The 226,901-nt window shown below is 56.0% G+C and carries 221 protein-coding genes, 3 tRNA genes, 10 pseudogenes and 1 riboswitch (2 of these 235 cut by a window edge); of the genes and pseudogenes, 109 read left to right on the top strand and 125 right to left on the bottom strand.

Features of this window, described 5'->3' with window-relative positions; translation table 11 throughout:
* A protein-coding gene (locus ACZ1G5_RS03700; protein WP_472731570.1) for an MJ1477/TM1410 family putative glycoside hydrolase crosses the window boundary here: on the top strand, positions 1–519 show its 3' portion. 1,941 nt of this gene lie to the left of the window's left edge; only the last 519 of its 2,460 coding nucleotides appear in the window; the start codon falls outside the window, past its left edge; the stop codon is at positions 517–519.
* Positions 520–1,206: 687 nt separating this feature from the next.
* Positions 1,207–1,530 carry an arginine transporter gene (locus ACZ1G5_RS03705; RefSeq protein ID WP_472731571.1) on the top strand — a complete coding sequence of 108 codons (324 nt, stop codon included), beginning with the start codon at positions 1,207–1,209 and terminating at the stop codon, positions 1,528–1,530.
* On the opposite strand, the gene ACZ1G5_RS03710 is transcribed toward ACZ1G5_RS03705, so the two are convergent.
* Both ACZ1G5_RS03710 and ACZ1G5_RS03715 read right to left on the bottom strand, forming a co-directional pair.
* Positions 1,490–1,918 (bottom strand): low molecular weight protein-tyrosine-phosphatase, encoded by a 429-nt coding sequence (locus ACZ1G5_RS03710; RefSeq protein ID WP_472731572.1) that lies wholly within the window; start codon positions 1,916–1,918, stop codon positions 1,490–1,492. The two genes, ACZ1G5_RS03705 and ACZ1G5_RS03710, sit on opposite strands and share 41 nt — an antisense overlap.
* Positions 1,918–2,349 carry a hypothetical protein gene (locus ACZ1G5_RS03715; protein ID WP_472731573.1) on the bottom strand — a complete coding sequence of 144 codons (432 nt, stop codon included), beginning with the start codon at positions 2,347–2,349 and terminating at the stop codon, positions 1,918–1,920. The genes ACZ1G5_RS03710 and ACZ1G5_RS03715 overlap by 1 nt, the downstream gene beginning before the upstream one ends.
* Positions 2,350–2,461: 112 nt before the next feature.
* Between ACZ1G5_RS03715 and ACZ1G5_RS03720 the strand changes: the two genes are divergently transcribed.
* The 6 genes from ACZ1G5_RS03720 to ACZ1G5_RS03745 all read left to right on the top strand — a co-directional run bounded on the left by ACZ1G5_RS03720 (position 2,462) and on the right by ACZ1G5_RS03745 (position 8,210).
* Positions 2,462–3,133, top strand: coding sequence for an NAD-dependent deacylase (locus tag ACZ1G5_RS03720; protein WP_472731574.1), 672 nt, complete (start codon positions 2,462–2,464; stop codon positions 3,131–3,133).
* Positions 3,134–3,172: 39 nt separating this feature from the next.
* Positions 3,173–4,168: a methylmalonyl Co-A mutase-associated GTPase MeaB gene (gene meaB, locus ACZ1G5_RS03725; RefSeq protein ID WP_472731575.1), complete on the top strand. Its 996-nt coding sequence runs from the start codon at positions 3,173–3,175 to the stop codon at positions 4,166–4,168.
* Positions 4,169–4,359: 191 nt separating this feature from the next.
* Positions 4,360–4,644, top strand: a complete 285-nt coding sequence (gene rpmB / locus ACZ1G5_RS03730) for a 50S ribosomal protein L28 (protein ID WP_472731576.1) — start codon at positions 4,360–4,362, stop codon at positions 4,642–4,644.
* 178 nt (positions 4,645–4,822) lie between these two features.
* A complete protein-coding gene (locus ACZ1G5_RS03735; RefSeq protein ID WP_472731577.1) occupies positions 4,823–5,218 on the top strand; it encodes a hypothetical protein in 396 nt (131 codons plus the stop codon).
* Positions 5,219–5,277: 59 nt separating this feature from the next.
* Positions 5,278–7,683: an ATP-dependent helicase HrpB gene (gene hrpB, locus ACZ1G5_RS03740; protein ID WP_472731578.1), complete on the top strand. Its 2,406-nt coding sequence runs from the start codon at positions 5,278–5,280 to the stop codon at positions 7,681–7,683.
* A gap of 68 nt (positions 7,684–7,751) precedes the next feature.
* The gene (locus ACZ1G5_RS03745) at positions 7,752–8,210 is read left to right on the top strand and encodes an NUDIX hydrolase (RefSeq protein WP_472731579.1); all 459 of its coding nucleotides are present in this window, start codon (positions 7,752–7,754) and stop codon (positions 8,208–8,210) included.
* 230 nt (positions 8,211–8,440) lie between these two features.
* Here ACZ1G5_RS03745 and argF read toward each other — a convergent pair whose 3' ends face one another.
* The 3 genes from argF to ACZ1G5_RS03760 are packed head-to-tail and all read right to left on the bottom strand — an operon-like array spanning position 8,441 to position 11,039.
* Positions 8,441–9,346: an ornithine carbamoyltransferase gene (argF, locus tag ACZ1G5_RS03750; RefSeq protein WP_472731580.1), complete on the bottom strand. Its 906-nt coding sequence runs from the start codon at positions 9,344–9,346 to the stop codon at positions 8,441–8,443.
* Between the two features lie 36 nt (positions 9,347–9,382).
* Positions 9,383–9,865 (bottom strand): GNAT family N-acetyltransferase, encoded by a 483-nt coding sequence (locus ACZ1G5_RS03755; protein ID WP_472731581.1) that lies wholly within the window; start codon positions 9,863–9,865, stop codon positions 9,383–9,385.
* Positions 9,858–11,039, bottom strand: a complete 1,182-nt coding sequence (locus tag ACZ1G5_RS03760) for an acetylornithine transaminase (protein ID WP_472731582.1) — start codon at positions 11,037–11,039, stop codon at positions 9,858–9,860. Before ACZ1G5_RS03760 ends, ACZ1G5_RS03755 begins: the two co-directional genes overlap by 8 nt.
* A 302-nt stretch (positions 11,040–11,341) precedes the next feature.
* Here ACZ1G5_RS03760 and ACZ1G5_RS03765 point away from each other — a divergent pair, with 302 nt between their 5' ends.
* Both ACZ1G5_RS03765 and ACZ1G5_RS03770 read left to right on the top strand, forming a co-directional pair.
* Positions 11,342–12,220, top strand: coding sequence for a DMT family transporter (locus ACZ1G5_RS03765; protein ID WP_472731583.1), 879 nt, complete (start codon positions 11,342–11,344; stop codon positions 12,218–12,220).
* A 71-nt stretch (positions 12,221–12,291) separates the two neighbouring features.
* Positions 12,292–12,705, top strand: a complete 414-nt coding sequence (locus ACZ1G5_RS03770) for a hypothetical protein (protein WP_472731584.1) — start codon at positions 12,292–12,294, stop codon at positions 12,703–12,705.
* Here the strand turns inward: ACZ1G5_RS03770 and ACZ1G5_RS03775 are convergent.
* Positions 12,702–13,505, bottom strand: a complete 804-nt coding sequence (locus ACZ1G5_RS03775) for an ABC transporter permease (protein WP_472731585.1) — start codon at positions 13,503–13,505, stop codon at positions 12,702–12,704. The genes ACZ1G5_RS03770 and ACZ1G5_RS03775 overlap by 4 nt on opposite strands.
* Positions 13,506–13,784: 279 nt before the next feature.
* Between ACZ1G5_RS03775 and ACZ1G5_RS03780 the strand changes: the two genes are divergently transcribed.
* Positions 13,785–14,375, top strand: coding sequence for a GcrA family cell cycle regulator (locus tag ACZ1G5_RS03780; protein WP_472731586.1), 591 nt, complete (start codon positions 13,785–13,787; stop codon positions 14,373–14,375).
* A 76-nt stretch (positions 14,376–14,451) separates the two neighbouring features.
* On the opposite strand, the gene ACZ1G5_RS03785 is transcribed toward ACZ1G5_RS03780, so the two are convergent.
* Complete coding sequence (locus ACZ1G5_RS03785; RefSeq protein ID WP_472731587.1) at positions 14,452–15,111, bottom strand: VPLPA-CTERM sorting domain-containing protein; 660 nt, start codon at positions 15,109–15,111, stop codon at positions 14,452–14,454.
* Positions 15,112–15,387: 276 nt separating this feature from the next.
* On the opposite strand from ACZ1G5_RS03785, the gene rimO reads away from it, so the two are divergent.
* On the top strand, positions 15,388–16,788 hold the full coding sequence (gene rimO, locus ACZ1G5_RS03790; protein WP_472731588.1) for a 30S ribosomal protein S12 methylthiotransferase RimO: 1,401 nt from the start codon (positions 15,388–15,390) through the stop codon (positions 16,786–16,788).
* Between the two features lie 43 nt (positions 16,789–16,831).
* On the top strand, positions 16,832–17,479 hold the full coding sequence (locus ACZ1G5_RS03795) for a hypothetical protein (protein ID WP_472731589.1): 648 nt from the start codon (positions 16,832–16,834) through the stop codon (positions 17,477–17,479).
* Between the two features lie 211 nt (positions 17,480–17,690).
* On the opposite strand, the gene ACZ1G5_RS03800 is transcribed toward ACZ1G5_RS03795, so the two are convergent.
* From ACZ1G5_RS03800 to ACZ1G5_RS03830, 7 genes are all read right to left on the bottom strand, one after another.
* On the bottom strand, positions 17,691–18,038 hold the full coding sequence (locus ACZ1G5_RS03800; protein WP_472734266.1) for a YigZ family protein: 348 nt from the start codon (positions 18,036–18,038) through the stop codon (positions 17,691–17,693).
* 15 nt (positions 18,039–18,053) lie between these two features.
* Complete coding sequence (locus ACZ1G5_RS03805) at positions 18,054–18,287, bottom strand: hypothetical protein (RefSeq protein WP_472731590.1); 234 nt, start codon at positions 18,285–18,287, stop codon at positions 18,054–18,056.
* 312 nt (positions 18,288–18,599) lie between these two features.
* Positions 18,600–18,854, bottom strand: a complete 255-nt coding sequence (locus tag ACZ1G5_RS03810) for a DUF6455 family protein (RefSeq protein WP_472731591.1) — start codon at positions 18,852–18,854, stop codon at positions 18,600–18,602.
* Between the two features lie 72 nt (positions 18,855–18,926).
* Complete coding sequence (locus tag ACZ1G5_RS03815) at positions 18,927–19,457, bottom strand: hypothetical protein (RefSeq protein ID WP_472731592.1); 531 nt, start codon at positions 19,455–19,457, stop codon at positions 18,927–18,929.
* 63 nt (positions 19,458–19,520) lie between these two features.
* A complete protein-coding gene (locus tag ACZ1G5_RS03820) occupies positions 19,521–22,826 on the bottom strand; it encodes an error-prone DNA polymerase (protein WP_472731593.1) in 3,306 nt (1,101 codons plus the stop codon).
* Positions 22,826–24,292 carry a Y-family DNA polymerase gene (locus ACZ1G5_RS03825; protein WP_472731594.1) on the bottom strand — a complete coding sequence of 489 codons (1,467 nt, stop codon included), beginning with the start codon at positions 24,290–24,292 and terminating at the stop codon, positions 22,826–22,828. The genes ACZ1G5_RS03820 and ACZ1G5_RS03825 overlap by 1 nt, the downstream gene beginning before the upstream one ends.
* Positions 24,261–24,938: an ImuA family protein gene (locus ACZ1G5_RS03830; protein ID WP_472731595.1), complete on the bottom strand. Its 678-nt coding sequence runs from the start codon at positions 24,936–24,938 to the stop codon at positions 24,261–24,263. Before ACZ1G5_RS03830 ends, ACZ1G5_RS03825 begins: the two co-directional genes overlap by 32 nt.
* 174 nt (positions 24,939–25,112) lie before the next feature.
* On the opposite strand from ACZ1G5_RS03830, the gene ACZ1G5_RS03835 reads away from it, so the two are divergent.
* The 9 genes from ACZ1G5_RS03835 to ACZ1G5_RS03875 all read left to right on the top strand — a co-directional run bounded on the left by ACZ1G5_RS03835 (position 25,113) and on the right by ACZ1G5_RS03875 (position 33,398).
* Positions 25,113–25,202 (top strand) — tRNA-Ser (locus ACZ1G5_RS03835).
* A 324-nt stretch (positions 25,203–25,526) separates the two neighbouring features.
* Entirely contained in the window at positions 25,527–26,435 is a 909-nt protein-coding gene (locus ACZ1G5_RS03840) for a LysR family transcriptional regulator (RefSeq protein ID WP_472731596.1), read from the top strand.
* A 106-nt stretch (positions 26,436–26,541) separates the two neighbouring features.
* Positions 26,542–27,705: an ABC transporter substrate-binding protein gene (locus ACZ1G5_RS03845; RefSeq protein WP_472731597.1), complete on the top strand. Its 1,164-nt coding sequence runs from the start codon at positions 26,542–26,544 to the stop codon at positions 27,703–27,705.
* Between the two features lie 53 nt (positions 27,706–27,758).
* On the top strand, positions 27,759–28,748 hold the full coding sequence (locus tag ACZ1G5_RS03850) for an ABC transporter ATP-binding protein (RefSeq protein WP_472731598.1): 990 nt from the start codon (positions 27,759–27,761) through the stop codon (positions 28,746–28,748).
* Positions 28,741–29,658 carry an ABC transporter permease gene (locus ACZ1G5_RS03855; RefSeq protein WP_472731599.1) on the top strand — a complete coding sequence of 306 codons (918 nt, stop codon included), beginning with the start codon at positions 28,741–28,743 and terminating at the stop codon, positions 29,656–29,658. Before ACZ1G5_RS03850 ends, ACZ1G5_RS03855 begins: the two co-directional genes overlap by 8 nt.
* On the top strand, positions 29,648–30,451 hold the full coding sequence (locus tag ACZ1G5_RS03860; RefSeq protein ID WP_472731600.1) for an ABC transporter permease: 804 nt from the start codon (positions 29,648–29,650) through the stop codon (positions 30,449–30,451). The genes ACZ1G5_RS03855 and ACZ1G5_RS03860 overlap by 11 nt, the downstream gene beginning before the upstream one ends.
* A gap of 15 nt (positions 30,452–30,466) precedes the next feature.
* Positions 30,467–31,891: a gamma-aminobutyraldehyde dehydrogenase gene (locus tag ACZ1G5_RS03865; RefSeq protein WP_472731601.1), complete on the top strand. Its 1,425-nt coding sequence runs from the start codon at positions 30,467–30,469 to the stop codon at positions 31,889–31,891.
* 97 nt (positions 31,892–31,988) lie between these two features.
* Positions 31,989–32,771, top strand: a complete 783-nt coding sequence (locus tag ACZ1G5_RS03870; RefSeq protein ID WP_472731602.1) for a helix-turn-helix transcriptional regulator — start codon at positions 31,989–31,991, stop codon at positions 32,769–32,771.
* 102 nt (positions 32,772–32,873) lie between these two features.
* Positions 32,874–33,398 carry a YbhB/YbcL family Raf kinase inhibitor-like protein gene (locus tag ACZ1G5_RS03875; protein WP_472731603.1) on the top strand — a complete coding sequence of 175 codons (525 nt, stop codon included), beginning with the start codon at positions 32,874–32,876 and terminating at the stop codon, positions 33,396–33,398.
* Between the two features lie 70 nt (positions 33,399–33,468).
* On the opposite strand, the gene ACZ1G5_RS03880 is transcribed toward ACZ1G5_RS03875, so the two are convergent.
* Positions 33,469–33,609: a hypothetical protein gene (locus ACZ1G5_RS03880; RefSeq protein WP_472731604.1), complete on the bottom strand. Its 141-nt coding sequence runs from the start codon at positions 33,607–33,609 to the stop codon at positions 33,469–33,471.
* Between the two features lie 336 nt (positions 33,610–33,945).
* Between ACZ1G5_RS03880 and ACZ1G5_RS03885 the strand changes: the two genes are divergently transcribed.
* A complete protein-coding gene (locus tag ACZ1G5_RS03885) occupies positions 33,946–35,322 on the top strand; it encodes a substrate-binding domain-containing protein (protein ID WP_472731605.1) in 1,377 nt (458 codons plus the stop codon).
* A gap of 88 nt (positions 35,323–35,410) precedes the next feature.
* Positions 35,411–36,910 carry a type IV pili methyl-accepting chemotaxis transducer N-terminal domain-containing protein gene (locus ACZ1G5_RS03890; RefSeq protein WP_472731606.1) on the top strand — a complete coding sequence of 500 codons (1,500 nt, stop codon included), beginning with the start codon at positions 35,411–35,413 and terminating at the stop codon, positions 36,908–36,910.
* A gap of 940 nt (positions 36,911–37,850) precedes the next feature.
* Here ACZ1G5_RS03890 and ACZ1G5_RS03895 read toward each other — a convergent pair.
* The 5 genes from ACZ1G5_RS03895 to ACZ1G5_RS03915 form a co-directional block, all read right to left on the bottom strand.
* On the bottom strand, positions 37,851–38,360 hold the full coding sequence (locus tag ACZ1G5_RS03895) for a hypothetical protein (protein ID WP_472731607.1): 510 nt from the start codon (positions 38,358–38,360) through the stop codon (positions 37,851–37,853).
* Between the two features lie 391 nt (positions 38,361–38,751).
* Positions 38,752–40,206 (bottom strand): aldehyde dehydrogenase family protein, encoded by a 1,455-nt coding sequence (locus ACZ1G5_RS03900; RefSeq protein ID WP_472731608.1) that lies wholly within the window; start codon positions 40,204–40,206, stop codon positions 38,752–38,754.
* A gap of 8 nt (positions 40,207–40,214) precedes the next feature.
* A complete protein-coding gene (locus tag ACZ1G5_RS03905; RefSeq protein ID WP_472731609.1) occupies positions 40,215–41,663 on the bottom strand; it encodes a TRAP transporter large permease in 1,449 nt (482 codons plus the stop codon).
* Positions 41,664–41,666: 3 nt separating this feature from the next.
* Positions 41,667–42,470 carry a TRAP transporter small permease subunit gene (locus ACZ1G5_RS03910; RefSeq protein ID WP_472731610.1) on the bottom strand — a complete coding sequence of 268 codons (804 nt, stop codon included), beginning with the start codon at positions 42,468–42,470 and terminating at the stop codon, positions 41,667–41,669.
* Between the two features lie 95 nt (positions 42,471–42,565).
* On the bottom strand, positions 42,566–43,615 hold the full coding sequence (locus tag ACZ1G5_RS03915; protein ID WP_472731611.1) for a TRAP transporter substrate-binding protein: 1,050 nt from the start codon (positions 43,613–43,615) through the stop codon (positions 42,566–42,568).
* A gap of 357 nt (positions 43,616–43,972) precedes the next feature.
* Here ACZ1G5_RS03915 and ACZ1G5_RS03920 point away from each other — a divergent pair, with 357 nt between their 5' ends.
* Positions 43,973–44,884, top strand: a complete 912-nt coding sequence (locus ACZ1G5_RS03920; protein ID WP_472731612.1) for a LysR family transcriptional regulator — start codon at positions 43,973–43,975, stop codon at positions 44,882–44,884.
* 54 nt (positions 44,885–44,938) lie between these two features.
* On the opposite strand, the gene ACZ1G5_RS03925 is transcribed toward ACZ1G5_RS03920, so the two are convergent.
* The 3 genes from ACZ1G5_RS03925 to ACZ1G5_RS03935 form a co-directional block, all read right to left on the bottom strand.
* Positions 44,939–45,024 (bottom strand) — tRNA-Leu (locus ACZ1G5_RS03925).
* Between the two features lie 45 nt (positions 45,025–45,069).
* Positions 45,070–45,609 (bottom strand): tetratricopeptide repeat protein, encoded by a 540-nt coding sequence (locus ACZ1G5_RS03930; protein WP_472731613.1) that lies wholly within the window; start codon positions 45,607–45,609, stop codon positions 45,070–45,072.
* Positions 45,610–45,646: 37 nt separating this feature from the next.
* The gene (locus tag ACZ1G5_RS03935) at positions 45,647–46,183 is read right to left on the bottom strand and encodes an Lrp/AsnC family transcriptional regulator (RefSeq protein ID WP_472734267.1); all 537 of its coding nucleotides are present in this window, start codon (positions 46,181–46,183) and stop codon (positions 45,647–45,649) included.
* Positions 46,184–46,244: 61 nt separating this feature from the next.
* Here ACZ1G5_RS03935 and putA point away from each other — a divergent pair, with 61 nt between their 5' ends.
* Entirely contained in the window at positions 46,245–49,697 is a 3,453-nt protein-coding gene (gene putA, locus ACZ1G5_RS03940) for a bifunctional proline dehydrogenase/L-glutamate gamma-semialdehyde dehydrogenase PutA (RefSeq protein WP_472731614.1), read from the top strand.
* 31 nt (positions 49,698–49,728) lie between these two features.
* Complete coding sequence (locus ACZ1G5_RS03945; protein ID WP_472731615.1) at positions 49,729–50,463, top strand: rhomboid family intramembrane serine protease; 735 nt, start codon at positions 49,729–49,731, stop codon at positions 50,461–50,463.
* Here the strand turns inward: ACZ1G5_RS03945 and ACZ1G5_RS03950 are convergent.
* Positions 50,460–51,249: pseudogene (locus ACZ1G5_RS03950) on the bottom strand (inositol monophosphatase family protein). The gene ACZ1G5_RS03945 and the pseudogene ACZ1G5_RS03950 overlap by 4 nt on opposite strands.
* Between ACZ1G5_RS03950 and ACZ1G5_RS03955 the strand changes: the two are divergent.
* Entirely contained in the window at positions 51,248–53,380 is a 2,133-nt protein-coding gene (locus ACZ1G5_RS03955) for a putative bifunctional diguanylate cyclase/phosphodiesterase (protein ID WP_472731616.1), read from the top strand. The pseudogene ACZ1G5_RS03950 and the gene ACZ1G5_RS03955 sit on opposite strands and share 2 nt — an antisense overlap.
* Here ACZ1G5_RS03955 and ACZ1G5_RS03960 read toward each other — a convergent pair.
* Entirely contained in the window at positions 53,340–54,266 is a 927-nt protein-coding gene (locus tag ACZ1G5_RS03960) for a LysR family transcriptional regulator (protein ID WP_472731617.1), read from the bottom strand. The two genes, ACZ1G5_RS03955 and ACZ1G5_RS03960, sit on opposite strands and share 41 nt — an antisense overlap.
* 93 nt (positions 54,267–54,359) lie before the next feature.
* On the opposite strand from ACZ1G5_RS03960, the pseudogene metF reads away from it, so the two are divergent.
* Together metF and ACZ1G5_RS03970 are read left to right on the top strand one after the other, a co-directional pair.
* Positions 54,360–55,225: pseudogene (metF, locus tag ACZ1G5_RS03965) on the top strand (methylenetetrahydrofolate reductase [NAD(P)H]).
* A gap of 38 nt (positions 55,226–55,263) precedes the next feature.
* Positions 55,264–55,749: a PaaI family thioesterase gene (locus tag ACZ1G5_RS03970; RefSeq protein ID WP_472731618.1), complete on the top strand. Its 486-nt coding sequence runs from the start codon at positions 55,264–55,266 to the stop codon at positions 55,747–55,749.
* On the opposite strand, the gene ACZ1G5_RS03975 is transcribed toward ACZ1G5_RS03970, so the two are convergent.
* Together ACZ1G5_RS03975 and ACZ1G5_RS03980 are read right to left on the bottom strand one after the other, a co-directional pair.
* Positions 55,711–56,778, bottom strand: a complete 1,068-nt coding sequence (locus tag ACZ1G5_RS03975) for a DUF2235 domain-containing protein (protein ID WP_472731619.1) — start codon at positions 56,776–56,778, stop codon at positions 55,711–55,713. The genes ACZ1G5_RS03970 and ACZ1G5_RS03975 overlap by 39 nt on opposite strands.
* Positions 56,765–59,065: a xanthine dehydrogenase family protein molybdopterin-binding subunit gene (locus ACZ1G5_RS03980; protein ID WP_472731620.1), complete on the bottom strand. Its 2,301-nt coding sequence runs from the start codon at positions 59,063–59,065 to the stop codon at positions 56,765–56,767. Before ACZ1G5_RS03980 ends, ACZ1G5_RS03975 begins: the two co-directional genes overlap by 14 nt.
* A 415-nt stretch (positions 59,066–59,480) precedes the next feature.
* Here ACZ1G5_RS03980 and ACZ1G5_RS03985 point away from each other — a divergent pair, with 415 nt between their 5' ends.
* Positions 59,481–59,858, top strand: coding sequence for a COG4315 family predicted lipoprotein (locus ACZ1G5_RS03985; protein WP_472731621.1), 378 nt, complete (start codon positions 59,481–59,483; stop codon positions 59,856–59,858).
* Positions 59,859–59,936: 78 nt separating this feature from the next.
* Here the strand turns inward: ACZ1G5_RS03985 and ACZ1G5_RS03990 are convergent, their stop codons facing one another.
* Entirely contained in the window at positions 59,937–60,734 is a 798-nt protein-coding gene (locus tag ACZ1G5_RS03990; protein WP_472731622.1) for a DUF3592 domain-containing protein, read from the bottom strand.
* A gap of 84 nt (positions 60,735–60,818) precedes the next feature.
* Between ACZ1G5_RS03990 and ACZ1G5_RS03995 the strand changes: the two genes are divergently transcribed.
* Positions 60,819–63,926: a valine--tRNA ligase gene (locus ACZ1G5_RS03995; RefSeq protein ID WP_472731623.1), complete on the top strand. Its 3,108-nt coding sequence runs from the start codon at positions 60,819–60,821 to the stop codon at positions 63,924–63,926.
* Between the two features lie 75 nt (positions 63,927–64,001).
* Here the strand turns inward: ACZ1G5_RS03995 and ACZ1G5_RS04000 are convergent, their stop codons facing one another.
* Entirely contained in the window at positions 64,002–64,163 is a 162-nt protein-coding gene (locus ACZ1G5_RS04000; protein ID WP_472731624.1) for a Tat pathway signal protein, read from the bottom strand.
* 79 nt (positions 64,164–64,242) lie between these two features.
* On the opposite strand from ACZ1G5_RS04000, the gene ACZ1G5_RS04005 reads away from it, so the two are divergent.
* Both ACZ1G5_RS04005 and ACZ1G5_RS04010 read left to right on the top strand, forming a co-directional pair.
* A complete protein-coding gene (locus ACZ1G5_RS04005; protein ID WP_472731625.1) occupies positions 64,243–65,358 on the top strand; it encodes a pyridoxal phosphate-dependent aminotransferase in 1,116 nt (371 codons plus the stop codon).
* Between the two features lie 47 nt (positions 65,359–65,405).
* Positions 65,406–65,588: a hypothetical protein gene (locus tag ACZ1G5_RS04010; protein ID WP_472731626.1), complete on the top strand. Its 183-nt coding sequence runs from the start codon at positions 65,406–65,408 to the stop codon at positions 65,586–65,588.
* Here ACZ1G5_RS04010 and ACZ1G5_RS04015 read toward each other — a convergent pair.
* Entirely contained in the window at positions 65,585–66,763 is a 1,179-nt protein-coding gene (locus ACZ1G5_RS04015; RefSeq protein ID WP_472731627.1) for a pyridoxal-phosphate-dependent aminotransferase family protein, read from the bottom strand. The genes ACZ1G5_RS04010 and ACZ1G5_RS04015 overlap by 4 nt on opposite strands.
* A 138-nt stretch (positions 66,764–66,901) precedes the next feature.
* Here ACZ1G5_RS04015 and ACZ1G5_RS04020 point away from each other — a divergent pair, with 138 nt between their 5' ends.
* Together ACZ1G5_RS04020 and ygfZ are read left to right on the top strand one after the other, a co-directional pair.
* Positions 66,902–68,695 carry an ABC transporter ATP-binding protein gene (locus ACZ1G5_RS04020; RefSeq protein ID WP_472731628.1) on the top strand — a complete coding sequence of 598 codons (1,794 nt, stop codon included), beginning with the start codon at positions 66,902–66,904 and terminating at the stop codon, positions 68,693–68,695.
* Complete coding sequence (gene ygfZ / locus ACZ1G5_RS04025) at positions 68,688–69,422, top strand: CAF17-like 4Fe-4S cluster assembly/insertion protein YgfZ (RefSeq protein ID WP_472731629.1); 735 nt, start codon at positions 68,688–68,690, stop codon at positions 69,420–69,422. The genes ACZ1G5_RS04020 and ygfZ overlap by 8 nt, the downstream gene beginning before the upstream one ends.
* Positions 69,423–69,425: 3 nt before the next feature.
* Here the strand turns inward: ygfZ and efp are convergent, their stop codons facing one another.
* On the bottom strand, positions 69,426–69,989 hold the full coding sequence (gene efp, locus ACZ1G5_RS04030) for an elongation factor P (RefSeq protein WP_472731630.1): 564 nt from the start codon (positions 69,987–69,989) through the stop codon (positions 69,426–69,428).
* Between the two features lie 224 nt (positions 69,990–70,213).
* Here efp and ACZ1G5_RS04035 point away from each other — a divergent pair, with 224 nt between their 5' ends.
* Positions 70,214–70,537, top strand: a complete 324-nt coding sequence (locus ACZ1G5_RS04035; protein WP_008230719.1) for a DUF6280 family protein — start codon at positions 70,214–70,216, stop codon at positions 70,535–70,537.
* A 57-nt stretch (positions 70,538–70,594) separates the two neighbouring features.
* Here ACZ1G5_RS04035 and ACZ1G5_RS04040 read toward each other — a convergent pair whose 3' ends face one another.
* A complete protein-coding gene (locus ACZ1G5_RS04040) occupies positions 70,595–71,173 on the bottom strand; it encodes a cobalamin biosynthesis protein CobQ (protein ID WP_472731631.1) in 579 nt (192 codons plus the stop codon).
* A gap of 52 nt (positions 71,174–71,225) precedes the next feature.
* Here ACZ1G5_RS04040 and ACZ1G5_RS04045 point away from each other — a divergent pair, with 52 nt between their 5' ends.
* Entirely contained in the window at positions 71,226–72,671 is a 1,446-nt protein-coding gene (locus ACZ1G5_RS04045; RefSeq protein WP_472731632.1) for a cobyric acid synthase, read from the top strand.
* Here the strand turns inward: ACZ1G5_RS04045 and ACZ1G5_RS04050 are convergent.
* The 6 genes from ACZ1G5_RS04050 to ACZ1G5_RS04075 all read right to left on the bottom strand — a co-directional run bounded on the left by ACZ1G5_RS04050 (position 72,668) and on the right by ACZ1G5_RS04075 (position 77,715).
* On the bottom strand, positions 72,668–73,354 hold the full coding sequence (locus ACZ1G5_RS04050) for a hypothetical protein (protein WP_472731633.1): 687 nt from the start codon (positions 73,352–73,354) through the stop codon (positions 72,668–72,670). The two genes, ACZ1G5_RS04045 and ACZ1G5_RS04050, sit on opposite strands and share 4 nt — an antisense overlap.
* Before the next feature lie 70 nt (positions 73,355–73,424).
* Complete coding sequence (locus tag ACZ1G5_RS04055) at positions 73,425–74,786, bottom strand: TolC family outer membrane protein (RefSeq protein ID WP_472731634.1); 1,362 nt, start codon at positions 74,784–74,786, stop codon at positions 73,425–73,427.
* 54 nt (positions 74,787–74,840) lie between these two features.
* On the bottom strand, positions 74,841–75,494 hold the full coding sequence (locus ACZ1G5_RS04060; RefSeq protein WP_472731635.1) for a protein-L-isoaspartate O-methyltransferase family protein: 654 nt from the start codon (positions 75,492–75,494) through the stop codon (positions 74,841–74,843).
* A gap of 241 nt (positions 75,495–75,735) precedes the next feature.
* Positions 75,736–75,987, bottom strand: coding sequence for a hypothetical protein (locus ACZ1G5_RS04065; RefSeq protein ID WP_472731636.1), 252 nt, complete (start codon positions 75,985–75,987; stop codon positions 75,736–75,738).
* A gap of 36 nt (positions 75,988–76,023) precedes the next feature.
* The gene (locus ACZ1G5_RS04070) at positions 76,024–77,451 is read right to left on the bottom strand and encodes an OmpA family protein (protein ID WP_472731637.1); all 1,428 of its coding nucleotides are present in this window, start codon (positions 77,449–77,451) and stop codon (positions 76,024–76,026) included.
* A 190-nt stretch (positions 77,452–77,641) separates the two neighbouring features.
* Positions 77,642–77,715: transfer RNA gene (locus ACZ1G5_RS04075), tRNA-Cys, on the bottom strand.
* 185 nt (positions 77,716–77,900) lie between these two features.
* Between ACZ1G5_RS04075 and neuC the strand changes: the two genes are divergently transcribed.
* The 3 genes from neuC to ACZ1G5_RS04090 are packed head-to-tail and all read left to right on the top strand — an operon-like array spanning position 77,901 to position 81,550.
* Positions 77,901–79,025, top strand: a complete 1,125-nt coding sequence (gene neuC, locus ACZ1G5_RS04080; protein ID WP_472731638.1) for a UDP-N-acetylglucosamine 2-epimerase — start codon at positions 77,901–77,903, stop codon at positions 79,023–79,025.
* The gene (locus tag ACZ1G5_RS04085; RefSeq protein ID WP_472731639.1) at positions 79,009–80,268 is read left to right on the top strand and encodes a 3-deoxy-D-manno-octulosonic acid transferase; all 1,260 of its coding nucleotides are present in this window, start codon (positions 79,009–79,011) and stop codon (positions 80,266–80,268) included. Before neuC ends, ACZ1G5_RS04085 begins: the two co-directional genes overlap by 17 nt.
* Positions 80,258–81,550, top strand: coding sequence for a 3-deoxy-D-manno-octulosonic acid transferase (locus tag ACZ1G5_RS04090; protein WP_472731640.1), 1,293 nt, complete (start codon positions 80,258–80,260; stop codon positions 81,548–81,550). The genes ACZ1G5_RS04085 and ACZ1G5_RS04090 overlap by 11 nt, the downstream gene beginning before the upstream one ends.
* Here the strand turns inward: ACZ1G5_RS04090 and modC are convergent.
* Genes modC through ACZ1G5_RS04110 form a run of 4 tightly spaced genes read right to left on the bottom strand, consistent with a single transcriptional unit; the run spans position 81,547 to position 85,239 of the window.
* Positions 81,547–82,608 carry a molybdenum ABC transporter ATP-binding protein gene (gene modC, locus ACZ1G5_RS04095; RefSeq protein WP_472731641.1) on the bottom strand — a complete coding sequence of 354 codons (1,062 nt, stop codon included), beginning with the start codon at positions 82,606–82,608 and terminating at the stop codon, positions 81,547–81,549. The two genes, ACZ1G5_RS04090 and modC, sit on opposite strands and share 4 nt — an antisense overlap.
* Positions 82,605–83,300: a molybdate ABC transporter permease subunit gene (gene modB / locus ACZ1G5_RS04100; RefSeq protein WP_472734268.1), complete on the bottom strand. Its 696-nt coding sequence runs from the start codon at positions 83,298–83,300 to the stop codon at positions 82,605–82,607. Before modB ends, modC begins: the two co-directional genes overlap by 4 nt.
* Positions 83,300–84,043: a molybdate ABC transporter substrate-binding protein gene (modA, locus tag ACZ1G5_RS04105; protein WP_472731642.1), complete on the bottom strand. Its 744-nt coding sequence runs from the start codon at positions 84,041–84,043 to the stop codon at positions 83,300–83,302. The genes modB and modA overlap by 1 nt, the downstream gene beginning before the upstream one ends.
* Positions 84,044–84,081: 38 nt before the next feature.
* Positions 84,082–85,239, bottom strand: a complete 1,158-nt coding sequence (locus ACZ1G5_RS04110; protein WP_472734269.1) for an acetoin utilization protein AcuC — start codon at positions 85,237–85,239, stop codon at positions 84,082–84,084.
* Between the two features lie 34 nt (positions 85,240–85,273).
* Here ACZ1G5_RS04110 and ACZ1G5_RS04115 point away from each other — a divergent pair, with 34 nt between their 5' ends.
* The 5 genes from ACZ1G5_RS04115 to ptsP all read left to right on the top strand — a co-directional run bounded on the left by ACZ1G5_RS04115 (position 85,274) and on the right by ptsP (position 90,464).
* Complete coding sequence (locus ACZ1G5_RS04115; RefSeq protein WP_472731643.1) at positions 85,274–85,747, top strand: NUDIX hydrolase; 474 nt, start codon at positions 85,274–85,276, stop codon at positions 85,745–85,747.
* Positions 85,748–85,809: 62 nt separating this feature from the next.
* A complete protein-coding gene (locus ACZ1G5_RS04120) occupies positions 85,810–86,214 on the top strand; it encodes a DUF1178 family protein (protein WP_472731644.1) in 405 nt (134 codons plus the stop codon).
* A gap of 12 nt (positions 86,215–86,226) precedes the next feature.
* Complete coding sequence (locus ACZ1G5_RS04125; protein ID WP_472731645.1) at positions 86,227–86,877, top strand: SDR family NAD(P)-dependent oxidoreductase; 651 nt, start codon at positions 86,227–86,229, stop codon at positions 86,875–86,877.
* 68 nt (positions 86,878–86,945) lie between these two features.
* Positions 86,946–88,184, top strand: a complete 1,239-nt coding sequence (locus tag ACZ1G5_RS04130; RefSeq protein ID WP_472731646.1) for an aspartate kinase — start codon at positions 86,946–86,948, stop codon at positions 88,182–88,184.
* A 36-nt stretch (positions 88,185–88,220) separates the two neighbouring features.
* Positions 88,221–90,464, top strand: coding sequence for a phosphoenolpyruvate--protein phosphotransferase (gene ptsP, locus ACZ1G5_RS04135; RefSeq protein WP_472731647.1), 2,244 nt, complete (start codon positions 88,221–88,223; stop codon positions 90,462–90,464).
* On the opposite strand, the gene ACZ1G5_RS04140 is transcribed toward ptsP, so the two are convergent.
* Positions 90,455–91,258, bottom strand: coding sequence for an EcsC family protein (locus tag ACZ1G5_RS04140; RefSeq protein WP_472731648.1), 804 nt, complete (start codon positions 91,256–91,258; stop codon positions 90,455–90,457). The two genes, ptsP and ACZ1G5_RS04140, sit on opposite strands and share 10 nt — an antisense overlap.
* A gap of 32 nt (positions 91,259–91,290) precedes the next feature.
* On the bottom strand, positions 91,291–91,791 hold the full coding sequence (locus tag ACZ1G5_RS04145; RefSeq protein ID WP_472731649.1) for a GNAT family N-acetyltransferase: 501 nt from the start codon (positions 91,789–91,791) through the stop codon (positions 91,291–91,293).
* 69 nt (positions 91,792–91,860) lie between these two features.
* On the opposite strand from ACZ1G5_RS04145, the gene ACZ1G5_RS04150 reads away from it, so the two are divergent.
* On the top strand, positions 91,861–92,466 hold the full coding sequence (locus ACZ1G5_RS04150; RefSeq protein ID WP_472731650.1) for a flavin reductase family protein: 606 nt from the start codon (positions 91,861–91,863) through the stop codon (positions 92,464–92,466).
* Here the strand turns inward: ACZ1G5_RS04150 and ACZ1G5_RS04155 are convergent.
* Positions 92,463–94,085, bottom strand: coding sequence for a SulP family inorganic anion transporter (locus tag ACZ1G5_RS04155; protein WP_472731651.1), 1,623 nt, complete (start codon positions 94,083–94,085; stop codon positions 92,463–92,465). The genes ACZ1G5_RS04150 and ACZ1G5_RS04155 overlap by 4 nt on opposite strands.
* Positions 94,086–94,254: 169 nt before the next feature.
* Between ACZ1G5_RS04155 and ACZ1G5_RS04160 the strand changes: the two genes are divergently transcribed.
* Together ACZ1G5_RS04160 and ACZ1G5_RS04165 are read left to right on the top strand one after the other, a co-directional pair.
* Positions 94,255–95,124 (top strand): S-methyl-5'-thioadenosine phosphorylase, encoded by an 870-nt coding sequence (locus tag ACZ1G5_RS04160; protein WP_472734270.1) that lies wholly within the window; start codon positions 94,255–94,257, stop codon positions 95,122–95,124.
* A 13-nt stretch (positions 95,125–95,137) separates the two neighbouring features.
* Positions 95,138–95,668: an adenine phosphoribosyltransferase gene (locus tag ACZ1G5_RS04165; protein ID WP_472731652.1), complete on the top strand. Its 531-nt coding sequence runs from the start codon at positions 95,138–95,140 to the stop codon at positions 95,666–95,668.
* Here ACZ1G5_RS04165 and ACZ1G5_RS04170 read toward each other — a convergent pair.
* From ACZ1G5_RS04170 to ACZ1G5_RS04230, 13 genes are all read right to left on the bottom strand, one after another.
* Positions 95,665–96,600, bottom strand: coding sequence for a hypothetical protein (locus tag ACZ1G5_RS04170; protein ID WP_472731653.1), 936 nt, complete (start codon positions 96,598–96,600; stop codon positions 95,665–95,667). The two genes, ACZ1G5_RS04165 and ACZ1G5_RS04170, sit on opposite strands and share 4 nt — an antisense overlap.
* Before the next feature lie 149 nt (positions 96,601–96,749).
* Positions 96,750–98,165 carry an FAD-binding oxidoreductase gene (locus ACZ1G5_RS04175; RefSeq protein ID WP_472731654.1) on the bottom strand — a complete coding sequence of 472 codons (1,416 nt, stop codon included), beginning with the start codon at positions 98,163–98,165 and terminating at the stop codon, positions 96,750–96,752.
* A gap of 58 nt (positions 98,166–98,223) precedes the next feature.
* A complete protein-coding gene (locus tag ACZ1G5_RS04180) occupies positions 98,224–99,348 on the bottom strand; it encodes a cobalamin-independent methionine synthase II family protein (RefSeq protein ID WP_472731655.1) in 1,125 nt (374 codons plus the stop codon).
* Between the two features lie 77 nt (positions 99,349–99,425).
* Positions 99,426–100,391: a cupin domain-containing protein gene (locus tag ACZ1G5_RS04185; protein WP_472731656.1), complete on the bottom strand. Its 966-nt coding sequence runs from the start codon at positions 100,389–100,391 to the stop codon at positions 99,426–99,428.
* Positions 100,388–100,924 (bottom strand): DUF6653 family protein, encoded by a 537-nt coding sequence (locus ACZ1G5_RS04190; protein ID WP_472731657.1) that lies wholly within the window; start codon positions 100,922–100,924, stop codon positions 100,388–100,390. The genes ACZ1G5_RS04185 and ACZ1G5_RS04190 overlap by 4 nt, the downstream gene beginning before the upstream one ends.
* 36 nt (positions 100,925–100,960) lie before the next feature.
* Positions 100,961–101,944, bottom strand: coding sequence for a nuclear transport factor 2 family protein (locus ACZ1G5_RS04195; RefSeq protein ID WP_472731658.1), 984 nt, complete (start codon positions 101,942–101,944; stop codon positions 100,961–100,963).
* Entirely contained in the window at positions 101,941–102,945 is a 1,005-nt protein-coding gene (locus ACZ1G5_RS04200; protein ID WP_472731659.1) for a LacI family DNA-binding transcriptional regulator, read from the bottom strand. Before ACZ1G5_RS04200 ends, ACZ1G5_RS04195 begins: the two co-directional genes overlap by 4 nt.
* A complete protein-coding gene (locus tag ACZ1G5_RS04205; protein WP_472731660.1) occupies positions 102,945–103,709 on the bottom strand; it encodes an SDR family NAD(P)-dependent oxidoreductase in 765 nt (254 codons plus the stop codon). The genes ACZ1G5_RS04200 and ACZ1G5_RS04205 overlap by 1 nt, the downstream gene beginning before the upstream one ends.
* Positions 103,706–104,443 (bottom strand): hypothetical protein, encoded by a 738-nt coding sequence (locus ACZ1G5_RS04210; RefSeq protein ID WP_472731661.1) that lies wholly within the window; start codon positions 104,441–104,443, stop codon positions 103,706–103,708. The genes ACZ1G5_RS04205 and ACZ1G5_RS04210 overlap by 4 nt, the downstream gene beginning before the upstream one ends.
* Positions 104,444–104,518: 75 nt before the next feature.
* Complete coding sequence (hisD, locus tag ACZ1G5_RS04215) at positions 104,519–105,829, bottom strand: histidinol dehydrogenase (protein WP_472731662.1); 1,311 nt, start codon at positions 105,827–105,829, stop codon at positions 104,519–104,521.
* Between the two features lie 3 nt (positions 105,830–105,832).
* Positions 105,833–106,324, bottom strand: coding sequence for an ester cyclase (locus tag ACZ1G5_RS04220; protein WP_472731663.1), 492 nt, complete (start codon positions 106,322–106,324; stop codon positions 105,833–105,835).
* Positions 106,321–107,823: a GMC family oxidoreductase gene (locus ACZ1G5_RS04225; RefSeq protein ID WP_472731664.1), complete on the bottom strand. Its 1,503-nt coding sequence runs from the start codon at positions 107,821–107,823 to the stop codon at positions 106,321–106,323. The genes ACZ1G5_RS04220 and ACZ1G5_RS04225 overlap by 4 nt, the downstream gene beginning before the upstream one ends.
* 3 nt (positions 107,824–107,826) lie before the next feature.
* A complete protein-coding gene (locus ACZ1G5_RS04230; protein WP_472731665.1) occupies positions 107,827–108,873 on the bottom strand; it encodes an ABC transporter ATP-binding protein in 1,047 nt (348 codons plus the stop codon).
* Positions 108,874–109,046: 173 nt separating this feature from the next.
* Here ACZ1G5_RS04230 and ACZ1G5_RS04235 point away from each other — a divergent pair, with 173 nt between their 5' ends.
* From ACZ1G5_RS04235 to ACZ1G5_RS04260, 6 genes are all read left to right on the top strand, one after another.
* Positions 109,047–110,087: a glycosyltransferase family 2 protein gene (locus ACZ1G5_RS04235; RefSeq protein ID WP_472731666.1), complete on the top strand. Its 1,041-nt coding sequence runs from the start codon at positions 109,047–109,049 to the stop codon at positions 110,085–110,087.
* Between the two features lie 180 nt (positions 110,088–110,267).
* On the top strand, positions 110,268–111,497 hold the full coding sequence (locus ACZ1G5_RS04240) for an ABC transporter substrate-binding protein (protein ID WP_472731667.1): 1,230 nt from the start codon (positions 110,268–110,270) through the stop codon (positions 111,495–111,497).
* 57 nt (positions 111,498–111,554) lie between these two features.
* Entirely contained in the window at positions 111,555–112,580 is a 1,026-nt protein-coding gene (locus ACZ1G5_RS04245) for a carbohydrate ABC transporter permease (protein WP_472731668.1), read from the top strand.
* A 4-nt stretch (positions 112,581–112,584) separates the two neighbouring features.
* Positions 112,585–113,463, top strand: coding sequence for a carbohydrate ABC transporter permease (locus tag ACZ1G5_RS04250; protein WP_472731669.1), 879 nt, complete (start codon positions 112,585–112,587; stop codon positions 113,461–113,463).
* 4 nt (positions 113,464–113,467) lie between these two features.
* Complete coding sequence (locus tag ACZ1G5_RS04255; protein ID WP_472731670.1) at positions 113,468–114,457, top strand: nuclear transport factor 2 family protein; 990 nt, start codon at positions 113,468–113,470, stop codon at positions 114,455–114,457.
* A 150-nt stretch (positions 114,458–114,607) separates the two neighbouring features.
* Positions 114,608–115,678 carry a Hint domain-containing protein gene (locus ACZ1G5_RS04260; RefSeq protein WP_472731671.1) on the top strand — a complete coding sequence of 357 codons (1,071 nt, stop codon included), beginning with the start codon at positions 114,608–114,610 and terminating at the stop codon, positions 115,676–115,678.
* An 18-nt stretch (positions 115,679–115,696) separates the two neighbouring features.
* On the opposite strand, the gene ACZ1G5_RS04265 is transcribed toward ACZ1G5_RS04260, so the two are convergent.
* The 9 genes from ACZ1G5_RS04265 to coxB form a co-directional block, all read right to left on the bottom strand.
* Positions 115,697–116,281, bottom strand: a complete 585-nt coding sequence (locus ACZ1G5_RS04265; protein WP_472731672.1) for a GNAT family N-acetyltransferase — start codon at positions 116,279–116,281, stop codon at positions 115,697–115,699.
* Positions 116,281–117,549 (bottom strand): M16 family metallopeptidase, encoded by a 1,269-nt coding sequence (locus ACZ1G5_RS04270; protein WP_472731673.1) that lies wholly within the window; start codon positions 117,547–117,549, stop codon positions 116,281–116,283. Before ACZ1G5_RS04270 ends, ACZ1G5_RS04265 begins: the two co-directional genes overlap by 1 nt.
* Positions 117,546–118,931, bottom strand: coding sequence for a threonine synthase (thrC, locus tag ACZ1G5_RS04275; RefSeq protein ID WP_472731674.1), 1,386 nt, complete (start codon positions 118,929–118,931; stop codon positions 117,546–117,548). The genes ACZ1G5_RS04270 and thrC overlap by 4 nt, the downstream gene beginning before the upstream one ends.
* The gene (locus ACZ1G5_RS04280; RefSeq protein ID WP_472731675.1) at positions 118,931–119,614 is read right to left on the bottom strand and encodes an SURF1 family protein; all 684 of its coding nucleotides are present in this window, start codon (positions 119,612–119,614) and stop codon (positions 118,931–118,933) included. Before ACZ1G5_RS04280 ends, thrC begins: the two co-directional genes overlap by 1 nt.
* Positions 119,615–119,705: 91 nt before the next feature.
* Positions 119,706–120,506 (bottom strand): cytochrome c oxidase subunit 3, encoded by an 801-nt coding sequence (locus ACZ1G5_RS04285; protein WP_472731676.1) that lies wholly within the window; start codon positions 120,504–120,506, stop codon positions 119,706–119,708.
* A 29-nt stretch (positions 120,507–120,535) separates the two neighbouring features.
* On the bottom strand, positions 120,536–121,147 hold the full coding sequence (locus tag ACZ1G5_RS04290; protein WP_472731677.1) for a cytochrome c oxidase assembly protein: 612 nt from the start codon (positions 121,145–121,147) through the stop codon (positions 120,536–120,538).
* Positions 121,144–121,347 carry a hypothetical protein gene (locus ACZ1G5_RS04295; RefSeq protein WP_472731678.1) on the bottom strand — a complete coding sequence of 68 codons (204 nt, stop codon included), beginning with the start codon at positions 121,345–121,347 and terminating at the stop codon, positions 121,144–121,146. Before ACZ1G5_RS04295 ends, ACZ1G5_RS04290 begins: the two co-directional genes overlap by 4 nt.
* Positions 121,347–122,279, bottom strand: a complete 933-nt coding sequence (gene cyoE / locus ACZ1G5_RS04300) for a heme o synthase (protein ID WP_472731679.1) — start codon at positions 122,277–122,279, stop codon at positions 121,347–121,349. The genes ACZ1G5_RS04295 and cyoE overlap by 1 nt, the downstream gene beginning before the upstream one ends.
* An 89-nt stretch (positions 122,280–122,368) precedes the next feature.
* Positions 122,369–123,193 carry a cytochrome c oxidase subunit II gene (gene coxB, locus ACZ1G5_RS04305; RefSeq protein WP_472731680.1) on the bottom strand — a complete coding sequence of 275 codons (825 nt, stop codon included), beginning with the start codon at positions 123,191–123,193 and terminating at the stop codon, positions 122,369–122,371.
* 183 nt (positions 123,194–123,376) lie between these two features.
* Between coxB and tldD the strand changes: the two genes are divergently transcribed.
* From tldD to topA, 3 genes and pseudogenes are all read left to right on the top strand, one after another.
* Positions 123,377–124,798: a metalloprotease TldD gene (gene tldD, locus ACZ1G5_RS04310; RefSeq protein WP_472731681.1), complete on the top strand. Its 1,422-nt coding sequence runs from the start codon at positions 123,377–123,379 to the stop codon at positions 124,796–124,798.
* 173 nt (positions 124,799–124,971) lie between these two features.
* Positions 124,972–126,105, top strand: a complete 1,134-nt coding sequence (gene dprA, locus ACZ1G5_RS04315) for a DNA-processing protein DprA (protein ID WP_472731682.1) — start codon at positions 124,972–124,974, stop codon at positions 126,103–126,105.
* 106 nt (positions 126,106–126,211) lie between these two features.
* Positions 126,212–128,808, top strand: a pseudogene (gene topA, locus ACZ1G5_RS04320) (type I DNA topoisomerase).
* Here the strand turns inward: topA and ACZ1G5_RS04325 are convergent.
* Entirely contained in the window at positions 128,805–129,254 is a 450-nt protein-coding gene (locus tag ACZ1G5_RS04325) for a MarR family winged helix-turn-helix transcriptional regulator (protein ID WP_472731683.1), read from the bottom strand. The pseudogene topA and the gene ACZ1G5_RS04325 sit on opposite strands and share 4 nt — an antisense overlap.
* Positions 129,255–129,337: 83 nt before the next feature.
* On the opposite strand from ACZ1G5_RS04325, the gene ACZ1G5_RS04330 reads away from it, so the two are divergent.
* From ACZ1G5_RS04330 to ACZ1G5_RS04345, 4 genes are all read left to right on the top strand, one after another.
* Positions 129,338–129,925 carry an SRPBCC family protein gene (locus ACZ1G5_RS04330; RefSeq protein WP_472731684.1) on the top strand — a complete coding sequence of 196 codons (588 nt, stop codon included), beginning with the start codon at positions 129,338–129,340 and terminating at the stop codon, positions 129,923–129,925.
* A 92-nt stretch (positions 129,926–130,017) separates the two neighbouring features.
* Entirely contained in the window at positions 130,018–130,713 is a 696-nt protein-coding gene (locus ACZ1G5_RS04335) for a CoA transferase subunit A (RefSeq protein WP_472731685.1), read from the top strand.
* Positions 130,710–131,336 (top strand): 3-oxoacid CoA-transferase subunit B, encoded by a 627-nt coding sequence (locus ACZ1G5_RS04340; RefSeq protein ID WP_472734271.1) that lies wholly within the window; start codon positions 130,710–130,712, stop codon positions 131,334–131,336. Before ACZ1G5_RS04335 ends, ACZ1G5_RS04340 begins: the two co-directional genes overlap by 4 nt.
* A complete protein-coding gene (locus ACZ1G5_RS04345) occupies positions 131,329–131,619 on the top strand; it encodes a GNAT family N-acetyltransferase (RefSeq protein ID WP_472731686.1) in 291 nt (96 codons plus the stop codon). The genes ACZ1G5_RS04340 and ACZ1G5_RS04345 overlap by 8 nt, the downstream gene beginning before the upstream one ends.
* Here the strand turns inward: ACZ1G5_RS04345 and ACZ1G5_RS04350 are convergent.
* A pseudogene (locus ACZ1G5_RS04350) lies at positions 131,616–132,451 on the bottom strand (lytic transglycosylase domain-containing protein). The gene ACZ1G5_RS04345 and the pseudogene ACZ1G5_RS04350 sit on opposite strands and share 4 nt — an antisense overlap.
* Before the next feature lie 350 nt (positions 132,452–132,801).
* On the opposite strand from ACZ1G5_RS04350, the gene ACZ1G5_RS04355 reads away from it, so the two are divergent.
* The 16 genes from ACZ1G5_RS04355 to pdeM all read left to right on the top strand — a co-directional run bounded on the left by ACZ1G5_RS04355 (position 132,802) and on the right by pdeM (position 149,106).
* Positions 132,802–132,978 (top strand): hypothetical protein, encoded by a 177-nt coding sequence (locus ACZ1G5_RS04355; protein WP_472731687.1) that lies wholly within the window; start codon positions 132,802–132,804, stop codon positions 132,976–132,978.
* Between the two features lie 180 nt (positions 132,979–133,158).
* Positions 133,159–133,335, top strand: a complete 177-nt coding sequence (locus ACZ1G5_RS04360) for a hypothetical protein (RefSeq protein ID WP_472731688.1) — start codon at positions 133,159–133,161, stop codon at positions 133,333–133,335.
* 278 nt (positions 133,336–133,613) lie between these two features.
* Entirely contained in the window at positions 133,614–134,453 is an 840-nt protein-coding gene (gene cpaB, locus ACZ1G5_RS04365) for a Flp pilus assembly protein CpaB (protein ID WP_472731689.1), read from the top strand.
* A gap of 222 nt (positions 134,454–134,675) precedes the next feature.
* Positions 134,676–136,106, top strand: a complete 1,431-nt coding sequence (locus tag ACZ1G5_RS04370; RefSeq protein WP_472731690.1) for a type II and III secretion system protein family protein — start codon at positions 134,676–134,678, stop codon at positions 136,104–136,106.
* A gap of 15 nt (positions 136,107–136,121) precedes the next feature.
* The gene (locus tag ACZ1G5_RS04375; RefSeq protein ID WP_472731691.1) at positions 136,122–136,778 is read left to right on the top strand and encodes an OmpA family protein; all 657 of its coding nucleotides are present in this window, start codon (positions 136,122–136,124) and stop codon (positions 136,776–136,778) included.
* A gap of 248 nt (positions 136,779–137,026) precedes the next feature.
* Positions 137,027–138,271 carry an AAA family ATPase gene (locus ACZ1G5_RS04380; protein ID WP_472731692.1) on the top strand — a complete coding sequence of 415 codons (1,245 nt, stop codon included), beginning with the start codon at positions 137,027–137,029 and terminating at the stop codon, positions 138,269–138,271.
* 11 nt (positions 138,272–138,282) lie between these two features.
* A complete protein-coding gene (locus ACZ1G5_RS04385; protein ID WP_472731693.1) occupies positions 138,283–139,743 on the top strand; it encodes a CpaF family protein in 1,461 nt (486 codons plus the stop codon).
* A gap of 5 nt (positions 139,744–139,748) precedes the next feature.
* Positions 139,749–140,714, top strand: a complete 966-nt coding sequence (locus ACZ1G5_RS04390; protein WP_472731694.1) for a type II secretion system F family protein — start codon at positions 139,749–139,751, stop codon at positions 140,712–140,714.
* A gap of 11 nt (positions 140,715–140,725) precedes the next feature.
* Positions 140,726–141,694 carry a type II secretion system F family protein gene (locus ACZ1G5_RS04395; RefSeq protein ID WP_472731695.1) on the top strand — a complete coding sequence of 323 codons (969 nt, stop codon included), beginning with the start codon at positions 140,726–140,728 and terminating at the stop codon, positions 141,692–141,694.
* A 5-nt stretch (positions 141,695–141,699) separates the two neighbouring features.
* Positions 141,700–142,263: a tetratricopeptide repeat protein gene (locus tag ACZ1G5_RS04400; RefSeq protein ID WP_472731696.1), complete on the top strand. Its 564-nt coding sequence runs from the start codon at positions 141,700–141,702 to the stop codon at positions 142,261–142,263.
* Positions 142,264–142,290: 27 nt separating this feature from the next.
* Positions 142,291–143,148 (top strand): tetratricopeptide repeat protein, encoded by an 858-nt coding sequence (locus ACZ1G5_RS04405; RefSeq protein WP_472731697.1) that lies wholly within the window; start codon positions 142,291–142,293, stop codon positions 143,146–143,148.
* 11 nt (positions 143,149–143,159) lie between these two features.
* Positions 143,160–143,681, top strand: a complete 522-nt coding sequence (locus tag ACZ1G5_RS04410; RefSeq protein ID WP_472731698.1) for a prepilin peptidase — start codon at positions 143,160–143,162, stop codon at positions 143,679–143,681.
* A gap of 127 nt (positions 143,682–143,808) precedes the next feature.
* The gene (locus ACZ1G5_RS04415; protein WP_472731699.1) at positions 143,809–145,119 is read left to right on the top strand and encodes an ATPase; all 1,311 of its coding nucleotides are present in this window, start codon (positions 143,809–143,811) and stop codon (positions 145,117–145,119) included.
* Positions 145,120–145,189: 70 nt separating this feature from the next.
* Positions 145,190–145,975, top strand: a complete 786-nt coding sequence (locus tag ACZ1G5_RS04420) for an NAD(P)-dependent oxidoreductase (RefSeq protein WP_472731700.1) — start codon at positions 145,190–145,192, stop codon at positions 145,973–145,975.
* A 42-nt stretch (positions 145,976–146,017) separates the two neighbouring features.
* Positions 146,018–148,423 carry a ligase-associated DNA damage response DEXH box helicase gene (locus tag ACZ1G5_RS04425; protein ID WP_472731701.1) on the top strand — a complete coding sequence of 802 codons (2,406 nt, stop codon included), beginning with the start codon at positions 146,018–146,020 and terminating at the stop codon, positions 148,421–148,423.
* A gap of 38 nt (positions 148,424–148,461) precedes the next feature.
* Positions 148,462–149,106 (top strand): ligase-associated DNA damage response endonuclease PdeM, encoded by a 645-nt coding sequence (pdeM, locus tag ACZ1G5_RS04430; protein ID WP_472731702.1) that lies wholly within the window; start codon positions 148,462–148,464, stop codon positions 149,104–149,106.
* Here the strand turns inward: pdeM and folD are convergent.
* From folD to ruvC, 16 genes and pseudogenes are all read right to left on the bottom strand, one after another.
* Positions 149,103–149,996 (bottom strand): bifunctional methylenetetrahydrofolate dehydrogenase/methenyltetrahydrofolate cyclohydrolase FolD, encoded by an 894-nt coding sequence (gene folD / locus ACZ1G5_RS04435; RefSeq protein ID WP_472731703.1) that lies wholly within the window; start codon positions 149,994–149,996, stop codon positions 149,103–149,105. The two genes, pdeM and folD, sit on opposite strands and share 4 nt — an antisense overlap.
* A gap of 95 nt (positions 149,997–150,091) precedes the next feature.
* Complete coding sequence (locus ACZ1G5_RS04440; RefSeq protein WP_472731704.1) at positions 150,092–151,768, bottom strand: formate--tetrahydrofolate ligase; 1,677 nt, start codon at positions 151,766–151,768, stop codon at positions 150,092–150,094.
* A 141-nt stretch (positions 151,769–151,909) separates the two neighbouring features.
* Positions 151,910–152,488 (bottom strand): MOSC domain-containing protein, encoded by a 579-nt coding sequence (locus ACZ1G5_RS04445; RefSeq protein ID WP_472731705.1) that lies wholly within the window; start codon positions 152,486–152,488, stop codon positions 151,910–151,912.
* 124 nt (positions 152,489–152,612) lie between these two features.
* Positions 152,613–154,532, bottom strand: coding sequence for an ATP-dependent zinc metalloprotease FtsH (ftsH, locus tag ACZ1G5_RS04450; RefSeq protein ID WP_472731706.1), 1,920 nt, complete (start codon positions 154,530–154,532; stop codon positions 152,613–152,615).
* 79 nt (positions 154,533–154,611) lie between these two features.
* Entirely contained in the window at positions 154,612–155,886 is a 1,275-nt protein-coding gene (gene tilS, locus ACZ1G5_RS04455; RefSeq protein WP_472731707.1) for a tRNA lysidine(34) synthetase TilS, read from the bottom strand.
* A pseudogene (gene ybgF, locus ACZ1G5_RS04460) lies at positions 155,877–156,691 on the bottom strand (tol-pal system protein YbgF). The gene tilS and the pseudogene ybgF overlap by 10 nt, the downstream one beginning before the upstream one ends.
* A gap of 20 nt (positions 156,692–156,711) precedes the next feature.
* Positions 156,712–157,248 carry a peptidoglycan-associated lipoprotein Pal gene (gene pal, locus ACZ1G5_RS04465; RefSeq protein WP_472731708.1) on the bottom strand — a complete coding sequence of 179 codons (537 nt, stop codon included), beginning with the start codon at positions 157,246–157,248 and terminating at the stop codon, positions 156,712–156,714.
* 79 nt (positions 157,249–157,327) lie between these two features.
* The gene (gene tolB / locus ACZ1G5_RS04470) at positions 157,328–158,644 is read right to left on the bottom strand and encodes a Tol-Pal system beta propeller repeat protein TolB (protein ID WP_472731709.1); all 1,317 of its coding nucleotides are present in this window, start codon (positions 158,642–158,644) and stop codon (positions 157,328–157,330) included.
* 103 nt (positions 158,645–158,747) lie between these two features.
* The gene (locus tag ACZ1G5_RS04475) at positions 158,748–159,872 is read right to left on the bottom strand and encodes an energy transducer TonB (protein WP_472731710.1); all 1,125 of its coding nucleotides are present in this window, start codon (positions 159,870–159,872) and stop codon (positions 158,748–158,750) included.
* 3 nt (positions 159,873–159,875) lie between these two features.
* Complete coding sequence (locus tag ACZ1G5_RS04480) at positions 159,876–160,352, bottom strand: ExbD/TolR family protein (RefSeq protein WP_472731711.1); 477 nt, start codon at positions 160,350–160,352, stop codon at positions 159,876–159,878.
* A gap of 2 nt (positions 160,353–160,354) precedes the next feature.
* Positions 160,355–161,029, bottom strand: a complete 675-nt coding sequence (tolQ, locus tag ACZ1G5_RS04485) for a protein TolQ (RefSeq protein WP_472731712.1) — start codon at positions 161,027–161,029, stop codon at positions 160,355–160,357.
* 113 nt (positions 161,030–161,142) lie between these two features.
* Positions 161,143–161,529 carry a tol-pal system-associated acyl-CoA thioesterase gene (ybgC, locus tag ACZ1G5_RS04490; RefSeq protein WP_472731713.1) on the bottom strand — a complete coding sequence of 129 codons (387 nt, stop codon included), beginning with the start codon at positions 161,527–161,529 and terminating at the stop codon, positions 161,143–161,145.
* A complete protein-coding gene (locus ACZ1G5_RS04495) occupies positions 161,526–162,143 on the bottom strand; it encodes a hypothetical protein (protein ID WP_472731714.1) in 618 nt (205 codons plus the stop codon). The genes ybgC and ACZ1G5_RS04495 overlap by 4 nt, the downstream gene beginning before the upstream one ends.
* A gap of 40 nt (positions 162,144–162,183) precedes the next feature.
* Positions 162,184–163,203, bottom strand: coding sequence for a Holliday junction branch migration DNA helicase RuvB (ruvB, locus tag ACZ1G5_RS04500; RefSeq protein WP_472731715.1), 1,020 nt, complete (start codon positions 163,201–163,203; stop codon positions 162,184–162,186).
* Positions 163,204–163,212: 9 nt separating this feature from the next.
* Positions 163,213–163,872, bottom strand: a complete 660-nt coding sequence (ruvA, locus tag ACZ1G5_RS04505; protein ID WP_472731716.1) for a Holliday junction branch migration protein RuvA — start codon at positions 163,870–163,872, stop codon at positions 163,213–163,215.
* Positions 163,869–164,375 (bottom strand): crossover junction endodeoxyribonuclease RuvC, encoded by a 507-nt coding sequence (ruvC, locus tag ACZ1G5_RS04510; RefSeq protein ID WP_472731717.1) that lies wholly within the window; start codon positions 164,373–164,375, stop codon positions 163,869–163,871. The genes ruvA and ruvC overlap by 4 nt, the downstream gene beginning before the upstream one ends.
* Positions 164,376–164,688: 313 nt before the next feature.
* Between ruvC and ACZ1G5_RS04515 the strand changes: the two genes are divergently transcribed.
* The gene (locus ACZ1G5_RS04515) at positions 164,689–164,898 is read left to right on the top strand and encodes a DUF1127 domain-containing protein (protein WP_472731718.1); all 210 of its coding nucleotides are present in this window, start codon (positions 164,689–164,691) and stop codon (positions 164,896–164,898) included.
* A 73-nt stretch (positions 164,899–164,971) separates the two neighbouring features.
* Here ACZ1G5_RS04515 and ACZ1G5_RS04520 read toward each other — a convergent pair whose 3' ends face one another.
* The 7 genes and pseudogenes from ACZ1G5_RS04520 to ACZ1G5_RS04550 all read right to left on the bottom strand — a co-directional run.
* Positions 164,972–165,316 (bottom strand): hypothetical protein, encoded by a 345-nt coding sequence (locus ACZ1G5_RS04520; protein ID WP_472731719.1) that lies wholly within the window; start codon positions 165,314–165,316, stop codon positions 164,972–164,974.
* Between the two features lie 102 nt (positions 165,317–165,418).
* Positions 165,419–166,297 (bottom strand): 50S ribosomal protein L11 methyltransferase, encoded by an 879-nt coding sequence (locus tag ACZ1G5_RS04525; RefSeq protein WP_472731720.1) that lies wholly within the window; start codon positions 166,295–166,297, stop codon positions 165,419–165,421.
* A 30-nt stretch (positions 166,298–166,327) separates the two neighbouring features.
* On the bottom strand, positions 166,328–167,086 hold the full coding sequence (locus tag ACZ1G5_RS04530; protein ID WP_472731721.1) for an SGNH/GDSL hydrolase family protein: 759 nt from the start codon (positions 167,084–167,086) through the stop codon (positions 166,328–166,330).
* On the bottom strand, positions 167,073–167,723 hold the full coding sequence (msrA, locus tag ACZ1G5_RS04535) for a peptide-methionine (S)-S-oxide reductase MsrA (protein ID WP_472731722.1): 651 nt from the start codon (positions 167,721–167,723) through the stop codon (positions 167,073–167,075). Before msrA ends, ACZ1G5_RS04530 begins: the two co-directional genes overlap by 14 nt.
* Positions 167,724–167,832: 109 nt before the next feature.
* A pseudogene (locus tag ACZ1G5_RS04540) lies at positions 167,833–169,061 on the bottom strand (MFS transporter).
* 150 nt (positions 169,062–169,211) lie between these two features.
* A complete protein-coding gene (locus ACZ1G5_RS04545) occupies positions 169,212–169,934 on the bottom strand; it encodes a LysR family transcriptional regulator (RefSeq protein WP_472734272.1) in 723 nt (240 codons plus the stop codon).
* Positions 169,935–169,946: 12 nt separating this feature from the next.
* Positions 169,947–170,021: pseudogene (locus ACZ1G5_RS04550) on the bottom strand (hypothetical protein); the annotation flags it as partial.
* Positions 170,022–170,173: 152 nt separating this feature from the next.
* On the opposite strand from ACZ1G5_RS04550, the gene ACZ1G5_RS04555 reads away from it, so the two are divergent.
* The 11 genes and pseudogenes from ACZ1G5_RS04555 (at position 170,174) to ACZ1G5_RS04605 (ending at position 179,947) form a co-directional block, all read left to right on the top strand.
* Complete coding sequence (locus ACZ1G5_RS04555; protein WP_472731723.1) at positions 170,174–170,578, top strand: MAPEG family protein; 405 nt, start codon at positions 170,174–170,176, stop codon at positions 170,576–170,578.
* A 155-nt stretch (positions 170,579–170,733) separates the two neighbouring features.
* Positions 170,734–172,144: pseudogene (gene ccoG, locus ACZ1G5_RS04560) on the top strand (cytochrome c oxidase accessory protein CcoG).
* Positions 172,141–172,593: a FixH family protein gene (locus ACZ1G5_RS04565; RefSeq protein ID WP_472731724.1), complete on the top strand. Its 453-nt coding sequence runs from the start codon at positions 172,141–172,143 to the stop codon at positions 172,591–172,593. The pseudogene ccoG and the gene ACZ1G5_RS04565 overlap by 4 nt, the downstream one beginning before the upstream one ends.
* Complete coding sequence (locus tag ACZ1G5_RS04570) at positions 172,590–174,737, top strand: heavy metal translocating P-type ATPase (RefSeq protein WP_472731725.1); 2,148 nt, start codon at positions 172,590–172,592, stop codon at positions 174,735–174,737. The genes ACZ1G5_RS04565 and ACZ1G5_RS04570 overlap by 4 nt, the downstream gene beginning before the upstream one ends.
* Positions 174,734–174,895, top strand: coding sequence for a cbb3-type cytochrome oxidase assembly protein CcoS (gene ccoS / locus ACZ1G5_RS04575; protein WP_472731726.1), 162 nt, complete (start codon positions 174,734–174,736; stop codon positions 174,893–174,895). The genes ACZ1G5_RS04570 and ccoS overlap by 4 nt, the downstream gene beginning before the upstream one ends.
* A gap of 145 nt (positions 174,896–175,040) precedes the next feature.
* Positions 175,041–175,325, top strand: coding sequence for a co-chaperone GroES (gene groES, locus ACZ1G5_RS04580; protein ID WP_373409488.1), 285 nt, complete (start codon positions 175,041–175,043; stop codon positions 175,323–175,325).
* Positions 175,326–175,373: 48 nt separating this feature from the next.
* On the top strand, positions 175,374–177,017 hold the full coding sequence (groL, locus tag ACZ1G5_RS04585; protein ID WP_472731727.1) for a chaperonin GroEL: 1,644 nt from the start codon (positions 175,374–175,376) through the stop codon (positions 177,015–177,017).
* A 210-nt stretch (positions 177,018–177,227) separates the two neighbouring features.
* Positions 177,228–177,401 (top strand): hypothetical protein, encoded by a 174-nt coding sequence (locus ACZ1G5_RS04590; protein WP_472731728.1) that lies wholly within the window; start codon positions 177,228–177,230, stop codon positions 177,399–177,401.
* An 82-nt stretch (positions 177,402–177,483) separates the two neighbouring features.
* Positions 177,484–178,329 carry an NAD(P)-dependent oxidoreductase gene (locus tag ACZ1G5_RS04595; protein ID WP_472731729.1) on the top strand — a complete coding sequence of 282 codons (846 nt, stop codon included), beginning with the start codon at positions 177,484–177,486 and terminating at the stop codon, positions 178,327–178,329.
* Positions 178,330–178,332: 3 nt separating this feature from the next.
* Complete coding sequence (locus ACZ1G5_RS04600) at positions 178,333–179,169, top strand: DMT family transporter (RefSeq protein ID WP_472731730.1); 837 nt, start codon at positions 178,333–178,335, stop codon at positions 179,167–179,169.
* Positions 179,170–179,221: 52 nt separating this feature from the next.
* Entirely contained in the window at positions 179,222–179,947 is a 726-nt protein-coding gene (locus ACZ1G5_RS04605; protein ID WP_472731731.1) for an alpha/beta fold hydrolase, read from the top strand.
* Between the two features lie 27 nt (positions 179,948–179,974).
* Here ACZ1G5_RS04605 and ACZ1G5_RS04610 read toward each other — a convergent pair whose 3' ends face one another.
* From ACZ1G5_RS04610 to ACZ1G5_RS04620, 3 genes are all read right to left on the bottom strand, one after another.
* Complete coding sequence (locus tag ACZ1G5_RS04610; protein WP_472731732.1) at positions 179,975–181,048, bottom strand: 5-(carboxyamino)imidazole ribonucleotide synthase; 1,074 nt, start codon at positions 181,046–181,048, stop codon at positions 179,975–179,977.
* Positions 181,041–181,529, bottom strand: a complete 489-nt coding sequence (gene purE / locus ACZ1G5_RS04615; RefSeq protein WP_472731733.1) for a 5-(carboxyamino)imidazole ribonucleotide mutase — start codon at positions 181,527–181,529, stop codon at positions 181,041–181,043. Before purE ends, ACZ1G5_RS04610 begins: the two co-directional genes overlap by 8 nt.
* 62 nt (positions 181,530–181,591) lie before the next feature.
* A complete protein-coding gene (locus tag ACZ1G5_RS04620; protein WP_472731734.1) occupies positions 181,592–181,810 on the bottom strand; it encodes a YdcH family protein in 219 nt (72 codons plus the stop codon).
* 165 nt (positions 181,811–181,975) lie between these two features.
* Here ACZ1G5_RS04620 and ACZ1G5_RS04625 point away from each other — a divergent pair.
* Positions 181,976–182,390, top strand: a pseudogene (locus ACZ1G5_RS04625) (Hsp20 family protein).
* Positions 182,391–182,393: 3 nt separating this feature from the next.
* Positions 182,394–182,618 carry a DUF1150 family protein gene (locus ACZ1G5_RS04630; RefSeq protein ID WP_472731735.1) on the top strand — a complete coding sequence of 75 codons (225 nt, stop codon included), beginning with the start codon at positions 182,394–182,396 and terminating at the stop codon, positions 182,616–182,618.
* A 34-nt stretch (positions 182,619–182,652) separates the two neighbouring features.
* On the opposite strand, the gene ACZ1G5_RS04635 is transcribed toward ACZ1G5_RS04630, so the two are convergent.
* From ACZ1G5_RS04635 to trxB, 4 genes are all read right to left on the bottom strand, one after another.
* Positions 182,653–183,285 (bottom strand): RNA ligase family protein, encoded by a 633-nt coding sequence (locus ACZ1G5_RS04635; RefSeq protein WP_472731736.1) that lies wholly within the window; start codon positions 183,283–183,285, stop codon positions 182,653–182,655.
* A 42-nt stretch (positions 183,286–183,327) separates the two neighbouring features.
* On the bottom strand, positions 183,328–185,037 hold the full coding sequence (locus ACZ1G5_RS04640) for a bifunctional sulfate adenylyltransferase/adenylylsulfate kinase (RefSeq protein WP_472731737.1): 1,710 nt from the start codon (positions 185,035–185,037) through the stop codon (positions 183,328–183,330).
* A gap of 156 nt (positions 185,038–185,193) precedes the next feature.
* Entirely contained in the window at positions 185,194–185,691 is a 498-nt protein-coding gene (locus ACZ1G5_RS04645; protein WP_472731738.1) for an RES family NAD+ phosphorylase, read from the bottom strand.
* 7 nt (positions 185,692–185,698) lie between these two features.
* Positions 185,699–186,667 carry a thioredoxin-disulfide reductase gene (gene trxB / locus ACZ1G5_RS04650; protein WP_472731739.1) on the bottom strand — a complete coding sequence of 323 codons (969 nt, stop codon included), beginning with the start codon at positions 186,665–186,667 and terminating at the stop codon, positions 185,699–185,701.
* Positions 186,668–186,834: 167 nt separating this feature from the next.
* Between trxB and ACZ1G5_RS04655 the strand changes: the two genes are divergently transcribed.
* Entirely contained in the window at positions 186,835–187,335 is a 501-nt protein-coding gene (locus tag ACZ1G5_RS04655; RefSeq protein ID WP_472731740.1) for an Lrp/AsnC family transcriptional regulator, read from the top strand.
* A gap of 190 nt (positions 187,336–187,525) precedes the next feature.
* A complete protein-coding gene (locus ACZ1G5_RS04660; RefSeq protein WP_472731741.1) occupies positions 187,526–188,377 on the top strand; it encodes a sterol desaturase family protein in 852 nt (283 codons plus the stop codon).
* An 86-nt stretch (positions 188,378–188,463) separates the two neighbouring features.
* Here the strand turns inward: ACZ1G5_RS04660 and ccoP are convergent, their stop codons facing one another.
* From ccoP to ccoN, 4 genes are read right to left on the bottom strand one after another with little or no spacing between them, the layout of a single operon-like run.
* Positions 188,464–189,336: a cytochrome-c oxidase, cbb3-type subunit III gene (gene ccoP / locus ACZ1G5_RS04665; RefSeq protein ID WP_472731742.1), complete on the bottom strand. Its 873-nt coding sequence runs from the start codon at positions 189,334–189,336 to the stop codon at positions 188,464–188,466.
* Complete coding sequence (locus ACZ1G5_RS04670; protein WP_472731743.1) at positions 189,333–189,524, bottom strand: cbb3-type cytochrome c oxidase subunit 3; 192 nt, start codon at positions 189,522–189,524, stop codon at positions 189,333–189,335. Before ACZ1G5_RS04670 ends, ccoP begins: the two co-directional genes overlap by 4 nt.
* Before the next feature lie 12 nt (positions 189,525–189,536).
* A complete protein-coding gene (ccoO, locus tag ACZ1G5_RS04675; protein ID WP_472731744.1) occupies positions 189,537–190,298 on the bottom strand; it encodes a cytochrome-c oxidase, cbb3-type subunit II in 762 nt (253 codons plus the stop codon).
* Positions 190,299–190,311: 13 nt separating this feature from the next.
* Positions 190,312–191,907 carry a cytochrome-c oxidase, cbb3-type subunit I gene (gene ccoN, locus ACZ1G5_RS04680; protein WP_472731745.1) on the bottom strand — a complete coding sequence of 532 codons (1,596 nt, stop codon included), beginning with the start codon at positions 191,905–191,907 and terminating at the stop codon, positions 190,312–190,314.
* A 221-nt stretch (positions 191,908–192,128) separates the two neighbouring features.
* On the opposite strand from ccoN, the gene ACZ1G5_RS04685 reads away from it, so the two are divergent.
* The 3 genes and pseudogenes from ACZ1G5_RS04685 (at position 192,129) to ACZ1G5_RS04695 (ending at position 195,256) form a co-directional block, all read left to right on the top strand.
* The gene (locus ACZ1G5_RS04685) at positions 192,129–192,962 is read left to right on the top strand and encodes a universal stress protein (RefSeq protein ID WP_472731746.1); all 834 of its coding nucleotides are present in this window, start codon (positions 192,129–192,131) and stop codon (positions 192,960–192,962) included.
* A 216-nt stretch (positions 192,963–193,178) separates the two neighbouring features.
* The gene (locus tag ACZ1G5_RS04690) at positions 193,179–193,664 is read left to right on the top strand and encodes a DUF805 domain-containing protein (RefSeq protein WP_472731747.1); all 486 of its coding nucleotides are present in this window, start codon (positions 193,179–193,181) and stop codon (positions 193,662–193,664) included.
* A 211-nt stretch (positions 193,665–193,875) separates the two neighbouring features.
* Positions 193,876–195,256 (top strand): annotated as a pseudogene (locus ACZ1G5_RS04695) (IS1182 family transposase).
* An 86-nt stretch (positions 195,257–195,342) separates the two neighbouring features.
* On the opposite strand, the gene fnrL reads toward ACZ1G5_RS04695, so the two are convergent.
* Complete coding sequence (gene fnrL / locus ACZ1G5_RS04700; RefSeq protein WP_472731748.1) at positions 195,343–196,065, bottom strand: transcriptional regulator FnrL; 723 nt, start codon at positions 196,063–196,065, stop codon at positions 195,343–195,345.
* Positions 196,066–196,310: 245 nt separating this feature from the next.
* On the opposite strand from fnrL, the gene ACZ1G5_RS04705 reads away from it, so the two are divergent.
* Both ACZ1G5_RS04705 and ACZ1G5_RS04710 read left to right on the top strand, forming a co-directional pair.
* Entirely contained in the window at positions 196,311–197,711 is a 1,401-nt protein-coding gene (locus ACZ1G5_RS04705; RefSeq protein WP_472731749.1) for a selenium-binding protein SBP56-related protein, read from the top strand.
* Positions 197,712–197,723: 12 nt separating this feature from the next.
* The gene (locus ACZ1G5_RS04710; protein WP_472731750.1) at positions 197,724–198,389 is read left to right on the top strand and encodes a hypothetical protein; all 666 of its coding nucleotides are present in this window, start codon (positions 197,724–197,726) and stop codon (positions 198,387–198,389) included.
* Here the strand turns inward: ACZ1G5_RS04710 and ACZ1G5_RS04715 are convergent.
* The 4 genes from ACZ1G5_RS04715 to ACZ1G5_RS04730 form a co-directional block, all read right to left on the bottom strand.
* Positions 198,386–199,162, bottom strand: a complete 777-nt coding sequence (locus ACZ1G5_RS04715) for an IclR family transcriptional regulator (RefSeq protein WP_472731751.1) — start codon at positions 199,160–199,162, stop codon at positions 198,386–198,388. The genes ACZ1G5_RS04710 and ACZ1G5_RS04715 overlap by 4 nt on opposite strands.
* Before the next feature lie 9 nt (positions 199,163–199,171).
* On the bottom strand, positions 199,172–200,530 hold the full coding sequence (locus tag ACZ1G5_RS04720) for a TRAP transporter large permease (RefSeq protein ID WP_472731752.1): 1,359 nt from the start codon (positions 200,528–200,530) through the stop codon (positions 199,172–199,174).
* Positions 200,530–201,198 (bottom strand): TRAP transporter small permease, encoded by a 669-nt coding sequence (locus ACZ1G5_RS04725; protein WP_472731753.1) that lies wholly within the window; start codon positions 201,196–201,198, stop codon positions 200,530–200,532. The genes ACZ1G5_RS04720 and ACZ1G5_RS04725 overlap by 1 nt, the downstream gene beginning before the upstream one ends.
* Positions 201,199–201,324: 126 nt before the next feature.
* Positions 201,325–202,557 carry a TRAP transporter substrate-binding protein gene (locus ACZ1G5_RS04730; RefSeq protein WP_472731754.1) on the bottom strand — a complete coding sequence of 411 codons (1,233 nt, stop codon included), beginning with the start codon at positions 202,555–202,557 and terminating at the stop codon, positions 201,325–201,327.
* 107 nt (positions 202,558–202,664) lie between these two features.
* Between ACZ1G5_RS04730 and ACZ1G5_RS04735 the strand changes: the two genes are divergently transcribed.
* Entirely contained in the window at positions 202,665–204,260 is a 1,596-nt protein-coding gene (locus ACZ1G5_RS04735) for a GMC family oxidoreductase (protein WP_472731755.1), read from the top strand.
* Positions 204,261–204,305: 45 nt separating this feature from the next.
* On the opposite strand, the gene ACZ1G5_RS04740 is transcribed toward ACZ1G5_RS04735, so the two are convergent.
* The 3 genes from ACZ1G5_RS04740 to ACZ1G5_RS04750 all read right to left on the bottom strand — a co-directional run bounded on the left by ACZ1G5_RS04740 (position 204,306) and on the right by ACZ1G5_RS04750 (position 205,967).
* Positions 204,306–205,226: a type IV pili methyl-accepting chemotaxis transducer N-terminal domain-containing protein gene (locus tag ACZ1G5_RS04740; RefSeq protein WP_472731756.1), complete on the bottom strand. Its 921-nt coding sequence runs from the start codon at positions 205,224–205,226 to the stop codon at positions 204,306–204,308.
* Positions 205,227–205,294: 68 nt separating this feature from the next.
* On the bottom strand, positions 205,295–205,624 hold the full coding sequence (locus ACZ1G5_RS04745; RefSeq protein ID WP_472731757.1) for a hypothetical protein: 330 nt from the start codon (positions 205,622–205,624) through the stop codon (positions 205,295–205,297).
* 79 nt (positions 205,625–205,703) lie between these two features.
* Complete coding sequence (locus ACZ1G5_RS04750; RefSeq protein WP_472731758.1) at positions 205,704–205,967, bottom strand: hypothetical protein; 264 nt, start codon at positions 205,965–205,967, stop codon at positions 205,704–205,706.
* A 332-nt stretch (positions 205,968–206,299) separates the two neighbouring features.
* A riboswitch (cobalamin riboswitch) is annotated at positions 206,300–206,517 on the top strand.
* A 118-nt stretch (positions 206,518–206,635) separates the two neighbouring features.
* Here ACZ1G5_RS04750 and ACZ1G5_RS04755 point away from each other — a divergent pair.
* From ACZ1G5_RS04755 to ACZ1G5_RS04770, 4 genes are read left to right on the top strand one after another with little or no spacing between them, the layout of a single operon-like run.
* The gene (locus tag ACZ1G5_RS04755; protein ID WP_472731759.1) at positions 206,636–207,043 is read left to right on the top strand and encodes a DUF1636 family protein; all 408 of its coding nucleotides are present in this window, start codon (positions 206,636–206,638) and stop codon (positions 207,041–207,043) included.
* Positions 207,040–207,837: an ABC transporter ATP-binding protein gene (locus ACZ1G5_RS04760; protein WP_472731760.1), complete on the top strand. Its 798-nt coding sequence runs from the start codon at positions 207,040–207,042 to the stop codon at positions 207,835–207,837. The genes ACZ1G5_RS04755 and ACZ1G5_RS04760 overlap by 4 nt, the downstream gene beginning before the upstream one ends.
* On the top strand, positions 207,834–208,769 hold the full coding sequence (locus ACZ1G5_RS04765; RefSeq protein WP_472731761.1) for an ABC transporter substrate-binding protein: 936 nt from the start codon (positions 207,834–207,836) through the stop codon (positions 208,767–208,769). The genes ACZ1G5_RS04760 and ACZ1G5_RS04765 overlap by 4 nt, the downstream gene beginning before the upstream one ends.
* A gap of 6 nt (positions 208,770–208,775) precedes the next feature.
* Positions 208,776–209,831: a FecCD family ABC transporter permease gene (locus ACZ1G5_RS04770; protein WP_472731762.1), complete on the top strand. Its 1,056-nt coding sequence runs from the start codon at positions 208,776–208,778 to the stop codon at positions 209,829–209,831.
* On the opposite strand, the gene ACZ1G5_RS04775 is transcribed toward ACZ1G5_RS04770, so the two are convergent.
* The 3 genes from ACZ1G5_RS04775 to ACZ1G5_RS04785 all read right to left on the bottom strand — a co-directional run bounded on the left by ACZ1G5_RS04775 (position 209,828) and on the right by ACZ1G5_RS04785 (position 211,412).
* Positions 209,828–210,946 carry an ABC1 kinase family protein gene (locus ACZ1G5_RS04775; RefSeq protein ID WP_472734273.1) on the bottom strand — a complete coding sequence of 373 codons (1,119 nt, stop codon included), beginning with the start codon at positions 210,944–210,946 and terminating at the stop codon, positions 209,828–209,830. The two genes, ACZ1G5_RS04770 and ACZ1G5_RS04775, sit on opposite strands and share 4 nt — an antisense overlap.
* On the bottom strand, positions 210,928–211,125 hold the full coding sequence (locus tag ACZ1G5_RS04780; protein ID WP_472731763.1) for a hypothetical protein: 198 nt from the start codon (positions 211,123–211,125) through the stop codon (positions 210,928–210,930). The genes ACZ1G5_RS04775 and ACZ1G5_RS04780 overlap by 19 nt, the downstream gene beginning before the upstream one ends.
* Positions 211,126–211,196: 71 nt before the next feature.
* Positions 211,197–211,412 carry a DUF2805 domain-containing protein gene (locus tag ACZ1G5_RS04785; RefSeq protein ID WP_472731764.1) on the bottom strand — a complete coding sequence of 72 codons (216 nt, stop codon included), beginning with the start codon at positions 211,410–211,412 and terminating at the stop codon, positions 211,197–211,199.
* Between the two features lie 92 nt (positions 211,413–211,504).
* Between ACZ1G5_RS04785 and ACZ1G5_RS04790 the strand changes: the two genes are divergently transcribed.
* Positions 211,505–212,317 carry an isoprenylcysteine carboxylmethyltransferase family protein gene (locus tag ACZ1G5_RS04790; RefSeq protein WP_472731765.1) on the top strand — a complete coding sequence of 271 codons (813 nt, stop codon included), beginning with the start codon at positions 211,505–211,507 and terminating at the stop codon, positions 212,315–212,317.
* Positions 212,318–212,470: 153 nt separating this feature from the next.
* Here the strand turns inward: ACZ1G5_RS04790 and ACZ1G5_RS04795 are convergent, their stop codons facing one another.
* The 5 genes from ACZ1G5_RS04795 to ACZ1G5_RS04815 form a co-directional block, all read right to left on the bottom strand.
* Positions 212,471–213,988, bottom strand: a complete 1,518-nt coding sequence (locus tag ACZ1G5_RS04795; protein ID WP_472731766.1) for a TniQ family protein — start codon at positions 213,986–213,988, stop codon at positions 212,471–212,473.
* Between the two features lie 53 nt (positions 213,989–214,041).
* The gene (locus tag ACZ1G5_RS04800; RefSeq protein WP_472731767.1) at positions 214,042–215,004 is read right to left on the bottom strand and encodes a TniB family NTP-binding protein; all 963 of its coding nucleotides are present in this window, start codon (positions 215,002–215,004) and stop codon (positions 214,042–214,044) included.
* Between the two features lie 2 nt (positions 215,005–215,006).
* Positions 215,007–217,208, bottom strand: coding sequence for a Mu transposase C-terminal domain-containing protein (locus ACZ1G5_RS04805; RefSeq protein ID WP_472731768.1), 2,202 nt, complete (start codon positions 217,206–217,208; stop codon positions 215,007–215,009).
* Positions 217,209–217,273: 65 nt separating this feature from the next.
* Positions 217,274–217,468 carry a hypothetical protein gene (locus ACZ1G5_RS04810; RefSeq protein ID WP_472731769.1) on the bottom strand — a complete coding sequence of 65 codons (195 nt, stop codon included), beginning with the start codon at positions 217,466–217,468 and terminating at the stop codon, positions 217,274–217,276.
* 142 nt (positions 217,469–217,610) lie between these two features.
* On the bottom strand, positions 217,611–218,279 hold the full coding sequence (locus ACZ1G5_RS04815) for a PDDEXK family nuclease (RefSeq protein WP_472731770.1): 669 nt from the start codon (positions 218,277–218,279) through the stop codon (positions 217,611–217,613).
* Between the two features lie 1,146 nt (positions 218,280–219,425).
* Here ACZ1G5_RS04815 and ACZ1G5_RS04820 point away from each other — a divergent pair.
* Positions 219,426–219,845 (top strand): hypothetical protein, encoded by a 420-nt coding sequence (locus ACZ1G5_RS04820; RefSeq protein WP_472731771.1) that lies wholly within the window; start codon positions 219,426–219,428, stop codon positions 219,843–219,845.
* A gap of 161 nt (positions 219,846–220,006) precedes the next feature.
* Positions 220,007–220,936, top strand: coding sequence for an alpha/beta fold hydrolase (locus tag ACZ1G5_RS04825; protein ID WP_472731772.1), 930 nt, complete (start codon positions 220,007–220,009; stop codon positions 220,934–220,936).
* Between the two features lie 103 nt (positions 220,937–221,039).
* Here ACZ1G5_RS04825 and ACZ1G5_RS04830 read toward each other — a convergent pair whose 3' ends face one another.
* The 4 genes from ACZ1G5_RS04830 to ACZ1G5_RS04845 form a co-directional block, all read right to left on the bottom strand.
* Complete coding sequence (locus ACZ1G5_RS04830; protein WP_472731773.1) at positions 221,040–221,960, bottom strand: helix-turn-helix domain-containing protein; 921 nt, start codon at positions 221,958–221,960, stop codon at positions 221,040–221,042.
* A 5-nt stretch (positions 221,961–221,965) separates the two neighbouring features.
* Positions 221,966–222,517 (bottom strand): exopolysaccharide biosynthesis protein, encoded by a 552-nt coding sequence (locus ACZ1G5_RS04835; protein WP_472731774.1) that lies wholly within the window; start codon positions 222,515–222,517, stop codon positions 221,966–221,968.
* Between the two features lie 159 nt (positions 222,518–222,676).
* A complete protein-coding gene (locus ACZ1G5_RS04840; RefSeq protein ID WP_472731775.1) occupies positions 222,677–223,366 on the bottom strand; it encodes an SDR family oxidoreductase in 690 nt (229 codons plus the stop codon).
* Positions 223,363–224,001, bottom strand: a complete 639-nt coding sequence (locus tag ACZ1G5_RS04845; protein WP_472731776.1) for a glutathione S-transferase family protein — start codon at positions 223,999–224,001, stop codon at positions 223,363–223,365. The genes ACZ1G5_RS04840 and ACZ1G5_RS04845 overlap by 4 nt, the downstream gene beginning before the upstream one ends.
* Positions 224,002–224,088: 87 nt before the next feature.
* Between ACZ1G5_RS04845 and ACZ1G5_RS04850 the strand changes: the two genes are divergently transcribed.
* Positions 224,089–224,979, top strand: coding sequence for a LysR family transcriptional regulator (locus tag ACZ1G5_RS04850; RefSeq protein WP_472731777.1), 891 nt, complete (start codon positions 224,089–224,091; stop codon positions 224,977–224,979).
* 37 nt (positions 224,980–225,016) lie between these two features.
* On the opposite strand, the gene ACZ1G5_RS04855 is transcribed toward ACZ1G5_RS04850, so the two are convergent.
* Both ACZ1G5_RS04855 and ACZ1G5_RS04860 read right to left on the bottom strand, forming a co-directional pair.
* A complete protein-coding gene (locus ACZ1G5_RS04855; RefSeq protein ID WP_472731778.1) occupies positions 225,017–226,216 on the bottom strand; it encodes an MFS transporter in 1,200 nt (399 codons plus the stop codon).
* A gap of 9 nt (positions 226,217–226,225) precedes the next feature.
* The gene (locus ACZ1G5_RS04860; protein ID WP_472731779.1) at positions 226,226–226,489 is read right to left on the bottom strand and encodes a hypothetical protein; all 264 of its coding nucleotides are present in this window, start codon (positions 226,487–226,489) and stop codon (positions 226,226–226,228) included.
* Between the two features lie 107 nt (positions 226,490–226,596).
* On the opposite strand from ACZ1G5_RS04860, the gene ACZ1G5_RS04865 reads away from it, so the two are divergent.
* On the top strand, positions 226,597–226,901 hold the 5' portion of the coding sequence (locus tag ACZ1G5_RS04865) for a LysR family transcriptional regulator (RefSeq protein WP_472731780.1). 601 nt of this gene lie beyond the right edge of the window; 305 of the gene's 906 nt are visible here — the first part of the coding sequence; its start codon is at positions 226,597–226,599; its stop codon lies beyond the right edge, outside the window.

A 226,901-nucleotide genomic window follows, 5' to 3' on the forward strand; every position in this document is an offset into this window, starting at 1 on the left:
GGTCGTGGTCAGGACGAATTGTTTGGTGATGACGGCAATGATGCTTTGTCAGGAAATAATGGTCACGACTATCTTGAAGGGGGTGCAGGCGACGACGCTTTGATCGGTGGCAACGGACGGGACGCGCTTGTCGGTGGGACAGGCAATGATACCCTTGACGGCGGACGCGGGCAGGACAATCTGTTCGGCGGTGAAGGCGATGATAGCCTGACGGGCGGCAGAGGTGACGACTACCTTGAAGGGGGTACCGGCAACGATATTCTTATCGGCGGCGCGGGCGATGATGAACTCTATGGCGGCGCAGGCAATGATCAGTTTGTCTTTTCGCAAGGCGGCGGATGGAATGTGGTCGGAGACTTTGATCTTCTCGCTGACGCGCTCATGGTCGAGGGTTTAGCGCTTCTTGACAGCTACGAGACAGGCGACGCGCTCGTGCTGGAACTTGAAGGAAACACCCAGATCGAATTTGTCGGATTGGTAGAAGGCGATCTGGCAGCGCTCGACCTGCTACTCGCATGAAGCCTGTTCTCTTGGTAGTCAGGATGGCGTGCTGCCCGAATACCAGCAAAGTACGCAGCTTGATCATCAGTGTCGACACAAACCAACAGTTGAGATGCGTCTAACCAAGTATTGGATCATCCCAGCTTGGGGTCACACATCGTGGGAACAGACGCATGCTGGCTCTTGTGCGTCTAAATTCGGCTTTGGGATAAATGCTTCCATTGTGGGGCTGCATGCCAATCAGATAATTGCGCGCACTTCACTGTGATGGGACAGCCATCTGATCACGCTCATCCAGGAGTGGTACGCTCCGGCAGGCGGCAGGTAGAACGCCAGCGCCGAAAGCCTTGGCTATATACATGCCGTTCCTGGTAAACATATGAATTGGTCAATTGCGGACAAAGCTGTCGTTCGTTTTAGTCGTGTCAGATACCACATCGAACAACCGCCCGGCCCCGTTCGGGCATCGCCCGACCTCCCCCGGAGGGCGATACCCGAACGGGGCCTGCGTTACACTTTGGGCTCTGACCAGTCCTTCCTCAAACCTTACGCGTCTAATTTGCCTCAGTTCTCACATGCCGCCTCCAAAATCACTCACATTCCCCAATTGCATCGTTGCACTTGCCCCGCCATACTCCCCTCGTGGGGCATAACCTAACGTGGATCACCCGGGGCTAACCCGGGGGCCGGGCAGAGGATAGGCGAATGCGGTTTTTATTGTTGGCGGGTGCTTTGGCATCAGTGGCGGCCTGTGGCGGCGGCAGTGGTCGTGGTGCGACCGGGGATATCTCGCGCGCGTGTATTGATGCGGATCGCCGGGCTGCGTCTCCTGCTTTATGTTCATGCATTCAGCAGGTCGCGAACCAATCTCTGTCAAACAGTGATCAAGTCCGCGCCGCCAGCTTTTTTGAGAACCCGCAATTGGCGCAAGATACCCGCCAGTCAGACCGCCGCCGTGACGAAAGCTTTTGGACCCGCTATCGCGCGTTCACCGATCTGGCGTCCGAGATATGTCGGCCAGCAGGCTGATCGCGGCGGCCTCGATGATGTCCAAGGCCCCGTCAAAGTCCCGCGTATAATATGGATCTGGCACATCGTTTTGTGCCATCATCCGGACGGGCGTTGCGTTGCCAGCGGGCCGCAGTGCCGCGATGTCTGCTTTGTTCTGCCGGTCCATCGCGATGATCAGATCAAAATTGCTGAAATCCGCCTTGCTGAACTGACGGGCGCGCAGCGCGCTGAGGTCGATCCCACGTGCCCACGCTGCCTCTTGCATCGGTCCGTAGGGTGCGTCGCCCACATGCCAGCCTCCGGTTCCGGCGCTATCAAGCGTAAGGTCAGGTGCCAGACGGCGCATCACCCCTTCGGCTGCGGGTGAACGGCAGATGTTGCCAAGACACACAAAAACGATCCGCATCAGCGCAATACTCCGCGTTTGGTCATGGTCCGCGCGTAGACCCACAGCGCGATAAGGATCACAGGGATTGCGATTGTAAATGCAATTGCTGTCATCCCCGCAGTTGCGAGCATGCTGCCGCCGTCAACAATCACATAGGTGTAGATTGATGACCCGATCAGCCCAAGAAGCGAGACCGCGAAGGCAGGTCCGGCGAACCGTGATCGCAACAAAAGCGAGAGTGATCCAATGACCGAAAACCAAACACCGAGCGCCCATGTCAGCCCAAACCAGAACGGCGCATCCTGGAGCATCGCCAGTCGCTCTGGGGGTTGTTCCGCCAAATAAGTTGCGACGTTTGCCCGGGTCATCACATAGTCGATCGCCCCGCCCGCGTTCCAAAGTAACGACAGCATTCCCACGATCCAAAGGTGTATTGGTGTTTTGGTCATTGTCACCTCTCTCCCCTTCCATTGCGTAGCATATACCAAAACACACGCGCAGCTGCCACTTTGCGCCAGAAACGGCTTGCCGTAGGATGTGGAACCCGGTCACACTGTACCGATGAGAATTGCGATTTTGACAGGGGCGGGCATATCCGCGGAAAGCGGATTGGGTACATTTCGCGACAAAGACGGGCTTTGGACCCAATACGATCTGAATGATGTGGCCACACCCGAAGGGTTCGCCCGCAATCCCGCACTTGTCCATGATTTCTACAATGCCCGTCGTGCAAACTGTATCGCGGCGGCCCCAAACGCCGCTCATGACGCTTTGGCGCAATTGGGTCAGGGTCCCCATGACGTCACGTTGATCACACAGAATGTTGACGACCTGCATACGCGGGCCGGGTCAACCGGTGTGATCCATATGCATGGTCGTTTGATGCGCGCCCTTTGTGCCGCATGCGCGCACCGTTGGGATGCCTCTTTGGTCATGGACCCTGCCGATCTTTGCCCGCGTTGCGGCCAACCCGCGACCCGTCCTGATATTGTCTGGTTCGGCGAAGTCCCCTACGCCATGGATGATATCGCGCAGGCTGTGGCAGCCGCTGACCTTTTTGTGGCGATTGGCACCTCTGCCGAAGTGCACCCCGCGGCCGGTCTTGTCGAATTGGCGCAGGGACCGACACTTGAGATCAATCTGGAACCATCCGCCCGTGCCAATGCCTTTGACGATCACCGTATTGGTCCTGCAACCGAAGTTGTCCCCACTTGGGTGGCAGAGTTGCTCTGAGGGCTGGACCTTTGCCTTTGGCCAGATATGAAGGTGTGCATGAGGAAACCCAACGATATCGCGGCTCTGGCAGCAGGTGTGCAAACCGGTGACCGCCGTGCGCTTGCACAGGCGATTACGCTTGTGGAAAGCCAGCGTGCGGACCATCGCGCTGACGCGTTGTCGCTGTTGGACATGGTGGGGTCGGACAAGCAGGCATTGCGCATTGGGCTTTCTGGTACGCCCGGCGTTGGCAAATCGACCTTCATCGAGAGCTTTGGCCTGATGCTGACAGGTATGGGCAAAAGGGTTGCTGTGCTGGCGGTTGATCCCTCTTCGGCACGGTCCGGCGGGTCGATCTTGGGGGACAAGACCCGGATGGATTTTTTGGCCCGTGATCCCAACGCCTTCATCCGCCCCTCGCCCAGCCAAACCCAATTGGGCGGCGTCGCGCGGCGGTCGCGTGAGGCTGTGGCGCTGTGCGAGGCTGCGGGTTTCGATGTGGTGTTGATTGAGACTGTTGGTGTGGGTCAATCTGAGACGGTCGTGGCCCAAATGGCTGACCTTTTTGTGCTACTGCTAGCCCCTGCGGGCGGCGATGAGCTGCAAGGTGTCAAGCGCGGTATCATGGAGATGGCTGATCTGATCCTTGTGAATAAGGCCGATGGTGATCTCAAACCACAGGCCATCCGCACCTGTGCTGATTACGCTGGTGCGTTGCGGCTGCTGCGCAAGCGGGCGCAGGACCCTGATGGGTTTCCCAAGGCGTTAACGATTTCGGCACTTGAGGCAGACGGGTTGCAGACCGCTTGGGACGAGATGGACACGCTCAGCGATTGGCGCCGCACCCAAGGGATTTGGGATGCAACACGCAAAGCGCAGGCCAGCTATTGGTTTGGCGAGGACGTGCGGCATGGTTTGTTGCAGATGCTTCAGGATGATCCGCAGATAGCGGCGCGGATGAAAGCGGCTGAAGCGGGTGTGAAAGCGGGGCACATCGCGCCTGCGGCGGCGGCAGAACAAGTCTTGGGCCCGTTAAAGGATAGGCTAAGCTAGGGCGCGCAAGATTGCGCACCGTTCGCCGCCGCAATTTCTGGTATGACCTGGCAAACCGGGTTGACGGGATCAAGGAATCCGCCTATCTCGCGCTGATCTTATATCGACCCTGCGGATGCGGGGTTTCAACCCCGTATCACAAGATGTCCCGCCGTCCGGGTGTGTGATGTCGAAAAACAAGGATGATGCTCATGTCGCGCCGTTGCGAACTGACTGGAAAAGGCCCGATGTCTGGCAACAATGTCAGCCACGCCAAGAACCGTACCCGCCGCCGCTTTTTGCCAAACCTGCAAGATGTAACTCTGCAGTCCGACGTGTTGGGCCGGTCTTTCAAATTCAAAATCTCCAACGCAGCGCTGCGCACAGTTGATCACCGCGGTGGTCTGGATGCGTTTATGGCGAAAGCAAAAGACACCGAGCTGTCCGACAGCGCGTTGAAAGTAAAGAAAGAGATTGCCAAAGCGACCGCCGCTTAAGCAACCCTTTCCAACATCGCAATATGAAAGCCCGGAAGCCGCCGCTTTCGGGTTTTTTGTTTTGTGCGGTCGCGCACAGTCATGTTTACCAGACTTGGCGTAATGCTGTGTCACGTCTAATTTGGACGCATTATATATTTACCCTATTCAACATTCAGCACCCGAAAGGAGGTGCGAAATGACCTATTTCTTAAACAAAACCTTTGCGATGATGGCCGTCCTTGTTGCTGTAGCAACACCCGCAGCAGCGCAGGCAAATGACGAACTTTCCAACCAGTATTCTCATGCAGTCGCCTACATCGCCGCGCACGGGGTTTCCGTTGTGCCGTCCAGTGACGGCGGCAATCTGATCGTTCTGCAAACCAGTTTCGAGACAGGCGATGACACGGAATTACGCATCCTACTTGGCCGGGATGGCATCTATGCCCCGGAGGTTGACCTTGGGAAGCTTGCACATATCAACGGGCTGCAGGTCTTTCGAACGCCGGCGGCAGTGAACATCAGTCGCTTCAACGAAATACATTTGTGGAATCCAGAATATGGGATTGTCGTGGGTGTGGCACCACTGGGCTGAAGCCCCCATGCACATCAAGCACGGTGGTGTCTTTACCGGCCTTATGGCAAAGCAGTCCTATGACGGCCTTACCTATCGACACCATTCTGCCAGATCTGATGCAGGCTCTTGCGAGCGCGGGGCGTGCCGTTCTGCAAGCCCCACCAGGTGCAGGTAAGACAACACGCGTCCCGCTGGCCATGCTGAACGCCGGGCTGACCGACGGCAAGATCATTATGTTGGAGCCCCGCCGCCTTGCGGCGCGCGCAGCCGCAGAACGTCTCGCCGAAGGTCTGGGAGAGCCCCCCGGACAAACAGTGGGCTACCGGATGCGGGGCGACAATAAACCCGGCAAACGGATCGAGGTCGTTACCGAAGGTATCCTGACACGGATGCTCCAGACTGACCCCGCGCTGACGGGCGTCGGTGCTGTGATCTTTGATGAATTTCACGAACGATCATTGAACGCCGATTTGGGGCTGGCGCTAGCTTGGGAAAGTCGCGCCGTGCTCCGCCCTGATCTGGTCTTGCTGGTGATGTCGGCGACACTTGATGCAGAACCCGTCGCGGCCCTGCTTGATGATGCTCCGGTGATCACGTCGCAGGGCCGGTCATTTCCCGTGACCACGCATTTTCTTGATCGTCCCGTGCCCAAGACCCAGCGCCTTGAGGCCGCGACCGCCGCACTGATCCTTGACGCCGTCAGCCAGACGACAGGCGGTGTGTTGGTGTTCCTGCCCGGCGAGGGCGAAATCCGTCGCACGGCAGCCCAACTTGATGGTCACTTGCCCAAGGATTGCGTGGTGCGCCCATTGTACGGGGCGTTACCCTTTGCCGATCAACGCAAGGCGATTGCGCCGGTTGCATCCGGGCGCAAGATTGTCCTGTCCACCTCCATCGCCGAAACATCGCTGACCATCGAAGACATTCGTGTGGTGATCGACGCAGGGCGCGCCAGACGGGCGCGCTATGACCCCGGCTCAGGTATGTCCCGTCTTGTCACCGAGCGCGTCAGCAAGGCAGAGGCAACACAGCGTGCAGGCCGCGCAGGTCGTGTTGCCCCGGGTGATGCCTATTGTCTTTGGACAAAGGGAGAGCATGGCGCCTTGCCCGCCTTTGCCCCCGCCGAAATTGAAGCCGCCGATTTGGCGGGGCTCGCGCTTGAGCTTGCGCATTGGGGCAGTGATGATCTTGCGTTTCTGACCCCTCCACCCGCGGGTGCTTTGGCGAATGCCCGTACCCTGCTACAAGGGTTGGGTGCTTTGGACGTAACACACCGCATCACCCCGCACGGGCGCGCCCTTGCAGCCCTGCCCTTGCACCCCAGATTGGCGCACATGCTGCAAACGGCAGGCAAGGCCGCTGCACCTTTGGCGGCGCTGTTGGCTGCACGTGATCCTTTGCGCGGCGCGCCTGTCGATCTTGCACTGCGGATCGCGGCACTGAAGGGCCGCTACGACGGTCCCGGAGAAAAACATCATGCGGCAATTGCCCAGATCAAAGCGGACATACCACGCTTGTCCAAAGGACTGCCTGACGCGCCCGCACGAAGTCTGGGGCAACAGGCCGCCCTTGCCTACCCCGACCGGGTAGGTCTGCGGCGCAAGGGTGATGAGCCGCGCTATGTGCTGTCCGGGGGCAAAGGCGCAATCATGGATGCTGCCGATCCGATGGCTGGCGCGCGATTGATCGTGACAACTGATCTGGATGGTGACACGCGTGAGGCAAAGATCAGACAAGCCGTCCAGCTGTCAGAGCCGGAGTTGCGCGAGGTCTTTGGCGATCAGATCGGCTGGATCGACATTTGTGAATGGTCGAAACGGGAACGGCGTGTCCTGACCCGACAACAGGAACGGTTTGGCGCGTTGGCCTTGGATGATCGGCAATGGTCGGACGCCCCTGCTGAGGCGATTGCACAAGCCATGCTGGAAGGCGTGCGTCAGCTGGGGTTGCGCCCGTCGCCGGCAGCGCAGCTTTTCCGCGCCCGTGTCAGTTTGGTTAATGACTTGCCACTAATGGACGACGCCCATCTTCTGGATACGCTGGAAGACTGGCTCTTGCCGCACTTGGGAGGTGTCCGCAGCGCCGAAGATTGGAAACGGTTTGATATCCTGCCGGCCCTGCGTGCGATGTTGGATTGGGAACAAACCCAGCGGCTTGATCGGGCGGCACCGGCCCATTTCATCACGCCGCTTGATCGCAAAATTCCGATTGATTACGCGGACGACGCCCCCGGCATCACGCTGCGCCTGCAAGAGATGTTCGGCGTCACAACCCACCCGATGATCGGACGTACACCGCTTCGTGTCACATTGCTGTCACCGGGACAGAAACCGGTGCAGGTTACGCAGGACATTGTCGGCTTTTGGGCAAGCTCTTATGCGGATGTCCGGCGTGATATGCGGGGGCGCTATCCGCGCCATCCCTGGCCCGAAGATCCGACCCAAGCTGACCCGACATTGCGGGCAAAACGTCGCGGTTCTTGAGCTTATTTGCGCTTTGAGTCGCCTTATGTTAAATAAATTGCAATAAAAATAGCCTATTGGCAGGTATGATGAGCAATCTAGACCGTTCTTTCTGGACGGGCCGCGAGGTCCGTATTCCTGATCCGACTGCAATCGTGCAGGTTGGTGCGTTGTGTTTGCGCCCGCACAAATCGGGACAACAGGTTCTGTTGGTCAAGTCTTCGCGCGGGCGCTGGATTATCCCCAAAGGCTGGCCCATGGATGGTCACACCGACGCGGAAACCGCCAAGATTGAAGCCTGGGAAGAAGCCGGGCTACATAAGGGTAAGGTCAGCAAAACGCCCATTGGCGGCTATGTGACCGAAAAGCGTTTTGATGACGGTCGCAGCGTGCCGTGTCACGTCAGCGTCTACCGGATCGACGTCAAGGAAATGACCAAGAGCTATCCCGAAGCCACTCTGCGCAAGCGCAAATGGATGACATTGAAGAAAGCGGCGAAAAAGGTTGATGATCTTGGACTGCAAGCGCTTTTGAAAGCGTTGAAGTAGTCAACGCCGCCTAAAGCTTTGATTTAGTTTGGCTTTACTTTGCAGCGTGAAACAACACAGACGCACGATCAAGACGTCGATCAACCGGTCCGATCAAAAGGCAGCGCCAAAAACCGAAAGTCTAAGCCCCTAAGCAAAGACCTGTGAGGGCGGCAACAGCGCTGCCTGGCTATGCAGCCAGACGCAAACCTAGTGCAGACATAGTTAACAGATCGTTAAAGCCTGAGGTCTCACACCCCGAGGCAGTATCGCATGATTGCCTTTTGTGCATGAAGCCGATTTTCGGCCTCATCAAAGATCACCGAGTGAGGACCGTCCATGACGCTGCTTGTGGCCTCATCATCGCGGTGCGCCGGCAGGCAATGCATAAACAAAGCGTCGTCTTTGGTCTGCGCCATCAACGCATCATTCACTTGATAGCCGCGTAATTGATTATGCCGCCGCTCGCGGGCTGACTGTGGGTCATGCATGCTGACCCACGTATCGGTCACAACCAGATCAGCGCCCTGCACCGCCTCATTCGGGTCACGCACGGTCGTATAAAGCCCATCGAGTGCTGGTTCGGGATCAAGCGGCGGCGGCCCTGTGAAGACCAAATCAAATTCAAACTGTTTGGCAGCATGGGCGAAACTGGCAAAGACATTGTTGCCGTCCCCCGACCAGACGACCTTTTTGCCCTTGATCGGGCCGTTATGTTCCTCAAACGTCATGATATCTGCCATGATCTGACAAGGGTGCGTGCGGTTGGTCAGCCCATTGATCACCGGCACGGTCGCATATTCAGCCATATCAAGCAGCGTCTGTTCTTCGAACGTGCGGATCATGATCAGATCGACATAGCGCGACAACACCCGCGCGGTATCGGCGATCGTTTCGCCATGACCCAGCTGCATATCAGCACCGGACAAAACCATCGTCTGTCCACCCATCTGGCGCACGCCCACGTCAAAGGACACGCGGGTCCGGGTCGACGGTTTTTCAAAAATCAGCGCGACCATATGGCCCGCCAATGGCTGATCTGCGTCGAGCGTTCCTTTGGGTTGACCGGCCCGGGCCGTTTTCATCGTCTTTGCGTTGTCAATGATGTCGCGGAGCGCATCTGTGGATGTCGTATGGATATCAAGAAAGTGGGTCATATTGTTCGCTTTTGTTGGGCCTGCTCGGCCAGAAAATCAAAGATGGGTCATCACCTGGACAAGACGTCCGTCCGAGGTAGAAGCCAGTCGTCGGTTCATAAATCCGGCCTGTCGATAGATGCTGATTGTCCGGGTGTCGGTGGTATTTGGGCCCACGGCGACCATAGGATATTTCAGGCGCAGATCACGGACGCGGGCCTCAATGTAGCCGGCGGAATGCCCCTGCCCCATAAAGTTAGTGTCCCCCACAAAGGTGGACATCACGCGTGTACCGGGCGGCAAATCGGAATATTGCAGCATGTTGAATGCGCGTGCGTCGTGGTCCTGAAGAAAAGCGAATGGGTGGTCGATCAGGCTGACCACCCACATATCAATCAAGGATTTATCCATATCTCGTTGCATCAATGCGATTTGTTTGTCCGCATCAGGCCACCAGACTTTGACATGCGCCGTGTCAAGCCAGCGGCGCATCAAAGGCAGGTCTGCCTCTGTCAGAGGACGAAACGTGTAGTTACGCATTGCTCCCCTTCACTTGGGACGCCGCAGCGTCAAGCCGGTCGGCCGCCATGCTGATGTCCTCGTCAGAGATATTCAACGCAGGAAGCAGGCGTACCACGTTGTCGGCGGCAGGGACGGTCAGCACGCCTGCGGCAAAGCCTGCGTTGACCACATCGGTGTTCGTGGCTTTGCATTTTAGGCCCAGCATCAGACCGGACCCACGCACGCCTTCAAAAACATCTGGGTGCGCCGCAACCAGCCCTTCGAGCTTTTGCCGCATGAAACCTGCCTTGCGGTTCACATCGGACAGGAACGCATCATCGCCAACAATCTCCATCACCTTTGCGCCCACGGCACATGCCAGCGGATTGCCCCCATAGGTAGACCCATGCGTGCCTGCTGTCATTCCAGAAGCTGCGTTTTCTGTCGCCAGCACAGCGCCCAAAGGAAAGCCGCCGCCGATGCCTTTGGCGACCATCATGATGTCAGGTGTGATCCCCGCCCATTCATGGGCAAAGAGCTTGCCTGTCCGGCCCATGCCACATTGCACTTCGTCCAGGATCATCAGGATACCATGTGCGTCGCACAGGTCGCGCAGACCTTTCAGGCATGCGTCGGGCAGCGGGCGGATACCCCCCTCGCCCTGCACCGGTTCGACCATAATCGCGGCGGTCTTGTCAGACACCGCCGCTTGCAGTGCGTCGTGATCGCCAAATTCCAGATGGGTGAAACCGGGCAGTAGCGGCCCAAAGCCTTTGGTCATTTTCGCAGAGCCCGCCGCCGCGATACCAGCACTGGACCGGCCGTGGAAGGAACCTGAGAAGGTGATGATCTCGGTCCGGTCTTCTACACCTTTGTCATACCAGTATTTGCGCGCCATTTTGACGGCAAGCTCACAGGCTTCGGTGCCGGAATTGGTGAAAAACACCGTGTCCGCAAAGGTCTGATCGACCAGCAAATCCGCCAACTGTTGTTGCGCGGGAATGTTATACAGGTTCGACACATGCCACAGCGCATTGGCCTGCACTGACAACGCCTCAACCAAGGCCGGATGCGCATGGCCCAGCGCGTTCACGGCGATCCCGGCGCCCAGATCAAGAAAGCGTCGCCCGTCGGCTTCCGTCAACCAAGATCCCTCGCCTGATACGAATGTCAGGGGGGCACGTGAATAGGTCGGCAGAATAGATGCGATCATAGCGATCTTCCTTAAGCATAAGCTGAATTGGTGCAGGACCAATTGAGGTGTGTCAATAATGTTAGGGGTTTACGATGGACGTGGCAAAAGGCGGCGCGAATTAGCGTCGGCGTCGGCTTACATATGTCATTGTCGTCATCATGCGGTGTTGGTAGCGCAGTTGATGTACGATGGGAAGTCGAAATTCCGGCAGGCAACCGATGACTGCAACAAGGTCGGTGGTCTTGGACATGCGAAACTAGGGCAAGACCCTAGCAAAACCTGTCCTTGAAACTCCCTGTTGCGCGGTCCACTGATGCGGCATGACCCTTCGTGCGGCCAATCATTCTGTTGCAGTGGCATTCATGCTGACCGCAACCGCGTTCATCGCTGCAACCACCCTGCTGGCAAAGTCTTTGGGGACCAACACGCTTGGGCCGCCACTGCATCCGCTTCAGATCAGCCATGGGCGGTTCCTGTTTGCCTTCATCGCGATATCATTGGTTTTTTTGGTCCTGCGCCCGACGATCCACAGACCAAACATCAGCGTTCATATCGGGCGCTCGCTTTTTGGGTGGGGCGGCGTGACGCTGATGTTTGCCGCTGTCGCCTTTATTCCACTTGCCGATGCGACTGCGATCAGTTTTCTCAATCCGGTTTTTGGCATGTTGCTGGCTATTCCTTTGTTGGGTGAAAGGGTTGGACCCTGGCGCTGGTTTGCCGCCTTCACCGCACTTGTCGGCGCACTCATTCTTCTCAGACCGGGGCCCGAGAGCTTTCAACTGACTGGTTTGTTGGCGTTGGGTGCCGCAGTATTGCTGGGGATGGAGTTGATTTTCATCAAAAAGCTCGCCAATCGCGAACCACCGTTACAGATATTGATCATCAATAATGCCATTGGCCTTTGTATTTCTTCGCTTGCAGTGCTTCCTGTCTGGACGATGCCCACATTGCCACAATGGGGTGCATTGGCTGGCCTGGGTTTCATGATGGCATCGGCCCAGGCGTGTTTTGTGAATGCTATGGCGCGTGCAGATGCCAGTTTCATTACACCATTCAGTTATGTAACGCTGATTTTTGCCGCTATTTACGATCTGGCGATCTTTGATGTTTGGCCCGACTGGATCAGTGTGACAGGCGCGTTGATCATCCTCAGCGGGGCGTCTTTGCTGGCGTGGCGCGAACGCCGTGTCGCAACGTAAGGCAGCACGCAACTCAATTACCGATAAAATTGTCTAAATCCGGCCATGATTTTGCGCTAAGGGCAAAATTGATGAGTGAAGTTTATGAGTATCGGCGCACGCCCGGCAAAGGTGTGATTTGGCTAGCCCTGATCAGTGTCATTGTGATGCTGATCGCCGTGCTGCAATTTGGTGCGGACCACCTGGTCCGGCTTGTTTGGGCGTTCGGTGCCGTAATGGCCGCCTCTATTTTTGTGCGAAAGCCCCCTGCGGGTATCCGGATTGATGCCGACTACCTTGTCCTTTCGGCCTGGCGCAAGCCGCGTCCAATTGCCTTGGACGACATCGCGCATTTGCGTGTCAGGGAAGGTGGCCTTGAAACGGACGTAACGATCGTTTACCGCGACGGGAATGAAGAAGCGATCTTCTCTGGCGATCTTCCTGACATCGACACTTTGATCCCAGTGATGGCCGAGCGCGGCATTCCAATCAGAGACGTTTCTTAGGCTTTCAATCTGTAGCCCGTTTTCATCCACCGCAGGCATACGGCCAGCACCGCTATGCACGCCGCACCTACGACGCACAGTCCCACCCAAGGGCTGCTATCACTCACGCCGATCATACCAAAGCGCACCCCATCAATAATGTAGAAGAACGGGTTCGCATGACTGAGTGTTTGCATCAGTGGTGGTAAAGCTTCGATTGAATAAAACGTGCCCGACAAAAAAGCCAACGGGGTCACCAGAAAGTTTGAGATGGCGGAAAGCTGATCGAATTTATTGGCAAAAATTCCGGCGATCATGCCAAGCCCTCCCATGAGGATCGACCCAAGAAGGACAAACACCAAGACCCACCCAGGTGCCTGCATGCCGATCCCCAAGAAAAGCGCCGAGCCAATGGCGATGACAATGGCAACCAACGCCCCACGCGCAACGGCACCCCCAATATAGCCTGCCACCAATTCCGCCGCTGACAATGGCGGCATGAGCGTATCCACTATGTTTCCCTGCACTTTGGCAGACGCAAGGCTGGAGGACGTATTGGCAAAGGCATTCTGGATAACGGTCATGGTCAGGATGCCGGGTGCAAGAAATACCATGAACGGCACGCCCATGACGTCACCGCGTTTCGACCCAATGGCAATTGTAAAGATCAACAGGAATAGGCCTGCATTGATCAAAGGGGCCATTACCGTCTGGGACCAGACATTCATGAAACGCCGGATTTCACGGCGCGTCAGCGTCCACGTTCCCAACCAGTTCACCCGTCCGAAGCGGCGTACACCCATCTGATTTGTGTCGGTCATCGCGATCTTCCTTTGCAGAGGTATGGACATAACCGATTGCGCACGGATGGCCAGCCCTCAGCATGGCACCGGCCTTGATGGGATACCGACATCGCCAATCATGGCCCGTCTGTAGGCAGTTAAGGCCTGAATGGATTGGCCGAAGGGCGACAGATCGTCAGAAGATGGTGAAAACCCTGCAACCGCGCCTTCACATCACCTGCCGCAATGATTAGTATGCACAAAACGTGATGATGAGGCCTGATCAGGGTATCCGGCCAGCAAACCAAAGGAATTCATATGTCCTGGACAGACGAGCGCGTTGAGACGCTCAAAAAGATGTGGGGCGAAGGCCAGTCAGCCAGCCAGATCGCCAAAGAACTTGGCGGCGTTACGCGCAATGCTGTGATCGGCAAAGTTCACCGTTTGGGACTGTCCAATCGTGCAGGCTCTGGCGGGTCTGCCTCAAAGGCTGCGCCCAAGGAAAAGCCTGCAGCGGCAGCAAAACCAGCGGCGAAACCAGCGCCAAAACTCAAGGCAGCACCGGCATCAACGCCGCCAAAAGAAGAACCTGAATTGGATGAGAACGGTATTCCAATCTCTGCCGCGCGTCGTGCCATTATTCCTGCAGGCCAGCCGTTGCCGCCGCAACCCTCTGCCAATGAGATCAGTCCGGAAGCACTGGCCAAGGTCAGTGAGGTCGAAAAGACCGCAAAGCGTATCAGCTTGATGGATCTCACAGAAAAAACCTGTAAATGGCCGGTCGGTGATCCGGCAACGGATGATTTCTGGTTCTGTGGTCTATCAGTGCAGCAGGGCAAGCCCTACTGCGAAGCCCATGTTGGCGTGGCGTTCCAGCCCATGTCATCACGGCGCGACCGGCGGCGCTGAGTAAACCAGCAATCTGACAAAGCAAAAGGCCGCCATCTCGGGCGGCCTTTTATTTTTCCAAGGCTGACCTTGGGGGTCAGGCTGTGTTGCGTCCACGAGACGCAAAGCCCAAGGCACCCACACTTGCCAGAAGCAACAAAATCGAAGCCGGCAGTGGCACGGCGGCAATTTCATACTCCAGATTGTCGATGGCACCCGAATTGTGGCCAAAGTCAAATGTCAGCACGGTGACATTTGTCCAGTCAAGCAAACCCGAATTTGTGATGAAATTGTCAAAGGCCCGGCCTGTCGGTTGCCCAACGGTTGCACTGTTGCCGTTGTTGTCACTGGCTGTGACGGTTTCATCATCAAGAAAATCGAAACCCAACAGGTTGATCGCTTGTGAGAAAGTAAATGTGATCCAACCACCATTCCCATCATCATCAGCAGCGCCGTCATGTTCCTGAATGATCAGCGCGTTCCCGACTTCGATGTCATAGTTGACACCGTCGGCCGTGAATGGACCTTCAAGATCGGGATCTTCTGTACCTGTTAAAGAGGTGTCAAAAATCCACGCCTGATCCGGTGCGCGTCTGGAATTACCATTTGCAGTGATTGTCGCTGTGACACCGTCACCCAAGCTAATCGTTTCAAGGTTGTGACCGTGTGAATATCCGTCGAATGTCAGTGTAGCGGCGCTTGATGCCCCCGCGAAACCAAATGTCGCCGTGATGGCGGCTAAAATTACGTTTTTCATGTGTACCCCACTTAACCGTTCAGAGTTAGAAATTAACCATTTGTTAACGATCACAGTACATTGAACAAAGCGCCAAACAAGCCTCGACGACAGATTTCGTCACATTTCTGGATTTTCATATCAGCTCTAGGGAACAATACTGATTTATTCGTATGACTATCTCAGATGAAGCGACAGTAGTGTCGTGAGTTGCCAATATCGAAGATCTGCGACTCGCCTCGCGCCGATGCACCAACGCCCATTTCCAACACCCGCATCGCGCGATATACGCCGCTCATGACACAAAATCCGCCAGACCTTCGCCCTGATCTTGCACCCGCTGCCAAATTCGCTGGCACAGCCCGCGAAGGTCAGCCGACGATTGGCATGGTCAGCCTTGGCTGCCCCAAGGCTTTGGTCGACAGCGAACGTATTCTGACCCGCCTGCGCGCCGAAGGTTATGCCATCAGCCCCGACTATGCGGGCGCTGAGGCCGTGATCGTGAACACTTGCGGGTTTCTGGACAGTGCCAAAGCCGAAAGCCTTGATGCCATTGGTGAGGCGCTACAGGAAAACGGCAAGGTCATTGTCACGGGCTGTCTGGGGGCCGAACCGGATTATATCCGCGAACATCACCCACAAATCCTCGCTGTCACCGGTCCGCATCAATACGAACAGGTGCTCGATGCCGTGCACGCTAATGTGCCACCCGCGCCCGACCCGTTCATCGATCTGCTGCCTGCCTCTGGCGTGAGCCTGACACCGCGCCACTACAGCTATCTGAAGATTTCCGAGGGCTGTAACCACAAATGCAAGTTCTGCATCATCCCTGATATGCGCGGGCGGCTGGCATCGCGGCCCGCCCATGCCGTGCTGCGCGAGGCGGAGAAACTGGTCCAGGCCGGGGTCAAGGAACTGCTGGTGATCTCTCAGGACACATCCGCCTATGGGCTGGACCGCAAATACGATCTGAACCCGTGGAAAGATGGTGAGGTCCGCAGCCATATCACCGATCTGACGCGCGAGTTGGGGCAACTGGGGGCATGGGTGCGCCTGCACTACGTCTACCCCTACCCCCATGTGCGCGACCTGATCCCCATCATGGCGGACCCGACCAACGGCGTGCTGCCCTATCTGGATATCCCGTTTCAACACAGCCACCCCGATGTGTTGCGACGCATGGCGCGGCCTGCGGCGGGGGCAAAAACACTGGACGAGATTACCGCATGGCGGGCTGAGTGCCCTGACATCACCCTGCGGTCGACCTTCATCGTGGGATACCCGGGCGAGACGGAGGCCGAGTTCCAGCACTTGCTTGATTGGCTGGATGAGGCGCAATTGGACCGGGTCGGGTGCTTTCAATACGAAAACGTGGCGGGGGCGCGGAGCAACGCCCTGCCCGACCATGTGGCGGCAGAGATCAAACAGGACCGCTGGGACCGGTTCATGGCGAAAGCGCAGGCCATCTCAGCGGCCAAGCTTGAGGCGAAGGTCGCACGCACACTTGAGGTGATCGTGGACGACATTGACGAGGACGGGATCGCGACCTGCCGGACGTGGGCGGATGCGCCAGAGATCGATGGGAATTTGTTTATTGATGAAGGGGTTGAGGGGGTGGCCGTTGGGGATGTTGTAACGGTCGAGGTTGAAGAGGCGGGGGAGTATGATTTGTGGGCTTGTTTGGCTTCCCGGAAATGATCCGGGGGATCATTTCCGGGAAGCCAAACGAGGGGCGGAGCCCATGCAATTGAATGCACCCAACAATAAAAGAGAAGCTGAATTCGCTACGGCGCTCTATCACTTCACTCACATGAAAACTCACTTGAATCTGCTCGAAGAATCAATCTGCTTCCTAGATAGTCGAAAGCTCTCCTACCTAACCGAAGCACGGCTACGCCATGGTTTTTTTGGCGTTCGGATAGCGTTGGAGGAGCTTATCCTTATGACCTTGGCAGCGCATCACGAAGTCGGAGTTGAAATTTCTCGATCTAAGCGAAAACGAACAGGTTATGATCGAGAGAAGATTAAGTTATTTTTGTCCAATCAAAACGACCGATACTTTCCTGTTGCCGTGGACTTCGATCAAGAACAACGCACACTACGCGTTGCAGCGCGCGCTGCGCTGACATCAAAAAAATTTTCTTGTCTCTATAACAAGACCGGGAATTGGTTGCACGCCAACGCAAAGCCGCTTTGGAACCGAGACTACGAAGCAGCCGTCGCTGAACTTGTTGAGGCAAAAGAATTGCTGCAAGGTCTGGTGTGTTTATTCGAACTAGATATACGCGAACAAGGACGTGTAATTATCGGATCGATTGGCGATCAACCAAGCGAATTGCCCTGGATCCGGTCTCTAGCTATTAATCCTAGTCTAAAAGGCGCAGAGTGAACTTCGTTTTAGCAAACAGCCCGCCCGGCCCGCGCCGGGCAGCGGCCGACCTCCCCCGGAGGCCGCTTTTGCAACCTCATTCACATAAAACAGCGTAGGATGCTTGGCGCCCGCCTCGCCAAACAGAACCCTTTCACAGCGTCCTCCAGGTCGGCCGCTGCCCTATCGTTGGGCTATTCTGCATAGATTGCTCGCGTGGGTTTCACCCACCCTACACCCCATCCAAATAAACCCGCACCGCGTCCTGCACCCGCCGGAACCGATCTCCACCCAGCTTCGTGCCTCCAAACCACCGTGTCACCACAATGATGTGGCCTTCCAGCCCTTCGCGCTCCAACATCCGCAGGATGACCATGCCCGCCCCGCTTTCGCCGTCGTCGTTTTTCAACGGCCCGTCAGGCAGCAGCACCGCCCATGTGTTATGTGTGGCTTTTGCGAATTTCTTGGCTCGGCACAGCGTTTTCACAAACGCTTTCGCCTCGTCCGCGGACCCCACGGGGCCACCGGCGACCGCGTATTTTGAGCCGCGGTCGCTCAGTACATTTTCGATGACGCGCAGCGGCTGATCCTCAGATTAAGAGGTCACCTCACGCGCGGCGCCGTAGTTGCAACCGCTGTGATCGCCCAACCCTTTGAGGGGCGACGCGGTTTCGGTCACATCCGCACAAGACCCAGCCGCCGCATCCCACGCCGTACCCACAGGGCAGCTTTGGGATTGCGCCAGCGGCTCTGCCGGGGCGGGCGCTGTTGCATTCTGGGCCTGTGCAGCCAAGGGCAGCAAGGTGAAGGCGAGTACTGTGAGACGCATAATGTCCTCCTGCGATATGAACATATGCCAAAGCTAGCCTAGCGGGCGAATTAATCAACCGCCGCGCTGTCGCACCCCTTTAACCCATACCAATGCAGAATAGGGGCCAAATCGTAACCATTGCCTTCAACCAGCTAGGAAAAGGACATGTAAGGCGCCGCAACCGTGACCAAACCCAAACCGACCCGCACACGCACCGCGCTGGCCAGATGCCCGTCGCCCCTATGAAGCCAAAAAGGCAGAGTTGCGGGCCGAACTACTCAAGGTGCAGTTGTGGGCGCAGGACACCAGCCTGGGGGTTTTGGATGCGCTTTACCCTCGCTGTAGCTGTGCAAATGTGTCGCCGTTCACACAATACTCTGGCGCCTGATCTACATGGGCCATCTTCCGCAGCAATCTATCGCATTTTTCGACCTGCCCGCAGCCCCGGCATCCGGTGATCATATCCGTATATTGCGTGATATCGATCTGACCTTCATCCAGTGCCGTTGACAGGTCGACATCGCAGGCCTTGGCCATCTTGATGACCCGCCAAAAGTGCGCGCGTGCGTCCCCTAAGGTTTGCATCTTTGATCCTCCGGTTGCTGTTGAGGCTCAAATTAGCATCCCTCCAAAACCGGGACCTTGCGCTAGATCAAGTCAGTAATTCGATCCGACGCCGGTATTGATTGCCTGTAGCAGCGATGCCTCGGCCCATGTATCGCGCCCGCCGCGCATGCGGATTTGTGTCAATTGCGCCTGCGCCAGCACCATCTCGCCGGACGCAACATGCCCCTGTCCCATATAGGACCGCGCCAGCAGGTTATCGGGGTCTGCCGCGAGGGCAGCTTCGTAATAGCTCATGCCGAGTGCGACACGGCCTGCCTTGCGATGGGTAAAGCCATAATATGTCAGGGCAAGCGGCGCGTCGGGATCGGCAAGCGTATCCAATACGTCCAGAGCGGCCTGATAATATCCTGCATATGCCAGCTCACGGACATCGTTTAAGCGCGCGCTGTCATCGTTGGTGCTGTCTTCGGGGCTCATGCAGCTTTGGGTCGCGAGGTCCCAGACAAGGCCTTCGGCACATTGCGTTGTTGTCTCGGACGGTTTGGGGGCCGTGTCGCTGCCGCCGCCTGCGGCAAGCGCGGCAATTGGAAAAGCCGCGAGGGTCAAAGCTATCAGACGCATTATTCACTCCATCGTTGGTTATAGCGGATTTAGCCTGAGTTGACGTGAAGGAAAGTCCTGAGCCTAATGAAAGTCGCGTGATTTTGGGATCACCCGCACATCGCGCGGATGCCGCCCGCGCGGATCATGGGGAATGGATTTCTTGACCTCATCGGCGCGCGCCAAGGGCGGTTCCATCTGGTCATGTGACAACCGTTCCAGCGCATCGCTGCGGTCTTTCAGATGGTGGGCGACCAGGTGGATGACATCGGCATCACGTTGGAGGATCCCTTTCACATCAATGACCCTTGCGCGCATGATGACCTTGCGAAAGGCCTCCATCACTTTTGGCCAGACCACCAGATTGGCCACACCTGTTTCATCCTCGACCGTGATAAAGCAAACGCCCTTGGCGCTGCCGGGGCGTTGGCGGATCAGGACGATGCCTGCGAGCTTTATTGATTGCCCATTACGCATCTGATCCAGCATCTGAGCGGGGGTATATCCCTGCTTATCCATGCTACGCCGCAAAAAGGACATTGGATGTGCCTTCAGCGAAAGCCGTGTCGTTTGATAATCCGCAATCACATGTTCGCAGATCGGCATTTGTGGCAGATCGAAACGCACCTCTGCCCCTTCGTCTTTCTCTTGGGCAAAAAGCGGCAGGTCAGGCGCGTCCCGTAGCGCGCGCGCATCCCAAAGCGCCTGCCTGCGGTCCAAAGTCATTGACCGCACGGCGTCTGCGGCCGCCAGTTTGCGCATAGTGCCGGCATCCAATCGTGCGCGTTTCTTGAGATCGGCAAAATTGGCAAATGGTTGCTGGCGCGCATCCATGATCCGCTGCGCCATATCCTGTCGTACACCATCAATTTGACGCAACCCAAGGCGCACGGCGAACTGACCGGGGCTGATCGGTTCCAGTGTGTTGTCCCAATCGCTGTAATTCACATCCGGGCCGCGTACGATCTTGCCGTGCTCACGTGCATCGCGGACGATCTGAGCGGGCGCATAAAACCCCATCGGTTGGGAATTGAGCAGGGCCACGCAAAACACATCAGGGTAGTGGCATTTGATCCAGCTGGACACATAAACGAGGTGCGCGAAACTGGCGGCATGGCTTTCGGGAAAGCCGTAGTCGCCAAAACCTTTGATCTGATTAAAACAGCGTGCCGCAAATTCGGGATCATAGCCGCGCCGGACCATGCGGCCGACCATCTTGCCCTCCAACTCTCCGATTGTGCCGCGTGACCGAAAGGTTGCCATCGCTTTGCGTAGCTGATTGGCCTCATCTGGCGAAAATTCTGCGGCAACCATTGCAATTTTCATGGCCTGCTCTTGAAATATCGGTACCCCTTTGGTGCGTTTGAGAACTTTGCGAAGTTCATCAGGGTCATATTCGAGACCCGGTGAGGGGTATTCTTCAGGCTCTTTCCCGCTGCGCCTGCGCAGGTAAGGATGCACCATATCGCCCTGAATGGGACCGGGGCGCACGATGGCGACTTGAATGACCAGATCGTAGAACTCACGCGGTTTCAGCCGGGGCAGCATGTTCATCTGTGCGCGGCTTTCGACCTGAAACACACCCAAACTGTCGCCTTTGCAGAGCATGTCATAGGTGATGGGATCTTCTTGCGGGATGTTGGCAAGGGTGAACCGTTTGCCATAATGCGCATCAATCAGATCGAATGCCTTGCGGATACAGGTCAGCATGCCCAGCGCCAGCACATCAACCTTGAGGATGCGCAATTCGTCGATGTCGTCCTTGTCCCATTCGATGAATGTCCGGTCCGGCATCGCCCCGTTCCCAATCGGGACCGTTTCGGTCAATGCTTTTTCCGTCAGGATAAACCCGCCTACGTGCTGGCCCAAATGGCGGGGCATCCCGATCATCTGATCGGCCAGCTTGATTGTGCGCGACATCAGCGGGTCACGCAGGTCAATCCCTGCCTCTGCTGCTTCTTTTTCGCCAACTTCGCGACCCCATGACCCCCAAATGGTCTTGGAAAGGGCTGTCGTGATATCCTCTGACAGCCCCATGACCTTACCCACCTCACGCACAGCCATACGAGGGCGGTAGTGGATGACAGTCGCACAAAGGGCGGCCCGGTCGCGTCCATATTTTTCATAAATATGCTGAATGACCTCCTCGCGCCGCTCGTGTTCAAAATCGACGTCGATATCGGGGGGTTCCTTGCGTTCCTCAGAGATAAACCGCTCGAACAGCAGATCGTTCTTGTCGGGGTCTACCGCTGTTACCCCCAAGACATAGCACACGGCCGAGTTTGCAGCCGACCCCCTGCCCTGACACAAGATTGGCGGTTCGCATTCATAGCGGGCGTAGTTCACGATCTGGTGGATCGTCAGAAAATATTGCGCGATATCGAGTTTTGCAATCAGCCCAAGTTCCTTGCGCAGCGTCGCCTTGAGCGTCTCCGGTACACCTTTCGGATACCGCCATGCGGCGCCCTTCCACGTCAGTTCTTCAAGATATTCTTGCGGTGTGCGCCCCTCTGGCACGGTTTCCTGTGGATATTCGTAGGCCAGTTCGCGCAGGTCGAAATTGCAGGCATCTGCGACCTCACGCGTCGCCCGGATCGCATGAGGCCATTCTGCAAACAGCTGCACCATTTGCGCAGGCGATTTCAGGTGCCGTTCTGCGTTAGCGTCCAGCAAGAAGCCCGCCTTATGGATTGTCGTCTTGTGCAGGATGCAGGTCATCACATCCTGCAAAGGCCGCCGATCCGGGGCGTGATAATGTACATCGTTGGTTGCCAGAATGCACATATCATTGGCTTTGGCCAAGGCATCCAGCCGGTTGATCCGCGCCCTGTCATCCCCGCAATAAAGATAACTGGCCGCGATATGTTTCAGCGTCGGCAAGGCCCGTTTGAGGCGACTGAAACCAGCAGAGAAATGATCCAAATCTTCGCCAGGCATTGCGATCAGTTGCACGCCTGCGCTGTGTTTTGCCAGATCATCCAAGGTAATGTCGCAGACGCCCTTTGCCTGCCATGTGCCATCGACGTCATGCATTTTTCCTTTGGAAAGCAAAGTACACAGCCGCCCATAGGCCACACGATCACGCGGATATGCCAGAAATGCCTCGCCCGTCACCAACTGCAAACGGCAGCCGATGACAGGGGTTATCTGGGCCTTGCGCGCCTCTGCATGTAGCCGCACCACACCGGCCATTGTGTTCAGGTCCGCACAGCCGAGTTTATCATATCCCAAAGCATGCGCCGTCGTCGCAAGGTCTACCGCATCCGATGCCCCGCGCAGAAAGGAAAAGCAGGTGGTGATGCCAAGCTCAACAAACGCCGCACGCGGATTGGGTGCGAACCCATCATCTTCAATCGTGCGCCTTGGGCGTTGGTTGTCCATTTCAGGCATCAGGCAAACATCCCATGCACAAACCAGCGCGGGTCCCCACCGCGCCCATCCTCGTGCAGCCCTTCGCGGTAAAGCCAGAGCCGCCGCCCGGTCTGATCCTCAACCTTAAAATAATCGCGCAGCCGGGTGCCGGGGCGATCTTTCCACCACTCCGGTGCAATCCGTTCCGGCCCAGCATAGCGGGCCACGCGGTGTGTTTGCCTGCGCCAGACAAACTGCGCGGGCGGGCCTTCGGGCACGGCATAAAGGACACGCACTTCTTCTGGGTGATCCAGCAGACGCAACGGGCGCTCTTTGGTCAAAACCATCGTATCCGCAGGCTTGTCCGCCAATGCAGCAATCTGTGTCTCTGCCCGTTCAGGCACATGGCTTTCACGCAGAACCGGTCGGGTGACGGCACGCGGGCCGAATTTCGCGCTGAGGCGGTCAACCAGTCGGGTCAGATGCAGATCATCATCCGACCCACCATCCAAACGGTTCTGCTTTTCCTGCATCTCTTCGACTGCGCCCGCCGCAAGCGTAATCAGATCAAACCCAAAACCGGGATTGATCCGCTCCATCTTATCGCGAAACAGGCTGTGCAAATGCGTTGGATCACAGGTGGCCGCCGAGGTCGCCACATCCACATGGCTGACATCACCATCGGTTTTATAGACCGTCAGATGCAGACGGCGACACCCCAGCCCGGCCTGTTTGAGTTGCGCACAAAGATCTTCACACAAGTCCGGCAAATAGGGCGTGGGATCAAAGATCGGTTCGGCCAATCGCGCCTGCGTGCGGATCACAGGCTTTGCATCCACACTCGATACAGGCTCAGCCAGTTTGCCCATGACCTGATCCAGCCGCATCACCGGATTGGCCGCCAACCTCGCCTTCACAAAACGCCGGGTCAGGGACAAGCGGGGCACGTCCATCACTGCACCAATGGTCTTCAGCCCCAAGCGGCGCAAAACAAGCACTGTTGGCGGATCCAGCCGCAACCCCGCCACAAGCAAAGGACCCAGCTTGAAATACGCCTCATCAGGTCCGCAAACAGACCGCACAGGGCCATAGCGGGCCAAGGCCCAGGCCGCACCCCATGTTGGTGCCACAGCCAGTCGCGCGGTCAGCCCTAGCAAGGACAGTTGCGTTTCCATCTCGACCAGCATCGCAGCCTCGCCACCCCAAAGATGATCAGCGCCTGTCGTCTCCAGAATGATCCCATCATCGCCGTCACGCACCGTCCAAGGACACCAACGACGCGCCCAAAGCACAAGGCGATCAAGGGCCGCGTGATCCCCCGCCTCATCGGCATATTCCACCTGTAGTTCTGGACAAATTGCACGCATGTCCACAACACGCGATCCGGGCAGAATACCCTCGATCCGGGCGGTTCGGTTGGCCGCATGGATCACCGGGCCGTGGTGCCCTTCGCGTGCCAACACGACAGGCACATCATCCGGCGGCGCGTTGCCCTGCCGTTCCATCACCCGCGTCCAGCGTTCGATTGCGAACTGAGGGAGTGAGATGGATACGATCCGCCGCCCCGTCATAGGTGGCCACCCATTGGCCCGGTTTGGTACGGCGCGAGCGGAACAAATCGAGCGACCAACGCGCAGCACCCGGTGCTTGGGCATCGTGGGGGTGCGGGGCCGACGGCAAGCTGGCGATACGCCAGCGGTCGCGCGCGGCGCTCAGATCGGGGCTGGCGGCACGGCGGATCAACCAGCAAGGCACATCGGCAGCCTCGGCGCGCATGGCCAATCGCTTGGTCGCGGTAAAATCGAGTGCGGGCGGATCGCCCCACACTTCGCCAATCACGCCCCCCAAGGCGCGGCAGCGCAACCCATCCTCCATCGCCCAAAGCACGTCGGTCGCACGCGATAGATCGACCATGATAATGGGGCGGTTGACAGATATACCGGCCAAGATAGGCCGCCCTGCCTCTTTGCGCGACAACCGGTCTTGGACCCATAAGACAGGGGCATGGGTCGCAGGCAGCTGTGACAAAACAAACCCTATGGCACTGGCGTCTGTCGGGTTGGCGGGAAATGTCTCTGACAGGGTATGGGATATCGCGGCAGGACGCGTGCCCTGCCCGGTCAAACCTTTGTGCATACGAAGCAAACCCATACACGACACACCGAATCCATTTTAATGTTCACTATTTGTTCTAATTCATGTGAACACTTTTCGCAATGTCATAAGGCGCGCAAAATCGAAGGATGCGTTAGCAGCACAGCAAAGCTGTCTTGAAATCAAAAAATCACTTGTGATCCTAAGTTTGTTCCTGCTAGACGCGTCAGCGGAGACGTGGCCGAGTGGTCGAAGGCGCTCCCCTGCTAAGGGAGTAGGCGGGAAACTGTCTCGAGGGTTCGAATCCCTTCGTCTCCGCCACCCACCATTTTTGTTCAGTTGTGTTGGTCGCAATGTCGCCCTTGCTGGGGCTGTTTTATGAGCTTTGATCTTCCCCCTCACGTCCGTTTTGGCCGCTCGCTCTGTTCAGGTTTTGATCTTCCCAAATGCGCCTACAGATACCATGCGCTGTATCTCAGGGTCGACAAGCCCAAATCTGCCTTTGCAAAAGTTCAAAAACCATCGTTTTCCACTATGCATCGAGGCGAATGCGGCATAGGCAAACCATCGGCAGAACGCCCTTTGTCATCGCCATTGCATCGTTGAAATTGGCCAACTACAACTTTGGTTCTGAGGGGAAAGCAATTGCCGTTTACACTCAAGCAGGCGAAGTATTTTGTTGGTGTTGCTGAGCATGGTTCGTTCAGCCGGGCCGCGACAGAATTGGCGATTTCCCAAAGCACGCTCACCGAAGCTGTGAAGGATCTTGAAGGACATCTGGGTCTCAAGCTCTTTGAGCGGCGCAGGCGCGGCGTTGAGATGACCCATCAGGGGCATGTCTTCATGCGCCACGCCAAGGCCATATTAGCCGAGATCTCAAATGCTGAGCTTAGCCTTGGTGGCAAACATAGCAATTTGTCGGGGAGCATTAACATTGGTGTGTCGTCGCTGACCTCAGGCTACGTCCTGTCTGATCTGTTATCACGCTTTCGCAGAGCCCAGCCGGAAATTGAGGTGAGCGCAATTGAAGATACGCCCGAGTATCTGGAACATCTTTTGGTCGGTGGCGAACTGGACATTGCAGTTATGTTGGTTGATCGGCTTCGCAATCCGGCAGCCCTTCATTCGGAACTATTGGCGGTGTCGCCTTACAGATTGTGGCTCCCGCTTGGGCATCCTTTGAGCTCACTTGAAAGCATTTCGCTGGATGACCTTTCGTCTGAGCCTCAGATTGTTTTGAGCGTGGAGGAAATTCAGGATGAAGCGGCCCGGCTTTTGTCTAGTTTTCCGACCAAGCCGCGCGTTGCATTTCGTACACGATCCGTCGAGGCCGTGCGGTCCTTGGTAGCAAGCGGAGCTGGTATTTCGTTCCTCCCCGATCTGGTCTATCGGCCGTGGTCTTTGGAGGGCGACCGGATCGACAGTCGCGACGTCTCGGCTCAGTTGCCGGTGATCCAAGTCGGTCTGGTGTGGCGACGTGGCGCGAGCGTGTCAGATGCCACTCGCACGTTTCTGTCAGTGGCACAAAGCTTTCACGCGCCACGACTTCGTTAATTCGGAAAATCCGATAATACCCCTCGGAAAATTGAATTTGCCTGAATTAGATGGCTCCGACATTGTTCATGCAACAAAGACATCACTAAAATGGGGAGTATGCATCATGAGACGTATTTTGAACTCGACTGTATCGGCAGCCGTCTTGGCTTCGGTCATAGCTCAGCCATTGGCTGCAGACATGGTAACTGAAATTGGTGAGGGCGAAGGCCAAGTGAATATCGTGGCCTGGCCGGGCTATATCGAGCGCGGCGAAACCGTCGATACCTTTGACTGGGTCACTGGGTTTGAAGAAGCCACCGGTTGCATGGTGAACGTCAAAACCGCCAATACCTCTGATGAAATGGTCGCTTTGATGAACGAGGGCGGTTTTGATCTCGTGACGGCCTCTGGCGATGCTTCGTTGCGGATGGTCGCGGGCAACCGTGTTCAGCCCATCAACACAAGTCTGATCCCGAGCTGGGACACCATTGATGACCGCCTCAAAGAAGCGCCTTGGCACTTTGTCGACGGCACCCACTATGGAACACCCTATATGTGGGGTCCAAACATCTTGATGTACAATACCGAAGTCTTCGGAGACACGCCGCCCGAGTCTTGGAACGTCGTCTTTGAAGAGATGACGCTCCCCGATGGGGCGTCCAATGTGGGGCGGGTACAGGCCTATGACGGACCAATCCACATCGCCGATGCGGCGCTATATCTGATGACGCACCAGCCAGAGCTGGGGATCGAAAGCCCATATGAGCTGAACCAGGACCAGTACGATGCGGCGCTTGATCTGCTGCGGACGCAACGCACGCTGGTTAGTCGCTATTGGCATGACGCGTTTATCCAGATCGATGACTTCAAAAACGAAGGTATGGCTGCCTCAGGTTCTTGGCCATTTCAGCGCAACCTGTTGCAAGGCGACGGCGCGCCTGTGTCGAGTGTCTTTCCAAAGGAGGGCGTGACTGGTTGGGCCGATACAACGATGATGCACATCGATAGTGAAAACCCAAACTGTGCCTACAAGTGGATGGAGCACACGCTGTCGTCGAACTTGATGTCTGACCTTTCGGTCTGGTTTGGTGCCAATCCTGCGGTGCCAGCAGCCTGTACGGACGGGCGCGGAATGCAAACGGCAGAAGGTTGCACAGCCAACGGCTTTGACAACTTTGCGCAGGTAAGTTTCTGGACCACACCCGTCACCCAATGCGAAAGCCAGGGCGAATGTGTGCCTTACTACCGATGGGTCTCTGACTACATCGGTGTGATTGGTGGACGGTAACTGAACTTTTCCTGCATGGTGGAGCAACCACTGTGCAGGGCATCGGGCGAGATATGACAGCAGCAATTAAATTTTCGGGCGTTTCGCGCCACTTCGGAGACGTGCGCGCAGTCGATAGGGTGGACCTTGAGATCGCGGAGGGCGAATTCTTTGCCCTGCTTGGCCCGTCAGGGTCAGGCAAAACAACCTGCCTGCGACTGATTGCCGGTTTTGAGCGGCCCAGTGCTGGTTCCATTTCGATTTTCAGCGAAGATGCCACACAAGTCCCACCCTATCGCCGCCCAGTGAACACCGTGTTTCAAGACTACGCCTTGTTCCCGCATTTAAACGTGCGTGACAACGTGGCGTACGGGTTGATGGTGCGCGGCGATGGCAAGTCTACCCGTCGGGCCGCAGCCGATGAAGGGCTCGCATTGGTCGCGCTGGAAGGCTTTGGTGATCGCAAGCCGTCGGAATTGTCTGGGGGGCAGCGACAGCGCGTCGCCTTGGCGCGGGCCTTGGTCATGAAACCTAAAGTGCTGCTCTTGGACGAACCACTCGGCGCTTTGGATCTCAAGTTGCGCGAGCAGATGCAAGGAGAGCTGAAGTCCTTGCAACGACGCCTTGGCATTGCGTTCGTTTTTGTCACTCACGATCAAGGCGAAGCGCTTTCTATGGCGGATCGCGTCGCGGTATTCAACGATGGCCAGATACAGCAAGTTGGCAGCCCCGAAGATGTCTATGACAGACCGCAGACGCCCTTCGTCGCAGACTTTGTAGGCGCATCGAATGTGCTTCCCGCCGACATCGTACATACTGTTACCGGAACGCGCGCTGCGGCCAGCTTGCGTCCAGAAGCCATCACACTGGGGTCGGGCCCGCTTGATGGCGTGGTGGAAGCACAAGCTTTCCTTGGATCCGCGACGCGGATTGAGGTGCGTTGCAATCAGCAGATCATAAAAGTGCTGATCCCCAAAGGGGGTGCTGTCCCCGGCGTTGGTGAGGCGGTTCAAATGGGTTGGGCAGCCGGTGCGTTGCATTTAATGGACGGCACACATGGATAGGGCAAAAGGTTCCCCCCTGTCGGATGCGCTGTGGCGACGCCCTAACTTGCTACTCTTACTGCTGGTCACGCCCCCATTGCTATGGCTTGGGATCGTGTACATTGGGTCGCTTTTCGCGCTGCTGGCACAGAGTTTCTTCTCGATTGATGAGTTCTCAGGCCTCATCAACTACGAATTCACCTTAAAAACCTACGGTGAACTCTTCCGCGCCTCGAACTTTGATATTCTTGTACGCACGATCGCAATGGCATCCGCTGTCACGATAGGTGCCGCGATCGTGGCCTTTCCCATCGCTTACTATGCGGCGCGCTATGCGCGAGGAAAATGGAAGGCCGTTTTCTATCTGGGCGTCATGCTGCCGCTATGGTCAAGCTATCTGGTCAAGGTCTATTCATGGAAGTTGATCCTTGCCAAAGAAGGCATCCTAAACTGGCTTTTCGAAACATTGCACCTTTCGTGGGTGCTAGAGGCCTATCTGTCCATCCCCGGGATCGGCGGCAATTCCTTGTCAGTGAGCTGGACCGGAACTTTTCTTGTGTTTCTCTATGTATGGTTGCCATTCATGATCTTGCCAATTCAGGCATCTCTTGAACGGGTACCGCCGTCGATGCTCGAGGCTTCTGGAGATTTGGGGGCAAAGCCCGGCCAGACACTACGCCACGTGATCCTACCGCTGGCTTTGCCGGGGATCATCGCAGGGTCGATCTTTACCTTCAGCCTTACCATGGGGGATTACATCATCCCACAAATCGTCGGCACGTCGGCGCGCATGATCGGACAGGCCGTCTATCAGTTTCAAGGCACCGCCGGCAACATCCCTCTGGCAGCGGCATTTGCCGTCGTCCCCATCGTTGTCATGGGCATCTATCTGACCTTAGCCAAACGCGCGGGGGCCTTCGATGCACTCTAAAGCCTCTCTTGGGTTGAAAATCGCAGCAGTCGGCGGGCTGTTGTTCCTGCATCTGCCGATCCTGCTGATCTTTGTCTACGCCTTCACGACCGAGGACAAAAGTTATCAATGGCCGCCACCTGGCCTGACCCTGCAATGGTTCGAGGTGACCTGGAACCGCCCGGATGTATGGCAGGCACTTAGCCTGTCGCTGCGGGTTGCCAGCATCTCGACACTCATTGCGATCATTCTTGGGACGCTCTGCGCAGCTGCCGTCGCGCGGTCAAAGTTCTTTGGGCGCGAAACCATTTCATTGTTGGTGATCCTACCTATTGCACTGCCAGGGATCATTACCGGTATCTCACTGCGATCAGCCTTCAACATCGCAGACATTCCATTCAGCACGTGGACCATCATCCTTGGTCACGCAACATTCTGCATCGTGGTGGTCTACAACAACGCTGTCGCACGTTTTCGGCGAACCTCCAGCAGCTTGATCGAGGCCTCCATGGATTTGGGCGCAACCTATTGGCAGACCCTGCGCTTTATCATCTTGCCAAATATGGCAACGGCTATTCTGGCGGGGGGTATGCTCGCCTTCGCGCTTAGCTTTGACGAGGTCATTGTCACAACATTTACCGCCGGGCAGCAACAGACCCTACCCATCTGGATGTTGGAAGAGTTGGTGCGGCCGCGCCAGCGTCCCGTCACCAACGTCGTGGCCATGGTCGTCGTGCTTGTTACGTTCCTGCCGATCCTCGGCGCTTACTATTTGACCCGTGGAACCGAGACGGTCGCGGGTCAGGGCAAATAAAAAGGGAGATCTCTTATGGAAACCAAAATGCTGATCGGAAGCGCCTTCGAGGCGGGGACCGAGAACGAAGAAACCGTATTGAACCCGCGCACCGGCGAGGTGATCGTCAAAATGCCCGAGGCAAGCCCAGACCAGATCGACCGGGCTGTTGCCGCGGCCCGCGCTGCATTCCCAGGCTGGGCCAAGACCACGCCCGCAGATCGCGCGACGCTCCTGCTCAAAGTCGCCGATGCGGTTGAGGCAGATCTCGACAACCTTGCCGCCTTGGAAGCGCTGAATTGTGGCAAGCCGATCAATGAGGTGCGGGGCGAGGAAATCCCCGCGGTTGCCGACTGCTTTCGCTATTTCGCGGGGGCGGTGCGGAACATGCACGGGCCGGTCGCAGGCGCCTATATGGAAGGGCATACCTCCATGATCCGGCGGGATCCCATTGGTGTCGTGGCCTCGATTGCACCGTGGAATTACCCCATCATGATGATGGCATGGAAACTCGCGCCAGCACTGGCAGGTGGCAACACAGTCGTCCTGAAGCCATCCGAGCAAACACCGCTGACCGCCTTGGCCTTTGGCAAGATACTGTCCGACATTCTGCCCGAAGGCGTGGTGAATGTTATCACAGGGCAAGGTAGCTCTGTTGGAAATACGCTGGTGAACCATCCAGACGTTGACATGATCTCGATCACTGGCGATGTGGCAACGGGCAAGAAGGTTCTTGTTGCTGCCTCCAAAACCGTAAAGCGCACGCATTTGGAACTGGGCGGGAAGGCACCCGTCATTGTCTATGGGGATGCAGATCTTGCACGCACGGTCGACGGATTGAAGGCTTTCGGCTATTACAATGCGGGGCAAGACTGCACAGCTGCCTGCCGCGTCTACGCCCATGCCAGCATCTATGATAACTTCGTTGCAGACCTCAGTTCTGCCGCTGCAAGTATCATCTACAACAACGCCGATGACACCGTGAACGAAATTCCACCATTGATATCATTGCGTCAGCGGGACCGCGTTGCCAGCTTTGTGGAACGCGCATCGGAACAATCACACATCGAAATCGCAACTGGCGGCAAATCAGTGGATGGGTCTGGGTTCTACTATAGCCCCACCGTGATTGCAGGAGCGCAACAAAACGACGAGATCGTGCAACGCGAGGTCTTTGGCCCAGTTGTGTCCGTCACACGGTTCACTGACGATGACCCGGTCATAGATTGGGCAAATGACAGCCCCTACGGCCTCGCGTCGTCCGTCTGGACAAGTGATATAGGTAAGGCGATGGACGCTTCCGCAGCACTGCAATACGGCTGCACTTGGGTGAACACACACTTCATGCTGGTCAATGAGATGCCACACGGTGGCCTAAAGCAATCTGGCTATGGCAAAGACATGTCAATGTATGCATTGGAGGATTATACTGCGGTGCGGCATGTTATGATTGCGCATTGACTGAGCTTATGATGTCTGGGAAACGCGCGGTGAAATCTGTTTCCGTCGCGAGGGTGCAGCCTCTATAACGCTGCACACCAACACCCAAGGACGTACCGTGGACAGCAAAGTTTCGATCTACCCCATCACGCAGGCGACTACGGCCACGTTCACGGAACTCTACTTTCGCCTCACGTTTTTCTTCTTCATCAGACGCGGCAGCAAATATGTGCTGACCCCGTCGCAAGGCGAGATGTTGGGCGAAGAAGGCGATCTGATGATCTTCCCGCCGGGGTCCATGGTGACGATGGAAAACCGCCCGGTGATGGAAGGCGACTATCGCGCGCTGGGCGTCAGTTACTCACACGATCTGATCAATGCGGTGTTCTCTGATTTGCCGAAATCGGACGCCGCACATGGCGTGCAGATCGTCCGCGCGGCTGAACACAACCCGTCTGATATTCTAGGCCTGATCCAAGACACTTTGGACAACAACGCCTTACCGGTCACCATCCGGGATCACCGGTTGTTGGAACCACTTTTATGGCTGCGCGAACAGGGCTTTCAATTGCCAACACACGTCGAAGACGACCCGATCAGCCAAGTGCGCAGCCTGATCGAGTCTGACTTAAGCCATTCTTGGATGGCGGAAGAAGTCGCCGAACATTTCGCCATGAGCGAAGCGACGATGCGCCGCTGGCTCTCCAAAAGCGGGCAAGGTTTTGCCAAGATCTTGCTGCACACGCGATTGGAACATGGGCTCAGCCTGTTGCAAACGTCCGATGCCCAAGTCTCGGAAATAGCACTCGATTGCGGGTTCAAAACACCGTCGCATTTTTCTGACGCATTCCGCAAAAGGTTCGGGATTAAGCCAAAAGACATTCGTTTGGCGGCAGATTGATCGAAATCCGATAATTCTTGATTGGGAGCCGGAAGCGGCACCGCGTTGTGATGGCTAAGTTAGTCTCATCAACAACAAACAATCCCAGAAAGGATTATCCCAATGACACGTAACGTTTTCCTCGCCGCCGCACTGGCATCGACACTGGCCGCACCAGCCATGGCTGATGGTTTCACACTGACCAGCCCAGATATCGCTGAAGGTCAGCAGCTGAGCTCTGATTTCGTCTTTCAAGGCTTCGGCTGCGAAGGTGGTAACACAGCTCCTACACTGGAATGGTCCGGCGCGCCTGAAGGCACCGAAAGCTTCGCCGTCACCGTCTACGACCCCGACGCACCAACCGGTTCCGGCTGGTGGCACTGGTTCGCCTTCAACATTCCTGCGGATGTGACGTCGCTGCCCGGTGGGGGAGAAGTGAACGGCGTGCAACTGACCAATGACTACGGCGCGGAAGGCTTCGGTGGCGCATGTCCTCCTCCCGGTGAAGTTCACCGCTACCAGTTCACCGTGCATGCTTTGGGCACCAAGCTTGAGATTGACAATTCGGTCAGCAACGCACTGGCGGGCTTTATGGTGAACGCGAATAGCTTGGCCTCGTCAACCATCACGGCGATTTACAACCGCTAAAACAATGCGCCTCGGCACGTCTGCCGAGGCGCTACCCCCAACATTTGCAACAGGACCAATCCCATGGACATTACTCTGAAAGCTTGGCAAATGGCGGGCCGAATACGTAGCTTGGCATTGCGAATGCATGCCAGCCCAGAACGAACTGTAACGCACCCAGCTTGATTCGGTTGAAATACGCGTCAAACAGCATCGCAAGCTTGATCATCATCCTATTGAGCTTCCAAGGCACCGACGGAAATTTCACCTTACATGCGGTGCTGAGGCTTCATCTTGGTGGTCGTGTTTTCTGCGTTGCCCGTCCCAGCACCACGGTCAAGTCACGAGCGGAAAGTTCAAAAACCTCAACAAGTTAGAAGTGTTCTGTCGCGCCTCGACCTCGCGAAACCAGAGATCAGGACAGGTAGTCCAATAGACTATTGCAACACCAAAAGACTATTTTTTGAGCAAAGTTTAGCCATTTTTGAATCCATATTGGTTTTTAACGTATAAAAACGCAAATAAGATCAAACTGAAGATTGGCGAGTTACGCGTTTCCGCATCTCGAATGGTCTGTCGCGGAGAAGCATGTCCAGAAATTGACAAAATCAATGCAGCAGTAACACTTGCCGGCTCCGACACGCTGGCCCAAGGCCTGATGCCGTTGGTGTTCCAAGGTTATGCAAATACGCTCGGCGCCGAAGCAAGCACGCGGAACGGATCCGTAGCGGGTCAAACCTATGTCGAAACTGTTGCAGACTCAGGATTTGGTGAAGATCTTTCTAGCTATCTGATCGTTTCCAATTCTTCGAGCGAAGCGTTTGAAGCCCTTCGCGACAAAACGGCCGATATCGCCCTCTCTTCCCGGCGGATTACCCGCGATGAAGCCAAAGCGCTGCGCGCAGCAGGCGCTGGCAACATGGTTAGTCCAGAAAGCGAGCGCGTTGTTGCTGTCGACAGCCTTGTCGTCATCGTTCACCCAGACAACCCGCTGTCGGTTCTGAGCATTGCCGATATTGCCGATATTTACGCCGGTCGCATCACGAACTGGCAGCAACTTGGTGGCCCTGACAGCCCAATCAACGCGCTTTTGTATGATGAGGGATCAGCATCACGCGCGATCTTTGAGCGGACACTCTCGGCCGACCAAGGTCTCAATTTTGCGGGCGGCCTGTCCATAGCAGGTGATGATGACGAAATGGCCGCACTCGTCAATCGTGATCCGAACGCTATTGGCTTTGTCGGTTTTGCATTCCAGCGTGGAGCCAAAGCCCTCAATATCGCAAACGAATGTGGCATGGAGATCGCACCTACGCGCTTTAGCGCAAAGGCCGAAGAGTATCCAATGAGCCGTCGCCTGTATCTCTATAGTCGCGACGACACCGTGTCGGATGAAGCCGTCGACATCCTGAACTTCGCGCAGTCGGAACTCGCTGACGGCGTTATCGCTAAGGCCGGATTTATCGATCTTGGTATCGAGAGCCAAGCGCAGGATTTCCTGATCGAGCGGCTGCAAAATAACATCGCGGCAAGCAGCGACGACTTCGAAATTCGCAACATGAGCAACTTGATGACGGAGATGGCGGAATGGGACCGCCTGTCGACCACAATCCGCTTTCCAACCGCGTCAAGCCAGCTCGACCAGAAAGCGCAGAACGACGTCGGGCGCCTTGTGAGTCACCTGCAAAACTATCCAGCCGGAACAGAGGTTGCGATAGTCGGGTTCACAGACAGTGTTGGCCCGTTTAGTAACAATCTTGCACTGTCTTTTGATCGTGCGGAACAAGTGGCCGTCGAAGTGCAAAATGCAATCGGGGATAGCCTTGAGAATGTGAACTTTGTTGTGAAAGGTTTTGGTGAAATGTCACCTGTTTCCTGTAATACCAACGAAGCCGGTCGGGCGATCAATCGTCGTGTGGAGGCATGGATCAAAGTTCCGGAATAGTGGCTCTGACATCCTGACACTGTGCCGGGTAGAGTCAGATTTCTGATACACCCGGTTCTAAACGACGAAACGAATTGAGGAACATTCCATGATCAAGTTGGTATCAAAAATCCAAGATATGCTGGGTAATACGCCGCTCTCTGCCGCAAAGTCAGTGGATAACGGAAGTCTGCGAACGACATCGCGCATGGCAATCGTCACCGCGCTTGCACTGGCTTTTCCGCAAGCCGCTGTTTCACAGGCCACGGCCGACACAGGCACCATCGCCGGTTTTGATGGTAGTTCTGCACGAATTAACCTTTCCGGGGAGCTGCGGACACTTACCCAAGAACTCGCTGCGGCGGCCTGTAGATATAACGCAGGATATAGTGTTGAGGCCTCGGCGCAGGAACTGGTCAAGATCATTGACGAGTTCGACGGTATCACACGCGCCTTGCGTGATGGTAACCCATTGTTTGCCATACCAAACGCCGAGACCAATAGCCGGATTTTGCGAGGTCTTGATGAACTGGATGTCATCTGGGCAGTGTCGAAGCAGAGTGCTGAAAGTATCATTGCAGGGACCGATGCAGCCGAGCAAGTTGTGCGTCTGGCATCGAATATGTCGCTGCAAGAGGAAGCCACTGAGCAACTCGCATCAGAATTTATCGCGCAATATACCAATCCTGCTGAATTGCTGTCTGCGAATGGCTTCACCATCAACATTGCAAACCGCCAACGCAAGATTGTACACCAGATTTCCAAAGAGATCTGCGGCGTTATGAGCGATCAAGATGCCTTCGGCTCAATATCGGATGTCGAAACATCAATTGGGCTCTTTGAAAATTCGCTATCCGCACTTGAAAATGGTGCTGACAATCTTGGCATTATTGCGCCTCCCAACGATCTGGTCGCTGATATGGCACAGCAATCGCGCACATTGTGGGACACTGATATGCTGGACGTGTCGTTGTTGACGTCATCCACCAATAGTGCGGAAGAAATTACACTGGATCAGACCAACAAGAACAAGATCATGGCGGGTTACATGGATAACCTCGTTACTCTTTATATGATTGCTGCCCCAGGACAGGAAGAACTCTATTACGCGCCCGTTTTGGCCTATGCTGAACGAGAACTGCGTTCGTGGACGCAGCACGCTCCGCTTGTCGCACGTATGATCGCCCAAAACGCTGAATATTCTGAGCTGACAGAAGAAGAAATTATTCAGCTCGATGAAACCTGGCGGGCAGAGGCGAAACTTGAGGGCGATCGCCCATGGGTGGAAAGCCTGGTCAATTCAGAACTCTCTGATTGGTTGCGCATGCGGATGGGTGAATCCGGTGGCACAGTGACGGAAGTATTTTCGTTCGATGCCAAGGGACTCAACGTGGCGCAAGGTCATGTCACCACCGATTATTGGCAAGGTGACGAAGAAAAATGGGAGAAAACCGTTGGTGAGAATAGTGATGTCTTCATCAGCGAAGTCGAGTGGGATACGACAACCCAATCATATCAGGCACAGGTAAACATGTCTGTGCGGGCCCCTAACAGCTCAGAGATCATTGGCGTGATTACTTTTGGAGTGAATGTGCAATCATTCCTGTAAATGGCGCCTTCTTGTATTCCGGTGGAGCATTTGATGGTCAGCGCCGGGATCAGGTATGGTTGGTTGCATGCGAAGGCCAAAGACTGACAATTAAAGATCGGCTTTGGCCGCGCTGCCTTGCCGCATGCTCACCTGTACTTCTTTCTCTAGGACCCGAAACGCCGCGATCTGGCGGATTGGGTTCTCGGTCAGTAGGCTGCCTCTAGCTCCTCGCAAGCCAAACGCACGTGCCGGAGGAACCGTTTGGCCCCACAACCATTTGAAAGCAGATTCCGCGCGATGCCAGCTATGCCTCCGCCCCTCGTTGCGTCCTTGCCTATACGTAAATCGCCCACTTCGCTTCGTTCGTCGAAAGTCGTTTGTCGACACTGCGCCGTTCGCACGATGGGACACTTCGCGTCATCTTTTTGTTTTCAATTAATCCGCCAGCATGTGTTTGCGGCGGGCATCTCGCGCAAAAAAAATCGCGTATATTGAGGTGGTCGCTGCGCTCATCCGCCATGGCGACGATCCGCAAAGACCGACATCGCGCAACCCTGACAGCGACAGTTTTGAGTTCGCCGTACCCTTGTTGCGCCCGATCAGGCGGTCCGGGTTGTCATTGCGCACCCTTCTTAACTTCGCGCTACCGCACGCCTTTGGGGCGCGCGCTATCAAACATCGGTGTTTTTTCGCCGTTCTGATCGCCAAGCTTCAGAAGTGTTCAGGAAAAATGCTTTTCTCTCTCAACAGGCACCAACGGCAGCAGAATACCTGACGCGCGCCATGGTCCTCGCCAGCATATCACCAACGTAACCATAGATTGGCGACAACACCGTGGGGGAGCGTCGATCATCAGGCCGCGGCTTGCCATGCGGTTTTGGAAAATTGCGAAGTGGCGTACCATCGACAGGTCGTTCAGCAGTCTAGGTCACCTTGAAAAGCTCGCTTGATCGCGTTTTTAGCAAGGGCGTAGGCGGCTTTTGAGGCCTTTGCCGCGCAGTTGGTACGGTCGGCGCGGTGTTACAGGGCTGTTTTGCCGAATTTCTTCAGCATTATAGCGCTTTTCTGCGGGCTCCTTGGACACGACTGCAGCAATGAATGCCGCCACATCAAATTCACTGTCTTTCGCCGCACGCGCCAGTGCCTTTTTGAGTGCGCGATTTGACAGCGCCAGCGTCACCTGCTCAACCAATGTTCGCCGCATTTTGTGTTCAGTATCCGGGGCGTCAACATCCGCTTTCTCAACGTCCGCCGCGCTCAACCCAAACCCAGCTTCTTCCAGGAACAGACGTACAATTGGTGGAGAGGATGTCACAGCATCAGCGGTTTGCTGATCGCGAAAAACGGCCATGACCGTGTTTGGTCTGACGTCACCATGATTTCCAGAGGAGGCCGTGTCACCATATCCAGAACCATGCGACCCGTTAGCAGAAAACATCTCGAAATCATAACGCAACATTGTCTTCACCAAAGATTAACAACACACCTGTTTTTAGCAAATGTGGCCGAAATGTGCAAAGAATTTGTTGGATTCAGCCAGAATGTGACGTCTCAAATCCGCCCTCTGCCTCAAAAATTGGCAGCTTCATCAGGATATTTATCCTGAGAGAAGGCACCCCGACAAAGTCTTCATGCACACAGCGACCACCGCTGCTGCGAAACTTGTATCGAGACTTTGTAAACAAAGTCATAACGTTAATCACCAACGTCGACTATTTGGGGATGCGGTTCCATTCTGGATTGGCAAACCGTTGTCGTGATGACGAAAGCCAACGGTTCCAGCTATAATGCGGCACATTTTTCAGCAAAATTTTTCTGATGATCAGATATACGCCGCCCACAAACGACCCATTCGCCGACTACCGGTGGAGCGCGGCAACCGTTTTGAGGACAGAAAAGCCATATAGCGCTTCGAACCCTTTTTCGCGACCATGGCCTGACAGGCCCGTGCCGCCAAAGGGCAGCTCGACCCCGCCACCTGCACCGTAGTTGTTGATAAACACCTGCCCCGCCCGCAACGCACGCGCCATCCGCATCTGCCGCGCGCCGTTTTCTGACCAGCAGGATGCGACAAGGCCAAAGTCGGTGCCGTTCGCGATAGCAATCGCTTCAGCTTCGTCCTCAAAAGGGATGATCACCTGAACAGGGCCGAAGATTTCATCCTGAGCTAGCGTGTGGTCCGGCGGGACATCGGCAAATAAAGTTGGCGCAACATAGGCGCCACCCTCGGGTGCATCGTCAACAATCCGACCTTGGGCGGCGATCCTCAGATCAGCGCCTTTGGCAAGGAAGCCTTCCACGATTTCCTTCTGGCGGAGAGACACCAAAGGCCCGACATCCAAGTCCACCATCGCAGGCCCTGTGCGCAACGCTGTGTAACGCGCGGCCATCGCTGCAACAACCTGATCATAAACGCCCTGTTGCACCAATATCCGCGACGAGGCCGAACAGGTCTGTCCTGCATTCTGAATCCCTGCGTTCACAAGGAACGGCAGCGCCGCTTCGATATTGGCGTCATCAAATACGACTTGAGGCGACTTGCCCCCTAATTCCAACGTCACCGGCACAACATTCGCACCCGCCGTCTGCTGGATCAGTTTGCCCACACCGACCGATCCGGTGAATGAAATGTGGTGTACGCCTTTGTGGGCAGATAGCGCCGCCCCCGCCTCGGCCCCCAGCCCCGGCACGACATTCAGCGCACCATCCGGCAGCCCCGCTTGCCGCGCGATTTCAGCGAAGGCGAGCGCTGTCAGGCACGCCTCCTCGGCCGGTTTCAGCACGCAGGCGTTGCCCATGGCCAAAGCCGCCCCAACGGACCGCCCGATGATTTGCATCGGGTAATTCCATGGGATGATATGCCCGGTGACCCCATGCGGTTCACGCAGGGTGTAGACGGTGTAGCCATCAAGATAGGGGATCGTTTCGCCATGCACCTTGTCGGCGGCACCGCCGTAGAATTCCAAATAGCGAGCCAATGCCAGCACATCTGCACGGGCTTGCTTGAGGGGCTTTCCGACATCCATCGCCTCAAGCTGTGCCAGCTCTTCGACATGCTCCAAGACCGCGCGCCCGATCTTGACCAAGATGCGCCCGCGCTCGGCCGCAGTTGCTTTGCCCCATGCGCCGGACAAGGCCGCATCCGCGGCCACAACAGCGGCGTCAATATCGGCCGCCTGCCCGCGTGCAATCTGGCACAGGGTGCTGCCATCAGATGGGTTGATCAAAGGAAGGCTGTCGCCCGAAAGCGGAGCGACCCAAGCACCCGCGATGAAGCAGTTGCTTGGGTCAATGTTCAGCGGCCTAATTGACATCGTCGGCGTCAATTACCGTAAGCGACCGAGGGCAGCCATGTGACCAGCCACGGGAACTCGAACACGATGAATAAGCCCAAGATCTGCAGCAATACAAACGGGATCACCCCTTTGTAGATATCGCCGATGGTGACACCCGGAGGGCAGACACCTTTGAGGTAGAACAGCGCAAAGCCAACCGGCGGGGTCAGGAACGACGTTTGTAACGTTACCGCCACAAGGATCGCGAACCAGGTAATCACGGGTGCTGCGACCTGACCAAAATCAGGAATATCCCCTTCGATCCCTAACCCCTGAATGATGGGCAACATCAGTGGCATGATAATGATCGTGATCTCGATCCAGTCCAGCAGGAAGCCCAACAGGAAAACGATAAACAGGATGAACAGGATGATGGCATAAGGGTCCTCAAACACAGATAGCACCAACCCTTCGATAATCTCATCCCCACCATAGCGGCGCAGGATGAAGGCAAAGAAGTTCGCGGCCAAAAAGATACCCACGATATAACCCGAGGTGTTCAGGGTTGAACGGCTGACTTCACGCAGAACTTTCATGTTCAAGCGCCCATTGGCCAGCGCCAACATCGTGGCCCCCAAAGCACCCAAACCAGAGGCTTCGGTTGGGGTAGCGATACCCGCAAAGATCGACCCTAGCACCAAAAGGATCAGGATCATCGGCGGGATGACTGCCAGCAGTACCTCTTTGACGACTGGCCAACCGACCTCTTCTGTCTTTGCGGGTACGGGCATCGCGTCAGGTTTGATCAGGCCGTAGATCACGATGAAGGTGATATAAAGCGCACCCAGGATCAGACCGGGGAACAGAGCCCCCATGAACAGATCGCCAAGGCTGATCGCCAGCTGGTCCGACATGATCACCAGCATGATCGACGGGGGGATCAGGATACCCAATGTCCCGGCAGAGGCGATGGTGCCCGTGGCGATCGGTTTGGAGTAATCCTGCGCCATCATCGCAGGCAAGGCCATCACGCCCAACAGGGTCACAGATGCACCGATAACGCCAGTTGAAGCGGCAAGGATGATCCCGATCAGCAGGACCGTTAGAGACAGACCGCCGCGCAAGCTGCCAAACAGCTTTTGCATCGACCGCATCATGCGTTGCGCCACACCAGATTGATCCAGCATCAGGCCCATAAAGATAAACATCGGCAGGGCAACAAGAACCGGGTTTTTGACGGTACTGCCAAAGATACGGCCCGACAGTGCACCCAGGCGTTGATAGTCGATGCCGGTGCGATCAAATTCGATAATATCGCGAAAGTAGCTACGATAGGGGTCAAGGAACACCTCGGCGATCACGACAAAAACGAGGCTGACGCCCACAAGTGCCATCGCCACCGGGATGCCGCGGAACAGCATCCAGATGAACGTCAGGAACATGACGATGACGGCAACCTCATTGAGGGTCAGGAATTGTCCGATAAATGACAGCATGGATTAAGCCCCCGACTTGCGTGACGGATCCATGGCGCGGAGGACAAGGATAAGAACCGGTGTGATGATTAAGGCCGCAAGAACGGTGTAGGTAATTTCATAGTTTCCAAACTCAAGCTCACCAAAGGCCGGACCACGGGTGATATCACGGCTTGTCGTTCCTTCAGCAGCAAGCAGCGACAGAATGATGAACAGTCCATAATAGATAGAAAGATTGACCATCAAAAATGTTGCTGGAAAGGCGGCCCACAATTGACGCCAGAGTTTTGGCGGATGGAGCCTTGCCAGATTGCGCACAACCGCAGACCAGCAGGCCACGCCGATAAAGATAAAAGCGACATTCATGAAGACCTTGAGTATCCACAGATTATGGAGACCGTTGGGGCTGTCAGACCCTTCGTTGGCACGGATGGAACTGAGTGCATAGTCATAGGTCACATCCCACGACAGAATAATAAACGGCAGAAACAGCCACCCGATCGCGAATAGATTGATCCGCGTCTTCTTTTCTTCGGGGAACCCATCATAAAGGATATCGACACGCACATGGCTATCCGTGGTCACGGCATATCCGACGCCCACCAATACCGCGGCGCCATAGAGCCACCATTGAAGATCATCTAGCCAAGCTTGGTTCATGCCGGAATTGCGTAGGATCACCTGCGCAGTGATCGCCAGCATCAGAATAGGGAACAGCCAAGCCGCGATATTCGACATAAAGACAATAAATCTGTCCCCGCGATTGTGCTCTTCGCGTCCCACCTCACCGGGATCTGATACGGCAACTAGTTCTTCTGGCGATTCCATAACCCGGTGTCCCTTCACTTTGTCCTGCTTGTTCGCAGACAAAGGGCCGGGCATGGGTGCCCGCCCCTTTGTATATCTTTGAACTCACGTCTGGATTAGTCCCGTGGACGTGGCAGGTAGATGTTGTTCACCCAAGTTTTGTAACCTGCGCGGAACTCCTGCAGATCGTCCCATACCAGCTTGAAGTACTCGTCTTCTGCGGCCAGTTCTGCTGCGACTTCGTTCCAAGTGGATTCAAACGTATCCAGCATCTCGGTTGGCCACTGGCGAATGGTCACGCCGTTCTCTTCGACGTTGGCCACCATGGCTGCAAAGTTCTTGGCTTCACCTTCCGCATAGTTGGTTGTGATGTTGGCCAAGCAAGCAACTTCGATTTGCTTCTGAGACATCTCATCCAAGTCATCCCAACGATCTTTGTTGATCAAAAGTTCAAACATTGTCGCGGGCTGGTGCCAGCCAGGGAAGTAGTTGTTGGATGCGATGTTGTAGAAACCCAAGCGCTGGTCAATCAACGGCATGGAGAATTCTGTCGCATCAATCGCGCCACGTTCAAGTGCTGGGAAGATATCACCAGCGGCAAGCAAAGATGTGGATACACCCAGACGCTGCATGACTTCCGCGCCCAGACCGAAGAAGCGCATGTTCAGGCCTTCCAGGTCAGCCACGCTGTTGATCGGCTCTTTGAACCACCCGGATGTTTCCGGCGCGATAATGCCGCAAGGCAGAACCTTCACGTTATAGCCGTTCTCATCATACATGCGCTGGAACAGCTCGGCACCATCGTCATAGAGCATCCATGCAAGGAATTCACCGGCTTCCGGGCCGAATGGCACAGCAGCGAAGAGCGACGCAGATGTGATCTTACCCTGCCAATAACCAGCCGTCGTATAGGCCGCATCAACAGAACCACCTGACACAGCATCAAGCGCTTCGAGCGTTGGCACCAGTTCGCCGGGATCAAAATGCTCGAACTCGACTTCGGTAGAGATGCTGTTGATCTTATCAACAAAATCCACGCCAGCAGTGCCAAGGATCGGCAAATTCCGCGAAAATGCAGACGTCATTTCGATGACTTCTTGCGCCTGTGCGGCACCACCTGTTGCCATGACGGCGGCAACACCAGCTGCGATTGCTTTCTTTTTCATCGTATTCCTCCCAGAATATCGTCCCAGTGTGGAGACGTGTTGGTCAGTTTAAATATCGCCGACGTATGACCACGACGCCGGCTCATCTCTGCCCGAGGCACTGGGCCTCTGGCTATCTGAAACAGGAAAGCCGCTTCTTGATCTGCGTCAAAGGTTCGGACAAAAGCGCCAAAGTGCCTCCCAACACCACGGGCTTTCAAACCAGCGACTGCTCTCCCCTCTCGCTACGGACCACCACTATTGACGACTTTTTTCATTCTGTAAGCAGGATTTCGCGTCATTTTGTTTAGAAAATCTTATTGTATGTTAAGAAAATAGCGACGAAGGTAACGTGCAGACCGAATTTCGAAGAAGCGCATGTCCGATATCAACCTCAAGTTGCTGCAATCATTTTTGCTGGTCGCCAAACTCGGGAGTTTCAGGCGCGCAGCGGAGGCGGCCCGCCGTTCCACCTCGGCAATCAGCATGCAGATCAAAGAACTCGAGGATCAAGTCGGGATGCGGCTATTTGTGCGGCGATCAAAGAACGTGGCGCTGACCCCCAATGGGCAACTCTTGTTCGAAAAGACGGAACGGGCGATGCGCGATATCGACGATGGGTTCAGATCATTGTCAGACATCGCGGCGATGCGACAATCGACTGTGACCATTGCCTGTGCGGCGACACTTGCCCCCAAGCGCGTGGGCAGTGTTCTGACCACATTCCGGCGTCGCTTTCCCGATAGCAGCGTCCGGCTGATCGAAGCGCCACCGGCTGCCGCATTAGAGATTTTGGAACGACAAGTTGCAGAGTTCTATGTCGGCCCAACGGTATCAGACCTAAAAACATTCACGTTCGAAAAACTTGCCGATGAACCGCTTTTGGCTTGCATTCCGCCCGAATACGACAAAGGCAAGAAGATGATCCGGTTTCATGACATCCTGCATGCCCCAATCATTATGCTGGATCAGTCCACCGCGATCAGAACGCTGATCGATGATATCCTTTACCGCAAGGGCCTGACACTGAACGTCACCTATGAGTTGCAAAACGCCTTTACGGCGCTGAGTTTTGCCTCTGCCGGACTTGGCATTGCGTTGCTGCCTTCTATTGCCATTGAAATGGCCGAGTTTGACGGGTTTCGTGTTGTCCCTTTTGCCGAGCCGGAGGCCGCGCGGTCAATCGGTATCATCGCCGAAAAAGGGTATGTGCAGCACAACTATTCAGAACAGCTGATGCGGCTTATTCGTGCTGCCTTCGCAGAAATGCCCGTCACTCATACAATGTAACAACAGGTACCGGCTGCCGCTCGGAAGCGACATTCATCGTGAGTATAAGACTAGTGGTGCCCGCGGCCGGACTCGAACCGGCACGGCCTTGCGGCCAAGAGATTTTAAGTCTCCAGTGTCTACCATTCCACCACGCGGGCACAGCGCCATTCCTATGCGCCTGTGCCAGCCTGATCAAGCGGTGATCAGATGTCTCTGCCAATTGGTTCCTCAAGCAGCGCACGTTCTTGCAGCCACGGGTTCATCTCGATCGCTGATCGCAGGGCTTCTTGCGCTTCCTCGTTACGGCCAAGCCCCATCAGGGTCAGTCCCTTGCCGGACAAAGCGGCGATATGGTTGGGCGTAATCTCTAGCGCGCGATCCAAATCCGTGAGTGCCGACGCAAAATCCTGGCTCAGATAGCTTGCAAAGGCACGCTGATTGTATCCTTCGGCGTAGTCAGGACAGTATTCGACCAAACGATCCAAAACTCTGCGCGCGCCAAGAAAATCGAAACTGGATCTGCGTGACATGCCTTCGTCAAGCATCTCTTGCGCTCGCTGATCGGGCGCGTCGGTCCAAAGCGACCAAAGCTCTTGGGTAAGAACCTGCGCCTCGCCTTGCCCACGAGACACGCGAAGTTCTCCTACAATTTCGCCCAAACGCTGACTGTGATCTGTCACTGGTGGGCAGGTATCAGCGAGGGCGGGCGATGCAGCAAGGCAGAGCGGGATGAACCATTTCATACAGCAACTATTTGCGGCATCATCCCTTTCGGTCAAGTCACGTCCCCGTTCCCGGCGAGATCGGTGAAACTCCTTCTTCCTTCACCGCCTGCATCGCAACATACGTCGATGTGTTCGCCACGTGCGGTAAGGTCGATATTTTTTCAGCCAAAACAGCGCGATAGCCGATCATTCCTGCAGTACGTACTTTCAGCAGATAGTCGAATGCACCTGCGATCAAATGACACTGCTCAATTTCCGGAACACGCAAAACGGCGGCATTAAAGGCGGCCAGCGCGCTTTCGCGTGTATCCGACAACTTCACCTCAACAAAAGCGACATGATCACGCCCTAAACGGATGGGATCATATAACGCACGATACCCACGAATAACGCCTTGATCCTCCAGCCTCTTGAGGCGTGCCTGTGTCGGCGATTTCGACAATCCGATCCGACGCGCAAGCTCGGTCACACTCACACGCCCATCGACGGTCAAAATATCTAAAATCTTACGATCGAACCTATCAAGATCAGAAAACGTTTCGGCCACAAAACCACCCAAGATTAAGCTAAGTTGCCCGTGTATCTGACACATTGCAGGCAAAATCACTAGAATAATTTCGATATGCTTGACGAAAGCGACCAAGGAATCTGTCATGTCTCATGTCTATAGTACGCCGTTGCGCCACCAGATTGATAGCACCATGTATGCGGATGAAGCTGATGCCATTCAGGCGTTGATCGCCACAGCTAAGCTTTCCGATGAAGACCGGACACGCATTTCCAACAGTGCCGCGGCTCTTGTCACCCAAATTCGCACAAGCACGGATCCCGGTCTGATGGAAGTCTTTCTGGCGGAATACGGGCTGTCGACCGACGAAGGCATCGCATTGATGTGTCTGGCAGAGGCACTGTTGCGCGTCCCCGATGCAGAAACGATGGACGAGTTGATAGAAGACAAGATCGCACCTTCCGATTGGGGCAAGCATCTTGGACATTCCGCATCATCGCTTGTGAACGCGTCGACATGGGCGCTTATGCTGACCGGTCGTGTCCTTGATGACGAACAACCCGGGATCACCCGTCATCTACGCAGCGCGGTAAAGCGACTTGGCGAGCCGGTTATTCGCAACGCCGTTGCCCGTGCGATGCGCGAAATGGGACGGCAGTTTGTGTTGGGCGAGGACATTGGCAAAGCCATGAAACGCGCCGCTGGTATGCAGGCGAAAGGCTTTACCTACAGCTATGATATGCTTGGTGAGGCGGCGCGCACCGATGCGGACGCCAAGGGTTATCATCTGTCCTATTCGCGCGCGATCAGTGCGATTGCGGAACATTGCACCCACAAAAGTGTTGCTGAGAACCCCGGCATTTCGGTGAAACTGTCAGCACTGCATCCCCGTTACGAGGTGGCCCAGCAAGCGCGTGTCATGGAGCAATTGGTCCCCCGGGTCCGCGCACTTGCCATGCTGGCAAAGTCGGCGGGGATGGGTTTCAACATTGATGCAGAAGAAGCAGATCGGTTGTCACTCTCTCTTGATGTGATCAGTGCCGTACTTGCCGAACCTGCCTTGGCGGGCTGGGATGGTTTTGGCGTTGTTGTGCAGGCTTACGGTCAACGCGCGCCGCTGGTCATTGATTTTCTTGGTGACCTCGCCGCGCGGCTTGATCGCAAGATCATGGTCCGTTTGGTCAAGGGGGCCTATTGGGACGCCGAAATTAAGCGCGCGCAAATTGAGGGGATTGACGGGTTCCCGGTGTTCACGGCCAAGCAACACACAGACATCAGCTACATCAGCAATGCGCGCAAGCTTTTGGGCATGACCGACAGGCTCTATCCGCAATTCGCCACCCACAACGCCCATACTGTCGCTGCGATCCTCGATATTGCGCATCAGCTGGATCGCAACACGGATGACTATGAATTCCAACGTCTGCACGGCATGGGTGAAACGCTCCATAAAATCGTTCTGCAGGAACAAAACACGCGCTGTCGCATCTATGCGCCGGTGGGCGCACACGAAGATTTGTTGGCCTATCTGGTGCGGCGCTTGTTGGAAAATGGCGCCAACTCAAGTTTCGTGAATCAGATCGTTGATGAGGATGTGCCGCCGGAAGTCGTCGCAGCCTGCCCATTTGAAAGCATCGGACAGGGTCCACAACTGCCGACAGGTCCGAACCTATATCAACCAGAACGGATCAATTCCAAGGGCTGGGACCTCACGCACATACCAACAATTGAAGCGATCAACACAGGTCGCGCCCCTTTTCAATGGGCGCAATGGCAAGCGCAACCGCCCATGGACATCAACCGCGACGGACAGGTGCGGATCATTAATCCCGCCAAGCCCGGCGACATCGTCGGGCATGCGAATGCCGCTACCACAGATGACGTCCAATCCGCATTGCAGGCGGCCTCACCCTGGAGCGCGGATGTGGCCCAAAGAACCATTGCTCTGAACGCTGCCGCTGACGCCTATGAAGCCCACGCCGAAGAGCTTTTTGCGATCCTGTGCCGTGAGGCAGGCAAAGCACTGCCCGATGCTGTCGCAGAACTCCGTGAGGCCGTGGATTTTCTGCGCTACTATGCGGCACAGGCAAACGCCGACCGAAAGGCACGCGGTATCTGGACCTGCATCAGCCCGTGGAACTTCCCCTTAGCCATCTTTACCGGGCAGATTGCGGCGGCTCTCGCCGCTGGCAATGCAGTTCTGGCAAAGCCTGCCGAACAAACCCCTTTGATTGCCATGCGTGCCGTCGCATTGCTTCATGCCGCCGGTGTACCAACAAGCGCGCTGCAGCTTTTGCCCGGTGGTGGTGACGTTGGTGCAGCTTTGACCGCCGACAGCCGTGTCAACGGCGTTGCATTTACCGGTTCAACAGCAACGGCGCTGAAAATTCGCGCGAATATGGCCGCGCACTGCGATCCCGGCACGCCGTTGATCGCTGAAACCGGGGGGCTGAACGCGATGATCGTTGATAGCACGGCCCTACCAGAGCACGCGGTACGCGATATTATCAACGGGGCGTTCCGGTCGGCCGGCCAGCGTTGCTCCGCTCTGCGATGTCTCTACGTTCAAGAAGATATCGCTACGAATCTGGTTGAAATGCTCAAAGGTGCAATGGACGAACTGCATGTAGGCGATCCCTGGGAGCTATCAACAGATGTTGGGCCTGTGATTGACGCTCCTGCCCACAAGGTCATCTCGGATCATATTGCCGCGGCCCGCAGCGATGGACGGATCATTCACGAAACACCATCGCCGCAGATCGGATATTTCATCGCACCAACAGCCATTCGTGTGACCGGTATTGCGGATATGGACAAAGAGATCTTTGGGCCGGTTCTGCATATTGCAACATTTAAGGCGTCCAAACTTGACGATGTGATCGGCGCAATCAACGCAACGGGATACGGTCTGACGTTCGGTCTGCACACCCGGATTGATGACCGGGTGCAGACTGTGGTGGAGCGGATCCAAGCAGGCAACATCTATGTAAACCGCGATCAGATCGGAGCCGTCGTGGGCAGTCAGCCCTTTGGCGGCGAAGGCATGTCCGGCACCGGCCCCAAGGCTGGCGGGCCGCACTATTTATCAAGGTTTACAGCAAACCCCGCCCAACATGCCGATGGCTTCTGGGCTGGTGCTGCGGATGTCAAAGCTTTGCAACAACGTATCGCAGAGGCAACTTACCCACCTGCCGCGGCCCCATCCGACCTGCCCGGCCCCACAGGTGAATCGAACCGGCACAGCACGCATCCCCGCGGACCGATCTTGTGCATGGGACCGGGTGCCAAGGCCGCACAGGACCAGATGGCGGCAGTCAAGGCACTGGGTGGAGTGGCCATCAGCACCGAAGGCGATTTCCCGGCCGCACTTGTGCGCGATATCCCAAAGCTGGGCGGCGTGATCTGGTGGGGTGACGCAGACACCGCGCGCACGATCGACACCGCCCTAAGCGAACGCGAAGGTCCAATCACTGCGCTTATCGCCGGTGCGCCTGACGCAGCGCATGTGCTCCACGAACGCCACGTTTGCATCGACACTACCGCCGCCGGCGGGAACGCGGCTCTTCTTGCAGAGGTCGGGGGTCCAGCTTTGACTTGACCACGGGTCTGCGTTCAGAGACGGTCGCACCATGTTTCCTATTCGCGACCACAACCCGTCTGAACGCACGCCTTACGTCACCCTTAGCCTTATTGGGATCAATGTGGCAGTTTTCTTGATGGGGCTCGCGCTCTTTCAGGACCAGCGGGCCTTGTCTCTATTCTACTATGACTACGCATTACTACCGATCCGACTGTCGAATGGTGAAAACTACAGTGCCCTTGTGACATCAATCTTCTTGCATGGCGGGTTTATGCACCTTGCAGGGAACATGCTGTTTTTATGGATTTTTGGGGATAACCTGGAAGATGAAATGGGGCATGTCCCCTTTCTGCTGTTCTATCTGGCGTGCGGTGTCGGAGCGTCACTGGCGCAGTTCGCAGCAGATCCGCAATCATCAATTCCGACGGTTGGGGCTTCTGGGGCCATTGCCGGGGTGATGGGTGGGTATCTGCTGCTTTACCCCAAGGCGAAAGTCGATGTCTTCATCTTCTTTGTGGTATTTTTTCGCATCTTTCCAATCCCTGCGTGGATAATGCTGGGGCTATGGTTCGCACTGCAGCTCTTTAACGGCTTTAGCGTCGACACATCAGGTGGCGGCGTCGCCTACTGGGCACATGCCGGCGGATTTGTCATTGGATTGATCTTTGCCCTACCGCTTTGGCTGAAACTGGGCGGTGGGCTGTTTTGGCGACAAACCCATGGCCATCCGCCACACCCGGAAGCGACCTATGGTCGGAGCAGCGTCCCCACGGTCAGGCGCTAGCTTTTGCGGATAACCTTGGCGAAGGCCTCAAAGATCGGCTCATTAGCACAAATCAAGGCACCATCACTCAGAATGTCGCCGCCTTCATCAAGCGGTTCCATTATTCCGCCAGCTTCGCGAACAATCACAACCCCCGCCGCGATATCCCAAGCGTGCAAACCGCGTTCCCAAAACCCGTCATACCGACCGGCCGCGACATAGGCCAAATCAAGGGCGGCAGCACCGAGATCGGCGCACACCGGCGCAAGCAGGAAGCAGCCGGGCAAGCTCTTGCAGTGCCACGGGAAGATCGGCACGTCCAGCAAAAGGAAGGCCCGTTGCAAAGATGCTTTCGATCAAACGGCTGCGTGCTGATACGCGCAGGCGGCTTTCGTTCATCCACGCCCCACTGCCCTTTTCCGCGTAGAACATTTCATCCTTCACAGGGTCATAGATCACACCGGCAACGATCTGACCTTTGTGCTCCAACGCGATTGACACCGCCCAATGCGGCAGCCCGTGGAGGAAGTTCGTCGTGCCGTCGAGCGGGTCAACAATCCAGCGGCGGGTCGGGTCATCGCCTTCGATTTCGCTGCCCTCTTCACCCAGAAACCCGTAAGTCGGGCGCGCGTGCATCAGCTCTTCTTTGATCATGGCTTCGGCCGCTTTATCGGCACGGCTGACAAAATCGCCCGGACCCTTGGCGCTGACTTGCAGGTTCTCGACCTCGCCAAAATCCTTTAGCAAGCCACGACCGGCCTTGCGGGCCGTCTTCATCATCACATTGAGATTTGCGCTACCGGCCATGTCACGGATCCTTGGTTCAGCTTCAGCGCGGCGTATAGGCTCAAGCGGTGCGCTGAACAAGGGGCAAGACAGCCTTAACCAAGAACGTATTTTATGGACCTGCTTTAACGGGTTGTTTGCCGAGGTCATTCATACCCTCGCGCAACGGCTAAGGGGCGGCATGCAGCAACATCATATTGATCATTTCCTGCATCAAACACAGATCGCCGGCCATATCTCTGGCCGGGATGTGCGAAAGCGTTCTGCGTCCGCGCTGTTGATGGTCGGGATCTGCCATCTTGCTGGTTTTGGTGTTCAGGGCGCCATAGCTGGTCTGGTTGTTTTTATTTTTGAGGTCGTATCTTACCCTCTCAACAAACGCGCGTCGCAATTTGAGAAGAAACTCGAGCTTGCCACCGGCATTGCCGTTTTTGCCGTAAACTGGGGGGCGATGCTGCCATTTCTGAGTTTCTCGCTCATCCTGTCGCAAAGTTCTGAACTGCCCTTTGTCTTAGCTGCGTACCTTTGGGCGTTTGGTGTCTATGTCCACGTGAGCAATACGTTCGGACTGCTCCCCACCTATAATTGGAGCCAGATGGCCCCCGCGTTTGGCACCATCTTTCTGATGTTGTGGAACCTGTCACAAAATCCGGCATACGACACACAACAATTTTATTGGTTGGCTACGGTCATTCTGACAACTGTTTATGTGATCAACACGTTCGATACGATGAATCTGCAAAAAGACACACATCAGGCACTTGAGCGCGCGCGCAAGGAGGCAAACGCAAGGCTTGCTGATCTGGAGCGTTTGTCTCGCAGTGACAGCCTTACGGGGTTAATGAACCGCCGTGCATTCGATGAAGTTGTGCTCAGCATGATGCACCAACATGCCAACAAGCAGGGCGTGACGATGTTCTTGCTTGATCTCGATGGGTTCAAACCCATCAATGACAGTTATGGTCATGTTGCCGGTGATGCCGTCCTTTGCGCCATTGCCGAGCGTCTGAAAGCGCTGACAACGCACGGCGATCATGTTGCCCGGATCGGTGGCGATGAATTTGCCGTCCTGACACCAAACATTGCGTCGGTGTCCGACGCGCAGCAGCTAGCAGAGAAATTCATCAATTCATTAAGCGAAACGATCCCTTTTGATCAAAAGCAGCTTGATGTCGGCATCAGTATTGGGATCTCTCGACAAGGGGCCGACGCGAATTCACCGGCAGAACTGCTCTCGGGTGCGGATCAGGCCATGTTCCTGGCCAAACATGACCCCGAGGTTGCTTTCAAGATCTATGACAAGGGCGCGTTCCCGGTCAGGCCAACGCTAGAGGATCGCCAGTTGCTGATGAAGGCGATGGAGAGCGGTCAGATATTGCCGCATTATCAGCCAAAGGTCTGCATCGATACCGGCAAATTGGTAGGCTTTGAAGCACTCTCGCGTTGGCATCATCCAACGCGCGGCATTCTTCCGCCGTCAGAGTTTTTGCCGATGATCAATGAATTGGCATTGCAGGGCGCGTTCATGATGCACACGGCGCAGCATGTCATGGAGGACCTCGCGCATATGGTCGATGATGGTCTCGACCCGGGGCAAGTGTCCATCAATATGTCAGAAGTCACACTCGCGACACTTGTTGGGCGAAAAGAGATTTTTGCCGTGATTGATCGTTACCCTGAGCTTCGCTCGTATCTCACGTTTGAGATCACAGAGGACATTTTCATTGCCCGTTCAAGCGATATTATTCGGCGCTCTATCTCTTTGTTTCGCAAGGCCGGTGTCCGCATTTCACTGGACGACTTTGGCACCGGTTATGCGTCCCTTCAACATCTCAAGGAACTGGAATTTGACGAGTTAAAACTCGACACGGGCTTTGTGCGCGATCTTGGCATAGACCCGGCTGCGAAGGTCCTGATCGAAGGGTTGGTGACCATCAGCAAAGGGTTGCAAGTCGATCTGATTGCAGAAGGCGTCGAGAACTTGCAACAACGCGACATGCTTCAAGATATGGGATGCCGCTATGTGCAAGGCTACTACTACGGCAAAGCAATGCAGTTTGAAGAAGCCTATCTGCGGCTGATTGCTGAAGGACGGATGCAGACCGGTGTCGTCAAGTTACCGTTGCCGCAGGATCGGCGCGCTGCAGTTTGACCGCTTCCTGCCGCGCGAGCCGGATCAGATGCGCCATATATGGCCGGCTGGTATCTTCGTCGCGTGTTGCAGCATAGAGCCGCCGGGTAATGCCGTCCTTGGTCAAGGGGCGCGTGACGTAATCGGAGTTATAGCGCACCTGCCGGACAACCCAATCGGGCAACACCGCAACCCCGCGGTTTGATGCCACCAACAGCAATATGACAGCTGTCAACTCAACCTGCCTGACAGCAGCTGGCTCAACCTTGGCCGGGGTCAGGAGTTGGGAAAAGATATCAAGCCGCGCACGATCAACCGGATAGGTGATCAGAGTTTCCCCCCGAAAATCAGCCGCCTCAATCACGTCTTTTTGCGCCAAAGGATGCGTTGATGCCGCGACAAAAACCGGCTCATAGTCAAACAGCGGCGTGAAGTCGGTTTCCGGCAGGTCCTCTGGATCCGAGGAGACGACAAGATCCACTTCCTCTTTGCGCAACGCCGGCAGTGCGTCAAAGGCCAGTCCTGGACGAATATCGACATCGACCTCCGGCCACGCTTTGCGGAACTGCTCCAGCACAGGAAACAGCCACTCGAAACAGGCGTGGCATTCAATAGCGATATGCAAACGCCCAGCGCTGCCCGCGATCAATCCAGAAAACTCGGCCTCAAGGGCCGCAACCTGCGGCAATATTCGTTCTGCCGCCGCCAACATCTTCATGCCGGCCGCCGACAGCTTCAAAGGCTTTGACCGTCTGACAAACAGCTCAACACCGGCCTGATCCTCAATCCCCTTGATCTGATGCGACAGGGCAGATTGGGTGATGTTTAACTGATCCGCAGCGCGTACCAAACCACCGGTGTCATGTATCGCTTTGATCGTGCGCAGATGCCGAAACTCGATATGCATATGTGAGCGTTCCTCATTACTTTGGTGAGGTTTATGAATTTGCCTCAACTTCATAGTGGTGCCACAAGGACGACGCAAGCAAGAGGTATCAAGATGTCGACACCGTCCGTTTCCTTTGAGTTCTTCCCCCCAAATCATTGGAGGGCTCTTTCCGGCTATGGGACTGCGTGAACAGTCTTGCTCCGCTTGATCCGGCTTTCGTCTCTGTCACCTATGGCGCTGGCGGTACAACCCGCAAGCTGACCCATGAGGCGGTGGCGACGATCCACAAAACCAGCGGGCTGAATGTGGCGGCGCACCTGACCTGCGTCGACGCGACCAAGGCTGAAACCCTCGAGATAGCGCGGGGGTATGCTCAGGCGGGCGTGCGCGACATCGTTGCATTGCGTGGCGACGCGCCAAAGGGTGCTGACCGTTTCACGCCCCATCCGCAAGGGTTCGACAGTTCTGTCGCGCTGATTGAAGCGCTGGCAGAGACCTCGGATTTCAATATACGCGTCGGTGCCTACCCCGAAAAGCATCCAGATGCTGTTGATCAAGCCGCCGATATCGCCTTTCTAAAGCGCAAAATCGACGCCGGCGCGACATCCGCGATCACCCAATTCTTCTTTGAGGCCGAGACGTTTTTCAGGTTCCGCGATGCCTGCGTGAAAGCGGGAATTGACGCGCCAATCATTCCCGGCATTCTGCCCATCGAGAGTTGGAACGGCACGCAACGTTTCGCTGAACAATGCGGCACCCACATCCCGCAAGTGATCCGCGATGCATTCACGAATGCGACACGTGACGGCACCGCAGAATTGCTTGCGACCGCCATTGCCACCGAGCTTTGCGATGACCTGTTGCAAGGCGGTGTGGACCATCTGCATTTCTACACACTTAACAGGCCCGAACTGACCCGCGACATTTGCCATGCCTTGGGCGTAACGCCAAAAGTGCGGTTGCAAAACGTGGCCTGAGCCGCCAGCTTTGGGAAAAACCAACGCCCGGAGCGCAGATGTTCACAGCTACCTCTCCCGATCAGATGCCCGATCTTGACACAACGCTTTCGATGTCTGGATTGGCGTTTATGCAAGCGATACGCGACGGAGAACTATCGCACCCACCGATATCGGCTTTGATGAATTACACGCTGGACGAGGTTGCAGACGGCAGGGTCGTCTTTCGTGGAACGCCAGAGTTTCGGCATACCAACCCGGCGGGCGGTATTCACGGTGGATGGTACGGGACGTTGCTTGACAGTTGTATGTCTTGCGCAGTGATGACCAAGACGCCGAAAGGGTCGGTCTACACCACGCTCGAATACAAGGTCAGCCTTGTTGGTGCCATCCCCGTTGGTTGCGAAATTCTGGCAATCGGCGCGATCGAACATGCCGGTCGATCCACGGGCGTGGCGCGGGGTGAAATTCGCGATGCGGCGTCAGACAAGCTCTATGCGACGGGTTCAGCCACTTGTCTGATTATGAAGCTGCGAGACAGCTGACACCTCCTCGATATCACCCGTCACGCTTTCATGGATCCGTTCTGACATATCTTGTCCAATGACCCTTTTGCGGCGCGACAGAAATATTTTTGCCCAGCCGCGCCAGTTGCCAATAGATGGCGCATTGATGTCTTGCGGAAAGCGACCGCGCCAATTGTCGGGCAGTGGCACACCACAGGCTGACAATCGGTCCAGCATCCAGACCAACGGGATATTCGCCAGTGGCCTTGCGTCCGGATGCTGCCACACCTGCCCGCCGACATCGCTATGATTGCCGCGAAACCAGACCTGCTCCATGTTACCAGACCAGTCTTCAGGGCAATGCCAGATTACCGGCGCATAAGCCCGCCGCCGTTCGTCAATCGCAAGCGCATGAAAACCATTGCGAATGTGGTCACCCAATGCGTGATTGTGAAACTCATGCTGACCTGCTGACCAGCGCCAAACGATCGGCAAACGCAAACCAAGGGCCTTGACCGTATCCCAGACGGCGACTGCTTCGACTTCGACGTTCGGATGACAGTAGTGATCGCGAAAAGCCGTTGCTGCCGCGCCGCGTGCACCGTTCCTGTAGTGACGATAAGCTTGGCGGATCATCCGGACGGTCGCGCAATCCGACCGCACAAGCCCCACCATATCAATTACACCGGCCAAGGACCGTGCGGCAAAGGCGCCGCGCGAATACCCAACCAGAACAATCTGATCCCCTTCGCGGTAGCGTGATGCGACCACGCCATAGGCACGCTTGATCTGCCGATTGATACCCTTGCCAGTCATGACATCCCATGTGCTTTTCCAGTCGCGCCATTGGATACCGGCCTCATAGTAGACAGTCAGGTTCGCAGTCTGGCTAACTTCGTTCAACAGCTTGAAGGTCAGCCCGGCGTTGGTCTCGCAGCCTTCCGCCAAAGATGACATCGTTCCGTCCAGAATGACCACATGGGTGGCGGGGCCCCGGTCGCGGATCCCACCTTCTTCGGTGCGCGCCCTCCGCCCGAAAAGGCCAAAGAACCAATCACGCAGCGGCACTATCAGCCTTCGCTTTCTGGATGGTCTGCCAGACGCGGTGCGGCGTAAAGGGCATTTCAACCTCCCGCACGCCGACATCCCACAATGCGTCGAGCACCGCATTGGTCACTGCGGCAAGCGCGCCAACCGTACCGGCCTCACCGCACCCTTTGACGCCCATCGGGTTGTAGGTTGACGGTACGCATTCCGTTGCAAACTTGATCATGGGAAGATCATCCGCACGTGGCATGCCGTAGTCCATAAAACTCGCCGTGAGCAGTTGCCCATGTTCATCGAAGACAACATGCTCGGTCAGGGCTTGTCCAACGCCTTGCGCCACCCCGCCATGGATTTGGCCCTCAACCAGCATAGGATTGATAAGATTACCAAAATCATCAACGACAGTATAGCGGTCAACTGTCACAACCCCGGTGTCGGGATCAATCTCGACTTCTGTAACATGTGCTCCGTTTGGAAAGCTGCGATTGTCGAGTGTAATGCTCGCGGAATGCTGCAAAAGGTCATCGCGCCCCGCGTCACGCGCCATATCGGCCACCTCAAGCATGGTCGGCGTCAGGTTTGATCCGGCGATGCGAAACCGCTCATCATCAAAACTAACCGCGCTCGGATCAACTCCCTCTGCGTCCGCCAGAAACGCCGCAAAGGCTTCGTGTATTAGGTCTATGGTAGCGAGTGTCGCGGTATTCTGCACTGTCACAGAGCGGGAGCCGCCTGTCCCACCTCCAGTGGCGATTTGGTCGCTATCCCCTTGTACCACGGTGATCTGGTTAGCGGGGATACCGGTTTGGTCCGAAAGGAACTGCGCATAGACAGTTTCATGCCCTTGCCCGTTTGACTGTGTACCCACAAAAATTGTGGCACCCTGCTCTGTGAATGTAATCGCCGTCGTCTCAGTCGGGCTGCCCAAGATACTCTCAATATAATAACAAAGCCCCTGCCCGCGCAGTTTACCGTTGGCTGCCGACGCGGCTTTGCGGGCCGCAAAGCCGTCACGGTCCGCTTCGCGCCCAGCGCTGGCCAACACCATTGCAAAATCACCCACATCATAAGTGACACCCGTTGCGGTCGTGTAAGGAAACTTGGCTGGAACGATAAAGTTCTTTTCGCGCAGCGCCCAAGGGTCCACGCCCAGCTGGCGCGCCGCCTCGTCCATCACACGTTCCAGTACAAAGATCGCCTCAGGTCGCCCCGCACCGCGATATGCGTCAACAGGCGTTGTGTTGGTGTAGATCCCGCGCGTGCGCATGTAAGCCGCCTGCACATCATAGGTGCCCATCAGAACCTTGGAAAACAAATCGGTCTGGATGCCCTGACCGTATTGGGAGTTATAAGCACCCATATTCGCAATCGTATCAACGTAATATGCAGTGATCTGATAGTTAGCATCAAAGGCAAGTGTCGCCTTGGTCGTCAGATCACGGCCCGCATTGTCAGACAGCATTGCCTCTGTCCGGTCTGACATCCAGCGCACAGGATGACCCAAGACCCGCGCGGCATGCGCCACGCAAAACGGTTCGGGATAGCGCATGGCCTTCATGCCAAAACCGCCACCTGTGTCCGGGTTCGTCACGCGAACGTCGGCGGGATCAAGCCCGAAGTGGCGCACCAAATCACCCTTTGGGATCCAAACACCTTGGGCGTTTGTCGCAACATGCAGACGACCATCAACAACTTCAGCGTAGCAGCCTCGCGGCTCCATCGCGTTGCAGATGATCCGGCTATCGAGCACGTCAACGCTTACCACATGGGCGGCGCTGGCAATCGCGTCATTCGCACCAGCCTCGTCCCCCATTCCCCAATCGAAAACAAGGTTGTCGGGCGCTTCTGGGTGTATGGTATCACCACCAATTGCCAGATCGACATGCACCGGCAGATCATCAATCTCCAAGCCGATCACTTCGGCCGCGTCCTTTGCCGCAACCATCGTGTCAGCCACAATCATCGCAATCGCTTCACCAACATGACGCACGCGGCCCTTGGCCAAAAGCGGTCGCAATGGCTCAGCGCTGCGCGATCCGTCACGGTTCTTGATCGTGGCGCCCTTTAGGCCCAGTTCGACCCCAGCAGCATCAAGATCATCAGCCACCACCACCAGATGCACCCCGGGCATCGCGCGGGCGTCATTCAGATCCAGTGCGGTGATGTCACCGTGGGCGACCGTGGCGCGCAGAAAATAAGCATGCAACGCATCGCGGGGCGCAATGTCATCCACATACGCGCCCTGTCCGGTCAAGAAACGCACATCTTCAACCCGCGTTACAGATTGGCTTTTCCCGAATTTTTCCATTTTGGACCCTTCGTATGACGTTGGCCCCAGACCCTAGCGGTCAGGCCCGTCTTGTCCAGCACACCCACACCAAATTGTACTCTATTTCACAATAAAAAATTATACTTATCAATGAGTTATAAGATTTATCCAAGAAATTGTACTTTTTCCGAGAATAAATCAGCCGTGCAGTACGTAACCTTCACAGAGGCGGATGAACGAGCCGCACAGGAACCGACGGAGACGACCGATGAAACTTACGCTTATCGCGCTCATGATGATCACGACGCTTATAGCCAGGCGCGCCTTTGCTTCTGGCAAAGCAGCTTCGCGCAAGGATCGGAGTGACACTGGACGGCACGATAAGAACCTTCGCGTCGCATTCGCCCCCACCCATACTTGATCAACGCATTCAATCACACCCAGGAGAATAACCATGAAACTTTCAATCGCAGCACTTTCACTCGTCGTCGGCCTTTCCGCTTGTGACGCTTATGCCGCAGGCCATGCATTGGCCCCTGTCGCACAATCCAACGGTATCCTCGTCGACGACAACGGCATGAGCCTTTACACATTTGACCCAGATACGGCGACCTCATCGGCCTGCAACGGCGGCTGCGCTGCCAACTGGCCACCACTCGCAGCCCCAGCAGATGCCGATGAGGCCGGTAAGTTTACGACAATCACCCGCCAGGACGGCAGCAAGCAGTGGGCCTATGATGGTCAGCCGCTCTACCTGTGGGTCAATGATCGTCAGCCGGGCGACATCACCGGTGACGGCGTCGGCGGCAACTGGCACCTCGCCCGCCCCTAATTTCCAAGATTTAGTGTTCTGACCAGTACCGGCCTGCCCGTATTTAAGGGGCAGGCCTTTTTATGCTTTGTCGGTCCATCAGTCTCGCCCTACCTTGGGCAGCTTGCTCTCTGCCAACTGACGCGGTCCCACGTCACCCTCCCAAACGCTATGACCTTTGCGCACGTAGACATTGATCTCGGTCTTGGTCCCAATCGCATTCAGCTTGCGGATCGGATGCATCATGCTTTCGCCGCGCAGACCATCCGCTGTCTTCCAGATCAGATACCCCTTGCCCGACGGTCGGCCCGAATTCTTTGTCTCAACGATCCGATCTATCCGGGCTGTCGTGCGATACCCGAAACGACGGGTCAGAACCGCGCGATTGGCGCGGTTTCCGACCCACCAAAGCGCGATAAGACCGGCAACACCAGAAAGTCCGGCAATCCATCGAAGCATCACCGCATCATCATGGGCCTCCCCGACATAGGTTTCAAATTTCCTTGGATTGCGCGGCAGATAACGGATGGTATGCCGCGATCCACCCAGGGCACGACTGTATTGGTCCCGCGAAACCTTGCGTTCGCGCTGGATGGTTTGCTGATCAACGTCAAAGCGGTATGTGATATAGTAATCATCGGACCCTTCATCATCGCGCACGAACCTGCGATCCACAACCTCTGCCTGTGTCTCAACCCCGACCTGCTCGTAAAGAGCCGCAGCACGATACTCTATCACGCTCCAAATCGTGATGGCGATACAAACCACCGCCGCAAGAATAGACGCCCAACCACCATGCGCATGGAACAACGAAAACCATGCGCGCGGCGCGGTCAGGTCATGTTTCGGCGGGACTTCTTTCAACGCAACAGATCCAAACAATGTTTCCTTATGCATAAGCGCGGCAGAAGAGACCGCAAACCCTTTTCCTTCCTGCCCCCCTCGGCTATCTGCTGATCCAAGCGCAGGAGAGTTGCAGACATGGCTATGGAAAAGACATTCAACGCCGCCGAGGCCGAACCCCGCATCTACAAAATGTGGGAAGACGCGGGGGCTTTCAAAGCGGGCGCAAATGCGTCGCGCGATGAAACCTTTTGCATCATGCTGCCGCCCCCCAACGTCACGGGTTTTTTGCACGTTGGTCATGCCTTCAACCACACGCTGATGGATATGCTGACCCGCTGGAAACGCATGCAGGGCTATGACACGCTATGGCAGCCGGGGCTGGACCATGCAGGGATTGCGACCCAGTTGATGGTGGAAAAGGACCTTGCTGAAACAGGGCAACCCAAGCGCACGGAATTGGGACGCGAAAAATTCCTAGAGAAAGTTTGGGAATGGAAAGCCGCCAAAGGTGGCACCATTGAACAGCAGGCACGGCGTTTGGGCGACAGCATGGATTGGTCCCGTTCGGCCTTTACCATGTCCGGTGCCGAAAGCGCCCCCGCGACTGAAAAGCCCGGTAACTTCCATGATGCGGTGCTGAAAGTCTTTGTTGAGATGTACAACAAAGGCCTGATCTATCGTGGCAAGCGTCTGGTCAACTGGGACCCGCATTTTGAAACCGCCATCTCGGACCTCGAAGTCGAAAACATCGAGGTCGACGGCCACATGTGGCACTTCAAATACCCGCTGGCGGGCGGCGAGACCTATGAATATGTCGAGAAGGATGAGGACGGTAACGTCACCCTTCGCGAGACGCGGGACTATATCTCGATCGCCACGACCCGGCCCGAAACGATGCTGGGCGATGGCGCGGTGGCCGTGCACAAAGACGACGAACGCTATGCGCCTATCGTTGGCAAGCTGTGCGAAATTCCCGTTGGGCCGAAAGAACAACGCCGCCTGATCCCGATCATCACCGACCCTTACCCTGATCCTGATTTCGGCTCAGGTGCTGTGAAAATCACCGGCGCGCATGACTTCAACGACTATGAAGTCGCCAAGCGCGGCGGCATCCCGATGTACAACCTGATGGACACCAAAGGCGCGATGCGGGCCGATGGCAAACCCTATGCGGAAGAGGCCGCCATCGCCCAGGCCATCGCCAATGGCGAGCAAGAGTTCGACGAGGCGATGATCGCCGCGATGAACATGGTACCGGAAGAATACCGCGGGCTGGATCGGTTTGAGGCGCGCAAGCGCGTGGTGGCCGACATCACGGCTGAGGGTAACGCGGTGATGGTGCCGAACCCAGAGTTTGAAGCACTGGACGAATTTTCGCGTGTTGGCATCGAGTCCGAAATACCCTTCGTCGAAGCCAAGAAGATTATGCAGCCGCAGGCCGAGCGCGGTGGGACGGTCATCGAGCCGATGCTGACCGACCAATGGTTCGTTGACACCGCCCAAATCGTCGGCCCTGCGCTGGACGCGGTCAAGGAAGGTCGTACCAAGATCATGCCGGAAAGCGGCGAGAAGGTGTTTTACCACTGGCTGGAGAATATCGAGCCATGGTGCATTTCAAGGCAGCTGTGGTGGGGGCATCAGATCCCGGTTTGGTATGGGCCTGGAGTAGACAAGAAGGGCCGCCTTACCAACGAATTCAGCTTCCACTTTTGCGCAGATAGCCAAGAAGAAGCGATTGAAGAAGCGCGCCGAGAATATAGTCGTCTTGCGAACTTTGATGCAGCACGCGTTGAATGTGTGGAAGATGCTGGTGTTGCGTCGAAGCTATTGATGGACCTTCGTGAGGCTGAGTGGGCAGAGATTCGTGCAAATCAAACCAATGACGAAACTCCAAAAGATCTAGATGCTTGGGAGGAGTTGACACTTCCTCTCTACCGCGACCCCGATGTCCTCGACACATGGTTCTCCTCCGGCCTCTGGCCTTTCGGCACGCTGGGCTGGCCAGAAGACACCGATGCGATGAAATACTTCCCCGGCGACGTCCTTGTCACCGGCCAGGACATCCTGTTCTTCTGGGTCGCCCGCATGATGATGATGTCCCAGGCCGTGCTGGAACAAGACCCGTTCCACACCGTCTATCTGCACCAACTGGTCCGAGATGCGAAGGGCGAGAAGATGTCCAAGACCAAGGGCAACGTGATCGACCCGCTGGATATGATCGACGCCTACGGCGCCGACGCCCTGCGCTTTTCCAACGCGCAGATGGCGGCCTTGGGCGGTGTGCTGAAAATCAGCGAAGATCGGATCAAAGGCTACCGCAACTTCGGCACCAAACTGTGGAACGCGTTCAGCTTTGCCCAACACTACGAAATCGCCTACCCCGGCGATCCGACGCGGCCTGCGACGACGCAGACCCTGAACAAATGGATCATCGGCGAAACCGGCAAGGTGCGCGAAACGGTGGATGCCGCGATGGAGGCCTACCGTTTCAACGACGCCGCTGATGCGCTTTATACCTTCACATGGGGCAAGGTCTGCGACTGGTATTTGGAGTTCTCCAAACCCATCCTGCAAGGCGATGATGCGGGCGCAAAGGCCGAGACCGAGCAAACCCTGCGCTGGGTGCTGGACCAATGCCTGATCCTGCTACACCCGATCATGCCGTTCATCACAGAAGAACTTTGGCAGCAGGCCGACAGTCGCGCCAAGATGCTGGTGCACGCCGCGTGGCCAACCTACACGGCTGCTGAACTGGTGGATGCCGACGCCGACCGCGAAATGAACTGGGTCATCGATCTGATCGACAACGTGCGTTCCGCCCGCGCGCAGGTGCATGTGCCTGCGGGGGCGAAGGTGCCGCTGCTGGTCACAGGATTGGACGCCAAAGGCCAATCGGCATGGGACAACAACCGCGTTCTGATCCAGCGGCTTGCGCGGATCGAAAGCCTGTCCCATGTGGATGACTTCCCCAAAGGCTGCGTTACCATCCCGATGGCAGGTGGCACTTTTGGCATTCCGCTGGCCGATCTGATCGACGTGGGCGAAGAAACCGCGCGTCTGGAAAAGTCATTGCAAAAACTGGGCAAAGAACTGGGTGGACTGCGTGGGCGTCTGAACAACCCCAAATTCGTGGCCTCCGCCCCGGATGAGGTTGTGGCCGAGGCCAAAGCGAACCTCGCCTTGCGCGAAAACGAAGAGGCGCAGCTGAAAGCGGCCATCGCGCGGCTGCAAGAGATCGGCTAAAACCAAAACGGGGCGGTCGCAGAACCGCCCCTTTCATCTTTCCATGTCACATCAAACTTCCGCCGGAGGCAATCCTCACGGCACCACACGCTCAACCGCGCGCATCATCCCCAACGCCTTATCATAGACCAGCGTCAAAATCCGCCGCCCGCCAGTCTTGCCCGCTACCTGCGGGACTGTACGCACCGCAAGGGCGGCCCCGGTACTGGCTAAAAATCCGCGTCTACTCATATTCATCAGGGCCGCTCCTTTAGTTGCGAACGATTCTCATATATGCACGGTTGCGCCTTATTCAAGGGTCCGCTTATCTGAGCCTATGACAAAACCAGCCCTGACAGCCCTCGCCCAATCGCTGCCCGCCTCTGTCCCTTTCGTGGGGCCAGAGACGCAAGAACGCCAGATGGGCCGCCCTTTCACAGCACGCCTTGGTGCCAACGAAAGTACCTTTGGCCCCTCGCCCAAAGCCATTGCAGCCATGCAAAAGGCCGCATCCGAGGTGTGGATGTACGGCGATCCCGAAAGCCATGATCTTCGGCACGCCTTGGCAGAACACCACCAGATTGATGCCCCCAACATCATGATTGGCGAAGGGATTGATACATTGCTGGGGCTTCTGGTCCGGCTCTATGTGGGCGAAGGTGACACCGTTGTCACCTCTGCCGGGGCCTATCCGACCTTCAACTACCATGTGGCCGGCTTTGGCGGTGCGATCCATACCGTTCCTTACAACAATGATCACGAAGATCCTGAAGCTCTGATTGCCAAAGCAAAAGATGTTTCCGCAAAACTGATTTACATCGCAAATCCAGATAATCCGATGGGCAGTTGGCATAAGGCTGACATTATTGAGGATATGATCGCGCACTTACCGGTGGGCTGCATGCTGGTGCTGGACGAAGCCTATGTCGACCTTGCCCCGGACGGCACCGCACCACGGTTGGACGCCAACACACCCAACGTCATCCGCATGCGCACCTTTTCAAAGGCGCACGGTATGGCCGGTGCGCGTGTTGGCTATGCCATCGCTGCGCCGGACGTGATTGCCGGGTTTAACAAGGTGCGTAACCACTTTGGCATGTGCCGGATCAGTCAAGCCGGTGCGCTTGCTGCGTTGCTGGACCAAGATTGGTTACTACACATCAAGACAGAGGTGGCGCGCGCACGGGACCGTATCGCAGCAATTGCGGTAAAGAACGGTCTAACAGCGCTTTCATCAGCAACCAATTTCGTAACGATTGATTGCGGTCGGAACGGAGATTTTGCGCGATCTGTGCGCGCAGCACTTGTGGCCGACGGTATTTTTGTCCGCATGCCTTTTGTTGCCCCACAAGATCGTTGCATCCGGGTCAGTTGTGGCACGCCAACACAATTGGCCGCGTTTGAAGCGGCGCTTCCCCGCGCGCTCACGTGCGCGCACGAAAAATTAGGGTGATTTTTACACGCACGCCGATAAGCTAATGCCTAGCAAGAGGAGTAAGGATGTCGCAAAGACCGATACAAGCCGTAGAAGACTATACCGACGCCTTTCTCGGCACGCTGTTTGTCTTTTTATTTATGGGGTTTTGGGTTATCGCCGCCGCCCTGGGGTATCTTTGGGTCGCTGTGACCGCCTATGGTCTACATCATTTCTTTAATTGGATCGACAGGGTGAAAAACGGTTAGGCCCGTGTCGCGAGTGCTGATGCCGCGGCCGCCAATGCCCCATCGCCGTGCGCGATGTTCAACGCCTTCAATCCCGCATCAATTGTCCCCAACACCCCCATGATCATATGGGCATTGACGTGGCCCATATGCCCAATCCGAAAATAGGCGTCAGCCGGATCACGCCCCAATCCAATTCCAAGTGTCAGACCGCATTTGCTTTCGCACCACTGCCGCAGCGCATTTCCGTTTGGTGACCCGATCCCCACGGACGTCACCGCATGGGATCGATACGCCGGATTGGCGATGTTCAATTGTATGGGGCCCACCTTTGACCATTGGTCAAACGCGGCCCAAACAATTTGAGCAAGTTTCTCGTGACGTGCAAAGACCTGATCCAACCCTTCCGCTTTGATCATGTCCAATGCAGTCCTCAGACCGTACAGGTGATGCGTGGGCGCCGTCCCATCAAAATACTTGAAATAATAGTCCGGATTGACGCGCGGTCGCCAATCCCAATAGGCCGTGACCCGATCACCGCGTGCTGCATCCGCTTTCGCGTTGTACCAGACGAAACTGACCCCGGCAGGCGTCATCAGACCTTTCTGACAGCCAGAGACCATGACATCGACGCCCCAAGCGTCCATCTCGAAACGGTCGCAGCCCAGCGACGCGATGCAATCTGCCATCAACAATGCCGGATGGCCGGTCTGATCCATGATACGCCGCAATCCCGCAATATCGTTTTTGACACTTGTCGATGTATCGACATGAACGGCCAAGATCGCTTTGATCTGATGATCAGTATCGGCGGCCAGAACCTGTTCAACCCGAGCAAGATCAATCGGCGCCTGCGCGCCATAGTCAATTGTTTCGACAAGGGCACCCATAGCCGCAGCCATCTCGCCCCATCCAACGCAAAACTGACCGGTGGCAAGCACCAAAACCTTGTCACCCACCGAAAGAACATTGGCGAGGGCAGCTTCCCAAGCAGCATGTCCATTGCCGATATAGATCGCAACATTGGCGTTGGTCATGGCGACATGCTTGAGATCGGGGACCAGGCTATGGGTCAAGTCATGAAGTTCACCCTCATAGATATTGGGAGAGGCGCGGTGCATCGTTTGCAAAACGGCATCTGGCATGACCGAGGGACCGGGGATAGCAAGGTAGGGGCGACCTTGAGACAGTGACATCTTGTTGGGGGCTTTCGTCAGTGTGTGGTTTCAGACGGACACTAACGTGGCGCTTTGCAAGGTCAACCTTGCCCAACTTGCCCTGCCACCCCATTTACGCGTAAACGATGCGAAAGCACTTATTGCAAAAGGCCTTGGATGCCCCCTCCTCCTCTTCCAGAATCTGGTTCCGAAAAGCAGCAATCCGCATTCAAGCTTTTCGCATGGCTGTGGCGTGATTACCTGCGTCCGCACAAATGGCTGCTCATTGCCGCAGTCATCCTGATGGCGATCGAAGGATCAATGCTGGCATTGATCAGCCGCATGATTCAACCGATGTTCGATGATGTGTTCGCCGAAGGTGACCGCGATGCGCTCTACTTTGTGGGCTTTGCGATCATGGGCATTTTCTTTGTCCGCGCCGTGACGTCGTCCGGGCAACGCATCCTGATGGCATTTATCAAACAATTGGCCGCAGCTGCGATGCGCAAGCATATGCTGCGTCACTTGATGTCGTTAGACAGTGGCTTCTTTCAGATCCACCCGCCCGGACAGTTGATTGAGCGCGTCCAAGGCGATGTTGCTGCGATTAACGGCGTCTGGAGCAGCTTGCTGACAGCTGTCGCGCGCGACCTGGTTTCGCTCATCGGGCTATTGGCCGTCGCTCTTTGGATCGACTGGCGTTGGACTTTAATTGCAGTTGTAGGCATTCCGCTATTGATCCTGCCGTCATTGCTTGTGCAGGCCTATATCCGCCGTCGCGCGCGCGACACCCGCGAAATTGCGGGACGTGTATCCACCCGCCTTGATGAAGTTTTCCACGGGATCAACCCGATCAAACTCAATGCTTTAGAAACCTACCAAGCCCAGCGCTATGACCAATTGATCAAAGAGGGTGTTCATGCGTCGATGCGCACGTCTGTCGGCCAAGCCGCCGTTCCCGCATTGATCGACATTATGACCGGCATCGGTTTCCTTGGTGTGATGCTCTATGGCGGCGCAGAGATTATCGCCGGCGAAAAGACAAACGGTGAGTTTATGGCGTTCTTTACGGCCATGTCGTTGGCCTTTGACCCATTGCGCCGCCTCGGTTTGATGAGCGGCAAATGGCAGATGGCTGCCGCCAGCGTCGAACGACTGCAATATGTGTTGAACAATGAGCCAACCATCCTTTCACCGGCAGAGGCGAAGAAAATTCCTGTTGGGTCGCCGACCGTCGCCTTAGACAACGTGCATATGAATTACGGCGAACTGCCCGTCCTGCGCGGAACAAGCTTTGTCGCCGAAGCGGGCAAGACCACTGCTCTTGTCGGGGCATCAGGTGCTGGCAAAAGTACCGTTTTCAACGTTTTGACCCGCTTGGTGGAACCCAGCGAAGGCGCAGCAATCGTTGGTGATAGGCCAATCACCGATTATGCGCTGTCTGAGCTTCGGGGTCTATTCTCTGTTGTGACGCAGGACGCGGCACTCTTTGACGAAACGCTGCGCGATAACATTCTGCTGGGCCGCACGGATGTCGATGAAGCCCACCTGAAGTCAGTGTTGGATGCAGCCCACGTGAGTGATTTTCTCTCATCTCTACCTTACGGGCTGGAAAGTCTGGCCGGTCCACGTGGGTCAAACCTGTCGGGTGGCCAGCGACAGCGGGTAGCAATCGCGCGCGCATTGCTCCGTGACACGCCGATATTGCTGTTGGACGAGGCAACAAGTGCACTTGATACCAAGTCAGAGGCCATCGTCCAAACGGCCCTTGAAAGGCTATCTAGCGGCCGGACAACCCTTGTCATCGCGCACCGGTTGTCGACCATTCGCAACGCCGACTCGATCGTGGTCATGGATCAGGGCCGCGTCGTCGACCAAGGCAACCACGATACGCTGCTTAGCCGCGGCGGAATATACGCCGACCTCTACCGCCTGCAATTTTCACAATCAGAAAGTGGTGAAGATGCATGAGCGCACAGTTCTATCCATTGGCGGCGAAGACCACGTGTCTTTCCTGCAAGGTCTGATCACAAATGATGTGACCAAAGCGACCGGTTCAATCATCTACACCGCTTTGCTAACACCTCAGGGCAAATTCATCGCGGATTTCTTTGTGATCGGACGGGATAATCACCTTTTGATCGACGTGGCCGCGTCACATGCTCAGACATTGGGACAGCGGTTGATGATGTATCGTTTGCGGGCGGCAGTCACAATCGAGCAGACCGATCTGATTGTGTCGCGCGGGATCGGAACGCCACCTGCCGAAGCTGTCTCTGATCCGCGCCACGCCGCCCTTGGATGGCGCGCCTATGGCGACACCGACGTTAGCGACCAAACCGACTGGGATGTCATCTATGTCGAGAACCTGATCCCGCAGACGGGTATAGAACTCAACGACGAAAGTTACATTCTGGAAGCTGGGTTTGAGGCCCTCAATGGCGTGGACTTCAAGAAAGGTTGTTTTGTCGGGCAAGAGATCGTTGCGCGCATGAAGCATAAGACGACGCTGAAAAAAGGGTTGGCACAGGTCGCGGTCACAGGACACGCGAACACGGGTGATGCGGTAACGGCGGACGGCAAACCGGCGGGAACCTTGCACACCATTTCCGGCAACAAAGCCCTTGCGTTCTTGCGCTTTGATCGTGCGACCGGGCTTATGCAGGCCGGTGAGGCAACGCTCACCCGCCTCAAATAGCCGTTAGGCCCGTTCGGCGTATTCGAATGTCTCTGTGTTGACGACGATGTCTTCGTCCTGGCCCACGAATGGCGGGATCATCACGCGCACACCATTGTCGAGCGTTGCAGGCTTAAAGCTGTTTGCAGCGGTCTGGCCCTTCACCACCGGTTCTGTCTCGACCACTTTGCAAGTGACCTTCTGCGGTAGGCTGACGTTAAGCGCCTCTTCACCGTAGTATTCGATTTTAACTGTCATGCCGTCTTGGAGGAAAGGGCGGCGATCCCCCAGAATGTCAGATGGCAGCGCAATCTGCTCGTAGGTTTCGCTATCCATAAAGGTCAGCATGTCACCATCTTCGAACAGGAATTGCTGGTCTTTTTGGTCCAAACGCACGCGCTCAACCTTATCAGCGGATCGGAAACGTTCGTTCAGCTTCCGGCCATCACGCAGGTTTTTCAGCTCAACCTGCGCAAAGGCGCCGCCCTTGCCGGGTTTGACGTGATCCACCTTGACGGCGGCCCACAGACCACCTTCGTGTTCCAGAGTATTGCCGGGGCGAATTTCGTTACCGTTGATTTTGGGCATGTGTCGCGGCGCCTTGATTTATTAACAAAGGTTGAATGGTTTCACCGGCAGCCTATATCTGCGTGGTGGGAGTCTGACAAGATCATCGAGAGAGCGACAGTTTGCAAAGGCAAGCTATGCGAATAACGCATGGCTGCCATTCCAAAAGAGAGCCCCCGAATCGATCAAGAACAGGCATAAAGGCCCGCACGCGGGAACTACAAGAGCAAAAAAAGGGAAACTTCATGAGAGATTTCGTCGACGGTACTGCCTTCAACAATGAACAAGGTAACCGTGCCCGCAAGCTCTTTGCAGCTGTTGTGTTGGCTGCTTTGGATGACGCAATTGCGGATGACAAGAAATACGGCAATGGCCCAGAGCAAATTGCGCGCTGGGCACGGTCACGCGATGGCCGCGAAGTATTGTCTTGTGCTGGCATTGACCCAAACGAACGGGTTGTCGGTGGTCTGATGGAATTCGTCGGAAAAGGCGTGCGCACATCTGTGGCACTGTCACGCGAAGAGAGCGAACGCCGCAATGCGGCTGAACAAGAAGCACGCGCTGCATAAGTGATCTTGCGGCGATGCACTGAAAGACGCGGTCCTGGGGGGCCGCGTTTTTTCGTTTCAGGGGCCTGCAAACATCAACGCGAAAATAATGAAGGGGGCAAACTCTGACAGGCCGAGCGCGACAATCAGGCCGCGCATCCACAGATCTCTGAAGCGCAGCCACAAGATGCAGCAGCACAGCAAGGACGCAGCCACCTCAATTGCGCCAACAATTGTGCCATAGTGATCGGGGTCCCAATAGCTGACCGGGCTTTGAAACACCCAATTGCTCAGCGGCCAGAAATGGGCACGCCCATCATCATTGTGCAGCAAAAAATCAAACCCCAAGTGAAGCAGCGCTGCACCACAAAGCGCGGTGACGACCGGTGACCTAAGCATACCACCAATTGCCAGAAAAATACCCCACAAGATGATCGAGTTATCAATCCGGAAGATGCTTTGCCATGCATCCGAAAAGTAAAGCTGACCAAAGACCACGTCCGGCGATGTGCCCAAGACCTGCAAATGCCATCCCGCCATCAGATAGAGCGACAGGTCAGGGATCATTGCGCCCGCAAAGGCCGCAAATGTCACAGCAGGCCGCCCAACCTTACCAAAAGCCGTCAAGCCGAAAATCAAGTGTGCTGGCGTGTTCATGCTCTTTCCCCGCGCGGCGTGCGCCCCTATGAAGTTAGCGAAGGGGAACACAATGACCAGAGCAATCATGATTCAGGGTGCTGGCTCGAACGTCGGAAAGTCCATGTTAGTCGCTGGCATTGCGCGCGCCTGCGTCAACCGTGGACTGTCCGTCGCGCCGTTTAAGCCCCAGAACATGTCCAACAACGCCGCTGTCACTGCCGATGGCGGCGAGATCGGCCGCGCACAGGCGCTGCAAGCGCTGGCATGCGGGTTAGAGCCGCTGGTCGACATGAACCCGGTTCTTCTGAAACCCGAGTCAGAGACAGGTGCGCAGATCATTGTCCAAGGCAAGCGGTTCGCGACGATGAGGGCCCGCGACTATGGCAAGCAGAAAGCACAGCTGATGCCTGCGGTGCTGGAAAGCTTCCACCGGATTGGTGAAGGTCGGGACCTGGTCATTGTCGAAGGCGCGGGCAGCCCCGCAGAGGTGAACTTGCGCGCCGGCGACATCGCCAATATGGGGTTTGCAACAGCCGCCAACGTTCCGGTCGTTTTGATAGGAGACATTGACCGGGGTGGCGTGATTGCGCAGCTTGTTGGGACGCACGCGGTGCTCCCACCCGAAGACAACGCGCTTATCAAAGGGTTTGCAATCAACAAATTCCGGGGTGACCCAACCTTGTTTGACGACGGAATGCGGATCATCGCTGCGCGCACGGATTGGACGCCTCTGGGCATCGTCCCTTGGTTTGCCGACGCATGGAAACTACCCGCTGAGGACGTGATGGATATCACCAGTCTCACCGGGGGGACCATTAAGATCGCCGTGCCGCGATTGAACCGCATCGCAAATTTTGACGACCTTGATCCGTTAGCAGCGACACCCGATGTGAGTGTCGAGATCATTGAAGCAGGTCGCCCCCTGCCCGGCGATGCAGATCTTGTGATCATTCCGGGGTCAAAATCCACAATCGCTGATCTTGCTCATTTCCGGGAGCAGGGTTGGGATGTTGACCTGCAGGCACATGTTCGGCGTGGCGGGCATGTGCTGGGCATATGCGGTGGCTATCAGATGCTTGGGACCGAGATTACTGATAAAGACGGCATTGAGGGTCGCCCATGTCAGGTGGCGGGGCTCGGTCTTTTGGATGTGCGCACTGTGATGGTGCCAGAAAAAAGACTTGCTTTGTCCAGCGCAACTTACATCCCGACGGCAGACCCAGTGCAGGGGTATGAGATCCACATTGGCGAGACTGATGGGCCGGATTGCGCGCGGGCGTGGTTGTCGCTGGATGGACGCGGCGAGGGTGCGGCATCACCCGATGGACGCGTCATGGGCTGCTATCTGCATGGCCTGTTCGCGGCTGATGCCTTCCGCGCTGCGTTTCTGGCCAGCATCGGAAAATCCGTCGCTGTAGAAGACTACGCACAAGGTATTGAGAACACTCTCAATGCGCTTGCGGCGCATTTAGAAACGCATATGGATCTAGAGGCATTGATCGCTCTTGCTGACTAGTCTTGGCCCATATCGTGACTAGTGAGCACGCGGTTGATTTCACGGCGTACCAACTTACGAACATTGCGCGTAATGCGTTCACCCAATGCGCCACTCAACTCTTCATGCATGATCTTCACGATCATGCTGCGCAACGCATCGGCATCAACACCGGCCAGAGGATCCGGTGACAAAGGTGCCGGCGGGTCTTTTGGCGTTTTTGGTTCAGCCGCTTGCGGCGTTTCAGTGAACGCATCTTTGATGGGGAATGAACGGCGCTGTTGTTCTGCGGCCGCTTCATTCGACTGTGTTCGCGCGACACTGACCGAATCATTTTGCGGCTTGTGAAAGGCGCTCGCAGCCCAGGCCGCGTCTGCAAAGTTCTCGCCTTCGTCCGGTTCCCAGTCGTCAGACTGCGCCGTGACGGCTGCTTCCAGTTCGGCGATCGTCGCTTCAAGTCCGATCTTGTCGAGACCTCGGGCGTTGCTCAAAACATGAACATTGCTCTCTATAGCTTTCGAGCTTGGATCAACAAATGTTGGGGTTTCGCGGGGCGTGTCATCGTCCACCCTTTGTTCAGGCGTCAATAACAAACGCTCACGCAAAATGCGGGATCGGGTCCGATGGGGCTCTTTGTGCGACACGAAATCGCGCACAGATGAGACCAGTTCATCAATATCGTCCGGATGTGCCGTATTGGACATCGTGTTCATCCCAATTTTGCACCCAGTCCTAAGACCTTAGCGGATGTTTAACGGTCAAACAACTGTGGGTTTACTCTCTGCCGATAGCTTCCAGAACGCGGTCAAGTGCGTCGCCTTGGGGCGAGGTGACATCACCGCTGTTCACCAAGTTATAATATTCCGATGGATCATACTGCTGAACAGGCAGGTTCAAGTGATCGGCCGTCAACAACCCCATTGCGGACAAGAGTGAATATGACGCCACAACCTCATCAGATTGTGCTGCAATCTGATTGGCCTCAGCATCCAATAACTCTTGCTCCGCATTCAGCACATCCAAAGTCGTCCGTGATCCCAAGGTCGCTTCTTCACGCACACCTTGGAACGCGATACGGGCTGCGCTGATCTGCTGTTCTGACGCCTGACGGGACGCGCGCGCAACTTGCAACAACGCAAACGCGTTGCCGACCTGCTGTTCGATGACCTGCGCCGACAAAATCAAGGCGGAACGTGCTGCATCCCGGTTCGCTTGCCCTTGACGGACCTGGCTAGAAATCAGACCACCATTGTAGATGGGCCCACCCAAATTGATCCCAAGTTGCGCAGAATCATTGCCATCATCATCCCGGCTGACAAAGCCATCCAGCGTCACGCGGGGCTTCACTGCCGCCTGCGCGCGTTGAATATTCAACTCTGCCGCAGTGACAGAATGCTGGGCCTCAAGAATGCTGGGGTGATTGCGCACCGCAAAAGCCTTTGCATCCGCGACACTGCGCGAGACGGGTGCGGGGCTGACGGCTCTTGGGCCAGATGGCCGATTGCCTACGGCAACCTCATACTCTTCCACCGACTGTGCAAGATTGCCCTGCGCGGCTGCCAAAAGACTACGCGCTGCCGCAAGCCGCGCCTCTGCAAGAGCGACATCGGTCCGTGTGACTTCACCCACTTCAAATCGATCTTGCGCGGCGCGAAATTCCTGCGTGATCAGCCGCACATTGTTTTGCCGCAACTCAACAAACTGCCGATCTCTTCGGACATTCATGTAGGCCTGAACTGCGCGCAAAAGCACGTCCTGCTCGACCCCGCGCAAGGCTTGACGGGTGCCTAGAACAACCTCTTTCTGCGCTTCAATAGCAAGACGGTTCGCGCCCCCACTATACAGCGTCAGATCGGCAGAAATTCGCGCCAAACCAGAGTCTGTCGTGGCATCGACGGGCGTTTCCACCCGCGTCCGGTTCGCAGAGAGGGACCAGTTAATCACAGGCAGCGTTGCCGCGACAGACTGTGCAACGCCCTCGTCCGCGGCCCGCAACAGGGCCCGGTTCTGTTCGAGCAGCCCTGAATTATTATAGGCCGATGCAAGCGCTTCCGACAGTGTTTCTGCCTGCGCGGTTGGCGCAGCAAACAAAGCCATGGCAAGCGCAATTGCGGCAAATCGTGTAGGTCTAGTCATCAGGTACCCTTACTTCATTGTGCTTGATACGCGCGCCTGCGCGCAGACGATCAGTTAAAGCGCGAAAACAGCGCGTCGTTCGAACCCGGGCAGCACAGGTGCACTTGCATTGAACGCAAACCGCCAGTTGACGGTGCCATCAATTTTGTGGCCAACCCGCACAACGCCCAATGCACCTTCGGCGAAGACGCAAGCAATGCGACCACCGTCGCGCAGTTGCCCAAGGATAGCGTCCGGCATCTCTTCGACCCCACCTTGGACGATGATAATGTCATAGGGTCCAGACTTTTCGGATCCGTCGGTCAGCGGGCCGGCCATAACAGCCGCGTTGTCAATTCCGTTCTGCGACAGGATGCCCTGCGCTTCCTGAGCGCGGCCTTCATCGTCTTCTACAGCCACAACAAAGTCGCACATGTGAGCCAGGACGGCAGTCGAATATCCAAGCCCACAGGCAACATCCAAAACGATATGTTCGGGGTGGATGTCCAACACCTCAAGCATTTTTGCCAAAGTGCGTGGTTCGAGCATGATGCGCCCGCCACCAATGTCGAGATTTTCGCCCACATATGCCGCCTCACGCTTTGCGTCGGGCACAAAGGCCTGCCGTGGTACAGAAAGCATCGCATCTATAATGGGAAATTTGGTAACATCAGACGGACGAACCTGCGTGTCGACCATCATCGTGCGGCGGGAGGTGTAGTCAGTCACGATCTAAACTCTTTCGTTCAGTATGTTTACCGTGTGATGCCATAGAAGACAGAAAGCGGCAACATTGAACATCGAATGCCGCGTGAATTGTCCCTCATGTGCCGGTGAAGCCCCATGCCCCCGCATCAGGTACCGACCCGAGAGCTGTCTGTTGGGAACCATGTCGTCGATAAAATTCGTCCGAAAAGAGCCAGTTCCCCCGCGCGTCACCTCACACTGGTGCAGCTAAGGTTCAGGTCAGTCACGATGACTTTTTGGCAGCCAACCGCTTTTTCAGGTTCGCCTGTTCACCAAGAAGCGCCTCGATTTTCATCAGGTCCTTTTGGTGCTCTTGACGGTTCTTCTCAAGATTGTCTTTCCAGAAGTTCGCCTCTGAAGACATCAATTTCATTTTTTTGGCGTACTCCATACCCCAAATCAGCCATCCAAGTATCAGGCCAAAGACAAAGGTGCATGCCATAAAGAGGAGTATTTGGGTCAATAAATCTGACATTATCGTATCCATTCAATATCTGATTTTCAGCAGAGCCTAGGGTTGCTGCCATTCAAACGTGATCCGACGGTTCTCGGCACGCCCGGCGGCTGTTCCATTGTCGGCAATTGGTTGACTTTCTCCAAAGCCGACGGCGCGCATTGCATCTTCGGGAACGCCAGCTTCAAGCAAGAAATTTTGAACTGCTGTCGCACGAACTTCGCTGAGGGTCTGATTGGTTAGCTCACCACCTTGGCTGTCGGTATGACCGCCAATCTCAACGATAAGCCCCTCAGCAGCGCAAGCTTGGGCAAGATCGACGAGTGTATTCAGGGTCTCCACCGACTCGGCAGAAATGGTTGACGTCCCAGTCTGGAAATTCACCTTCTGCTCGGCAAGGATGGATGTTGTTTGTTCGGTGCAGGTCAGCGCGGTCGGGGCAGCTTCCGCCGCAGCGACGACCTCCTCCGCTACGGCCTCGTCCACAACAACCTCTGTATCGTCTGTAGTCACGTTTGCCTCGTCCGTCGCCGCTTCAACGTCTTGCGTGGCCTCACCGGTCTCTTCAGTTACCACTGTGTCTTCGACAACAGCGGCATCATCTTCTGCAGCTGTCGCATCTTCCTCGGTGGCGGCATCTTCTTCAGTGGCGACATTTTCGTCAGTGATGTTGCCTTCTGTTGTTACGCTTTCATCCTCTGCAGCAAGATCATCATCAGCTGTTTCTACCGCGCGCGCTGCAATCTCTTCGGTCAGGCGGTCGACCTCGGTTTGAAGTGACGCTATTTCGGTTTCGGCAACAGTCGCCTCAGACGCCATCGACGCAACCACCTCTGCCTGAGCATCTGCCTCCGCAGTCAGAGCTGCAATGGTTTGTTCTGCAGTCTCAACCGTTGCTGTGAGCGCATCAATGCGCGCCTGGAAGTCTGTGTTGTCTGTATCCGAAACATCAGCAGTCTCGGCGGTACCATCCTCCAGCGCCGCAACGCGAGCAGACAGAGTGTCCGCTTCAGCAATCGCCGCAGCCAGCTCGCCCTCGCGTATGTCCAGCGTCTGACGTTCTTGCTCCAATACCTGCGAGAACGCATCTACACTCGCGACAGCCGTAGAGAGTTGATCTTCCACCAGCGTCTTTTGTTCTGTCAAAAGAGACACTTCGTCCGACAAGCGCAGGATTTCTGCATCCAATGCTTCATTGGCGCTGGTGAGGGTCTCAACCTCTGACACAACCGCAGCCAGATCCGATTGTGCTTGCTCGAGGTCTTGATTGGGTTGATCGCGCTCCGCGGTCATTGCCGCAATCAACGCGCTCTGCTCGGCATTTTCAGATTCAAGTTCGGCCACTTGCTGGGTCAAAGCATCAGACTGCTGCGCCAAAGCCTGCGCAGCCGCCTCATGATCGGTCGTCCCCTGCGGCAGCGAGGTTGCAAGAAAGAAGGTGTAAGCGGTCAAAGCCAGCACACCAATGATTAGACCCAATCTCATGTCGTTGATCCCAGTTTCCTAGTTTGATCCACAGCAGTCACAATGCGCGATAGTTTTCTATTTTCCATAACGCCAACCGTTCACGAGGTCGGTAGTTGGACATTTACGATTCTTCAACCATGCTTATCACTTGCGACCATCAGTACGATAGTACGATGCACAAGTGAAACACCCAACTTAGTGCGATGATTGGAGGCGAGTACCGGAATCGAACCGGTGTACACGGATTTGCAATCCGCTGCATAACCACTCTACCAACTCGCCTCGTAGCGCCATCAACTAAGGATGCTACACCTTAACGTCAAGCGGTTATCAGTCTGGATCTAAGTCCAGTATCCGTACATTCCGGCTTGCGACGCATAGCCAGTTTCCTTTCTGCCTTCATCAAGCTACGTTGGCTGCAACACAGAAGTCGGTTTGTCCGATAACGCGTTGATTTGGAAAACGGGATGCCGCGCTCAATCTTATTTGTTACCGGAACCCGGGCCGATTTCGGAAAACTGGAACCGCTGGCAATCGCCTGCCGCGATGCGGGATTTGGCGTCTCTTTCTTTGCAACGGGCATGCATATGCTGGAGCGGTACGGCCTGACCAAGTTGGAAGTTCACCGCACACCCGGCGTCCAGGTCCATGAGTTCCTCAACCAGCGTCCGGGCGATCCGCAAGATATGGTGCTGGCCAAGACCGTTATCGGGTTTTCCGATTTCGTCAAAGAGTTTCAACCCGACCTTGTTGTCATTCATGGCGACAGGGTTGAAGCCCTGTCCTGCGCCCTCGTTTGTGCCACCAACTATATCCGCTGCGCCCATATCGAAGGTGGTGAAGTATCCGGCACCATTGATGAGATTTACCGCCACTGTAACAGCAAACTGGCAAGCCAGCACTTTGTGTCCTCGGAGGATGCCGCGCGCCGTGTAATGGCGCTGGGCGAGCCCGCAGAAAATATACATGCGATCGGGTCGCCGGAACTGGACTTTCATGCGGGACCTTCGGGCGTGAGTATCGCAGAGGTTAAAGACCGTTATGCGTTGCCCTTTGATGATTTTGGTATTTGCGTTTTCCATCCCGTCACCTCAGAGGCCGAAACAATGGGTCTGCAGGCAGACGCCCTTTTTGGCGCCTTGGACCGGTCGGGGCGCAATTTTGTGGTCATTGCACCGAACAATGATCCGGGCTCTGCCGATATCTTTGATGCAATTTCCAGCGTGCCAAGTGACCGCTTTCGGGTGCTGCCATCAATGCGTTTTGCCCATTTCTCTGAACTGATGAAGAATGCAAAGGCGATTGTGGGCAATTCATCTGCGGGTGTCCGCGAGGCCCCATTCATTGGCTTGGCTTCATTGGATATCGGTACGCGGCAGACCAATCGCGCGAAATCACCCTCTGTTTTCTTTGCGGATGCGCGGGATGATGACGCCATCACAGCATTCTTAGATGAACAATGGGGCACGGCTTACCCGCGCCATGACGCCTTTGGCGGTGGCAGCGCATCGGAACGCTTTGTTGCGGTCCTGACGGCGCCCGGCTTTTGGGAAACCTCGCTGCAAAAGACGTTCCATGACATCCCCGACTGACATGCGACGCGGCTTGGGACTGCGTAGCTATTTGGCTTTCAGCCATCTAGTGCCACTGGTGGCAAAACGCGTTTTGCAGCGTCGCCTGCAACGTGGCAAAGAAGACCCAACGCGGTGGCGGGAAAAGCTGGGGCTGGGGCTGGCGCGGCGTCCGCAAGGCCGGTTGATCTGGCTGCACGCAGTCGGCTTGGGTGAAGTTCTGTCAGTCCGTGGTTTGATTGAACGCTTCGCTGCCGCTGAACCCGACGTTTCTTTTCTGGTGACATCAAGCACCGTCGCGTCCGCAGAGGTCTTTGCCAAGAACGCCCCTGCCCGCACGATCCATCAATTTCTACCGCTGGATGCGCCACGCTACCGCCGCCGCTTTCTTGATCATTTTACACCTGATCTCTGTATCTGGGTCGAACAGGATCTGTGGCCCGGCCTTGTCAGCGACCTTGCAGCGCGCGGTATTCCACAGTGCATGATTGCCGCACGGATGAACGCAAAATCTCATCGTGCGCATCAGAAGGCGCGAACCCTCTACGGTGATCTTTATGGCGCGATGGCACTGGTTGCGGCACAGGACGACGCCACGGCACAATATCTGACCACGCTTGGTGCGGATGCCAAGGTTTGCGGCTCATTGAAACCCGCAGCCCCCCTTTTGTCCCATAGTCCTGACGAACTGCCATCCATGAAACCACATTTGGGGGAGCGCCCCGTCTGGGTCGTGGCGCCCGCACATGCACACGACTGCGATATTGCACGTGCGGCGCATGAGCTGTGGCGAAAAGCGCAACCGGATGCGCTCTTGATCATCGCCCCGCGCTTTCCCGATATCTTCACAGAGTACCGCGGTCCACGCCGTTCCCAAAAAGAGGTACCGCAACCAGACGACGCGATCTGGCTTTTCGATACGTTCGGTGATCTGGGTCTTGCCTATCGTCTGGCAAACGCGGTGTTGATCGGCGGGACTTTCACCGATGTTGAGGGCCATAACCCATGGGAGGCCGTTGCCTTGGGATGCGCGGTTTTGCACGGGCCCCGCACCGCGAACTTCAAGGCCGACTTTGCACAGCTGGACGCAAGATCAGGCGCAATTCCCGTACAAACCGCAGAGGACATTGCCGCAGCACTCAGGTCTTCAGACTTGAATGCCACGGCCGACCGTGGGGTCAGCGCGTTGAAGAACGCCAGCGTGCAAGCCGACACGATCGTCGCCGACCTGTTGAATATTCTGGGGGCACCCAATGCCCGCTAAGTTCCCAAGTCCGAAACTGCGTATCGCGTTGATCCTTTACAGCCTGCTATGGTGGGTGCTCCTTCCGCTTGTGCTTCTCTATCTGCGCCAGCGTGGTCGCAGGGATCCGCTTTATGCAAAATACCTTTCGGAACGTTTCGGACAGCATAAGGCTCCGCTGGACACCCCCGTATGGGTTCACGCCGTTTCGCTGGGCGAGATGCGATCTGCAACACCGCTGATCCGCGCGCTTCTTGCGGGTGGTGAAACGGTTGTGACCACCCATTTCACCCCCGCAGGCCGCCGCGAAGCGGAGCGCGAATTTGCGTCCGAAATCGCAGCTGGTACCGTCCAGTCGGTCTGGGTTCCGTTTGAATATGGCTTTGCTTACCGGCGTTTCCTGCGGCACTTCAGCCCAAAGTACGGTCTGGTTATGGAAATCGAAATCTGGCCACGCATGATCATGGCCTGCCGCAATCACGGAACACCACTTTTCATCTGCAACGGGCAGTATCCTCTGAAAAGCTTTGAAAAGGACCAGCGCGGTCTTGGTCTGCGGGCGGGTTTGGCGGGCGGTTTTGCTGGTGGATCTGTAAAATCCGAAGGTCAGAAGGCACGGTTTGAGGCCGTTGGCATGCCAAATGTCCACGTCACCGGCGAACTGCGCTTCGATCAGCCCGTCCCTGCACACCATCTGACGGCCGCAGCCACCTTGCGCAATCAGTTGACCCGCGACCGCCCCAGCTTCACGCTGACCAGCGTTGTGGAAGGTGAAGACGCGATCTACATTGATACGATCCGCCAGACCAAGGATGCATTCTTTATCTACGTGCCGCGCGCGTCTGAACGGTTTGATGAGGTCGCAGGCATGCTGGATGCTGCAGGGCTCAGCTATGCCCGCAGGTCAGAGCTTTTGGACAAGGATCTTGGGTTGATCGCCACTGATCCCGATATCGATGTGCTTTTGGGCGACAGCATGGGCGAGATGTACTTTTATCTTGGCCTATGTGACCGCGCCATTGTTGGTGGCGGTTTTGTTCCCAAAGGCGCACACAACGTGATCGAGCCACTTGCACTCAAAAAACCAGTGATCGTTGGGCCGCATATCTGGACGATCGAATACCCGGCCACCGAGGCCATTGCGGCGGGCGTGTGCACCCTTGTCCCGGATCGTGCCGCCCTTTTGGCAGAGGTTAGCGGCCCGACACCCATCACCGATGCACAAATCACACGCTTCTATGACGCCCATGCAGGTGGCGTCGCGCGCACGCTAGAGACCATCCCAAAGGCACTGACGCGCTAGCGGCCGATATCCTCTGGTCCAACAGCGGTCGCCTTGATAATCGCGAAGATGCGCTGCCCGACGGCCAGTTCCATCCGCTGCGCACTTCGGCGTGTGATCCGGGCCAAAAGATGGTCTTCGCCAGCCTGAAGCCCGACAGCCACCCCCGGTCCGCGGCCATATTCGACCTGCGTGATCGTGACTGGCAGCACGTTCAAAGCACTCATGCCGTGCGGCGCATCTTTGGCAAGGATCACATCCTGGGCAGGAATGCGAATACGCACAGTCTGGCCCAGCACCCCCAAGATGCCCGGTAGCGTCAGCCGCCCACCTGAAAAGGCAAGCTCTGTTAGTTCGTCATCCAGCAACCTGCCCGCGACTTTTGTTGTAATGACGGCCCCCGCCGCGCGCACCCCAACAATTGGCACGGCCTGAGGCTCTGACAGGACCTTGCCAATTGGACCGCTGGTTGCGACCCGACCGCGATCAATCACCACAATAGTTGTTGCCAGCCTTGCCACCTCGGACACGTCATGGCTGACGTAGAGCATGGGTGTTTTCACTTCATCGCGCAGCCGTTCGATAAAGGGCAGGATTTCCGCCTTTCGCGGTGCATCCAATGCTGCAAGCGGTTCGTCCATGAGCAAGAGTTGAGGATCGCACATCAGCGCCCGCCCCAGTGCAACGCGTTGGCGTTCACCACCAGATAGTGCAGCAGGCATACGGGTCAGCAACTGCTCAAGCCCCAAAACCGCAATAATGCGATCCACGTCATGCGCACCGCCAAACGTCAAATTGCGCATGACCGACATATGCGGAAAAAGCCGGGCGTCTTGGAAAACATATCCAATGCGGCGGTGCTGCGGTGGCAGGTGCACGTTGGCGGCAGCATCACATAGGACAGTCTCACCTATTTTGATCCGCCCGACATCAGGGCGCAGCAACCCAGCAACAGCATTCACGACAGAGGTCTTCCCGGATCCTGAACGCCCGAAAATCGCGGTCACCCCCCCGGGCGCATCAAACTGAACGTCCAGTTGGAAATCGCCCAAGCGCTTTTTGACATCGACGGTGATCATCGACCGCCCACCCTTTTCGCCATACGGCGCGCCAACCACTCAGACAACAAAAGCGCCCCCATGGCCAATATGATGGACACGACCACAAGCGCCACGATCGCCGGTTCGCTGCCGGGTACCTGAAGCAGACCATAGATTGCCGTAGGTATCGTTTGTGTCTGGCCGGGTATCGCGGCAACGAAGGTGATTGTGGCGCCAAATTCGCCCAGCGCCTTGGCAAAACCCAAGATAGCACCCGCGAGAATGCCCGGCAAAACAAGCGGCAGCGTCACAGTCCGCAGAACCCGCCACCGCGACGCGCCAAGGGTCAAGGCGGCGTCCTCAAGTCCAGGATCTACCGCTTCGAACCCAAGGCGGATGGCCCGCACCATCAAGGGAAATGCCATGATCGCGGCAGCCAATGCCGCACCCGTCCAGCGGAATGCGAGGCTGATCCCGAAAGTTTCATTCAGGATGCTGCCAATTGGCCCCTGCTGTCCGAAAAGCACCAGCAAAAGGTAGCCCGTCACCACCGGGGGCAAGACCAGCGGGAGATGCACGAGCCCATTCAGCAATTGCCGCCCCGGAAAGGACTTTCGTGCCAAAAGATAAGCAACCCAGACCGCTACGGGCAATGCCGCAACGGTCGCCAAAAGCGCGACCCTGAGTGACAGCCAGATCGCCGTCCATTCCTGCGGACCCAGTGCGTCCATCATTGGCTGGCGTCCACAGGCGCTAGAAACCCCGATCCCGCAAGGATGCCCTGCCCGTCAGCGCTCAACAGAAAGTCGAGTATCTCAGGCGCATCCGGCCCTGCCTGATCAGTCAAGGCACCCAGATATTGAATGGGCGGGTGGCTGTCATTGGGAAACACCGCAACTTCAGATACCGCGTCGCTGATCCGCGTGTCCGTGCGATAGACAATCCCCAAGGGTGCCTGCCCACGTGCGACCAACGCCAAAGCAGCGCGGACGTTGTCAACCTCTGCCAACCGATCTGATAGTGTGTCCCACAGCCCAAGGGACTGCAATCCTGCCTTGGCATAAATCCCGGCGGGAACCGCCTTTGTCAGACCAACAGCGATATGGCCATCACCGAGCGCGGCAAGAAACTGCTCCTGTTCTAATGCGAGCGGCGCTGTGCCCTTTGCCGCAATCACCACAAGTTCATTGCTCGCGAAATTCACAACAGTCTCATCATCAACATGTGCGCCAGCGATCAGCGCACCCATCCATGCTGAATTCGCCAACAACACGATATCAGCCGGTGCGCCAAGGCTGACCTGACGCGCCAAAGTTCCGCTGCCGCCGTATGAGACCACGACATCGTCAAACCGGGCGGCGACTTGGTCTATCGGTTCTTTCAGACTGGCCGCTGCAAAGATCAAAACCTCTGCCTTTGCAGCGGGTGCCGCAAGCATCATCACGAAACCAAAAAACAGGGCGCGCAGTGTCATGGCGCGACTATCGGAGCGTTTGGGAAGGCTTGCAAGTGTCAGTGCCAAAGCCTGCGGCGACCCGCCAACTGCTGCACGCGACTGCGCACTTCATCAGCAATCGCACCCTCGCGCGGCCTATCGCGCAATGTATCAATCCAATGTGGTTCTGGATGATGCTGGCGGAGTGGGCCATGCCATGTCAAAGCGCCCAAAACCGCTTGGGCTGTGGGTGGCAGGATATCGGGGATCGCATGCCCATTCAGTGTGGCCCAGACACCTGTCCAAAGACGGCCAACGGACCACGGGTTATACCCGCCACCGCCCAGAACCAAATAACGCGACGAGAGCGGCATCAAGGCCGCAACAATCGCCCAATGCGCGTTATTCGACAGCGTCAGCCGCGATTGCGGGTCTTCGGTGACAGCGTCAGAGCCGCATTGCAGGACAACTGCGTCGGGTCGAAAGTCTGACACCAATGGCACAATCAGCTCATCGCGTATCGTCGCCATTTCGGTGTCGTTCAACCCGGCGGGCACGGGCAAGTTAAACACCTGCCCCTTACCAACATCCGTCAGTTGGCCAGTCCGGGGCCAACGGTTTTCTTCATGGACAGAGATTTGCAGCGTCTCGGGGTCGTCCGCAAAGGCATGCTCTACCCCATCAGGATGATGGGCGTCGATATCAACATAGGCGATCCGCTGGGCTCCATTGCGGCGCAAGGACTGGATCGCCAGAACCGGATCGTTAAGGTAGCAAAACCCATTTGCGCGATCGGGCATGCCGTGATGCGTACCACCCGCAGGCGAATAGATGACCCCGCCGTGTTTGAGCAATTCACCCGCCAAAAGCGACGCCCCCGCAGACGTCGCAGGCCGCCTGTACATTTCCGCAAAGACCGGATTTGACGGGGTGCCAAGGCTGTGTCGCGCACGCACATCATCTGTCACGGATTGTGCTGCTTCCGCGGCCTGCAAGGCCGCCAGATATTTCGGGGTGTGATAGCCCATGAGTGCGGCAGGTTTCGCCCTTGGGCTGGTGATAAACTGCGCGGGCGGTAGCCAGCCCAAGGCGCGCGCAAGGTTCATCACGGTGGACACGCGCGGCACACGCAGCGGATGCCACGCGCCATAGCTTGAGTGCCGGTAAATCTCGGACCCGATAAATCGGGGACCAGGGGTTGCCTGGGTCACAAAAGCTTGCGTAACGTCTGCCATAAGATGCGATGTATCGCTTTTTGTGACGGAGAACATGGCGAAATCAATCGCAAAACAATTGCCTTTAAAGCTGCGGACAGGCCGCAAAACAGATGCACGGGCGCAGTTCGCGGCCCTGTGTTGGCGGATCAAGAACGACAAATTGCAGGTCTGTCTCATCTCAAGTCGCACCCGCAAGCGATGGATTATCCCCAAGGGATGGCCCATGCACAAACAAACGCCGGCCAATGCGGCTGCGACCGAAGCCTACGAAGAAGCGGGGCTGAGCGGTGAAGCCATCGACTTTTGCCTCGGCGTTTATAGCTATCACAAGCCGCAAAAGGTCGGGGGCGCACCTATCATTACGATGATCTATCCCGTCAGAGTGACCCATGTGCACAGCAAATGGCCCGAGAAGAAACAACGCCGCCGCAAATGGATGAGCCCCGCGAAGGCCGCCAAGAAATTGAGCGAGCCAGAACTCAAACGCATTGTCTCGCGTTTCAAGCCGGATCGGATCGGGCGCTAGCTTACGCTTGCAGACCGGGCCAAAAGACCTATTTATCCGCTAGACCGCAACGACAGGCCGCAATGATCCGCTTTAACCTCAAATGTGACCAGGACCACGAATTCGAAAGCTGGTTTCAGTCCGGTGCCGCTTTTGACAAGCTGGTTGGCGCGGGCATGGTCAATTGCACATCCTGCGGTTCCACAAAAGTCAGCAAGACGATTATGGCCCCCGCCGTCAGCACATCGTCCGACATCACAGCGCCCAAACCCACCGAAACCGCGCTGGCCGAGATGCGCAAGAAAATCGAGGCCAACTCGGACTATGTCGGCAAAGGCTTCGCCAAAGAGGCGCGCGATATGCATGATGGCGTGGTACCTGAGCGCCCGATTTATGGTGAGGCGAATTTGGCTGAGGCCAAGAAACTGGTGGACGACGGCATTCCGGTCATGCCACTGCCGTTCACACCAACCAAGAAAACCAACTAGGGATACGCCGATATGACCATCCTTATCACCGGGGCCAATCGCGGGATCGGCAAGGCTCTGTTTGATAACTATGCGCAGTCAGGAAAAATGGTCATCGGCACCCACCGCGCGGCAGATAGCGGCACGATGCGTCAATTGGATGTGACAGACCCTGCGTCTCACACCGCTTTGGCGGGCCGGCTAAGCGAGACCACCATTGACCTGTTGATCTGCAACGCGGGCGTCTATCTCGACAAGACCGAGGCGCTGGCCGACGGCTACCCAGCCGATATGTGGGCGCAGGGCTTTGCGGCCAATGTCACCGGCGTATTTTTGACGATCCAAAGCTTGTTGCCCCATCTACAGCGAAGCCGGACGGGTAAGATCGCGATCATCTCTTCGCAGATGGCATCACACACGCGCGCCCCGGGTGGTAGCTATATCTACCGCGCCAGCAAAGCAGCCGCCTTGAACCTTGGACGAAATCTGGCGGCGGATCTGCACCCGAAAGGCATCGCCGTTGGCATCTATCACCCGGGTTGGGTGCGCACTGACATGGGCGGTGACAGTGCCGCGATCGGTGTTGACGAAAGCGCCAAAGGTCTGGTTGCCCGGTTTGCCGCACTTGATCTTGCGACAACCGGTTGCTTTGAGACTTGGGATGGGCAAGCACACGCCTACTAACCGATTGCCCTTCACCTCGGGCAGCATTAAAGGAAGCGCTGACTAAAGACAGAGCTTCAGGACAGCCCATGCCAACGCTTGTGATGAAATTTGGTGGCACATCAGTTGCCAACCTCGACAGGATTGCACGCGCGGCCAAGCGCGTCGCGGTCGAAGTCGCCAATGGCTACGATGTCATCGTCATTGTCTCGGCCATGTCGGGCAAGACCAACGAACTGGTTGGCTGGGTGAATGAAACATCGCCACTTTACGATGCACGCGAATATGACGCCATCGTCTCTTCGGGTGAAAACGTGACGGCTGGCCTCATGGCGCTCCGCCTTCAGGAAATGGATATCCCAGCCCGCAGTTGGCAGGGCTGGCAAGTGCCGGTGAAAACGACCTCTGCTCATTCCAGCGCGCGGATCGAAGAAATTCCAACCGACAACATTAACGCCAAGTTCGGCGAAGGCATGAAAGTCGCAGTGGTTGCCGGTTTCCAAGGTGTCAGCCCGGAGGGTAGGATCACGACGCTGGGGCGCGGTGGTTCTGACACAACCGCAGTTGCCTTTGCAGCAGCTTTTGGTGCTGAGCGTTGCGACATCTACACCGACGTTGACGGCGTCTACACCACCGACCCGCGCATCACGAGCAAGGCACGCAAGCTCGACAAAATCTCGTTTGAGGAAATGCTGGAACTGGCATCGCTCGGGGCCAAGGTTCTGCAGACCCGGTCGGTTGAACTGGCCATGCGCTACAAAGTGCGCCTGCGGGTGCTGTCATCATTTGAAGAACCGTCCGCCAGCGCCGGAACGCTGGTCTGTGATGAGGAGGATATCATGGAATCCAATGTTGTGGCCGGTGTGGCCTATTCCCGCGACGAAGCAAAAATGACGCTTATTTCGGTCGCAGACCGTCCCGGAATTGCCGCGGCGATCTTTGGACCCTTGTCGGATGCAGGCGTGAACGTCGATATGATCGTGCAGAACATCTCAGAAGAGGGCCGCACGGATATGACGTTCTCTTGCCCTGTTGATCAGGTCAAGCGCGCGGAAAAGGCGATGCAGGACGCCAAGGATAGCGGCGACATCAACTATCACGATCTGGTCGCGGACGAAGGTGTCGCCAAGGTCAGTGTGGTAGGTATTGGCATGCGCAGCCACACAGGCGTTGCCGCCAAGATGTTCCGCGTGCTTTCTGCTGAAGGTGTGAACATTAAGGTCATCACAACCTCCGAGATCAAAATTTCCGTGCTGATTGACAGAAAATACATGGAACTTGCCGTGCAGGCCCTGCATGATGCTTTTGAATTAGAAAAAGCGGGCTGACCAAAATCCATGGCAGGCTGCGGGTAGCGGGGGTCTATGCCACAGCGGTTAGAAACCGAAAGTCGCAAACTGCTCGGGCGGTTACGCGAGGCACTGGCGGCTGACAACGAAGGTCAGGCGCGGCTGGATTCTGTCGTGAACCTAATTGCGGGCTCGATGGGCACCGAGGTCTGTTCCATCTATCTGTTCCGTGATGCGGAAACGCTGGAACTTTGTGCCACCGAAGGTTTGCAATCAGAAGCCGTTCACCAGACCCGGATGCGTCTGGGTGAGGGCCTTGTGGGCCGAACCGCCAAAGACCGCACCGTCATCAATACCGCCGACGCGCCATCCTCTAAGGGCTTTCGCTATATGCCCGAAACCGGGGAAGAGCGGTTTTCATCTTTTTGCGGTGTTCCGATCCAACGCTTGGGCGATGTGCTGGGTGTTCTGGTGGTCCAGTCAAAAGACGCCCGAGAGTATACACCCGATGAGGTTTACGCCCTTGAAATCGTGGCCATGGTCATCGCAGAGATGACCGAATTGGGCGCTTTTGTCGGCGAAGGTGACGCCCTTTCGGCCCGCCACCAGCAACCTGTGATGCTGCGCGGGTCCATCGCGCAGGAAGGGGCAACCGAAGGGCTGGTCTATCTGCATGAGCCCCGCGTTGTGGTGACCAACCCCATTTCGGACGACCCCGAAACAGAAAGCGCCCGGCTGAACGATGCGATTGATGCACTGCGGGCGGGCGTGGATGACATGCTGTTAGGGGCCAACACGGTCGACGCGGATCAGCGTCAGGTGCTGGAAGCATATCGCATGTTCGCCAATTCGCGCAGCTGGCTGAAACGCATGCAAGAAGACGTACAAAACGGCCTGTCAGCTGAAGCCGCGGTCGAGAAAGAACAATCGCTGGCCCGCGCGCGCATGTCGAAATCAGCCGACCCCTATATGCGCGAGCGGCTCCATGATCTGGATGATCTGTCCAATAAGCTGCTGCGCATTTTGACCGGTCAGGGCGCTGATGCTCGCGCCGACATTCCCGATAATCCGATCCTTATTGCGCGCAACATCGGCCCCGGTGAATTGCTGGAATACGGCAAGAAAATCAAAGGAATCGTGCTTGAAGAAGGCTCTGTCGGCAGCCATGCCGCGATTGTCGCCCGGGCCTGGGCGATCCCGTTGATCATCAACGCCAAAGGCGTCACCCGCGAAGCGTTGAACGGCGATCCCATTCTTGTCGACGGCGAACAGGGCATCGCCCATTTGCGCCCTGATGAAACAGTTCAGGCCGCATTTCGTGATAAGATCGAAATGCAGACCCGTGCGCAGGAACGCTATGCATCTATCCGCGATTTGCCGGCTGAAACCAAATGCGGGCAGGTGATTTCCCTGCAGATGAATGCGGGGCTGATTGCTGATCTGCCATCGTTAGAAGGGTCCGGCGCCGAAGGCGTGGGGCTGTTTCGTACTGAGTTGCAGTTCCTGATCCGCAACCAAATGCCGCGCCGCGCCGAACTGTCAGCGCTCTATTCGAGGGTGCTGACCGCGGCGAAGGGCAAACGCGTCGCCTTCCGCACGCTTGATATCGGGTCGGACAAGGTGCTGACTTACATGAAGCCAAATGACGAACCCAACCCCGCAATGGGCTGGCGCGCGATCCGGGTCGGCCTTGATAAACCCGGCGTGTTGCGGATGCAGTTGCAGGCGCTGCTCAGGGCGGCCAACGGAGAGCCGTTGTCGGTGATGTTCCCATTTATCGCCGGGATCAACGAATTCCGTGCCGCCCGCGCCGAGATGGACAAAGCGATCGCACGCGAAACCAAGCTTGGTCATGCGTTGCCGTCCAAGCTGGAAGTGGGCGCAATGCTGGAAACGCCGTCGCTGGCCTATGCGCCGGACGCGTTTTTTGACGAGGTTGATTTTATCTCAATCGGCGGCAACGACCTCAAGCAGTTCTTCTTTGCCGCAGATCGGGAAAATGAACGTGTGCGCAAACGCTATGACACGCTCGACAGCAGCTTTCTGAACTTCTTGTCGTTGATCATTCAACGCTGCGAAGCCAGCGGCACGCCCCTGTCCTTTTGCGGCGAAGATGCCGGCCGCCCGGTTGAGGCGCTTTGTTTTGCGGCCCTTGGCCTGCGGGCACTTTCGATGCGTCCGGCCTCTGTTGGTCCGGTCAAGCACCTGTTGCGCCGTGTCGATCTGACGGAAGTGAAGGCGGTCATGGACAAGGCAATCGCGAGCGGTGACCAGTCTGTCCGCCGCGCTGTGGCAGATTGGCTCGTCTATCAGGTCTGAGGCGGTTTGCCCGACGCCAGTACGCCATGAAAATAATCAGCGACAGCCCTGTCGCCGTAGACCCTTGCCAAACGGCGTAGTCCAAAATGCACATGCGCCATTGAGACGTAGTAGTCTACAAACGCGTAGTTTGTTCCTGCCCCCGCCGCAGCACCCAAAACCGGCACCGCTTGTGTGGCAAGCTTTTGCGACAGAACAGTCGCAAATTTTGGAGCAACTCTGCTTATCAGGCCATTGACAGCAGCACCCGAAATACTGAGCCGCGCGCCAATAAAGGCGGTGTCGACGCCATCATCATCTGTGCCGGGACCGCCTGCGCCGAACACGGCAAGACATTCCATCTTGGTTTCCTCTGCGTCCGGATCTTCGCCATATTCCACGGCAACATGATGCACCGCGCGGAAGATCACGGTTGTGGCGACAGGCAGCTCTGCCACGGCAGTAGGAAGCCCGCCAACGCCACCAATAGCGCCCGAAATCGTACCCAAAATCTTATGAATACGGTCTGATCCAATCGCCCCGCCGCGCCCCATGCGCGACTTGCTGGCCACGTCAAAGCTTTGACGCAAAGCAGCGCTCGCCAGATCATCAACCTGATTGCGCACCGCAGCAGGCAGCATCTTCAGCCCATCTTCCACCTGCCCACCGACAAAGTTGATCGCCGACATCAATACACCATTGGCCTTGCGTTGGCGCGCAGCAAGATCAGCAATCTCAGCCTTTGCTGCCTCTGACAGCGGCTTGGGCGGATCGGCTGGATTGATTTCTTTCATCGTGGTGCTTTGGTCTTCCATGATTTTTCAGATGGGGATCAAGCACCCTGATTTCAATTGGCCACCGATGTCACGGTCCCGCCGACGGCATCCCAGCCCCCGGCGACCAAAGACACACCCAGCACCCGTTCTGGGTTTGTGGGGGGCGGCATTTCTACCGCGTCCAAACGCTCAAACCCAAAACGACGATAGTAAGGGGCATCACCCACAAGCATCAGCCGCGCCCAGCCAAGATCGCGCGCATCAGACAGGCAGCGCTGCATCAAAAGCGAGGCAACACCTTCGCCTTGGCGGGTTGGGTGCACGGCGATGGGGCCAAGCAAGACCGCCTGTTGCCCACCAACCAGAACCGGCCAGTTGCGCACAGCACCCGCCAGTATCCCGTCTGCATCGCGCGCCGTCAGGCACAGCGGCGCAATCGGGTCCACCCCTTCGCGCAAACGGTAGGACGACAGCGCCGACCGCCCCGGCGCAAAGCACAGATCATAAAGCGCCTCGACCTCCCACCAATCGTCGGGCGTTTCCGTGGCCAGTGTCAGTGCCGTCTGCTGCATGTTTCTTTCGTCTGGCCAAGGGTTTCAAGCCAAGCTAACCCTAGGATACGCAAACGAAAAGGCACTGCGATGTTCTATGAGCCCAAAAACGGCCACGGTCTGCCCCATAACCCTTTCAACGCCATCGTCGCACCCCGGCCAATCGGCTGGATCGCGACGCGCGGCGCAGATGGGCGCGATAATCTCGCACCCTATTCGTTTTTCAATGCCGTCGCTTATGTGCCACCACAGATCATGTTTGCGTCGACCAGCAGCAAGCCCGACAGGGACGGAACAAAGGACTCAGTGGCCAACATCCGCGACACAGGCGTTTTTTCAGTGCAAATCGTGGAATATACAGCCCGCGATATCATGAACAAAACCTCCGGCCCGTGGGAGCGTGAAACAGATGAATTCGCGCTTGCCGGCGTCGAAAAGGCTGCGTGCGAAACGATCAACTGTCCACGTGTCACAAACGCCCCTGCGACACTGGAATGCAAACTGACCCAAATCGTACAACTGCCCGGCGAGGCCAATTTCACCGTATTTGGCGAAGTAACGGGCGTGCATTTACGCGACAACTGTGTCGTGGACGGTAAGTTTGACGTGACCACCTTTAACCCGCTGACACGGTTGGGATACCGCGACTATGCAGTCATCCGCGAGGTTTTCAGCCTAAAGCGCCCCGATGACTAATGCCCGCCAATAATCCCGGTTTTTACGCTGTAATCGACGGCCAATGCATAATCAGGGTCGTCATCGCTATCGACCATGAGGTGACCAGCCTTTGACAGCAACTCATGGCAATCCCGGCTGAGGTGGCGCAGTTGGATTACCTTGCCTGCATCGATGTATTTCTGCGCCAAGGCCTCAATCGCTTGTAACGCGGATTGGTCGGCGACACGGCTATTGGCGAAGTCTACGATCACAACATCCGGGTCAGTGGCGATATCAAAGATTTCCATGAAACCATCGGCTGAACCGAAAAACAGCGGCCCCTGAATTTCATAAACCTGCGCGCCTGCTTCTGTCCGGCTTTCGCGCTTGATGGCGTGGATTCGGGTTGCATTGCTCCAAGCATAGGCCAGCGCAGATACGATCACACCGACCACCACGGCGGTTGCCAGATCAGTAGCCACCGTCACGATGGTCACAAGGATCGTCACGAAAGCATCTGTGCGCGGCACTTTGCGCAGGATGCGCAGTGAATTCCACGCGAAGGTGCCGATCACGACCATGAACATGACACCAACCAAAGCGGCCAGTGGGATTTGTTCGATCAGGCTGCTGGCAAACAGGATGAAAGCCAGCAAGAACAGCGCCGCGGCAATGCCTGCAACCCGCGTGCGCCCACCGGATTTGACGTTGATCATCGACTGACCGATCATCGCACAACCGCCCATGCCACCAAAGAAACCAGTCACGGTATTGGCCGCCCCTTGGGCCAGGCATTCCTGGCTAGCACCACCACGTTTGCCCGTCATTTCGCCGACAAGGTTGAGGGTCAGCAAGCTTTCAATCAGGCCAATGGCTGCCAAGATCAGGGCATAGGGCAGGATGATCTCAAACGTTTCCCACGTCAGTGGCACCATCGGAATGTGGAAGGGCGGCAGCCCGCCTTCAATGCTAGCCAGATCGCCGACCAAAGGCACATCAAGGCCAAAGCCAATCACAATTGCGGCCACAATCCCGATACCCGCCAAAGGTGCCGGGATCGCATTGGTGATCTTGGGCATCACCCAAATAATCGCCATCGTCAGTGCAACCAGCGCCAGCATAAGATACAGCGGTGCGCCATGCAGCCATTCACCATTGGCCATACCGTGCCCGCCACCTTCGGCCGAACCGGGGACTTGGAACTGTCCCAATTGAGCCAGGAAAATCACAATTGCCAGACCGTTCACAAAGCCCAGCATCACCGGGTGCGGCACAAGGCGGATAAACTTCCCCCAGCGCATGATCCCCACAAAAATCTGTATCAAACCCATCAGGACAACAGTCGCAAACAGGTATTCGACACCATGCATCGCCACAAGGCTGACCATCACGACGGCCAAAGCGCCGGTGGCACCCGAAATCATACCCGGACGGCCGCCAAAAACGGCTGTGATCAGACCCACGATAAAGGCAGCGTAAAGCCCCACCAAAGGTTCGACACCCGCCACGAAAGCAAAAGCGACCGCTTCGGGAACCAAGGCCAGGGCCACGGTCAAACCCGATAAAATCTCAACCCGGAATTGGCCGGGGGTCAGCGGGGCATCGGGATCACGAAGTGAAAGGCTGTCAGCGAAACTCGCCAAAAGGGCGCGGGCCATGAAATATCCTGTCGAAATGGGAATTTGATTGCCCACTAAAGGAGCAAACGCGCCTTGTCACCCCTCGACCTTGCGTGATTTGGCGATGTTGCCGCATTGGCACTGCGCCCAAGGGTTCCATTCTGCAGCATTCCGTTTCAATGTGCGTGACGAGACGACGACAAGGCAGATCATGCAAACAAAAATCGGGATTATTGGTGGCTCCGGCATCTATGATATGGATGGGTTGGAAAACGCGAACTGGGTGACTGTGGACAGCCCTTGGGGTGCACCGTCAGATGATATCCTGACGGGCTGCCTGAGCGGTGTCGATATGGCCTTTCTGCCGCGTCACGGGCGCGGGCATGTACATTCACCCACAACTGTTCCTTATCGCGCCAATATCGACGCGCTTAAACGATTAGGCGTAACTGATATCATAAGCGTCAGCGCCTGCGGGTCTTTCCGCGAAGAGATGGCGCCGGGTGACTTTGTGATTGTCGATCAGTTTATCGACCGCACCTTCGCGCGTGAAAAATCCTTCTTTGGCACCGGCTGTGTGGCGCATGTCAGCGTCGCGCATCCAACGTGTCCGCGCCTCTCTGACGCCTGCGAAACAGCCGGGCGAGATGCCGGTATCACTATCCATCGCGGCGGCACCTATCTTGCGATGGAAGGCCCACAGTTTTCCTCCATGGCCGAAAGCAAACTTTACCGCGACTGGGGCTGCGATGTGATTGGGATGACGAACATGCCCGAAGCCAAACTCGCCCGCGAGGCCGAGATTTGCTATGCCTCCATCGCGATGGTGACCGACTATGACAGCTGGCATCCCGATCACGGTGCGGTGGACGTGGCGGAGGTGATCAAGACGCTGCAAGGCAACGGGACAAAGGCACAAGACCTCGTCAGCCACCTGCCCGCCTTGCTGGGCCCAGACCGCGCACCCTGCCCGCATGGCTGCGACCGTGCGCTCGAATACGCAGTGATGACCGCCCCTGATAAACGCGACCCTGCCTTGGTTGCCAAACTCGCCGCCATTGCTGGCCGTGTTCTGTAAGAAAGACCCCGAAATGAAGACTGTCCAAGACTACATCCGCACCATCCCTGACTTCCCGCACAAAGGGATCATGTTCCGCGATGTCACTACGCTGTTCAGCGATCCGCGCGGTTTCCGCATCGCCATCGACCAACTATTGCACCCCTATGCAGGGCAACCGATTGATAAGGTCGTGGGGTTGGAAGCACGCGGATTTATCCTTGGCGGTGCCATCGCACACCAGCTTTCACTGGGTTTTGTACCGATCCGAAAGAAAGGCAAACTGCCCGGTAAGACGATTGAACAGGACTACACACTGGAATACGGCACGGCGACGATGGAGGTGCACGACGACGCACTGCAACCGGGCGAAAAGGTGCTGCTAGTTGATGATCTGCTGGCCACCGGCGGCACGGCAGAGGCCGGGATCAAGCTGATCGAACGCATGGGGGCCGAGGTGATTGGCTGTGCCTTTGTGATCGACCTGCCGGATATCGGCGGACGTGCCAAGCTGCAGGCTTTGGGCATGGATGTGCATGCGCTGTGCCAGTTTGAAGGCGACTAGAAAAACGTCGGAAAATTCCCCGCATAGGCCGCCAAAATGGGTGCGATCAACGCGATGCCGGACTTCAGGGCATCTGTCGGATCAGTCTGTAAGCCGCGCATCTTCAGCCACCCCTCTCGCGCCTCGCGCTCTGCAAAGTCTTCATGTTCCGCCGCCGCCGCTGCCAGTTGGCGTTTGCGCCCTTCCAGAATAAGCGCGACAGGCACATAGAAGCTGAGTATCAGTAGCGAAAAATAAATGCCTGTGAACAAAAGCGCCGCGCCTATCACAGCCGCATAGGCACTTAGATGTTCGTCCGCGATCATCGGTAACGGCCACCGCATCCATGTGGTTGCAAAAAAGATGCCAAGCGTCAGTACCAACCCAGAGAGGTACAACTGCCGCCGCATCCGCAACACACCGAGTTCCAGCTGCATGGCTTGCGCATCCAGATCGCCGAGGACAGGCTTTTCAAGGCAGAGGATCATCCCCACAATCAACCCACCAACACCCAATCCGGCAAAAAAGTTGGTAAGGTCCATCATGCGGTTCAGCAACGAAATTACTGGCGTTTCCCCGCAAACACCCAACAACCACCGATCATCCGGCGCAACGCAGCCCGGCAAGGTACCCCGACCCAATGCTGCTTCGAACAGATCGCCGCCCAACTGATGATAGTTGCGCAATGCATCGGGATCCTGTGCCATTTGATAGGTCGGCCAAACAGCCAGACCAAATATGAGCGCAAGCAAACTGAACGCGGCTATGCGCGTGCGCTGCTGCGTCGGTTCGGTTAAGTCCTTGACTACGATCACAAAGACCAACAGCGACATTGCCGCAGATAACCAGGTAGCACCCAGAAATCGTAACCGCCCTGCTGTTTCCAACCATCCCCATTTCTCTTTGAGAATATCTGCGGACACCTGCAAATTTGCGGTCAGGAAGTGCTTCACAATCACTCCCTCTTGGATGAAAATTGCGATTGGCACGAGCGCGATGAAAAAATATCGCGCCGGAACGTTTCGAGCGATCAAAATATCCGCCCCCTACTAAAATACAGAAAGAAGGTAACATTTATTTGATCAAAAAGATAGGTTTCACCTTAAGGGCGCACAGCAAGTACGGCACCGGGGTTCATAATCCCTTGCGGATCAAGCGCATCCTTGATTGCCCGCAACATCGCCAGTTTCGCGGGATCACCGTAGGTTTCGAGGTCTTTGACCTTCAATCGCCCGATACCGTGTTCAGCACTCACTGATCCGTTCATCGCATGCACCAGATCGTGTACCACACGCTTTACCTCAGGACGCTCCGCCTCATAGTCGGCGCGGTTCTGTCCTGGCATCGGAAAGACGTTGTAGTGCAGATTGCCGTCGCCCAGATGCCCAAAGCAGTTGATCCGAAACGCCCCGACCTCAGCCACCGCCTGTTGACCCCGTGCAATAAAGTCAGGCACAGCACTCAACGGGATCGAGATATCATGCGAACTGACCGAACCGATCCGGCGGTTCGCCTCTGGAATACTCTCGCGGATGTACCAGAACGCATCACGCTGTGCGACGCTTTGGGCGATGGCACCATCGGTCACCAGTCCAGCCTCGAAGGCCTCTTCGAACAGCCCCTCCAACGCCGCTTCGGGGCTAAGACCACGCGGTAATCCAACATCAATCAGCACGCACCATTCAGGGGTTTCAGCGAAGGGTTGTTTCACCTCTGGCCCAACTTCAGCAAGAAAATCAAACCCTTGGCGATGAATAATCTCAAAGGCGGACACGCCTTCGCCAATCTGTTCTCCAGCCAAGGCCAGCAAATCCAAAGCCGCAGCCGGAGAAGGCACCGCCATCATCGCGGCCCCCACCCCAACGGGGCGCGGCGCAAGTTTCAAGGCCGCCGCCGTGATAATTCCAAGCGTCCCTTCAGCCCCAATCATCAAGTTGCGCAGATCATATCCTGTGTTGTCTTTGCGTAGCCGCGTCAGCCCATGCCAGATGGTGCCGTCAGGACGCACGACCTCAAGCCCCAGACATTGCGCGCGGGCATTGCCATACCGCAATACATTCACACCGCCCGCATTGGTGGACAACAAACCACCGATCCGCGCCGACCCTTCCGAGGCGAGCGACAGCGGAAACAAGCGCCCCACATCCTCAGCCGCTTTTTGAACATCGGCAAGGATCACGCCCGCATCGCAAACCAGCACGTTTTCAGATGGAAACACGTCGCGGATCCGGTTCATGCGTTCCAGTGACAGCACCACCGGGATGGGGCCGTCTTCATACAGCTGCCCGCCCACAAGACCCGTACCGCCACTGTAGGGCACGATTGGCACGCTTGCCCCGGCGCAGGCGCGCACGACTGTCGCGACCTCTTTGGTGCTGGCTGGTGCCACGACACAGCCTTTGCCTGCCCAGCGCCCGCGCGGCTCTGTCAGGTAAGGCGTGCTGTCCTCTTTGAAAGCCGCCGCAGGCAATAACCCACGAAGCTCTTGTTCAAATTCAGGCGTCACTGGATTGAGCATGCAAATCCCCTTTGATCATGGTGCTACATGGTCCAAAACGACAACCTGTCCAACCCGTTTAGCGCGCCAAGGCTGCGCCTTCGGACAGCGCGCCAAGTTTTGCATAGGCGATCTCTGGATCAACTGCGCCAAAGCCTGCAAAAGTGCCGAAGCCGCAATCTGATCCGGCGATCACACGGTCCGCACCAACGATACTTACAAAGCGGCTGACGCGCTCGGCCACCAACTCTGGATGTTCCACAAAATTGGTCGTCGTATCGACAACCCCAGGCACGAGGACCTTGTTTTCAGGGATATCCTTCGCCCGGTCCCGGAACACGGACCACTCATGGCCGTGGCGCGGGTTGGAGGTTTCAAACAACACATACTGCGACTTCGTTGACATCAGCGTGTCGAACATTTTGGCCATTGGAATGTCGCAGACGTGCGGCCCTTCATAGTTGCCCCAGCAGATGTGCACGCGCACTTTCTCGGCTGGCACGTCGGACAGGGCGTGGTTCAGCGCCTCAACATGGCTCGCGGCAATCTTGAGAAATTCATCATCCGATAAATCGTTAAACAACATATGACGGGACAGTGCGAGGTCGGGGCAGTCGAGTTGCAGATCAAGGCCAGAGGCCACGATCGTCTCATATTCCGTCTTCATGGCATCGGCCAAAGCGGCCAGATAAGCCTCGCGCGTTTTGTAGTAATCATTCTGCAAAAACAATGAGATAACACCGGGTGAGGCGGCGTTCATAAAGCCGCGTTCGGCGCCATGTTCAGCCATCGCACCTTTGAGGTTGGCGATATCCTTTTCCAACTCACCCTGCCCTTTTGACGTCACCTCACCCACGCACATGGGTCGCGCGTATTGCGGGGTGCCACCGTCATCGGCTAAGCGTTTGAGAAAGCTTGGAAATTTCTTGAGGTCAGCAGGCGCATTACGTGGACTGTCGCCGTCGAAACCGGTGTAGCGGTCCTTGACATAGGTCGCATAACTGATCTTGGACGTCTCGCCATCACTGACGATGTTGATGCCCGCATCTACTTGTTTTTTCACGGTTTCTGATACGGCGTCGGTCATGGCAGCATCAAATGCGGCCGCGTCATAGGCCTTGCCATGTTCCCGCGCGAAGATGAAATCGACGACCTCTTGGGTACGGGGCAAGGAACCCACGTGAGTTGTTAAGACTTTCGACATTTCATCATCCTCTTAAGTTTGTTTTGCGTACAGAAACTGTACATATGCTGTACATACAGATGTCATCAGGTTGGCCATTAACCTTTCCACGTGGGACCCGCAGGATCGCCAGTTGCGACGATGTGATAAAGGCTGGCGTCACCCGTCATGGCTGGCACCGCAGCGTGGGGCAGATTTTCTGGTACTGACATTGTGTCACCGGGGGCAAGCGTTGCCACCCCGCCGTCCCATGTCACCCGCCAATGACCGCGCATGGGCATCAACACGGATGGGTATGGGTGGCTGTGTTTTGTGTCGCGCGCAGAACCGCGCGTGATGAAATCAATCTCGAACCCCGGTTTATCCCGCAGGATGCCCTTTTCACCGATGACTTTGGCCGGCTTTTTGTCCGCAAGCGCATGAAGATCCCAGTAGCGCGCCACGTGGTTCGGCAAGACCTCGGCCGTTGTCGGCTCTGGTCGCTTGGCGAGTTCAGCGTCGGACATCAGCGGCATGGGGCCGACGCCTTCGGGCAATGCCTGCCCCCGCTTGGTGTCGTAGAGCTTGCCGTTGTCGCCCAAGATCAGCCCATGATCTGCTGCGTCTTCAATGACCTGCGGCGCCCACATGACACCGCCACCAGCGTCATCACCGCCAAGCACGGCCATGATCATCCCGTAGTCTGTGCCGATGTTTTCAAAGCCGCGGAAAATGCCAGTGGGAATGTTGAAGATGTCACCCTCTTCCAGCACAACCTCGCCCGCGTCGCCCCAGCGCCCCCAGAAGAAACGCCATTTGCCCTTTAATACAAAGAAGACCTCGGCTGTGTGGTGATCATGCAGGGAATTCCGCACGCGGGGCGGTTGCCCGGCCGCGCCGATGTTGAACCCATGCGGAATGCCGATGTGAACATGTTGATCGGGGCTTTCCGACACACCGCCACCGATGATTGTGAAATTTTCCTTTTGGTCAGACCCCGGCGTGTGGGCGTCGATGAAGGCGGTCTTGCAGGGTTGCAGATCGCCATAGCGGACGATGCGGTCTTCCATTTCAGCGGGGGTCATGATGCGTCTTTCGGTTGAGGTAGCGTGGGTTCGGGCATTGGTGCACCCATCGGAATTTGCGTAAGTTCGACATGGAGCCATACCATCCGATCCACGAACCATGCCTTTGAAAGAACAGTGCCAGCCACGCCCAATATCGTGGCCCATGGGTTCAGGACGATCACGCCCCAGACCGCACAAAGCGCAAAGGCGGCTGTAAAAGCAGCCGTGATGTTTGCGACAGGGATATGATGGGACGGGATGTCATGATGATCACGCGCAAGCCAGATGCGCTCACCCAGAACACCACGCGACATCCATGCGCCATAGTCCCGTGGTTCGGCAAAAATACGCGGGTTAAGCCATATCCACAACATAACCAGCAGGACCGCAGGCAGGGCCCACCAGCCGATCCACACCCGAGCGTAGATCGCGAAGAACAGCGGCGCCATGCCGAACAGAAACCGTGTCCAACCACTGAGCGGGTTGGCGTGGCGACGCCATGTTGCATCGTCCATTCTCATCAGCTTCTCTGAAAAGGCGTAGATATCCATGTCTTGCTTCACTCCGCGCAGCGCAATGTCCTTTGGTCAGGACCGCGCCATCAAAATCTGTTTCCAAATTGCGATCTCGTCGTAGAGGGCAAATTCGCGGCGCAACCCGACGCCATCGGGGCCGTAGGGCCCAAACTCGGCATGGCACATCCCCATAACGTGCACGTCCGCCCCGGTGGGTTCGCCAAAACTGCCCCAGCCGTGGTGCTTGCCATCCAGCGACCAGCGGATCGCGGCGCGTGGTGACAGCATGTCGGCGTCCATGCCGATCTGGTGATGGATTTTGAACTCCGCATGGGGGAAGGACGACCGCAGGCCGACCCAGAATTCGAGGATAGCGTCCCAACCGACAGCCCGTTTCGCCCCGGCATATTCGCCGATGCAGGCCCTGTCATAGCTGTCGCGGATATGCGTGAAATCATGGTTCATAATCCGCGTCAGCGTATCAGCGTAGCGTTGCCCCCATGGGTTGTCATTGCCCGTGCCGTGATAGCCGCCGTCAATGTCCATCGCAGGTGTAAAGGGTTTGCTGGCTTTGTCGGGGCCACCTTCACGGGTGATCAGTTCGGCGGCATAGTCGCGCGGATCCAGCCCCAGCTGCCGCACGATCCCACCATAGTCACGGACCAACCATTCGTCGTAGATGGTGTCTTCTTTTGCGGCGCAATCAGCAATGACGTAGACTTGCCAGTGCTTTCCCGTTGCCGGGCCGAACTGCCCGTCGCGCGTGTGCGTTGCTTTGGTCAGCAAGCGGTGAGACGACAGATAGCCGGTGTTTTCATCGCCAGACCAGATGACGTCTTCGCCCAACAATTCACGGTCGGGGAATTCGTTGATCGTGGCCATGGTTGAGGCAATCACAGCCTGATTGCCCGTCTGGATGCCCATGGGCGAACGCACTGGGATATCAGGCGCATAATAGTGGTTGAGCGTACCGACCCCCCGGTCTTCCCAAATCTCTTTGGTGATCCCGATGATATAGTCGGGAAAATCTTTCCAGCGGTTGGAAAAGCCCTTCATGTTTTTGGTCCTTTGGTGGTGCCGCGTTGGATCAGCGGGCTGTCTATTTCAATCAATTGTGCGGGCAGCGCGGGGTCATCAATCCGGCTGATCAATGCTTCAACCGTGGCCTCCACCATCCGGTTCAGGGGCTGGCGCATTGTGGTCAGGTCATAGGCGGGCCAGGCCGCCAAGGGCACGTCGTCATAGCCGACAATGGCCACATCGTCGGGCACTCTCAGTCCCATTTCATGGCGCAGCGTGTCAAGAACCGCAAAGGCCATGTGATCGTTACCGACAAAGATGGCGTCAGGTGGTGCGCTGCTATCCATCATGGATTGCACCGCAGCCGCCGCGGTTTCACGGTCATACATCCCATCCAAAACCAGCGGGGTGACGCCCTGCGCTGCCAGCGTCTCGCAAAATCCGGCTTGCCGATCGCGCCCGGTCGACGACCCGGCCCAACCGCTGATATGCCCGATTGTTTTATGCCCGCAGGATAGCAAAAATTCTGCGACGGTCCGACCGCCGGCAATATTTGCCGAGGTGACCGAGGAGATCGCCTCACCCTCTTGGCCACGGTTGAACATCACCACAGGGATCCCCGCAGCCGCACAGCGCTGGGTGAGATCGTTTGTCATACCGACGGAGGCTGTAATGATCCCATCGACCTGATAGTCGATCAGTTCCTGCATCACCTCTTCGGTGGCGTCCTGGCTGTTTGTCGCGGTGAAAACAAGAATATGGTAGCCTTTTTCCTGTAACGCGTTGGACAGGACTTGCAGCGCCAGCGGATAAAATTGATTGTCCAGATACGCCACGACCAACCCGATAATCCGGCTTTTGCCCGTGATCATCGCGCGGGCCATCATGTTGGGGCGATAGCCCAGTTCGGCCGCGGCCTTGCGGACTTTCTCAACTGTCTTGGCGCTCGCGGATGCACCGGGTGTAAAGACCCGGCTGACCGCTGATTGGCTGACGCCGGCGCGTTGCGCAACCTGGAGGGACGTGACTTTTTCCATCAATCCGCCGTCCATCCCCCATCAATCAACATGTGGGTGCCGGTCATCAGCGCGGAGGCGTCAGAGGCAAGGTAAACAACCGGGCCCATCATATCCGTCACCTCGCCCACCCGGCCCAGTTTGATCTTGTCCATGATCCATGCCACCCGATCCGGGTTGTTGAAGGTCTGTTCCGTCAAGGGGGTTCGAATGAAGGTAGGGCAGATAGTGTTCACACGGATCCCCTGCTTGCCCCATTCGATGGCCATTGCCTTGGTAAAGCCCTCGACCGCAAATTTGGTGGCGCAGTAAACCGCCCGGTCGATACCACCCACATGGGCCATCTGGCTGGTGATATTGATCAGGCTGCCGGGTTTTCCTGCGGCAAGCAGGCCTTTGGCCACCGCGCGGGTGAGGAAGTAGGCCCCTTTGTAGTTGATGTCAGAGACGGTGTCGAAATCCGCTTCTTTTGTCTCGATAGCTGGCGAATGGATCGCCAGACCTGCGGAGTTTACCAGAATGTCAAAAGGGCCGTGTTGGGCGACCGTTGCTTCGGTCGCAACGACGTCGGCCACATCCATCGTGATCGCGTTGGCCTGAAAGCCTGCGTCCCGCATCTGCTGCACAACGGCGTCGAGCTTGCCAGCGTTGCGTGCCGACAGCGTCACCTCTGCACCCGCTTCGGCCAATGCGACAGCACAGGCCAGCCCGATCCCGGAAGACCCGCCTGCAATCAACGCGCGTTTACCTTCGAGCCGGAAAGATGGGGTGGTGGGCAACGTCATGTCTTTGGTCCTGTGTTACGGATTTTGGCACCGCTGGCAGGCGTTTTTTGGGCAAGATGATAAGCGGGCGGCGTTGGATATCTGATGCCCTCAAACGGCGGAAAATCAGCGTAGCGCGCCATGCGTTCGCCGTGATCTTCCGGCGGGGGGTGACCGGCATGGACCAGCTTGCCCAGCGGGCGCACGTAGCTGTAGATCATGCGCGCAGGCTCTTCCCGCCATGTCAGATTGAACGCTGCCAGTTTTGGAAAGAAGCACATCTCGTGATAGGGCAGATGATCGTGCACCCAATAGGCCAGATCGCGCCAGTCGCGGCCATGGTCGTATTGATCTGCAAACCATGGCACCACGATACTGGCGCAGGCCCCCATCCGGCCCTTGGCATCGCGCATATCCCAGATGTGGCCTGCGTAATTTGATGCATTGCGGGCGCAGCGCTGTGGTTTGGCCTCGGTCGCCCCAAAATGGTTCAATGTCGGCGACCGGTAGGCAGAGCGCACAGCAATCGGTCCGAACGTATTGACCATCGGGTCGAGCAGGTTTTTGCAAAGCTGCATACCTGCTGTGATCGCAAGGTTGGGATCATCGGGGATATTGGGGATGGCATGGAAATTGCCGATCTCTGAATAGAGAAAATCCCGCATGAAGAAATGCCGTGATAACCGAACCCGCCCAAGGTCTTCGAGGCCACTGTAGCTTTGGGGTTTGCGTCTTTTTGACCGTGTGCTTTGCATATCAGACCACCCCGCCTGCCGAACGCTTGGGAGCCTCCGGCGGGAGTTTTAAGGGCAAGATGATACCTGTTTGGGTCATTCTGCGGCGGTACCGTAGGCCACGTTCTTGCCGCCGTATCGCCGCACACGGATGTTGCATTGTTCAGCGTGACCGACAAACCCTTCCAGCATGCACAGGCGCGAGCCATATTCGCCGACCAGCGTGGCCGCCTCATCGGTAAGCACCTTTTGGTAGCTGTGCGTCTTCAGGAACTTGCCGACCCAAAGCCCACCTGTGTAGCGTCCCGCTTTTTTGGTCGGCAACGTGTGGTTGGTGCCGATGACTTTATCACCGTTAGCGACATTTGTCCGCGGCCCAAGGAAAAGCGCGCCATAGCATGTCATGTTGTCCAAGAACCAATCGTCCCGATCGGTCATGACTTGCACGTGCTCAGAGGCGATATCGTCTGCGACGGCCAGCATCTCATCGTAGGTATCGCAAAGGATGACCTCACCATAGTCTTCCCATGAGGTCCGAGCGGTGTCGGCTGTGGGCAGGATGTCGAGGATACGGTCAATTTCCACAAGCGTTTCTTTGGCCAACTTTTCGGAGTTCGTCAGCAGAACGGCGGGAGAGTTGTAACCATGTTCGGCCTGGCCCAGCAGGTCCGTCGCGCACAGCTCGGCATCTACAGTGTCATCCGCGATAACCATTGTTTCGGTTGGGCCAGCAAAGAGGTCGATGCCGACGCGTCCGAAAAGCTGTCGCTTGGCTTCGGCAACGAAGGCGTTGCCGGGTCCTACAATCATATGGACCGGTTCAACGGTTTGCGTGCCCAGCGCCATCGCCCCCACGGCCTGCATCCCCCCCAAAACGTAGATTTCATGCGCGCCGCCCATGTGCATGGCCGCCACAATCGCCGGATGCGGTTCACCATTTTGCGGCGGAGCAGAGGCAACGATCCGCGGCACGCCCGCAACCGATGCGGTCAGCACAGACATATGTGCAGAAGCGACCATCGGGAATTTTCCGCCGGGGACGTAGCAGCCTACTGATTGCACGGGAATATTCTTGTGGCCAAGGATCACGCCCGGCATCGTTTCAACCTCCACATCGGTCATGGATGCACGCTGCGCCTGCGCGAAGTTGCGGATCTGATCCTGAGCGAATTTGATATCGTCCATATCGCGGGCCGAGACCTTTGACATGGCTGCCTCAATCTCGGACTGGCTCAGCCGAAAGCTGGGGGGTGAATATTTGTCAAACTTTTCAGACAGTTCACGCACAGCAGTATCGCCGCGTTTTGCGATGTCGCCCAGCGTGGTTTCAACGATATTGCGTACTTTAGCATCGTCCTCAGCGCGTTCTGCTTCGGGTTTTCCTGATTTGAGATATGTTATCGCCATCGTTCAATACCCTTCCGGTTTCGGCGGTTCTTCTTCGCCATTGTCGTATTTTTCCCACCCCTCGCCGCCGAAAACATCAACGCCGAGTTGCATCATCACCGATGCGAAATCGACAGAGACTGGATTGTCGGCGATGCGCCCATCTTTGACCCGCCAAAAATCCATATAGGGGATCTTGACGCGCTTACCGGTCGCCGGAATGCCCATGAAGGTGCCCGTATGTGTCCCTTCGATATGGCCAAAACACGCGGCCCATTCGCCATCGGCCATGAACTGTTCGGTTTTATAATCGCGATCAGTAAAGGCCGCACGCAGCGGCCACTGCCAATTACGCTGGAAGGCATGCACGCCGTTCTTGGTTCCACAGCCCTGATTGCCACGCCAGACGAAGTCTTCGGTGAAGTACTTCAGCATGTCCATTTCGTTATTGGCAAGACCGACTTCCATCGCTTTGACAGCATCAAGTGAGGCTTGTGATTTTGCGTCGCGCGTCATGCTGCGTCCTTTGCGATGATTTGCCCGGCACGATGACCAATCATCATCGACGGGGCGTTTGTGTTCGCCGATGTGATATGCGGCATGACAGAGGCGTCAGCCACCCAGAGGTTTTGCAACCCCCGCACCGCAAGGCGCGGGGTAACAGGCGCGTCGTCTGTGCCCATCCGCAGGGTGCCTACGGGGTGATAGGCGGTGCCGCAATGCGCTTTGACGTAGGTGCGCAGTTCTTCGTCAGTTTGACACTGAGCGCCGGGATGTGCCTCTGTTCCGGGGATGCCGGCTTCTTTCAAAAGCACGCGCAGACGCCTGAGACCGGCAACCATGAGATCAAGATCATCGGGGTCAGACAAGAGGTTAAAATCAATGCTGACACCTGCGTCCGTTAGCCGCAGCGCCCCACGCGACTTTGGACGGCAGACGCAAACGTCAGCAAAGTAGCCTGCTCCTCTCGCATAACGGTGCCCCTTCCAATTCAGAAAGAAGGGGATGAAATGGGTTTGCACATCAGGGGTTCTCTTGTCGCCAAACGCATTGAAGAATAGGCCCCCTTCGACGGTCGGCGAAGCCAGTCTGCCTTTGCGACGCAGCACATAGTCAAATGGGGCCATCAACCAGCTTACCGCCTGACCGACCGTCAGACCGTAGCCCGCATGCCGTCCTTCAAAGTGCAGCCCCGCGCCGGGGTGATCATGCAGATTTGCGCCTACGTCCGGGGCATCCAACACCAGATCAATGTTTTGCGCGGCAAGATCAGCCGCAGGACCAACACCAGATTGCAGCAATATTGTGGGAGATCCGATAGACCCCGCCGACAGTATAATCCCGCGTTTGGCATGCACTTTGCCGCCACCATTAAAGATGACAGTACGCGCGGTTTGCCCATCAAACCCGATCCGCTGCACATTTTTGCCAGTAATCACAGTCACGCCTTTGGCCAGCGCCGGTCGCAAAAAGGCGTCTGCGGCCGACCATCGCCGGTTGCGCCGCATGTTAAAGTGAAAGACACCGCCACTTTGGCGTTCCGGTGTCGGGCTGTCTTGCGTGTTGGCGCCAAAAAGCCGACCCAGTTTGGTCACCGACGGGTGCGGGCTGTCGAACACAGATGGCGTCAGCTTGGCTTCGATGGCTTCAAATGCAGGTTCCACCTCAGTCCAAGACCACCCGGGCACATTCCAGTTGTCGAAGTCATCAGCCCTACCCCGAAACCAAACCATCGAGTTGATTGACCCCGATCCGCCCAGAATCTTGCCGCGCGGGATTGCAATCTGACGTCCGCCCAATGACGTTTGCGGGGCTGACTTGAAACGCCAGTCACGGCGCGATCCCATCAACCAGATCAACGCAAATGGCATTTTGACAAAAGGGTGCGCATCAGAAGGGCCAGCTTCGACCACCGCGACTGATCCGACGCCAGCATCGGCCAATCCCGCTGCAACGGCGCAGCCAGCAGAGCCTGCGCCAATCACAACAAAATCATATGTTGCGCTATCGGGCATGCTTCAGAGGCGCTCGCCTGTTTTATGGTCAAACAGGTGACAGATGTCGGCAGGAATGCTGGCGTGGACTGCTTCGTCGATCTCTGCGCGGTATTCCTTGCCGGATTTCACCGAAACGATGGTGTTACCCACACGCATGGTCACCATCGTGGCCTCGCCTAACAGCTCAAGCGAATAGACGGATGAGTTTATTTCGCCATCACCCTCGGACACGCTGGCATCTTCCGCACGGAAACCCAATGTGACAGGACCTGTATGGGTATCTGGCAGTCCGCTGATCGATATGTTTTTTGCAGTGAAGGTCCCATTCGCTATGTCGCCTTCCACAAGGTTCATGGCAGGCGAGCCGATGAAACCTGCAACAAATGTGTTGGCAGGATTATCGTAGATTTCGGTTGGGGTGCCGACCTGCTGCACAACACCTTTGCTCATGACAACAACACGGTCAGCAAGCGTCATGGCCTCGATCTGGTCGTGGGTCACATAGATGGTCGTAACCTTGAGTTCATGGCTTAGGTTCTTGATCTGGGCACGGGTCGAGACGCGCAACTTGGCATCAAGGTTGGACAGTGGCTCGTCCATCAAAAAGACATTCGGTTCGCGCACGATTGCACGCGCCAAGGCGACACGCTGACGCTGGCCGCCGGACAGTTCAGCAGGTTTGCGGTGCAAGAACTCATCCAGCTCAACCATCGCAGACGCGCGCATCACACGTTCATCATGCTCGGACTGGGGCACGCCGCGCACTTTTAAGGGAAAGCGGATGTTGTCGTAGACATTGAGGTTGGGGTAGAGCGCGTAGCTTTGGAACACCATCGCAACATCGCGGTCCTTAGGTTCGAGGTCATTGATCCGCACACCATCGACCAGAATATCACCGTCGGTCGCGTCTTCCAGCCCGGCAATCATGCGCATTGTTGTTGTCTTGCCGCAGCCGGACGGCCCCAACAAGACCAAGAACTCCTGATCTGCGATCGTCAGATCAAAACTCTCGACACCAACGAAAGACCCCCACCGCTTGGATACATTGCGTAGCTGAATTTCGGCCATGTGGCACCTCTTGCATACGTTTGCAAAAACACTGGAGCGATTCCGAAAATCTGGCAAGTCCAAATCGTGCCTCGCCAGATCTAACTCCGCGCAAGAATGCCGCGCTTGTAAGGATTGCGTCCCTGACGACAGTCAGCATACCATGCGGAAATGCACAATTAATGGGGCCAAGTATGGACGTTTCTGTTGCTGTTGTTCCACGCGAAAGATTTCGCCCTCTTCCTAAATCGCTACGGTCTCTTTTTGCGACCATTCCAAAGGATATTCCGGTTTTTGTGGTGGAGGGTGGCGCACCTGCGCATATCCGCGATGCTGTCCGGCAAATCAGGGCTGAGCGTGACTTTGACCTGATCGAAACCGATGGATTCGTCCTGCCTAATGCAGCACGCAACATCGCGCTTGAAAGGATCAAAACCAAGTATGTCGTATTTTGCGACAATGACATGGAATATTCGCCCGAATGGCTTGCGCATTTGGTTGAGAACGCCGAAGCCAATGACGCGGGTGCTGTCGCTCCCACCACGTTGATCGGTCCGTCAGACCCTACCCTAGTCCATCACGCTGGCGGCCGGTTCATTCGCTATCCAGATTCCAATGGTCAGCCCCTGTTGCGCAGTACGCATGAGTTAATGAACACCCCGCTAAAGGATGCTGTGACCACGGACTACGCACAGGCGCCAAAAGACATTAAGAATTTTGAGTATCACTGCGTTCTGGTGAACACACAAGCGATGCGCGATATTGGCGGTCACGATGAACGCATGACAACGTCAGAGCATCTCGATACATCACTGCGCCTGTTGGCGGCGGGGCATAAGATTACATATGCGCCGTATTCGCATGTCATGTACCGCGCCTTTGATCGCTTCAAAGCTGAGGATTGGCCCTACTTCCATTTCCGTTGGGCGCTGCATCGTGACTTTGCTTCGTGCAAAATTTTTGCTGAAAACTGGGGACTCAGTACCGAAAACGTCCTGCGCGAGAAGTGCTTTGCAGTGAACCATGCCCGCCGCGCAATACGCGCATCTGGCGTCAAAATGCCCAAATGGTTGCCAAAGAGCTCAATCTTGGGGCGCGCTGTTCAGGCCCGCAAAACAGCAATCGCGATGAAACTGGACGGCAATTTGCCCGATCCGGCCAACCCGCATGTTCCGCCTCCCCCGCCAGAAGGTGGGCTGGATCTGGCCGATATCGCGTGGAACGAGCAGCCCTAGACCTTACGCCCGGACCGTCGCCGCACCCCCCATTATTTGCCGATACCTGATCAAAGCACCTTGCGTCAAAAGGGTGTTTGGCGGTTAACTTGCAAACGTATGCAAAGCGAACCCGATTCGCGTTGAACGAAATGCCGGGACACACTGGCACCAAAGAACAACTGGGAGGTTCTTATCAAAATGAAAATCTGGAAAACTGCTATGCTGGGCACCGCTGTTGCAGCACTGACTGCAACCGGCGCGATCGCCTGCGAAGCTGATGGTCGCGTCAGCATCATCGGTAACGAATTCCCCGCCATTCAAACGGTCGCCGCCGCTGCTGGTGCCTGCGCGGGTATTGAATTTACATCCAACCTGACCGCCGATCACCAGACATTGAATGTGGCCGGCATGACCGGGAACCCGGCAGAATATACGACGGCCATCGTCGCCAACTCATCCATTGTCGCTTTGATTAACGAAGACGTCATCCAGCCGCTTGATGCGCTTGTGGCCGAATATGGTCAGGACATCTCTCCGTCACAGCTGATCACTGTCGATGGCAAGATCATGGCTGTCGCCTTTATGGCCAACGCGCAGCACCTTGTTTATCGTGCTGATGTGCTTGAGCAGGTCGGTCTGGATGTGCCGACATCTTATGAGGACGTTCTTGCTGCCGCAGAGGCAATCCGCGCCGCCGGCATCATGGAAAACCCTGTTGGTGGCGCCTATGCCGCTGGCTGGAACCTCGCCCAAGAATTCACCAATATGTATATCGGAACCGGCGGCGCATTCTTTAAGCCCGGAACGGCCGAAGTCAGCATTAACAACGCACAAGGTGTTGAAGCGCTGGAAATGATGAAGGCCCTATCAGAGTATATGAACCCCGACTACCTGACCCATGACAGCAATGCGACATCCGCTGAATGGGAAGCAGGCAACGTGGCCTTGATGAACATGTGGGGCAGCCGGACCGGTGTTCTGATGGATGACGAGGGTGCCGCACCAGAGGTCTATGAAAATACAGCCGTATCTGGCCCGCTGATGGTTGGTGACAGCGGCGTACCGGCAACGACCCTATGGTGGGACGGTTGGACCGTTGCCAAGAACATCAGCGATCAAGATGCAGCCGCGACATTCCAGGCAATGGCCGCGGGTGTATCACCTACGATCCTGAATGACGAAACAATGAGCCAAGCGGTTTGGTTGATGGAAGGCTACCAGCCTGAAGCTGTCAACGAGGGTGTTCTGGCATCGGTCGCTGCAGGGTCAACGCCCTATCCGATGATCCCATTCCAAGGCCTGCTGCACACTGCTTTGGGTGACAATATCGCCGACTTCTTGCAGGGCAATGAAAGCGCCGAGCAAACATTGGCCGATATCGAAGCGGCTTACACAGCTGCCGCGACTGAAAAAGGCTTCCTCCAATAAGGAAACCGTTGGGAAGGCGCACCGCGCCTTCCCATTCTACGATCTGGGGCAAAGCACATGAAACATTCGTCATTCTTCTGGTTTGTCCTGCCTTCCTCGCTCATGATGTTGCTTTTCATCGCTTTTCCGATTGTGTCGGTGGTGACCCAATCGCTGTATCAAGAGCATGAACAAGTCATTATTCAGGTCGAAAACTGCGGCCCCTTTGGCTGCACCCAATCCACAGCCGTCGATATCGAAGCGACCGAAGCTTTGCGTGAAGCGGAACCGCTTGGCCAATGGGCCGGGCTGGATATCTACAAAGACCGCAACCACCTTGCCTTTGCCGAAGTGCGCGAGGCATGGGCCAGCCGCGTCAGCACCGGTGATTTCTTCAGTTCGCTGATGAACCTGACCTTCTATCGCGCCCTTGCCTTTACCTTGACCTACACAGCGGTCGTTACCCCCCTGACCATCATCTTTGGATTTCTGATCGCCATCGGGGTGAATGCCGTGGCGCAAGCGATGCGTGGTCCGACCATTTTTCTTTCGCTTTTACCAATGATCGTCACTCCGATCGTCGGTGCGCTGGTCCTGTTTTGGATGGTCGACGCACGCGGTGTTCTTGGTGCGGCACTCCAATGGTTGGCTGATGACCCGGGGCTATCGGTCAAAGCTTCGACCCCGCTGATGTGGATCATGCTGATGGTCTACGGCATTTGGTCGTCCGCCCCTTTCGCCTTCATTGTCTATTATGCGGGCCTGCAAACAGTGAACACGGACACGCTGGAAGCGGCGATGATTGATGGTGCCACCCGATGGCAGCGTATCCGCTATGTGGTGATCCCCCATCTGGTGCCGCTGACCACCTTTATCGCGTTGATCCAGCTGATGGACAACTTCCGCGTCTTTGAACCCATCGTCAGTTTCAGCGCGCAGGCCCATGCAAGGTCGCTATCTTTTGCGATCTTCAATGATCTGGGGGGCGAGACACGTTTGTTGTCGTCTGCCGCGGCCACCTCCGTATTGACCATCATCGGCGTCGCAATTCTGTTGTCACCGGTTCTTGTGCGCACGTGGCGCGACTTTGGAAAGGCGCGGTAGTCTGATGTCAAAAGCAACGCGCCTTCCCCCAACAACAAAAATCGTTGCCTACGGTTTTCTTGGCCTCTGGCTCATCATGGCCGCCTTCCCCTTCATCTGGACCCTCTGGGGGTCATTCAAAGTTGAAGGTGATTTCTTTTCCAAGGCAGACTGGGCCAATTCAATTTTTGGCACGCTCACCGTCATTGAGACCGGCGCCAGCTTTACCGGCCAGGGTTTCTATGGAGCTTGGGTGCAAGAGGAGTTTTGGCGCGCGGCACTGAACACAGTGATTGTCTGCGTTTGCGTGGTCACGATCTCGCTGACCTGCGGGACTTTGGGGGGTTATGCCCTGTCCCGCTCGACCTATCGCTATGCATTCTGGTTTTTGCTGTTTGCGCTGATGTTCCGCGCGATGCCGCCGCTGACGCTGGTGTCAGGCTACCTGTTGCCCTTCTTTGAATGGAACCTTTGGGGGCACCTGAGCACGACGATTATTGTGCTGGTTGCGATCAACCAGCCATTCACCCTGTGGATGCTGCATGCGTTTTTCAAGAACATCCCCAAAGATCTGGACGAAAGTGCAATGGTCGACGGCTGCACCCGCTTTCAGGCCTTCCGCCATGTGATCATTCCGGTGATGTGGCCGGGTGTGATTACGACCGGTTTGTTCAGCTTCCTGCTGGCTTACAATGACTTTGCGGTCACGACCATGTTGCTGAGCAAAGAGAACCAGACAATGGTGCCCAAGCTGGTGAGCTTCCTTGGCACGACCCAGACCAAGGGTAATGTGATGTTTGCCGTGGCGGCGGTTGTGTCGGTGACAGCGCCCCTGTTCGTGATGATCATTTTTTTCCAAAAGCAGATCGTTTCTGGTCTGACTGCGGGCGCAGTGAAAGGCTAAACCCATGAGCTATCAAGCGGAAAAAGCGCTGGTGCGCGCCCATTATGATGCGCTGGCCAAGGCAACGCCGCAGACAGTTGCTAGCGTACTGGCAGAGCGAACGAGTGACGATTGGCACTGGCGCGGAATGCATCCGTTTTATGAACAACACGGGGCGGCGGCGGTTGCCGAAAGCTTTTGGGCCCCGTTTCTGACCGCCATGACCAAGGTCCAGCGCCGGCAAGACATCTTTATTGCCGGCCACAATGAGATCGACAATTTTCAATCGGTTTGGGTGATCTCGATGGGTCATCTGATGGGACTGTTTGACCGGCCCCTTCTGGGTATCAAACCGAACCGCCGTATCGCGATGCTGCGCTATGCCGAATTCAACAAAGTTGTGGACGGCAAGATCGTGGAAACGGCACTGTTCTGTGATTTGATCCACCTGATGAACCAGGCGGGCCAATACCCCCTGCCCCCACAAACAGGCATGCATCTGGTTCAGCCGGGGCCCGCGACCCATGAGGGGTTGTTGTTCCAAGACGCTGATCCCGCCGACGGGCAAAAGACCCTCGCCACCATCAATGCGATGATCGGTGACATCAACACACATCACAAATACGGCTCACCCCAGGAAGAACTGGCACGGTGTTGGCATGATGACATGCTGTGGTGGGGACCCGATGGGATCGGGGCGACCTATACGATTGATCGCTACGTCGAACAGCACCAGCGGCCATTTCGAACGCAGATCAAGGATCGCGTGTACAACGGGCATGTCTGCCGGTTGGCCGAAGGGAACTTTGGCGGCTTTTTCGGTTGGGCCAATCTGACCGTGACCAATGCGGGCGGTTATTTGGGCCTACCGGCGGGCACACCAGCCGATATGCGCGTCGTCGATATATATCGACGCTGTGGCGACAAACTTGCTGAGAACTGGGTTTTTATCGACATCCTTCATTTTCTTGCGATGCAAGGCGTCGATATTCTGAGCCGAAACCGGGACATATAATGCCGACCTGAGTGTGACCACCGTCAGAAAGATGACCAACATCCTCCAATTTTCCCCTACAACTGCCGTATTGGATAGCTAGATATACCTATGTTAATGATCTACAGACATAATAACCTGCGGGTCGGGAACCAAACGAGGTAAGAGTAGTTGGCTGAGTATTCCTATATTGGCTATGCGATTGACGCGATCGACTTTACCGGTACGTTCAGCGGCACAGTTGCTGTGTCCGGGACATACAACGCCGTCACAAGCCGTGTTGTCATTGACGTAGACGACGGTGCGGGCGGCAATGTGTTTGGTGGACGCCCTGATGCTGGTGTTATCTTTGATGGTGACCGATTCAACAATGAAAACGGCGATGACGTTACGCAGACAGGTGTCGCGACAAGTTTTGACGGAACGACAAACCTGGGGTCCGGCAATGTCTATCTTGAGCAGTCTTACACGCTGACCAATCCGGCCGACGGCAGCACCATCCAGATGTATCTGGTTGAAATTGATGGCGCGCCAGTTGGTTATATCGTTTCCGAACCGCTTGATCGGGATGTCACGTACAACTGGACAACATCAAACGTCACGCCAACCAATGCGCCAAATACAACCACTCCCGGCGCATTGGATGATGTGCCCTGCTTTGGTGCCGGGACACTGATCGCGACGCCGGATGGCGAACGCGCGGTCGACGATTTGCGGGTTGGTGACCTGGTGAAAACTGCATCGGGCGAGGTTCAGGAAATTCGATGGATTGGGCAACGGACAATCCTGCCCCCATTTGCATCACGTGCGGGGCTTTGGCCCATCCGCATCGAAAAGGGCGCACTTGGGCCCGGACTGCCACACAAGGATCTGATCGTTTCTCCGAACCATCGCATGCTCGTATCGTCGCCCGAGACTGAATTGCTTTTTGGCGAACCCGATGTCTTGGTTGCAGCTAAGTTTCTTGTCGGGGCACCCGGCATTGCGCAGATCACGGACCTTGCCAGCATCACCTATTTCCATCTGTTGTTTGAAAAGCATGAAATCTTGATCTCAAACGGCACCCCAAGCGAAAGCCTTTATCCCGGTGACATGGCATTGGGCAGCATGGCGCATGACGCAAGGGACGAAATCCTGACGATCTTCCCTGAGTTGGACAATGATGAACTAGGTGGCTACGGCCCCCTTGCGGCACCCACGCTGAAACGGCATGAGGCCGCGTTGCTTACTGCATCTGTCTGAATTTAAAGGACTATATGACTAACCGACGTCTGTCTTACCGCGTCGGTCATTACGCAGGTTGGCGTAGAGCACATGATTGCGCCAACGTCCGTTGATTTGCAGATAGCTTTGCGCCACGCCTTCGTATTTGTAGCCGCATTGTTCGAGCAAGCGCCGCGATGCTGTGTTTTCTGGCAAGCATCCTGCCTCGATCCGGCTCAGATCCAGCGCGGTGAATGCATGGTGGACAACAGCCTGTATCGCCTCGCGCATATAGCCTTGGCGTGCAAAAGGTTCGCCGATCCAGTACCCGGTGATACCCGACTGGGACGGACCCCGCTTGATATGGTCAAGCGTAATGGCCCCGACCAAACCATTGTCCGAGCGGCGCACGATGAACAGCGGCAGCGCCGTCCCGTTTGTGATTGATCGCTGCGCCCAATAGACCCGGTTGGTGAAGGCTTTGCGCGAGAGATGATCGGCGGCCCAGGTTGGTTCCCAAGTCTTTAGGAAGGTTTCGCTATCGCTGCGCAGCCCGGCCCATGCGCGAAAATCGCTATGGATCGGCGGGCGCAGCGTCAGCCGTTCTGTTTCAATCCTGACCTTCTTTTTGGCCCCGAGCATTAGGCCGCCAACCGTGCTTTCAGCGCTTCCAGTGATGGTGCCGCATCAGCAGGGCCATAGAGCGCCAGAGCGGTGCCTGCCTGCCCCACCATTTCACTGGCAAAACCTTTGACATCACCTGTGGTCACGTCATCGATATGTGCAATCGTCTCATCAATGCTGGGGATACGTCCCCAGATCGACAACAACCGCGCAAGCCGCTCGGCACGGTTTGACGGGCTTTCCAGCCCCATCAGCAAGCCTGCTTTCATCTGCGATCGGGCGCGAGCGACTTCTGCCGCACTCATGTCGTCGGCTGCGCGCTTCATCTCATCAATGGTGATCGTGGCCAGTTCGCCGATCTGTTCGGCGCTGGTGCCCGCATAGATCGTGGTCAGGCCAGTATCTTCGTAAGCGCCCGCTTGCGCAAAGATAGTGTAGCAAAGACCGCGGTGTTCACGCACCTCTTGAAACAAGCGCGATGACATCCCGCCACCCATCACGTTGGCGTATATTTGCGCGGTATAGATTGCTGGGTCTAGATATGTTGGACCTTCCAGCGCCAGCGCAAAGTGGACCTGTTCCAGATCCTTATTTTCGCGTCTTTCACCCCCGCCAAATGCCGCAGGCTGCATCAGCTCTGGCGCACGTGCAACGGCAGGTAGATGCCCAAAGAGCGCCTCGGCCTGAGCCACAATCGCCTCGTGATCAACGGCACCTGCGGCCGACAGGATCATCTGATTTGGTCCGTAATGTTCTGCGACAAACCCTTGCAGGTCATCCCGGCTGAAGCTGCTGACCCGCTCGGATGGACCAAGGATGGTGCGCCCCAAGGCTTGATCTGGATAGGCCACCTCTTGCAGCCAATCAAAGATAATGTCGTCGGGTGTATCCAACGCCTGACCGATTTCCTGTAGGATCACGCCACGCTCGACCTCGATCTCGGCGGGATCAAAGACAGGGTTCAGCAAAATGTCAGAGATCACGTCAAGGCCAAGGGCCACGTCGTCTTGCAGCACGCGCGCGTAATAGGCTGTCATCTCGCGGCTGGTGTAGGCGTTAATATAGCCGCCCACGTCTTCGATGGTTTCGGCGATCTGCAAGGCGCTGCGGGTTTTCGTCCCTTTGAACGCCATATGCTCAAGGAAGTGTGCAATGCCGTTCTGCTCGATCCGTTCGTGACGACCACCTGCTTGGACCCAGATACCGATAGAGGTTGATTTCAGCCCCGGCATATCCTCGGTGACAATACGAAAGCCGTTGGACAGCGTGTGCAGTTGGATGGTCAATTCTTAATCCGTTCCTTGATGACGGTTTGCAGGTCCGCCAGATCGTTTTTCACGCGTGTGACGCGCTCTGGTCGGTCATACAGGTCTGCCATACGCGGGGGAAGAGGTGCCGCGACACCTGAGGCCGCTTTCACGGCATCGGGGAATTTGGCGGGGTGCGCTGTGGCCAATGTGACCATTGGCGTCGTCCCCAAATGCGCCTCGGCCACGTGAACACCGACCGCAGTATGCGGACAGAGCAGTTCGCCGTGATTGCCAAGGTAGCTCTTGATCGCGGCGTGGGTTTCATCCTCGGACGCGCGCCCTGACTTGAAGGTGCCTTTCAGCATCTGATAGGCGCCTTGGCTTATCTGGAAGCCCCCTTGCTTGAGGTCCGCCATCTGTGCCGCGACCGTCGCGCCGTCGCGGTCGTATGCGTCAAAGAGTGCGCGCTCGAAGTTGGAGCTGACCTGAATATCCATGGACGGGCTGATCGTCGGCTCCACACCTTCTTTGGTGTAGGCACCGGTTTCCAGCGTGCGGTGCAGAATATCGTTGCGGTTGGTCGCGACAACGAGGTCGGAAATGGGCAGGCCCATCTTTTTGGCGATGTAGCCTGCGAAGATATCGCCAAAGTTGCCGGTTGGTACGGTAAAGCTAACCTCGCGGTGCGGTGCACCTAATGATACGGCGGCGGTGAAGTAATACACCACCTGCGCCAACACGCGGCCCCAGTTGATAGAGTTTACGCCCGCCAGTTTCACCTCTTCGCGGAAGGCAAAGTCGTTGAACATGTCTTTGACCGCCGCTTGGCAATCGTCGAAATCCCCATCAACCGCGAGCGCATGCACGTTGCTTTCAGTGGGCGTGGTCATCTGTCGACGCTGCACTTCGGACACGCGGCCATGCGGATACATGATGAAGACATCAACCGCCTTCAACCCCCGGAATGCTTCGATCGCAGCAGAGCCGGTATCGCCTGAAGTTGCCCCAACAATCGTCACCCGGTCGCCGGAACGTGTCAGCGCGGCCTGAAACATCTGCCCGATCAGCTGCATGGCGAAATCTTTGAACGCCAAGGTGGGCCCGTGAAAAAGTTCCAGCAGATAATGGTTGCTGTCGAGTTGGACCAAGGGTGCGCGGGCGGCATGGCCGAAGCCCGCATAGGCTTGGGTGATCAGACCCCGGAATTCATCATCAGTGAATGTGCCCCCGACGAAGGGCCGCATCACGTCAAAAGCCACCTCTTCGTAGGATTTACCTGCCATTGCCGCGATCTGCGCATGGTTCAGGTTTGGCACATCCTCGGGGACATAGAGGCCACCGTCGCGGGCCAACCCCGTCAACATCGCCTCTTCAAAGCTCAGACTGGGGGCAGTGCCACGGGTCGAAATATAGCGCATCAGTTAGAGGCGTCCTTTTGGCGCAGGGTGCGTAGTATCAGATACAAGCTCATAATTGCCCAGACGAGCGCCAGCAAGAACCATGTGATCGCATACTCCAAATGATCATTCTTGATCGTTGCGGTGTTCACGGGCAGTGCGGTCAATCGTGGGTCTGCCGGGGTCGCAGACGTCGTGACCACCATCAGCGGCAACGTATCGAGAACCGCTGCCATATCAGCGACATTGCGGGCAAACCAGATGTTGGCGGTCAGGTCAGGATCTGGCGTGCTGCTGTTTTGATCGTCAGGCCAGAGCAATGTCCCCGTTACGTCCATCGGACGCAGCAACGGGGTTGCGTCTTTGTTATCCGTGGCAAGCAACCCCTGATCAACAAGGATCGGACCAAGACTGGTCTGCATTTTTGAGATGACGCGATAGCCGGTTCCGGCCTCGGTTCCAGAAACAAGGACATGCAACTCGTCACCCGTTGGCATGCCCGCGAAAAAGACGCGCGTATACTCATCCGTCTCTTCCGTCACGTCGAGCGACAGGCGTACAGGATCACCCTGCAAGCGGTTGTCGATATCAGCGAGGATTGTCTCTTTCCACGCGAGCCGTTCAACCTGCCACAGTCCGAGACTGATGAGCACACCGCAGCCGGCCAAACCGAGTGTCAGGGGAAAGAATATTTTACGCAGCATTTTGCGCCTTTAACGGTCAAAACGCGCGAGATTGCCCCGCGCGTTTGGAATTGGGGTGGTGGATCAAGACCCACCTTACGTCACCGGGCGCTTAGATGCCCCAGATATAAACTGCGAAGAACAGGAATAGCCAGACCACATCAACAAAGTGCCAGTACCAGGCCGCAGCCTCGAAGCCGACGTGCTTTTCCGGGGTAAAGTGACCGGCCTTCACACGCAGGTAGCATACAAACAGGAAGATGGTCCCGATCACAACGTGGAAGCCGTGGAAACCTGTGGCCATAAAGAAATTCGAGAAAAACTCATCCCCGCCAAAGGTCCAGTCCTGCCCCAAAAGATAGGCATATTCGTAGGCCTGCAACGCCGTGAAAGCAACGCCGAGTACTACGGCAAGCAACAGGCCGTTGGCCACGTCTTTACGGTTGTTTTCATGCACCAGCGCGTGGTGTGCCCATGTCACCGCCATCCCGGAACACAGCAGGATCAGCGTGTTGATCAGCGGCAGGTGGAAGGCATCAACCTGATAGAACTCAGGCGCGACATAGGTCGTGCCGGCGTATTCTTCCATTGGGTAGATGGCGTGTTTGAAGAACGACCAGAACCAAGCGGCAAAGAACATGACCTCGGACATGATGAACATGATAAAGCCGTAGCGCAGACCGATCCGCACGACCGGCGTGTGATCACCTGCATTGCTTTCGGCAACAACCTCGGCCCACCATGCGAACATGACGTAGAGCACGGCCGCAAAGCCGATCAGGAACATATATGGGCCCGATCCATGCATCCAGATTACGGCGCCGAACAGCATGATAAATGCACCCAATCCGCCCATAAGCGGCCAGATTGATGGTGGCAGAATGTGATAATCGTGGTTTTTCGCGTGCGCCATGTAGTGCGTTCCCTATCGGCTGGTCTGTCTTAATTTTGTATGGCGTCTTGTGACGTCGGTGTCAAAGCTTGCGGCGCGTAAGAGGCTTGGATTTCCTCTTCCGGCAAGTCGATTTCGTAGAAGGTGTAACTGAGCGTGATCGTGTGGACATATTGCCCTTCGCGATCATCCACGATGGCAGGGTCCACAAAAAAGCTGACCGGCATCATCACGGTTTCACCCGGCATCAGCACCTGTTCGGTAAAGCAGAAACAGGCGATCTTGTCGAAAAACGCGCCCGCCTCATAGGGTGTCACGTTGTAGGAGGCCTGCCCCGCGATGGGCACATCCAGCGGATTGTGCGCCTCATAGAACGCCAGACCCGTTTCACCGATCCGGATCTCCATTTCGCGCACTTCGGGTTTGAAGGTCCACGGCATGTCCCGCTCAAGCGAGGCATCGAAGCGTACTTTGATCGTCTGATCAAGGATCACGTCGCTGCCGGTTTCGGCAACATTTGTGGCTCCACCAAAGCCAGTGACCCGGCAAAACCAGTCGTAAAACGGCACGGAAGCCCAAGCCAATGCTGTCATTATCATCACCACGGACACCGTTTGTGCCAATGTCCGCTTGGGCCCTTCCAGGTTCGGGAACAAAGTCATTCGCCGGCCCCTTCTTGCGGAACGATCTGCGGGCGCGCCACATGGTCAAATTTCTCGAACTGGGCCGTGTCGCCGAGTTGCAGAACCTTCACAACAGTCAGGCCAAAAATAATGGCGATGAACCCGGCCAGGATCAGCCCAAGCCCATAGTTGCGTCCTTTGCGCCGCTCATGCAGTTCATGTTCGACTTGCATGTTCATCACCAGCCCCCAATTCCATAAAGGCGCAGTGCAGCTTCGATCAGGAGCGCGCCGAAATGCGCGAAAAGATAATAGAGTGAAACTTTGAATACTTTGATTTCGACCCGGTGCTTGTCTGCTTCGCAATCTGCGTCAGTTCGCCGCCAGATATCGTAGGCCCCTTTGAGGAACCAAACGTTCATCCAAACAGCAATCGCCAGATAAACCGGCCCACCAATAGATGTGAAACCAAGCCCGATCGCGACCGGCACAAGAAGCAACGTGTATATGATCACATGCTTGCGCGTCGCGTCCCGCCCGTGCGTTTCGGTCAACATGGGCACGCCTGCGTTGCCATAGTCGGATTTGACAAACAGCGCCAACGCCCAAAAATGCGGTGGTGTCCACATAAAGATCAGCGCGAACATCAACACGCTTTCGATGCTGACGCTGCCCGTTGCAACCGCCCAACCGATCATTGGGGGAAACGCACCAGCGGCCCCGCCGATGACGATGTTCTGCGGTGTCGCCCGCTTAAGCCACATGGAGTAGATGACCGCGTAAAAGAAGATCGTGAAGGCCAACAGGAATGCGGCCAGCAGGTTTGTGGCCAAGGCCAGCAGGACAATCGCGAACCCTGACAGCGCAAGCCCAATGCCAAGCGCTTCGCCCGGTTCAACCCGCCCCGAAGGGATAGGCCGCCCCGCGGTGCGCTTCATCCGCGCATCAATATCAGCGTCCCACCACATATTCAGCGCACCGGATGCGCCGGCCCCCACTGCGATGCAAAGGATCGCAACGAAGCCGATAAACGGGTGCACAGGGACAGGAGAAACGAGCAGTCCAACCAGGGCGGTGAACACCACGAGCGACATCACACGCGGTTTCAGCAAGGCAAAGTAGTCGCCCATGCCTGCTTCGTAGCGGTGATCTGATGCGCTGATATCGCTCATATCGAACCTTCAAAAGAGGGTGGATTGAAACCCACCTTACGTGATTGAACCGTGGTGTGTGTAAGGTGGGTCTTGATCCACCCCACCCCTTAGGACGTGCCTGTCGCCTCGGCGAGCCATGCGTCATATGTCTCTTGGCTCACGACTTTGACCGTAATCGGCATGTAGGCGTGGTCTTTGCCGCAAAGCTCTGAACACTGACCAAAGTAGATACCTTCCCGCTCTGCCGCGAACCACAGTTCTGCCAGACGACCAGGAACTGCATCTTGCTTGACCCCAAATGCTGGGATCGTCCAGGCATGGATTACGTCAGCGCCCGTGACTTGCATGACCACAGTCGCGCCCACGGGCACAACTACTGCTGTATCTGTCGCAAGCAGGTATTCTTCCTGACTATAGCCATGCTCTTCTAGCTCTTCGCGGGCCAGCATGTAGCTTTCGAACTCAACACCATGGTCGACATATTCGTAACCCCAATACCATTGGTACCCGGTGGCCTTGATCGTAATGTCAGCCTCTGGAATTTCCTGCTGCTTGAACAGCACCGGCAAGGAAAATGCGCCGATAAAGACCAAGATCACAACCGGCACGATGGTCCAAGCCACCTCGAGAGGAGAATTGTGCGTGAAAGTCGCTGGCTCTGGGTTTCTTTTGTGGTTGTAGCGGATCACAACCCACGCCAACAAGCCGGTGACGAACAGCGTGATGATTGTGATAATGACCAAAAGCATGTTGTCCAACCAGACAACATCGCGCGCCAGTTCCGTCGCAGACGGCTGAAAGCCCGTTGCACCGTCAACCGGGGCGCCCACGATATCGAGCTCTTGGGTCACGTCTTGTGCAAAAGCCGCAGATCCTGCCATCACCAAACCGGCTGTTGTCCAAAGTGATGTCGCAATGGTGTTCAAACGCATATCGTACCCTATCTTCGTTGCGCCTTTGGGGCGCGTATCCCTGGCAAACTCCGTTCGGGCTGCGGACGGAATCCCATTGTATTCGCCTGACCGTGTCCCATATCCTGATGAACAACTCAAGAACTGCAATTGCGTCAAACAGACGCTTTCGCCACAAAATTCACCCGGTACGAGGAAAAACTCATGTCCGCAGATCCGTTTCGCCCGTTTGACACCAACCTCGACAAAGAAACTGCCCTTAGATTGCTGCAAGAGGCGACTGCCGGGGCCGATGATGGCGAGTTGTTTTTGGAACGCCGCAAGTCTGAAGTGATTTCCTTTGATGATGGTCGCATCAAGACCGCCAGCTTTGACGCCTCCGAAGGATTCGGATTGCGCGCTGTCAGGGGCGAAACCGCCGGTTATGCCCATTCCACCACGATTGATGAACATGCCTTGAAGCGCGCTGTTGCAACGGCCCGTCTGGCCGTGGGTGATGGTGGCGGGACGATGGCGGACGCCCCTGCTGGCACGAACCGTAAGCTTTACTCGGATGATGATCTGATGTTGCAGGCCACCTTCCCCGCCAAGATTGATCTGCTAAAAGAAATTGATGCCTTTGCCCGCGCGCTTGATCCCCGCGTTGTTCAGGTATCCGCGACCGTCGCTGCGTCTCATCAAGAAGTGCTGATCCTGCGTCCCGAAGGTACACTTGTGACTGATACCCGCCCAATGTCCCGCCTGAATATCAGCGTGATTGTCGAAGAAAACGGCCAGCGGGAAAGTGGCAGCATGGGTGGTGGTGGTCGTGCAGGGCTGATTGGCTTGATTGGTCGTGATCACTGGGAAGCTGTCGCCAGCGAGGCCTTGCGCATCGCTTTGGTTAATCTGGATGCGGAACCTGCCCCGGCGGGCGTCATGGACGTCGTGCTTGGCCCTGGCTGGCCGGGGATTTTGCTGCATGAAGCGATTGGTCACGGACTTGAGGGTGATTTTAACCGCAAGGGATCAAGCGCATTTGCGGGGCTAATGGGCCAGCAGATTGCCGCTAAGGGTGTGACTGTGCTGGATGATGGCACGATCCCGGATCGCCGTGGATCAATCACCGTGGATGACGAAGGCACGCCCAGCGCCAAGAATACACTGATCGAGGATGGTGTGTTGGTGGGCTATATGCAGGACCGTCAAAATGCGCGCCTGATGGGGGTAGCCCCCACCGGCAACGGACGCCGCGAAAGCTTTGCCCATGCGCCGATGCCGCGCATGACCAATACTTATATGTTGGCTGGTGATAGCGCCCCCGAAAGCCTGGTTGCTGACCTTAAGGATGGGATTTACGCGGTCGGCTTTGGTGGCGGTCAGGTCGATATCACCAACGGGAAATTCGTGTTTAGCTGCACCGAAGCCTACCGCGTAAAAGACGGCGTTGTCGGTGCGCCGGTGAAGGGGGCAACACTGATCGGGGATGGTGCAACCGCCCTGAAACAGATCAGAGGGATCGGGAACGATCTGGCCCTTGACCCCGGGATCGGCAATTGCGGCAAGGCGGGGCAATGGGTGCCCGTGGGCGTAGGTCAGCCCAGCCTGATGATTGGCGGTCTGACTGTGGGTGGGGCTGCGGCTTAGCGGTTTCGCGATTCTCTTGGGCTGTTTGCTTGACCGATGTGCGCCGTTTTTGCAGGCGGTTTCGCGAGTTAACCGTATCTTGCCGAATTATTTTCAAAAACATCTTTGATTGATTCAGAACTCGTTAACTTCGCTGGGCCTATGGTTGTGAGGCAATAGGCGGAGCTTACGGGATGACCGGAACACATTTATCTTCCACTCACCCCCCACTCCACCCCACCGCGGAAGACGATACGGTTAACCGGCTTCGCCTATTGCGTTCACGTCGGGTTGGCGTTGCAACATACCGTCGTCTGCTGGCAGAACACGGCAGCGCGGCAGAAGCATTGCGCGCCTTGCCGGATGTCGCAAATGCCGCTGGCGTCAGCGACTATGCGGTCTGCCCTGAGGGGGTTGTGCAGGCGGAACTGAAGGCTGGCAAAGCCGCCGGGGCACGATTGCTGCATGAAGACACCCCAGACTATCCCGGCGCGTTAAAAGACATTGGTGATGCGCCACCAATGCTATGGACCATCGGCAGTCTATCACTTTTGCAACGCCCAATGATTGCGTTGGTTGGTGCGCGCAACGCGTCTTCACTGGGCACGCGTATGGCCAAACGTTTGGGTGAAGACCTTGCCAAAGCAGGTTTCACTGTTGTTTCAGGGTTGGCGCGCGGCATTGATGCGGCGGCACACCATGGTGCCATGACCGGTGGCACCATCGCCGTCATGGCGGGTGGCGTCGACATTATTTACCCGGCAGAAAATGCGGATTTGGCGCATGACATCGCGAAAAAGGGTTTACGCCTGTCCGAGATGCCAATGGGTTTGCAGCCGCAAGCGCGGCACTTTCCAGCACGCAACCGGATCATTTCAGGCTTGGCAAAGGCCGTTGTCGTGGTCGAGGCAGCGGCCAAATCGGGCAGCCTGATCACCGCACGCAACGCGCTGGATCAAGGGCGCGATGTGCTGGCCGTGCCTGGCCACCCTTTTGATGCGCGCGCTTGGGGGTGCAATATGCTGATCCGGGATGGTGCGACCTTGGTGCGCAACGCGGACGACATCATTGATGCAGTCGCACCCATCGTGGAAGCAGCACCCCAGCTTGATCTGACACCACCCGCAAAAAAGCCGCGCGGGCTGCGCGACATCGCTGCCTTGCACACAGAAATCCTGTCACGCCTTGGTCCGGCCCCCATTGCCGAAGATCAGTTGCTGCGCGACATCAAAGCACCTGCGACAGATGTGGCGCCCGTACTTGTCGATTTGGAACTTGACGGGAAAATCGCCCGGCAATCCGGCGGCCTGCTGGCCCGCATCGTGTGAACCACCCGGCGAATTCCCGCAAAGATTTTTCCCCTCATTGACATTCGGCGAACAGACGCCACATCTTGCCCGACTTAAGGAACTGTATTCTCTGTAAAGGATTCTCATGCCCGTTGTTGTTGTCGAATCCCCCGCGAAGGCCAAGAAAATCAACGGGTATCTTGGAAAAGACTATACTGTTCTGGCCTCCTACGGCCACGTCCGCGACCTGCCGCCCAAGGATGGATCGGTCCTGCCGGACAACGATTTCGACATGAAATGGGAAATCGCATCCGACAGCAAAAAGCACATCAAAGCGATTGTTGATGCGCTCAAAGGCGACAACGAACTGATCCTCGCAACCGACCCCGATCGCGAAGGCGAGGCAATTTCTTGGCATCTGACCGAGGCGTTGCTGGCCAAAAAAGCGATCAAAAAAGACACGCCCGTCAGCCGGGTGGTGTTCAACGCAATCACGAAAACCGCCGTCACCGATGCGATGGCAAACCCCCGTCAGGTCGATCAGCCTTTGGTCGAGGCATATCTTGCCCGCCGTGCTTTGGACTATTTGGTCGGCTTTAACCTGTCGCCGGTTTTGTGGCGCAAATTGCCCGGCGCGAAATCCGCAGGCCGTGTGCAATCGGTTTGCCTGCGCATCATCGTCGAACGCGAAATGGAAATCGAAGCGTTCCGCAATCAGGAATACTGGACTGTCAAAGCACTTCTGCAATCGGCGCGCGGCCAAACGTTTGAGGCGCGCCTGACGACGCTTGCGGGCAAAAAGCTTGATAAGTTCGATCTTGGGAATGCGACGCAGGCCGAATTGGCCGTTCAAGCGATCAATTCGCGGGACCTCATTGTCAAATCGGTTGAGGCAAAGCCCGCAACCCGCAACCCATCCCCGCCCTTCATGACCTCGACCCTGCAACAAGAGGCGAGCCGCAAGTTCGGCATGGGTGCCAAGCAAACCATGAGCGTTGCCCAGCGCTTGTATGAAGCGGGCCTCATTACCTATATGCGGACCGACGGCATCGATATGGCCCCAGAGGCCGTGACCGGCGCGCGCGACGCAATCAAGGCCAAATTCGGTGAAAAATACCTGCCTGATCAGCCGCGCATCTACAAAAACAAAGCCAAGAACGCCCAGGAAGCGCACGAGTGCATCCGCCCGACAGAAATGAATGTCAGCACCGAAGACGCCAAAATCGTCGATGCCGATCAGCGCAAACTTTATGACCTGATCTACAAACGCACGATGGCAAGCCAGATGGCTGCCGCCAAGTTGGAACGTACCGTTGTGGATATCACCAGCGCGGATGAACAGGTTGTGTTGCGCGCCAATGGGCAAGTCATGGTCTTTGATGGCTTCATTGCGATTTATGAAGAAGGCAAAGACGACAGCGTTGTCGATGATGACGATAAGCGCTTGCCGCAACTGGCCGAAGGCGAAAAGGCAGAGAAGAAATCTGTCGACCCTGAACAGCATTTCACCCAGCCCCCGCCCCGCTATACCGAGGCCACGCTGGTCAAACGCATGGAAGAATTAGGCATTGGCCGCCCATCGACCTATGCCTCAATCGTGACCACAATTCAGGATCGTGGCTATGTTGAAAAAGACAAAAACCGCCTGATCCCGCAAGATAAGGGCCGTTTGGTCACGGCCTTTCTCACCAATTATTTCCGCAAATATATTGGCTATGACTTTACCGCTGAGCTGGAAAACCAGTTGGATGAGGTGAGCGCGGGCGATGCAGACTACAAAAAGGTGCTGGGGCAGTTCTGGCGCGATTTTTCTGCGGCCATTGCTGAAACCGCAGATCTGCGCATCACCGAAGTGTTGGAAAAGATCAACGAGGTGTTGGAGCCGCATCTGTTCCCACCGCTGGAAGATGGCGGCGATCCGCGGCTGTGCCCCAACTGCGGTGCGGGCCGCTTGTCGATGCGCACGGCCAGATCTGGCGGCGCATTTATTGGATGCTCCAACTATCCCGAGTGCCGCTACACCCGTGCCTTTGGTCCACCGGACCCGGAAGCTGAAAAATCCGCCATTCCGCCTGAAGGAAAGTTGCTGGGAACCGACAATGGCGATGAGATTCGCATCTTCAAAGGTCGTTTTGGCCCCTATGCCCAGCGCGGCGAGGTAACGGAAGACAATAAGAAGCCCCCCGCCAAGGTGTCCCAGAGGGCTGGGAGCCGGAAGAAGTGACGCTGGATCAAGCGTTGATGCTCTTGCAGCTGCCCCGCGAAATTGGCCCCCACCCCGAGGATGGGGTGATGGTCTGGGCGAACCTTGGGCGCTATGGCCCGTACCTCAAACACGCGGAAAGCACCTCGCATCGTGGTGGCACGAACGCGAACCTTGAGAGTATTGACGAGGTCTGGACCGTCGGCATGAACCGTGCGGTACAGCTATTGGCTGAAAAGGTTGCGTCGCGCGGTCAGCGTGGCAAGGCGGCAGTGCCGGTGCGCGAGTTGGGCGAACATCCAGAGGCCGGTGGCCCCGTCAACATCTTTGACGGCAAGTACGGCCCTTACGTGAAATGGGAAAAGATCAACGCCACAATCCCTGACACGATTGAACCCAGTGAACTGACGATGGCGCAAGCGGTCCATTTGATCGATGAACGCGCGGAAAAGGCAGGCAAGAAAAAACCTGCGCGCAAAAAAGCACCCGCGAAAAAGAAACCCGCTGCCAAGAAGAAGAAGACGGCGAAAAAGGCCTAGCCAGCGTCACTTTCCAGGTTTTGGACGCGGGCTGCGACCTTCCCGAGCAAGACCAACAGTTGGTCTTGCTCGTCCTCTGTCATGGCCGACAAGAAAAGCTCCATGTTCTTGATATCCTGATCATGGATAGCTTGCGCCATCGCTTTGCCTTGGGTCGTCAGGCGCAACGCAATGGCGCGCCCGTCTTCGACGCTCTTTTCGCGAGAAACCAAGTCTTTTCCCACCAAACGCGCAATCAAGCTGCTGGTTGTCGTGGGCGCAACGCCCAACTTCGCTGCAAGTTCTGAGGCGCGGAGGTCTTTCGTTTCCCGCAGCAAACCAAGCGTATGAAAATCAAGGGCGTTGTAGCGTTCGACATGCTGATGTGCCTTGGGCGTGCGTTCGCTGATCAGCATAACACGCATCAGCGTGCGCACGATTCGTCGAAGGTGATCAGCGCGAGACATGCCCTTTCGTGCCGTAAAGACCTTGAAGCATCAAGGGGCACACCTATTTAGTACGATATTCGTAGTATATAGGAGATCATGCAATGAAACGAATGACCATCATTCTTGCTGTAGTGGCTGCCGCAACCCTGTCTATTGGCAGCCTGACGGCCCAGACGACAGAAGTTCCCCCACCACCGCAGCTTGCGCGCGAAAATCTATACCTCAGCAACGTCATCTCGGTCGTATTGGACGGCAGCATCCAAGACGTCAGCCTCTTTATGGATGAGCAGCCGCTGACAGGCTTCCTTGAACCCTCTGGCCGGATTCCGAAAATCGTCGATGTGGTGGTCCTTGAGGGAAACTGGGGTCAGCCTGACGCTGTACGTCGCGTTGACCTCGAGGGCGGCTTTCATGTGCACGAGCGGGTGCTGACCAATGACGCAGACGAATTCACCTATCAGATATGGGATATCACTACCTCGTCTGGTCGTTTCATCAATCATATCTATGGGGAAATACGCCTGTCAGACACAGCCGAAGGAACAAAGATCACTTGGGCCTATAACATAAAGCCGGCGGTATTCTTTGCACGACCGTTTATCCGCGCCTATCTGCGCGATGACTTTGGCCCGTTTATGCAAAGCGGTTTGGCTGGCTTTGCCGCTGCGTATCAGACCGAGAGGTCGTAAGAAAATGTCGGGCGGTGCTGCATCGCGGCATTTTATTGACTCTCCTGATCTTGAGCGGCACAACTTGCCCAAAGTTTCGGGAGAGCACCCTCATGAAAAAGATTTACCCCAATGCCACAGCCGCCCTTGATGGGTTGCTGCATGATGGCATGTTCATTGCGGCGGGCGGTTTTGGCCTGTGTGGCATTCCCGAACTGTTACTTGGCGCGATCAAGGCCGCGGGCACCAAGGACCTGACCTTTGCCTCCAACAATGCGGGTGTTGATGATTTTGGGATCGGGATTTTGCTGCAAACCCGCCAAGTGAAAAAGATGATGAGCTCTTACGTGGGCGAAAACGCCGAGTTTATGCGGCAGTATCTGTCGGGTGAGCTGGAGCTGGAGTTCAACCCGCAAGGCACATTGGCCGAACGGATGCGCGCAGGTGGCTGTGGTATCCCCGGTTTTTATACAAAGACCGGTGTGGGCACAGTGATTGCTGAGGGTAAAGAGCATAAAGACTTCAACGGCGAGACCTACATCATGGAAGAAGGCATCTTTGCCGATCTGTCCATCGTCAAGGCTTGGAAAGCGGATGAAACCGGCAATCTGGTCTTCCGCAAGACCGCCCGCAACTTTAACCCGCCTGCTGCGATGTGCGGCAAAACCTGTGTGGTTGAGGTTGAGGAAATCGTGCCAACCGGCAGCCTTGACCCCGATCACATTCATTTGCCCGGCATTTATGTGCACCGCCTGATCCAAGGCGACCATGAAAAGCGGATCGAGCAGCGCACAGTGAGGACAGCATAATGTGGGATCGCAATCAAATGGCCGCGCGCGCAGCACAGGAACTGCAAGACGGTTGGTATGTGAACCTTGGCATCGGGATTCCAACGTTGGTGTCGAACTTTATCCCGGACGGGATCGAAGTGACACTTCAGTCTGAAAACGGGATGTTGGGCATGGGCCCCTTTCCGATTGAGGGCGAAGAAGACGCGGACCTTATTAATGCAGGCAAGCAAACGATTACCGAACTGCCGCAGACCGCGTATTTTGATAGCTCGCAATCATTTGGCATGATCCGGGGCGGCAAGATAGCTATGGCGATCCTTGGTGCAATGGAAGTGGCCGAAAACGGTGATCTGGCCAATTGGATGATTCCCGGCAAGCTGGTCAAAGGCATGGGTGGCGCGATGGATCTGGTTGCGGGCGTTGGCCGCGTTGTGGTTGTGATGGATCACACGAATAAACATGGCGACAGCAAAGTCCTGAAAGAATGCACCTTACCGCTGACCGGCAAGGCAGTGGTGGATCGCATCATTACCAATTTGGGTGTTCTTGATGTCGTCGAAGGCGGTTTGAAAATCGTTGAGACCGCTGACGGCGTGACAGAGGACGAACTGCGCGCGGCAACAGAGGCCGCGATTGTCTGATCTGTCTGTCATGCACGAAGCGGGCGGCGCAAAAGGTCGCTATTATATAGTGCATGCCTCGGGCGAGAGTGTGCTGACCTATTCAGTGTTGTCGCCCAAGACGAAGATTGCGGACCATACGCAGGTTGTCTCAGGCCACGAAGGCGAAGGCATTGGGCTGACGATGCTGCGCGAGTTTGTTGCGGATGCCCGCAGCGATGGCTTTCAGATCATGCCGGTTTGCCCGTTTGTGAATGCGCAGCAGCGCAAGCATCCTGAATGGGCCGATGCGTTCTCGGTTTAGATACCGTTCACATTAAACACGCAGGCATCGGTGATCAGCTCTGGCGGGGTTTGGCATAGGCCCTTGGCCACTTGCCATGCGGCCAGCACTTTGGGCACATAGGCGCGTGTTTCGGCAAAGGGTGGCACACCTTCGTGACGGCGCACGTTTCCTTCGCCGGCGTTGTATCCAGCCAGCGCCAGCACAGGGTCGTTGTCGAAATGCCCCAGCAACCATTCCAGATAAGCGACGCCGCCAGAGATGTTCTGCGCGGGGTCCATGCTGTTGGTTACACCAAAGCGGCTGGCCGTATCTGGCATCAGCTGCATCAGGCCCTGCGCACCGGCAGAGCTGACGGCATCGGTGCGTCCCGCACTTTCCACAGATATCACAGCAAGGACCAATGCAGGTGATACAGTCGTACCGACGGTATGCCGCAATATATCCAACCCATGATCGGATGCGATATTCTGCAGCGCCTGCAAACGTGGCGCCGGTACAGACTTACCAGCAGGTGGGTTGTTAATCTGGTTGATCGCCAGTTCAAGCCGCGCTGGGCTTCTGTCAGCCAAGGTGCGCGGGACACCCGCCCAAAACCATTCGAGGCCCGAGGCCGTCGGCGGTGCTACCGCAGCGGGTGTTGGTGTCGCCTCAGGTTCTGGATCAGCATAGACAGGGCCCAGCCGGGGGCGTTGGGATCAATCTGCACTGTGATACGGCTATTGGAATTGGCGGATGGTAGCGGCACGCGCTTGAACGTGAAGTCCGGTTGAAGCCTTTCGACCTCTGCCAACGCTGGGGTTGCCGCAATGACAGCAGCCAAAGCCGCCAGACAGATAAGATTCCGATTCATTTTCGGTCCTGCTCGCCGTTTATTGTTAATTTAAACATGGCAGAAAGCCGCCGAGAGGCCAATGATCAGCGAACAATGATTGCGAATTCCAGGCCATTGCAGACTTTTTCGCAACGCATTGCCTGCAATATGAATATAAGATGAATTTTAGTTTCAAGCAAAATCAATGACTTATGCGGATTTCGTCCAAAAAAAGTGACAGACCAAAAAAACGCGTTTGCTGCCAAACTCCCGCCCCATTCCGAAGTCTATATATGTTCATCCAAGACGGGGATTGCACCAGACGATCTGGTCCAAGACACCGGCGAGGAACGAAACATACTCTGCTAATACCCTGAGGAGGGAACACAATGCTTAACTTTATCAAAAACTTCCGTAACGAAGAAGACGGCGCCGTAACTGTAGACTTCGTTGTTCTGACAGCTGCAATCGTTGTACTGGGCCTGGCCGTTGGCGGCGCAATCAGCCGTGGCGCTGGTGGTCTTGCAAACGAGATCGAAACAGCTCTGGACAACCAGAACCCATAATTGGTTCACTAAGAGTTAAACTGGCGGTTCGCGTCGCAACGCTTCGCGGACCGCCACACACAAGAAAATACTTTGTCAGGTCGAAACCTGCAGCGTCAGACGTAGAGATTTCGCCGCGACAACACTTTATTAAGTAGCCCGACGCTATTGCTGCAAAACTACAAATCAAAAGGCTCCGCTATGAAGTATCTCATCTCAAAATTCGTGGATGACGAGAATGGCGCTGTAACTGTAGATTTCGTTGTTTTGACGGCCGCGATTTGTCTACTTGGTCTGGTTGTTGTGCTTGCCTTCAGTGGCGGTGCCACTGACCTTGCGAATGACATTGAAGTCGCTCTCGATGGCATCGATCCATAACGTTGGCAGTCGTCGCTTCCTTCAATGACAGCAAAAGCTAGAAAAACCGCTGTACCAGTGGCTCAGCGTGCTATGGCTTCATTGCATCATGATTTTAGTCAAATGACGTGCTGTTCTTAATGCGTTGCGCAACTAATTCACGCTATGTAAGTCCTGATACAATGGAAATTCCAGCCGCTACCGCTGTATTGCGGCAGCTGCCGATGATACTTGGCCAGCTCAGGCCATTTATGGACAAAGCTGTCTGCTCTTGTGGACGTTAAAAAAGAGGTGAAGTGATGCGCGCAGTTTTTGGATTGGTGCTGTTAATCGGGATGGGGCTTGCGGGATTTGCGGTCTACATGGTTGATCAGCGCCTTAGCTCTCAAGAGACTGCACTTGAGCGCGAGCGTGAGCGCGCCCGGCAGATCGTTGAAACCATAGAAGTTTATGTTCCAACGCGGGACATTACATATGGTGATCTTCTGGTGCCAGAAGATGTGAAGCTAATTCCTTATGTGAAAGAAAACGCACCCGAAGGTGTTTTCTCGACCGAGGAAGAACTCTTTCCAGAGGGTCTCACAACCCCGCGCGTTGTGCGCATTCCGATGCAAACCAACGAGCCCGTTCTTGCTGCCAAAGTAACCGAGCCCGGCGCCCCACGCGGGCTGACCGCTTTGCTGGATCCAGGCATGCGCGCGTTTCCAATCCCCGGCAATTTGACCCGCGCATTTGCAGGTGACCTCCAAGTATCTGACCGCATTGATTTATACTGGGTCGGTCAGATTGGTGGGAATGCGAGCATTTCGCGATTGGTAAAGAGTGGTCTTGAGATCATCGCGATTGAAGATGCCGAACGCGGCGGTCGTGGCGTTGTTGCGCAGGTATCTCAGGCAGACTTTGCCGATATTCAGGTGCTAGAATCAGCCGGTACTTTGTCTCTTACCCCCGTGGCGCGTGATGATGCCGACGGCGGCGATACGACAATTGAAACAAATATCAGAGACGTGCTTGGCATTATCGAAGAAGTTGTCGAAGAGGTAGAAGAAGTGGAAGAAGAGGCGGCACCAGAGCGCTGTTTCATCACACAAACCAGAGGGACTGAGCGCGTTCAGGTTGAAATCGACTGCGCTGACTAACCCGAGAATTCTCTCTATAATTCAGTAAAATAGGTGCGCGTATCTTACCCTTAAGATGCGCGCATTTTTCTTGTTCACCCAAAGTGTTGCCAGTTATCCACATACGCTTTGCGCTCCAACACCTTGATTATTGCAATAAATGTGGTTCTCGCTCATGGTCTGTTCATCCAAGGGGCGTAAAGACCCTTTTAAATGAGGCGTGATCGGAGAGGCAGGTCACTTATGAAGTATGACAGATTCTTAAAGGCAGCTATTGCTGGCTTGACGTTGTCGCTAACAGCGGCAGCACCTAGTATTGCACCGGCCGAAACGTTGCGCGTTCTGCGCGGCGCGGCGTCCAGTGCGCTTAACGTCCCTATGAACCGGGCCGTTGTGGTGGAGAGCGACGTGCCCTTCACTGAGTTATCAATCGCGAACCCGGGTATCGCAGACATTTCGTCTTTGTCTGACCGGACAATCTATGTTTTGGGCAAAGAGCCCGGACGCACAACACTGACCCTTTTGGGTGCAGACGGTCGCTTGATTACGAACGTGGAAGTGCATGTGTCGCCTGACATGGCAGAATTTAAAGAGCGTCTGACGCAAATTCTTCCGGGTGAAAACATCGAAGTCCGCACAGCCAATGATGGTATCGTACTGTCCGGCACAGTCAGCTCAATCGCACGTCTTGATCGTGCTCTTGATCTTGCACAGCGCTATGCGCCTGATCGCGTATCTAATCTGATGACAGTTGGTGGTACGCAGCAAGTTATGTTGAAAGTACGCTTCGCAGAAATGCAGCGTTCGGTCAGCAAAGCGCTATCATCATCGCTTTCCCTTTCCGGGACAGGCTTTGACGGCGACTTGACGACGACCGCTGGTACCAACACAACAGTTGGCCAAGGTGGCATTGCTGGCGCGCTTGCCGGTGCTGTTCCTGCGGTCAACGAAAACAACGGCGCGGCCCTGTTTGGGTTCGGTGTCGGTGGTTTGGAAGTTGGTATCTTGCTGGAAGCGCTGGAAACACGTGGTGTTGTTCGGTCGTTGGCAGAGCCAAATCTGACTGCTCTTAGCGGTCAAGAAGCAACTTTCCTTGCTGGTGGCGAATATCCGGTACCTATCAGCAACGAAGAAGGCACCATTACAGTTGAGTATAAGCCTTTTGGTGTTGAGCTGAACTTCATCCCGCGGGTAATCGACGGCGACATCATTAACCTGGAACTGGTTGCTGCTGTATCTGCTATTGATCCATCTAACAGCTTCCAGGCAAACGGTTTTTCAATCGATGCCTTCAGCCGCCGCGAAACGTCAACAACTGTTGAAATGCGTGACGGTGAAAGCTTTGCAATTGCTGGTTTGTTGTCGGATGACTTCACGGATCTGAACGGCCAAGTGCCTTGGGTCGGTGATATCCCGGTTCTCGGCGCCCTGTTCCGCAGTGCTGAATATGCACGTCGCCAGACAGAGCTCGTGATCATCGTCACACCGCATCTGGTTTCGCCGACGCGTGGTGAAGCGCTTGCATTGCCAACCGACCGTGTACGCCCACCAACCGAGCAGGACCTGTTCTTGTTTGGCCGCGTTGCGCGGACCGGTGCACCATCAAGCGGTGGCGCAGGCGAAGTGGCACGCCAGGACTTTAGCGGGTCCTATGGCTATGTCCTTGACGAATGATTGGAGCATAAGTCGATGAAATATATGATGACAACGGCTATTGCTGCAGCCACTCTCGCAGCTTGTTCGCCAACCGACTCTACCTTTACGTCTTTCTATTCCGAAGCCGGATCTCAGTTAGACACAGGTGACTTTGGTGAAGCGACAATGAACAACCGGTTGCTCCAGTCGGGGCAGCAGGACTATACAGTCAACCTTGCGCGGCGCTTTGCGTCTGACGTGAATTCGACGGTCAACTTTGCCTTTAACTCTACGGCGCTGGACGCGGATGCGCGCAGCACCCTGATGAAGCAAGCAAACTGGATCCGTCAGTTCCCCGAAGTGCGCTTTACCGTCTATGGCCACACCGACCTTGTCGGCAGCCAAGGCTACAACCGCGGTCTCGGCCTGCGCCGTGCACAAGCTGTCGTATCGTTCTTTGCATCGCAAGGAATCGACCGCAGCCGTCTGCAAGCTGTATCGTCCTTTGGCGAAACGCAGCCCTTGGTTGTGACCGAAGGTCGCGAGCGTCGCAACCGCCGCACAGTGACTGAGGTATCTGGTTTCGTGGAGAGCCATCCATTGTTGCTGAATGGGAAGTACGCGCAAGTGATCTTCCGCGAGTACATCAGCAGCGCGACACCCGCGACCTCAGCCTCTGAGGCCGCAATCTCTACTGGTGAAGGCGGCTAACTTCCGCCTACCTATTGACGCCGGATCATGCATCCGGCGTCAACACTTCTGCAGATTTCCATAGATCGTCGCAATAATTCGCACAATTACGATCTTTTGGTCCAAATCTCGACAAAATTCCCAACAATAAATGTGTAAGTTTCGAGTGCAGTGCTTCTGGCAGTGGGCAATCCTTCTTGTTGTGATAAGTTACCTATAGCCGAGGATACCGAGTGAAGTTGTGATCAATCCATGGGGACATTGAGAATATGAGTACGAACCCGGTCGTCCAAAGCGACCCGCCACCAATCGTGGCCTGCACAATCAGCCGAGACGTTCAAAACTTCGACCTTTTGATCGAAGACATGGAGTCCGCTCTTGGCGATGCATGGGGTGACCTAAGCTTTGACGATGCTCCTGCCTTTTTGGGCCAGTCAGACGCCAGCGGCCTGCAGTTTGTCACGATTGCAATGGACGCCGAGGATGAAGACAACCTTCCTGCCATCTCCAATGTGATCACGGCTGCGAAAGCGGCGAAAATCAAGGTGATCTTGATTGCCGAAGATGTCAGCCCGGGTGCCCTGCATCAGCTTCTGCGTGAGGGTGGCGATGAATTTGTTCCATACCCTCTGCCCGAGAACGAGCTTGCGCGCGCGATTGAACGTGTCCTCACCATTCAGGAAGCGCCAGCCGCCGAAGACGGCGAAAAGAAATTCAAGGCGACCGGTGATCGCTCCGGTGTGATTATGCCAATCCACGGTATCGCTGGTGGCACCGGCGCGACAATGCTTGCGGTGAATATGGCGTGGGAACTGGCGAACATCGAAAAGGAAGATCCCCCCAAGGTCTGCCTGCTTGACCTGGACTTCCAATTTGGCTCTGCCTCGACTTATCTCGATTTGCCACGCCGCGAAGCTGTGCTGGAGATGCTGACGGACACTGACGCAATGGACAGTGAAGCGTTTATGCAGGCGCTGCTGACCTATGGCGACAAGCTTCATGTTTTGACCGCTCCAACTGACATGATCCCACTGGATATGATTACGCCAGAGGATGTGTCCCGGGTCATCGAAATGGCGAGCAAGAACTTCGACTATGTTGTGATCGACATGCCATCGACGATGGTTGAATGGTCACAGACAGTTCTTGAGATGTCACACGTCTATTTCGCCATGATCGAACTGGACATGCGCAGCGCACAGAACACACTGCGGCTCAAGCGCGCTCTGCAATCAGAAGATCTTCCATTCGAGAAGATTCGTTTTGTTTTGAACAGGGCGCCTGGTTTTACAGATCTCAATGGTAAGAGCCGGGTGAAGCGCCTGTCAGATAGTCTTGGGATTGCAATTGAGGTTATGCTGCCTGATGGCGGTAAGCCAGTCATGCAAAGTGCTGATCACGGCTCTCCCTTGGCTGAATCAAACGCAAAGAACCCGCTAAGAAAAGAAATCCTAAAGCTTGCGAAGTCCGTCCACGACGTCAACCTGGATGCCGCAGCAGAAGCGAGAGCTTGAGAGGTAACACTATGTTTTCTAAATATAAAAAACCCAATACTCCGAAAGATGCTGCCAATGCTGATGGGAATGCACCAAGCTCTAAGGTGAATGTTGCTGCGGTCGCAGCGGCCAAACCGGACGACGCGCGTCAATCCTTGATGAAGCCAAAGCCTACACGGGCGGGTGATGTCGCCCCGATGGACAAGGAAAAGCGCCGCAAGGAACGCTTGGGCGAAATCAAGTTGGAATTGCACAAGGCGTTGCTGGACAACTTGAACCTCGCAGCACTTGACACGGCGTCTGAGCAAGAGCTGCGTTCAGAGATTAACGCGATTGCAAACGAAACGCTTGAAGATATGGGCATCGTACTGAACCGCGATGAACGTCAGTCCTTGAGCCAAGATCTGTTTTTCGAAGTCACCGGCCTAGGTCCGCTGGAGACTTTGCTGAAAGACGAGGGCGTCAACGATATCTTGGTCAACGGTCCACAACAGATCTTCGTGGAACGCGACGGGAAGCTGCAACTCACTGACATCACATTTAAAGATGAAAAGCACCTTTTGCGAATCATCGATAAAATCGTATCGGCTGTTGGTCGTCGTGTGGACGAAAGTAACCCTTACGTCGATGCGCGTTTGGCTGACGGTTCGCGTTTCAACGCAATGGTTCCGCCAATCGCAGTTGATGGTTCGCTGGTTTCCATCCGTAAGTTCAAAAAAGACAAGTTGGGCATCGAAGAACTGGTAAAATTCGGTGCTTTCACCGAAGAAATGGCTGCATATCTGCAAGCCGCCGTGTCGACCCGACTGAATGTTATCGTCTCTGGTGGTACCGGTTCTGGTAAAACAACAACCCTCAACGCACTGTCCGGTTTCATTGATGACGCCGAACGCATTCTGACGATCGAGGATACAGCGGAACTTCAACTGCAACAGACCCACGTCGGTCGGATGGAAAGCCGCCCGCCCAACGTCGAAGGCAAAGGTGGCGTATCTCAGCGCGACTGTCTGAAAAACGCGCTTCGTATGCGTCCTGACCGCATTATCGTGGGTGAGACACGTGGCGAAGAAGTTATCGACATGCTGCAAGCCATGAACACGGGCCACGACGGGTCAATGACCACAATTCACGCCAACTCTGCGCGTGACGGTGTGTCACGTCTGGAAAACATGATCGCGATGGCCGGTATTGAAATGCCGATCAAAGCCATGCGGAGCCAGATTTCATCGGCTGTGAACCTGATCGTACAGGCCTCGCGTCTGCAAGATGGTTCGCGCCGGATGGTTTCCATTACCGAGATCACGGGCATGGAAGGCGACGTGATTTCCATGCAAGAAATCTTCCGTTATCAGCGTGTCGGTCTGACGCCTGACAATAAAATTATCGGTCACTTCACGGCGACCGGTGTGCGCAGTCACTTCTCTGAGCGCTTCAAGCTGTGGGGCTACGATTTGCCACCGGCTATCTTTGAACCCATGGTCGCGGAGTAAACGACATGATCTCAGCTGAACCAGTCATCTATGTCCTGATCTTTGTCGCCGTTCTGGCGCTGGTCCAGGGCGCGTATCTTGTCATCTTTGGTAAATCGATCAGCATGGACGGTAAGGTGAACCGCCGTCTGGACATGCTCGATAAAGGTGGCAACCGCGAGCAGGTGCTTGATCAACTCCGTAAAGAGATGACTCAGCACATGAAGTCGCAGAGTATTCCGATCTACTCTTTGCTGGCCGACAAGGCGCAGCGGGCAAATATCGCATTTACCCCAATCCAACTGATCCTGATGATGATGGTGTTAAGCGGTGCATCTTTTGCAATGCTCACGACCCTGACCGATGTTAGTCCGGTAATTCGTATCCTTGTCGCAGTCCTGATGGGTGTTGGCGGCGTTTACGTTTGGGTGAATGGCAAGGCCAACAAGCGCATGGCGATGTTGGGCGAGCAACTTCCAGAAGCGGTGGAATTGATGGTCCGATCGTTGCGTGTCGGTCACCCTTTTTCATCCGCGGTCAGCATTGTGGCCAGAGAGGTTCCTGATCCGTTGGGAACGGAAATGGGTATGATCTCCGATGAGGCGGCCTATGGCCGTGACATGGGTGAAACCCTAAAAGCAATGGCGGAACGTCTGGACAACCAAGACATGCGATTCTTGGCGGTTGCTGTGACGATCCAACAAACCTCCGGTGGTAATCTTGCGGAGATCCTGGACGGGCTGGCAAAAGTGATCCGTGCACGGTTCCGCCTTTTCCGTCGCGTTGCAGCGATTACCGCTGAAGCAAAATGGTCAGGCAACCTACTGTCTGCCTTCCCGATCGTTGCCCTGCTTGGCATCAACCTGGTAAAACCTGACTACTATGACGAAGTCATGGAGAGCCCCCTCTTCATTCCCGCCTGTATCATCGTGGCCGGCTTTCTCGTGCTGAACCTTGTTGTGATGCGCGCATTGGTCAACATTAAGGTCTAAGGAGCGTTCCCATGGAAGAAATCCAAACCATGATCACCGACATGTTGGGCCCTTTTGGACCTTTAATGATTGTTGGCCTTCTTGGGGTCTTTTTGGTCCTGATCACGCTACCTGTGTTGCTGAAGAAAGAGGTTGATCCTCTGGATAAGCTTAAAGCGTCCAGCCAATCACAAAACAAGAAAACGGCAAAAGGTGAAAAACTACGGAGTGCGTCCGGCAAGGACAAGCTGGAAAAGTACTCTAACTTTCTGGAACCACAGAACGCTGAAGAGTACTCTGCGGCCAAACTGAAGTTGATGCAGGCTGGCTATCGCGGTCAGAACTCGGTCCGAATTTTCCACTTCTCGCAGTTTGCTCTCGGGCTTTTCGGTCTGATCTGTGGCGGCATCTACGCGATGATCCAGATGGCGGCTGTGACGGTCACGTCACAGGATCTGGTACTGTGGATCATGGGTCCTGCCTTGGTCGGGTACTTCCTGCCCAAATACTGGGTAACCCGTCGTCAGCAAATGCGTCAGGAAGCGATTACAAACGGCTTTCCTGACAGTCTTGATATGATGTTGGTATGCGTTGAAGCGGGCCAGTCGCTTGATCAATCCATCATCCGCGTTTCTCGTGAATTAAAGGCAGGCTTTCCCGATTTGGCTGACGAATTCGAAATTGTGAGCCAGGAAGTCAAAGCCGGTAAGGACAAGAACACAGTGCTGAAGGATATGTCAGACCGCTGCGGTGTGCCTGATATTTCCAGCTTTGTCACCGTTCTGGTGCAATCGTCGCAATTTGGTACTTCAATTGCCGACGCGTTGCGGGTCTATTCCTCAGAAATGCGTGACAAGCGCGTCATGCGCGCGGAGGAAGCGGCCAACAAGCTGCCAACGAAGATGACACTTGCAACAATGATGTTGACGGTGCCACCATTGATGGCAATGTTGATTGGACCATCCATTTACGCGATTGCGGTAAACCTCGGCGGGGGCTGATCGATATGAAATTCAGGCCGTTTGTTGTTGGCCTTGCGATACTGACATTGGCCGCCTGCGAAACAGGCGGCCTTAATCGTTCCTCCGATGGTGTCTTTGCGCCGGGTGTTGCGGGACGCGGCAATATTGACGGGCTCATCGTTGGCCATCGTTTGTTGGCTGCGGGCGAGGCCGAACTGGCACTGCGCGCCTACAATCGGGCGGCGGCGCAACAAGGGCTGAACGTCGACACTATGTCGGCAATTGGATCCGCAAACCTGAACCTTGGCCGCCTTGGTCAAGCCGAACGATGGTTGCGCCGCGCTGTTGAGGAAGATCCAACATTTCCACCCGCATGGAATAATCTTGGTGTCATTCTGATGGAAAAAGGCGATGTTGCTGAGGCAAGCGAGGTTTTTCGTCGTGCATTTGCCGCAGATAACGGAAATTCGGACGAAATTCGCGACAATTTGCGCTTAGCACTCGCAAATTTGGAAAATCCGGGCAATAATGCGCTACAAGAAAATCAGAACTTCAATCTGATCCGGCGCGGTGCGGGTGACTTCGCATTGATGTCGGAACCACTATAGGCAAGAGCAGCAAAAGGACGCAGAAACATGCGCCACCCCATTATTCTGACGCTTTGCGCGGCGGCCATCGGCCTGTCCGCGTGTGGAGAACAAGACGGCGAGGCAGAGGTTGAACGCGCCCTGCAAGATTTGAACGTCGTCGATGAAAGTAACCTCAACGATGTGATGCTGACCGTCGGTGACCCCGATGAAGCGGTGCGTTACTTTGCAGGCGCGAGCGCCAACGATCCCGAACGTATCGATCTACAGCGTGGTCTGGCAAAATCTCTGATACGTGCGAACCGCAGCACCGAGGCAATCGCCGCATGGCAGGGCGTCGTCGCCCATGCAGAAGCCACCAACGCCGACCGCGTTGATCTGGCCGATGCGCATGTGCGTGGTAACCAATGGGACGATGCCGCCGCAGCGCTGAACACTGTGCCCCCGACATATGAAACCTTCAAGCGTTACCGGCTTGAGGCAATGGTCGCTGACAGCCGTCAGCAGTGGGACAAAGCGGACAGCTTTTATGAGACAGCCGTTGGTCTGACAACACGGCCCGCAACGGTCTACAACAACTGGGGCTATTCCAAACTGACGCGTGGGGAATATGGCGACGCAGAGCGCTTGTTTGTCGATGCCCTACGTTTCAACTCTGATATGTTCACTGCGAAGAACAACCTTGTTCTGGCGCGTGGTGCACAGCGCAATTATGCCCTGCCGGTCGTGCCTATGACCCAGACAGAGCGTGCGCGCCTGATGCACACAATGGCCCTTGCCGCGATCAAGCAAAACGACGTCACCATTGGTAAGTCGTTGCTGAACGATGCGATTGCCACCCATCCTCAATACTTTGAGGAAGCAGCGCGCGCCCTTGATGCGCTTGAAAACAACGTCGTGAATTGACGAACATGGGGATGACAGCACAGGCAGCCTATTGGTTCTTACCCGCTGTCATCCCCATCGCATTCTACATCTCCTGGACCGATATGCGGTCAATGAAGATCAAGAATGGCTCTGTGGCCGCCCTTTTGGCTGTTTTTGCACTGCTTGGGCCTTTTGCCTTTGGGTTCCCGATGTACTTTTGGCAATGGCTTCACTTCCCGATCGTTTTGTTGGTTTGCATGGCGCTATGGACGCTACGTGTCATGGGGGCTGGCGACGCCAAGATGATCGCTGCCATGGCACCATTCTTTGTACTGGCAGATTTGGAAGTCATCCTCAGGTTATTCGCGGCCTGCCTGTTGGGTGCATTGGTCATCCATAGCATTTTTCGTTTTACCAAGCTCAAGAACCTCGCGCCCGACTGGGAAAGTTGGCACGCAACGCGTGGCAAGCTACGCGGGTCCCTTTTGGGCATTGATTTGGCATTCCCCAAAGGCTTTCCGTTGAGCATGACACTCCTCTTCTACCTCTTGGTCGTGGTGATTTACCGTTAAGAATGTTTGCAATGCCTCGGACAAATTCATCTTTGTTCACTATTTCGCCACAAAGCGCTGTAAACTATGCCTTAACAGCTGCGAGAGTGGCGACTTTTGATTTCTTTCGTGATGGGCGGGACCTGATATGAACGTGCAAGCAACCAGTGTAATGGCGCCACCTGCGCCACGTAGCATCGAAGCGATGCAGCTTCCGACTGCAATGATGCGGGACATTCTGATTAAGACGATGTTCCGTATGAACCTTGATCTGGTGTCCCAGATCAGTCGCGCGATTTGTCTGCCGGTCCCCGTGACACAGGAACTTGTCGATATGGCGCGTGGTCAGTTGCTGCTTGAGGCGACAGGGACACTCAACGCCAACAGCGGCAACGAAATGGGCTATCAGCTGACAGATGCTGGTCGTGCCCGCGCTTTGGATGCCGCATCCCAGTCTGAATACTATGGCGCGATGCCGGTTCCGCTGGATATCTATCGTCAGCAAATTCAACGCCAGTCCATCCGAAACATCCAGATCACGCGCGATCAGTTGCAGACGGCAATGGGCCATTTGGTTCTGCCCGATGACATGCTGTCAAACCTTGGCCCTGCGATCAGTGCCGGTCGTTCGATCCTGATGTACGGCCCTCCGGGCAACGGTAAATCATCCATCTCCAATGGTATTCGTGATGCGTTGGGGGACAAGATTTATGTACCTCGCGCGATTGAATATTCCGGTCAGGTGATCACCGTTTATGACCCGATCGTGCACAGCGCCGCCGAAGATGACGTTGATGACCCCAACAGTCTGCGCCGCACGTCCGGCCGCTTTGACACCCGCTATGTGCGTTGCGAGCGCCCAACGGTCATCACCGGTGGTGAATTGTCGCTCTCAATGCTTGATCTTGTCTACAACCCAACAGCGCGCACCTATCAGGCGCCTTTGCAGCTGAAGTCCACCGGCGGCATCTTCATCGTGGACGACCTTGGCCGCCAAGCTGAACCACCGCAGACGCTGGTGAACCGTTGGATTGTTCCGCTGGAAGAAAACAAGGATATCTTGGCCCTGCAATCGGGTGAGAAATTTGAAGTGCCGTTTGATACACTTGTTGTCTTCTCGACCAACTTCCACCCGAATGCGATCTTTGATAAGGCGGCCTTGCGTCGTATTTTCTACAAGATCAAAATCGACGGGCCAAACCAGGAAGACTTCCTCAAGATTTTCGCCATGGTTGCGCGCAAGCGCAAAATGCCACTGGACGAGGACACGCTAGTTCATCTGCTGAACGTGCGCTACCCGGAAATCGACAACGTCTATGCGAACTATCAGCCGATCTTCTTGATCGACCAGATGATCTCGATCTGCGAATTTGAAGGTATCCCCTATCAGATGTCACCTGAACTGCTGGACCGCGCATGGGCGAACATGTTCGTGAAAGAAGAAGAAATTATCCACTAATTCCTGTATGACATTTCAAAATCTCGGGCTTCCCTCTACGCTGAGGGAAGCCTTTTTTGTTGGGGGAGAGATGGCAGAAATCATCGGCGTTGCGGGCTGTGGTCGGATGGGTATGGGCATGTTGCATAACCTGCAAAGGGCAGGTTTTGCAGCGCACGGGTTTGATGTCCGGGCCTTGCCGGGGGTCGAAACTGATGTAGAAGACTTTGCCCAAGACCTGGCGACGCTCATCACAGTTGTTCGCGATACCGCCGAAACGGACGCGCTGCTGTTTGATGATCAGGCGGTGGCCACAAGGGCGAATACACTCCAGCGGATTGTGATCTGCTCCACGCTTTCTCCCAAATATGTCAAAGGTTTACGGGCACGCATCCCTGACCATATCACCTTAGTCGACGCCCCGATGTCGGGGGCACAAGTGAAAGCCGATGCAGGCACTTTGACATTTATGACAGGTGGACCTGCGGATCAGATCATGCCGCTGCTGATCGCGATGGGCGACACGGTCCACCACATGGGCGACTATGGGGCGGGGATGACGGCGAAAGTGCTCAACAACCTGCTGGCGGCGTCAAACACTGCGATGACCCGGCTTGTATTGGATTGGGCGGATGCAGAAGGGGTGGATGAGGCCAAGCTTTTGGCCTTGATCGCAAGCGCTTCGGGGCAAAACTGGCTCGCCTCTGAGTTTGACGAGATCGAGTTTGCCCGTGATGGATTTGCCGCCGATAATACGATCGGGATCTTGGTGAAAGATGTGGCCTCGGCCCTCGACATTGCGCCGGATGACCAAACGGCCCTACCGCTTGCCGTACAATCGGCGATCCGTGGCTTGCAGCCACGGCGCAAAATGTAAGGTGCGTCTTGACGCACCTTACGTGAGGCTCACTTTAGGACCATGACCGCCCTGCCCCCTCAATTTGAAAACTGGTTTTCTGGCCGTGGCTGGCACATTCACCCGCATCAGCAGGCAATGCTAGATCAGGCATCAGCCCCCGCGCTCATGCTGATCGCACCCACAGGTGGAGGCAAAACACTCGCAGGCTTCCTGCCCAGCCTCATTGAATTGGCAGATGGACAGCACCAAGGTCTGCACACGCTCTATGTCTCGCCCCTCAAGGCCCTCGCAGCCGACATCAAACGTAACCTGCGCACGCCCGTCGATGAAATGGGCCTTCCCATCCGGATCGAGGATCGGACCGGCGACACCTCCTACACCCAGAAACGTCGGCAACGCGCGGACCCGCCGCATATCTTGTTGACGACGCCTGAGTCGCTCGCATTGCTGACCAGCTACGAAGACGCGCCGCGCATTTTCAAAGGCCTACAGCGCATCATCGTCGATGAAATCCACGCCCTCGCCGAAAGCAAACGTGGCGACCAGTTGATGCTCTCCCTCAGCCGTCTACAGACGCTGGCGCCCAACCTGCGCCGTGTTGGTCTGTCTGCCACCGTCGAAGACCCCGATGCCATCGCAGCCGAACTCGCCCGCCACCCCGACCCTTGCGCGATCATCAACGCCGACCCCGGACCGGACCCCGATATTTCCATGCTGATCACGCAGGAGAAACCGCCCTGGACCGGTGGCGGTGCCGCCTACGCGATCCCTGCGGTGCTAGAAGAAGTCAAAAAACACAAAACAACGCTGATCTTCCACAACACCCGCGCCCAGGCCGAGATTTTCTTTCATAATCTCTGGCTCGCCAACACTGACGATCTGCCCATCGGCATCCATCACGGCAGCCTTGCCCGCGAACAACGCGAAAAGGTCGAAAACGCGATGGTCGCTGGTGATTTGCGCGCCATTGTTTGCACGGGATCGCTCGATCTTGGCATTGATTGGGGCGATGTTGATCTGGTCGTGCAGGTAGGGGCACCCAAAAACGTCAAACGTCTGGTGCAGCGGATCGGCCGGGCAAACCACCGCTATAACGCGCCATCCAAGGCGCTGTTGGTGCCTGCAAACCGCTTCGAAGTTGTCGAATGCGTCGCAGCACTTGAGGCGGTCAAAGAGCACGACCTCGACGGCGATCCCAAAGGGCCCGGCCCCCGTGACGTGCTCTGCCAGCATATCCTGATCACCGCATGCGCCGGGCCGTTTGATGCAGACGCGCTCTATCAGGAAATCAAAACAGTGGGCGCCTATCGCACCCTTTCGCGTGCTGCGTTCGACGACTGCCTCGATTTCTGTGCTACGGGTGGCTATGCCCTGCGCGCCTATGACAAATGGAAACGGCTGCTGCAAACCGCGGATGGTCAATGGCAATTGCGCGATCCGCGTGCGACCCAACGCATCCGCATGAACATCGGCACCATCCAAGATACCGATACGCTGAAGGTCCGGCTGAAGGGTAATTTCAAACCATTGGGCGAGGTGGAAGAGGCTTTTGCCGCCACCCTGACGCTTGGCGATACCTTTTTGATCGGCGGTCAGGTTGTCCGCTACGAAAACCTCAAGGAAATGACTGTCCAAGTCTCGCGTCGCGCAGACAAAAAACCAAAAATCGCGACCTTCATGGGCACCAAATTTGCCAACTCCACCCAACTGTCCCAACGCATCCTACGTATGTTCGACCAACCCGATTGGCCAGAACTGCCCGCACACACCGCCGAATGGCTTGGCCTGCAACGGCAGTTTTCCAAACTACCCGAAGCCGATCGCATCCTTGTCGAAAGCTTCCCCCACGAAGGGCGGCACCATATTTGCGTCTATGGATTCGCCGGGCGCAACGCGATGCAAACGCTGGGCATGCTGCTGACACAGCGCATGGAAGAGTTGAACCTGCACCCGATGGGGTTTGTCGCCACGGATTATGCCACCCTGGTCTGGGGGCTGGACCCTGTGGATGACCCTGCCCCACTTTTCCAACCTGATAACATGCGCGCCGACTTTGAAACGTGGCTGTCGGGGAACGCCGTGATGAAGAAGACGTTTCGCGGGGCCGCAACCATTGCGGGTCTCATTGAGCGCAACCTGCCGCAAGCCCGGAAAAGCGGACGACAAGCCACGTTTTCCTCGGATATCCTCTATGACACTTTGGCGAAATACGACCCCGATCACCTGATGCTACGCATCACCCGCGAAGAGGCGATGCGCGGGTTGGTTGATTTTGGGCGGATCGAAGAAATGCTGACCCGCACGGCCGGGCGCATCGACCATGTCATACTGGATCGCGTGACCCCGCTTTCATTGCCAATGTTCCTTGAACAAGGCCGGATCGCGGTCGCGGGTGCAGGCCAAGACCGCATCTTGGAGGAAGAAGCGGCCAGGTTGATGCAAGAAGCAGGCGTTGCCGCACTTTGATACTTGAATTGGGTCAAGGCATCGCGCAAGAACAGAGCATGAACGCCTATGCCTTCACCTTTTGCCAAACCCAGTGCATCGCCCTGCCTACAGGCGCATTGCACCTTCCCGAACATGGCGTTCTTTGTGTCTCTGACCTTCATCTTGGCAAATCGGAGCGGATTGCGCGCAGAAGCGGGGTCATGCTGCCCCCCTACGAGGTGCAAGAGACGCTGCAAAAACTAGAGAGTGACATCGCGGCGACACAGCCCAACCGCATCATCTGCCTTGGGGACAGCTTTGATGATCTGGACGCAGCCACCAGCCTTGATGACGATATGCGACTGTGGTTGTCGCGTCTGCAAGCTGGCAAGGAATGGATTTGGATCGAAGGCAACCACGATCCGGGGCCGATTGATATGGGGGGCACCCATTTGAACGATATCACCCTCGGCGGGCTCACTTTGCGGCATATCGCATCTGACGCGACCGCCGAAATTTCAGGTCACTATCACCCCAAACACCGGGTGACAGGACGCAGCCGCCCTGCTTTTCTGTTCGACAATGAACGTATGATCATGCCGGCCTATGGGGCCTATACGGGCGGCTTGGCCAGCCACTCGGCTGATATCCGCAAGCTGTTCAGCGGACAGATTATTGCAATTTTGACAGGGCACAAGGCAATCCCTGTACCCCTGGCTTAAGCGGTCAGACCTTCGGGTTCGGCCAAACCATTGGCCCGGCAGCAGGCTGTCAACGTGTTGGCCAGCAAACAGGCAATCGTCATCGGACCCACGCCGCCGGGCACCGGTGTGATGGCACCCGCCACAGCCGCACAGCTTTCATAGTCGCAGTCGCCGACCAAACGCGTGCCACCCTCGGGCTTGTCGATCCGGTTGATGCCCACGTCAATCACGGTGGCACCGGGCTTGATCCAGTCACCTGTCACCATCTGCGGGCGACCAACGGCGGCCACAACAATATCGGCCCGCCGCACAACATCCGGTACATCCCTGGTGCGGCTATGGGCAATGGTCACAGTGCAACTATCGCCCAACAGCAACTGGGCCATCGGTTTACCGACAATATTTGACCGGCCAATCACAACCGCATTCATCCCCGAGAGTGATCCGTGATGATCACGCAGCATCATCAGACTGCCCAAAGGCGTACAAGGCACCATGCTTTTCTGACCGGTGCCCAACAGGCCCACGTTTGAAATATGGAACCCATCCACATCCTTGGCCGGATCAATGCTGTTGATCACCAAATCGCTGTCCAGATGATCGGGCAAAGGCAATTGCACCAAGATGCCATGCACGGCTGGGTCATTGTTCAACTGATCCACAACCGCCAACAAATCAGCCTCGGATGTATCCACATCGAGACGATGCTCAAAAGAGGCCATGCCAACCTCGACCGTCATCTTACCTTTGGAGCGGACGTAGACCTGACTTGCGGGATCTTCGCCCACCAAAACAACAGCCAGACCCGGCGTGATGCCTTGCTCTTCCTTGAGCTTTGCCACGCCTTCACCAACCATCCCGCGCACACGCGCAGCAAAGGCTTTTCCGTCAATCACTGTTGCTGTCATCTTTATTCTTCTCATGTTCAAAAATACCTCCGCCGGAGGCTGATGGGAGGGTGGGCGGGGCGTCGGCGCAGCCGCGCGTCGTCCCGCCCGATCAGTTAGAACAGGCCTTCGATTTCGCCCGCATCATTCAGCATGATCTGCTCGGCCGATGGCACGCGTGGCAGACCCGGCATCGTCATGATCTCACCGCAGATGGCCACAATAAACCCAGCACCCGCGCTCAGTCGCACTTCACGCACAGGCACCGCATGGCCTGTCGGCGCACCGCGCAGGCTTGGATCGGTCGAGAAACTGTACTGCGTTTTCGCCATACATACGGGCAGATGGCCATAGCCCTGCTCTTCCCACTTTTTCAGCTGATCACGGATTTTCGTATCCGCGATCACCTCATCAGCGCGATAGATTTTCTTGGCAATCGTATCAATTTTCTCAAACAGGCTCATGTCATCAGGGTAGATTGGCGCGAAATCAGCCTCTCCCGCATCGGCAATCGCCGCCACGCGTGTGGCAAGCTCCGTTGTACCCTCAGCCCCCAAGGCCCAGTGTTTGCACAAGATCGCTTCGGACCCTTCGCTTTCAACATAGGCCTTCACTGCGGCCACTTCGGCATCCGTATCGGTGACAAAGTGATTAATCGCCACAACCACCGGCACGCCAAAGCTTTTGACGTTCTCAATATGCCGACCAAGGTTGGCGCAGCCGGCATTCACGGCATCCACGTTTTCCGCACCCAGGTCAGCCTTGGCCACACCGCCGTTCATCTTCATCGCCCGCACCGTGGCCACAACCACCACGCAGGACGGGGCGAGCCCCGCCTTGCGGCACTTGATGTTCATAAATTTCTCAGCACCCAGATCGGCACCAAAGCCCGCCTCAGTCACTACGTAATCCGCCAACTTCAGCGCTGTCGTGGTCGCGGTCACCGAGTTACAGCCGTGCGCGATGTTCGCAAATGGGCCGCCATGCACGAAGGCCGGGTTGTTTTCCAAAGTCTGCACAAGGTTCGGCTGCATCGCGTCTTTCAATAGGACGGTCATCGCGCCATCGGCCTTGATATCGCGGCAATAGACCGGGGTACGATCGCGGCGATAGGCCACAATGATATCGCCCAGACGTTTTTGCAGGTCGTCGAGATTACGCGCCAGGCATAGGATCGCCATGACTTCGGACGCCACGGTGATGTCAAAGCCCGCTTCGCGTGGGAAACCGTTGGCAACACCCCCCAAAGACGCTGTGATCTGACGCAGTGCGCGGTCGTTCATATCCAGCACGCGGCGCCAAGCCACGCGGCGGATGTCGATTTCAAGCGCATTACCCCAATAGATATGGTTGTCGATCATCGCCGACAGCAGGTTGTGGGCCGATGTGATTGCGTGGAAATCGCCTGTGAAGTGCAGGTTCATATCTTCCATCGGGACGACCTGCGCGTAGCCACCACCCGCAGCCCCGCCCTTCATACCAAAACATGGACCAAGCGAGGCCTCACGGATACAGATCGCCGCATTCTTACCAATCGCATTTAGACCATCGCCCAGACCCACGGTCGTGGTCGTCTTGCCCTCGCCCGCAGGTGTCGGGTTGATCGCGGTCACAAGGATCAGTTTCCCGTCGGGGCGGTCCTGCACACTGTCGATCAGGCGCTGGCTGACCTTGGCCTTGTCGTGGCCGTAGGGCAGCAGATCATCGCTGTCGATGCCCAGCTTTGCGCCGATTTCTTGAATAGGTCGCTTGCTTGCGCCACGTGCGATCTCAATATCAGACTTATATTCCATGAGAGACTTCCCTGTCCTTAGGCCAATGCCATGTTCCTTAGCGCCGGTTCTACCTGTTGCAGTAGCCCCCTAGCGCCGTGATTGCGACATTTTCACCCTCGGAATCGTCGGCAAAGCGAGCGTCCGTTTCGGATGGGAAACCTACGTGCGCCATGCGCGTTGGTCGGGCACATGCAGCCGCACCCTATCGCCAACATGCACAACACCTTCGCATTCCACCCAACCGGTGATCCCGCGTTTGCCTTTTGCCGCCAGTTTGAACTTGTCACCTGCGCCCGGATGGTCCGCATTGATCGGTTTGGCCGGCAGGTGACACGGCCGGTTTTCCATGTCCACGACAATTGCCGACCCGTCGGTAAACTGCAGGCGGGATGAAGGCGGCAGATGCGTGAAATCGGGGATCCCTTTGATCACAAGCGATGCGCCAATCAGTGTTGGATCCAACGCCTCTAACCCGCAGTCAGCAGCAATTTCCGCCATCTCCTCCGCGGACATGACCGAGAGTTGGCGGGTGTTCCGAATGGTGGTGTCCTTGGGGTACTGGCTTTTGACCCGGCTACAAGATGCGCGCGTCAGTCCGCCATGCGCCTCATTGGGCATTCCCGCGAAGGTCAGCTTGGCTTGATCAACAGATACCGATTGCAACGCCGCATCGCGATCTGGCACATGGCCGATCCAGACAACTTCGCCAGTGATATCCGTGGGGGCAAGTGCGGGCATACTATATCTCCAATCAAAGCCTGCTCTGCTTACGGCACGGCTTGGTGACCCGCAACTCAAGACCGGTGTCACTTTGTAAAGGGGGTAACGAAAAACGCCGCCCCGTGGGGCGGCGTTTGTCTATTCAGGTTGAAGGTTCCGGTTCCATCCCGCCATCATCCGAGGCACGTGGTTTCTTCGGCTTCGTCTTGGGGATCGCGGTGACCGACGGCGTCCCACCGGATGGTGGCGTGTCATCTGCATCATCGTTGGCATGGGGCGGTTCACCGGCCATCACGCGCTTGATCTCATCCCCGGTCAGGGTCTCATATTCCAACAGACCTTGGGCCAGGCGCTCAAACTCCTCATTCTTTTCGGTGATGATCTTATGGGCCAGATCATACCCGCGTTGAATAAATTCGCGCACTTCGCTCTCGATCAGTTCCTTTGTGCTGGCGGATACCGACAGACCGGCGGTGTTACCAGAATAGCCTTCATGCGCTTCGGCATAGTCGATGTTGCCCACCTTGTCAGACATACCCCAGCGCAGGATCATCGCGCGGGCCAATTGGCTGGCCTGCTGGATGTCACCGGCGGGGCCATTGCTGACCTGATCGGCACCATATTTGATCGTTTCAGCCGCCTTGCCCGCCATGGTCATGGCCAGACGCTGGTGGCATTCGTCGCGAAACATGTTCAGACGGTCCATCTCTGGCAGGCTCATCACCATGCCAAGCGCGCCACCGCGTGGAATGATCGTGGCCTTATAAACCGGGTCACACTTTGGCAGGGAAATCCCCACAATCGCATGCCCTGCTTCGTGATAGGCGGTCATTTCTTTCTGCTCGGTCGTCATTACCATCGACCGACGCTCAGCGCCCATCATGACTTTGTCTTTGGCAGACTCGAAATCTATCATCGTCACAAACCGGCGGCCAACACGGGCAGCCATCAAAGCAGCCTCGTTCACAAGGTTCGCCAGATCGGCACCCGAAAACCCGGGCGAGCCGCGCGCAATGATGCGCAAATCAACATCGGGACCGAGCGGGATTTTGCGCGCATGCACGCCCAAAATCTTTTCGCGACCCTTGATATCGGGGTTCGGCACCGTGACCTGACGGTCAAAACGACCCGGACGCAGCAAAGCAGGGTCGAGTACGTCACGACGGTTGGTCGCCGCCACAATAATTACGCCTTCGTTTGCTTCAAAACCGTCCATTTCAACCAGCAACTGGTTCAACGTTTGCTCACGTTCGTCATTGCCGCCGCCGATGCCAACACCACGCGAACGGCCCACGGCATCAATCTCGTCAATAAACACGATGCATGGTGCGTTTTTCTTGGCCTGCTCAAACATGTCGCGGACACGGGAAGCACCCACACCAACAAACATTTCTACAAAGTCAGACCCCGAAATCGTGAAGAACGGCACGCCAGCTTCGCCAGCAATCGCCCGCGCAAGCAGCGTTTTACCGGTTCCCGGAGGACCGACAAGCAACGCACCTTTAGGAATTTTGCCACCGAGTCGCGAGAATTTTTGCGGGTTCCGCAGGAACTCAACAATCTCTTCCAACTCTTCTTTGGCTTCATCAATACCGGCGACATCGTCGAAGGTGACGCGCCCATGCTTTTCGGTCAGCAGCTTGGCGCGCGACTTGCCAAAGCCCATCGCACCGCCCTTACCGCCGCCTTGCATGCGGTTCATGAAATAAACCCAAACACCGATCAAAAGCAGGAATGGCAACAAGCTCAACAAGAATGACTGGAACGCCGATGTTTCTTGGCTACGCGCCTCAACAGGCACATCTGAGTCGATCAAAAGCTGTGTAATTTCAGCATCTTGCGGCATAATAGTCGAATAGGTGCGTCCACCTTCGGCAAAGCGCACATTTTCACCGTCAATCACCACATCAGTGACGCGGCCACCTTCCACGGCTTCCACAAATTCAGAGTAGCTGCGCGCTTCACTGTTTGTAGCACCCGGTGGGCTGCTGAATAGATTGAAGAGCGCCAGAACCATCAGGAACAGGACGACCCAAAAAACCATGTTACGCGCGTTGCCCAAGGGGAAAACTCCTTTGTCATGGGGAAGTGCAGCGACAGAGTCGCATCACAAGCGTTTCCCCTAAAATAGAGGTTAAACGTTAATCTTCAATGGCAAACGCAGAGGAATGAAAATCCGCGACAATCCGCGCGGACCAACCGCCTGCAAGACCCGCCAAAGGCGCGGCGATCAACGTCTCGCCGTCCCAAACAGAAGGAGAGGCCAACAACGATGTCCGCGGCATTCCAGTATCACGCCAGTTCGGGCATTCCTTGATACCCACGCCCAGTGCTGTGTAGGTAAGACCATCACGCAACGGCCCCTCAAGATACCAACGCCCGTCCCAGAAGACCCCTGTCGTCGCAAACGGTTGTTCGCCCGAACGGGTCAATGGCGCAGTTGCTGCGGCTTCGCGTGTGATCCGTACGGCGTTGCCGTCGTCAGGGGACAAGATGCAGCCTGCCAAAGTTGTCGTGATTCCCTTTTTCGCGGTCGACACCGTGTCCAGCAGTTGTTCAAAACGCGGGCGATACGCGCGTTGTCCGACCCAAGACAGTGCCGCAGCCATCACACGGCGTGGCGCGTCGTGTGTTTCCAGATCAAGGGCGGCAGGGGCAATAATCAGATCGCCTGCGTCCTGTCTGACATGTTGGGTGGCGAACTGTTGTGCTGCAACCTGCAGGGATTTATGCGCGGCCTGCATATGATCAATCGTCTGCAACAGCCGTTTGCGGGTCAGGCCAAGATCTTCGAGTTGGGTAAACATCTGGCGGGCCCGCACCCGATCAAACCGGGGGTCTTCGTTGCTGGGGTCATCGCACCACGCGATCTTTTCTTCCCGTAACCAGTCACGCAAATCAGCGCGCGCGATCCCCAGCAGCGGGCGAAATACGCGCAAGCCACCGCGTTGCGTCAGCGGATACATCGCGGTCAGCCCATCAATGCCGGATCCTCGCGCCAGACGCATCAAAACGGTTTCAACTTGATCATCTTCGGTGTGGCCAAACCAAACGGCGCGCAAATTATGCACCATAGCCCAGTCTTGAACCGCAGCCCAACGCCCGGCCCGGGCAGAGGCCTGAAGGTTGCCCGTCTTGTCCCATGTCCACCGTGCGACGGTATGATCCAGTCCCAGATCCGCCGCCTGATGGACCACCAACGCAATTTCATCCGCCGCCTCGGGTCGGAGGCCATGATCAACACTGATCACACGAAGGTTCTGGGGGCCGTAGATGCGTGCCGCGAGATGCATCAATGCGATAGAGTCGCCGCCGCCTGATACCGAAAGGCCAACGATGTCGTTTCGGAACGGGCTGTTTGTGACAGCCTGACGGAACCGGTCAAAAACCTGTGCCGTATCGCGGCCTACTGGCATCCCAATGCTTGCATTTCCGATTGCGCATCAACAACGGCAGGATTGCCCGGAAAACGGACATTCACTTCGGCCAGGGTCAGGCAAGCATCTTGGGTTTGTCCGATTTTGCCAAGTGATGACCCCAGTTTGAACAGCGCATCAGGGGCCTTTGGTCCGGTCGGATCACCCGAGAATGCTTCCAGATATGCGCGTGCCGCATCTGTCGTCTCTCCGAGCCCTTCGAGCGCCTCACCGCGTAAATAGTTTGCATCCGCCGTCAGCGGACTACCCGGGTAGGTCGAGACAAAGGTCGCAAGCTGGTCAGCGGCGCCGCGAAAGTCACCGGCAGCGAGCGCCCCCTGCGCCCGCTCAATGTCACTTTGCTCACCAATTGCCAGAGCGGGACCCGCATCCGGGGTGACAGGTTGGACCGCACCCGCCACAGCACCGGTATCGATACCACCAAGAGGGGTGTCATCCAGCGTGCCAATGTCACAGCCTTCTTCCAATTCACACAGACGGAAGTTCAGATCGCCAATCCGGTTACCGGCATCAACGGTGACACTGTTTACCCGAAACTCGAGCTCTTCCGATTTTGAGGTCAGGCGCTGCAACTCCGCCTCAATCGCGTTCAAGCGATCGAGGGGGTATTGCCAACAACGCCGGAATTGAGCCCACCTGTTGTAGAGAGTTCACGCTTCAAACGCTGCACATCAACAAAAAGCACAGTCAGTTGTTGTCGGATATCGGCCAATGTTTCTTCCTGCGCGACGGCAGGAAGTGGCGATAGCAAAATGGCACAAACAACTGCGATACGGTGTAACATGAGCGTTCCTTACCTCTGGATCAGCTTGTAATCGCCGAGAATGAAAGAACCGTAACGGCCCGACGGTTCTGCGCATAGCAGCTTTCCTCGGAACATACTGCGATGGGGCGTTCCTTACCAAAGCTTGTCACCTGCAAACGGCCAACCGGGACGCCGCGCGACACAAGATATTCACGCACGGCATTTGCACGACGCTGTCCAAGCGCGAGGTTATACTCACGTGTTCCCTGTTCATCCGCGTGACCTTCGATGACGGCGCGATAATCTGCGTTCGTCAGCAACCACTGGGCCTGACCATCAAGGATCGTCCGACCTTCTGGTGTGATGGTCGAGGTGTCGACCTGGAACAGAACCCGGTCACCGATCGTCTGGTTAAAGAAAAGTGGGCTTGATGGATCACTGGCCGAACCCGCAACCCCCGCACCGGCACCAAGGCCGCCATCTGCGCCTGCGCCATCTGCGCCGCCAGCACCACCACCGCCAAATCGGTCAGGGTTCGTGCAGGCCGCCGTTGCCAGCACCAAAAGCATTACCGCCGCTTTTTTAAAAAGTGTCATAAGGTATCATCCTGTTTCTTGACTGCTCTGTTTTCTTTGCATCTTAGCACGGCTTTTGCGATTAGGGAATCACACATCGTTACGGTTGCAACGGACCCCATGACGGATCTGATGCGCCGCCCTGCAAAGGTACGGCTTTCAGGTTACGCCCCGAGATATCGACAGAGTACATTGACGATGTCCCGCCGGCACCCTGCGTTTCGCGGCTGAACATAATGACCCGGCCATTGGGTGACCATGTCGGACCTTCATCAAGGAAAGATGAGGTCAGCAACCGTTCTTCTGATCCATCTGTGCGCATCACGCCGATATGGAACCGGCCTGCGTTTTGTTTGGTGAATGCCACCAGATCGCCACGCGGCGACCAAACCGGCGTACCATAGCGGCCCTGCCCGAAAGAAATGCGGGTCGCTTCGCCGCCATTGGCAGACATAATATAAAGCTGCTGGCTGCCAGAGCGATCGCTTTCAAACACGATCTGGTTGCCATCGGGTGATAGGCTGGGGGCGGTTTCAATTGACGGGGCTGATGTCAGGCGCACGCTTTGACCGCTGCCCAGGTCAGTCCGATAGATATCGGTGTTGCCACCATTCGACAGGCTGTAAATCACCGAACGCCCATCACGCGAAAACCGTGGGCTGAATGCCATCTCGCCTTGCGCTGTCTGCAACTGCTGACGGCCCACATTGGCGACGTTCAAGACGTTGATACGGGGAAAACCACTTTCAAAGCTGGTATAAAGCACGCGGTCGCCATTGGGCGAAAAGCGCGGGGCAAGCACGATGCTGCTGCTATCGGTCAGGAATTGCACATTGGATCCGTCAAAATCCATCACCGCAAGACGCTTCTGCCGGTTATCCTTCGGCCCACTTTCCGAAACAAACACAACACGGCTGTCAAAATAGCCACCCTCGCCCGTAATCCGGCTATAAACAGCATCAGCCACCTTGTGACCCATGCGGCGCCAGCCTGCGACAGTGCCTGCAAATTGCAGACCTTGGCCAAGTTCCTGACCAGAGAAGACATCATAAAGGCGGAACTTCACAGTCAGTTGTTCACCGTTGACGGTGACGGCACCGGTAATCAAAGCCTGAGAATTAATCGCACGCCAATCGGCGAAGGCAACGGGTTGCGCAAAAGAACTGACCTGACTGATGAACGCCGTCGCAGGCACCTCACGGAACAGGCCCGTGCCTGCCAAATCCTGCACAACAAGACGCGAGATATCGGATGCGGCTTGCTGCGCGGCCGGTGTTTCAGCCTCAAAGCTTGGCACTGCAAAGGTGATCGGTTCGATCACGCCGTCGGTAATCGTAATCCGCAGCGGCTCGTTCTGCGCCATTATTGGCCCGGCCAACATCAGCGCCACCAAAAGTGTCAAAAATCGTTTCATCATCTTGCCTACTCCGCCTTGCGGGGGTTCGCCCCCAACTTGCTCTGTTTTGTTGTCTTATAGCAGGGGGAAAAAACCATTTCACCTCACCTACGCGTGTCTTTGCCTATCTCAAACGCATACCACTGGGATCAAAGGTGATCACAATGTCTTTCCATTGGTCGTATTTATCAGCAGGAAGCTGGTAGCCACCCGATTGGCAGCGCAAGATCGCGCGACGCGCGGCCTCGAATGCCGTATTGGTCGCACTTTGATCGCCGTCTGATGAGATGAGACGCACGTCATTGCCCAGCACCTTACCTTCGCGGTCTAGGCTAAACCCAACCTCTACGGTCACGCGGGCCGCGACCGAGCCGGGATCAACGTTCCAACAGCGGTTCACGGACACGCGGAAACTATCGCGCTCATCACCCGTCATTGGTGGACCGGCGGCGACCGCAGGCGCGTCGTCGGCTGCACCCAAAGCCGCTTCAAGTGCTGCGGCCACGTCATCTTCGCTGGTCTCTGGCTCAGCCGGTGGCGTTGCAGGTTCTTGCAGTGCGACTTCCGCTTCTTCTTGCGCGGGCTCGGCAGGAGGTGTGGGGCGACTGGGCCGTGTCGACGGACGCACCGAAGTCGTCGGAGCCAAATCCTCGATCACAATCGCTGTTGTCTGCTCATCAGGGGCTGTCGCATCCTGCTCTTCTTCAACAACTTCGGCCTCTGCACTGTCATCCGGCACAACTTCGTCTTGCACAACATCATCAATGTTCGCATCGGGTGGTGGCGGCGCGATGATCTCAGACGCGATTGTGGGCGCCTGCGGTGGTGTCGGCTGCTCACTCACCTCTACATCCGGCGTCGGCGGTGGTGCCACAGGCGGCGCAGGTTCAACCGGGGGCGCATCTGTCACTTCTGTTTCGGGGGGTGGTGGTGGTGGCGCAGGTGGCGGCGCTTCGCTCTCAGGCGGTTCAACCGGTTCAGGCGGCGGTGCTATTTCGGCCGGTTCTTCCTGCGCAGGTGGGGGCGGCGTGTTGTCCTCAATCACGGGTGGCACGGGTGCGGTCGGGTCTGCATCACCGGGGTCAGGTGTCGTGCGCGCACGCATCTGTTTAAACTCTTCGCCTGATACAACAGACACATCCATCGTCTGGATTTCCAATGGCTCAGACGTCAGGCCCCAGCCAAGCAGTAGCCAGCCGATCAGCCCAACATGGCCAACCCCTGAAATGATGGTGCCCGGCGTTGCCATGATCTATCCGTCAGTGCCGCCAGCGGTCGGAGGTGCGATATCCGTCACCAGACCAATATCGGAAAACCCACCGGCATTCAGCAAACCCATAATCTGGGCCACGCGGTTCCAGTCATTGCGGCCATCGGCGCGCAGGAAAATCTTGTCGCTTGTGCGCTCGGCAGCAATGGCCTGCAAACGGGTGACAAGCTCGACCTCGGTTGTGTCGGTCTCTTGAATCATCACGCGACCATCGTCGGTTATCGTCACTGTCAGCGGTTCCTCATCATCACCGGGCAAGGCGGTGGCGGATGTTTCCGGCAGTTCAACCGGAACACCGACAACAGACAAAGGTGCTGCCACCATAAAGATAATCAGCAACACCATCATCACGTCCACAAAAGGCGTGACATTGATCTCTGACATTGGCTTGCCCTTGCGCGACCGACGGCGGCGGCGTCGGCCCCCGTCATCACCAGAATTCATAACACCAGCGCCCATGATCAGCTATCCAACTGGCGGCTGAGGATGGTGGCGAATTCATCGGCAAAAGCCTCATATCCGCTGACGATCTGATCACTATCAGCCGAAAACTTGTTGTAGTAGATGACCGCCGGGATAGCCGCCAAGAGGCCAAGGCCAGTTGCCAACAGCGCCTCTGCGATACCGGGGGCGACAACGGCAAGGTTTGTCGTCTGCGCCTCGGCGATTTCGATGAACGCATTCATAATGCCCCAAACGGTGCCGAAAAGCCCAACAAACGGTGCCGTCGACCCAACGGTGGCCAGAATGGGCAGCCCCTTCTGCAAACGGGACGCTTCTTTCGCGATGGCAACATCCATAGATCGGTCAATCCGGGCCGTGGCCCCGGCAATCAATCCACCGTCTTGCCTGTGCGATCTGCGCCACTCCAGCATACCGGCGGCGAATATCTTTTCAGACTGTCCATCCGGGTCCGCACCAATCTGATCAAAGAGACCATCCAGCGGTTCGCCTGACCAGAACGACCGGTCAAAGACATCGGCCTCGGCCCGCGCCTTGCGATACTGAATGGTTTTGTCCACGATCACGGCCCAGCACCAGATCGAGGCTGCGATCAACATGATCATGACGATTTTGACGGTAATTGTCGCGCGCGCGAACAACGCCCACATTGTGAATTCGTGTGCTGCTTCCATGTGCCTGCTCTGCCTTTAGGCCCGATTTTGGGCTCTGATTGGGACAGAGCCTAACGCATCAGAGCAGAGAAATCCAACCAATCTGGCATCACATCTGCGAAAAGACGGGGTTTTTAAGGGTTCGAGCGGCGGATGACCGCCGGAAGACGCGCCACACGACCAGTCTCATCCATGCAAATGATGGTCACACTCGCCGAAAACAGTACCTGATCGCCACGCTTCACATCCTGTTTGACGACAAGGCGGACGCCGGACCCGTGCGCCATAGTTGTTTCCACAACTAACGCATCATCATACTTAGCAGGCAAAAGGTAATCCGCCTCAACCCGGCGCACCGCAAAGACAAGACCCTTCGCCTTCATCCGCACCTGATCGATACCAAGTTCACGGACCCATTCGCTGCGCGCACGCTCAATGAATTTCAGGTAGTTGGCGTAATAGACGATACCCGCAAGATCAGTATCTTCGTAATAAACGCGTATGGGGAAACGGTGCGTCATAACGCAGGCCTGATCCGCGCAGACAGGCGCAAAGCATGGCTGGCATCCTGGGACGCTGCAGGCATCACCGGGTCATAGGCGGCGCGGATCACATCCGCGATCTCTGGCCGCAAAACAGCTTTTTCTTCGATCAACGCCAAAGGTGGTGTCTCATCAAAGGCCGTGTCTGACCATAGCAAGATTGTTTGCACAGCCTGACTAAGTGCCAGCGTATCCGCGGGCACCGCCGCCATATGCGCATCCATCCGCAAGAAAACAAAAGCAGCGCGGATGGCTCCGGCCTCATCAAAGCGGAAAATTCGATATTGGTTGGCATCCGCCTGTTTCAGCTTCTCAACCAGCGGCCCCAGATCGGGCACCAGTTGGTCCAGATGCGGTACCTCGGTCAACTCGTCCCACTGCTCGCAGAAAAAGATCATCAGGTTCGCACCCAACTCCGGGTCGGTTTCCGCCATCTGATGTGAAGCCAAACTTACGACAGCCTCGATCGCCCCTTTGAATACGGCCAAAGACGCCTCATCCACACCGAACACCACCGGTACAATAGGCCGCCCCCAACGCGCAAAAACATAAGCCCCATCCGCACGGGTAAAGAGATGCTCCACGTCACTCATCATCTTGCCCTGTAAACTCCCGCCGGAGGCACCAGCCCCATCATCCAAACAAATCCGTCTGCGACTTAGGCGCATCCAGCCCCAGATGCGCCCAAGAGGCCTGCGCCAGCATACGGCCCCGCGGGGTGCGCTGGATCAGACCTTTTTGCAGCAGATAAGGCTCTATCACATCTTCCAGACTATCGCGGCTTTCGGATAGTGCCGCAGACAAGGTTTCGACCCCGACAGGGCCACCCCCATAACTCTCGGCAATCAACCGCAGATAGCGACGGTCGGCGTTATCAAGCCCCAGATGATCCACGCCCAGCCGGGTCAAAGCCCGATCCGCGATCTCTTGCGTGACCGTCCCATCCCCTTCAACAATCGCAAAATCCACGACGCGGCGCAGCAAACGGCCCGCGATACGCGGGGTGCCCCGGGCGCGGCGCGCAATCTCGCGCGCGCCTTCGGGTGCAGCAGGTGCACCCATCAACCGCGCGCCTCGTGTGACGATCTCGTGCAATTCGTCTTCGGTGTAGAACTCCAACCGGGTCGGAATGCCAAAACGATCCCGCAAAGGTGTCGTCAGCAGCCCCATGCGGGTTGTCGCCCCAACGAGGGTAAAGGGCTGTAATTCAATCCGCACGGTCCGTGCAGCCGGACCTTCGCCAATCACCAGATCAAGCTCGAAATCCTCAAGTGCGGGATAAAGCACCTCTTCCACAGCCGGGTTCAGCCGGTGGATTTCGTCAATGAAAAGCACATCGCGCGCTTCCAAATTCGTCAGGATTGCCGCCAGATCACCGGCCTTGGCCAGCACCGGACCAGAGGTCATGCGAAAGTTCACCCCCAACTCACGCGCCATAATCTGGGCGAGTGTCGTTTTGCCCAGACCGGGAGGGCCGTGAAACAGCGTGTGATCCATCGCCTCGCCCCGACGACGGGCACTTTCCAGAAATACCGACAGGTTCGCACGCGCCGCCTGCTGACCAATAAACGCATCCAACGTCTGCGGTCGCAAAGCGCGATCAGCATCCTCTGGCTGGGGATCCGGGCGCAGGGTTGGGTCAGGTTGGTCCATGTCGCACCCCTACCCTTTCGGCGCCAACAACTTCAAGGCAGCACGGATCAGCGTTGAGGTATCCGCATCAGGTGCCGCACCCGCTGCCTTAGCGACAGCGCTTGCCGCCTCACCCGGCGCATAACCGAGGTTGCCCAAAGCCGAGAGCGCCTCAGCAGATGCAGCATTGGCCTGCGGTGCGGGCGCACGCGGGGTCTGATCCGGCGTCTCAACCTCAACCACCGCGTCACCCTGCGCTTCAGCCACAGACCCGCCCATCGCCATCACGCCGGGGGCTTTGTCTTTCAATTCAATTGTGACCCGCTGTGCGGTCTTGGGGCCAACACCCTTGGCCTTGGCCAGCGCGTTCCAATCACCCAAAGCAATCGCGCGGCTGACCCCGTCAGCACCCAAGGTGCCAAGGATCGCCATCGACGCCTTTGCGCCAATCCCCTGAACGGACATCAGCAAACGATGCCATTCCTTTTCCACCAAAGTGGTGAACCCAAAGAGCTGCAGATTATCTTCGCGCACCAAAAGATCGGTAAATAGCGCGACCGCCTCGCCATTCCCCGGCAAGCCCGCCATGACCCGGTCCGAGACGTAGACGATATAGCCAACGCCCCGTACATCAATCAGCACATGATCCGTACCGCGATACTCCAGCCGCCCCGCAATCTTGCCGATCATGCTGTGGCCCTTGCGAGTGCTGTTGCCAGACTGCCTGCGGATTGCACGTGGAAAGAATGACAAATCGCGATGGCCAATGCATCGGCGGCATCTGACCCGGCCAATTGCACACCGGGCAACTGCACCTTCACCATATGGGCCACTTGCGTTTTATCTGCGTGCCCCACACCAACGACTGCTTTCTTGATCGCGTTGGGGGCATATTCGCCAATTGCGAGCCCAGCCTGTGCCGGGACCAACATCGCAATCCCGCGTGCCTGACCCAGTTTGAGGGTCCCGGCCCCATCCTTATTTACGAAGGTCTGCTCTACTGCGGCGGCCTGCGGCTGATATTGCGCAAAAACAGCTGTCAGCTGTTCATGCAATGACAACAACCGCTGGGCAAGATCATCACCAGTTGAAACACAAATCCCATTGGCGACATGGCTGATCCGCGGCCCGTCAACGTCAATGACCCCCCAACCCATGTTCCGCAAACCCGGATCAATCCCTAAAACACGCATTGCTCGCCCCGATATTATTGTTCTAATTTTACCAGTAGCACAAAAGGCGAACAAAGACCAAGTGTATTGGTTTTGCGCGCATTTGACCCCGTACACTCAAAGATGGTCCAAACGCGTCACTCAACGGTTCGAAATCGACTTTGTTAACCTATTGTAAATCAATGGTTTGCGGCAAAATACGCACAAAAATAAGGCATGTTGAAAACGCATATGACCCTTGCCCAAATGGCACTAGTCAACATGCATTTTCCCTCCTAGATGCGCCCTATGAGAACAACGCTGCATGCGCAGCATAGACCTAAGGAAAACGGCCATGGCCTCTTTTGACACAAACCGCACTGCTGCCGGCCTCTCCGGCGGCAAGACCACATCTTTCATCGCATCTGTTCTGGCTGCATTTTCTGCATGGAACGATGCACGTGTCACACGCAATGCGCTGTCCAAGCTGACAGCGCGCGAGCTGGACGATATCGGCCTGAATTACGGTGATATCGACGCGATCGCGACACGCACTGCCCGCTAAGCTAGCGCACTGAAAAATGCGAAAGGCCGCGTTTATGCAGAACGCGGCCTTTTCGTATTGATCTTGAGAACTGTTACTGCGGCAGAACCGTCGCAATACCTTGCGCAACGACATATGTCACCGGGTCAGGCTGCATGACCCATGCGCCCGCTTGTTCAAGCACAGTGCCGCCTTGCAGCGTCGCGACGCGCTCTGCATAGCTTGCTTCGCCAAGGTAGGCGAAGAGGAAACCTTTGAACAGGAAACCAAGCATTAGGACCACAATCAGACCCTTGAGCGGGAATCGCGGCTTATAGAGGCGTGGCTTAGCGACGATCAAACCGTCAGATGTGACCGTGCGGACAACACCATTGGCCATCTTGTCATGCCGGCGGACGATACGTTTTAGTCTTTTATCAAATGGGACGTTGGCTTGCACCTTGGGACCCTCCAGGAAACTATAGAAAAACAATTTCACCTAAGATCGCGAAAAAACGCGCTCCAAACAAGTTATTTCTCAACCGACCTGTCGGAATCGCGGCTAAACCGGTGCCTTTTTGCCTATTGTAAGGGTGGTCCAATCAACAATCACACGCTTTTCAATCAGATTGAACCCATTTTGTTGATAAACCGATATGACCTCATCCGCTTGTTCATTCAGGATCCCAGAGAGAATCGCATAACCTCCCAAAGCGACATTCGCGCTCATATCGGGTGCCAAACCAATTAACGGTGCCTTCAGAATATTGGCAAAAACAAGATCATAGGGACCTTTGTTTTTAAGTGTTTCCGCATCAAAACCTGTCGCGATCATACAGGTGACCCGACCGTCCAGCTCATTGCTGCTGACATTCGCTTGGGCGACCTCGACCGCAACAGGATCAATGTCGCTGGCCAGAACCGAATTTGGCAAAACCTTGGCGGCGGCCATCGCCAGAACCGCTGTGCCGCACCCGACATCCAATACCTTACCGCCCGAAAATCCGGCATCGAGCAAGGCATCGAAGGCTTCTAAACATCCTTTTGTCGTCCCATGATGGCCCGTTCCAAACGCCATTGCCGCATCAATGAGCAAGGGAATTTTGTTCGACGGGATTTTATCGGCGTCATGACTGCCGTAGACAAAGAAGCGGCCCGCCTCAACAGGCGCGAGTTCGCGCTGCACCTTGGACACCCAGTCCTGATCAGGGATGTCGGAGATATTGAACGGTTTGGCCAAATGTAGCGCTGACAGAACGGCCAACGCGCCCGCATCCGGTCGTTCCATGAAATAGGCGGCCACTTCCCACAGACCGGATCCATCCTCGATTTCAAAGACGCCAACGCCAGTGGGCTCCGGGGTCAATTCTTCCATATGTTCAGCAAGTCGGTAGGCCGCATCTTCGCCCGCGATCGTCGTCAAAGCCGAATAGGTTGTCATGATCATGCCTTCACGCTGTCTGCGCCTGCGTTATGACGCGCCCCGCCGGGCGTCAAGCAGTTCAGGGTCCGACAGGACAATGTCGGCAATCTTCTCGGCCCATATGGCATAGACGACGGGACCGGGATGAAAACCGTCTTCCGACATGTTGCTTTCATCCAACCGCAGGTCAAACGCAACCGCCGTGCACCGGGGGCGTTGTGCGACAAGCCGACGCAAATGCCGATCAAACCGCGCAGCCTGCCGTCCCAACACCCAACGCAACGGATGCGGCAAAAGCGGGAACTGCCCAACAGGCGGAAGGCCTGACACAACGATCTTGCGCGCGGATAACCGGGCTATGATCGAGTCAAAAAGGGCATTTTGCTGACCTAGCCACCGACGAAGCGACACCCCTTTGGTAACGTCGTTTACCCCTAGTGCTGTGACCACAACGTCATACTGCGACGGGTCCATATCTTCGAGCCATCCAAGTACATCGGACGTCTTTGCGCCTGTCTGCGCGACAAGATCATAGTCAACCGTCAACCTGTCGGCCAACCGGGTAGTCAGCTGACCAAGCAAAGCATCCGCCTGCGTTCTCACCCCAACACCAGCGGCAGAGCTATCGCCGATGATTAGCAGGCGTAACGTCGGCCCGGCACCTACCGTCCCGCGACGCGCTCCTTCGGGCTCTGGCAATTCGATGTAGCGCGTCCGCACGAAAACGGCCTGCCCCAAAACGACAGGCATCAGCAGCACGCGCGCCGCAATATCAAAAATATCGCGCGTGGTTCTAGGCCCCGACACCAATCGGACAGGTCACGCCGGTACCGCCAATCCCGCAATAGCCATTGGGATTTTTGGCCAAGTATTGCTGGTGATAGTCCTCGGCAAAATAGAATGTGGGCGCATCAATGATCTCTGTTGTGATGGCGCCATAACCTGCGCTGGACAGACGTGGCGCAAAGGCTGTCTTTGATGCCTGTGCCGCAGCCATCTGTGCCGCCGAATAGGTGTAGATGCCGGAGCGATACTGCGTTCCCGCGTCATTGCCCTGCCGCATCCCTTGCGTCGGATCATGACCTTCCCAAAAAACCTGCAGAAGCTGGTCGTAGGAAATGACGGACGGATCAAAGATCACCCGCACAACTTCATTGTGGCCCGTTTTGCCTGAACATACCTCTTCATAGGTCGCGTTTGGCGTGAAGCCCCCGGCGTAGCCGACCATAGTCGATTGTACGCCATCAAGCTTCCAAAACATCCGTTCAACGCCCCAAAAGCACCCCATGCCGAACATGGCTTCATCCATACCCGCAGGTACATCACCGGTCAGAGGCGTGCCGAAAACGAAATGAGTGTCCGCTGTTGGGATAGCAGATGGACGGCCTGGCAAAGCGGCCTCTGCCGTCACCATTTCTGATTTTGAACGAGACATGAAAAACATCGGCGCACTCCTTTTTCTGTTTCACCAGATAGGGCGTTCTTAGCGCAAGACCAAGCCCGCGATTTGCCACGTCTTCGTGACCACGCCGGGGCAGAAATGCGTGATCGTGCTATTCGGCGGCGGCAAGCAGACGCCCCTGAAACACGGTCTCATGTCCCGGGGCCGGATGGCGCGGGATCAAGAGTGACAGCAAAAGCGAGATAATCGCCATCCCAGCCGCCATCAAAAACACCAACTCCGGTGACTGCAGCCAAACATAGCCCAAAAGCGCAGGCAGGAAGACGGCCGCGATATGGTTGATCGTGAATGCAACCGCTGCCGTCGGCGCGATATCCTGCGGATCTGCAATTTTCTGAAAATAGGTTTTGATCGCCAGCGCCAGACTGAAAAAGATGTGGTTGATGATGTAAAGTGCAGTTGCCAGCATCACACCCCAGCCAAAATAGTAGATGCCGCCATAGGCAAAGAACACCAGACACAAGCCCGCATATTCAAAGACCAAGGCGCGGCGTTCCCCAAAATACTGCACCAAACCGCCCAACAGTGGCGCTGCGAGCATATTGATCAGCAATGTCGCCATGAACAGTTTGGTGATGTCATCAACGGCAAAGCCGAACTGCTCTACCATCATAAAACCGGCAAACACCACAAAGATCTGTCGCCGTGCGCCAGACATGAATTGCAATGCATAATAAAGCCAATAGCGCTTGCGCAGGATCATCTTTTTGACCTGCGGATGCGGCGTTTCAAATTGTGGGTAGGCCAACAAACAGATTGTCGCGACAACAGCCGTAAACCCCCCGACAACCAATATACTATGCTGTAGGTCAGCCCAAACCTGTCCCAACTGATGACAATCAGCAGGTAGACCACAAGCGTCGCCGCAGATCCCGCCGACAATATCCAGCCCAGCGTTTGCGGTGCTTTCTTTTTGTCGATCCATTGCAGCTGCAAGGACTGGTTGACGGTCTCATAGTAGTGAAACCCAATCGATGACAGCATCGTCACCGCAAGGATCCCGCCCATTTGCGGGAATTGTGCGGTCACCGCCGTTGCAGCGCCCAGCATGATCAGCGCCACCAACCCCAACACCTGCTCTCGCATGAACATGATCAAGGCAATAACGCCAATCGCGAAAAAGCCGGGTATCTCGCGCACCGTATGTAGCCAGCCAATATCAGAGCCATCAAAGCCCGCGACCTCAATCACAAAGTTATTGAGCAGCGCCGACCATGTGGCAAAGGCAATCGGCATCGCCATCGCCATAACAAACAACAGCGACGTGGGCCTGCGCCAAAGCGGCAGCGTATGTGTATCTTCAAGGCGGACGATTTGCATGGCTCAGACTTACGCCTGTTGTCGCGTGAAAGCGAGGGGTAAGACACTCTGCATCGGCATGTTCTGAGTGGCCTTTGTGCCGGGGGAAAGACGGCCATGTGCCCAACATTGTCGACTGCTGCGCAGCTGACCAACGGCTGGAGCAGGCATTCAAGAAGCTGCGAGAATTCTTTTGCCAACTTCGGCAATCTCTGTCCCTACGGCGCGCACTTTGTTTGATGCGCGGCTATCTTGATGCCACAAAATCCATGCTGCGTTTTGTGCAAAGGTTGGCTCAACGGGGATGCGAACAAGTCCCTGCTGTCTTTTCGCTACGGCAGTCGGCAACAGCGCCACGCCAAGGCCATGTCGAACAGCTAAAAACATGGTCTGAAGATCATTCACGAACATTTCGCGTTTGGGAGAATTTTCAGGCGTGTGCCATAGAGCATGTTGAGCCATGGGGTACGACGCATGAACAAGAGTGACCTCGGCAAAGCGACTTTTCTTGAACAACTCCGCATGCATCGCTGTTCCATATAGACCCAATCGCACCGGACCAATCTTTTCGCCGATCAGATCGGGCGGCGGTGAATTGGTAAACCTCAAGGCCAGATCAACATCGCCCGCCTCTACGCTGCTCATGCCGTCTTGGGCAATCAGATCGAATGAAATATCCGGATACTTTGACTGAATTTCCCTTAGCGCTGGAAGAACGATCAAGTCCATCCCCCAACTTACAGACGATATCCCCACTTTGCCGGAATAGGCTTTTGTTTCGGTGTTCGACAGCCGACGGACTTCATTGGCGTTTTGCTTCATCTGCTGAGCGACAACCAGAACATCCTCTCCTTTTTGGGTGAGGCTCCATCTTTGTCCTGATGTATCAATCAACCGGACCCCAAGTGCTTTTTCGAGAGCTTTCAGCCGTCGGGCCACTGTCTGATGGCTATATCCAAGCTGATCCGCCGCCTTTTTCAGACCACCAAACGTGTCGAGCGCCACAAGAAATTTCAGGTCATCCCAATTGATCTGCTTGTCCATATTTGACCTTTAGATGTCCAATCCTGCCCATTTTTTCACCTATGCATATCGCATAAGTTTGAGCGAGGACAAAGAGAAAGGGTAACATCATGAACTTACCAACGGCGCTGCTGCTTATGGGTGGCCTGCATGCACTTATGCTGTTTTTCCACGGGTCATACATTGCCGTTGTGCACGGCCTCCGTTGGGGCATGGGTCGCAGATCACAGGCGATTAGCAAAACCGACTTTGATCGACGCATCGAAATATCTATCGCGAACAACATCGAAAGCTTGGCGGCATTTCTGCCCTTATGCGGACTTGCCCTTTATCTAAATGCCGATGGTCCGATTTACGACGCCACCGCCGTTGCATATGTCGTTGGACGGCTCGGTTTTCTTGCGACCTACCTTGCCAATATTTCGTACATCAGAACGGCGTTCTGGCTCCTTGGGCAAAGCAGCATCATGGTTCTTTTCGTCACTTGCTTCAATGCGCTGAATGGTTTCGGCTGAACGCCAGCTTAGTCCTGCAATACGGAAAAATGGTCTATGGCTCCGCCGTACCCAAAACCGCGGCGATCTTCGCCATTCTTGATCCACATCAAGGAGATCCCCCCAAACCCCTTACAACTGATCCTGCGAACAGAACTCTATTCAGCGGGTCACTTATGTCCTCTACCGAAAATCAGCCGCTATATGCGCCGCGCGAACCGATTTTTCCGCGTCGGGTCAAAGGGTTCTACCGGAACCTGAAATGGTGGGTGATGGCGGTCACTTTGGGCATCTACTATCTGACCCCGTGGATCCGCTGGGACCGTGGCCCGAACCTGCCTGATCAGGCCGTATTGATCGACATGGCGCACCGCCGTTTCTATTTCTTCTGGATCGAAATTTGGCCGCATGAGTTCTATTTCGTCGCCGGCCTGCTGATCATGGCGGGCCTTGGCCTATTTTTGTTTACCTCGGCCCTTGGCCGTGTCTGGTGCGGCTACACCTGCCCCCAGACCGTCTGGACCGATCTTTTCATCCTTGTCGAGCGCTGGATTGAGGGTGACCGCAATGCGCGTGTCCGCCTTTGGAACGCCGACTGGTCGTTCCGCAAATTCCGCCTGCGCATCACGAAATGGACCGTTTGGTTGCTGATTTCGGTGGTCACGGGTGGTGCCTGGGTTTTCTATTTTGCCGACGCCCCAACGCTGGCCGTCAGCCTTGCCACGTTCACCGCCCCCTATCGCGTGGGCCACCATCGGTATTCTGACCGCCACAACCTTTCTCTTCGGTGGCTTCATGCGCGAACAGGTCTGCAACTACATGTGTCCATGGCCCCGCATTCAAGCCGCGATGATGGACCCCGAGACCCTGACGGTCGCCTACCGGGAATGGCGGGGTGAACCGCGGGGCAAGAAGCGGATTGAGGGCGCTGGCGACTGCATTGATTGCATGGCCTGCGTCAACGTCTGCCCTGCGGGCATTGATATCCGCGAAGGGCAGCAAATGGAGTGCATCACATGCGCGCTCTGCATCGACGCCTGCGATGACGTGATGGACAAGATCGGCAAGCCACGCGGCTTGATCGACTACCTTGCCCTGTCCGATCAAGAGGAAGAGGCCAAGGGCAAGCCTGCCAAAAAGCTATGGCAGCATGTGTTCCGTTTCCGCACGATGCTTTACACCACAATGTGGACCGCGATTGGCTTTGGATTGGTCTTTGCCCTGTTTATCCGCGCCGATATCGAAATGACGGTCGCCCCAGTGCGCAACCCCACCTTCGTGACCCTGTCTGATGGCACCGTCCGTAACATCTATGACATTCGCCTGCTGAACAAACATGGCGAGGACCGCGAGTTCCACCTGTCGCTGACATCCGACGACATTCTGCGCATTGATCTGGAAGGCACCGCCCAGCGCAGCATCATCGTGCCGGCCAATGAAACCTACCTGCAACGCGTTTATGTGTCCGCCCGCCCGATAGACCCCGCATCATCCATGGACCGCGTTGATCTGCGGTTCTGGGTCGAAGATCTGGTGTCTGGGGAACGCGCGCACAAAGACGCAATCTTTAATGGGAGAGCCCAATGACACGTGAATTTACAGGATGGCACATGCTGAGCCTGATGGTCGGCGGTTTTGGGATTATCATTGCCGTGAACCTGACCTTGGCATGGAATGCCGTCGCGACCTTCCCGGGACTCGAGACCCGCAATTCCTACGTGGTCAGTCAAAAGTTCGAAGCCGACCGCGCCGCACAAAACGCCCTGCGCTGGGATGCCTCTGCGACGATTGAGAACGGTGTCTTGACCGTCGCAATCCTTGATGCAGAGGGTGCCCCCGTCGAAACCGAAGTCGTCCGCGCCACGCTTGGCCGGGCCACGCATACTGGTCAGGACAGCATACCCGCGCTGACGTGGAATGGCCAAGCGCTGACCGCCCCGGTGGATGCCGCTGATGGCTATTGGAACCTGCGCCTTGAACTGATCGCGCCGGATGGCACCAGCTTCCGCCGCCGTTTTCCCATTACAGCAAAATGAGTGACGCGGCGATCTGTCCGGCCTGCGTGGGTCTTCCGGAGGGGCAGCTTGAAAAGGCCGCCTCAAACGGCACGGCACAGATCATGCTGTCACTGCCGGCCATCCATTGTGTGGCCTGCATCAACGGGGCTGAACGGGCATTGCGGGCTGTCGAAGGCGTGGCCAATGCCCGCGTAAACCTGTCAATGAAGCGGGTCACTGTTGGCACCAATCAACCCATTGCAGCAGAAGACCTGATCGACACGCTGGAACTTGCAGGCTTTGAGGCGCGCGTGCTGGACACCAGCTTGCTGGGGTCCGACGCCGACGACTATGGCCGTGGCCTGATGACCCGCCTAGCGGTGTCAGGCTTTGCAAATATGAACATCATGCTGTTGTCGGTCGCTGTCTGGTCAGGGGCCATCGGTGCAACGATGCATCTGTTTCACTGGATCACCGCAATCATCGCGATCCCGACCCTGCTCTATGCAGGACAGCCCTTCTTTGAAAGTGGCTGGCGGTCAACCAAGGCGGGGCGCCTGAACATGGACGTGCCGATTTCACTCGCCATCATCCTCGCCTCCGGGATCTCGCTTTATGAGACACTTTATGGCGGGCATCATTCCTATTTCGACGCCGCAGTCACCCTGACATTCTTTCTGCTGATCGGGCGCTATCTGGATCACCGCAGCCGCAAGGCGGCGGCCTCTGCGGCCGCCCAACTGTCGGCGCTCGAAGTGCCACGGGTCATGCGCCTGCGCGACGGGGTGCGTCAGATGGTTGACTTCGCGGATTTGGCGATCGGTGATTTGGTACAGGTTCTGCCCGGCGGGCGCATTCCGGTTGACGGCGTCGTCACTGATGGCACCAGCCAGATTGACCGGTCCCTGCTGACAGGTGAAAGCAAGTTGTGCAACGCAGGCACTGGGACCGCCGTCACAGCCGGCGAGGTCAATATGTCTGGACCGCTGACAATCCGAGCCACCACCGTGGGTGCCCAAACCACCCTGCGCAAAATGGTGACGATGGTGGATGAGGCTGAAGCGAGCCGCAATCGCTACACCGCCGTCGCCGACAAAGCTGCCGCCCTCTACGCGCCCGTCGTCCACTTGATGGCCTTTGCCGCCTTTGGCGGCTGGATGTTCTATTCCGGCGATCTGCGCCTGTCTTTAAACATCGCTGTGGCTGTCCTGATTATCACATGCCCCTGTGCGATGGGTCTGGCGGTTCCTGCCGTTTCAACCACGGCCGCTGGGCGCCTGTTCCGCGCGGGATTGTTGGTCAAGGATGGGACCGCACTTGAACGGCTGGCAGAGGTGGATACCGTCGTTTTTGACAAGACCGGCACACTGACGCTGCCTGCAGCGGCAGGTGATACGCTTGATCCAGAGGCACGGAGCATTGCGCTTGCAATGACGCAAAATGCAAACCACCCCATATCGCAGGCTATTGCAGCCGCATTATCGGGCATTACCCCGGCAACCGTGACAGATCAGCAGGAACACGCAGGGCATGGGCTGTCCGTAATATATGAGGGGCAGACGGTGCGGCTGGGTTCAGGTGCCTGGCTGGATGCGGGACCCGGCACATTCATTCAGATCGGTAATGACACACCCCAAAAGATCGCGGTGCAGTCCCAGCTACGCGAAGGGGCCGCCGATCTGGTGAAGGCGTGGCAAGAGCTTGGCTTGAAAATTCATCTGGTGTCCGGGGATGACGCCCAAGAGACCGCGCGCATTGCAGCAGCACTGAACATCAACGACTGGCAGGCCAAAACCAAACCCGGCGATAAGATCGACTATATCGAAACACTGGCGGCGGATGGCGCAAAGGTGCTGATGGTCGGGGATGGGCTGAATGACACTGGTGCCCTTGCTGCGGCCTATGCATCTGTTTCGCCTGCGACAGCGGCAGACGCATCGCGGGCGGCATCTGACATTGTCTTGCTGAACGATAGCCTTGAACCGTTGATCGAATTGCCAATTGTCGCGCGCGCAGCGCTTAAACGGATCAAAGAGAATTTCACAATCTCTACCATCTACAACATCATTGCCGTGCCCATTGCTTTGGCAGGGTTTGCGACACCACTGATCGCCTCTATCGCGATGTCAGCATCGTCAATCACGGTGCTATTAAACGCCTTGCGGCTAAAGGGGCGCGTATGAATATCCTTGTCGTTCTCATTCCTGTATCGTTGATCCTTGGCGGGCTTGGGCTCGCGGCCTTTCTGTGGAGCCTGCGCACCAATCAGTATGATGATCTGGACGGTGACGCATGGCGCATTCTGTCCGAGGATGACGACGCCCCGCGCAAGCACGACTAGGCATTATTTACCTAAATCTAAAAATGCACATTTCCCCGCGCTTGGGCTGTTGACTCATGCCAGCGTCATCCTTAATTACGCTGCGTTATCACTCGACACGGTTGAGTGCTAACATGAGAGAAACACGAACTGGAGAAGTTCTGAAATGGCATTTAAACCACTTCACGACCGTGTACTGGTCCGTCGTATTGAAAGCGACGAAAAGACAGCAGGCGGTCTCATCATTCCTGAGAACGCAAAAGAAAAGCCAGCCGAAGGCGAAATCGTCAGCGTTGGTGAAGGTGCGCGCAAGGACAGCGGCGAATTGATCGAGATGGCTGTCAAAGCTGGCGACAAAGTGCTGTTTGGCAAATGGTCCGGCACCGAAGTCAAGATCGACGGCGAAGACCTGTTGATCATGAAAGAAAGCGACATCCTGGGCATTATGTAAGCCCGGCGATTTCCCTCTCACTTTATCTAATTCAAGGAGCGCATGAAAATGGCTGCTAAGGACGTCAAATTCGACACAGATGCACGCAATCGCATGCTGACAGGTGTCAACACCCTCGCCAACGCGGTGAAGGTCACACTGGGCCCAAAGGGTCGTAATGTTGTACTGGACAAATCGTTCGGTGCCCCACGTATCACCAAAGATGGTGTATCTGTTGCCAAAGAGATCGAGCTTGAAGACAAGTTCGAAAACATGGGCGCGCAGATGGTCAAAGAAGTGGCCAGCCGCACCAACGACGAAGCCGGTGACGGCACAACAACAGCCACAGTTCTGGCCCAGGCGATTGTACGCGAAGGCATGAAATCTGTGGCCGCCGGCATGAACCCAATGGACCTCAAGCGCGGCATCGACCTTGCAACATCGAAAGTTGTTGAAGCGATCAAAGCGGCGTCACGCCCCGTATCCGACAGCGACGAAGTTGCGCAGGTTGGTACAATCTCTGCAAACGGCGAAGAAGAAATCGGCCGTCAGATCGCGGACGCGATGCAGAAGGTTGGCAACGAAGGCGTCATCACTGTTGAAGAAAACAAAGGTCTTGAGACAGAGACAGACGTTGTGGAAGGCATGCAGTTCGACCGTGGTTACCTGTCACCTTACTTCGTCACCAACCCTGACAAGATGACAACAGAGCTGGAAGACCCAATCATCCTGCTGCATGAGAAGAAGCTGTCTTCGCTGCAGCCAATGGTTCCACTGCTCGAGTCTGTGATCCAGTCCGGCAAGCCACTCCTTATCATCGCTGAAGACGTTGAAGGCGAAGCACTGGCGACACTCGTTGTGAACAAGCTGCGCGGCGGTCTGAAAATCGCTGCTGTGAAGGCACCAGGCTTTGGTGACCGTCGCAAGGCAATGCTGCAGGACATCGCGATCCTGACAGGTGGTCAGGTTATCTCTGACGATCTGGGCATGAAGCTGGAAAGCGTCACAATCGATATGCTGGGCACAGCCAAGCGCGTTTCGATTACCAAGGACGAGACAACCATCGTTGACGGTTCAGGCGACAAGGCCGAAATCGAAGCACGCGTCACACAGATCCGTGGTCAGATCGAAGAAACCACATCCGACTATGACCGTGAAAAACTGCAAGAGCGTGTGGCCAAATTGGCTGGCGGTGTTGCTGTGATCCGCGTTGGCGGCATGTCCGAAGTGGAAGTCAAAGAGCGTAAAGACCGCGTTGACGATGCCCTGAACGCGACACGCGCAGCCGTGCAAGAAGGCGTTGTTGTTGGTGGTGGTGTTGCCTTGATCCAAGGCGGCAAAGCGCTTGACGGTCTGGAAGGTGCAAACTCTGACCAGAACGTTGGTATCTCTATCGTGCGTAAGGCGATCGAAGCACCACTGCGTCAGATCGCTGAAAACTCCGGCGTTGACGGTTCTGTTGTTGCAGGCAAGATCCGCGAAAGCGACGACAAAGCGTTCGGCTTTAACGCACAAACAGAAGAATATGGCGACATGTTCAAGTTTGGTGTCATTGACCCGGCCAAAGTTGTGCGCACAGCACTGCAAGACGCGGCTTCTGTTGCAGGTCTTCTGATCACAACCGAAGCGATGGTTGCAGACAAGCCTGCCAAAGAAGGTGCAGCTGCCGGCGGCGGCATGCCCGACATGGGCGGCATGGGCGGCATGATGTAAAAAACGGCTTGGGCCTTGGCCCAAACGCTTTTGGTGGGTGGCAGGCGTTTGCTTGCAAATGCCGAGAACCCACTGACCTGAGACAAAAGAAGGGCGGCCCCGAAAGGAGCCGCCCTTTTTCGTTGGCCGTCAGTGATGCGGCATGCATACCGCCCCGGTTCAATTGAAACCCACCGGCGGACCGGCTACCTTTCCCTAATTGCCCTTACGATGATTACCAACATAGACGCCATTTCCATCCTTGCCTACGCGCTGGCAACCCGCGCCGCCGTCAGCCGCGCCGCCTCACGTTGGCTAAATGTTGATGTCCTCAGCGGGCTTGGGCTGACCGGGGTCGGGATTGCGATGACCGTCAAAGGATACCGGGCGATCCCCGCAAACTGACGCACTGTTCAAAAGATTTTGTAGCCCTTCCCATTCCGACCTTTCCAGTATCAACTCCGTCCAAAGGATACGGAGGGGCGACATGCTAAAAATCGGCATCATCGGACTAGGCCGCATGGGCAGCGCGATTGCCCAGCGCATGCAAACCCAGGGACACACCGTCACAAGTTGGACGCGCAGCGGACGCGCGGCAGAAGGGGTGCCACTGGCCACCGACCTTGCCGCCCTTGTGGCGCAATCTGATACGCTGATCCTCAGCCTTCTGGACGATGATGCGGTCACAACCGTTCTTGATGCATGCCTCGCCCTCGACCTGACCGGCAAGCAGATCATTGAAACGAGCACGGTCGTGCCAACGCTTTTGCAAGACAGGATCAAACGCTTTGAGGAGAAAGGCGCGTCAGCCGTCGACGCCCCAATCTCAGGCGGTCCCGAACTGGTTCTCGCAGGGGCGTGCGGGGTCTTCATCGGCGGTGGGGACTCGGCGGCAGCGCGTGCGCAGCAAACACTGAGCGCAATCTCCGACCGTGTTTTTCATGTTGGTCCCTTGGGCACCGGCCTTGTGATGAAGACAATCAACAACGGCATGATCCAATGCTATTTCAGTGGGCTTGATGACATGATGCCCTTGGCCAAACGGGCCGGACTGCCCTTGGAAACGGCTTTGCGCATCTTGAGCGGGGGGCCAGCGGGCATGCCGATGGTTGCTGACCGCATTCCAAAGATACTTGGCGATGATGCATCTGTCGGCTTTACCATTGCTGCGGCCCATAAGGACAATGACGTGTTTCGCCGTGTCGTGCGGGCCTATGGATTGGACGCGCCCACACTGGACCATACCTCCCAAAGACAACAGGTGGCCCTGTCCGAAGGGCTGGGCGATGCGGATCCGGCGACGCTGGTGTCCGCAGCCTACGCGCGTGGATAGACGATGAAGTTATTTGGACTTGTCGCGCTCACTATGTGCGCCTTCGCGGCCAATTCGGTATTGAACAGGGTTGGGGTCGCCCTGCACGGCATGGACCCGATGGATTTTGCGACGGTGCGCACCGGTTCAGGTGCCGTCATGTTGTGGGTTCTGGTCATGTTGCGTGCCGCGCGAACCCCTCAGATCATATCTGCCAAACGGTTGGCCGGGGCCATTGCGCTGGCTATTTATATGATCGGCTTTTCCTGGGCTTATATCACCTTGGATGCAGGGCTTGGCGCGCTGATCCTCTTTGGGGTTTTGCAAATCGTGGTCTTTGGCTGGGCCGTGGTCGAAGGCGGCGCCATCCCCCTGCTGCGCTGGATCGGAGCCGGCATCGCGCTGACGGGTCTATGTGTCTTGCTGTGGCCCAGCGGAACCACGCCAGCCCCGACAAGCGGTGCCGTCGCAATGGCAGTCGCGGGGACGGCATGGGCGGCCTATACCCTGCTGGGCCGCGCGGAGGCTGACCCGCTGGGTGCAACAGCCAGCAACTTTCTGCTCTGCTTTCCACTGGTCGCGTTTGCAATGATCTGGACAGGGGTCGGCCAAATGCCCCTGCCCGGTGTCGTCACCGCGATTATCGCCGGTGCCGTCACCTCCGGGCTTGGTTATGCATTATGGTATCGGGTTTTACCCGCCTTGCAGACAACAGTGGCAGGGATCGCACAACTCAGCGTTCCGGTGATCGCGGTTGCGGCAGGCGTCTTATTCCTGAACGAGCCGTTGACTCTGCGACTGCTTATCGCAGGTGGACTTGTATTGGGCGGGATTGCGGTCTCTTTGAAAGCGCGACGTTAGGTTTCTTGCCTTGGGGGGTTTTGTGAGCGGTCTACAATGCTACCTATGGGGCATGAGACTTCTTTGGGCGTCGCTTTTTGGTATTTTTGCTTCCGGTGCCGCAATGGCGCAGGACTGCGTCGTCATGTTACACGGGCTGGCCCGGACCGAGATTTCCTTTACCCCGTTGCAGTTGGTACTTGAGGATGAAGGCTATCTCGTCGTCAACCGGGGATACCCATCAACCACCGCCAATATCCAGACGCTGGTCGAAGAGCATCTTGCCGAGGATGTAGCGGCTTGTGGTGAGAGGCAGGTCAACTTTGTGACCCATTCAATGGGTGGCATTCTTGTCCGCGCATGGCTGACCAACAATCGTCCTGCGCAGATGGGCCGCGTTGTCATGCTGGGCCCCCCAAACGCGGGGTCTGAACTGGTGGATATCTTTGGCGATTTCGAACCGTTCCAATGGGTCAACGGGCCCGCCGGACTGCAACTAGGAACGGGAGAAGACAGCCTGCCGAATACACTGGATCTGTTGCCCTATGAAATTGGCGTGATTGCGGGTGACCGCACGCTTAATCCCGTTTACTCGGCGTTGATCGATGGTCCCGATGACGGCAAAGTGTCGGTCGCCTCCACCCGGCTAGAGGGCATGCAGGACCACATCGTGCTGCCCGTGACGCACACATTCATGATGAACAATCCGCTTGTGATCGCCGAGGTTGTGGCATTCCTGCGCGACGGTTTCTTTGATCGCGACTTGAGCCTGACAGGGATCATTTTCGGTGCAGACTGATCCGTCCTTGTGGGATTGTGGACAGCGCTAAGACGCCGCGCGAACCAATTTGTTGACATGGCCCATCTTGCGGCCCGGCTTCACGTCAGCCTTGCCATAAAGATGAATAGCCGCATCCGTTTTAGCCAGTTCAGACACACGATCCATATCGTGGCCAATCAGGTTTTCCATCACCACGTCTGAATGCCGAGATCCGTCACCCAAAGGCCACCCAGCGACGGCACGTATGTGCTGTTCAAACTGGCAAATCGTGCAGCCATTTTGCGTCCAGTGACCAGAATTATGCACACGCGGCGCAATCTCATTCACAATCAAACCTTGTGGTGTCACAAAAAGCTCGACCCCCATGACGCCGACATACTCCAACGCATTCAGGATGCGTGCCACAATCAGAACAGCATCTGTGCGCTGCCCCGATGTCAGTTTTGCGGGAACCGTCGTGGTGCGCAGGATACCCGCCTCATGCACGTTTTCGCCAGGATCATAGCAGGCCACCGCGCCGTCCGGTCCACGCGCGCCAATCACAGAAACCTCGTGACTGAAATCGACGAACCCTTCCAGAATGGCTGGCGCGCCCGCCATATCAGCAAAGGCTTGCGGCGCATCCGCAGGCACCATGATCCGGGCTTGTCCCTTGCCGTCATATCCGAAACGACGGGTTTTCAGGATCGCAGGGCTGCCAATCGACAAAAGCGCCGCCTCGAGGTCATCAGCCCCCGTCACATCAGCAAAAGGTGCGGTCTGCAGACCCAAATCTTGCAGAAACGCCTTTTCCGTCAAACGATCCTGACTGGTCGCCAAGGCCTGCCTGCCGGGATGAATGGGGGCAAGCGTTTCCAGAAGATCAAGGGCAGAGGTCGGGATATTCTCGAACTCATAGGTTATGACATCAACCGTCTGACCAAAGGCGGTCAAAGCGGCCTTATCGGTATATTCTGCCGTTGTTACTTTATGCGCGACATCCCCAGCCGGGGCGTTCGCACCGGGTTCAAAGATATGCGTTTTCAGACCAAGGCGGGCGGCGGCAACAGACAGCATGCGGCCCAACTGACCGCCGCCCAAAATACCAATGGTTGCGCCAACGGGCAAAGGATCAGTCATCAGTGGGTTCGTCCGGGATTGATGCGCTTAGATCAGAACGCCACTGATCCAAACGACCGGCAAGTGCGGGGTCTTGCAAGGCCAAGATACCAGCCGCCATCAGGCCGCCGTTCTTGGCACCGGCAGCCCCGATAGCCATCGTGGCAACAGGATAACCGCGCGGCATTTGCAAAATAGAATAAAGGCTATCAACGCCGGACAGGGCATTGGTCTGGACCGGGATGCCCACGACAGGCACACGGGTCTTGGACGCCATCATGCCGGGCAAATGCGCAGCACCACCCGCACCGGCAATGATGACCTGCAACCCACGCTTTACTGCGGTTTTGCCGTAGTCCCACAACCGATCAGGCGTGCGATGGGCCGAGACGATCTTTGTCTCATAGGCCACACCCAATTCATCCAGCACATCGGCGGCTTCACGCATTGTAGGCCAATCGGATTGGCTGCCCATAATGATACCGACAAGGGGTTTGGTCATGGTTCATCCCATCTTCACAAGGAAGCGGCACTATAGCCATGACGGGCTGCGCGGCAATGGCATCAGGCGATGATATCAGGCAAAATCCGGTCTTCGAGCTGTGCAATTTGATCTTTGAGCGCAAGCTTTTGCTTTTTGAGGCGTTTGATGGTCAGCATGTCGGACGATCCGCGCGCGTGCAGCGCCTCAATCGCCTCGTCCAGATCGCGGTGCTCCCGGCGCAAAACCTCAAGCTTTACGCGCAGCACCTCATGCTGTTCCATTTTCGCAGATGTGTTCATTGACGGGCTGTCCAAACGCTGATCTCTGTCACTACCCTACAGTCTATAGCTGCTAAGAACCTAATACTTCCTCTTGATCAAACCACCCGGTGACCCCATATTTTTGTCGACGGTCGCCGTTTTAGGGGCCGCTATCGACAGTCGCTTAAGCAAAGGACATGTCTTATGACAAAACTGGCTTTGGGAACGCATCCGTTCCTTTTGGGATCTCGAACAGCTGGAACGGCTGGTTGAGCGTACCGCAAAAAGCGGGAACGAAGGCTACCCACCCTACAATATCGAACAAACATCCGCGCATTCCTATCGGATCACGCTCGCTGTTGCCGGCTTTGCGGAAGATGATCTTGCGATCACGGTTGAAGACAGTGCGCTTGTCATCCGGGGTCGTCAGTCCGACGACAGTGAAGGCCGGGTGTTTTTGCACCGTGGCATTGCCGCACGCCAGTTCCAGCGGTCATTTGTGCTGGCCGATGGGGTCGATGTCGGCGAGGCGACGATGGAAAATGGATTGCTGCACGTCGATCTCACCCGTGCTGAACCGGAACGTGTCATTCAGACAATCAACATCAAGAAAGGATAGCGGATGGACACCAAATTTGATTTCGAAAATTTCGGACAGGGTATCGTTTACGTCAAACCTATCCTTGCGACCGAACTACCCGATGACATGCGCGCCAAGGTTGGCGATCTGGAAGCGTTATATTCCGTCCACAATGCAGCGGGCGAACAACTCGCACTTGTGGCGAACCGCAAGCTGGCGTTCCACCTGGCGCGCCAAAACAACATGGAACCGGTGACAGTTCACTAAGTTCAGATCAGGTTAAGGTGGATCAGGATCCACCTTACCTACCGAGCAGGCCGTTGGGCTTAACCGGACCTTTCGACCAATGCTCAGCATCTGGTTGAACATGGCCAAGCCTAACCCATTTCACGACAGCACGTTGAAAATCGGCAAAGGTAAAGGATGACGCCAACCGCATGACCCAACCCTCAGCATGATCAGTATCTAGCGCTGTTGTAAGTTCAGACACGGCGGCATCATCATATATGCCGCGCCATAACTCTTGCACCGGGGCAATGTGCCACTCGGAAAAATATGAAAGCGTGTCGTCCCAAGATAGGCAGATGTTATTCTCGTCCCAGATTGAGAATCCAAGGAAGTAGTCTGGCAGATTGCTATAGGTGACTGCGTGTTGAGCGTAGACGTTTTCGCCGCAAATGCGCCAGCCGTATGGAAATAGATATCCCCGCTCGGCCTGAAAACGGCTTAGCCAATCACGCCCGGGGTGTCTGCCACTATCAAGTGATCTCGCATGAAAACCGTCCGCGTATAGCGTGGTATTTTCGCCATCCATCTTCTCTGTAATGACGACTTCGGCACCCTCTAAGACGGACAGGTCGCGCGCAATCTTGTCATCAGACTGAACACCTGCAGAGGTTGGGTGATGAAACGTTCGCGGATACTTGATGCGCAATTTATGACCCCACGCAGCCAGTAAGGTGGATCAGGATCCACCTTACGCTTTGATCAGCCCCAGACTTTCCAGCTTCAAAATCACCTGATGGGCGCAGTTATCGACCGGTACGCTCTCAGTTTCCAAACGCAGTTCCGGATTTTCGGGCCGATCGTAAGGGTCAGAGATGCCCGTGAACTCTTTGATCTTGCCAGCCCGCGCCAGTTTATAAAGCCCCTTGCGATCCCGGCGCTCACATTCTTCGATTGATGTGGCGACATGGACCTCAATAAAGGCACCAAACTGTTCGACCTCTTCGCGCACAGCGCGACGGGTGGTGGCATAAGGCGCAATCGGGGCACAAATAGCGATACCGCCGTTTTTGGTGATCTCGGACGCAACATAGCCAATGCGGCGAATGTTTAGATCGCGGTGCTCTTTGCTAAAGCCCAGCTCTGAAGACAGGTTCTTGCGCACGATATCGCCATCCAACAAGGTGACCGGACGCCCGCCCATCTCCATCAGTTTGACCATCAAGGCATTCGCAACAGTCGATTTACCAGAGCCCGAGAAACCGGTGAAGAACACAGTGAACCCCTGCTCTGCACGCGGGGGACGCGTCTTGCGCAGCTCTTCCACCACAGCAGGGAAAGAGAACCATTCGGGGATCTCCAGACCTTCGGCCAGACGGCGGCGCAGTTCGGTGCCCGAGATATTCAGGATTGTGACGTTATCTTTGTCCGCAATCTCATCGGCAGGCTCATATTGGGCGCGGTCCTGCACATAGACCATATGCTTAAAATCGACCATTTCGATGCCCATCTCGTCCTGATGTTCGCGGAACAAATCCTGCGCGTCATAGGGTCCGTAAAAGTCTTCCCCTGCAGAGTTCTTGCCCGGGCCCGCATGATCACGACCAACGATGAAGTGAGTGCAGCCATGGTTTTTGCGGATCAACCCGTGCCAAACCGCCTCGCGCGGGCCAGCCATACGCATAGCGAGGTTCAGCAAGCTCATGGTCGTCGTCGAAGAGGGATATTGATCAAGCACGGCCTCGTAACAACGCACGCGGGTAAAGTGATCGATGTCACCGGGCTTGGTCATACCAACGACAGGATGGATCAGCAGGTTGGCTTGCGCCTCTTTGGCGGCGCGAAAGGTCAGTTCCTGATGCGCCCTGTGCAACGGATTGCGCGTTTGGAATGCCACAACCTTGCGCCAACCAAGCTTGCGAAAATAGGCCCGCAGCTCGTTCGGTGTATCGCGGCGCCCGCGAAAATCGTAGTGGACCGGCTGCTGAATTCCGGTGATTGGCCCGCCTAAATAAACGCTTCCGGCTGAATTGTGCAGATAGTTGACGGCCGGATGGGCCTGATCATCGGCACCAAAAACCATCTTCGCTTCATGGGCCTTGTTTGGCGTCCACTTATCTGTGACCGTCATTGTCGCAAGAATGACGCCCTCTTGGTCGCGCAGCGCGATATCCTGGCCCGTCTCTACGGTGTTCGCGAAATCTTCTGTGACATCCAAGGTAATCGGCATCGGCCAAAGCGTTCCGTCAGCAAGACGCATCGTATCCACGACAGACGTGTAATCCGCCTCTGACAAAAAGCCTTTCAGCGGATTGAAACCGCCATTCATCAGCAATTCCAAATCGCAAATCTGACGCGGCGTGAGATCATGGCTCGTCAGCTCTGCGGCCTCAAGCTTCATCTTCTGCGCACTCTCGTAAGAAACATACAGTTCTGGAATGGGGGATAGATCGTGGGCCATAAAACTCTCAATTGCGATACAACTACTTTGTCGTGGGCATAGACCCACCGCCGTAGGAATGTCTAGCAAGCCAGCAAAAAAAAGACGATTGCCCGGCAATATGCGACAAGCAGGGACGAAGCTTGGTTATTGGGCCGTCAGAAGAAATCTGTTGTGCTATTGTGGGACCCATGGTGCTGATTGTTCTGCCAGGGTTACTTGCGCGCTGTTTCCATCATTCCAACGAAACAACACGACATGCCACCTTTCGGGTGCCGTGCGTGACGCGTAAATCATGCCGTCGGCACCAGCCAGGCGCACCGCATCTGACGCGCGCCAACTTGTGGCAAATTTCCCGGCCGCACGCTCACCCGACCAAGGGACACTCGGCCAGCTTGGTTCAATCTGAAGCGCTTGGCATATCTTAGGATCGCGCAGATCAACCAAACGCGTTGATTGCGTCTTGAGCCTGATCATCACGCGGGGCGCATCACCGGGCTGCAAGTACCGCCGAATTGCAATCGCCGCCGTTTGCGGTGACGGTGAAGCATAAAGCGCTTTTTGCCCATCTCTATGAAACCGCCCCTCCGGATGGATGACACCTTTGAGGGCACGGTGAGCGAAATCCTCAAATACAATCCGATAAAGCGTGGTGTCCAACGCAGTAAACGCCACACCGACGCTATTCGGCTGCCTTTACCGCACTCGCATCTTCCATCTCAGCGATGAATTTCTCTGCATCCAATGCAGCCATGCACCCCATGCCAGCGCTTGTGACGGCCTGACGATAGACATGATCCGTCAGATCACCGGCGGCAAACACACCCGGAATTTCGGTTTTTGTCGTACCCGGTGCGACGTCGACGTAGCCGCCGCTATGGGTTTCCAACTGATCTTTGACCAATTCACTGGCCGGTGCATGCCCAATCGCGACAAAGACACCTTTGGCAGCGATTTCGGTAATCTCGCCGGTCTTTGTGTGTTTGACCCGCACACCTTCAACACCCAAGGGGTTGTCTGTGCCGACCACCTCATCCACCTCATGAAACCACAAGGTTTCAATCTTGGGATTGTTGAACAACCGGTTTTGCAAAATCTTTTCGGCCCGTAACTCATCCCGGCGATGGACCAATGTAACTTTGGAGGCAAAGTTGGTCAAAAACAGCGCCTCTTCTACGGCCGTGTTGCCGCCACCGACGACCACGATCTCTTGGCCACGATAAAAGAACCCGTCACAGGTCGCACAGGCACTGACGCCGAAGCCTTTGAATTTTTCCTCAGACGGCAAGCCGAGCCATTTGGCGCGCGCGCCGGTACACAGGATGACAGCGTCGGCTGTATAAACAGCACCGCTGTCGCAGGTCGCCGTGAATGGCCGGTTCTGCAGATCCAGCGTCGTAACGATATCACCCACAATCTCGCACCCCATCGCGCGGGCATGCGCCTCCATCCGGACCATCAGGTCCGGGCCTTGCACCTCTGTATCGCCAGGCCAGTTTTCGACCTCCGTCGTGGTCGTTAGTTGGCCACCCGGCTCGATCCCCTGAATCAAAACAGGCTCCAGCATCGCGCGCGCAGCATAGACCCCCGCCGTATATCCGGCAGGGCCAGACCCGATGATCAGAACTTTGATGTGGCGAGTGTCGGTCATGGCAGCCTCTTGCGCGTTTGAGTCACTTCGATATAGCGGCGCGCTGCCGATGATAAAAGGGGCGAGCACTCACCATTGAGTGCGTTATTTAGTTGCGGCACATTGAAACATTGTTGCGCAACCAGCCGATACTGGGTAGCATTTGCAAAAATGTCAGGGAACACTCTATGCCAGGGACAAAATTAGACGAAATCGACCGGATGATTCTGGCCGAACTCCAGGCCGATGGCCGCATGACCAATGTAGAGCTTGCCAAACGCGTCGGAATTTCAGCCCCGCCTTGCCTGCGGCGTGTGCGGACGCTGGAAGAACAGGGGTTTATTCAAGGCTACCACGCTGATGTGAATTCACGCGAGCTTGGATTTGAAGTGCAAGTCTTTGCGATGGTCGGGCTGGTTAGTCAGGCTGAGGCAGACCTGAGCGCGTTTGAGGCGCGTTGCCAAGATTGGCCGCTGGTGCGTGAGTGTCACATGCTGAACGGCGAGGTGGATTTCATCCTTAAATGCGTGGCACCGGACCTGCGGACCTTTCAGCGCTTCTTGACCGAGGAATTGACGAGCGCGGACAATGTAGCATCCGTGAAGACATCCTTGGTCATCCGCGGCGCAAAAGACGAACCGGGTGTTCCGTTTGATGTGCTTGAGGCGCGACTGGCACAAGAGGCCTAAGCAACCGGAAATTGGTCGGCAGAGCAATGATCATGACTGCGTGCGTCACCTGAATTTGCTCGGAGCAACAGCCACAATGCTGACACAATATCAGCCTGAAAATCGCGCTATCCTTCCGATAAGTTGCTAACTTGGTTAACAGTATGATCGCCATTCTGAGATAGGCAGTAGCGGTGCAGAAAAGATGTTCTTGATTGATTGGCTTCTTCAGGTGGGTTTTGGCACGCAGATTATTCTTGCGCTTGTTGCAAAATATATCCTCTACCTTGGCTTCAAAAAAACCTCTGAGCTTAGCAAACACGCCGACGAGAACATGCTAACTTCGATCACCTTGGCGGCGTTTAACCTTGTTGCCGTCTTTCTGTTCGTCGACGAAGTGAACGAATTTTTGCAACGGCAATATGATGCCTTGGGCATCCCAACACTTGATCCAGCGATCTGGGATAATCTGCCGCTTGTCGTGGTCTGCATCATCGGCATTGTGACCAAAGACTTCGCTGACTACTGGAGCCACCGCGCCATGCACACCCGGTGGGGATGGCCGACCCATGCCGCGCACCACTCGGACACACATGTGAATGCCTTTACCGGCCTTCGGGTTCATTTCCTCGAAACCATCTTGATGGCGGTGGCCTATGTTGTGCTGCTGACGTGGATGCAAATTCCGCAAGTGATTCCAATCGTTGCGCTATTCTATGCAATCCAAGGCATCTACATCCATCTTGATCTAGACTGGGATCATGGGCCGTTCAAATACCTCTTAGCGTCGCCAAGATACCATCGCTGGCACCACGCCGATGTGCCTGAGGCTTATGGCAAGAACCTCGCAAGTGTAATCCCGCTCTTTGATGTAATGTTCGGAACCTACTACAACCCTGGCGTCTGCAAGGAAGAAATGGGCGCATTGAAGACAGGTATTCCCGACAAGAACCCGATCCTTCTATATATCTATCCGATTCAGGAATGGGCGCGTCTGTGCCGGGAAACTTACGCTGGCTGCGCACCCAAAAGACGTCACATGCGCACTAAATCACAGAAATAGAAAAGGGCGCCCACTGCAGCGGACGCCCTTCCCTTCACGTGAACCCAAAGCCTTAGCGCGAACAGAAAGCTTCGGGTCTGTGATGCCTATTCGCCCCCTCCCAACTGGTGCACATAGGCAGTGACGGCTTTGATCTCGGCCTCGGTCAGACGTGTCCCCCAAGGGGGCATGACGCCAAAGCGGGCATAGCGGACGGTTTCTTCCAGACTTGTCAGATCACCACCATAGAGCCAGATGGCATCGGTCAGGTTTGGGGCACCCAGATCGCGGTTCCCCATGCCATTGTCGCCATGGCACGCAGCACAGTTGTTGATGAACAACTCCGTGCCCACGTCCGCCATGGCCGCATCATGTTCCTGCCCCGAGATTAGACGCACGTATTGAACCACCTGATCCACCTCTTCATTGCTGAAAATCTCGTCAAAGGCGGTCATCTCAGAATAGCGGGCATCCCAGTCCTCTTCGTTCCGGATGCCGTGGCGCACGGTGTATTCGATATTCTCAAAGTCACCGCCCCAGAGCCAGTCATCGTCCAGCAGGTTCGGATAGCCCGTAAACCCAGCCGCACCCGACCCATGACATTGCGAACAGTTGTTGCGGAACACCGCACCACCGGCAGAATTCGCAAAGCGCAGCAATTCAGGGTTCTGGTCCAGCGTCGTCAGATCAGCCGAAGCAAGCTGCGCGGAAATCTCGGCGTTTGCTTCTTCAAATCGGGCAATGTCTTGGGCGACTTCACCGCGTGTCGAATAGCCCAGCAGACCGGCTGTCGCACTGCTCACCATCGGCCACGCAGGATAGGCAATCGAATAACCGATCCCCCAAATAATCGTCAGGTAGAATGACCACAGCCACCAGCGCGGCAATGGGTTGTTCAGTTCTTTGATCCCGTCCCAGGAATGACCTGTTGTGTCAGTGCCAGTGACGTCATCAATGTCTTTTTCTGTATTGCTGCTCATGATTGCAGCTCCTTGGTCTTGGATACGCCGGGGCGGTCCTCGTTACGGAAGGGGATCTGGCTTGTCTCATCGTGGACCTTGCGACTGCCAGGGCGGAAGGCCCAGACAATAACGCCCAGAAAGAACAGGAACATCGCCAGCAAAACCCAACTGTCTGCAAGTTCGCGCAGGAATGAATATGTGTCCATTGTCAGTTCTCCTTAGCGGCTTGCATCTGGGGTGAAGGTCGAGAAATCGACAGTCGTACCCAGCATTTGCAGATAGGCGATCAACGCATCCATTTCGGACACTCCCGGCGCATCATCAAAGTTGCGGATTTGCGCCCCCGGATACCGTTCCAGCAGATCGTCATAAGCGTCTGTGTCAGGATCAGCTTGCGCCAATGTGTCAGACGCGGCCAGTGCGACCATCTCTTCGGTGTAAGGCACCCCGATGAAACTATGGGTCGCGACCAGATCGGCGTTATACTCGGCGTTGACCGGTGTATCGAGCAGGTAGGCATAGCCCGGCATGATCGATTCAGGGACAACCGAGCGTGGCGCGATCAAGTGATCCAGATGCCACGCGTCGGAATACTTGCCACCGACACGGGCCAGATCAGGCCCGGTCCGCTTGGACCCCCACTGGTGCGGGTGGTCGTACATGGATTCAGCGGCCAGTGAATAATGACCATAGCGTTCAACCTCGTCCCGCATAGGACGGATCATTTGGCTGTGGCACACATAGCACCCTTCGCGGATGTAGACATCGCGCCCCGCCAGTTCGAGCGGGGAATAGGGTCGCACCCCCTCTACCTTTTCAATGGTATTTTCAAGGTAGAAAAGGGGTGCGATTTCCACGATCCCGCCCACTGTCACCACCAACAGGGAAGAAACAAGTAGCAACGTTGGGCTGCGTTCCAGGATCGCGTGTTTGGCAAGGAAGCCTTTGGCTGGGCCGTCGTTTTGAGTTGTATCAGACATATCTCAGCCCTCCTTATTCTGCTGGCACGCCAACCGGGGCGGCAACGCGTGCGCCGCCTCGGATGGTCATGAACATGTTCCAGGCCATGATCAGCGCACCTGCGAGGTAAAGAACCCCACCCAGGCCACGGACCACATACATTGGGAACTTCGCGGAAACGGTGTCGGCAAAGCTGTTCACAAGGAACCCGTTTGCGTCGACTTCACGCCACATCAGGCCTTCCATGATCCCGGTGACCCACATCGAGGCCGCGTAAAGGATGATGCCAATTGTGGCCAACCAGAAGTGCCAGTTGATCGCGGACATCGAATACATCTGTGCCCGGCCCCACAATTTCGGTGTGAGGAAGTAAAGGGCAGAGAATGTAATCATCCCGTTCCAGCCCAGCGCACCAGAGTGTACGTGACCGATGGTCCAGTCTGTGTAGTGTGACAGGCTGTTGACCGCGCGGATCGACATCATCGGACCCTCAAATGTGGACATGCCGTAGAAGGCAAGGCTGATCACCATCATCCGAATGATTGGATCAGTGCGCAGCTTGTCCCAAGCGCCTTGCAGCGTCATCAGGCCGTTGATCATACCACCCCAGCTTGGCATCCACAGGATGATCGAAAAGACCATACCAAGTGTCGATGCCCAGTCAGGCAGCGCTGTGTAGTGCAAGTGGTGCGGACCCGCCCAGATGTATAAAAAGATCAGCGCCCAGAAGTGGATAATGGACAATTTGTAAGAGAAAACCGGACGACCGGCCTGCTTGGGTACAAAGTAGTACATCATGCCAAGGAAGCCCGCAGTCAGGAAGAAGCCCACCGCGTTGTGCCCATACCACCACTGCGTCATGGCATCCTGCACGCCGCTGAAGATCTGCACAGACTTGCTGCCCCAGATGCTGACGGGAATGCTGATATTGTTGATCAGGTGGAGCATCGCGACGGTGACGATGAAGGACAGCAGGAACCAGTTGGCCACATAGATGTGCTTTTCTGTGCGCTTAAAGATCGTCCCAAGATAGACGGCCAGAAAGGACACCCAGACGACAGTCAGCCAGATATCAACGTACCACTCCGGTTCGGCATATTCTTTGGATTGCGTCGCGCCGAGGAGGTAGCCTGTCGCGGCCAACACGATAAACAAGTTGTAACCCCAGAACACAAACCACGCCAGGTTACCTCCCCATAACCGCGCGCCGCAGGTGCGTTGCACGATATAGAATGACGACATAATCAAGGCATTACCCCCAAACGCGAAAATCACTGCACTGGTGTGCAGTGGGCGCAGTCGTCCGAAATTGCCGTAAGGTTGAAGAACCTCAAAATTGAGCTGCGGAAAGGCCAGCTGGAAGGCGATGACCACCCCAACCAGAAAACCAACAACACCCCAAAAGCCTGTGGCGATGACGCCAGCGCGGACCACATCATCCATATAACCGTCGGGCGTTGCGGCGACCGGAGCATCCATTTGGCGCAGCACGCGCACAAACATATAGGCACTGACCAGCATGATGATCATCGCGTGCACGATATAGGATACGTCACGCCCCCAATTTGCAGCAATCGCAGCAAAGAGCGTGACACCCCCCAGCGCAATCAACTTCACATAGTTCCCCATAAGAGATCCCCTTCCTTGGCCGGATCACCACATGGGTCCGACAACGACTTGCTATGTTCGGTTATGAGAGCGGCGGGCGGTCGCGTCCTTGATGTGGATCAAAATCGAATTTGACATAGATCAAGGCGCGGCATGGTTGCGTTTGACACTCTATTTTTAAGGAGCGGTTTGCGCGAACAATCGCCCCCCTACGTTGAACCGATAAGGGGAAGGCCGAACCAATGACTTACAAGATCATTGCGACGATACTGACGGATACCGACCAGTCCACGGATGGGCTGGATGCGGCGATTTCACTGGCGGACCGGATGGATGCGCATCTGGATATCTATGTCGTGACCATCAGCCATACGGAGACGAACACGTATTACATGGGCGCAGAGGCGCTGATGATCGCGGAACAAACCCGCGATGCGATGGATCAACGTGACAAGATTGAAACCTGGCTCAAGGACCGGATGCGCGGCGAACTGGTGCGCTGGTCGGTGCAGGCGGCCACGGTGCAGGGTCCGGCCCTAACAGATTATCTTGCACGCAAGTTACGCTTTTCTGATCTGGTTGTTCTCCCTCGGCCCTATCAGGATAACCCGGAGGCTGCGACCTTGGTCGAGGCCTGCCTGTTTACCGCAGAGCGTCCGGTTTTGATGATCCCAAAAGGCTGCAAAGCCCCCGATGTCGGCGGGCATGTGCTGATGGGATGGAATGACGGTGCCGAGGCATTGGCCGCAGCGCGCGCCGCATTGCCGCTGCTGGAGCAAGCCGAAGTGGCCGATATCTGCATCATTGATCCGCCCAGCCATGCAGCCGACCGGTCTGATCCCGGGGGGGCGATGGCGCAATACCTGATGCGGCACGGCACGAAATCAGAGGTCGCCGTTCTGGCCAAGACCGAACCACATATCGGGGAAATCCTGCTGCGACGGGCCAAAGAAGTCGGCGCGCAAATGATCGTCAGCGGCGCTTACGGGCATTCGCGCCTGCGCGAAGCGGTGTTCGGCGGGGCCACGCGGAGCCTGCTGGAAACGGCTGATCTGCCGATCTTGATGTCGCGGTGAAGAACGTCGGCTTTGCGGAACAAACCGAGCTTTCACGGCGACTGGGCGAATGTCTGATTTTGGTCACTCCTTGTTCTTTCTGCGCTCTTCAAAAGAGAGCAAAGAGAAAGGAGGCCCGCATTTGTGGTTGTGTCTCTTGACAGTGTGAAAAATATGAACGATGTTCATTTTATGAATTGAATGCCGACAGAGATTTGTCGAGGAACACTAAACACAATGGGACTTATCAAAGCTATTAAAAGCTGCCTGCGAAGGCCCTTCGAATATAGCGGCCGCGCCTCTCGTGCCGAATTTTGGTGGTTTTTTGGCGCCCTGCTCATGGCCGGAATAGCCATGGCTTTGTTAGCTTTTCCGATGGTGTGGTTTTTATACATTTTAGGGCTTGGTGATCGAGGGTTTATCGTTCTCGCAGTTGGTTTTTCGGGATTGGGACTTTGGATTCTGGCAGCTACTGTTGCGGCGATGTCCAGAAGACTACACGATAGTGGAAGATCGTTTTTTTGGTTTTGGCTTACAATCGGTCCGCCTATCTCATGGGGCTGGTATTACGAATACGTGCGTGCCTCAGGCCCTCTGGACGCCATCGAAGTGTCATTTGTAGTGCTGGCGATCGTCAGTTTCGCTATTCCGTTTATACTTTTGCTGCGGTCAAGTGAGGTTGGAAACAATGCGTATGGCCCACCACCGATCTCTGACCCATAGTAGTACTTCCGCATCGGCCACGACCTCAGGAAGCCTCACGTGAAATTAGCGAAGGGTCCTGCACAGATCGGCATCATTCCCCCCAAACAAAGCGGCCATTGCCGCGTTGCGCAGCATTTGACACATTGGGCTGATTGTGTTGAAAAACTCTGCTTGTTTGGCGAGCTGATCGCTGATTCAATTTCGGTATTCATACTGGAGGTTGATTGCGATGATGGGACCGAAGCAGGAAGCGCAGGCGGCCTTGTTCTATGAGTTCTCGCTTGAAGATCACGTCCCGCAAGATCACCTGCTGCGTGCGATTGATCGGTTCGTTGATCTCAGCAGCATTCGCGCCCATCTGACGGATTTCTACAGCCACACAGGCCGCCCATCGATTGATCCGGAATTGATGATCCGCATGCTGCTGGTTGGATACTGCTTTGGCATCCGGTCCGAGCGTCGGCTCTGCGAAGAGGTGCATCTGAACCTCGCATATCGCTGGTTCTGCAAACTCGATCTGTCAGATCTCGATCCCCGATCATTCAACCTTCTCCAAGAACCGGCATGGACGGTTCCGTGACTGCGATCTGTTCCGCCATCTATTTGAGACGGTCGTGGAGCGCTGCATGGCTGAGGGTTTGGTTGGCGGCGAGACCTTTGCGATAGATGCCAGCATCATCCAGGCCGATGCCAACAAGCAATACTCAGCGTCAAAGGCGGAATGGGAGGCCGCGCAGATCGACCCGGCGGTCGTTCCGCGAGCCGTGCGGGAATATCTTGAGACATTGGATGACGCCGCATTTGGTGCCGCAAGCGATACGACACCAAAGTTCACATCCTTCTCTGATCCCGCCAGCCAGTGGACAGGTGCGTTGAAAGGACCAGCATTCTTTGCCTATTCGACCAATTATCTGATCGATACTGACCATGCGATCATTCTGGATGTCGAGGCGACCCGCGCCATCCGTCCGGCTGAGGTTGGGGCAACCCAAACAATGCTGACCCGCACGCGAGACAGGTTCGATCTTTTTCCAGACCGGCTGGCAGCGGACACCGCCTATGGTTCAGGCAACATGCTGGGTTGGCTGGTCGATCAAGACATTGAACCGCACGTTCCAGTGATCGACAAATCAGATCGCAAAGACGGGACATTCACTAATCTCGAGTTCCGCTACGATCCAGCCACAGACGAATACACCTGCCCTGGTGGCAAACCCCTCAAGAAGTACTGGCGTAAGATGCGCACCCCGCGCACCGGCGTTAGTAAGGATGGCATCAAACGGTACTACGCCAGCAAGACACACTGCTCCACCTGCGCCCTCAAAGAACGCTGCACGCCCAACAAAGATGCCCGCATTGTCTCACGGCATGTCCATGAGGCGGCGCGTGACAAGGCACGCGAGATCGCCAAGACAGACGCATATGCCGAAGCCAGCAGACGACGAAAGAAGGTCGAAATGCTCTTCGCCCATCTCAAGAAGATCATGCGGCTCGACCGCCTGCGTCTGCGCGGACCAAACGGTGCGAAAGACGAATTCCTCCTCGCCGAAACCGCCCAAAACCTCCGCAAACTCGCCAAACTGCGCCCAATGCGCCCCGCGATGACATAAGATCGACGCCAGCCACAATAAACACTCACATCATCGCGCTTCTCAAACCGAGTTTTTCAACACAATCGGCTCAAAGCGGTCCTTCCCTAAAACCCGTCCTCGCCCGTTTCCGCTTTCAATTCTTCCAAATCGGGCACCTGAATATCGCGGCGTTCGTCGATCACGATCAGGCCGTCTTTCTTCAGCGCTGACATCTGGCGGCTGACTGTCTCGATCGTCAGTCCCAGATAATTCGCCATCGTTTCGCGGGTAATCGGCAGGGTAAACGTCGCCACCGCCGTCTCACCGGGCTTCAGCGACGCCATCCGCACGGCAATCATATGCAAAAGCGACGCAATCTTTTCGCGCGCGGTTTTGCGGCCCAGCACCAGCATCCATTCCCGCGCAGCATCCAATTCATCCAGCGTCATTTCCAGCAAGCGCTGGCCGACATGCGGTGTTTGATCGATCAACTTCTCAAATGGTTTACGCCGGAAACAGCAAAGCATGACGTCCGTTTCTGCGATCACGTCACAATCAATCGTTTCGCGATGTGGCCGGCCCATGAAATCCCCGGGCAACAGCAACCCCACCATCTGGACCCGCCCATCAGGTAAGGTACGTGTCAGGCTACAAACACCAGACACAACAGACCCCACAAACTCTAAGGTATCGCCGCTGAAAAAGATGGTCTGACCTGCAGCATAAGAACGATAATACTTCACGTCTTCGAGTTGTTCGAGCTCATCGGGTTCGCATTTGGAACACACCGCATTGTAGCGGATCGGGCAGTCTGCGCAGGAACGCAGCGTAGGGACGGCAAGCGTCATATGGTGAATCCCTGGTCGATTTAGCTGTGGGCAGTATGACGCAGCATGCGCGATTTGGCCAAGGGGTAATTCTGACGCACTCAGCTGTCTACCGACACTGACAGTTTTTTCTTGACTCAATCAGCCTCGCTGACGGCATACTCAATTCAATTGTCTGACAATTGATACCTCTTGTTTAACAGGTATCCGGCCCTTTGGCCCAATAAGCCGGAATAGGCGCATTCATCTCACTGGGAGGAAGATTTATGAACCTAAGACCTGATCCAACATTTTATCCGACAGCAAAAATTGCGATGGAAGCCCCTGCCGAAACGGTTGCCTTCACCTTGATGCTCAGTCCTGATGGCAGCCAACCCGATGGGCTTGCCGTTGTTGATGTCGACCCCACCTCAGACACTTATGGCGAAATCGTTCACAGCCTCTTTATGCCGAACCTTGGTGATGAATTTCACCACTTTGGCTGGAATGCCTGTTCGTCTGCCCTGTCACCGCTGACCGGCCACGCCTTTCTGGAACGCCGCTATCTGATCATCCCCGGCATCCGGTCCAGCCGCATCTATATCATTGATGTGAAGGACCCGCTGAAAGCGAAGATTCACAAAACCATTGAACCTGAAGAGCTATTCGCAAAAACCGGATATTCCCGCCCTCACACGATCCACTGTGGTCCAGAGGGCATCTATGTCTCGACCCTTGGTGGCGGTGGCGAGGATGGCACTGATGGCCCGCCGGGTATCTTCATCATGGATTGCGAGACCTTTGAAATCCTTGGCCGCTACGAAATGGATCGGGGCATTCAGGACAAGCACTATGATTTCTGGTGGAACCTACCGCGCGACTACATGGTCAGTTCCGAATGGGGCCTGCCGCCACAGTTTGAGAACGGCATCGTGCCAGAGGATTTGCTGTCCAATAAATACGGCCACACGATCCACTTTTGGGACCTGCGTGCACGCAAGAATATCCAAAGCATTGATCTGGGTGAAAACCATCAGATGGCCCTGGAAATCCGCCCTGCGCATGACCCTGCCAAAGAGTACGGATTCTGCGGTGTCGTGGTCGACACCACCAACCTACAGGGTGCGATCTTTACCTGGTGGCGCAAAGAGGACGGCACGTTCGAGGCCAAGAAGACGATCACTATTGATCCCGTGCCTGCTGATGCCGATGACCTGCCAGAACTGCTGAAAGGCTTCGGCGCCTGTCCGCCACTGGTAACTGACATTGACCTCAGCCTTGATGACCGTTTCCTTTATGTGGCCTGCTGGGGGCTGGGCGAAATGCATCAGTACGATGTGTCCGACCCGATGAACCCTGTTTTGGCTGGCAAAGTTGATCTTGGCGGAATCGTCAAGAAAACCAAGCACCCCAACGGCAAGGACTTTGGCTATGGCCCGCAGATGGTCGAGATCAGCCGCGATGGCAAACGCGTCTATTGGACCAACTCGCTCTATTCTACGTGGGATGACCAGTTCTATCCAGGTGAGCGCGGTGCCGCGATGGTCTGCGCCGATGTCGGCAAGGACGGTGGGTTGACCCTGAACAAGGACTTCTGGGTCGACTTCCCCGAAGGCTACCGCAGCCACCAGATCAGGCTTGAGGGCGGAGACTGCTCGACCGACAGTTTCTGCTACCCATCGGTCTGATCCTTGTTTGAAATGACCACAGTGACGGCCCTTTGGTGGGCCGTCATCGTCTCTGGCCTGTATCATGGGCTGAACCCCGGGATGGGGTGGCCCTTGGCCGTGTCCGCTGCCTTGATGGAGCGTAAGACATCCGCCTTGCCCGGCGCGCTAGTGGCACTGGCGGGTGGGCATTTTCTGGCAATGTGCGCGATCCTTTTGCCATTCTCGCTGATGGTGACCTTGGTCTATTGGGAAGGTCAGATTAGGATCGGTGCCGGACTGCTGGTGATCGCCCTCGGCGTCTACCTGTTGATCAACCGCAAGCACCCGCGCTTTCTTGCACGCGTACCACCATCGCGGCTTGCGCTTTGGTCATTCTTGGCCGCCATGGCCCACGGTGCCGGCCTTATGCTGGTACCGATTTTTCTGGGAATCTGCGCGCCAGACAGCCTTGACGCTGGGCATCGCGCGGCAGAAAACCTGATGGCGAACAATGTCGGGATGGCCTTTGTCGTCGCTGCTGTTCACACCGCCGCAATGACGCTCGCCGGCGGATTGCTTGCCGCAGGCATGTACTTTTGGCTGGGTTTAAAGTTCCTGTCACGGACCTGGTTCAATCTGGATGTTGTTTGGGCGCTCAGTCTGATCGTGGTCGGTGGTATCGGGATCATGACGGCATCACATACCACGGTGATCTAACGACCGGCAATGGCGGCCAATTCAGCCGCAGCAGCGTGTAACGAGCCCAAATATTCAACGAGATCAGGCAAATGGCTGCGTTGTTCGGGCGCGTGGATCGACAAGGTTGACAACAGCCGGCCCCGGTCGTCCAGAATGGGTACCGCGATGGCTGTCATCCCGACCATAAATTCTTCGTTGTCAGTCGCATATCCACGCTCGCGTGTGACCTCTAATTCCTTTTGCAAGGCAACAGGATCCGTGATCGTTTGGTCGGTCTGACGCTCCAATACGTAGTTCTTCAAAAAGCGCGTCAGATAGTCCGGACGCAGTGTCGAAAGATACATCTTGCCGCTGGCCGTGCAGTGAAACGGTACTTGCGTGCCAACCGGCAGCTGAATACGCAAGGGCCAGTGTGTTTCGACCCGGTCCAGATAGAACATGCCTTCACGTTCTGGGATCGCAAGATTGCAAGTCTCACCGACCGCCATAGCGAGCGATTTGAGCACGGCGAGCCGCACGGTGCGCACGCGCTCAGACGACAAAGTATTGATCGAAAGCAGCCGCATTCGCTTACCGGGACTATATGAGCGTCCATCGATGTCGCGCTGCAAGAACCCCTCGGCCTCGGCCGTTGCAAACAACCGGTGAATGGTTGGTTTGGGCAGCTTGAGAGTTTCATTCACCACAGATGGTGTGACAGGAACACCGACCTTCGCGACCTCCTCCAGCAGCAAAAGCAGCCGGAGGTTGGTCGGAATTTGGCCGGAATTCCCTACGATATCGTCGGTCATTGCCACCTGTTACTGACCCGGCAAGATCATCAATGCCGTTTGTGGGACAAGGGCTACAAAGAACCAAACGCTGAGCAGCGCAATCAGATATGGCACGATATAGCGCAACAGGCGGAAATACGGCACGCCGGTGACACCGGACGCCACATACAGGTTTAGCCCGTAGGGCGGCGTCACAAAGCCGATGGAAGCACCCACTAGGAACACAACTGCAAAGTGGATCGGATCAATACCGACCGACGCCGCGATTGGGGCCAGGATTGGTGCAAGAATGATTGTCACCGGCAGGGATTCAAGGATCATCCCTGTGATAAACACAATCGCCATCGACGTGAACAGCACCGCGTAGTAACCGCCCATACCAGTCACAAAGTCACCGATAAAGTCCTTAGCGCCAAGCGACGACATCACCTGTTGCATCGCAACAGATACAGCAATCAACGGCACAAGGATGCCCGAGATTTGCGCAGAGCGCGACACGATGGACGGGATCTGTGGAACCGTAAAGCCTTCGACCACAAACATTGAGCCGTAGCTTTTTTGTTCGACAGGGAGATCGGATGAACTGCCCATCACTCTGTTCAACGGATAAGAGATCAAGCCAACCAGAACACAGAAACCAACAGTCACGCCTGCGGCCTCAGTCGGTGAGAAGCGACCGGTGTAGATGCCCCAAAGCACCAGACCAATGGCAAAGAAGCCAAGCCATGCCCCGATCCCGGTCTTGATCATCCGCGAAACGGACAGGCCAATCAAAACGCCCCAACCATTGATCGTGCAGATGATAAAGGCCGCAGTCATCATACCCAAAACCATCAATGTTCCGGGAATGATGCCCGCAACAAAAAGGTCAGAGATCGGAAGGTTCAGCAAGAAGCCGTAAACGATGAAGATAATTGATGGCGGGATAATGATACCCACCGTACCACCCGCAGCAGCGGTCGCCGCCGAGAAGCGCTCATCGTAGTTGCCCTTCACCATCTCAGGATGCAGCATTGAACCAATCGTTGCGGTTGTTGCAGAGTTTGACCCAGAGATCGCAGCGAAGAGGCCGCAAGCCGCGATAGATGCCATCGCAAGACCGCCGCGGAGCCAACCCAGACAAGAGTAGGCAAAATCTGATAATCGTCGGGCGATACCAGACTGGTTAATCAAATCCCCTGTCAGAATGAAGAGCGGCATCGCAAGCAAGGCAAAACCCTTACTGAACACATTGATCAGCTCATTGCCGGTATTGGCCAAAGGCAGGTCGATGACAAAGCTGATGCCAATCACCCAGTAAAAGATGATCAGCAGAACGGGGGTCCCCAGCATGAAGAAGACCGTCACTCCCAATGAGATCAGTGTAATCCAAGTACTATCGGCCATTAGACGTCCCCTCCGATTACAGCTTGTTTGATAATGGGTTCGCCAGCCTTGTAGTTTTTCCAGTCTTCCAACCAGTTGCCGATCACACGACCGGACATCAGGGTAAAGGCGATGGGAACGGTGATGTAGAACCACCACTTCATCACATCGTCCACACCATCCACCAATTGGAAATTGTCGGCAGACAAAGCAGTAAACCGCAGCGATGTCGTAATGGCGATCCAGCAAAAGCCAAACCAAAGGACCGCATCCAGCGTGAGTGTCGCGATCTGGCCCGTCGGTGCCATTTTCGAGCGGAATTCACTGAAGCTCAGGTGCGTGCGTAGTTTCACGTTGTAGGAACAGGCGAACCAAGCCATGACCATGAACAGGAATGGCGGCACCGTCGTCGATCCTGACCATTGGTTTGAGAACACAAACCTGTCGATCACACCCCAGCAGATGATGCCCGCAATGATCAGATACATCACGACCGCCGTTGTCCGTTCAAGATGGCGTTCTAGAAAGGGTACTGCTGTATAAAGAAGGTGGGCCAGCAAACCACCAATAAATGTGAAGACAAAACAAAACAGCCACATGCCATCTGCATCAAATGCTTGTCGCATGTCCCATGTGCTGCCCGAGAAGATGGCAGGTATTACCGCCACCGCTTCTGCGAGTATCGACATCTAGGTCTCCCCCCTAATGTGTCCATTCACTGCATTTCATGCAGTCGTATTATCTTTGAATTCAAAAAGGCCGGCCGAACTCCCCATTCGGCCGGCCCCAATCGTAGAGGTTTAGAATAAGCTAGATTAGCTCTTCCACCAACGGCGTGGCTCAACGTTCTCAGGCAAAGTGTTCACGTCGATTGTACGCACTTCGTCATAGATCTCTTGATATGTGTCCAGACCGCCAGACCACCCGTTAAGGCGCTCGCGCCACTCTTCCCAGAGTGCTGGCTGGAATTCTGGTGAACACATCTCTTCGGCTTTCTTGATCTCTTCTGCGGACAAGAATGCGTTACGCACGTTGTTCTGTGCGAAGATCGTGTTTGGCAACTGTGGATCAGACTGACCAACCGTATTGATCAGAGCCACTTCGTTCGCCGCCTGCACGTGTGTTTGTGCCCAATAGGATGATTCCATCACCGCATCCTGCAGATAACCTTCGAGACTATCAAAGACGGATGCAGACATCGCTGTGTGCTCTGTACCGCAGAAGAAGTTCAGGTGAACAGACTGAGACACAACTGGCGCCATGTTCGCGTATGCCACAGCAGACGCCCATGTTTCCGCACCATCAATCAGGCCCTGCTTCAGACCATCAAGTGTTTCTTCCCAAGCAACCGGAACTGGGTTCAGGTTCAATGCTTCCATCGCGATGCGACCAAGCTGCGTACCTGTGACACGGTTCTTTGTGCCGGCCAATTCGTCGATGGATGTGACGGTTGGCTTGTCTTCAAAGTTCAGACCTAACTGGATACCGCGAAGTTCAGCGTGGCTAAACAGGAACTTCAGACCGTGACGCTTCTCGTATGGTTCACGCAACAACGCCATTGATGCAGGTGAATAGAGGAAGTGATACTGGTCCGCGCGGTTACGGAACATGTAAGCATAGTCCAGCACGTTCAGGTAAGGTGCACCACCGGCCGAGTTCTGTGTCGACGCCGCGTAGATATCAACGATACCCTGCTGCGTTTTTTCAACACAAGACGTCTGACCGCAGATCTGGTTGTCGCCGATGAACTCAACGCGAATCTCGCCATCTGTCCGTGCTTCAATGTCACGTGCAAATTCCAACGCACCCGCACGCTCGATCAGCAGGTTGCGTGCGTTAAAGCCCGCGGCCCCAAACTTAAGCGTGTATTTTGCATCTTTGGAGAAGCGACGCTCGTATGTCGATTCTGCCGCGGACGCCAGGTTTGCAAGGCTCATGGCCCCGCCGAATGTACCCGCTGCCATCAGCGTCGAGCTCATCCCGTATTGACCTGCCAACTTGAACAGATCGCGACGTGAAATGCCGCTTAGTTTATCTCCAACTTTCATTTTGTCCTCCCATGTTGTCGATTATTGAGACTATTCGTTTCAAAAAAGCCTAGTATAGTCTTTCCGTTCTGCATAGAGTTTTCTCACCATAAGGGGGAGAAAGAGCAATGGAAGCAGATTTTGTCATTGTGGGCGCAGGTTCTGCCGGGTGTGTGCTAGCAAATCGATTGAGTGCAAATCCTGCTCATAAGGTGATTCTATTAGAGGCCGGTGGTCGCGACCTGAACCCATGGATCCACATTCCGGTCGGCTATTTCAAGACAATTCACAACCCTAAGGTGGATTGGTGCTATAAAACCGAACCCGATCCGGGCCTGAATGGCAGATCCATCGAATGGCCGCGCGGGAAAGTTCTGGGCGGTTCCTCTTCCCTCAACGGCCTCCTTTATGTTCGTGGACAACCGCAAGACTATGATCGCTGGCGTCAAATGGGCAATGCCGGTTGGGGCTGGGACGATGTTTTACCCCTGTTCAAACGTGCCGAAAAAAACGAACGCGGCGCCGATGAGTATCACGGAGACCAAGGCCCGCTTTCGGTGTCCAACATGCGTATCCAACGTCCGATTACGGACGCATGGGTCGCAGCGGCACAAGCTGCGGGGTACAAGTTCAACCCCGACTATAATGGCGCAGAGCAAGAGGGTGTCGGCTTCTTCCAACTGACTGCGCGCAATGGACGAAGATGCAGTTCTGCTGTGGCCTATCTTAATCCCGTCAAATCACGCGAGAACCTACAGATCATTACACACGCGCAGGTCGAAAAGATCTTGATAGAGGGAAAGCGTGCAACAGGCGTGACCTACAAAGACCGTAGCGGCACCCAACAAACCGTAACTGCCCGCAAGGAAATTGTGCTTTGCGGCGGGTCGATCAACTCGCCACAACTGTTGATGCTGTCTGGTGTTGGCGAAGCCGTGCAGCTTGCTGAAAATGGGATTGAGGTCATCCAGGATCTGCAGGGTGTGGGCAAAAATATGCAAGATCACTTGCAGGCGCGCCTTGTCTATAAATGCAATGAGCCTACGCTGAATGACGAAGTCAGCTCGATATTCGGGCAAGCCAAAATTGGCCTGAAGTATCTGATGTTCCGCGCAGGTCCGATGACGATGGCAGCCAGCCTCGCAACGGGGTTCATGAAGACACGCGAAGACATGGAAACACCAGACATTCAGTTCCATGTCCAACCGCTCTCCGCGGAAAATCCTGGCAAGGGTGCCGATAAATTCTCGGCCTTTACGATGTCGGTGTGCCAGCTGCGTCCCGAAAGCAAAGGCGAGATCAGGTTGCAAGGCAATGATCCGAAAGCCTACCCCAAGATCATTCCCAACTATCTGTCGACCGAAACCGACTGTCAGACGGTCGTCGCAGGCGTCAATATCGCGCGCAAGATCGCACGACATGCGCCGCTGACCTCGAAGATTAGCGAAGAATTCCGGCCGCATGCGGACCTGCCGATGGATGACTATGACGCCACGCTGGATTGGGCACGAAACAACACGGCGTCCATCTATCACCCTACGGGCACCTGCAAGATGGGTGACGGCAAGGACGCTGTGGTCGATGCGCGACTTCGGGTGCACGGGATTGAAGGGCTGCGCGTTGCCGATTGCTCGATCATGCCAGAAATCGTGTCGGGCAACACCAACGCTCCGGCAATCATGATTGGTGAAAAAGCATCTGACCTGATACTCGAGGACGCGTAACCAACGACGCCCGTAGCCGTCGTTGGCGGTTCTAGACCGGCCTTTTCAAAGACCGAGTTTGGATGCCGCAGTGTAAAGGCCGACGACTTGGTTCATGTCGGCCATTGTCGTGTTCAGCCCTTGGAAAACAAGGGCGCGGGCATCGTCGGACAGCGTTCCACCAGCGATCACCGCATCCAGATCGGTTTTGATAGCCAACCAATCTTCATGCACTTGACCCAGACCGCTGGCGATTTCGTCATTCGGTGGCGGCTGCACACCAAGCTGATCCATCCCGTTACGCAGTGCGTCCAGCGAGACCTCAAACATATTGACCGTTTCGCCCAACGCTTCCCGTGATGCCGCCGCATTCACATCGGACATGATAAAGCAAACTTCTTTGGACGCTTTTTGTGTCAACAAACGCTGACGACCGGCAAGGTCAATCGTCATAGCATCTGACTGCAAAAGAGCAGCAGGGTTGGCGTATTCAGTCGAAATTTCAAACACCAGCAGTTTGGCAACTTCCAGCACGTCCATGTTTTCATCTGCAAGAACTTGGATAGCGGCATCACTCGGCACATCCTGCATCATGTCGCCAAGCGCGTCTTCCAACGGATCAAACCGATTGTGAACTTCCTCAATGACGCGCAAAGTCCTGCTGCGCTCTTCTTCACCGAACATGCCAAGTTCCTCGTCGCCATGCTCAAGTCCGGCGAGTATCTGATCGAACTCGGCAACTGCGCTATTCAACAAGGCGCGACTGTCGTCCGGCACGATACCGGCGTGCAAGTTGCAAGCCGCTGCGGGAATTCGCTGGCTAAGCATCCGCAACTTGCCCGACAAATTGATGCGTTCGCTGCCACCGACTTCTTCGACAAAGTTGCCTTGGCTGGCGGCCGTCGTCGCCTGCTGCGCGGTGATCGGAGTTGAGAAGGCGATCAGCGCGGCGGCGATGCATCCAAAAGAAGTTAGTGACGTGTTCATGACGATTACTTTCCCTCAAAACAGGTAAATTGCTTTGCGCAGGGCCACGCGAAGCAACGAATTGATTTTTAGTTGGATAGACCGTCGACAAGGCCTGTTGTCATAGAGACCCGAACCGGCTGCACCATCTTTGCATCGTCAACATCCAGCATAACATCAGACACTGATGGACATGCGGTGCCATCACAACGAACGTAAATGGACGATACCGGAATGACGCCCAAAGAGGTTGCGAGATAGTAGCTACCATTATGGTATGCGACCAAATCGCCGTTCATGCTGGTTGATCCGTCATAGGCATTGAGCTGTACGTTGTCTGCGAATGTTGTTGCTGGCAGTGCCAGAAAGGCCAGCGCGGCGACAAAGGTGCCCGGCTTAGAAACCATATACTTGTTCATACTTGATATCCTCATCATGTGTTTTTTCAGAAACCCCAGTGGGCTGCGCGGATCATCAGCCGCCACAGACATGGAACCTCTAGCTGTCGACTTCGTTCACGTCGTTCGTTTCGACGCAGTCTTGGCCAGCACAGCTAACCAGTTCCATTGGCACAAACATCTCACCATTTTCAGTTGATAGGACGTATGCATTGTTGTGGAAGCCTGCGAATTCACCAACAACTGTGAACCCATGATCATCGAACGTCAGCGCAATTTCGTCTGCGCTGACGCTTGATGGGATGATAAGTGCTGCGGCACTTATCATGATCGCACTGATCTTACCGTTTACGATATTTAACATTTTACTCGTCCGATTTACTAAACACTGTCTTACTGAAACCGACTTAAACTTTACGCGTGTTAATGGTCAATGCAATCCCTTACATTGTAGCCAAAAGGACAGTACTCGCTGCATGAGTGCATATTCCGCACTTGGTTTTGCACCAGTTTCGCCATATTTCAATAACATCTTTTCTCATCAGAATCCTTAAAAATATGGGGTTTTCATGGTATGCCTCGCTTGCCGCCGCATAGAGCGCCCGCACTTAATGCACGTCGCGCGCACAGTACTTCAAAGCACGTGATCTGAAAGACCAACCTGTCAACTTGCCGCTTGACCCCCCGATCGGAATCGCAAAGATTAGGTTTAATGGTTCCTAAGATGCCGAAAATGCATCTGGGATGAAAAGGGAATACGGTGAGGAAGAGCCAAAGCGCGCCAAATCCGTGACTGCCCCCGCAACTGTGAGCGGCGAGCGACCCCGATGATCACCACTGAGCAAACGCTCGGGAAGGGATCGGGAGAGCTTTGACCCGCAAGTCAGGAGACCTGCCATTAATGGCGCTGAATTGCGCCAAAGAAACTCAACCCGGGCGGGGTGTCCGGAACGGAGACTATGATGACATCACGGCTCAGCCCGCGCATGAATTGCATGTCCCCCCTGCCCCCGCATCATCGCGGAGGGCGACATGGACCGGACTGCACAACATCGCATCACTGTTTGCACATCGTGCAAGCATAAGGGGACGGAATGCCGCCCCGGCTTTGAACTGATCGAGAAACTGCGCCGCGCTATTGCGGCGGCAGGCGATACAATTGCCGAAGACTTCGCCATTTCCGGCGTCGCCTGTATGGCGGGCTGTGATCGGCCTTGCACCGTGGCCTACCACGGCACCCAAAAAGCGACCTATCTGTTTGGCGACATGACCCCCGAAGATGATATCGACGATCTGGTCGATTTCGCCAAGCAGTATGCTGTGCTGCACGACGGCTGGTGCTCTTCTGTTGACCGCCCCGGCAAACTACGCAAATCCACATTGGCCCGCGTGCCCGCCGCCATGATCGCGCTTGAAGACACCAAGGTGTTGGCGTCATGAGCGGCGCATCCCTGTCAGTGCGCAACGTCAGTTGGCGACCCAGAAAGCGCGCGCCGCTGATCCTGCACGAAACCAGTTTTGAAGTCAGCGCAGGCCGTGTCCTTGGTGTTGTCGGCCCCAATGGTGCTGGCAAATCCACATTGCTGCGCCTGCTTTACCGCTATCAAGCGCCATCAACCGGACACGTCGCTATCAACGGTGAAGACCTGTGGTCGATGCCCGCACGCAAAGCAGCGCGCCACGTTGCCGCAGTGCTACAAGAACAAGGCGCCGCCTTCGGGCTAAGCGTGCGCGAAATTATCAGCCTGGGACGCACCCCGCATCGCCAAGGGTTCGCAAACCAAGGCGCACGCAATGCGGGCGTCGTCAATAACGTCATGGAAACCCTCGACCTCCAAGGTCTCGGCGACCGCGACTTTGGCACCCTGTCCGGCGGCGAACGCCAGCGGGTCATGGTCGCCCGTGCGCTTGCGCAAGAACCGCAAATCCTGATCCTTGATGAACCAACCAACCACCTCGACATCCGCCACCAACTCGAGGTGCTGGCACTGATCAAGGAACTGGACCTGACCATCGTCGTCTCGCTGCATGACCTGAACATCGCAGCCAATATCTGCGACGACATCCTGATCCTCGAAGACGGGCAGCCCCGCGGCTTTGGCGCACCTGACACGCTGCTCACCGAAGCACTCGTTTCCAACACATTCCGGGTGGACGCGCGACGCGAACGGCTGACCCCCAGCGACGCCAACCACCTGTCATTCCACCTGCCCCATAAAGAAGCATCCTTATGAAACTGAAACCGATTACTGCCGCGTTGACCGTAGCGGCCAGCAGCGCCGCGGCGCAAACCACCGTCCAAAGCTGCGACCGGGAGGTGACCTTTGACGCACCGCCACAAGCCGCTGTTTCCAACGACATCAACCTGACCGAAATGATGCTGGTCCTTGGTCTGACCGACCACATGGTTGGCTACACGGGGATATCCGGCTGGAACAAGCTGGACGCAGACATGCGCGCCGGGGTTGAGGCGTTGCCCGAACTGTCCGAGCAATACCCATCCAAAGAGGTGCTGATCGGGGCCGACGCTGACTTCTACTTTGCTGGCTGGAACTACGGCATGCGGGTCGGTGGTGAAGTGACGCCCGAAACCCTCGCCCCGTTTGGCATCAACGTCTATGAATTGACCGAAAGCTGTATCCACATCGGCGAAAAAGATGCAGCCTCGATGGATGACATGTACAACGACCTGCGCAACCTCGGTGCCATTTTCGATGTATCAGACCGCGCCGAAGCACTGATCGCAGGTTACCAAACCGACCTATCAGATTTTCTGGCCACGCAGACACCCTTGGACGAAGCCCCCCGCGTCTTTGTCTACGACAGCGGTGAAGACGCCCCTTTTACTGCGGGCCGCTATGCCATGCCCAGCGCGATGATCGCAGCTGCGGGTGGCGTCAACATCATGGATGATTTCGACAAAAGCTGGGGCACCATCGGCTGGGAAGCCGTGGTGGAGCGTAACCCAGAGATCATCATCATCGTGAATTATGGTGAAGTCACCGCAGACCAAAAGCGCGACTATCTGATGTCGAACCCCGCCTTTGTAGATCTTGACGCTGTTCAGAACGACCGCTTCGTTGTGCTGGAATATGTCGAGGCCACACCGGGGCCACGCAACATCCAAGCCGTCAAGACGCTCGCTGCCGCCTTCCGCGACAACTAGGGCGGGATGGACCAAGCCACCAAACAAACACCCGCAGCCCGCCCGCAAAAGGCGCGGCTGCGGGTGACCTATGGGGTGGGTCTTGTAGCGCTGTTTCTCTCGCTGTCCGTCGCGGTCAGCGTCGGCGCAGTCTCGGTTCCATTGCCGACAGTCTGGGGCATACTGATCAACAAAATCGCCCCTGATGCAATCAGCGCAGATTGGTCTGCAGGCCGCGAAGCCATCGTCTGGGACATCCGCTTTCCTCGCGCGATCCTCGCCTGCCTCGTGGGCGCAGGCCTCGCCATCGTCGGCGCAAGCCTGCAAGCAGTCACCCGCAACCCGCTCGCCGACCCACATCTGTTGGGTATCTCAGCAGGCGGCGCGTTTGGCGCGATCCTCGCCCTGTTGCACACCGGTCTCTTCATCGGGTTGCTAACCGTCCCCCTGATGGCCTTCCTCGGCGCACTTGGGGCAACACTCATCGTCCTAGGCGTGTCACAGTTCGCCGCAGCCACCAGCGCCGACCGGCTCGTCCTCGCAGGTGTCGCCGTCTCATTCATCGTGATGTCCGCCGCCAACGTTTTGATCTTCCTTGGCGATCCGCGCGCCGTCCATACGGTCGTCTTTTGGATGCTCGGCGGCCTCGGGCTGGCGCAATGGAGCCAGCTGATCTATCCCCTCGCTATCCTGATCCTCTGCGGCGCGTACCTCTGGGCGAACGCCCGCAACCTCAACGCCATGACCGTGGGGGACGAAACCGCATCAACCCTCGGCATCCCCGTCGGACGGTTCCGGCTGACGGTCTTTGTCATCGGTGCGATGATCACCGGGGTCATGGTCGCCTTTTCGGGCATCATCGGCTTTGTCGGCCTGATGATCCCGCACATTGTGCGCCTGATCGTCGGCGGAGATTACACGCGCGTCTTTCCCGTCTCTGCCCTTTGCGGTGCGATTTTCCTGCTATGGGCGGATATCTTGGCGCGCACCGTCATGGCCCCCGACGACATCCCCATCGGGATCATCACAGGGCTGATTGGTGGCGTTTTCTTCGTCTGGCTCTTGCGGCGAAACCCGACTTAATCGACCAGATAGTTAGCAAGTAGGTCCATCACCGGCACCCGCGCCGACAATCGGTTTGCCAGCAAAAACATACCCCCAAACTTGCGCTGCAAAAGCAACACATCAATCGGGACCGGCGGCGGCACAAAGCCATCCTCGGCCAAGGCCTGTCCGGCGACTTGCATTTGTCGCGACAACGCAGGCTGCCGAAAATCGAAAACCTTCTCCTGACGCAGCGCCGTAAACACCAACTGGATCATCGCAACAATCTGCCCCACATGATCGGCCCGCGTCTGGGCAGAGATAAACCCAATCTCCGTTGCAGTCTCACGGATCGCAACCGCGTCATCCGCCACACCAGCCTTAAGCAATTTGCAATACTGCCCCACTAAGGTGGCATCAATCTGGCGCGCCGCCCCAAAATCAAGCAGCACAATCCGTTGGCTGTCATCATCATAAAGGTAGTTGGCAAAATTCGGATCGGTCTGCATCGCACCAAAAACGAACAATTCCTTAAGCGTCAGATCAATCAGGTCAACGGCCAGCCTGTCACGCGCCTTTTGCGGCAGATCAATCGCATCCTCAATCGGACGACCGGACACGAACGACATGGTCAGCACATCCGCCGTGCTCCAATCAGGGTGGAGGTCAGGGACAGCAAATCGCGGCGCATCCGCCATCCACGCACCAAACTGCGCCAATTGTTCCGCCTCGCGCAGATAGTCCGTTTCTTCATGCAACTGCTTGCGGGCTTCTTCCAGATAAGGGGCCAGTTCAAACCCCTTGGGCAGCAAGCCAGACATCCGCATCAGCGCACCCACGTTGCTGACATCGCTATCAATGCTCTTGGCGACACCCGGATACTGCACCTTGATCGCCACATCGCGCCCGTCTTTCAACTGCGCACGGTGCACCTGCCCAATTGACGCCGCCGCGATAGGACGTACATCAAACTTCTTGAACTTGCCTAGCCACCCCGCAGACCACTGCGCATTCAACACCTGTTTGAGCTGCGCCGGCGGCATGAAATGCGCATCATCGCGCAAGCGCGCCATGATCTGCGCCAGTTCCGGCGGCAGCACATCGCCCGTATCCATCGACATCAACTGCCCGATTTTCATTGCAGCCCCGCGCATCTGCGCCAATTGATCGGCGACACGGGTGATGTTGCGGGGGTCAAAAGCAGATTGCGCATAGAAGGGCGCTGCCCCCGGCCCAATTGCGCCAGACCGTTCACCGCCATACTGCCCGCGATCCCAGCGGTCATGGACCCCAATTTACCAAACCGCACCGCCCGACTGGTCGGGACTGGCATCGCTTGGGCAGTGCTTTGTTTTTCTGACATGACCCGGGAACTAGCGCGGGACGGACAGGTTACAACGCCCGCTACTTATAGTGTTCACGCCGGTCCCCAAAATCGCGCACGCGCTTGCGCCACGCGCGATAGCTACCCGGCCGCAGATTGTCGCGCATCAAGGCTTTGACCTGCTTTTCGGCGATGCCGTACTCGCGGGTGATATCAGCAAAATCGACGTGATCAGACAGCGCCATCTGCACAATTTCACTGATCTGTTCGGGCGGGAATGCAGGTGTTTTGGCCATACAAGGGATCTAGCGGACAAACAGACCAAGGCAAGTTGCGACCTTTGGTCATCAGCGGTGGGCTTATGTGCTGAAAACGCTACCTGACCGACATGACGGCACAAACACCCTCACCCTTCACACGCCTTCTGCGGCTCGCCCTTGGTACCCTGCACCCACCCAAAGGGCCGGGACGCATCGCGCTCGCCTTTGCTTACGGGATCATCTGCCATACGATCTTCGCTGTGGCTGTACTGGCCATGATCGCGGCGATGTTTTTTGGGATGAGCGCCAGCCTCGGCACTCTCCCGGCCCCGTGGTCATACCTCGCAAATGCGGCGCTGGTCCTGCAATTCCCGCTGGTGCACTCGGTTTTGCTCACGGGACGCGGGGGGCGATTCCTCGCGAGGCTGGCACCGGGACAGACCGGTGCCACGCTTTCCACCACGACCTACACCATTATCGCATCCGCGCAATTGCTGGCACTTTTTGTGCTGTGGACACCCAGCGGGGTTATCTGGTGGCAAGCCGAAGGCTGGGCCTTCGCAGTGATCTGCACACTCTACACGACTTCTTGGTTGCTGCTGATCAAAGCAAGCTATGATGCCGGAGCAGAGGTGCAATCCGGCGCATTGGGCTGGATGTCGCTGGCGCAAAACATCAAACCGGTGTTCCCGGACATGCCAACGGGCGGTCTGTTCAAAATCATCCGGCAACCGATCTATGTTGCTTTCGCCCTGACGCTCTGGACGGTGCCGGTCTGGACCCCAGATCAACTGGCATTGGCGATCACGCTGACCGCCTACTGCCTTGCCGCGCCAAAACTGAAAGAACGGCGTTTTAAAAAACGCTATGGCGCGCAGTTTGAGACTTACAAATCACAAGTCCCATATGCGGTGCCAAAGCTTGTGTCGAACACCTCATAACTTGGCCACTATCTGAAATACCCTGATTGATTTCATTGGATAAATTACACTCATCGGCGGCCAGAATGACCATTTACACACATCAAATGGCCATCGAAAGTTTCAAAAAATGCCGCCCGGAGGCGGCATTTTCAGTGATCTAGGGACGTATTTTCAAATACTGGCGTTCAGGGCATCCAGAATCGAGATCTCATCAGACGCACCTTCGGGCGGATCTGCGATACATTCCATAATTTCAGTTGGCGAAACCATCACCCCGCTGAAACCATGTTTGCCCGCCAACAGACGTGCGGTTTTCAGATGCAGTCCAAATAACATCTCCAGAATTGCCTGCATGGTCACGTGCGTTTTCTCGGCAGCTTTTGCCAGATGGACATGTCCTTCCGGCACCTCGTCGATGGTGACGAAACTCCGCTCAATGAACTTCAAGACGTCATGGATAGACCTGCCATCTATCGCTTTGCCAACCTTGCTTTGGAGCTCATCGTGATCCTGTATTCTGCGCAACTTTCCTAAAGCAATGAGAGCGGCAACCATCGGCCGCGATGCAGACAACATCTCCGGAACGCGTGTCACGGGTGTCGCATGCTTTGCCCGCTCAATGAGAGGTTTCGCCAGGGCATAGTCAGCGACGACATTGCGTGCCCCCTCAAGTGGCGGGGCGCCGTCGATAACGCCAGCAAGTCGTAAGATCTTTGTCAGCGTCTTTGAATGCAGACCCTCTGCTGACGCAATCGACGTGACACTGGCGAGGCGCGGAGTAGTGACGTGCTGACCCAACAGCATCTGCCCCGGCACCAATGGGACATGTTCGATGATGACATCCCGTACAATGTCGCGGATCGTCCCAGGATTCTTTGACAGTCGGTTGGCAAAGAGCCAGCCATAGAGCATACCAAATGAGCTCCTCGGGCTGGGATGACCATTCACTTTGACCGCAGACAAGAGTTGCTTGCACAGGAAATCGCGGATGGCAGCATCCCCCTCAAGCACAATGGGCCAAGCTGCACGACTCGCCGTATCCCACATTGCCTCGGTCATTTCAGCCGCCCTCAGATTCGGGCCAAACGCCACGAGCCCACCAAGCATCTCGGCTGCGCGGCACGCCTGATCAATCGCCTGACCATCGAGCCAAGCCGGCCCAGACAGGCCCTGAAGGCGGTCTTCCACGTAGCACTGAAGTTCCGATGGGTCTTGTGGCTCGAACCTGCATGCCACAGCGTATGCTGCGGACACCGCGTCATCCATCGCCTGAACCTCATGCAGCATGTCGTCCCATCTCCCCATGCGAAGATTTACTAATGAGATACGGTGCCGTCTGCAGGTGCGGACAGGGTTCAGCCTCCAATGTAGGCGGTGCCGCGTTGCCGCCCGGGGCCAAGTCGCCCCGTCACGATCCTCTTTCAAGCAAAGCGGACAAACGCGGGTGACAACGCCAGTCGTGAACTCCGCAGAAAACTCGCAGTCGCGAAGCCGGTAACGACGGTCGCCCAGCGCCATGATCGCGTTGTTAAACACGGGTGCCGGGTCCTGCCCGGCCTTCTTACATAGGCGCTCGATAGCCTCCGGCTTACCGCAGGCCAGGTCTGGGACTGAAATTTCAAGGGCGTTCAGAAACGGCATGACGCGGCCTCCCATATGGAAGGCCGCCTGACGAGCTGCCCAAGACATGGGCGTTTCGTCATGTTCAAAAGGAAGATGGGGAAACAAGGCTGACATCTCGTTCACCCTCCCCGTTTCCGCCGCGACCGCGGCGTCTGCACATCATCCCCACCGTCGGGATCCAAAACATGATAGCTGTCCGCATAGAAGACGTTTTGAGACGCAGAACAGGCTTCATTCATCGCATAAGCAGATGCAAAGTGATCAATGGTCAGGCATTCATCATCGCATTCAATCGCAAATTCCATAGCCATAAGCAGGAGTTCAATGGCGCGTCCAAATCGATATCTCGCACCATGGAAAATACGCCCGATCATGTCCGCTTCCACCGGCGGCTCCAATCCGACCCGCCCGCAATAATCGGCCATGACAGCGCAAAACATGTCACCGTGAACCGTCTCGACGAGCTCCGTTAGCACCATCGCTGTGAAGCGGCGTTTGACCTGCGGATCAGTACGGATGACTTCAGCCAATTCCTGGGTGCCCGACAAAACGACCGCGACCGCGTTGTCACCCTGCATAAGCGATTTCAGGGCGCGAAGGATCAACTTACGGTCGGCGCAGAAAAGATCTTGAGCTTCGTCAATCCAGACGATCGCGGTGCCAAGCATGCTGAGCCTGTGACGGAACATCTGCCAAAGAGACCATGCCTCCTGACGAGGGTTTGCGCCTTCGAACCCAGAAACTTCCAGCAGGGCCAACACCATGCTTTTGAAAGTTGCAGGGCTGGGAACTGGGCACGCAATTAGAGGTCGTGTGTTGGCAGTGCTTTCCAAGACCTGACCCACCTTAGTCAAAGTTCGGTCCATGAGGTGTGACTTTCCGCTGCCCGGCGCACCCACTAACATCATCCCGCGGGTCTCACCGGTCCTGGTGAGGTGTCGAGCTTTAGCAACAAGACTGCCATCCTCATCGCGCTGCAGAAGACGACTAATTTGCCGGGACGCATCGACATCCCACTCAAGACCGATGTGTAGGCCACGCACGGTTTCCAGTGCTGCTTCTTTGGATACGAGATCTTTCATGATTAATCCTCCTCAACAGTGAAGTTGGATGGCTTGGCAGGCAAGTCATCTGTCTTGGCAGATTTGCCCTTCTTGGGCGCGCGATGGTCCATAGGAACCCCGGTCTGCTCCTCGACGGTTGGGATTTCGTGGCCCAAAACTTCCTTCTGCTGAGTGGGCTCTTTGCGTTCAAAGAATTCGATCCCTGCCAGTAGATTGGTCTCCGCGTGTTCCATGCGTTCGTCGGACCAATCCTCAAGGTTGAGGCTGGATGCCAACTTGGCCTGTTCATTGCGTGCTGCGATCGCCTTGATGGCTTCACGGACGGCAACATTATCCATGCGGTTCGCCTTTGGGTTCGCCGATTTTGTTTGGCGCACTGCGGTCAACCACGTTTGCGCTGCGACACCGTCTAGCGTGCTATCCAAAGCTGGGATTTCGAACCACGCTTTGCCGATCCGTACGGAGATCGCACCGATGTCCTTGGGATGCCAACGCACATCAACGTCGTGCGGGTCCTTCCGGCGCATGTGTTCTTGCAGCGCCTGCGACTGGTACCGCACACCGAGGATTGTGATCCCAGTTTTTTCGAGCCTGTACTGCCGTTCTTGACCAAAACACAGGCGCATCATTTCCATGTCTGGTGAAGACGAAACGCCGTATTCTTGAGACAGCCGACGCCATGCCTTCACGGGTGTTTCGCCGCCCAAGCCGCGATGCGGGGTATTATGATAGATGTCAGTCACCCAGCGGATCAACGCGAAGGTGAAGTCATCTAACGTCAGCGCGGCACGCTTTTCGGGATCAGCATCACCTTTTTCGATGATGCTATTGAACGTATGGCCAGCCAGACGTGGTGCGAAATCAGTCGCAAAAGTTCCGAAGACACGCTCGATCGTACCACGGTTTTCAGGCACCCCGTTCATGGCCATTTCCCACATGATACCGAGGTCATTGATCGCCATGCGAAAGCGCTGGGATTTGAAGGCCGGACCACCATCGAAAACAATGAGTTCGGGTGTTCCGTGCATGTCCCATGGGGTCAGCCCACCAACTGCATCAGACCATGCACCTTTGTTGGTGGTGATCATCTCAAGAAGCTGAACAGCTGCCTCGGCTCCCGGATTCCGACTTAAAACCATCCCGACGATGCAACGTGTGGCACAACAGATCGCGGCGGTTAACGTCCACCGTGCAGGCTTTTTCTTCTTCTTTTTGCCATCAACATCTTCGTCACTTTCGACAAACAAGCCCAGCGAACGCTTATCGTCATCCGACATCAGTGCATACATGCCGGTGCTTTCCAGGAACGTCATGACGTCAACGGTCCATTCGTCAATCTCCACCCGCTCCAATGGACGCGTCACCGAGATACCATTCAGGACCGGCCGGAATTTCTTACGCGCCGCAGCTTCACCATTGCGTGCCAATTCAACTTGATAAGGATCAAGGGCCCGGATGGCACGGCGCACCGTCTCGCGCGCTGGAACGCTTAGTGGATCCTGACCGTTTTCCTTGCGCAGTTCATTACGATCATGAAAGCTCAGCTGCACCTGCTCATGGATTTGTTTGATGGACGGTTTTTCAGGGCAAAGGTACTTACGCACCTGTTTCATCATCAAACCGATCGCCTCTGGCCCCATGCGGCTAGATCGGTTACCGCGGCTGTCGATCCGATCGACGAGACCCCCACGACCATAGCTACTCATCGCCGCCAACCACCGTCGCAAAGTCCTGGGAGAAGGTGGGATACTGAAGTCTTCAGATTTGGGCAGCTTCGTCTTCCCTGAAGGGTTCAGGTTCTCGGCCAACTCCATCGCCCGCCCCACAAGCTCGAACTTGTTCGCCTTGATCGACGCGTCAGTGAAAGACATCAGCCCTTCACTCCGGAGGTTCCATGCAGCTTGTGTATAGACCTCTTTCTTACTGGCACGTGTCGCGATACTTCCCGCGAGACCATTGAAGGCAGTGCTGGCATGCAACTGGCGCTTTACAGCAAAATCGGGATCGAAATAGCCTCGCTCAACGCGCACACGATGGGCATTATCCAAACGCACCATCTCTTCATGAGAGAATTGATGAGCCAGTTGCGTTTCATCATCTTTCAGGAAGACAAAACCAACCTCGGTTTCTTGATGCAGACGGTAGCCGCACCCTTCGATTGTGACGCGGTCAGCTTTGCTGATGGCCAAGCGGGCTTTTGGAGTAGTGAATGAGAGATCCATGGGAAGTTCCTTTCAAGGGATCGGGCGGCATAAGGCCGCAAGAATGGGAGACCAATTAACTGGTGTTATTGGTGCAAAATTTTCTTTGGAGCTTCAGAACCGTCAGCCATGATTGTGCTGAGATCCATGGACCATTCATCGATTTCGAGGCGCTCAAAGAACCGGGTCATGTCGCCAAAAGCGCGTTCGACCAGAGCCCGATCACAGGCGCGACCGCTAGCCGCAGTCATCGTGCTAGAGTTAAATTTCACTGTCTTCATGTCATTTCCTTTCGATTGACGTAGACTGATTGATCCCCGGCAAGACCGCCTTGCATGGGTTGGTAATTGGAAAATTTTGAGGGATGGCTGGCCGGGTTGGGTTAGGCTCCCCACCGATCTCAGATATTTTGGGTCAGATCACTCAGGCTCTGAACACCTCAGCAGAACGCCGAATACGTTCATGCCGCACCATCTGCAGGTGGCCAGACTTGATCAGACGCACTGCTGCGCGGAAGCCCATGCCCTCGAGACCAGACTGATCGACCAGGTCACCAATGGTCGTCACGCCAACAGACTTCCCTGCTACATCCTGCAACACAGGATCTGCAAAGAAATCTGGACGGCGCACCGCATGGATCAGTTCAGCATTGAACAACTCGACCGGACAGACATCCCGTTCTGTGAACAAGCGGAAATCATTCACCACACACTGGTGCATGGCCTGCTCTTTGATGCGTGCCAGTTTCGTCGTGTACTTGAGCCCTGCCCGCTGGCTTGGACGGACGGCATAACCTACAACGCGCTCATCGGTCTGTGTGACGACCAGGTCCATGTAGTGCGTGTGATACTCACCATGTTCATCATACCATTCGAAGGCAACTTGCTCGACGACATCCAGCGTGGCCGGGCGTGCCGATAGAAGAAGCAGGGCTTTTTTCTCGAGATTGCTTTCAGTACCGACACGCACGCCGCACCCGTCACCAAAGACGCCGCCACCGGTGAAATGTTGTGTTGACCCTACCTGGGTCTTGCGATTGCCACGGCTGGCGTCTGGAAGGCTGATACCGCCAGAATGGAATGGATAGGACATATCTTTGTCTTTCATTTGAGCGGGGATAGTCCCCGAAATTCGAACAGAAAGATCCCGTCAGGCGATCGACAGCATTTCGCGAAGCGTCCGGTCTGGACGGCGATGTTTGCTGCAGACGCACCTCCTCCGTTGCCATCAAAAGATGACCTGGAACGAGATCAGGATTGTTTGAAAAACCGATGTCCTTGAAATGGGCCCACAAAAGTGGTACCTATTCTTTGAAAGAGGGAAGGCTTCGGTCTTTCGGGAATTTCGCGATCTGTTGGCGCAGGTCGCGTTTTTCATTTTAAGGGTCGGTCATATTCGTTCCTTTCATCTCTTTGGCGTTCACGATTGGCTTGCATCGACGATAACGCGTCAGCGTCCATGCGTTAATATTTTTTTGTTTTAAAACAACGAGCTAGAAACGCCTCGCAGTTTCGTTTTTCGCATATGGGCAAAGGGTTGAGTTAGCGTCGCATGAACTTCTGCTAGCAACATAGGCCATTGCCTTGCTTGCCTAGCGTGGGTGTCGTGCTTGCGAAAAATTAACTGACTAAAATAGTCGTGTAATTTTCTCGCCGGCGTCCAATCTCAAGGATCGCAGAATCCACTATCAAAGGAGCGTCGGATCGACCGCGATTCGCACTGGGCGCCGCCGCAAGGATCCCGCTGATCTGAGGGCAGTCGGAAGCAATGATGCGTTCGACGCAAACCGCTTGGGGTATATTTATCATGCTCGCTCCTTCCTCAACAAAGACAGACATTCTTCTGAAATGTCTGCTGCTCTTCATATGAGTTATAGGTACTTCCTCAGGATAGATAGCCCCTCGGAGGTCATTGTTGTTCACTTGATTCAGGTCGTACCCGCATTTTTATGCACTTGAATCAGGTCGCGAGCTCGTGCGCGCATGTGGAAGCCTTAGTTGCCCGTGGCGTTCAAATTGAAGGGGAAATCCGTTTTGGAGCGTGATGTAATATTCCCCCGCAATCGCCACTCCGGTCTCAAGAACATCGCCGCCATTTCTTACCGAGACAGAACGGCATTCCAAAAGCTGACTTTAATGTTTTCCGCAGCGAACGACGGGAGCGAGCCCAAAGCAGAAGTGACAAAAGTTTGCTGCATGCGCTCGCAGCGAAGATGTTGCTGAAATGGTGTAGATACCTATGCTGCTGTGGAGCGAGAAAAACGGTCGTTCATGCGAACAGCGGCAAGAACGAAGCGATCCAGGATCAAGTCGCCGACTGACCGGACTTGTGCAGATGCGGTTATTGCTGATGCAGCATTTGCTCGCAACGGCGGCGATGAATGTATGGCAGTGCAGCATACTGCTCCAAAGCAGCCGTTTGAACTGGCCAACCACGTTGGATTTTAAACTGACCTTTCGCCGCCACGGTCCATCGTTTGATGATCCGAAAAACCATTTGGGAGGGAAAGGGAAGAGGCGCCGCCACCTAAAGCTGACAGGTGCAGAACGAGTTGAGAGCAAGGACGCAACGAAGATCCTCAAGCAGGCACTATCCGTTCAGACGCTAATATGCTCGGGCAACAGCCCCCTAAAACGGTTGTTTTATTCAAGAACTTGACACGCAGGTCCAAGACACTAGGACCGCGAAGGTTACCTTGGTTTCATGGAACTAGTGACGCTGGTGCGGCAAAGCCGACCTGCTGAGTTAGCAACCAGAAAATCATAATGGCTTTGCAATGCGCATGGCATTGTATCCTCCCTCAATCTTAGGAAAACACCATGAAACTGAATACGATCTTTGCGACGGTTATTACCGTCATCCCCCTTAGCGCCGCTGCGCAAGATGCTGAGACCAGAATTCCGACAAATGGAATTGAGTTGAACGTAAAAACCTGGGGTGATCCACAAAACCCGCCCGTTGTTTTGATGCATGGCTGGATGGGAACGTCCCATTCGTGGCGTGCTTTAGCGCCTTTGCTATCAGACGAACGGTTCGTGATAGTGCCAGACATGCGCGGGCATGGTGCGTCAGACAAGCCGAACGATGGTTATGACGCCGTAAACTTAGCCGCTGATATCCACGGTATTTTGGACCACTTTGGCAAAGAGAATGCACATGTTGTCGGTCATGATATGGGCGCGCTGGTCAGCTTGGCTTTTGCCGGATCCTACCCTGAAACTGCTTGGACCATGACCTATCTTGATGAGCCGTTGGTCGGCTACAACTTGGACCAATTCACGGCATATCGCGAAGAAACCTACGGTGGCTACTGGCACTTTGGTTTCAACACTGCACCAGGCCTTGTGGAAACGTTGGTGACGGGCCGCGAACAAGAATTCGTTGATTGGTTCGTGCCGCTCATGCACAGCGCAAACCCTGATGCCGTAAGCGCGGAAGACAGAGCCATCTATGCCGCGGGCTTGAAAACAGAAAACGGGATTTCGGGATCGGTGGGGTGGTATCGTGCCGCCTTTGAGACAGGCCGGCAATTGCGCGCATTGGGCGACGCTGGGATCGATGTGCCTATGATGGCGTGGGGCGGGGAGTATGGAATTCCGGTTACCCATTCTCAATTTGAAATGATCACTGATGATGCGCGAGGCGGTGTTATTCCGGGCGTCGGTCATCTTTTACCCGAAGAGGCTCCCGAATTTCTCGCGGCGGAGTTGGACGCTTTTTACGATGAAATCGAGCAAGCTGAAAACTAGGCTTTTTTGATCAAGCGACAGAGCGGGGATGTCTCATGAAAGGGATATTCCCGTTTTCGTTCGCCTCGCGTGTTTGGTCCGCGTGCGCTGATTTCGACACTTGCTATGCGCGCCAGTTGCGGGGTGTCACTCCGAACCTGAGCTTAAACGAGCGTGTGAAGTGTGAGTGATCGCTGAAGCCTGTCTCATAGGCGATTTGACTAAGGCTTTTCTGAGTGTGTTCCACCAAGTCGCAGGCACGCTGTAGTCTGCGTTCTTTGACATAAGCTGCGATGGTTTGGCCAGTCGCGGCCTTAAAGGTACGCATCAATGTTGAGCCGCTCATGGCGGCGACAGTCGCCAACTCTTCGATTTTCATGACCTCGGACAAATGGCTTTCAAAGAAAACTGTCACACGTAAGATACGCCCGTCCGTGGCATCGACATGCGTCTCTGAAGCAAGCGTCTTATGTCCGAAATTCGAGTATCGTTTTAACACATAGCTTTTCACAGTTGCGTCGAGTTGTTCGAGAAACAATTGATCTGCCGAAGTTGAAGCGCGCAATGCATGATCAGCGGCAATCGCCAGTTGATACAAGAACGGATCCCCCTCATTCCACACGGGCTCGATTTTTAAGAGACGGCCGTCGACATCCAAATCTGTCTCAACAACAGTTTCGAGTTCGAGCCGATCGAGATACAGGTGAAAAACATCAATAGTCTCGGGGAATTGCCAACCGTGCTCATGTTCGGCACCGGAAATGCACACCCCGCCGATATTCACTTCGTTGCCTTCTAGCCGATTGCCGTCATAGCGCGTGACCCTATGTGACCCTGAAAAGCGCATGGCAACCATATAATCGCTTGTTCCGCCAACGTAGCATCGCGGCATACCCGGCGGATGCAGTTGCCTGATGCGGCGCATGTTAATACCTGGACGATGAGAGGCCCTGACGGCCTCAATGTCATCCGGGAGATTTCGACGAATTGCGTTTTCAAAGCTGAGTTTTGCCCTCGTCAAGTTGATCGCCTCCGATTGTTTCAAGCCGGTTAGAAAAATACAGCGCCTACAAAGCTGCCAATCAGCAGTGCCACGCCAACAGCAGCGAAAAGTCCAATAATCACCAGCAGACCGTCATCGCGCAAAAGACCCAGAACCAAGAGGGTGACCGCAGCGCCGCCTGTCGTTGCAGAAAGCGGCACCAGTTCGAGAAACGGAAGTGCCGCCCCAATGCTGAAGGTCACAACGCCGGGCAAGTGACCTGCGGGCCATCGCATCAACCATGTCCAGCGGGGGCGTGTGTGGCGTTCGATCCAGCCCAAAGGCGTGTTCAACCGATCCCGCAACCACTCCAGATGTTTGCGCCGAACAGAACGCCGCATGATAAATCCAGGCAGCCATATTGTTTGCCGTCCCAGCATGATTTGCGCCGCTAAGGCTGCGATCGCGATGCCACAAATTGTGGATACACCAAATACAGCTGTAGCTGGCGACAACGCGATCAGTGCGGGCGCAAGTATCGCAGCCGACGGCCCGCCGGGACCAAGCGCCATAGCGATTTCCCCAAGTTTGACGCGACTTCCTTCCCCAGCTTGCGCCATGGATGACGTCAGCCCTCGCAGACCAGATGCCGGCAAATTGACGCGACTTTGTGTCGTCATTTGAACCGCTCGCGCTGCAAAACGGTTCTTGCTTCGACAGCCGTCACTTGATCGGTCCTCATCCTCTCCTGCATCGCAGCGGTCCCTAGATGTTGCATTCTAAGTGGTGAGCTTTGCGTTCAGCGAAACGGTCGAACCTGCGGTCAGCCTGCCCGTTGGGGTGAACAGCCAAGCGGCGGCCTCGCCAACTTCGCGTGCGGTCACCCAAGACGGGTCATGCGTAGGACGCGCACGCGTGGCGATCACACTGCGCAGCAACAGCGTGTGGCTGTGCAAGGCGGGGTTTTCGGCTTTTACGGTTTGGATCAGCATGTTCAGGCCATGTGCCATGATTGAAACGGCAGATGATCCGGGCACAGGGGCTTCGGATCCCGCGCCATTGATCGTGACATAGCTGCCACCTTGGACGATCATCGGCACGGCCGCTTTCGTAAACAGAAAGTGGCTTTTAAGCAGTGCGTCGAACGCTGTTTGGAACTGATCGGCAGATGTCTCAGCGAGTTTGCCAAAGTTGAACCAAGGACCAAGTGCAGCCACGGCACCGTCGATTTGGCCGAACGCGCGCAGGTCCGATTGCAAGGCTTCAACCGCACCATCATCGTCTAATGGGGTTTCAATCACGCTCAGTTGTGCGGGGTTTTTCAGGGTTGCGCGCAGTGCCTCGGCCTTTGCCATGGAGCGGGCGGGCACGATGACGCGGGCGCCAGCATCGGTGAACGCCTGCACGATCCCTTCGCCCACATCGCCTGTGCCACCACCAACCAAAATTGTTTTGTTATCAAGGGTCATGCTGTGGCTTCCTTCTGCATATCAGCCACGCGTTTCAGGGCACGGGCGACTGCTGGGCGCGCCTCAATCTCTGTCAGCCAGCGCCGCGTATTTGGCAGGGCTGACAAACGATCGGCGGCTGCTTTTTCAAGAAAGCCCAAGCCACCCTTTGCCCAAGAAAAGACCATCATGTCGGCAATCGAATAGTCATCGCCAGCAAGGTAGTCATGCGCGCTCAACCGATCCTCAAGCACCGCGTACAGGCGCAATGTCTCGGCCAGATAGCGTTCAAGCGCATAAGGGAGTTTTTCAGGGGCATTCAGGAAGTGTCCCCATTGCCCAATCATCGGCCCAAGCCCGCCAACCTGCCAGAACGACCACGCCAACGCATCCGCGCGCGCTTGACCGTCCTTTGCAAGGAATTGGCCGTGCTTTTCTGCCAAATGCATCAGGATCGCGCCGGATTCAAAGAGGGTTACATCATCATCCTGAAGCGCTGGGATTTTGCCGTTGGGGTTCAGGCCGCGAAACTCAGGTTCGTGCTGGGCACCGTCGCTGACGTTGACCGCGACAAGCTCATACGACAGACCCAGCTCCTCAAGCAGGATCGCGGGCTTTTGGCCGTTCGGGGTATTCCATGTGTGCAAAGTGATCATCGGTCTCATCCTTTTTAAATCTGTTGGGATGAAAATAGGCGGGGATGTCGCGCTTGATTAGATGGTCAATTTGAATAGTATTAATTCATGAATGAATTAATAGATCCGCACCTGACTGAGCTCGCTATGTTTGTGCGCGTGGTGGAAAGTGGTGGCTTCACGGCCGCAGCGCGCGCCACAAATACCCCTCAACCCACAGTCAGCCGTCATATCAAGCAGCTTGAGGGTCGCCTTGGGCTGCGCCTGCTGGACCGCTCGACACGCCGTGTCGCATTAACGGAGCCCGGCCGACGGGTATTTGATCACGCGCGGGCCATGCTGGATCAGGCCGAGGCCGTGCAGGCTGACATCGCAAACCTTCAGGCCGAACCCTCTGGTCGGCTCAGCGTCGTTGCACCCATTGTGCTCGGCCAAGCGTTTGTCAGTGATGTCGTGGCGCAATTCACCACGCAACACACTAAGGTCAGCGTCTTCATCGAATGGACAACCCGAGCGGTCAATCCGATAGAGGACGGGGTTGATGTGGTGATCCGTGTTGGCCGCCCACCGGATTCGTCGGCCGTTCTGACCCGATTGGGGAATACCCAAGTCAACGTCTATGCACCGCCCGGCTTTGACGCGTCCCTGATCCGCCATCCTTGCGATTTGACCGACCACCGCATCGCATCGCTTGGCCGCACTCTTGGCGACACCACGGTTACGCTGCGCAACGCGGCACAAACGGAAACCGTCACCGTGAACCACGCAGTTGTTGCCAATGACACCCGGCCCGTGATTGCGGTGGCAATGCAAGCGCAGACGTTGGCGCTTCTGCCACGCTTCGCCGTTCCTGAGGGTTGGACTTTGTGCCTTCCCGATTGGCGTCTCCCCGATTTGGAAATAAACGCCACATCAGCGCCAACGCGGGGATCGTTACCGAAAGTCAGGCTATTTTTAGATGCCCTCAAACAGGCTGTTAAGAAGGACGGATATACTTGATAGCAAGCCAGCCGGGCGTCTTCAGCCCGGCTGAACATTATGTAGATCGTCGCGCATTGACATGTTGCAGGGCCCCGATTGCCAGCAGCAAAACTGCGGTCAGCCCGAGCACTGCGGCGAAGATCGCGAAAATGGTGCCGACAGACACGAACGCCACCATAGCGCCCGTGATAACGGGAGCCGCGAATTGGCCTGCGAAGACGAATGTTGTCAGCATCCCCGCCGCCTTGCCGCGCGCGTTTTCATCGACCACCGCCATCAGCCATGAATTCTGGTTTGGCATGATCGCGCCAAGCCCGAGGCCGACGGTCAAAGTCCCTGCCACGATTTGCGTGAACCCCGATGCGCTTGCGATCAACCCATACCCCACAGCCATCAGCAGAAAGCTGAGCGCGAATATCGTCAGGGGTGCAAAGCGGGCCCTTATCCATGAGAACCCGATTGCTGAGATGATGCTGGTGGCTGTGACGGCTGCTATGGCAACGCCTGAGAGCGATGGTGCGGTCAGCCCGACCTCTTGCATCAAGAACGGCAGCCGCGTGGGGATGATGTAAAACGTCACCATTGTAAAAAACGCGAGTGCGATAATCGGTGCAATCGTGCGCCACGGCAAAGGTCGTTTAGGCTCGTTTTTTGATGGCGGTTTCGCTTGGCTTTCTGGCAGGATGAACCACGCCGCAAGCGCAAACGGGACGGCTAAAAGGTAGATGAGGAACGGCGCGCGCCATGACACTTCAGCGAGCAGCCCGCCGAGGAGTAGAAAGACGATTCCACCAGCGGACACAGCGGCCGCTTGCCGTCCCATGAATTGAACACGCGCGCGGCCCGTCCACAAATCAGCCGCCAACATTGTCGCAATTGTCAGCGTACCTGCCACCCCGATCCCCAAGACGACCCGCCCGATGAGCAGCTCTGTCATGCTGGACGCCACAATGCCCGATGCTCCGCCAAGCGCATAAAGGGTCATCGCAAACGCGAGTAGTTTGCGCCGACTGACCCGATCCGCCAACGCGCCAAAGATGGCGGCAGTCAAAATGATGGCAAGCGATGGCAGGCTTAGAACCAGACCTGAAAGCGTCTCAATTCCCGGGACATCTGCAAAAGCCGCAGACAGGCCGTGCAATGACGGTGCGATCGTCGCGTTCGCCATTATTGTCAGGCTCGACACCGCGAGCACTGTCGCGGTGATGAGCATGTTGGGGGATTTGTCATCCATAGATGTTGTTTGCGTTGTCATGACCTGATCCTAGGCTGCGCGTTTGTCGGCGAATGCCGTCAATTGGCCCATCTGCCCTTTTGCAAAGGCTGTTTTGAACTGTCTCAGTTCATCTTGGTTCGATGCCACGAATGGACCGCCGAAGACCGGCTCTTTCATTTCAAAAAGGCTTGCGACAAGGAATGGATCCGTGCGGTTGCCCACGGATTGTCGCATGACGTCGTGGGTTTTGATAAGTGCGGAATTCATTCCTACGGGTGGTGTGATGATTTGTTCTACAGTGCGATTGGTCATGATGTGCCTCTTTGTGATCTGTTAAAGGCAGATTACATTATGCGAAATTAAAGTATTATATGGTGAATATTGTTTTCATTATCCGTAATTATGGATAATGTGACTGTATGGACATCAACGCCCTGAAAGAATTTGTCACGGTCGCAGCGGAAGGGTCGTTCACCGCCGCAGCCAGCCGGTTGAAGACGCCCACCTCGACCGTTTCAAAACGCATCCAAGACCTCGAAACCGCCTTGGGGGTCAGGTTGATCGAACGCACGACGCGGCAATTACGCCTGACGGCAGAAGGTGCCGCTTTGCTCCCACGCGCCCAACGTATCCTTGCGGATGCGCAAGAGGCAGAACGCATGCTTAGCGCCAGTGCCGCAGCCCCCGAAGGCCTTTTGCGGATCAAGATGCCGTCCTTGTTTGC

The organism is Yoonia sp. JB2-21, from assembly GCF_055693545.1.

Bases quoted from the DNA above. Each gene is read 5' to 3' on its own strand.
- ACZ1G5_RS03705 (WP_472731571.1), top strand. From the start codon at position 1,207: ATGCGGTTTTTATTGTTGGCGGGTGCTTTGGCATCAGTGGCGGCCTGT.
- ACZ1G5_RS03710 (WP_472731572.1), bottom strand. From the start codon at position 1,918: ATGCGGATCGTTTTTGTGTGTCTTGGCAACATCTGCCGTTCACCCGCA.
- ACZ1G5_RS03715 (WP_472731573.1), bottom strand. From the start codon at position 2,349: ATGACCAAAACACCAATACACCTTTGGATCGTGGGAATGCTGTCGTTA.
- ACZ1G5_RS03720 (WP_472731574.1), top strand. From the start codon at position 2,462: ATGAGAATTGCGATTTTGACAGGGGCGGGCATATCCGCGGAAAGCGGA.
- meaB (WP_472731575.1), top strand. From the start codon at position 3,173: ATGAGGAAACCCAACGATATCGCGGCTCTGGCAGCAGGTGTGCAAACC.
- rpmB (WP_472731576.1), top strand. From the start codon at position 4,360: ATGTCGCGCCGTTGCGAACTGACTGGAAAAGGCCCGATGTCTGGCAAC.
- ACZ1G5_RS03735 (WP_472731577.1), top strand. From the start codon at position 4,823: ATGACCTATTTCTTAAACAAAACCTTTGCGATGATGGCCGTCCTTGTT.
- hrpB (WP_472731578.1), top strand. From the start codon at position 5,278: ATGACGGCCTTACCTATCGACACCATTCTGCCAGATCTGATGCAGGCT.
- ACZ1G5_RS03745 (WP_472731579.1), top strand. From the start codon at position 7,752: ATGAGCAATCTAGACCGTTCTTTCTGGACGGGCCGCGAGGTCCGTATT.
- argF (WP_472731580.1), bottom strand. From the start codon at position 9,346: ATGACCCACTTTCTTGATATCCATACGACATCCACAGATGCGCTCCGC.
- ACZ1G5_RS03755 (WP_472731581.1), bottom strand. From the start codon at position 9,865: ATGCGTAACTACACGTTTCGTCCTCTGACAGAGGCAGACCTGCCTTTG.
- ACZ1G5_RS03760 (WP_472731582.1), bottom strand. From the start codon at position 11,039: ATGATCGCATCTATTCTGCCGACCTATTCACGTGCCCCCCTGACATTC.
- ACZ1G5_RS03765 (WP_472731583.1), top strand. From the start codon at position 11,342: ATGACCCTTCGTGCGGCCAATCATTCTGTTGCAGTGGCATTCATGCTG.
- ACZ1G5_RS03770 (WP_472731584.1), top strand. From the start codon at position 12,292: ATGAGTGAAGTTTATGAGTATCGGCGCACGCCCGGCAAAGGTGTGATT.
- ACZ1G5_RS03775 (WP_472731585.1), bottom strand. From the start codon at position 13,505: ATGACCGACACAAATCAGATGGGTGTACGCCGCTTCGGACGGGTGAAC.
- ACZ1G5_RS03780 (WP_472731586.1), top strand. From the start codon at position 13,785: ATGTCCTGGACAGACGAGCGCGTTGAGACGCTCAAAAAGATGTGGGGC.
- ACZ1G5_RS03785 (WP_472731587.1), bottom strand. From the start codon at position 15,111: ATGAAAAACGTAATTTTAGCCGCCATCACGGCGACATTTGGTTTCGCG.
- rimO (WP_472731588.1), top strand. From the start codon at position 15,388: ATGACACAAAATCCGCCAGACCTTCGCCCTGATCTTGCACCCGCTGCC.
- ACZ1G5_RS03795 (WP_472731589.1), top strand. From the start codon at position 16,832: ATGCAATTGAATGCACCCAACAATAAAAGAGAAGCTGAATTCGCTACG.
- ACZ1G5_RS03805 (WP_472731590.1), bottom strand. From the start codon at position 18,287: ATGCGTCTCACAGTACTCGCCTTCACCTTGCTGCCCTTGGCTGCACAG.
- ACZ1G5_RS03810 (WP_472731591.1), bottom strand. From the start codon at position 18,854: ATGCAAACCTTAGGGGACGCACGCGCGCACTTTTGGCGGGTCATCAAG.
- ACZ1G5_RS03815 (WP_472731592.1), bottom strand. From the start codon at position 19,457: ATGCGTCTGATAGCTTTGACCCTCGCGGCTTTTCCAATTGCCGCGCTT.
- ACZ1G5_RS03820 (WP_472731593.1), bottom strand. From the start codon at position 22,826: ATGCCTGAAATGGACAACCAACGCCCAAGGCGCACGATTGAAGATGAT.
- ACZ1G5_RS03825 (WP_472731594.1), bottom strand. From the start codon at position 24,292: ATGGAACGGCAGGGCAACGCGCCGCCGGATGATGTGCCTGTCGTGTTG.
- ACZ1G5_RS03830 (WP_472731595.1), bottom strand. From the start codon at position 24,938: ATGGGTTTGCTTCGTATGCACAAAGGTTTGACCGGGCAGGGCACGCGT.
- ACZ1G5_RS03845 (WP_472731597.1), top strand. From the start codon at position 26,542: ATGAGACGTATTTTGAACTCGACTGTATCGGCAGCCGTCTTGGCTTCG.
- ACZ1G5_RS03850 (WP_472731598.1), top strand. From the start codon at position 27,759: ATGACAGCAGCAATTAAATTTTCGGGCGTTTCGCGCCACTTCGGAGAC.
- ACZ1G5_RS03855 (WP_472731599.1), top strand. From the start codon at position 28,741: ATGGATAGGGCAAAAGGTTCCCCCCTGTCGGATGCGCTGTGGCGACGC.
- ACZ1G5_RS03860 (WP_472731600.1), top strand. From the start codon at position 29,648: ATGCACTCTAAAGCCTCTCTTGGGTTGAAAATCGCAGCAGTCGGCGGG.
- ACZ1G5_RS03865 (WP_472731601.1), top strand. From the start codon at position 30,467: ATGGAAACCAAAATGCTGATCGGAAGCGCCTTCGAGGCGGGGACCGAG.
- ACZ1G5_RS03875 (WP_472731603.1), top strand. From the start codon at position 32,874: ATGACACGTAACGTTTTCCTCGCCGCCGCACTGGCATCGACACTGGCC.
- ACZ1G5_RS03880 (WP_472731604.1), bottom strand. From the start codon at position 33,609: ATGATGATCAAGCTTGCGATGCTGTTTGACGCGTATTTCAACCGAATC.
- ACZ1G5_RS03885 (WP_472731605.1), top strand. From the start codon at position 33,946: ATGGTCTGTCGCGGAGAAGCATGTCCAGAAATTGACAAAATCAATGCA.
- ACZ1G5_RS03890 (WP_472731606.1), top strand. From the start codon at position 35,411: ATGATCAAGTTGGTATCAAAAATCCAAGATATGCTGGGTAATACGCCG.
- ACZ1G5_RS03900 (WP_472731608.1), bottom strand. From the start codon at position 40,206: ATGTCAATTAGGCCGCTGAACATTGACCCAAGCAACTGCTTCATCGCG.
- ACZ1G5_RS03905 (WP_472731609.1), bottom strand. From the start codon at position 41,663: ATGCTGTCATTTATCGGACAATTCCTGACCCTCAATGAGGTTGCCGTC.
- ACZ1G5_RS03910 (WP_472731610.1), bottom strand. From the start codon at position 42,470: ATGGAATCGCCAGAAGAACTAGTTGCCGTATCAGATCCCGGTGAGGTG.
- ACZ1G5_RS03915 (WP_472731611.1), bottom strand. From the start codon at position 43,615: ATGAAAAAGAAAGCAATCGCAGCTGGTGTTGCCGCCGTCATGGCAACA.
- ACZ1G5_RS03920 (WP_472731612.1), top strand. From the start codon at position 43,973: ATGTCCGATATCAACCTCAAGTTGCTGCAATCATTTTTGCTGGTCGCC.
- ACZ1G5_RS03930 (WP_472731613.1), bottom strand. From the start codon at position 45,609: ATGAAATGGTTCATCCCGCTCTGCCTTGCTGCATCGCCCGCCCTCGCT.
- ACZ1G5_RS03935 (WP_472734267.1), bottom strand. From the start codon at position 46,183: ATGTGTCAGATACACGGGCAACTTAGCTTAATCTTGGGTGGTTTTGTG.
- putA (WP_472731614.1), top strand. From the start codon at position 46,245: ATGTCTCATGTCTATAGTACGCCGTTGCGCCACCAGATTGATAGCACC.
- ACZ1G5_RS03945 (WP_472731615.1), top strand. From the start codon at position 49,729: ATGTTTCCTATTCGCGACCACAACCCGTCTGAACGCACGCCTTACGTC.
- ACZ1G5_RS03955 (WP_472731616.1), top strand. From the start codon at position 51,248: ATGTCACGGATCCTTGGTTCAGCTTCAGCGCGGCGTATAGGCTCAAGC.
- ACZ1G5_RS03960 (WP_472731617.1), bottom strand. From the start codon at position 54,266: ATGCATATCGAGTTTCGGCATCTGCGCACGATCAAAGCGATACATGAC.
- ACZ1G5_RS03970 (WP_472731618.1), top strand. From the start codon at position 55,264: ATGTTCACAGCTACCTCTCCCGATCAGATGCCCGATCTTGACACAACG.
- ACZ1G5_RS03980 (WP_472731620.1), bottom strand. From the start codon at position 59,065: ATGGAAAAATTCGGGAAAAGCCAATCTGTAACGCGGGTTGAAGATGTG.
- ACZ1G5_RS03985 (WP_472731621.1), top strand. From the start codon at position 59,481: ATGAAACTTTCAATCGCAGCACTTTCACTCGTCGTCGGCCTTTCCGCT.
- ACZ1G5_RS03990 (WP_472731622.1), bottom strand. From the start codon at position 60,734: ATGCATAAGGAAACATTGTTTGGATCTGTTGCGTTGAAAGAAGTCCCG.
- ACZ1G5_RS03995 (WP_472731623.1), top strand. From the start codon at position 60,819: ATGGCTATGGAAAAGACATTCAACGCCGCCGAGGCCGAACCCCGCATC.
- ACZ1G5_RS04000 (WP_472731624.1), bottom strand. From the start codon at position 64,163: ATGAATATGAGTAGACGCGGATTTTTAGCCAGTACCGGGGCCGCCCTT.
- ACZ1G5_RS04005 (WP_472731625.1), top strand. From the start codon at position 64,243: ATGACAAAACCAGCCCTGACAGCCCTCGCCCAATCGCTGCCCGCCTCT.
- ACZ1G5_RS04010 (WP_472731626.1), top strand. From the start codon at position 65,406: ATGTCGCAAAGACCGATACAAGCCGTAGAAGACTATACCGACGCCTTT.
- ACZ1G5_RS04015 (WP_472731627.1), bottom strand. From the start codon at position 66,763: ATGTCACTGTCTCAAGGTCGCCCCTACCTTGCTATCCCCGGTCCCTCG.
- ACZ1G5_RS04020 (WP_472731628.1), top strand. From the start codon at position 66,902: ATGCCCCCTCCTCCTCTTCCAGAATCTGGTTCCGAAAAGCAGCAATCC.
- ygfZ (WP_472731629.1), top strand. From the start codon at position 68,688: ATGCATGAGCGCACAGTTCTATCCATTGGCGGCGAAGACCACGTGTCT.
- efp (WP_472731630.1), bottom strand. From the start codon at position 69,989: ATGCCCAAAATCAACGGTAACGAAATTCGCCCCGGCAATACTCTGGAA.
- ACZ1G5_RS04035 (WP_008230719.1), top strand. From the start codon at position 70,214: ATGAGAGATTTCGTCGACGGTACTGCCTTCAACAATGAACAAGGTAAC.
- ACZ1G5_RS04040 (WP_472731631.1), bottom strand. From the start codon at position 71,173: ATGAACACGCCAGCACACTTGATTTTCGGCTTGACGGCTTTTGGTAAG.
- ACZ1G5_RS04045 (WP_472731632.1), top strand. From the start codon at position 71,226: ATGACCAGAGCAATCATGATTCAGGGTGCTGGCTCGAACGTCGGAAAG.
- ACZ1G5_RS04050 (WP_472731633.1), bottom strand. From the start codon at position 73,354: ATGTCCAATACGGCACATCCGGACGATATTGATGAACTGGTCTCATCT.
- ACZ1G5_RS04055 (WP_472731634.1), bottom strand. From the start codon at position 74,786: ATGACTAGACCTACACGATTTGCCGCAATTGCGCTTGCCATGGCTTTG.
- ACZ1G5_RS04065 (WP_472731636.1), bottom strand. From the start codon at position 75,987: ATGTCAGATTTATTGACCCAAATACTCCTCTTTATGGCATGCACCTTT.
- ACZ1G5_RS04070 (WP_472731637.1), bottom strand. From the start codon at position 77,451: ATGAGATTGGGTCTAATCATTGGTGTGCTGGCTTTGACCGCTTACACC.
- neuC (WP_472731638.1), top strand. From the start codon at position 77,901: ATGCCGCGCTCAATCTTATTTGTTACCGGAACCCGGGCCGATTTCGGA.
- ACZ1G5_RS04085 (WP_472731639.1), top strand. From the start codon at position 79,009: ATGACATCCCCGACTGACATGCGACGCGGCTTGGGACTGCGTAGCTAT.
- ACZ1G5_RS04090 (WP_472731640.1), top strand. From the start codon at position 80,258: ATGCCCGCTAAGTTCCCAAGTCCGAAACTGCGTATCGCGTTGATCCTT.
- modC (WP_472731641.1), bottom strand. From the start codon at position 82,608: ATGATCACCGTCGATGTCAAAAAGCGCTTGGGCGATTTCCAACTGGAC.
- modB (WP_472734268.1), bottom strand. From the start codon at position 83,300: ATGGACGCACTGGGTCCGCAGGAATGGACGGCGATCTGGCTGTCACTC.
- modA (WP_472731642.1), bottom strand. From the start codon at position 84,043: ATGACACTGCGCGCCCTGTTTTTTGGTTTCGTGATGATGCTTGCGGCA.
- ACZ1G5_RS04110 (WP_472734269.1), bottom strand. From the start codon at position 85,239: ATGGCAGACGTTACGCAAGCTTTTGTGACCCAGGCAACCCCTGGTCCC.
- ACZ1G5_RS04115 (WP_472731643.1), top strand. From the start codon at position 85,274: ATGGCGAAATCAATCGCAAAACAATTGCCTTTAAAGCTGCGGACAGGC.
- ACZ1G5_RS04120 (WP_472731644.1), top strand. From the start codon at position 85,810: ATGATCCGCTTTAACCTCAAATGTGACCAGGACCACGAATTCGAAAGC.
- ACZ1G5_RS04125 (WP_472731645.1), top strand. From the start codon at position 86,227: ATGACCATCCTTATCACCGGGGCCAATCGCGGGATCGGCAAGGCTCTG.
- ACZ1G5_RS04130 (WP_472731646.1), top strand. From the start codon at position 86,946: ATGCCAACGCTTGTGATGAAATTTGGTGGCACATCAGTTGCCAACCTC.
- ptsP (WP_472731647.1), top strand. From the start codon at position 88,221: ATGCCACAGCGGTTAGAAACCGAAAGTCGCAAACTGCTCGGGCGGTTA.
- ACZ1G5_RS04140 (WP_472731648.1), bottom strand. From the start codon at position 91,258: ATGGAAGACCAAAGCACCACGATGAAAGAAATCAATCCAGCCGATCCG.
- ACZ1G5_RS04145 (WP_472731649.1), bottom strand. From the start codon at position 91,791: ATGCAGCAGACGGCACTGACACTGGCCACGGAAACGCCCGACGATTGG.
- ACZ1G5_RS04150 (WP_472731650.1), top strand. From the start codon at position 91,861: ATGTTCTATGAGCCCAAAAACGGCCACGGTCTGCCCCATAACCCTTTC.
- ACZ1G5_RS04155 (WP_472731651.1), bottom strand. From the start codon at position 94,085: ATGGCCCGCGCCCTTTTGGCGAGTTTCGCTGACAGCCTTTCACTTCGT.
- ACZ1G5_RS04165 (WP_472731652.1), top strand. From the start codon at position 95,138: ATGAAGACTGTCCAAGACTACATCCGCACCATCCCTGACTTCCCGCAC.
- ACZ1G5_RS04175 (WP_472731654.1), bottom strand. From the start codon at position 98,165: ATGCTCAATCCAGTGACGCCTGAATTTGAACAAGAGCTTCGTGGGTTA.
- ACZ1G5_RS04180 (WP_472731655.1), bottom strand. From the start codon at position 99,348: ATGTCGAAAGTCTTAACAACTCACGTGGGTTCCTTGCCCCGTACCCAA.
- ACZ1G5_RS04185 (WP_472731656.1), bottom strand. From the start codon at position 100,391: ATGACCCCCGCTGAAATGGAAGACCGCATCGTCCGCTATGGCGATCTG.
- ACZ1G5_RS04190 (WP_472731657.1), bottom strand. From the start codon at position 100,924: ATGGATATCTACGCCTTTTCAGAGAAGCTGATGAGAATGGACGATGCA.
- ACZ1G5_RS04195 (WP_472731658.1), bottom strand. From the start codon at position 101,944: ATGAAGGGCTTTTCCAACCGCTGGAAAGATTTTCCCGACTATATCATC.
- ACZ1G5_RS04200 (WP_472731659.1), bottom strand. From the start codon at position 102,945: ATGGAAAAAGTCACGTCCCTCCAGGTTGCGCAACGCGCCGGCGTCAGC.
- ACZ1G5_RS04205 (WP_472731660.1), bottom strand. From the start codon at position 103,709: ATGACGTTGCCCACCACCCCATCTTTCCGGCTCGAAGGTAAACGCGCG.
- ACZ1G5_RS04210 (WP_472731661.1), bottom strand. From the start codon at position 104,443: ATGCAAAGCACACGGTCAAAAAGACGCAAACCCCAAAGCTACAGTGGC.
- hisD (WP_472731662.1), bottom strand. From the start codon at position 105,829: ATGGCGATAACATATCTCAAATCAGGAAAACCCGAAGCAGAACGCGCT.
- ACZ1G5_RS04220 (WP_472731663.1), bottom strand. From the start codon at position 106,324: ATGACGCGCGACGCAAAATCACAAGCCTCACTTGATGCTGTCAAAGCG.
- ACZ1G5_RS04225 (WP_472731664.1), bottom strand. From the start codon at position 107,823: ATGCCCGATAGCGCAACATATGATTTTGTTGTGATTGGCGCAGGCTCT.
- ACZ1G5_RS04230 (WP_472731665.1), bottom strand. From the start codon at position 108,873: ATGGCCGAAATTCAGCTACGCAATGTATCCAAGCGGTGGGGGTCTTTC.
- ACZ1G5_RS04235 (WP_472731666.1), top strand. From the start codon at position 109,047: ATGGACGTTTCTGTTGCTGTTGTTCCACGCGAAAGATTTCGCCCTCTT.
- ACZ1G5_RS04240 (WP_472731667.1), top strand. From the start codon at position 110,268: ATGAAAATCTGGAAAACTGCTATGCTGGGCACCGCTGTTGCAGCACTG.
- ACZ1G5_RS04245 (WP_472731668.1), top strand. From the start codon at position 111,555: ATGAAACATTCGTCATTCTTCTGGTTTGTCCTGCCTTCCTCGCTCATG.
- ACZ1G5_RS04250 (WP_472731669.1), top strand. From the start codon at position 112,585: ATGTCAAAAGCAACGCGCCTTCCCCCAACAACAAAAATCGTTGCCTAC.
- ACZ1G5_RS04255 (WP_472731670.1), top strand. From the start codon at position 113,468: ATGAGCTATCAAGCGGAAAAAGCGCTGGTGCGCGCCCATTATGATGCG.
- ACZ1G5_RS04265 (WP_472731672.1), bottom strand. From the start codon at position 116,281: ATGCTCGGGGCCAAAAAGAAGGTCAGGATTGAAACAGAACGGCTGACG.
- thrC (WP_472731674.1), bottom strand. From the start codon at position 118,931: ATGCGCTATATTTCGACCCGTGGCACTGCCCCCAGTCTGAGCTTTGAA.
- ACZ1G5_RS04280 (WP_472731675.1), bottom strand. From the start codon at position 119,614: ATGCTGCGTAAAATATTCTTTCCCCTGACACTCGGTTTGGCCGGCTGC.
- ACZ1G5_RS04285 (WP_472731676.1), bottom strand. From the start codon at position 120,506: ATGGCGCACGCGAAAAACCACGATTATCACATTCTGCCACCATCAATC.
- ACZ1G5_RS04290 (WP_472731677.1), bottom strand. From the start codon at position 121,147: ATGACTTTGTTCCCGAACCTGGAAGGGCCCAAGCGGACATTGGCACAA.
- ACZ1G5_RS04295 (WP_472731678.1), bottom strand. From the start codon at position 121,347: ATGAACATGCAAGTCGAACATGAACTGCATGAGCGGCGCAAAGGACGC.
- cyoE (WP_472731679.1), bottom strand. From the start codon at position 122,279: ATGAGCGATATCAGCGCATCAGATCACCGCTACGAAGCAGGCATGGGC.
- coxB (WP_472731680.1), bottom strand. From the start codon at position 123,193: ATGCGTTTGAACACCATTGCGACATCACTTTGGACAACAGCCGGTTTG.
- tldD (WP_472731681.1), top strand. From the start codon at position 123,377: ATGTCCGCAGATCCGTTTCGCCCGTTTGACACCAACCTCGACAAAGAA.
- dprA (WP_472731682.1), top strand. From the start codon at position 124,972: ATGACCGGAACACATTTATCTTCCACTCACCCCCCACTCCACCCCACC.
- ACZ1G5_RS04325 (WP_472731683.1), bottom strand. From the start codon at position 129,254: ATGTCTCGCGCTGATCACCTTCGACGAATCGTGCGCACGCTGATGCGT.
- ACZ1G5_RS04330 (WP_472731684.1), top strand. From the start codon at position 129,338: ATGAAACGAATGACCATCATTCTTGCTGTAGTGGCTGCCGCAACCCTG.
- ACZ1G5_RS04335 (WP_472731685.1), top strand. From the start codon at position 130,018: ATGAAAAAGATTTACCCCAATGCCACAGCCGCCCTTGATGGGTTGCTG.
- ACZ1G5_RS04355 (WP_472731687.1), top strand. From the start codon at position 132,802: ATGCTTAACTTTATCAAAAACTTCCGTAACGAAGAAGACGGCGCCGTA.
- ACZ1G5_RS04360 (WP_472731688.1), top strand. From the start codon at position 133,159: ATGAAGTATCTCATCTCAAAATTCGTGGATGACGAGAATGGCGCTGTA.
- cpaB (WP_472731689.1), top strand. From the start codon at position 133,614: ATGCGCGCAGTTTTTGGATTGGTGCTGTTAATCGGGATGGGGCTTGCG.
- ACZ1G5_RS04370 (WP_472731690.1), top strand. From the start codon at position 134,676: ATGAAGTATGACAGATTCTTAAAGGCAGCTATTGCTGGCTTGACGTTG.
- ACZ1G5_RS04375 (WP_472731691.1), top strand. From the start codon at position 136,122: ATGAAATATATGATGACAACGGCTATTGCTGCAGCCACTCTCGCAGCT.
- ACZ1G5_RS04380 (WP_472731692.1), top strand. From the start codon at position 137,027: ATGAGTACGAACCCGGTCGTCCAAAGCGACCCGCCACCAATCGTGGCC.
- ACZ1G5_RS04385 (WP_472731693.1), top strand. From the start codon at position 138,283: ATGTTTTCTAAATATAAAAAACCCAATACTCCGAAAGATGCTGCCAAT.
- ACZ1G5_RS04390 (WP_472731694.1), top strand. From the start codon at position 139,749: ATGATCTCAGCTGAACCAGTCATCTATGTCCTGATCTTTGTCGCCGTT.
- ACZ1G5_RS04395 (WP_472731695.1), top strand. From the start codon at position 140,726: ATGGAAGAAATCCAAACCATGATCACCGACATGTTGGGCCCTTTTGGA.
- ACZ1G5_RS04400 (WP_472731696.1), top strand. From the start codon at position 141,700: ATGAAATTCAGGCCGTTTGTTGTTGGCCTTGCGATACTGACATTGGCC.
- ACZ1G5_RS04405 (WP_472731697.1), top strand. From the start codon at position 142,291: ATGCGCCACCCCATTATTCTGACGCTTTGCGCGGCGGCCATCGGCCTG.
- ACZ1G5_RS04410 (WP_472731698.1), top strand. From the start codon at position 143,160: ATGACAGCACAGGCAGCCTATTGGTTCTTACCCGCTGTCATCCCCATC.
- ACZ1G5_RS04415 (WP_472731699.1), top strand. From the start codon at position 143,809: ATGAACGTGCAAGCAACCAGTGTAATGGCGCCACCTGCGCCACGTAGC.
- ACZ1G5_RS04420 (WP_472731700.1), top strand. From the start codon at position 145,190: ATGGCAGAAATCATCGGCGTTGCGGGCTGTGGTCGGATGGGTATGGGC.
- ACZ1G5_RS04425 (WP_472731701.1), top strand. From the start codon at position 146,018: ATGACCGCCCTGCCCCCTCAATTTGAAAACTGGTTTTCTGGCCGTGGC.
- pdeM (WP_472731702.1), top strand. From the start codon at position 148,462: ATGAACGCCTATGCCTTCACCTTTTGCCAAACCCAGTGCATCGCCCTG.
- folD (WP_472731703.1), bottom strand. From the start codon at position 149,996: ATGACAGCAACAGTGATTGACGGAAAAGCCTTTGCTGCGCGTGTGCGC.
- ACZ1G5_RS04440 (WP_472731704.1), bottom strand. From the start codon at position 151,768: ATGGAATATAAGTCTGATATTGAGATCGCACGTGGCGCAAGCAAGCGA.
- ACZ1G5_RS04445 (WP_472731705.1), bottom strand. From the start codon at position 152,488: ATGCCCGCACTTGCCCCCACGGATATCACTGGCGAAGTTGTCTGGATC.
- tilS (WP_472731707.1), bottom strand. From the start codon at position 155,886: ATGCCAGTAGGCCGCGATACGGCACAGGTTTTTGACCGGTTCCGTCAG.
- pal (WP_472731708.1), bottom strand. From the start codon at position 157,248: ATGACACTTTTTAAAAAAGCGGCGGTAATGCTTTTGGTGCTGGCAACG.
- tolB (WP_472731709.1), bottom strand. From the start codon at position 158,644: ATGATGAAACGATTTTTGACACTTTTGGTGGCGCTGATGTTGGCCGGG.
- ACZ1G5_RS04475 (WP_472731710.1), bottom strand. From the start codon at position 159,872: ATGGCAACGCCGGGCACCATCATTTCAGGGGTTGGCCATGTTGGGCTG.
- ACZ1G5_RS04480 (WP_472731711.1), bottom strand. From the start codon at position 160,352: ATGGGCGCTGGTGTTATGAATTCTGGTGATGACGGGGGCCGACGCCGC.
- tolQ (WP_472731712.1), bottom strand. From the start codon at position 161,029: ATGGAAGCAGCACACGAATTCACAATGTGGGCGTTGTTCGCGCGCGCG.
- ybgC (WP_472731713.1), bottom strand. From the start codon at position 161,529: ATGACGCACCGTTTCCCCATACGCGTTTATTACGAAGATACTGATCTT.
- ACZ1G5_RS04495 (WP_472731714.1), bottom strand. From the start codon at position 162,143: ATGAGTGACGTGGAGCATCTCTTTACCCGTGCGGATGGGGCTTATGTT.
- ruvB (WP_472731715.1), bottom strand. From the start codon at position 163,203: ATGGACCAACCTGACCCAACCCTGCGCCCGGATCCCCAGCCAGAGGAT.
- ruvA (WP_472731716.1), bottom strand. From the start codon at position 163,872: ATGATCGGCAAGATTGCGGGGCGGCTGGAGTATCGCGGTACGGATCAT.
- ruvC (WP_472731717.1), bottom strand. From the start codon at position 164,375: ATGCGTGTTTTAGGGATTGATCCGGGTTTGCGGAACATGGGTTGGGGG.
- ACZ1G5_RS04515 (WP_472731718.1), top strand. From the start codon at position 164,689: ATGGCCTCTTTTGACACAAACCGCACTGCTGCCGGCCTCTCCGGCGGC.
- ACZ1G5_RS04525 (WP_472731720.1), bottom strand. From the start codon at position 166,297: ATGACAACCTATTCGGCTTTGACGACGATCGCGGGCGAAGATGCGGCC.
- msrA (WP_472731722.1), bottom strand. From the start codon at position 167,723: ATGTTTTTCATGTCTCGTTCAAAATCAGAAATGGTGACGGCAGAGGCC.
- ACZ1G5_RS04555 (WP_472731723.1), top strand. From the start codon at position 170,174: ATGAACTTACCAACGGCGCTGCTGCTTATGGGTGGCCTGCATGCACTT.
- ACZ1G5_RS04565 (WP_472731724.1), top strand. From the start codon at position 172,141: ATGACACGTGAATTTACAGGATGGCACATGCTGAGCCTGATGGTCGGC.
- ACZ1G5_RS04570 (WP_472731725.1), top strand. From the start codon at position 172,590: ATGAGTGACGCGGCGATCTGTCCGGCCTGCGTGGGTCTTCCGGAGGGG.
- ccoS (WP_472731726.1), top strand. From the start codon at position 174,734: ATGAATATCCTTGTCGTTCTCATTCCTGTATCGTTGATCCTTGGCGGG.
- groES (WP_373409488.1), top strand. From the start codon at position 175,041: ATGGCATTTAAACCACTTCACGACCGTGTACTGGTCCGTCGTATTGAA.
- groL (WP_472731727.1), top strand. From the start codon at position 175,374: ATGGCTGCTAAGGACGTCAAATTCGACACAGATGCACGCAATCGCATG.
- ACZ1G5_RS04590 (WP_472731728.1), top strand. From the start codon at position 177,228: ATGATTACCAACATAGACGCCATTTCCATCCTTGCCTACGCGCTGGCA.
- ACZ1G5_RS04595 (WP_472731729.1), top strand. From the start codon at position 177,484: ATGCTAAAAATCGGCATCATCGGACTAGGCCGCATGGGCAGCGCGATT.
- ACZ1G5_RS04600 (WP_472731730.1), top strand. From the start codon at position 178,333: ATGAAGTTATTTGGACTTGTCGCGCTCACTATGTGCGCCTTCGCGGCC.
- ACZ1G5_RS04605 (WP_472731731.1), top strand. From the start codon at position 179,222: ATGAGACTTCTTTGGGCGTCGCTTTTTGGTATTTTTGCTTCCGGTGCC.
- ACZ1G5_RS04610 (WP_472731732.1), bottom strand. From the start codon at position 181,048: ATGACTGATCCTTTGCCCGTTGGCGCAACCATTGGTATTTTGGGCGGC.
- purE (WP_472731733.1), bottom strand. From the start codon at position 181,529: ATGACCAAACCCCTTGTCGGTATCATTATGGGCAGCCAATCCGATTGG.
- ACZ1G5_RS04620 (WP_472731734.1), bottom strand. From the start codon at position 181,810: ATGAACACATCTGCGAAAATGGAACAGCATGAGGTGCTGCGCGTAAAG.
- ACZ1G5_RS04630 (WP_472731735.1), top strand. From the start codon at position 182,394: ATGGACACCAAATTTGATTTCGAAAATTTCGGACAGGGTATCGTTTAC.
- ACZ1G5_RS04640 (WP_472731737.1), bottom strand. From the start codon at position 185,037: ATGGCCCACGATCTATCCCCCATTCCAGAACTGTATGTTTCTTACGAG.
- trxB (WP_472731739.1), bottom strand. From the start codon at position 186,667: ATGACCGACACTCGCCACATCAAAGTTCTGATCATCGGGTCTGGCCCT.
- ACZ1G5_RS04655 (WP_472731740.1), top strand. From the start codon at position 186,835: ATGCCAGGGACAAAATTAGACGAAATCGACCGGATGATTCTGGCCGAA.
- ccoP (WP_472731742.1), bottom strand. From the start codon at position 189,336: ATGAGCAGCAATACAGAAAAAGACATTGATGACGTCACTGGCACTGAC.
- ACZ1G5_RS04670 (WP_472731743.1), bottom strand. From the start codon at position 189,524: ATGGACACATATTCATTCCTGCGCGAACTTGCAGACAGTTGGGTTTTG.
- ccoO (WP_472731744.1), bottom strand. From the start codon at position 190,298: ATGTCTGATACAACTCAAAACGACGGCCCAGCCAAAGGCTTCCTTGCC.
- ccoN (WP_472731745.1), bottom strand. From the start codon at position 191,907: ATGGGGAACTATGTGAAGTTGATTGCGCTGGGGGGTGTCACGCTCTTT.
- ACZ1G5_RS04685 (WP_472731746.1), top strand. From the start codon at position 192,129: ATGACTTACAAGATCATTGCGACGATACTGACGGATACCGACCAGTCC.
- ACZ1G5_RS04690 (WP_472731747.1), top strand. From the start codon at position 193,179: ATGGGACTTATCAAAGCTATTAAAAGCTGCCTGCGAAGGCCCTTCGAA.
- fnrL (WP_472731748.1), bottom strand. From the start codon at position 196,065: ATGACGCTTGCCGTCCCTACGCTGCGTTCCTGCGCAGACTGCCCGATC.
- ACZ1G5_RS04705 (WP_472731749.1), top strand. From the start codon at position 196,311: ATGAACCTAAGACCTGATCCAACATTTTATCCGACAGCAAAAATTGCG.
- ACZ1G5_RS04710 (WP_472731750.1), top strand. From the start codon at position 197,724: ATGACCACAGTGACGGCCCTTTGGTGGGCCGTCATCGTCTCTGGCCTG.
- ACZ1G5_RS04715 (WP_472731751.1), bottom strand. From the start codon at position 199,162: ATGACCGACGATATCGTAGGGAATTCCGGCCAAATTCCGACCAACCTC.
- ACZ1G5_RS04720 (WP_472731752.1), bottom strand. From the start codon at position 200,530: ATGGCCGATAGTACTTGGATTACACTGATCTCATTGGGAGTGACGGTC.
- ACZ1G5_RS04725 (WP_472731753.1), bottom strand. From the start codon at position 201,198: ATGTCGATACTCGCAGAAGCGGTGGCGGTAATACCTGCCATCTTCTCG.
- ACZ1G5_RS04730 (WP_472731754.1), bottom strand. From the start codon at position 202,557: ATGAAAGTTGGAGATAAACTAAGCGGCATTTCACGTCGCGATCTGTTC.
- ACZ1G5_RS04735 (WP_472731755.1), top strand. From the start codon at position 202,665: ATGGAAGCAGATTTTGTCATTGTGGGCGCAGGTTCTGCCGGGTGTGTG.
- ACZ1G5_RS04740 (WP_472731756.1), bottom strand. From the start codon at position 205,226: ATGAACACGTCACTAACTTCTTTTGGATGCATCGCCGCCGCGCTGATC.
- ACZ1G5_RS04745 (WP_472731757.1), bottom strand. From the start codon at position 205,624: ATGAACAAGTATATGGTTTCTAAGCCGGGCACCTTTGTCGCCGCGCTG.
- ACZ1G5_RS04750 (WP_472731758.1), bottom strand. From the start codon at position 205,967: ATGTTAAATATCGTAAACGGTAAGATCAGTGCGATCATGATAAGTGCC.
- ACZ1G5_RS04755 (WP_472731759.1), top strand. From the start codon at position 206,636: ATGGACCGGACTGCACAACATCGCATCACTGTTTGCACATCGTGCAAG.
- ACZ1G5_RS04760 (WP_472731760.1), top strand. From the start codon at position 207,040: ATGAGCGGCGCATCCCTGTCAGTGCGCAACGTCAGTTGGCGACCCAGA.
- ACZ1G5_RS04765 (WP_472731761.1), top strand. From the start codon at position 207,834: ATGAAACTGAAACCGATTACTGCCGCGTTGACCGTAGCGGCCAGCAGC.
- ACZ1G5_RS04770 (WP_472731762.1), top strand. From the start codon at position 208,776: ATGGACCAAGCCACCAAACAAACACCCGCAGCCCGCCCGCAAAAGGCG.
- ACZ1G5_RS04775 (WP_472734273.1), bottom strand. From the start codon at position 210,946: ATGCGCGGGGCTGCAATGAAAATCGGGCAGTTGATGTCGATGGATACG.
- ACZ1G5_RS04780 (WP_472731763.1), bottom strand. From the start codon at position 211,125: ATGCCAGTCCCGACCAGTCGGGCGGTGCGGTTTGGTAAATTGGGGTCC.
- ACZ1G5_RS04785 (WP_472731764.1), bottom strand. From the start codon at position 211,412: ATGGCCAAAACACCTGCATTCCCGCCCGAACAGATCAGTGAAATTGTG.
- ACZ1G5_RS04790 (WP_472731765.1), top strand. From the start codon at position 211,505: ATGACGGCACAAACACCCTCACCCTTCACACGCCTTCTGCGGCTCGCC.
- ACZ1G5_RS04795 (WP_472731766.1), bottom strand. From the start codon at position 213,988: ATGTCTTGGGCAGCTCGTCAGGCGGCCTTCCATATGGGAGGCCGCGTC.
- ACZ1G5_RS04800 (WP_472731767.1), bottom strand. From the start codon at position 215,004: ATGAAAGATCTCGTATCCAAAGAAGCAGCACTGGAAACCGTGCGTGGC.
- ACZ1G5_RS04805 (WP_472731768.1), bottom strand. From the start codon at position 217,208: ATGGATCTCTCATTCACTACTCCAAAAGCCCGCTTGGCCATCAGCAAA.
- ACZ1G5_RS04810 (WP_472731769.1), bottom strand. From the start codon at position 217,468: ATGAAGACAGTGAAATTTAACTCTAGCACGATGACTGCGGCTAGCGGT.
- ACZ1G5_RS04815 (WP_472731770.1), bottom strand. From the start codon at position 218,279: ATGTCCTATCCATTCCATTCTGGCGGTATCAGCCTTCCAGACGCCAGC.
- ACZ1G5_RS04820 (WP_472731771.1), top strand. From the start codon at position 219,426: ATGCTGCTGTGGAGCGAGAAAAACGGTCGTTCATGCGAACAGCGGCAA.
- ACZ1G5_RS04825 (WP_472731772.1), top strand. From the start codon at position 220,007: ATGAAACTGAATACGATCTTTGCGACGGTTATTACCGTCATCCCCCTT.
- ACZ1G5_RS04835 (WP_472731774.1), bottom strand. From the start codon at position 222,517: ATGGCGCAAGCTGGGGAAGGAAGTCGCGTCAAACTTGGGGAAATCGCT.
- ACZ1G5_RS04840 (WP_472731775.1), bottom strand. From the start codon at position 223,366: ATGACCCTTGATAACAAAACAATTTTGGTTGGTGGTGGCACAGGCGAT.
- ACZ1G5_RS04845 (WP_472731776.1), bottom strand. From the start codon at position 224,001: ATGATCACTTTGCACACATGGAATACCCCGAACGGCCAAAAGCCCGCG.
- ACZ1G5_RS04850 (WP_472731777.1), top strand. From the start codon at position 224,089: ATGAATGAATTAATAGATCCGCACCTGACTGAGCTCGCTATGTTTGTG.
- ACZ1G5_RS04855 (WP_472731778.1), bottom strand. From the start codon at position 226,216: ATGACAACGCAAACAACATCTATGGATGACAAATCCCCCAACATGCTC.
- ACZ1G5_RS04860 (WP_472731779.1), bottom strand. From the start codon at position 226,489: ATGACCAATCGCACTGTAGAACAAATCATCACACCACCCGTAGGAATG.